Here is a 223,837-nt window from a genome sequence, read left to right as displayed (position 1 = left end):
ACCTGTCTGCGCTCGGAGCTGGCGGAAATGCACCTGTTTTTGGGAATACTGCCATCCTGAAAATTGATGCTCAAGGTGTTGAAAGTGTTTATGCGGGCCACAAGGGACTGGAGGGTGAGGGGGATGGAATTGGCAGCGCTGCACAGTTCTCTGATCCGCGCAGCCCATCCATCGATGGGAATGGCAATCTGGTCGTACTCGACCGGTTCGTTAATCCCAACAGCCACTTGTCGGGCCACATTGACGACTCCTACTCTCTGCGCCGCATAAGCCCAGAAGGCGGCACAACGAGTATCGTTCGCATGGAATATCAAAATGCGATGAGCGGAGCGGCCGTAGGTCGACGAGGCAATACCTATGTCGGCGGTGGGAAGCGCATTCGAGTGATTGCTCCCGACGGCACAGTCCAATCATTCTTTGAAGGCAGCGAGAGTCTTCCCGATGGATTGAAGGTGTTGGCGGTAGATAGCTCCGGGGCGGTGTATGTAGCCGCAGGCTCAACAGTACCGGCCGCAGGCCTGCCTATTTTTGTGCCGACAAGGCCGTATGGAGCAATTTACAAGATCAATTCGGACAAGACCGTGAGTCTGCTGGCTGGCAGGGCGGGCGTTCAGGGCCTGGTGGATGGCATGGGGGATTCCGCTCGGTTTTCTTCCATTGGCGGTGGCGCGCTGGACTCTGCAGGTAATCTGTATGTGGCGGATCCCGCCAATCATGTGGTCCGCAAAGTTACTCCAGCGGGTTTGGTCAGCACCATCGCCGGTCAACCCGGCGTTCTTGGCTACAGCGATGGGGCGGCGGCGCAGGCTAAATTCTGGTTCCCCGTGGATGTCAAGATCGATGGTCAGGACAACTTGTATGTGGCTGATCGCAACAATGCGTTGGTGCGCAAGATCACTACCAGTGGTGTGGTGAGCACCGTGGTTGGCACGGTTGGAAAGTACGGTTTTGTACCTGGCGCCTTGCCGAGTGTGATTCCTCCCCCAGAAGGCATTGCGCTGAAAGACTCCGCGCTCTTTATTACGACGCGCAATGGGGTGTTGAGGGCTGATCTGTAACACAGAAGAGGCTGGCGGCTCATTCTCCTTGCGGGATGGCTGCTGGCAGCCCGCTGTAGCGAAATCAAGCCGCCTCCTTGGGGGCTGCGTCAAAGTGCCCGGACAAAAGTCGTGGAAAATAGAGGGTTTTCTGCCGCTACCTTTGGGGCAGAACATCCGCCCGGCCTCCCAATCACTTTTGCTCCTCTGAGCTTGTCCATGTCAGACGTCAACTCCTCCAAGATCTCTGTCGAGAAAATCGGCGGCACCTCCATGACCGCCTTTGGCGATGTGCTGCGCCACATCATGCTGCACGATCCCAAGCGCATTTATGGCCGGATCTATGTGGTGTCTGCCTACTCTGGCGTGACGAACCAGTTGCTGGAGCACAAGAAGACGGGCGAGCGCGGCATCTATGCCCTGTTTGCAGAGGGCAAGGGCTACCAGGACGCCTTGACCCAACTGGCCGCCAGCCTCAAAAAGCTGAACGCGGGCTACGCCGACCTGGGCCTGCCGCTGGATGTGGCCGATGCCTTCATCGACCAGCGCATTGGCCAGGCGCGTGAATATCTGAACGCCATGCAGCACGTGCTCGCCAGCGGCTATCTGAGCCGCAAGGATGTGCTGCTGGCCGCGCGGGAAGTGCTGGCCTCCATTGGCGAGTCGCACAGCGCGTTCAACTCGGTCGAGATCCTCAAGGCAAATGGCGTCAACGCCATCCTGATGGACCTGGCCGGTTTTGACGACAACGAAGCCTGGACCATTGACGAGCGCATTGCGCAAAGCTTCAAGGGCCTGGACCTGAGCGACAAGGTGGTGGTGGCCACTGGCTATACCAAGGGCACCGAAGGCATCATGCGCGAGTTTGACCGCGGTTATTCCGAGGTCACCTTCAGCAAGATCGCCGTGGAAGTGCGCCCCGCCGAGGCCGTGATCCACAAGGAATTCCACCTCTCGTCCGCCGACCCCAACCTCGTAGGCCTCGAAAACGCCATCGTGGTGGGCGCCACCAACTACGACGTGGCCGACCAGCTGGCCGACGTGGGCATGGAAGCCATCCACCCCAAGGCCGCCAAGCCCATGGAGCTGGCTGGCATTCCCATCCGCCTGAAGAACACGTTTGAGCCCGACCACCCCGGCACGCTGATCACCAAGGATTTTGTGGGTGAGCGCGCGCGTGTGGAGATCGTCACGGGCACCGACAAGGTCACGCTGATCGAGATCCACGACCCCAGCATGGTGGGCACGGTGGGCTTTGATGCGGGCCTGATGAACGTGTTCTGCAAGCACGACGTGAGCTACATCCTGAAGGCAACCAACGCCAACTCCATCGCCCATCTGGTGTGGGACAACCAGGTCACGCCCGAGCTGGTGGCCGAGCTGCAGGAGGGCTACCAGGTCGTGACGATCAAGCCCAGCGCGATCGTGTGCACCATCGGCTCCAACATTAGTATCCCGGGCGTGCTGGCCAAGGCGGCGCAGGCGCTGGCTGATGCGCAGGTCAACGTGAACTGCGTGTCGCAAACCCTGCGCCAGGTGAACATGCAGTTCGTGATCGAGCGCGAGGATTACAAGACCGCGATCAAGGCGCTGAACCTGGCGCTGTGCGTGAACTCAGGAACTCCCGTTCCGCGCGTTTGAAGAAGTAGCTGCAGGCATGCCTGCCGCTATGCCGTTCCATGAGGAGCCCGCCATGTGCGGGCTTTTTATCGCCTGAATGTCTCCGTCAGCCCGCGCCCAGCAGCCTTTCGAAAAGGTCCGTCCCCCCCATCTGTCCGCCCTTGAGCATCAGCTCGAGCCCGTCGCGCGACGGGTTTGCACTGTGCGCGCGGCTCAGCGTGACCCCTTGGCAGACCGTCGTTTGGTACGACAAGCCCCACAACTGAAGCGCCTGCACGGCGTGGCTGGAGGTGTCGCCCCCCGCAATGCCAATGCGCCCCAGGGGCGTGCCGTTGTCGGCCTGCGCCTGCACGACGCGGGCTACCAGGGCCGCGCTGGCGGGGGCGACGGCTGCCAATGCGCCACCGGCGGGGGCATGGGCGCCGTCCGCAGGCCCGGTGTAGGCCAATACATGATGGCCTTGCTGCAGCCCGGCACATATCGCGCGCTGGGTGGCCTGGGCGTACGCTGCGTCGGTGCCCAGGCGCTGCGCGTCCACAGGGATGCGTTGGTAAGACGCTGCGGCCTGGACCTGGGCCGCAGTGATGGGTGACAGGCTGCCCGCCCAGGCGAACACAGGGCCAGTCGATGGCGCCAAGGCGGGGGGGGGGGTGGCTTGCGTGGGCTCCCCAGTGAGCGATCAGCGCTTGCGCCACGGAGCTGGGCCCCACGGCGAGCAGGCGCGCGCGTTGTGCCTGTTGCCAGAGCAGGCGCCCCACGCTGGCCAGCTGGTCTGCACTGGTCAGGTCCAGCAACGTGGGCACGAACGGCAAATCGGGCAGATCGGCCGGGCCGTTGTCCAGAAGCGTGCCTAGTGCGGTGCGCAAGGTTGCCGCGTTTGGCCCTGTATCCGCTTCAAACAACGGGTAATGCAACGCCGTGATGCCCTGCAACCCTTGTTGCGCCAGGTGCATGCGCAAGTCTGCCTCGGCCATGGGGGTCACTGGGTGGCGGTGCATCGTCGGGTGCCGGTCAATGCGGTAGACGGCTCCACCCGTCCCGGCAGCGGCAAACAGATTGCTGAACGCGCAGTATCGGCCCAGGCTGGGCTGGCCTCCGAGGATGGGCACCCAGCGGTTGTCCACGCTGGGATGCAGGGTCTGGATGGCGCAGGCAATGTTGCCAACATGCGGTGCGCTGTCGAAGGTGGAACACACCTTGTAGTGCAGCACGGTGGGCGCAATTTGCCTGAAAAATTGCCCCACACCGGTCAGCTCGGCGCGCATGGCGTCGGGCGCCATGGCCCGCGCGGCTCCGGCAATTCCGATGGCGTCCAGCGGACCGGCGGCCACCAACGCTTCCGCGTTGGGCACTCCCATGAACAGCATGGACCGCAGGCCCGCTTGGGCCAGCACGGCCAGGGTGTCTGTGGCGCCGGTGAAGTCGTCGCCGTACCAGCCGAACCGGGGGGCTGTGGTGGTCATGGTTCAGGGCTTCTTGCCGAAGAATTCGATGGCCCGGCGCAGCTCGGGGGCGTGTGCAGCGCGCTCAGCCAGGGTTTCGCCCTTCTGCACCGCATCCCACGCCTGCTGCAGGCTGGCCACGCCCGCAGCGGGGCCGTCTGGGTGGGCCAGGATGCCGCCGCCGGACATGAACAGCAGGTCGTTGGACTGGATGCTGTCCCACGTGGCAGGCACGGTGCCGGCCCACTGGCCGTTGGAGAAGGCGGGCAACACGCGGTCGTCCAGGCCTTCGCACAGCGGGGCCAGGGTGTCGTGGGCGGATTCGATCACTTCTTCATCGGTCTGCGAGAACTTGCCTTGCAGGCCATGCACGTGCATGTGGTCCACACCGGCCAGGCGCCACAGTGTCTGCCAGGCGTTGAACGAGAAGCCCAGCAGCGGGTGGCGCGACAGCGCGCCGTAGCCGTTGCGGTGGCCGTGTAGCGCCAGCGGGGTGTGGCGCCGCAGGGTTTGCACGGCCGAATAGCCGCACCAGTTCAGGCTCACCATCACACAGCTGCCACCTTCTGCCGCGATCAGGTCGGCGTGGCGGCGCATGGCGTCGGTCTCGTCGGTGATGTTGAAGGCCACCATGACCAGCTTGCCGGTTTTGTCCTGATGGGCGCGCACGCGGCGCATCACGGCTTTGACGCGGTCGGCCAGCGGCGCGTGAACCGGGTTGGCACACACCTCGTCGTCCTTGATGAAATCCACACCCGCCGCACACAGACGGCCTGCCAGGTCGCCGGTTTCTTCGGCCGACAAACCCACGTTGGGTTTGATGATGGTGCCGATCAGCGGGCGCCCCTGCACGCCGGTTAACGCGCGGGTGCCGCTGATGCCGTGGCGGGGCATGTCGAACTGGGCGCGGTAGGCGCTGGGCAGTTTCATCGACTCCAGCCGCAGGCCGGTGACCTCGCCCAGGTCGTACAGATTGCCCGACACCGTGGCGGCCAGCGTGGGCAGGTTGGGGCCAATGTTGTCGCACGGAAAGCTCACGCGCAGCCGGGCACGCTGCCAGGTCTGCGGTGTGTCGAACATGCCGCGCCGCTGCATCCAGCCGTTGGGCAGCGACGGAGCGGGCGCCACATCCAGCAGCTCGACCGACTCGACCGTGGCGCGGGAGCGTTCACGCAGCGCGTCGGTCTCGCCCTCGACCCGGGTGAAGGTGCCACACGATTGCTCGCCCGCCAGCACCTCGGCCACATGGGCGGGGTCCAGGGGGGTCTCGATCAGGTAGGTGGCTTCAAAGCGGTCTGGGGACATGGTGGGTGAACTACTGTTTTGATATCTGCTAGCGCTTATGGAAAAAGCGCTAGAGGCCAATTTGGCTTAAAAATCAGACCTTCTTCAGATCTTCGACAGATCAGGAAACGGCCGCACCGGGTCGGTCATGCCGTCCCAGGTTTCCGACTCCGCACGGATCAGGTCGAACATTCGCCCCTTGGGCCCGGCCACTTCCGACAGCTCGATCACGGTGCCCGGGTGGTACTCGGTGTCGAAGTAGACAAAGCGGCCTTTTTCGCCCACCTCGCCGCTCATCACCGTCTTGAAGCCCTGGGCCGTCAGCCGCGCCAGGTCTGCGTCGTAGTCGCTCGTCCAATACGCCACGTGCTGCAGCCCGGTGCGCCCGGCCTGCAGAAAGTCGCGGTACATCGACGGCACATCGTTGCGCGTCTGGATCAGTTCGACCTGCACATAACCCGAGTTGGCCAGCGCCACCGAGTTGTGCGGCTCGTATCGCTCGCCCTTGTAAACGTAGTTCTTGATCGGAACCTTCGGGTTGTAGAACCAGGGGCCCACGCCCAGGGTCTTGCTCCAGTAGTCCATGGCGGCTTCGATGTCGTGGACCACATAGCCAAGCTGGCGGATGGCGCCGAAATGACGGCTCATAAAAATTTCCTTTGGTGGTGATGCGTCAGGGCAGGGCGCAGCCGGGCGGGGCCCGTCAGGCGCCGCCCAGGTTGCAGGCTTGCTTTATTTGCTTACTTGGCGCCGTCGATGATTTCTTTGGGGATCGGCACGCCCGCGTACTTCACATGGATGTCGTTCAGCTTGCCGTTGGCCAGGTTGGTCTTGATCCAGCCGTTCACGGCGGCCATCAGCTCGGGTTGGCCTTTGCGCATGGCCATGCCCAGCTGGTACGACTGCAGGATGAACTTGGTCTCGAAGTCGCGCGCCGGGTTCTTCTTGGCGATGGCCGCAATGATTGGCGGCGTGATGGCCACGATGTCGGCCTGGCCGGTGGCGGCCGCGGTGATGGAGGCGGATTCGTCATCAAACCGCACCACCTTGGCCTGCGGCGCGCGCTCGGTCACGATCTTGTCCTGCGGGCCACCACGGGTCACGGCCACGGTCTTGCCGGCCAGGTCTTCGATGCTGGTGAGCTTCAAACTCTTGGGCGCGCCCACTGCCGCCTGGATGGCGCCGTAGGGGATGGAGAAGTCCACCGCCTTCTGGCGCTCGGGCGTGATCGACAGCGACGAGATGATCAGGTCCACCTTGTTGGACAGCAGGTTGGGAATGCGCGCGGAGTTGGTCGTGTTCACGATCTCCAGCGTCAGGCCCAGGTCCTTCGCCAGCAGCTCGGCCGCTTCCACGTCGGAGCCCACGGGCTTCATCTTGTCGTCCACGTAACCGTAGAACGGTGCGCCAAAGTCGATGCCCACGCGCAGCTTGCCGGCGGACTTGATGTCGGCCAGCTCGGCCATGGCGGGCATGCACAGGGCGGCGGCGCCCATGGCCAGCAAGGTGCGGCGGAGGATGAGGGAAGCGGTCATGGTGGTTGTCTCCTGGTGGTTTTTGAATAGGGAATCGAAAGGGGCAGGGCTGAAGCTGAAACTCAAAGCCCGTGAGAAAGAAAGTCGCGCAGCTCGGCGGTCTGTGGGTTCTTGAGCATGTCGCCTGGGCCCGTCTCCCACACTTTGCCCTCGTGCATGTAGATGATGGTGTCGGCCACCCGGGCGGCAAACTCCATCTCGTGGGTGACCAGCACCATGGTCATGCCGCCCTGGGCCAGGGCTTCGATCACGCGCAGCACCTCGCCGGTCAGTTGCGGGTCCAGGGCCGAAGTCACCTCGTCAAACAGCATCACCTGCGGCTCCATCGCCAGCGACCGGGCAATGGCCACGCGCTGCTGCTGCCCGCCCGACAGTTGCTCGGGGTAGGCCTGCGCCTTGTCGGCCAGGCCCACCTGCTGCAGCGTGCGGGCCGCAATCTCGCGTGCCTTGGCTGCGGGCAGGTTCTTCACGGCCTTGGGGGCCAGCGTGATGTTCTGCTCCACCGTCAGGTGCGGGAACAGGTTGTAGCTCTGGAACACGATGCCCACGTCCTGGCGCAGCTGGCGCAGATCGATGGCCGGGTCGTGCACCGCGTGGCCGCAGACATTGATGGTGCCGCTGTCGATGATCTCCAGCCGGTCAATGCAGCGCAGCGCCGTGCTCTTGCCCGAGCCGCTCTTGCCGATGATGGCCACCACCTGGCCCCGGGGAATGGCAAACGACACGCCCTTGAGCACCTGGTTGCTGCCAAAGCTTTTGTGCACGTCCTTTAGTTCAACGACGGGCTGCGCAGGCGAGGCCGCTGGCTGGGAGGGTTGCGCGGCAGCGTCTCGGGCGAGGTTCATGGTGTCTTCTCGTTTCATGCGGTGGTCACAGGCACAGTGGCTGGGCCACGGTTTCCAAACTGCTGGCGCTGCTCCAGCTTGCGGCTCCAGACGGACAGCGGGTAGCACATCGCAAAGTAGGCGATGGCGATCAGCAGGTACACGGTGAAAGGCTGAAAGATGGAGTTGTTGATGAGCTGCCCCGCACGCACCAGCTCGATAAACCCCACGATGGACGCCAGCGAGGTGTTCTTCACGATCTGCACCATGAAGCCCACCGTGGGCGGCGTGGCAATGCGCACTGCCTGCGGCAGCACCACCAGCCGCATGCGCTGCGTGCGCGACAGGGCCAGGCATTCGGCCGCCTCCCACTGCGTGCGCGGCACCGACTCAATGCACCCGCGCCAGATCTCACCCAGATAGGCGCTGACGTAAACAATCATCGCAATGCTGGCCGCCACGATGGCGGGCAGCTCCAAGCCCGCAATGGACAGGCCGAAGTAGCACAGGAACAGCACCACCAGCAGCGGCGTGCCCTGGATGATCTGAATCCACGCAATCGTCGCCCAGCGCACGGCCTTGATCGGGCTGACGCGGCACAGCGCAATCACGCCCCCGGCCAGGCCGCCCCCCACAAACGCAATCAGCGACAGGCCAATGGTCCACAGCGCGCCGAACAGCAGGTACTGCAGGTGATACGAGTTCAGTCCACCGTCAATCATTTGGCGTTCCCCAATTTGCGCTGGCGCGTGAACACGATCTGCCCGAACACCCACAGCCCCAGCCGCATCAGCAGCGACAGCGCCAGATACGCCACCGCCACCAGGATGTAGGCCTCAAACGGGCGGAAGGTCTCGGACTGCACCCGCGCCGCCACGGCCGTGAGTTCCTCCACCGAAATCTGCGAGGTGATGGACGAGGCCAGCATCAGCAGCACAAACTGGCTGGTGAGCGCGGGGTACACCTTCTCCATCGCCGGGCGCAGCACCACATGCCAATACACCTGCCGGCGCGTCAGCCCCAGGCACTCGGCCGCCTCGATCTGGCCCTTGTGGATCGAATCCATGCCCGCCCGCATGATTTCGCAGGTGTAGGCCGCCACGTTGATCACCAGCGTCAGCAGCGCCGCAGCAAACGCCGACACCTTGAAGCCCAGGCTGGCCAAGCCAAAGAACACCAGAAACACCTGCACCAGCAGCGGCGTGTTGCGCAGCACTTCTACATATGCGCCGCAGGCCTTGGCCAGCCAGCGCGTGTCGCCGCGCCGCCCAATGGCCAGCAGCGTGCCACCCACAAAACCAATTACCGTGGCCGGGAAGGACAGCAGGATGGTCATCCCGGCCCCTTCCAGAAACTGGGGCCAGTTGGCCAGCACGCTGGCAAAGTCGAACTCGTATTGCATGGACGCGGCGGCGATGCTTCAGCGCACGCAGGCGGGGCGCCTGGTCACGAACGGCACGAAGGGCACGGGCGAGCCCGGGGCGCGGCACGCGGCGCGAGTTGGGGTATCAGGCATGTCTTGTCTCCTGCGCAATCGGTCTTGGCCGCTGCAACCTAGGGTTTGTACTGATGGTTTTTGATGCCTTTCAGCATCGAACGCCCAGTGATACTATCCGCGGAATCCATCAAATACCAGCAAACTAAATGATGGTTTTTGATTGAATTGCACATGGCCCAAAACCCGCCCAACCCCAGCAGTCCCCGCAGCCCGCGCATCCCCGACATCGCCCAGTTGTCCGGCGTGTCCACTGCCACGGTCGATAGGGTGCTGAACCAGCGCTCGGGCGTGCGCAACGCCACCGCGCAGCGGGTGCTGCAGGCCGCAGCCACCCTGGGCTACCTGCCGCAGGCCGAGCTGCACGCAGCGCTGCAACCGCAGCCCTTGCGCCTGATGGTGCTGATCCCCGAGGGCAGCAACCGCTTTCTGCAAATGCTGGGCGACGTGATCGGCTACGCGCAAGAACACTGGGCACCGTTCAACGTGCGCTGCCAGGCGGCGTATATCGAAAGCTTCAACCCCGACGCTTTGGCCAAAGCGCTGCTGCACTACGGCAAGCGCTGCGACGGCATCGCCTTCATGGCGCTGGAGCACCCCGTGGTGCGCGAGGCCGTGGCCCAGCTGGCAGAGCAGGGCGTGCCCACCGTCACGCTGATCTCGGATTTATCCAACTCGCGCCGCGTGGCCTACGTGGGCCTGGACAACCGCGCCGCAGGCCGCACCGCCGCCTACCTGATCGCCCGCTTCATGGGCCCCTTGGCCCACAGCCGCAAGGCGCATGTGGCAATGATTGTTGGATCACTGCGCTACCGCGCCCATGAGGAGCGCGAGGCGGGCTTTCTGCACCTGTTTGAAGAGCAGTTCCCCCTGGTACAGGTGGTGGGCGTGCGCGAAGGCCAGGACGACGCCGAACGCAACTACCGCCAGGCCCGCGCCCTGCTGGAGCAGCACGATGATTTGGCAGGCATCTACAACATCGGCGGCGGGGCCGAAGGCATCGGCCGGGCGCTGAAAGAGGCGGGCGCAGACCGCAAGATCGTGTTCATCGGCCACGGGCTCACGCCAGATACGCGGGCGCTGCTGATCGACGGGACGATGGACGCGGTGATCACGCAGAACCCGCAGGGCGCGGTGATGAACTGCGTGCGGATCTTTGCCAACTTGCGGGATGGGCGGGAGCCGACGAGTGGGGTGGAGACTACGCGGAGCCAGGTGATATTTCGGGAGAATTTGCCGTAGGGGTGGTGCTGCGCCGCATTGGAGGCAGGTCGACAGGCGGGCTCTGTATTGGGGTGATCTCACTTTCCGTGCAGAAAACCCGGTTAAGAGCTACGGGTTAACCCGCAATTTTTTATTGTCTGGAATTATCAGTAGCGAATACGTAGACTGCAGCAGGCTTGCGACCACGCCAGCCACGGGAGGACCAGCTTGTCTAGCTACTACCTACGTTTCGTTGGCGCCGATACCCTGCCAAAATCGCTATCTAAGCGGGAAGTCGAAGAGTGCTTTGGGCTGAGCATTGAAGACATCCAGGAGCTGCGCCCGCCCCGGTTCAGAGGGACTGCACGCCTTGGCGCTGCAGTCCAACTGGTCATGCTGCGCGCCACCGGGCGGCACCCCGATGCCTTTTCAGGCCTCCCCTCCGTTTTGCTGCGGTACCTGACCTCAGCGCTTGGTATGCATGCGACGGATATCGCTTCGGTGACCTCGCTGTACAAGGACAAGGACACGCGATACGAGCACCAGCTCTGGGCTCGGGAACGTGTCGGCTTCGCGGTAGTAGATGACACCACCAAACCGCTCCTGGCAGATGCTTTGGGGGAGTTTTCCGCCTCAGCGGTATCAGTCGATGACCTGATCCAACAGTCAGAACACTGGCTTTTTGATCGACGGCTCGTCCTGCCTGGTGACCGGACACTGCGCGACATGGCGCGCACGGCATTTGCTGAACAGGAGAATGCAGCAATCGCAGCGGTCCGCACCTGTGCGCCACCCAAACAGGTTCTGGCGGCTCTCTCGCACGCATTCTCAAAGCGATCAGGGCCCGGCGGTCACACAGTGCTGGAGTGGCTGCGCACACCCCCAGGGAAGCACGGGCAGCTCACGCTGAGCGAGGTCACCAAGAAAATCGAGTGCCTATGACCCACGCTCACCCCCACGCACCAGATGTGCACCATCAGCACGTTCACAGAACCTCTTGAGTTCGACCGGATAGCGATGGACATACGCGGTCTACATCTGACAGGATCCGTTGTCGGATCTGGCGCTAGTCCTTACCTCTTCCAAGAACGCAGCAGCAACGCATTGGTCACCACACTCACGCTGCTGAGGGCCATAGCTGCTCCCGCCACCATGGGATTCAACAAGCCAAATGCAGCCAAGGGGATCCCGACCACGTTGTACGCGAATGCCCAGAAAAGGTTCTGACGGATCTTTGCGTACGTGCGCCGAGAGATGTCGATGGCATCTGCGATCAACGCGGGGTCACCATGCATCAGCGTGATCCCCGCAGCATGCATGGCCACGTCGGTGCCCGTGGACATGGCAATTCCCACATTCGCCGCAGCCAGAGCGGGCGCGTCGTTGATGCCGTCACCCACCATCGCAACGTGCCTGCCACCTGACTTGAGCTGCGCCACGATATCCGCCTTGCCTTCCGGCAGCACATCAGCACGAACCTGATCGATGCCCAACGCGCTGGCTACTGCGCTTGCGCTTCCCTTGTTGTCCCCGGTGACCAAGACGGTCTGGATGCCCAGAGCATGCAGTTGGGCAATGGCCTGTTGTGAGCTGGGCTTCACTGTGTCTCCAAATGCCAATAAACCCATCACTTCTGGCGCATCAGTCACGTCAGCCAACCAGGATACTGTGCGGCCCTCTTGTTGCATCTGTACTGCAGCCCCGGTCAGACTGGCCATGTTGACATCCAACTCCTCCATGTAACGTGTACTCCCGAGGCGGATCTGGCGTCCTTTGATGACAGCAGACATGCCTCTGCCAGCTACCGCTGTGACCTCAGTGGCACGAGGAACGGTCACACCCTGGGTGCGTGCAGCGTCCATCACGGCCTTGGCCAGTGGATGCTCGCTGCCGTTCTGAATGGCCGCAGCAAACGGCAGCAACTGATCCTGGAGGCCTTCGGCAGGCATCGCAGCCGTCAAAGTGGGCTTCCCCTCGGTCAGGGTGCCGGTCTTGTCGAACGCCACGGTGTCGATGTGGTGGGCAACCTCCAGTGCTTCTGCATCCTTGATCAGAATACCGTGGCGTGCTGCAACGCCGGTGCCCGCCATGATCGCGGTGGGAGTCGCCAAACCCAGCGCACAAGGGCACGCAATGACAAGTACCGCGACAGCATTGAGGATCGCCTGTTCCCAGTTGCCAGTTGCAAGTCCCCAGCCCACCAGGGTGATGGCAGCAAGGCCGAGCACCACGGGCACAAAGACCGCACTCACTTCATCCACAATCCGCTGGATGGGAGCCTTCTTCGCCTGCGCCGACTCAACCATCCGCACGATGCGCGACAGAGTTGACTCTGCGCCTATCGCAGTCGTCCGTACCAACAACAAGCCCTCCGCGTTCACGGAGCCTCCCGTCACCTTATCACCGACGTGCTTCGCCACAGGCAGGCTCTCCCCGGTGATCAATGACTCATCCACCTGGCTTGCGCCTTCGATCACCGAGCCGTCTACCGGGACTCTCTCCCCGGGGCGGACAACCACCATATCACCTACTTTCACGCGTGAGAGTGGTAGATCAATGTCACCGGCATCAGTGCGCACACGCGCAATTTCTGGGCGCAGCGCATTTAGCGCCCGGATCGCTTCTGTGGTTTGCCGCTTGGCTCGGGCTTCCAGCCACTTCCCGAGAAGGACTAGCGTGACGATGACAGCGGAGGCTTCAAAGTACAGGTGGGGCGTCCCGTGCTCAGCGTGCTTGAACAGCAGGTACAAGCTCAAGCCGTACCCGGCCGACGTACCCAATGCGACCAGCAGATCCATGTTGCCTGCGCCTGCACCAAGAGCTTTCCAGCCAGCGCGGTAGAACCTCGCGCCCAGCCAGAACTGCACAGGGGTGGCCAAGGCCAGTTGAATCCAGCCGTTGAGTGTCCAGTCTTGACCGAACAGCATGCCAAGCATGGGCAATACCAGGGGGAAGGACAGACCAGCGGCGAGAGCGACAGGCCACCAGGGCGCTGACTGCTTGTCGTGTTCAGTGGAAGTGCTCGTATCCGCAACCTGTGCCTCATAGCCCGCCTTTACAACGGCGGCTACCAGGCGCTCGGGAGGCAATCCTGCATCAAAACGAACCTGCGCACGCTCCGTGGCTAGATTGACTTCCGCGTGCTTGACGCCTGGTACACCCTTCAGCGCTTTTTCGACACGTCCCACGCACGACGCGCAGGTCATCCCACCGATCAACAGCTCCACGGACTCTTCCGCTATTGCGTATCCAGCCTTTTCGACAGCCGCAGCCAAGGCCGGGACCGGCACCGTTGAGGCGGCAACCACGGAGGCGCGCTCAGTAGCAATATTCACGGTCACCTCACGGACCCCAGGGACGGCTTTGAGAGCCTTTTCAACCCGTCCAACGCAAGAGCCGCAGGTCATGCCAAGTATCGGAAGATTCAGGTGTGCGATCGATAGTGAGGCGGACGGCCCCGCTTCATGGGCAGAGGTATTCATAGCAATCTCCATGTGGTGTTCAACTCCGGCGTTAACCGGCAGAGTTCGAACTTTCAGGGTTGACACGATGGGAGACGCAAGCGAGCCGGCGCTCCTTGTTTGGATATCTATCTGGCCACTTGACCTTGCCCCAGTGGCAAACCGGAGACTGAAAGCCTCTTAACTTTTTCCAAGAGGCGAAAAATGCATGAATTCCAACTCCCCGACATGACATGCGGACACTGCGCTGGGATGGTGAGCCAGACGCTGCAGATGACAGACCCTGAATGCAAAGTGCAGGTGGACATGTCCAAACGTATGGTCACTGTGCAAAGTGCGGAAGATCGCAAGACACTGGTCGAGGTACTGACCGAAGCTGGATATCCGCCCGCCTGATCTAGGCTTTACAGAACGTAATATTCAGAGCGCTTGACATTGACACGGTGGTAAGGACGAAAGTCCTTGCTACCGTGTTATTCCATTGCACAGGAGCATCCGTGACCACACTCATGAACATCGGCGATGCAGCCAAGGCGGCAGGCGTATCGGCCAAGATGATCCGCCACTACGAGCAAACAGGTTTGTTGCCGGAAGCCGAACGCAGCGAGGCCGGCTATCGAAAATACGGTGAACGTGAAGTCTCGGTACTGCGCTTCATCCGGCAGTCGCGCCGCCTCGGCTTCTCCATGCCCCAGATTGCAGAGCTGATCGGCCAATGGGGCGACACACACTGCACCAGTCGGCAGGTAAAAGGGATTGCCGAGCGCCATCTGGCAGATCTGGAGGAAAAGCTACGGGAAATTGTCGAGATGAAATCGGCGTTAGAGCAGTTGGTTTCTGTGTGCGCAGGTGACGAACATGCCCATTGCGCGATTCTGGAAAACCTCGCCGCAGACAGTCCCTCGGCCCCCAATCACAGTGCTAGCTTTGTCAAACCGAAGCGTCGCGGTGCCAAGGCCACCCCCGCTCACTCTGGGGTAACCAACAAGCCGACAACCAGTCATTTGGATCTCATGACATGGATGCGTGGCGTACACGTGCATCGGAGCGGGCATTGAACTAGGCCGTGAGGTGGCTTGCAGAGCCATCACCTTGCACCACGATTGCGGCCAGCCCGTACTTGGGCGGGCCACGCTTGTGGCCCACCTGTTTGCATTACTTAGGCGTGGAGCCCGGAGTGGCTTCCTTGTGCGGCATGGCTTCACGCGCATTGGCCTTTTCCTGACCACGGGCTTCGGCCTTGCTGGTGTCCGCAAGGCCAGAGCCTTCACCTCGCGCTGTACCGCCATCCTTGATCTGCTTCACACCGGTTGCAGGACGGGCTTTCTTGTGGTCTTCGCCATGCGCTTGCGCCTTGGAGTTGGTATAGGGCGTGGCTTCCTGGGTGTCGCCAGCGGCGAATGCGGACGATGCTGCTGTCATGGCGAGGGCAATAAGGAGCGTTTTCATGATTTTTCCTTGGTGGGTTGACGTGCGAACAGAAGAACGCCCCCTTTTCTTGAGGGCGTAGCGAGACACTTTTTGCGCTTACTTGGCAGGCTCGATGGCAGTGACGACCATCTTTCCGCCCTCGTTGATCACCATGAAGCGGATCTTGTCGCCGGCCTGCGCCTTGTCGAGCAGGGCCTTGTCCTTGGCTGTGAACACCATGGTCATCCCCGGCATCTCCAAGTGCTTGATGTCGCCATGCTTGATGGTGATTTTTCCGGCGTCCTTGTCGATCTTGCGCACCTCTCCATCGGTCATGGAGGCTGCGGCCGTGGTTGCGGCTCTTCCGGCGTCTCCAGAGGCTTGCGCCGTGGCTGACAACGGCATGAGTGCGGCCAGCGACAACATCGCGCCGATCAAAAGACTGTTTGCGTTTTTCATAGGAACTCCTTGTTCAATCGCGTAGAAGGCTTTTCCGCTTACTTCTTCACCACCGTGACCTGGCCCTTCATGCCCGCGTCGTAATGGCCTGGGTAAAGGCAGGCAAACTTGACTTCACCAGCCTTTGTGAACTGCCAGATGATTTCGCCTTGCTTGCCTGGGGCCAGCGACACTTTGCTGGGTTCGTCATGCTCCATATCCGGGAACTTCTTCATCGTCTCGTAGTGTTCCTTGAGTTCGGCATCGGTGCCCAAGCTGAACTCGTGTTTGACCTGGCCACTGTTCTTGATCACGAACTTGACCGTTTCGCCCTGCTTGACGGAAATCGCTGCAGGCGTGAAGCGCATGGTGTCCGCCATGTCCACGTTGATCGTACGGGTCACCTTGGCAGCTTTGCCGGGCTGGCCAATAGCTGATTCAGCGCTGCCATGGCCGTGGGCGCCGCCGCCGTCGTGACCACCACCGTGGTTGCCACCCGCAAAGCTGTTGAAAGACAGAGCCACCAGGGTTGAGGCAGCGATCAGGGAAAGGGTGCGTTTCATATTTACCTTGGGTTGTTGATGGGGAAAGCAGGCGATCAGTGGCCGCCGTGCGAGGACGGCTTTTTGACCTTGACGACGGTGTCCGAACTGGACTTCTCTTTGCGGGGCATGGATTGGCCGCCTTCCGCCTTGAAGCGGGCAGGCTCCGCCATCGGACCGGTGTACTCGTAGGCCACCGTGCCCTCCGGGTTTTTGTACCAACCCGGGTTTTTGTAGTCGCCCGGCTTCTGGTCGCGGCGTACTTTGAGGACGCTGAACATTCCGCCCATTTCGACCGAGCCGAACGGGCCTTCTCCGGTCATCATCGGGATGGTGTTGTCCGGAATGGGCATTTCCATTTCCGTCATGTCTGCCATGCCGCGCTCGCCCATGACCATGTAGTCGGGGATCAGGTTGTTGATCTTCTTGGCAACGCCGCGGTGGTCCACGCCAATCATGGTGGGAATGTCGTGACCCATTGCATTCATGGTGTGGTGGCTCTTGTGGCAGTGGAACGCCCAGTCGCCTTCTTCGTCCGCGAGGAACTCAATCTGGCGCATCTGGCCCACGGCCACGTCGGTTGTCACTTCATAGAGACGGGTGCTCTTGGGCGTGGGACCGCCGTCCGTGCCCGTTACCAGAAACTCGTGTCCGTGCAAATGCATCGGGTGGTTGGTCATGGTGAGATTACCGATGCGAATCCGCACCTTGTCATTGAGCCGGACGTTCAAGGAATCGATGCCAGGAAAGATGCGGCTGTTCCAGGTCCACAAATTGAAGTTCAGCATTTCCGCGACCTTGGGCGTCGCGGCGCCGGGCTCGATGTCGTAGGCGCTCAGGAGGAAACAGAAGTCCCGGTTCACTTCGTCGATCAGCGGATGTTTGGTCTTGGGATGCGTGATCCAAAAACCCATCATGCCCATGGCCATCTGGGTCATTTCGTCGGCATGGGGGTGGTACATGAATGTCCCCGGACGGCGCGCAACGAACTCGTAGACGAAGGTTTTGCCGGACTGGATCGCTGGCTGATTCAAGCCCGCCACGCCGTCCATGCCATTAGGCAAACGCTGCCCGTGCCAGTGGATACTGGTGTGCTCGGGCAGTTTGTTGGTCACAAAAATGCGGACGCGGTCGCCTTCCACCACCTCGATGGTGGGACCTGGGCTCTGGCCGTTGTATCCCCACAGGTGGGCCTTGAAACCGGGCGCCATTTCGCGCACCACGGGTTCTGCCACCAAGTGGAACTCTTTGACCCCCTGGTTCATGCGCCACGGCAGCGTCCAGCCGTTGAGCGTGACCACGGGGTTGTAGGGGCGCCCCGAATTGGGCACCAGCGGCGCCATGGTGTCTGCACTCGTCTGGAACACTGGCTCTGGCAGAGCGGCCATCGCCACCCGGCTCACACTCGCTGCGGCCACAGCCCCCCCAGCAATGCCAGCAAATCGGAAAAAATCTCTTCTTGAATTCATGTTGGTTTCCTTGAGGGATCAGTGACCTGCACCAGCTTCGGCTGCGGCTGCGCCACCGCCCGAGACACCTGCGCTGGTGGGTTTGCCGATGAGGGAGGCTTGAAGGGCTGCGTCCGCTAGCCAAAACTGCTGTTCGGCGTTCAGAGCCGCCATCACTGAGTTCACCTGGTCGCGGGAGTCGGCAAGCAACTCAAAGACGCTGATCAGCATCCCGTTGTAGCGAAGCTGGTTTTCTTCAGAAATGGTTTTTCGCAGAGGGATCACCTCGTCGCGGTGGTGGCGCGCGATGTCATACGCCGTGCGGTACGCGGAATAGCTCTCGCGCAAGTTCGAGCCCGCCGCGCGGGCTGTGGCCTCCAGGCGGTTGGCAGCGGCCAGGGTTTGCGCGTTCATGGAATCGCGTCGCATGCCCCCCCAATCGAAGATCGGCAGCTGCAGACTGATCTCGAAGCCGCGCCGCGTCGAGTGGGTGTTCTCGGCTGCATCGAAGACAGAGTCGCGCCGTACACCCAGTTCAATGTCCGTGAAGGTCGTGATCGTGTTCCAGCCTTGCGCGCGTGCGGCTGCGTCATAGTCGGCCTTCGCGATCTGAAGATCCAGCCGCCCCTTGGACGCCTGACGGCCAGCATCTGCTGGGGACAGCGGCTCCTTGGGCAGCGTCGGCAGGCGCTCAGGCAACTTGAGCTGCTGGGCTTGGTTGTCATCAAGGCCCAGCATCCGCACCAGCTCTTCACGGGCCGCTGTGACCCCGTGCTGGGCGGTGGCCAGCTGGGTCGCTGTGTCGGCATAGAACGCTTGCTGGCGTGCACGGTCAAGCTTGTTGAAATTACCGACTGCCTGCATGCGCTTGGCCAACTCGGCGCTGGCTTGAGCGCTTGCGACAACCTGTTGGGTGTAAGTCAACGTCTGTTGCGCGGCAACAGCGCGGACCCAGGCTTGGCGCACTTGGGTCACCTGGTCCACTACATCGCTGCTGAGGCGCAGCTGAGTCTGTTTGACACGCTGCTCGGCGATACCTTTGCGCATGGGCAAGGTCAGCAGGTCAAGCAGACCGAAGGAAAGGAGGCGTCCGATCTCCGTCTCGCTGCCTAGCCGAACGCGCTCCAGGCTCAGAATAGGGTTGGCGATGCGGCCGGACTGGGCCGCCGTGGAAGCGTCCGCCCAGTTTTGAGCCACGATGGCTTGCAGGGACGGGCTATTGACCAGAGCGAGTTGAACGGCATCTTGTTGACTGAGCGGTTTGGCCAACAGGTCCGAGGCGCGTTGGCGCAAGGCATCTTGCTCATTCCGGTCCCGGGCCAGAGTAAGTCCGCCGTCCGTGAAACCGCTTGTCGCCGCGTTGGCGCTGGAGAGGTTTTGCTCCAGATTCACGCTGGCGCAGCCAGACAAGACCGCCACTGCGGCAACAGCGATCACTAGTTTGGCGCGGGGCATGCGAAGGGTACGGATCATTGTTTGCCCCCGTGGTGTGCGTCATGGCCTTGGGCTGGTTGGCCCTGGTCCGCTGCGGGTGCGGGCTGGCGCATTTCCTTGGCATAGGCGCGCCATCCTCCAATTTCGCCTACCTTGTCGTTGGCAGCCTTCCAGGGCTGGACGGATTGCTCTTTGTAGACCTCATAGCCTGTCAGAGCTGATCGGTACGAAAGTTGGTAGTCCACTTTCGGGGGTGCACCGTCTGGCATCTGAGCAAAGGCTAGCGAAGGCGCCAGCAGTGCAGCGGCCAGCCAGGGGATTGAGTTAAGTCGTGAAAGCCAGGAATTTCTCATAGATTCACCATGCGTTTTGATGCAACGCATTGTGTGAGTCAATGGCTTCCAAATAGATAACGCCTCAATTACATCTTTGTCATGTTCAAGAAAGGCGCAAATCTGCGGGCACACTGGCGGCCACTCGCAGCGCCAAGGAGGTCTCGTGAAGATACTGATCGTTGAGGACGAAATCAAAACCGGGGAGTACCTGCGCCAAGGCTTGCGGGAAGCGGGATTCAACGCTGATCTAGTCCACAACGGTGTCGATGGTCTGCGTATGGTTCAAGAGGAAGACTACGATCTGGTAATCCTGGATGTGATGCTTCCTCGGATGGACGGCTGGCAGGTCCTCACCAATATGCGTCGCCGTGGCCTTGAGATGCCCGTGCTATTTCTCACGGCCAAGGATCAGGTGCAAGACCGGATCAAGGGGCTGGAATTAGGCGCAGACGACTATCTGGTCAAGCCGTTTTCTTTTGCCGAATTGCTGGCAAGGGCCCGGACCATACTGCGGCGCGGCCGTAGTGGCGCCGAGGTGACCATTCTGCAGGTGGCCGATCTTGAACTGGATCTTCTGCGGCGTCGAGTCAGCAGGTCCGGCAAACGCGTCGACCTCACGCCCAAGGAATTCGGTCTGCTGGAACTGCTGATGCGTCGCCAAGGAGAGGTTTTGCCTCGCTCTCTGATCGCGTCGCAGGTGTGGGATATGAATTTCGACAGCGACTCCAACGTGGTCGAGGTGGCAATGCGTAGGCTTCGGGCCAAAATTGACGATGCCTATGACGCCAAACTGATCCAGACGGTGCGAGGCATGGGGTATGTGCTTGAAGCGCCACAGGAGATTCCGTGAAAGCCCGGCACTCGCTGACGACACGGCTGACGGCCTTTTTTACGCTGGCTTCTGGGCTTGTGCTCGTTGGCTTGGGGACCATCGTCGCCATTTCTATCGATCGCCATTTTGTGGAACTGGATCGCGATGCCCTGCGCGACAAGATCCACCTCACACGTGAGGTGATAGGAAAATCCACGTCACCTGAAGACCTCAAAATGCGTCTGGACGACGTCTTGCACAGCCATGAGGGCCTTTTTGTCAGCGTTTTCCGTGACAGGGCCACGCTTTACGCGACCACGGATTTCCAGTTTCCAGATGATCTCCATGCCCTGGCCCAGAGGGCCCGCCTGGGGGTTGCCTCCTGGAAAACGAAGGGGCGGGAATACCGAGGGATGTCGGCACTCGTGACGTTGCCGGGTTCCGCCGAGCCGCCGCTGCAGGTCTGGGTAGCTGTAGACATTGCCCACCACAAGCACTTCATGTACGAATTGATTTGGGTGCTTGTGGGCTATGTGGCGTTGGCCACTCTAGTGGCCGGGGTCCTGGGCTGGTGGGCCGCAAAGAATGGCTTGGCCCCCCTTCGGGCCATGAGATCTCGCGCCATGGCCATCACGGCACAGCGACTGGACGAGCGGATGCCAACCCAGGAGTTTCCAGTGGAAATGGCAGACTTGGCGACCACTCTCAACGAGATGCTCCGGCGGCTCAAGGAGGAGTTCGACCGGCTGTCCGAGTTTTCTTCGGACCTGGCTCACGAGCTGCGAACGCCCATCAACAATCTGATGACGCAGACCCAGGTCACGCTTAGCCAAGCTCGCTCCTCCGAGGAGTACCAGGACATACTGGCCTCCAACGCCGAGGAGTACCAGCGTTTGGCCCGCATGGTGGCTGACATGTTGTTCCTGGCCAAGGCTGACCACGGGCTTATTCTTCCCAGCACGGAGAGAATCGCAGTTCATGATGAAGCACAGGCCTTGTTTGATTTCTACGAGGCACTTGCCGAAGAAAAGCGGGTCCGGCTGCAACTGATCGGAACGGCGGAGATCACTGGCGACCGGTTGATGCTTCGCCGGGCGCTGAGCAATCTCTTGTCCAACGCCGTTCGCTACACCCCCCCTGGAGAACAGGTGGTCGTTGACATTCAAGGGGACGTTCACGGAACCACCGTGGATGTAGTCAACACTGGACCTTCTATCGATGCGCAGATGATCCCCCGCCTGTTTGACCGTTTCTTTCGGGCAGACAAGTCGCGCAAGCAACTGGATTCCGACGGTGCAGGCTTGGGCTTGTCCATCACCCAGGCGATTGTTCATGCACACCGGGGCCGCATCTCAGTGAGTTCGGCCGATGGCAGGACCTGTTTTTCGATGTATTTCCCCAGTGCACAGACCATTGGCAAGCACTTCACGACAAATGCATGACCCCTTTGCAACCCTTATTGACTGCTGGAAGGCGGATCCGAGCAGCACCTACAACAGCTGGTTCCTGTGGGATCAGAGGATCAAGAACTTCCGCTCCATACGCAGAGGCATTGCACAGGTGGTGGAGGACATCCGGGGAGGAACGTTTGGCAACGCCTACCGAGGCTCCTCGCTGGAGACGATCGTGGGTTCCGTGGCAGAGCAGCGCCAAATTTTCAAAGGTGCGGACCACGCGTTCCTCTGGAAACCCAAGCTGAGGATTCCGGACATCTACGAGAACACGAGTAACCAGCTCGCCTTCGCAGATCTCCTTCACACCTGCGATCACTGCGATTGCGCAGAAGACGTCGTTGCCGCCATACAGCGCATCGATGCAATCGGCATCAAAGGCTTGGGCCCAGCAGTCGCCAACTTGCTGTATTTCATCCACCCAACGCTGCTCTCTCCCTTTAACACTGCCATTGTCAATGGTTTCAACGCAGTGACTGGCGGGCGCGTGAAGCTCGGACGTTGGGACCACTATCTTTCTATGCGGGAGGGCTTGCTGCGCTTGAACGCGCAGTACCGGCTGAAACTATCGAATGATCTCGGTGCGATTGCGGGACTCATGTTTGACATTGGCAGTGGCCGATATGCAGCGCCGCCACAAGCAATGGATGCGGCGACGGCGACACTCTGGCAAGAAGACCTTGAACGTGTGCGGCTGGAATCCACCGCATCGCAACGGGAGATGTCCCAGGCGACCGAAAGCGATGCGACCCACACGGGTATTCAGGCTTCATTGCGCGATCTGGGCAAGTCTCTCGGGTTTGATGTCTGGATAGCGTCCAACGACCGGGGTCGCTCCTACGGCAGCGGCCTTTTGGGAGACGGATGTCTGGCGCAGTTGCCTGCCAGCGTGGACAGGGGACTGGAGTCGATTCGACTCATTGATGTCGTATGGATTGATACTCAGACATCGCAGGTCGCGGCCGCATTTGAAGTCGAGCACACCACGTCCATCTATTCGGGGATCGTGCGAATGCTCGACCTGGCCTTGGGCACGTCGGTTGCAGGTAACTGTGCATTGTTTCTTGTGGCTCCAGACAATCGCAGAGACAAGGTCGCTGAACAACTTCAAAGGCCTGCATTCTCCCGCGTTTCGGAGTTGGGAATCCGGTACCTGCCGTATAGCCAACTGGAGCAGAACCACGCTTTGATGAGCCGTTTTGGTTCCAGTATCAAGCCGCTGCTGGAGATTTCGCAGCAGCTGTGAGACCCGGTTTTTTTGCATGGTGCGGTTCGCCTGGGTTTCGCTCCTTGAGCCTCGGGTTCGATTCTCGGCGATGTCGGCAAGATGAATTTCCTGTTATCCCGAACGGAGGGACTAGCGGCTGAAACCCTGCGCCCAAAAACGATCCAGGTCTGGCGCCAGTAACTACTATGGACCATCACCTTGGTAGAGATCTCCAAGGCGGCACTTCGCAAATTCTTCGTCCAACCATGAGGTCCTCGACATGAACGTCACTACCAAGCCATTGGTTGGTCTGTCGCCAGTCGGTTTGTTGGGAAACTCTGTGTCCACAGCACCGAGCATCCAAGGGGGCGGTTTTCTAGACGCCATGAAGCAGGCGCTGACAATCACAAGCCAATTGCAAGGTGAATCGGGTCGGCTGAGTCGAGAGGTCACACTTGGCAACCCCACGGTCAGCTTGGAAGGGACCATGCTCGCTGGAGTCAAGTCGAATATTGCGTTCCAGGCGACCTTGCAAAGCCGCAATCGAATTGTCCAGGCCTACACCGATGTGATGAACATGCAGGTCTGATCCTGAGCGAGTTGTAAGACAACGGTCGTGCGCACCTGCTGTCGGGGCCGTGGGCATGCTTTGCATTCAAGCTGGAGGCGGCCCTTTTTTGGCAAGGCTCCTCCAGCTCAGCCGCTGACCCCCTGGGAAAACTCACTGAAACCGTGGCGCCTTGGAGGATTCGTCCGAGGTGGTGGCCATGGCCGCATGCTGCGCTGCGTGATAGCGGTCCGGATAGATTTCGTTGAGCTTGCGGCCGTCTTCGCCCACAGCGACGACTTCGCCTTCGCGGATGGCGCGTGCCAGCTCGCTCTTTACCTGGTCACGTGTCTTCAGCGATTTGCCTGTCACGATGGGATAGCGGCCTGACATCAGTTCATTGCGTTTGACGCCGAATTCACCGGCCACCATGATGTCGCCTGTACGGATAGCCTGCTCCAGCTCGTCCCGCACTTGCTCTCGGGATTTGCCGACCTGAGTCGAAGTAGCCACGGGATAGGCGCCAGGATTGATCTGCTTGAGCGTAAGACCCGATTCGCCAAAGGCGAGCATGTCGCCGCTCTGCTGAGCCTGCGCCAATTCAGCACGGACTTGCTCGCGCGTCTTACTGACCACTTGGTCCGAAGCAAATGCAGGGGCTGCGATAAGAGAGAGGACGATGAGGGTGGACTTGAGTTTCATGATGGGATTTCCTTCTTGATAAATGGAGATGGTTTGAGTGCAGCCGCAGGCCGGTCTTGGAGATTCGCGGGAGTGGGGATGGTTCGGGGTTCAGGGCAGTTGGCTGGCGTTGACCCAACCTGCCTCGCCTCCGAGATCGCGCATGCCATCGCTGGTCACGGGATTGCGCTTGGCGGCCTGCAACTCATCCAAGACTTGCTGGCGGGTCTTTGTCAGCTTGGGGCCAGGGACGAGCGGATAAGTAGCCGGGTAACCACGGCTGATCCAGTACAGAGAACCGTCCTTTTGCGCGGCCAGTACGGTGCTTTCGACAGCTTGACGGCTGACTGCGTTGCCCAGGTGGTCGGGGGCCAGACTCACGCCTTCTTCCTGACTTGGGCTTGCGTGGTAGACCGAAGTAGCGAAGGACGCTGTAGCGAATGCAGCGAGACTGGCGACGAGGATGGCAGTACGAATTTTCATGATGGTCTCCTGTGGCGCCGGATGCCCGATATGGTCCATCCAGGTGGCGTTTTTCTGCGCCACGGAGAGAAGTCTAGAACCCGCACCCCTACGAAGCGGTGACCTCCCGATTACGCTTTTGACAGGTTTGGGGCGAGGTGAAAAGTGCAGAGGGATTTGGTTCGAGATACGGTCTATGTCTCCTCACCGGGATGAAGCACCCGATGAACATTGCATGTTCCGTATATTTCGAAAACGTCATCCGCACTACAGCTTCTCGTTCGTCCCCGTAGCCCAAAATCCTCTTCCACACGCCGCCCATTGATGTCTTGTATCCGCGTGTAGCCGTCGGCCCAGCTGACGTTTTAATGACTGATGAGGAAAGTAAGACCATGTACAAAAAGATGATTGTGTCTATGTTGGTCGCAGCAGCGTCGCTGGCGTCTGCGACCACGTTTGCCGCACCTACCGACAACGAGGTGCGCGTTGAAGCGTCGGCCACCAGAGTTGCGACGGAGGATGGAAAAACGCGCTACTGGAGCCATCCAAGATTGGCCATGATCAAAGTCGATGCCGCAGGCCGCATGCTCGCTGCGCGATCAAACACTGGGGAAGCCGAACCATCTGGCGTTCTTTCTGGCATCCGATCGTCGCGTGTGCGCTGACGCCTTGTGGCGTAAGAGGTACCACAGCTGGGCCCGTAGTGCACTGCATGGTGGTTACGTCAGCTTTGAAGGGCTGTGATTGGACGGCAGCCGTGCGAATAGGCGTAACAAAGAGCCTTGGCGAAGACTACTTGGTCGAATGTGACATCTAGATTACGACCGTGAAACCTCTTCGTCATCTTGCACCGAAATTGCGGCAAATTGCTCGAAGGCTGAGTCAATCGTCGGCGCGAGCCTACAGAACCGAATGCTTCTCGCGGCGGAAGATGGATGCTCCTTGCAGCCCGCTGCGTAGGATCAAGTTCAACTTTTTGAGCCATCCAAACCTATCAGGAGATCCAGATGATTCACACCCCGAACCCCTACATGTCTTGCATCAATGCTTGCCGGTCGTGCGCGACGGCTTGCCATCAGTGTTTCGCAGAGTGCCTCAAGGAGGAGGACGTCAAGATGATGGCCCGCTGCATTGCGCTGGACGCGGACTGTGCGGCCGCTTGCAGCTTAGCTGCCGATGTGATGGCGCGCCGAAGCGAATACGCCGAGGCGATTTGTGCGCTGTGCGCGCAGATCTGCAAGGCCTGCGGCGATGAGTGCGCTAGGCACGAAGCCGAGCATTGCAAGGCATGTGCCGCCGCTTGCCACAAATGCGCTCAAGAATGTGCCGCCATGGCCCACGCAGATTGACGCTGTTCAAGGAGCCCACCATGAGATTTCTGCACCCACCCTCGAAAACCGTCTCGGCAACCGCCTTTCTTGCATGCGCGTTGGTGGTTCCCTTGTCGTTGCACGCCCAGTCTGCCCCACACGCTGGCATGAAAGGCGCTGCCATGGATCAGACGATGCCTGCAGGCAAGATGGACATTAAGTCCATGATGAAAGAGAACAACGACAAGATGGCGTCCGTGAAGACGTCAGGCAATCCCGATGTGGATTTCGCGCAAATGATGCGCATCCACCATCAAGGTGCCATCGACATGGCGCAGAGCCAATTGCGCGATGGAAAAGATCCCCAACTACTCAGCATGGCCCAGGACATTATTTCCGCGCAAAAAAAGGAAATCGCTGTGCTGGATGCGTTTCTCGTTCGCAATGGCAAGCAACCCACAGCACCCACGAAATAGTTCTCTGTACTCAGCGATCGCTGCCCTGACCCTTGGACCGCTGTCGGGGAATCAGGGCAGCGTTACTCAGACGCCGTTTGCAGTGCGCATGGGGGCTGAGCAGGCACATGATCCACGTCAAGAGGACTTGTCATCAGTTTGACATTGCCACCGTGTTAAGCCTTATTGTTTCCATACGGCTCGTCACTGTCTCGACGACCTCATATGGAGAAAACCATGAACCACGATCACAGTACAGGACAATCGGATAAGGCCAGCGCTTCAATGGGCAGAAAGAGACTGATTGGCGCAGTCGTCATGCTCGCTTTCATTGGCATGTTTTTTCTTCTCAAAGAGCACTGGTCGCATGTCGCGGGCTACTGGCCGTATCTGCTCTTGCTGGCTTGCCCCCTGATGCACCTTTTCCACGGACACGGGGGGCACGGCTCCCACAACGTCGATTCGAGCAAGAAGTAATCTTGCACGGCCAAAACACCCAGGGAGGCTATCCATGTCGAATGCGCAACCGCACGAACACGTCCATCATGACCACCAGCATCATGAAGGGCATCACACGCATGTGTCGTTGCCCACGACGGGACTAAAGGATCCTGTCTGCGGTATGGATGTGACGGAACAATCGCATCACTCGACAGAGCACGAAGGGCGTCCTTACTACTTTTGCAGCGCCAAATGCAAAGCACGCTTCATGGAAGCGCCGCAAAAGTTTCTCTCGACTCCCATCAGCGAGCGCGCGCCTCAGCCTGAGCCCGAAGCGGCGCAACCGGGCACAACCTATACCTGCCCCATGCACCCTGAGGTGCAACAGGACCATCCTGGAAATTGCCCCAAGTGCGGCATGACACTGGAGCCCATGCTGCCCACGCTGGATGAGGGAGAAAACGCCGAGCTCGTGGATTTCCGGCATCGCTTCTGGTGGACGCTGCCTCTCACTGTGGTGGTTACCGTCCTGGCCATGCTTGGGCACCGGTTGCAGTGGTTCGAGATGGTCACACAGAGCTGGATTGAACTGGTGCTGACGGTACCCATCGTCCTGTGGGCGGGCTGGCCCTTCTTCTTGCGCGGTGCGCAGTCGGTCGTGAACCGCAGTCCCAACATGTGGACGCTGATTGGTCTGGGAACGGGCGCAGCATTTGTCTATAGCGTGGTCGCGACCGTTGCGCCGGGGGTGTTTCCCGCCTCGTTCCAGGCCATGGGGCGCGTGGCGGTGTATTTCGAAGCTGCAGCGGTCATCATCTCGCTCACGCTGCTGGGTCAGATGCTGGAGCTGAAGGCGCGCTCGCAGACTTCGGCCGCCATCAAGTCGCTGCTGGGCCTGGCCCCCAAGACCGCGCGGCGTATTGACGCCAACGGTCAGGAGAGTGATGTTCCCTTGTCCCATGTCCATGTGGGAGACCTCTTGCGCGTGCGGCCTGGCGAGAAGGTTCCTGTGGATGGTGTGGTGGTCGAGGGGAGCAGCGCGGTGGACGAAGCCATGCTCACTGGCGAGCCGGTGCCCATCGTCAAAGGGCCTGGTGATGCCGTCATCGGTGCCACGCTCAATACCAACGGGGCACTGGTGATCCGGTCCGAGCGGGTGGGCTCCGCCACCATGCTGTCGCAGATCGTTCAAATGGTTGCGCAGGCACAGCGCTCACGGGCCCCCATGCAGCGCATGGCCGACCAGGTGGCGGGCTACTTCGTGATGGCTGTGGTGGGTATCGCGTTGCTCACACTCTTCGCGTGGGGCCTGTTCGGTCCGGAGCCACGCTGGGTCTACGGCCTGGTCAATGCAGTTGCGGTGCTGATCATCGCGTGCCCTTGTGCGTTGGGCCTGGCAACTCCCATGTCCATCATGGTGGCCACAGGCCGGGGGGCGACCAGCGGCGTGCTGTTCAGGGACGCGGCAGCCATCGAGAACCTGCGCAAGGTGGACACGCTGATCGTGGACAAAACAGGCACGCTCACCGAAGGCAAGCCCTCCTTCGAACGTGTAGTGGCCATGCCCGGTCTGTCCGAGGATGAGGTTCTGCGCCTGGCGGCCAGTCTGGACCAAGGCAGCGAGCATCCGCTGGCCGATGCCATTGTCCAGGCAGCTCGCGCCAAGGGGCTCGCCCTGGACAAGCCCGAGGACTTTGAGTCCGGCTCGGGCATCGGGGTGCGCGGACAGGTCGCTGGACGCCAGCTCGCCCTGGGCAACACGGTCCTCATGGAGCAGGTTGGGGTTTCAGCGAACCCGCTGCTTGCGCAGGCAGAGGCCTTGCGCGCCACAGGCGCCAGCGTGATGTACCTGGCGGCCGATGGCCAGCTTCAAGGCCTGCTGGCGGTCTCGGATGCCATCAAGGCCAGCACGCCGGAAGCGCTGGCGACCTTGCATGCGGCGGGACTGCGCATTGTCATGGCCACGGGCGACGGCATGACCACCGCCAAGGCGGTGGGGGCCAAACTGGGGATTGATGAGGTCCATGGCGAAGTCAAGCCTGCGGACAAGCTGGCCCTGGTGTCGCGGCTGCAGGCCGAAGGCCGTGTTGTCGCCATGGCGGGGGACGGGATCAACGACGCGCCCGCCCTTGCCAAGGCGGATGTGGGGATCGCGATGGGCACCGGCACCGACGTGGCGATGAACAGCGCACAGGTCACCCTGGTCAAGGGCGATCTGCGAGGGATTTCCACTGCGCGGGAATTGTCGGAGGCGACGGTGGGCAATATGAAGCAGAACCTGATGTTTGCCTTCCTCTACAACGCGCTGGGCATCCCGATCGCCGCAGGGCTGCTGTATCCCTTCACCGGATGGCTGCTGTCGCCAATGATTGCGGCCCTGGCGATGAGCCTGAGTTCTGCGTCGGTGATCACCAACGCGCTGCGGCTGCGCAAGGGCTGAGGAGGGGCCGCTTGCACGGACTTGATCTGGGTTAAGTCCGTGACTGGCATTCTGGATACCATTCGCACCATGATCGCTGTCAGGAACACCGTGTTGCGCCAAAGACGCTGGATAACCAGCGTTCTGGTCGCGGTGTTGCTTCTGATGCAGTTCGCGTTGGCGGCCTATGCCTGTCCCAAGCTGGACTCCGCAGCCCATGCGGCATCGATGCAAAAAGCGGGCATGGCCATGGAAGACTCAGTCGGCATGCCCTCCATGCCCGATTGCCACGCTATGGCGGGAACCATGGATGAGCAAGATCCTCAGCTGTGTCGAGCCCATTGTGATGGCGACAGCTTGTCCTCCCCCTCGCTACAAGGTCTCGATCTGCAGGCGCTCGCGGCTCACGCCATCTGGGTTGCTTATGTGCTGCCCGTGATCCTGGACTCAGAACGCCATATTGACCCTCGGGCTGTCTACGCAGAGCTGGACAGTCGAGCGGGCTCTCCCCCCATCTATCTGACCCATCAGGTCTTTCGGAATTGAACGTGCACGGCGTGTGCGCTGCCTTGCAGCGTGCGCGCAGGTCTGACTTCGTGCCCCTTCATTTCGAGGACTATCATGCCCAACATCTCCTTCGGCGCTCCCTGCGAGCGCCTGCCTGCGCAACTGCGCATTCATCCTCTCTCGCCGCGCATCCGTGTGCGCAACCTCAACCATCTGCGCCTTTGCGCTCTCGGATTCCTGCTGGCCGGCATCGGCCTTGCAGGCAACCAGGCCCACGCCCTGGGGTTTGCCGAAGCCTTGGATCTGGCGGAGCAGCACAGCCCTCGTATCACGGCCCAGCGGCTGCAGATTGACGCAGCCAGCAGTACCCAGAAGTCGGCGGGAACTCTGCCGGATCCAAAGCTCTCGGTCGGGGTCGAGAACTTTCCCATCAGCGGCATGGATCGCTTCAGCCTTACGCGCGAGTCCATGACCATGCAACGCCTGGCGCTGATGCAGGAGGTTCCCAACCGTGCCAAACGAGATGCGCAGATCGCCAGCGCCCAGGCCAAGGTGGAGCGCGAACGCGCCACTCTGGGGGTCCAGCGTCTGCAGATCCGCCAGGAGCTGAGCCAAGCCTGGATCATGGCCCAGGCTATCGAGCAACGTGATCAGGTACTCACCGGTCTACTGAGTGAGAACCAGCGCCTGCAGGACAGCCTGCCCGCCCGCATCGAGGGGGGGACGGCCCAAGCGGGCGATCTCCTGATGGCCAAGCAGGAGGCTCTTGCGCTGTCGGACCGCAGGGACGATCTGCAGCGGGACCGATCCAAGGCCAGGGCGATGTTGCGGCGCTGGGTTGGCGCCCGCGCCGACGAGGCGCTGCAGGGAGTTCCCGGGCCGCTGAGCCGCCCTTTGGACCAGCTTCGGTCAGAGGTACACCGCCACGCGGAACTCGCGCAGTACCCCGCCATGCAAGCCATGGCCTTGGCGGAAACGCGCGAAGCCCAGGCAGAAACCAAGGGTGATTGGTCCTGGGAAGTCGCCTACAGCCGCCGCGACCGCCGCTGGGGCGACATGGTGTCTTTCCAGGTGACCTTTGATCTTCCCTGGCAACAGGAGCGGCGTCAGGGACCCCAGATCAAGGCCAAGCAGCTGGAGCTGCAGCGCCTGGAAGCCGAGCAGGAGGACGTGACCCGCAGGCACCTACAGGAGCTGGAGGACAGCGCCTCAGAGCTGGCGGCACTGAACAGTCAGATCGAGCGGCTGCAATCGGCTGGCATCGGCTTGGCACAAGGGCGCGCCGAACTCGCGTTGGCCAACTACCAGTCTGCCAAGGGCGATTTGAGCGCCGTGCTGGCTACAAGGGCCCAGGTGCGGGAGGCGCACTGGCGACTCATTGAGCTGCAGGCACAGCGGGACACCGTGATTGCCCGCCTGAACAGCCTGATCGCGGACTGAAGGGAGAACCACATGACCAATACCGTTTTCAAGAAGACCGTTGTGGCCGTAGCACTGGTGGCTGCAGGCATCGCCCTCGGCTGGACCGTCTCCCAATGGCGCACCGCGAACAACCACGCACTGGGAGCCAGTCCCGCATCGACAGAAGCAGCAAAAGCCGACCGCAAGGTGCTGTACTGGTACGACCCGATGTCGCCGACGCAGAAGTTCGATAAGCCAGGCAAGTCCCCCTACATGGACATGGCCTTGGTACCCAAGTATGCGGATGAGGACACTCCGGAAAGCTCCGGCCTGAGCGTCTCCGCCCAGGCCGTGCAAGCCCTCGGCCTGCGCACCGCCCTGGTAGAGCAGCGAGACATTGGGTCCGATGTGGACGTGCTGGGCACGGTCCAGCTCAATGACCGGGATGTGAGCATCGTCCAGGCCCGCTCGGGCGGCTTCGTGGAACGCGTCTATGCCCGGGCCCCGGGCGACGTGGTGGCCGCAGGCGCGCCATTGGCCGATCTACTGCTGCCAGAGTGGGTGGCTGCGCAGCGCGAGTTTCTCGCGGTCCGGGCGCTCAAGGACGAGTCGCTGACGACAGCAGCGCGCCAGCGGCTGTCGCTGCTGGGCATGCCTGCCTCGCTCGTGGCCCAGGTGGAGCGCACGGGCGAACCTCAGGGCCGCTACACGGTGACCTTCCCGCAGGCCGGCATGGTGGCTGAACTGATGGTGCGCCAGGGCATGACGGTCTCTTCGGGGGGCAGTCTGGTGCGCGTAAACGGCCTGGCCAGCGTCTGGATCGAAGCGGCCGTTCCTGAAGCGCAAAGCGGTCCCTTGCAACTGGGGCAGGACGCCCAGGTCCGATTGGCCGCGTTTCCGGGCGAAACCCTCAACGCCCGGGTCGTGAGCATCCTCCCAGAGGCCAACCGGGACACCCGCACGGTGCGCGTGCGCCTGGAGCTTCCCAACCCCACCCAGCGCCTGAAGGCGGGCATGTCCGGGCAGATCGTCCTGGCCGGACGCACACAACCAGCGCTGCTGGTGCCCAGCGAAGCGGTGATCCGCACCGGCAAGAGGGCGTTGGTCTACGTGGTGGACGGTCCTGGCAAGTACCACCCCGTCCAGGTGCAACTCGGCGGGGAAATCGATGACCGCCTCGTCATTCAAGGCGGCCTCACCGCAGGACAACAGGTGGTCGCCTCGGCACAGTTCCTGATCGACTCGGAAGCCAGCCTGCGAGGCATCATGCCCGCACTGCCTCCAGGCAGCAGCGCGCAACCCATCGCTGAACAGGGTTCCTCGGCCTCTGCGGCTCCGGCGTCCAAGAGCTTTACGGTGCGAGGGGTGGTCGATGAGGTCACGCCCACCGAGCTGACCCTTACCCACGAGGCCGTGCCTGAACTGAAGTGGCCCGGCATGACCATGCCATTCAAGTTGGCAAACCCAGAACTGGCAAAAGCACTGAAACCCGAGCAGCAGGTGAAGTTCACCTTCCAGCAGCAAGGCAAGGACTTCGTGATCACTGCCGTGGAAAGGATCAAGCCATGATCGCGCGTCTGATCCGCTGGTCGGTGGCGAACCGACTCCTGGTTCTGCTGGCGACCGTGATGCTTACGGCCTGGGGCGTGTGGGGTGTGCGCAGCACCCCCGTGGACGCTCTTCCCGATCTTTCGGATGTCCAGGTCATCATCCGCACCTCCTATCCCGGCCAGGCACCGCAGATCGTGGAGAACCAGGTCACATACCCCTTGTCCACCACCATGCTGTCCGTCCCGGGCGCCAAGACGGTGCGAGGCTTTTCGTTCTTTGGCGATTCATTCGTCTACATCCTGTTTGAGGATGGCACGGACCTGTACTGGGCGCGTTCCCGGGTGCTGGAGTACATGAACCAAGTGCAGGGCCGACTACCCGCCACGGCCAAGTCGTCGTTGGGCCCAGATGCCACCGGGGTGGGCTGGATCTTCCAGTACGCCCTGGTAGATCGCACCGGCAAAAACGACCTGGCCCAGCTTCGCGCCTTGCAGGACTGGTTCCTGAAGTTCGAACTCAAGAGCTTACCCAACGTGGCCGAGGTGGCATCGGTCGGTGGCATGGTCAAGCAGTACCAGGTCGTGCTCGACCCCATCAAGCTTGCGTCCCAAGGCCTCACTCAGGGGCAGGTGCGCGAGGCCATCATGAATGCCAACCAGGAAACGGGGGGATCGGTGCTGGAACTGTCCGGCGCCGAGTACATGGTGCGCGCCAGCGGCTATCTCAAGACGCTGGACGACTTCCGCGCCATCCCGTTGGTGTCGCGCGCAGGGGTGCCTGTGCGCCTGGGGGATGTCGCCACCGTTCAGATCGGGCCGGAAATGCGGCGCGGCATCGCTGAACTCGACGGCGAGGGGGAAGTGGCTGGAGGCGTGGTCGTGCTGCGATCTGGCAAGAACGCCCAGGAAACGATCCAGGCCGTAAAGGCCAAACTCAGCGAGCTGCAAAGCAGCCTGCCCCAGGGCGTGGAGATCGTCACCACCTACGACCGCAGCGCACTCATCGAGCGGGCGATCCAGAACCTCAGCACCAAACTCGTAGAGGAGTTCATTGTGGTGGCGGTGGTCTGTGTCTTGTTCCTCTGGCACCTGCGTTCTGCGCTGGTCGCCATCATTTCTCTGCCGCTGGGGATCATGGCGGCGTTTCTGGTGATGCGCTACCAGGGCATCAACGCCAACATCATGTCCCTGGGCGGGATTGCAATCGCCGTGGGCGCCATGGTCGATGCAGCTGTGGTGATGATCGAGAACGCCCACAAGAAGCTGGAGGCCTGGCAGCACAAGCATCCCGACCGCCAACTGGTGGGGGAAGAACGCTGGAAAGTGATCACCGAAGCTGCCGAGGAGGTGGGCCCCGCGCTGTTCTTCTCGCTGCTTATCATCACGTTGTCCTTTGTGCCCGTTTTTACGCTGGAAGCACAGGAAGGCCGCTTGTTTGGACCGCTGGCGTTCACGAAGACCTACGCGATGGCCGCAGCTGCGGCACTCTCGGTCACGCTGATCCCGGTCCTCATGGGCTACTGGATCCGGGGGCGTATCCCTGACGAGCAGAAAAACCCCATCACCCGCGCGCTGATTGCCGTGTACCGACCTTGCCTTGAGTGGGTCTTGCATCGTCCCAAATCCACCCTGGTCATCGCCGTGCTGGCGCTGACGACCACGATCTGGCCCCTGTCGCGGTTGGGGGGCGAGTTCCTGCCCAGGCTGGATGAAGGCGATCTGCTGTACATGCCGTCAGCCCTGCCGGGCCTGTCGGCACAGCGAGCCACGGAGCTTCTGCAATTGAGCAACCGGATGATCAAGACGGTGCCCGAGGTCGAGCGCGTCTTCGGCAAGGCGGGCCGCGCAGAGACCGCCACCGATCCGGCCCCGCTGGAAATGTTCGAGACCACGGTGAAGCTCAAGCCCAGAGACCAATGGCGTCCAGGAATGACGCCCGAGGGCCTGATCGAAGAGTTGGACAAGGCCGTCAAGATCCCCGGCCTGTCCAACATCTGGATTCCACCCATTCGCAACCGAATCGACATGCTGGCAACCGGCATCAAGAGCCCCATCGGTGTCAAGGTGACGGGCAACGACCTGCAGGTGATCGATGGGATCGCGGCACAGGTCGAGCAGGTCGCCAAAGGCATTCCGGGAGTGGCCTCGTCACTGGCCGAGCGCCTGACAGGGGGCCGCTACGTCGATGTCCGCATCGATCGCACGGCCGCGGGGCGCTACGGGCTGAATGTGTCCGATATCCAGGCCGTGGTCTCCGGGGCCATCGGTGGAGAAAACGTCTCGGAAACGGTCGAGGGCCTGGCGCGCTTCCCCATCAACCTGCGCTACCCGCGTGAGTGGAGAGACTCGCCCGAACGGCTGGCCCAGTTGCCCATCTCCACCCCCATGGGGCAGCAAATCACGCTGGCAACGGTGGCCAGCATCTCCATCACCGATGGGCCGCCCATGCTCAAGAGTGAGAACGCCCGTCCATCGGGCTGGGTGTATGTTGATGTGCGGGGACGAGATCTGGCATCGGTGGCCAATGACCTGCGCGACGCGGTGAGCCGACAGATCAAGCTGCAGCCAGGAGTCAGCATCACGTACTCTGGCCAGTTCGAGTACCTAGAGCGGGCCAATGCTCGCCTCAAGGTGGTGGTACCAGCCACCTTGCTGATCATTTTCGTGCTTTTGTACTTGACCTTCTCGCGCATGGGTGAGGCGGGACTGATCATGGCGACGTTGCCATTCGCGTTGACCGGGGGCATCTGGTTCCTCTACCTGATGAACTACAACCTGTCCATCGCCACCGGTGTGGGCTTCATCGCCCTGGCGGGGGTCGCGGCAGAGTTCGGGGTGGTCATGCTCATCTACCTCAAGCAGGCACTCGCAGAGAGATGTCCAGACGGCAGGCAGCCCACACTGGAAGAGCTGCTGGACGCGATTCGGGAAGGTGCCGTGCTGCGCGTGCGACCCAAGGCAATGACCGTGGCTGTCATCCTGGCGGGCCTGGTGCCCATCGTGTGGAGCAGCGGGACAGGCTCGGAGGTCATGAGCCGCATCGCGGCACCCATGCTGGGCGGTATGGTGACGGCGCCGCTGCTGTCCTTGTTCGTGATTCCTGCGGCCTATGTGCTGATGCGTAAGCCAAGGAGAGTGAAAGCAGAGGCATCCGGAGGCTGAACGCTGCGTTGCGCAACCAAGTGCTCCCAATAAACCTGTCGTTTCGCGCTCGCAATCGTGCACGCTTGCATACATTTCACACGCGGTGCAAGCGTCGGGCGTGCAAAATCTGCGGGCAGACCGCCCAGAAAGAACAACAGTGGAAATTCGTAAGCGCAACAACGTTCATATGATCGACCCAATTCGCCCGGACGCCCCTTTGCTCGTCTATGCGCACGGCTTTGGGTGTAGCCAGCATATGTGGCGACATATCACTCCGGCCTTTGAAGGTAAGTGCCGCCAGGTCTTGTTCGACTACGTCGGCTGCGGCCAATCAGACTTGGCCGCCTTTGACCCCGTGAAGTACGCAAGTCTGAAAGGCTACGTGCAAGATCTGCTGGATGTATGCGACGCATTGGGCATCGAGCGCGGAGTGCATTTTGTTGGACATTCGGTCAGCGCCAGCATCGGCCTGCTGGCCTCCATCGAGCGACCTACACTTTTTGACCGCCTGATTCTGGTTGGCCCGTCGCCTTGCTACCTCAATCACGCTCCGGACTACCTTGGAGGGTTCGAGCGCCAGGATTTGGAGGGCCTATTGGACCTCATGGACCAGAACTTCATGGGCTGGTCCAGCTACCTCGCACCCATTGTGGCGGGAGCGCCGCAGGCAGACAGTCTGGGCGGAGAGTTGTCTGAGAGTTTCTGCTCAACCGATCCTACGATGGCTCGTATCTTTGCGCAGGCAACCTTCTTTGCGGATACCAGAGAGGAGCTGTCGCTCGTGACCCGGCCGAGTCTGATCCTGCAGCATGGCAACGATGCGTTGGCGCCCCATTCGGTGGGGCAATACATGCACAAGAAGCTCAGGGACAGCACGCTGGAAGTGCTGGACGTGACCGGACACTGCGCCCACATGAGTCATCCGCACCTGGTGACGGCCGCCATGCAGCGATATCTCTCCTTAGCGTGAGCGAAACCGAGAGGGCAGAACATGCTGGCGGTTGATGACATCCCTTGCGCGATGATGATCACGGACCCGGTGGGGCACATCGTGCGGATGAACGGGGAGTTCCTTGTCCTGATCGGGGGCACGGAGGCGTTTTGGCTCGGCCACTCCATGGATGAACTGTTGACACCAGCTTCTCGAATTTTCAGCCAGACCCACCTGTTTCCCACGCTGCATCACGCCAAGAGTGCGCGCGAAGTGTTCCTCCACCTGCGCGGTGTTGGCGGCGAGACTGTTCCTGTCATGGTCAATGCGGTCAGCAAGCGCCTGGACACGGGCGACCACATCGTATGGGCCTTTTTTGTGGCCCGCGAACGCAGCCGTTTCGAAGGCGAGTTGATCAAGGCCCGTGCAGAGGCCCAGGGTCTTGCCCAGCGCTTGGCCGCCAGCAATCAACAGGTTGAATTGCAGAATCGCCAGCTTTCGGAACTGAGTCTCTCTGATCCGCTTACGGGTCTTAAAAACCGCCGTGCGCTGGAATTGATCGTGCAGAAGTGGCAACGGACGGCCTCTCGACAGAGTTACGTGTCGTTGTTGATGGTGGACGTGGACTACTTCAAACGGATCAACGACGCGCATGGCCATCCCGAGGGCGACCGGGTGCTGGTGAACTTTGCTCGCCAGATACAGGCAGACGCACGTGGTTCGGACCTGGTGGTGCGATACGGTGGGGAAGAATTCGTCCTTTGGTTACCTGATGCGGACGCAGAAGCAGCTGCCAGAATTGCTGAGCGGGTGCACAAATGCGCCAGACGGGTGCGCTCATTGGCAGGGCCAGTAACGGTCAGTGTCGGGCTGGCGTGTGCAGTACACCAAACCGGAGCGGATTTCCTCGCCCGACTGCTAAAACGCTCTGATCAAGCTGTTTATAGGGCAAAGGCGCTCGGGCGCAACTGCACTGTGGTTAGTGACTGAGTCACCAAGCCTCGCGCAGCTCACCAGCGTTTGGAATAGTGATAGCTTGCCCCCGCAAAGAACGTTCGCGGTGAGACTACTTGGATGGCATGGCTGCTTGGCGGTCCACCATCATTTGCATCATCTGTTCCATCATGGCCATACGGCGCTCCATTTGAGCGTGCATGCCCATCATGCCTCCCATACCCGAGTTTCCAGAGGCTGCAGGCATGGCAGGTTTGGTCTGCGCCCCTTGCTGCATCATTCCCATCCCCATGCCACCAGAACTACCCGCGCCCATCATGGCCATGCCTGACTGCATGAGCTTCATGTGTTCCCCCATCAGCGCTGAACGTTCGGTGGGAGTCTTGGCCGCCTGCATTTTTTTGTGCATTTCCTGCATCGCCTTCATCTGACGATCAAAGGCGTCCGGTGTTGGCGGGGTGGTAGCTGCCGGGGCAGACTGGGTGGTTACGCCACCGCTCTGCGCATCACCGGGGTGGTGGCCTGCGTGTTCGTCCGCAGGTTTTGGAGATTGCGCGACGGCACAGCCCGCCACGAAAAGGGTTGTCAACAGCCCAGCGACGATATTCAGACGCATGATGGTCTCCTTGTAGGTTCAACTGCAGCATGACGACGTACGGTTCGCAGCGCCTTGATTCACATCAACAGAGGTTGTGGACCGAGACGCACAGCAGCAGCCACCGGTTGTTCGGCGAGATGCAGGACTCACCGCCGCGTCTGCTTTGTATCCAGCACGCTCAATCGCTGAGCGGACAAGCTCCACAGTGCTTTCTCCGGCTTGCGCCGGGATGCGTACCTGACGTGCAGCTGCGTCGATTTCTACTTCGATGCCCCCAGGCAGTTGGGCCTGAGCTATTGCACGACCAATGCGCTGGGCGCAAGTGCCGCACGTCATATCAGGAACATTGAAATGGACCATGTGAGCCTCCTTTGGTTGATTCACGTTTTGACTATGAACCTTGCCACGGTGTTAAGGTCAAGGTCTCACGGAATTCAATCGGCATAGAAGATCGGAAAGCAGCAAACGACCTCAGTGCTGGTGGTGTCTCTACGAGCTAGAACGCTCGCGCCTTGGGTGAACGACTGTCGAAAATCTCCATCTCAGCCGAGGGGAAGGAGACCTTTGGCGCCTTGCGCCTTGCGCCTTCCCGCCGCGTGCCTAGCGCGCAGGCGCCACCATAGCGGTGGCAATTGCCAAATGCTGGGCTGGTCCTGTACCTGCCTGAGAGAGAAAGCCCTCGGCGAACGAGAAGTTTTTAGCAGATCGAACGAGATGCGCTTGGAATGCAAGCGACTCGCTGACAAGTGCAAGGGACAAAAATTTGACCGACAACTCCAGGGTGACGACGACCTTGGAATCGTAGTGGCCCAAACCTGCAAGCACGAAGGCTGCATCAAAACCTGCGGCGATAACACCGCCATTGATTGCGGAGGTTCCTCCACCTCCCTGAAGGCCAGATTCGATTTTGGTGAAATTGATGATCGCCAAGCCTGGCTCTTTGAACGTCCCCCTAAACCCAAACCAAGCAATTTCTTTCCTGGCGTTGAATTGAGCCAATTGCTCTTCGCGCTGAGTGGAGACTAGGCGAAATGGGATGGTCGGACTATGCATGGGAAAGCAATGATGCGTTTACCGTCCAAATGTACATTGAAGGCTCGTCAAAATGTACATTCAGGATGCGTCTAACCTTGCATCCAAGACACTTGCGGCGGGGGTTTTCTCGAATGAAGATTCGATAGTTGGACCGTTGTTAAGTCCACTGTACCCCGCGAGCTGCTATGGGGTTCTGGCCGATAAGGCCACATGACAGCTGCGCAATTTTTCCCTCAGTTCGTGTTATACCTCGGGGTTGGATAAGCCCGTAGTTCCCTCGCATGCGACCAGGTTTTGCCGACAGGAGTCAGGCCAATCTTCCAGATCGTCATCGAGCGCTATCCACTGCTTGGGTTTTCTGCGCTGAGCGTCTTCTTGAACTTGCACGCCCCGGGGTGTGGTGCGGAACATGGACAGGTTCCATGGGTCCACGCCATGCACACGTCTGTGGTATGTCCCGCCAATAAACCGAGCACGCAAGGACGCTGGAAGGCGCTTAAGGGTTGCGCTGTACCCGGGGCGAATGCACCAGGTGCTACTCAGTACCAGGGCAACGGTTGGGTGGGGTTGGAGCACCGACTCCAGGATTGGAACCCATTCGAACAGCGAATGCCCTGCAGCCTCATACGGGCTCATGTAGATGCCCTTGCGTGGATGCCCGAGTGCCAGATCGTGATCACCAGCACCTGGCGCCTGGAACAGGCCTATGAGGATCTATTGGAAAGGTTCTCTCCGGACATTGCCGCCATGATCGAAGGTGTTACCCCCAGATATTGCGATCTAACGAACGTCCCGAATACGCTGGTGGGGTACGAGCGGGAGGCCGAGTGCCATGCCTGGCTTTGGGCCAACGATGTGCCACATCGCAGATGGGTGGCGGTGGATGATCGATCGTGGCTCTATCGGCCGTTCTGCAAGTCGTTGTTTTTGGTCGATGGGCGAACGGGACTCACGCAGGCCACCGGTTCACAACTGACAGCTCGTCTTCAAACCACACTTTGAAAAGACTGCCAGGAGTGCAGACCACCTAGCCTCAGAAAACACAAATCTAGGGTTAACCCGAGCATCCTAACCGGGTAATCTGCACCGAAAGTGAGATCACCCCACTTGAGATGAGTCGGCCGATGAGCTTGAAGGCGGCGTTTTTGGCCTTGAACCCCAGATGGGAAGCGATCCGACTGTAAGACGGAAAGCATCCCTCACTCCTATACAGCGCTCGGAGACTGAGCAAATGCATCGTGTCGCGGTTGGTTCGGGCCATGCTCGATATTTTAGTGAACAAACGTACACTAATCAAATTCGACTCACCAACGCGCCTTCAGGTATCCAGCAGACTTCGATCTTTCCCCAGAAGCGCCTGCGAATCAGAACTTGCGACTACCATTGGGCAGACCGCGTCAAACGAGATCACCTATGCAGATTTTTGCTTCCGGCGAAGGCCGTAAATTGAATGCTCCGGATGAGTTCTTGCCTCAGGGATCTGTAGGCAAGGTGGTGGGTCTCATTGATCTGGGGAAGAACAATGGATCCAATCATTTCGGTTGGTCTGGGGTCAAAACGGTCATTGACTTCGAGGGCGACGCTTACGTTTTGGATTTCCCAGAGCACAACCGCTTGGTAACCGACGATGGGCTCGAACTCACGCAGACAGATGCAGGGGAAGTTGGAGGCTGGTGGCCCGATTCGGGCGATATTCAGCGCTATGGACTGCGCTGGATCGAATTGACGTACTGAGCCATCCTTCGACTTGCCAAGCGCAGCTCCAGTAGAGCCGAGCGAGGGGGCAGAAAGGTGGCCCCCACTTTTCCGACGAGAGGTATTTTCACTATCGGTGAACCCCAGCTTTGTTATCTGAGGGCCTGTCGTCTACCTTCCTGGCTGCCTTTTCAATGAAGGCTTTGAAGACGAGCTGCAAGTTGCGAACCGGTAGCCTGCGTTAGCCCCGCGCGGCCATCGACCAAAAACAATGACTTGCAAAACGGCCGGTATAGCCACGATCGATCATCCACGGCCACCCAGCTGCGATGCGGCATTTCGTTGGCCCAAAGCCAGGCGTGGCACTCCGCCTCCCGCTGATAGCCTACTAGCGTATTCGGGACGTTCGTTAGATCGCAATATCTGGGGGTGACGCCGTCGATCATCGCGGCAATGTCCGGAGAGAACCTTTGCAGGAGATCCTCATAGGACTTCTCCAGGCGCCAGGTGCTGGTGATCACGACTTGGCACTCTGCCACCTGCCGTAACGCATCTTCCAAGATAGGTAGGCAACAGAAGTGCCTCGACTCGTGGCAGTGCTCTGGGTGCAGGACCCCATCAAAATCCAGAAAGAGTATGGGCACAGCGCGACTTCAGAAACAGATTTCCAACAGGGCTAAATATTTTTCCGAGTTAGCGAGCCAATGAGACTATTTGGTCGTGGTCTTTTTAGTCTCATTGGACGGAAATCGGGTGGATGTCTTCCCGAAAGCGTGTTCCACCCCAAGCCGACTTTGGTCGGGCGCTGCAGCAACTGCGCGCGGCACGCGGCTTGGTTCAGGAAGACATGTTGCTGGCAACGAGCCGCCGACACATCAGTCGCATCGAGCAGGGACATCAAGTGCCCAGTATCCGCACCATCGAGGTATTGGCCGAGCAGATGCAGATACACCCTTTGACCTTGATTGCTACCGCGTACTGCCCAGACCTGGACACGAACTTGGTCAATGAACTCCTCAGGACCGTCAAAGCGGACTTCAAGGGCATCATTTCAGACTAGGCGTGGCATTCCGAGTCGGCCTGTTCTTTGGCATGCTGAACCAGAATTTGAAGCCCTTATCAGACCGGTGCCAATGGGTGTGGCATCTTGGCGTTGCAGCATCCGATTGACGATCTCCCGATCCACGGCAGTGCTGAGCAAGCACAGTGCTTCTTGCAGAGTTTCCAGACCCACTTCCAAGCTGTCGCCTGAACGCTTGGCTCCCGCCTTGGTCAGAAGCAACAGGGTGAGCGGTAAGGCAGCACGAGCGGGATCATGATCCCCGCTCCAACCCGAGCCAGACAGAAGGTCTCGGAGCTGGTCTGACACCAACAAAAGGTGGTTGTCATTCAGCGCATCCGGCAAGATGGATTCCCATCCCCGTGATGTGATCAGACCCATCATGTCCTGTGGACCAAACTTTCCGAGAGTCGCTTTTTTTAAACGCAGCATCATTCGCCATTCCAGTTAATATGAGACCAATTGGTCCCGTTCGAGACCGTGGCGTGCGAAGATAACTGAACAGAGATGGCGTTTTTTCGTTCCAAGTGCGCCCGTCTCCCAATGGAAATATACCGGTTGCCCAAATGCGCTTAAAGAGGCAACCAGTCTGTTGTCTCATTCGTTTGCCCCGTGAAAAACCGCCTGAATCTCACCCGCTTGGCCGAACTTGATCGGCAGTTTTGCGATTTCGCGAAGCTGCAGCGAAATGCCACGCCCAGGTGTGGCTGGGCAAAGACGGTGAGATTGGCCTTGGGCATGAGTTCCAAAGCGCTAGGTGAGCGTTTGGGCATGACGGCACAGGGAGTCCGCAAACTGGAGCAGGCCGAGGCCAACGGCACTATCACGCTGAATACGCTTACACGTTTGGCTCATGGCCTGGACTGTGAAGTGCACTACATGTTTGTTCCCCGAACCAGTTTGGTCGAGCAGGTGCTCAACCGTACTCAAGAGATCGCTGGAATTTCGTTGCCGTCCACGTTGAAGGGGGCGGAGGCGCTGACAGATGCAGAGACGCTGATGGCCCTTACCAGTGCGCTGGTAAAAGTGAGCAAGCGTGGCCTTTGGTGAGTCAGCGCTGGTTCTCCTACCGATACAACCCCGCGATGAGTTTGAACTTCGTTGCTATCATTAGCGCAAAGCAAGCCCCCGGTGCGACCTCTGCGAAAGTATGCCCCCGTGGGCGACGTTTTTCTGAGAGGTACTTTGATGAAATCGCTCTCCGAAGCTCGCGACAGCTCTTGAGAGATCCCCGCGCCATGGAATTGCACCGCACAGGTCAGGCTGCCCGCAAGGCGAAGCGCGTCATCACAATCAAGGTCAAGCACGCTCTTCCTGTCATCACCGCAAGGGAATATGCGCGCTCGGGCGATGCAACCAAAGATCCGACACTCAGGCGACGCCGCTGTGCCATTGTTAACGGGACTGATCGGTAACTAGTGGACACGAATTCTGCCCCCATCGCCCTAGAAGACCACATCGCTATTCTCACTATGCTTGTGCGGCGCATGGTTGATGAGTCTGGCGACCCAACTGGTTTCGACGCACAGGCCTGGCTTGATCACTGGCTCATGGGGGTGGTCCCAGCATTGGGTGATCGGAGGCCTCTCGATGTGCTCAATGAGCCCGGTGGCCTGGAGGTTCTGAGAAGCTTGCTCTTGCAGGCCCAGTACGGAGCGTTTTCGTAGGTGTACGAAGGGTGTTGGTAAGTTCTGAGTCCGATCTGGACCTGCCTTCATCCCCGCTGGGCAAATTGCCACCAAACAGAATCCCGACATACGGTTATGTCCACTAACCAGAATTCCCCTTATCTCCCCGCGTCCACTCCACGCAGCGCGGACGTCGTTCTGTACCTGGACCTCGATGGTGTTGTCCACCATGAGAAGGTGCTCTGGCATCCCCGCAAAGGCATCCACATGAGTCCGTATGAGGCTGCAGGACATTCCTTGTTCGAATGGATCTCTGTCCTGGAGTCGGTGCTTGAACCCTACCCAGCCGTTGCCTTGGTACTGAGCAGCACCTGGTGCATCCGTCCCGGATACAGCGCAACCCTCAAACGCCTTCCTGTCTCCTTGCGTGCTCGATTTATTGGTGGGACGTACCACAGGCGTGTGCATGGCGTGGATCCCTGGAACCTTTCCATGTTCCGCACCACCCCCCGGGGCGTGCAAGTTCAAGAGGACGCTCAGCGCAGAAAACCCCGGCAGTGGATAGCTCTTGATGACGATCTGGAGGATTGGCCTGACTCTTGTTGGCAAAACCTGGTCGCATGCGATGGAACAACGGGCTTGTCAGACACCGGAGTCCAACAGGAGCTGGGGGAGAAGTTGCGCTGCTGCTTTTCGGCTCTGTCCGACAACCACTTGTAGTTTCTATAAACAACCAGCTGACGAGGGACGGGCGGCGAGAGCAGACACTTTGCAGCCCGTGGTAATTGGCATACTGCTGACTGCTACTCTGTTTATGTGCTGACACTGGGCTTTGCCCACATTGATGTTGGCGCCGATGAATCTTGACAGTGTCATGTGTATCTCCTTGGGTTTGAATGCACGTGACCCGGAAACTGCACCAACTCCTAGCCAGCCGACGGGTCACGTGTGACAGTTTGCTGACCGTATGCCGACAGCTTGCGCACCGCAGGATTACAAGTTTGTTATGTTGTCGCGCCTGGCTGTGTGATCGATTCGACACTGCCGGGCATGGCATCGGCCGGCGCTCCAAAGTGGTCGTTCCGCCTGGGATGCCACTACAATTTTCCGGATGCACTCCCGCACCCGACTGCTTGTTTTCCTCTTGGTACTGTTGCCGCTGCAACTGTGCTGGGCGGCAGTGGGCGCGTACTGCAAAGATGAAGGACCGGGCTCCTTGCCTCCTGTGGCAATGCATTGCTGCGAGCACGCCCAGCTGCGGGACGGAGCAATGGATGAATCCACCCGAGCTGGCGATGCAGCGCCCAGCGTGGACTGTGGTTCCTGCCATCTGCAGGGCACCGAAGCCTTTCAGGCGCAACGCGATCTACTGCCGGCCTTTCCCCTGGGGCGCTTTTACACCGACACGCGCGGGTGGCCGTCTTCAGAGTCCGTCAGTCGCCCCGAACGCCCGCAGTGGCCCGCCCTGGCCTGACCAGGGCATCGGTCACCACCGTCTCCGATCCCCGCCAAGCGTGCCAGCACAGCGTGTGCTGGCCTCATTAGCATGCCTTCGGGATCTTTCCATGTCCTCCACTGTCGGGTCGAATGGCTCTGGAATCTACACACGCAGTTGTGCCTTGATCGGTGCCTCCTGCCAGAACCGTTGTTCAAGGAGGCGTCGATGAGCCGGCCCTCGGTGCTGCTCCTGATCGCCTGGCTGCTGGCTGTGTCCGCCACCGGCAGTGCGTTGTTCATCGGCGAAGTCATGGGCATGGCTCCTTGCGTCTTGTGCTGGTACCAGCGCATTGCCATGTTCCCGCTGGCCTTGCTTCTTGGAATGGCCTTTTACAGCGACGACCGCCGGGGCGCTGTCTATGCCTTGCCTCTGGCGCTGGCGGGTGCGGTCGTGGCTGGTTACCACAGCCTCTTGGCGGCAGGCCTGGTGCCCAAGGCTTGGGTCCCCTGCGGCGCCGGCGTGTCATGCGCCGATCAGAAGCTCGACATCCTCTACGGCATTGAGTTGCCCTGGCTTTCACTGGCGGCGTTCATTGCCATCGCCGTCTCGCTCTCCCTCTATCTGCGAAAAACAGACAAATGAAACACCGAAAACTCATCATCTTCCTCGTGCTGGGCATGGCCTTTGTGGCCTTCCTTGTCGGCGTGAATCTGTACCAGAGCCGCGTGCAAAGTGCACAGGAGCTGCAGGTGGCAGGACAAGCCGAACGCCTGGTCCGCATGCATTCACCCGTGATCGGGCCCCGTGAGGCACCCGTGACCATCGTCGAGTTCTTCGATCCCGCCTGCGAGACCTGCCGCGCCTTTTATCCGGTGGTGAAGGAACTGATGCAGCAGTACCCCACCGAAGTGCGGCTGGTCATCCGCTACGCGCCTTTCCACCAAGGCTCGGAGCAGGTGGTCAAGCTACTGGAATCGGCCCGGCGGCAGGACAAGTACCTGGCCGTGCTGGAAGCGGTGCTGGCCGCACAGCCGCAGTGGGCGGACCATGGAACCCCCAACCTGGAGTTGGCCTACAAGGCGGCTGAACAGGCGGGGCTGGACATGCAACGGGCGCGGGCGGACATCGCAGCCCCTGCATTGGACGCCGTGGTGCTACAGGACGTGCAGGACCTGACCGCCCTCAAGGTCGAGAAGACGCCGACCTTCTTTGTCAACGGGCGCCCGCTGCCCAGTTTTGGCCACAAACAGCTGACTGACCTAGTGGCGCAAGAGGTCTCCAAAACCAAGAAATGAAAGCGGGACATTCAAGTAAGCGCTCCGCAAGCCCACCGGTGGACTTGGCGCGCGCTGACGAACGCTCAGTGGGAATGCGCATGCTCCTTGGTTTCTGAGCGGCTTGGCTTGGCGGCTGGCTCCACCCGTGTACCGCGAAGCAGACGCAGTCCGTTGGCTACCACCAGCAAGCTCGCTCCCATGTCCGCGAAGACCGCCATCCACATGGTGGCCGTGCCAACGACCGCCATCACCAGGAAGACGCTCTTGATGCCCAGCGCCAGGGTGATGTTCTGCCAGAGAATGGCGTGGGTGCGCTTGGATAGACGCACTGTCTCGGCGACGCGCTGCAGGTCATCGTTCATGATGACCACATCGGCTGCTTCCATGGCCGTGTCGGTTCCCGCCGCACCCATGGCAAAACCTATGTCGGCCTGCGCTAGCGCCGGCGCATCGTTGATGCCGTCGCCGGTCATGCCGGTGGCGCCATAGCGCTTTTGCATTTCCTTGATGGCATCGAGTTTGGCTTCGGGCAGCAGATCGCCACGGGCATCGTCAATGCCGGCCTGGGCAGCGATGGCCTTTGCCGTGGCAGTGTTGTCACCCGTCAGCATCACCGACGTCACTCCCAGCGCCTTGAGGTCGACGATGGCCTGCTTCGACGTCTCGCGAATGGTGTCCGCTACCGCAAACAGCGCCAGGACGCGCGATTCGTCCGCCAGGAGAGTGACCGTGCGGCCTTGTTTTTCATGGGTGGCCAGCTCCGCCTCCAGCTCCGGACCGCACAGTCCTAGCTCATGTATCAGTCGGTGATTGCCCAGCATCAAGCGCACACCATTGACCATGCCTTCGACGCCGCGCCCAGGCAAGGCCTTGAAGCTTTCTGCTTCTGGACCCTTTACATCCAAGCCCTGGACAATCGCCTTGGAAACCGGGTGGTCGGAACGAGCCGCCAGGCTGGCAGCCATCTGCTGGACTGCGGCCTCGTCACCGGCACCCCACACCTTCCACTTCACCAGCTTGGGTTTGCCTTCGGTGATGGTGCCGGTCTTGTCCAGCGCCACCGCCTTCAGAAGCCGGGCATCTTCCAAGTAGGTTCCGCCCTTGATCAAGATCCCACGGCGCGCTCCTGCGGCCAATCCGCTGACCACCGTGACCGGCGTGGAAATGACCAGAGCGCATGGGCAGGCGATCACCAGCAGGACCAGGGCCTTGTAGAGCGCCTCCAGCCAGGTAAGTCCCATCAGGAAAGGAGTGAGGACCGCCACCGCCACGGCAATGGCGAAGACTGCGGGGGTGTAGATGGAGGCGAACCGATCCACAAAGCGCTGCGTCGGAGCGCGCGTGCCCTGCGCCTGCTCAACGGCTTGGATGATCCTGGCCAGGGTGGTGTTGCTCGACAAGGCTGTGACCTCGAACTCCAGCTCACCAGTCTCGTTGATCGTGCCGGCGAACACCTGGTCGCCAGGTGCCTTGTCCACGGGGATGCTCTCGCCAGTCACGGGGGCCTGGTTGATGGCGCCATTGCCCTTGGTCACCTTACCGTCCAGCGGCACGCGTTCGCCCGGCTTGATGCGCACGGTCGCTCCGATGGCCACCGAAGCCACCGGTGTAGCGGTCCACGCTCCGTTGGTGCCCAGTACCAAAGCCTCTTCGGGCGCCAGTTCCAGCAAGCCCTTGATAGCGTTTCGGGCCCGGTCCACTGCCTTGGCTTCGATGAGCTCCGCAATCGCGTACAAAGCCATCACCATCGCGGCTTCTGGCCACTGACCAATGAGGAATGCGCCGGTGACGGCCACCGACATCAGCGCATTGATGTTCAGCTTGCCGCGCAGCAGCGCCGCAAGGCCTTTCTTGTAGGTGTCGATCCCGGCCAGCCAGATAGCCAGCGCGGCGATGGCCATGCCCACCACCTTCCAGGCCATCTGGTCTGGAGCAAAGAACGAGAGGACCTCAGCCCCCGTGGCGAACACCAGCGCGGCCACCAAACGGGAGATGCCGCCTGCAAAACCATGTCCATGGTCGTCGCCTTCGGCTGGTTCGCCCGCCTGTCCGCCCTCGGAGCCATTGGCGCCGGCCACTGGCTGCGGATCGAAGCCCGCTTTGCGGATGGCGTCGAGGGCCAGCGGGTAGGTGCCTTCGTCGGCATCGATCTTCAGCGTCCGCGCACCGAGCTGAAAGCCCAGAGAGCGAATCCCATCCAGAGGCTCCAGCGCCCGGCGAATCTCCGCCTCCTCGGCGCTGCAGTCCATGGTCGCAATGCGAAACACCCGGCCCTGGCTACCCTGGGTGTCTACCGCAGCGACCACCGGCTGTGGATCGAAGCCCGCCTTGCGGATGGCATCGAGCGCCAGGGGCAAGGCGCGATCCTCCGCATCGATCTTCAGCGTGCGCGCGCCGAGTTGGAAGCCCAACGAGCGGATTCCCTCCAGAGGTTCCAGCGCCCGCCGGATCTCCGACTCCTCAGCGCTGCAGTCCATGGTGGCGATTCGGAACAGCTTGCCTTGGCCCGGGATGCTTGCGGCTGCAGGGACCGCTGCTGCGGAACTGGAACTGCCCGAGGAGCAGCAGGTGTCAACAGTGGTGGGAGGTGTGCTTGTTTCTGATTTCATAGCCCAATTGGAAACCTTGAAGTGGCTTTAAAGTCAAGCAGCAAAAAGAATATGACTGCTTTGTCCTGGGTAAATCGGATTTCTGAACGGTCCGTACCCAGTCGCAGGGGCACAGGATCGACCCCACCCCGTTGAAAACCACCATCAATTCGGGCGAATTTCGATTCCCACATTCGTTACCCCATTTTCTGACGATGCGAATGGCTTGCCCTGATGCATGCGTGCAATACCGCCTACTATGGCCAAACCGAGGCCATGGTTGCTCTGCCCATGGCTGCGCGCAGGATCTGCGCGGAAAAATCGATCAAACAGCTGCGGAAGTATCTCGGGATCGATCGTGCTGCCGTAGTTGGTGACACTGATCAGCACACGACCCTCATCGGTGGTTCTGAGGTTGATCTGGACGATTGAGCCAGAGCTCGCGTATCGAGTGGCGTTGCCGAGCAAGTTCGACAGGGCCCGGCGCAGCAACGGCACGTCGAAGGCGCCATGCGCATCACCAACCACTTTAGCTGTGAGAGCTGCCTCGGACAGCGCGGCCTCGTGGTAGTCCAGTACGTCAGCAGCCACTGATGCAAGGCTCGCCACGGGCGCGCGGCGCGCTCCCACACCCCGATCCGCCTGGGACAGGAACAGCATGTCATTTACGATGCCGGTCAGGCGGTGCAACTCCTCCAAGTTGGACGCCAGCACCTCGCGCATATCCGCCCGCTCAGGGCGCAGCAAAGCCAATTCATTGTTGGCAATGAGCGTGGCCAAAGGCGTGCACAACTCATGCGCCACGTCCGCATTGAAGCCCTCCATTTGTAAATACGCCTTCTCAATGCGCGCCAGAAGCGCGTTGAACTGGTCGATCAGAGGCACGAGCTCAAGGGGCTGCTCGGCGCTGTCGAGACGTTGATGTAGATTGTCAGCCGACACTGCGCGCGTCTGACTGGCCAGTCTTCGGACGGGCGCCAGGCCCAAGTTGACCAGGGAGAATCCGCCCAGCGATACAACGATGGCCCCACCGATGGCTGCGACCAGCAAGGTAAGAGCAAGTCGGTGCAACAACTGGTGGTCGGTTCGAATGTCCAGCGACAGCTGAACGCGCAAGTTCTTTGAGGGAGTCTGGTCCGCAGTCTGTGCTACTTCGAACTGCCGTTGGCGCCATACCGTCTTGGCACTCTGGTTGCGGGCGTGGGCGTAGATAACCATCCCGTCCGCCTGCGCGACTTCGAGCGACAGATCTCCGTGCCCAACAAGGAAGTCATCGAGTTTGTGCGCAAGGTCTTCCGAATCCCCATGCTCCTTGCCATCCTGCAGCAAGTGCCGAATGACGGTTTCTTTTTGTGCCAGCGTTTCCTCTTGCCGATCACGAAAATTGAACTCGGTCACCAGATAAACCATCAGACAGACCACCCCGAGTCCGGCAAAGCTCTGCAGCGCCAGCCACCACGACAACCGCTGGCGCAATGAGCGATGTTGGGCCAACGCCTTCATCCGTTGCGGTCCTCCATGACATATCCCATGCCGCGAATGGTGTGGAGCAGCGTAGTGTCAAACGGCACATCGATCTTGGTACGGAGGCGCCGGATCGCGACCTCCACCACGCTGGTATCGCTGTCGAAGTTCATATCCCACACCTGCTCAGCGATCTCAGTGCGAGAAAGCACTTCCCCTTTTCTTCTCAGAAACAGCGTCAGGAGCAGAAATTCCTTGGCAGTCAACTCCAAACGCTGACCACGCCGGGACGCTTTGCGCCGTACCAGGTCCAATTCAAGGTCCGCCAAACGCAGTTGCGTGGGCTCTGCGGCATCCCTCGCACCATGGGTCCGCCGGAGCAGCACCTGAATGCGGGCGCTCAGTTCGGAAAACGCAAAGGGCTTGACCAGATAGTCGTCAGCACCCGTCTTGAGTCCCAATACCCGATCCTCGACGCTGACCCTTGCTGTCAACATCAAGACCGGCGTCTGCTTGGTCTTGCGAAAGGCTGTTAAAAGGCTGAAGCCGTCGATCCCTGGAAGCATCGCGTCCAAGACCAGCAGATCGTGCACGCCTTCCAGAGCCATGTGAAGGCCATCCACCCCGTTGTGTGCAACGTCCACCACGTAGCCGGCCTCTCCCAGGCCCTTGCGCAGATACTCGGCCAGCTTGACTTCGTCTTCGATGAGCAAAATTTTCATGCTGCCATTCTCGAAGAATCCGGCCTGTTCGTAGTTTACGAATTTGTTATCTGGCTGTTGGCGCCTTGTCGCACTCGGTTTTTTAAAGTATCCCTGTGTCGAAAGGCATAGTCCCGGCAAATCGCCGAGGGCTGATTTAAATCAAGGGACAACACCATGACCGTTCGCAAACCCCTCACGCTCACTTTGATTGCCTTCGCTATCGCGGCTCCAGGATTGGCATCTGCCTCGTCGCTGTACCATCCCGCCGACGGCGAAGTGGGCATGACCACCCATCCCGACCACACGCAGAGCACAATGTCCCGTGGCGATGTGCTTCAGGCTGTCGAAGTAGCGCGCCGGGATGGCACGCTGGCGACCCTTTCACGCGGGGGGGCGTTGCCTGTCAAAGCAACGGGCGCAACGAAGACCCGTGAGCAAGTTCAACAGGAATTTCTCAACATGTCTGCAGCTGAAAAGAAGGCTCTTCAGGACCTGAACGGCGGCGCTCGCTGATTTCTAAACCCAGCGCTCCGCAGCGGCCATCCACGCCCGAGCGCGCCCTTCATGACGCATGCTAGACTTCAAAAATGTGCCGCTTGATCGCCGTTCTTATGCTTGCATTGCTTCCGTTCCAGTTCAGCTGGTCTGCGGTGGCAGCTTATTGCATGCATGAGAGCTCAACCTCGCAGTCGCAGCATTTGGGGCATCACGAACACAAGCATGAAGCCAAAGGCGGGAATGGTCAGGCCGAAAAGTCCAGCCAGGGTGCAGTTGCATTTGATGTTGACTGTTCAGTTTGCCATGGCGCGGGTATCGGGGCCTTGAGCTGGTCAGATGCAAAGCCAGCCTTTTCCCATGACAGCCGTGTGGAGTCTTCCCCAGGCCAGCGTCTGCTGGCTGTAACGCCCACGCCCCCTGACCGCCCTCAGTGGTCCGTCCTCGCCTGATCGGCGGGGGCATCTCACTTTTCTTTTTCAGTCTTGTCCGCCATCGCGGCGGAAGCAGTTGCGTGTGTTGCAGCTGAAGTGACTGACGAGTTGCCAGGCAGCTGCACGGTTGCCAGTCCGCCGATTCCCTCGTGTTTTGAAATCACTGGAGAATCGGATGTTCAAGGGTATTTACCTTCAAGAGATGCCGCACGCATGGCGCGGCGGTAGAAAGATCAAGCTCGCGGCAGGCGCCGCAGCTATATGGCTGAGCGCCTCGGGCGGTGCCTTTTCCCAGGGCCTACCACCAGGGCCAGCCGTTGGCGAACGAGCACCTCAGTCAGCTGCAGCGGCCGCAGCTGAGCCTTTGTCCCTGGCCAAGGCCATCGAACTAGCCCTGGAGGGAAATCCGGAGGTGGCTGCGGCAAAGCGCCAATGGGAGGCAACCGAAGGACAGGTTCTTCAAGGACGCTCGCGCCCCAATCCAGAGCTCGCGTACTCGCTGGAAGACACACGCTCCAAAACACGTACGCAAAGCTGGCAACTCAATCTTCCCGTGGAACTGGGTGGAAAGCGTGCGGCACGCACTAAGGCGGCCGAAAAAACGCGCGAGCAAGCACAGGCCCAACTCGCCGAGCTGCAAGCCACCGTGCGGGCCAATGTCGCTGCCGCTTACTTTGATGTTCTGACTGCGCAGGAACGATTGGTACTGGCCAGAGACAGCGCAGCGCTGGCCAAATCTTCAACGGATACCGTCTCAAAGCGTGTAGCCGCTGGCAAAGTATCCCCAGTGGAAGAGTCCAAGGCCCGGGTTGCCGAAGCCGGCGTTCGCGTCGAACTCGCCCAGGCCGCAAGCGAACAACGCAATGCACTGTCTCGCCTTTTCGCGCTGTTGGGACGGATCGATGCGCCGTACACCGTCCTGGAGGGCAAGGCCGAGAACCTGCCCTCGGTCCCGAGCCTCGTCGATCTCCAGCCCCTGATTGCTTCTTCGCCAGGCGTGGTACTTGCGCGAATCGAGGTGGATCGGCGCAAGGCCTTGACCGACCTGGAACAAAGCAAACGCGTCCCCGATGTCACCGTCAGCGTCGGCATGCAGCGCAGCAACGAGACGCAGCGCAACGTCCTTCTTTTCGGGGTCTCTTTGCCTCTTCCCGTCTTCGACCGCAACCAAGGCAACCTCCTGGAGGCGCTGAAACTTGAGGACAAGGCCCGCGATGAGCTGCAAGCAGCCACCGTGCGCCTGCACAGCGAAGTGGCGCAGGCACGAGAGCGCCTTTCCACGATCACCGCAGAGGTTCAGTCACTGCAGCAGGAAGTTCTGCCCGGTGCGAAGTCGGCCTATGACGCCGCCACCATTGGTTTCGAGAACGGTAAGTTCAATTTCCTGGAAGTGCTCGATGCCCAACGCACTTACTTCACAGCCAAATCCCAGTACCTCAAAGCCCTTGGCGAAGCACACCGTGCGGCGGCTGATATCGACCGCCTGCTCGGGGCCAGCATGGTTCCCGGCCTGATCGCAACGCAACACTGAGCATGACCATGAACACGAACTCCAGCAAATCCACCATCAGTAAAAAACACCTGATCGCCATTGCAGTAGTCCTCGCAATAGGGGTCGGCGCGGGAACTTTCATCTTGCAAGGTGGCGGCAAGCCCAAAGCCGCAGCCACCGAGGACGATGGCCACGGGCACGGCGGCCATACCGAGGCCAAGGGACACGGCGACGGCGAGCACCATGGCAAGGGTAGCGAAAAGGGCCACGACGATGACAAGGGGCATGCCGATGGTGAACACCATGAAAAGAGCGAAGCCAAGGGACCACATGGCGGTACCGTGTTCAAGGAAGGCGACTTCAGCTTGGAAGCATTGTTGTCTGAAGACGGTGGCGAGCCTCGACTGCGAATCTGGCTGTCCGACAAAGATAAACCGCTGCCCCTGAATGCTGCAACGGTCACGGCAACTGTGACCCGCCCGACAGATGAAAAGCAGAAACTGACGTTTGCCGCTGAAAAAGACAGTCTTGTCAGCCGAGAGATCGTTGCTGAACCCCATGCGTTCGACATCGAGATCATTGCGCAGACTGCCACAGAGCCTTTCATGTTCGTGATGAGCAAGGAAGAAGGAAAGATCGAACTGACCGATGCCCAGATAAAGGCTGCATCCATCAGCCTGGACGCTGCTGTGAAAGCCAACATCAAGACGGCGTTGCTCCTTCCCGGGGAGATACGCTTGAACGAAGATCGCACGTCTCACGTTGTTCCCCGGCTTGCGGGAGTCGTGGAAAGCGTCAATGCCAGCTTGGGCCAAGTGGTCAAGAAAGGGCAAGTTTTGGCGGTGATCGCGAGCCCGACTGCTTCCGAGCAACGCAGCGAGCTGCAGACGGCCCAAAAGCGCTTAACGCTGGCAAAGACCACCTACGAGCGAGAAAAAAAGCTGTGGGAGCAGAAGGTGTCTGCCGAGCAAGACTACCTGCAGGCCAAGCAGGCCTTGAGCGAAGCAGAGGTCGCAGTAGCCAACGCCAATCAGAAACTGAGCGCGATGGGCCTGTCCGCCTCGTCGGTAGCAGGACTGAACCGTATCGAGTTGCGAGCGCCCTTTGATGGCATTGTCATCGAGAAGCACCTTAGTCTCGGCGAAGCCGTGAAGGAAGATGCTGCGGTTTTCACCATCTCGGACCTTTCCCAAGTGTGGGCTGAGATCAATGTTCCTGCGAAAGATCTGCCATCGGTTCGTGTGGGCGAAAAGGTCACGATCAAGGCCACCGCCTTTGACGCCTCCGCTACAGGCACTGTCGCTTTTGTAGGAGCGCTCATTGGCGAGCAAACCCGCACGGCAAAAGCCCGCGTGGTTCTTGACAACCCCAAGGGCGCTTGGCGCCCCGGCCTGTTTGTCAATGTTGAGGTGGTGTCCGAAGAAACGGCAGCGCCTGTAACCATCTCGGCCGACGCCGTCCAAAACGTCGGGGAAAAGCCGGTGGTCTTCCTCAAGGTTGATGGAGGCTTTATCGCTCAACCCGTGAAGCTGGGCCGAAGCGATGGCAAGCGGGTCGAAGTCCTCTCGGGTCTCAAAGCCGGTATGCCCTACGCCTCGACCGGCAGCTTCGTCGTGAAGTCTGAACTCGGCAAGGGATCTGCCGAACACACGCACTGATCGCGGAGCGCATACATGTTTGAAAAACTCATTCGATTCTCGATCGAACAGCGATGGTTGGTGCTTCTAGCGGCCCTGGGCATGGCGGCGCTTGGCGTCTTCAGCTACCAAAAGCTGCCTATCGATGCGGTCCCTGACATCACGAACGTCCAGGTTCAGATCAACACACAGGCCGCAGGCTACTCGCCTTTGGAGACTGAGCAGCGGGTTACATACCCCATTGAGACGGTCATGGCTGGCCTGCCAAACCTGGAGCAGACCAGGTCGCTTTCGCGGTACGGTCTGTCGCAGGTGACCGTCATTTTTAAAGACGGAACCGACATCTATTTTGCTCGGCAGCTCGTCAACGAGCGTATCCAGGAGGCGCGCGACAAGCTGCCTGCCGGCATCACGCCAGCGCTGGGGCCCATCTCGACCGGGCTGGGCGAAATCTATCTCTGGACTGTCGAAACCAAGGACGGGGCGAAGAAGCCCGATGGCTCACCCTATACCGCAACTGACCTGCGCGAGATTCAGGACTGGATCATCAAGCCACAGCTGCGAAATGTTCCTGGCGTGACCGAGATCAATTCCATTGGCGGCTTTGCCAAGGAATACCAGATCGCGCCCATCCCTGAACGCCTGGCTTCTCTGGGCGTGACACTGCAGGATGTGGTCACTGCGCTGGACCGCAACAACGGCAATGTGGGCGCGGGCTATATCGAAAAGCGTGGCGAGCAGTATCTGATTCGTGCACCTGGTCAGGTGAAGTCGCTGGAAGACATCGGTAACGTGATCCTCAGCAGCGCCAACGGTGTTCCTGTGCGCGTTCGCGACGTGGCAGAAGTTGGCATTGGCCGGGAACTGCGCACAGGTGCTGCAACAGACAACGGGCGCGAAGTGGTCCTCGGCACGGTGTTCATGCTGATCGGCGAGAACAGCCGGACTGTCTCGCAGGCGGTGGACAAGAAGATGTTGGAAGTCAACAAGAGCCTCCCAGAGGGGGTACACGCGGTGACAGTCTACGACCGTACCGTGCTTGTTGACAAAGCCATCAGTACGGTGAAGAAGAACCTGCTGGAAGGCGCGGTTCTGGTGATCGTGATCCTGTTCCTCTTTCTGGGCAACATCCGTGCCGCCATCATCACGGCAATGGTCATCCCCTTGTCGATGCTTTTTACCTTCACGGGTATGGTTCAGTACAAGGTGAGCGCCAACCTGATGAGCCTGGGAGCGTTGGACTTCGGCATCATCATCGACGGAGCGGTGGTGATCGTTGAGAACTGCGTACGGAGACTTGCCCATGCACAAGCGCACCACGGTCGGCCACTGACGCGGGCTGAGCGCTTCCATGAGGTATTTTTGGCATCCCAGGAGTCAAGGCGTCCATTGCTGTTCGGACAGCTCATCATCATGGTGGTGTACCTGCCCATCTTCGCGCTGACAGGCGTTGAAGGGAAGATGTTCCACCCCATGGCATTCACGGTGGTCGCGGCACTGCTGGGCGCCATGATTCTGTCGGTGACATTCATCCCCGCAGCGGTGGCCCTGTTCATCGGCAATCGGGTCAGCGAGAAGGAAAACTTCCTGCTGGGCCATGCCAAGCGCTTGTATGGTCCATTGCTCGACCGTGTCATGGCCGCCAAGGCGGTCGTACTGACCGCAGCTGCAGTTGCTGTGGTCTTGTGCGGGTTGATCGCCACGCGCATGGGCAGCGAATTTGTGCCCAATCTCAATGAAGGCGACTTTGCGATCCAGGCGCTGCGCATCCCAGGCACCAGCCTTTCCCAGTCAGTCCAAATGCAGCAGCAGATTGAAAGGACCTTGAAAGAGAAGTTCCCCGAGATCGAGCGCATCTTCGCCAGAACCGGTACTGCTGAGATTGCCTCGGACCCCATGCCGCCGAACATTTCGGACGGGTACATCATGCTCAAGCCAATGGCCGAATGGCCCGAACCTCGAAAAACCCGCGACGAATTACTCGCGGCGATTCAGGAAGTCATCGGGAAAATCCCGGGCAACAACTATGAGTTCTCCCAGCCCATTCAGCTGCGCTTTAACGAGCTGATCTCCGGGGTGCGCAGTGACGTAGCCGTGAAGATCTTCGGTGACGACATGGATGTCCTGAACAAGTCCGCAGAAGAAGTCTCCGCAATGCTGCAGAAGATTCAGGGCTCCTCTGAGGTGAAGGTTGAGCAGACGACGGGGCTTCCGATGCTCACCGTGAATATCGACCGCCAGAAGGCTGCTCGCTATGGTCTGAACGTTGCCGACATTCAAGACACCGTGGCCACCGCTATCGGTGGACGCGAGGCCGGCACTATGTTCGAGGGCGACCGCAGATTCGACATCCTGGTTCGTCTGCCTGAATCCCTGCGCAACGATCTCGAAGGGATGAAGCGCCTTCCTATCCCGCTGCCGCGTTCTGCCAATGGGACAGAGGCCAAAACGAACTTCATCCCGCTGGGCGAGGTAGCAACATTCGAGCTTGCTCCTGGCCCCAACCAGGTGAGCCGAGAGAACGGCAAGCGCCGCATCGTCGTGAGCACCAACGTGCGCGGGCGCGATGTGGGCTCTTTCGTCGCAGAGGCTGAGAAAGGCCTGGCCCAGATCAAGATTCCTACCGGCTATTGGACGAGCTGGGGCGGAACCTTCGAGAACTTGCAGTCGGCCACGCAGCGCCTGCAGGTCGTCGTGCCGGTGTCCCTGCTGCTGGTTTTCGTGCTGCTATTCGCTATGTTCGGCAACGTCAAGGATGGTCTGCTGGTCTTCACTGGCATCCCATTCGCTTTGACGGGGGGCATCCTGGCGCTTTGGCTTCGCGACATTCCGATGTCTATCTCTGCGGCTGTCGGCTTCATCGCGCTTTCTGGGGTGGCCGTGCTCAATGGTCTGGTGATGATTTCGTACATCCGCAGCTTGAGGGAAGGCGGCGTTGGTCTTGACGAAGCAATCCGTGACGGCGCGCTCACCCGGCTACGGCCGGTTCTGATGACTGCCCTGGTGGCCTCGCTGGGCTTCATTCCAATGGCCATTGCGACAGGCACCGGCGCTGAAGTCCAGCGTCCCCTGGCCACCGTGGTGATCGGCGGAATTCTCTCGTCCACGCTGCTCACGCTTCTCGTGCTGCCGATTCTTTACCGTCTGGCCCACCGGCCCGATGAGGAAGACGAGGACGTGTCCGCTGAGCCCTCGCATCCCCCAGACGTGTCCGCGTCCGCGTAGTTGAAACGGTCCCGCTCGCTGATCGTGGGACCGTCCCTTTTCTCCAACCCCAAAGGAACTGTCATGAAACTCTCCCAACTCATTCTCGCCCTGTCAGTGTCGATCTCGGGCGCAGCCTTCGCTGCGGACAATCACGGTCACGACCTAAAGCCGATGCACGGTGGTGCTGTTGCAGAAGCCAAGGAGGTCGAGTACGAATTCGTTGCTAGCGCCGACAAACTGCAGCTCTATATGCGCGACCACGGGAAGCCCGTTGCTGTGACGGGGATGACAGCCAAGGTCACTCTGCTGGCTGGCAGCGAGAAGCAGGAAGTTCAGCTCCAGGTCGGCGACGGCAAGCTGGAAGCGTCGGGCAGCTTCAAGGTTCCCGCAGGTACCAAAGCCGTCGTCGCCGTCTCGAAGGCCGGCAAGTCGGTTGCCTCCGTCCGCTTCACGCTGAAGTAGTACACGAAGGCCGGCTGGGGGGATCGCCTTCGCAACGCCTCCAGAGGTGATCCCACTTTCCGCAGTCCGTTCACGTCAAAGCAGCTGACTACATATCGGCGAGTTCGGACCGCCCATCGGCAACATGCCTGTGCTGGAGGCCAAAAAGGAGCGATCCATGTCAATGCAGGCTGCACAGGTCGCGCTCTTTGCCAAGCTGTTCTGGATTTGGATCGGCTTGTTGAGCTCCGTGTTTGTGTTTTGGAGGCTGCGGCGTATCTGGCTCAAACGCCACCCGCCAATGGCGGTGAGAGTCAAGTACAGCCGACGCTTGGCCAAGAGACTGAGGGATCGACAGGCAATGCGTTTTAAACACCGAAAAACACCGAAATCGCGGCACCGCCATATGCAATCCAAGGAGGCAGACCGTGGGTGACGGTACCGGGGTCGCTGATGAAGCTTCAGGCAATACGCAACAACCTCCACAGCAAAAAAACAGATCCATGACAAAAATACCTGCATATTCAGGCACCCGCCGCCTCTCCGTGATCCTCAGCTCTGTGCTGGCAGCTAGCCTGCTGGCGGGTTGTGCTACCTCTACTGGGGCCGATCCCTCCGCCGAAGAGCCATACTGCTACAAGACCAGTAAGGGCAGAGTAGTCGCGTGCACTCGGGTACCCGCCCCCAGCCTGAATGCCGACGCTCAGGCGAAGCGCTTTACTCCCGATCCGAATGCGCTCACCGTCTACGTCGTACGGCGCAACTGGGGAGATGGCGGGCGGTTTGTGAAGATCAGCGCGGATAACGAAATGGCCGCCGAGACTCTCCCCAACACGATGGTGCGCTTCAAGTTGAAGCCAGGAACGCATACGTTCACCTTGGATTTCGAAGGAGAGCGTCAAGTCGCAACCGTGGATGGCAAAGCTGGTGACCTACGGTTTCTTCGGATCGATGGAACGGTTTGGGCATGGAAGAGCACGTTTGTATGGGCGACTGACGGCGAGGATGCTATTCGGGAAAGGGCTTACAAGGCTCGCCTGGTCGCCGACCTGACGGTCAAGTGACCTCGGGGGAGCAGACAAAAAATCCCTGGGGTTCAGTGAACGTGTTGATGGTGCACGTCAGGAGCATGGGGATGAGCGTGGGTCATAGGTTCATGGGTGTGCTTGTGACTGTGGCTGCCCTTGGGCATCACAAAGTGCACATGTGAATGGTGCCCATCGTCGTGCCGGTGGGCATGCTCATGCTCAAGCACTTCGTGTGTGTGCTCGTGACCATGGCTTTCCGCCAAGTGCAGTACCACTCCCGCCAGCATCAATACCCCGCCCAGCAGCATCAACCATCCCGCAGAGCGGTCCCCGAAACCGAAGGCCACGGCAGCACCGATGAAGGGCGCGAAAGCAAACACCGAGCCTGTGCGCGCCGCGCCAAACTCCCGCTGGGCAAGAAGGTAAAAGCGCAGACTCAGGCCGTAGCCAGTGGCTCCCACGGCGAGAAGTCCTAGTGCTGCGGATAACGAAGGCCAAGGCTCCCCAGTCGAAACCGCCAATGCAGCCGTCACTACGGCTCCCAAGGTAGCCTTGGCCATCACCACCTGGCTGGGGTCGCGCTCAGCCAGTCCACGGGACAAAGTGTTGTCTACCCCCCAGGCGACCGTGGCCAGCAACACGGCAAGCAACCCCATCAGCTGAACTCCTCCCTGTAGGCCCTGGTCCAGAACAAGCGCCATTCCTCCTGCGAGCAGCAAGAGCATGGCGGCCCACACGCGGCGGTCCATGGTTTCGCTGTACAGCCACCATGCCAGCGTCGCGGTGAACAACGCCTCCAACGTGAGCATGAGCGATGCGCTGGCCCCGCTCGTGTGCTGCAGGCCCCAGGCCAGGGCCACCGGCCCCAGCGCCGCGCCAAAGCCAGCCATCGCCAGAAGGCTCGGAATGTCGGATCTCTGCACCCGCGCTTCATGCGCAGCAGTCCGCAGCGACAGTACCCCGATCAGGGCCGCTCCTGCATACAGGAGCGCCGCCGTGCTGAAAGCGCCCAATCCAACGCCCAACTTTTGTACCAAAGGCGTGCTGATGCCGAACAGGGCTGCTGCCAGCAGTGCAAACAGGCCGCCGCGCAGGGCTGGAAGGTGCAAAGAGTCGGTCATAGTGCGAGTGATTTCACCATGAAGTCCATGGCCTACCATTGGGTAGCGATTCATGGAGGGGCACAACTATGGAAACCGAGGTGGGAGCGATAGCCGAGGGGCAGCAGATTCTCAGTGGCGATGACGTGATGGAGGCGCAGTTCAAGTTGCAAGAAGCAACCGAGAACGGCGAGCCCACGCAGAAGCTGTATTTGAAGACGTTCCAACCCATCGACCGGGACATGCAGATATGGCAAGCAAGACCCGAATCGGAGCGGCCCTTGCTGGCGACCATCCTGGCAAACAGGATCATCATGTATCCAATACATGCGAATCCACACACAAAGCGCTATCTGAAGCCAAAACATGGTCGCTTCACGACCGTTATTTACGAAGATGGCGCCCGTAGCGATTTGCCAAGCGACCCGCAGGACGCGGCAGCTCACGTCGCATTGAGACTGGCATCGAGCATTTTTGATCTGCCTGGTGACGGGCTTGGCCTTATCAAAGATCTCGACACGGTTTGGCGGGCCCTGTCGCTGGTACAGCAGGCTGACATTCTTTCCATTGGAAAAAGAACAGAAATGCGCCTGGATGGGCGCACGGTGTTTATCGACCAGAGTGAACTGGACAGCCTGCGCCGCGCCTTCAACAGGACCAAGACCCGTGGGCGAAGCCTGATCCAAAGGATCCAGCAGGGCCTCGTTTATGACGACGTGCTCACGAGAATCAATCCCGAGAAGTTCCAACGGATCGAGCGGGTTGCTCCACCTTTGGTGCGGGTACGACGCGAAAGCGCCGCGCAGACCTCCAGTCGCGAGCGCGCGGAGCGTCGAGCCAATGTTCAGACAGTGCGAAAGCAGGTCGATGAGTTGGCGGCCGAGGCACCTACTGAGCTCTTGAAACTACACGCGGAAATCGAGCGAGCCACGCTTACAGCGATGATCGGCAAGTACCGAGATATGCTGGAGAAGAAGCTCGGTGAACACCTCTGGCAACGTTTCTTTGAACAGCATAAATTCGTCTTGAGTTTGGCTTTTGCTCGACCTGTCGAACTGTCTCACACGCAGTTTCATGCTCAAGGATCAGGCCTGACAGGGTCGGGCGCGCAGATTGGGGACTTCCTCTTCAAAGAGCAAGGTCAAGCGCTTGCCATTGTGGAAATCAAAACCCCAGATGCACCCTTGATGCTTGTCACGCCGTACAGGAAACCGCATGTTTTCGGCCCTCATTCAGAACTTAGTGGCGCTATCACCCAGGTGCTGCATCAACAAAGTGAGTTGCGCACTCGGTGGCAGACACATGTTTTCGATAACCCATCTCTGCGCCCCTCCCGGGCGGATGTGGTCAGATGCGTTGTGCTTGCTGGACGACGCCCTATTGAAGAGCATGAACTGCGTTGTTTTGAGGTTTTCCGCAACGCCTGCAAGGACGTGGAGGTGATTACCTTTGACGAACTGTTGGCGAAACTCGAATATCTGCAGCAGCACCTGCAACCAGTTCCCGATGAGGTACCTTTTTATGGCATGTCACGCAACTGAACGACAGGATCAACTTCTCGCGATCAAACCGACCACCCCAGCTTGTGCGCTTTTGTGGTCTGGTCATGGCGCACATCGTCTTCCGTGTGCACATAGATGCTGGTGGTAGAAATATTTGCGTGCCCCAGGTTGTCGCGCACAGCCTTGAGATCCATGTTGTCGCTCTGGTGAGTGCCCGCCGTATGTCTCATCCAGTGGGCTGAGGCCTGCTCTACATGAGAGGCAGCGGCCTCATGGTCAGGACCTAGCGCGCGCAGGCGGGCTGCGGTATCACGGAAGATGGTCTTGACCAACTCGTGCACCGCACTGCGTCCCATAGGTTTAGACCCACCAATCAACGGCAGGAGCAGTGGGGAGGAATCGCCCTCATGAGGTAGAGGTCCCAGGTCATTCGACTTTCGGTAGCGCATCAGCTCTGAGACCAACTCGTCTGTCGCGGGGATCACTCTGGTTTTTTCTCCCTTGCCACGAATTTCCAGCCACCAGCGCTCCCGTCCGTCGGCTCCCCGTCGCCAGTAAAAGTCGCCCATCGAGTTGTTACAGACCTCCGAAATCCGCAGCCCACCGATGTAGAGGAGTGAGAAGAGCCACCGATATCGGGCCGCTTGGAGAGCGAGGCGAGGCGTGCTCGTGGGAAGGGACTCAATCGTTGCGCGTACTTGCGCCCAGTGTTCGTGCGGCAAGAACCTGCTGGTCTTGGCGGGGCGAGCCACTGATTTGCGGCGGCGCAGAGCCAAGGGGTTGCCTGCCAGATACCCGGCTTGAACCAACCAATTGAAGAGGCTGTTGAGGATCGACAGGGCCTGGCGCTGGCTCTGCCGGTCCAGCGGCTTGGCGAACGGACGCCAGTGGGGCGAGGACCTAGGAGCCTTCTGCGCGACCTGCATGACCCATCGATCAACCGGTTGGGGATCTTTCAGAAAGGACTCGTAGACCAGGAAATCCTCATGGGTCAGATCGGACAGGGCCTTTCCGTGCTGGTGCACACACCAAAGCAGCAGTCTTTCCGCCTCCTTGCGATAGCTGGCCAGCGTGGCCGGTGAATCCTTGTAGCGCGCCAGCCAAGCCAAAACCGCAGAGCGGTCGTCATTGGCCGCGACCTGGGGCAGGCCCTGGGCACGATTTCGGCCACGCTCTCCGGAAAGATGAACGGGTAGCACCAAGCCGTCCAAGGGCTCAAGATGCGCGAAAACGGTTGGTGCGACGATCAAACTGCTCATGAGCCGAATTCTATGGACATTAGATTAATTATGTCCAGAGATCCGAAAATAAATCATTGATTAATACGTTATACGTTGTATTATTTGAAAATGAGCGAAGAACCCGAAATCCAAGCCGAAGTTGAAGCCCTGCGGGAGCGTTTCAGCGATACGAAAGCGCTGTACCGCGAGGTGTGCGCGTTGCTGTTTTTCCGGTACGGCATCACGCCCACCGCGAGCAAGCTGTATCAGCACGTGCGAAAAGGCTCCATGAGCGCCCCAGCCGAAGCGCTGGCCAAGTTCTGGGAAGATCTGCGCGGCAAGGCTCGGGTAGAGATCGATCACCCCGATCTACCGGAGGCGCTTAAAGAGGCCGCAGGCCAGGCGGTCAGCGTGCTGTGGACCCAGGCAACGGAGTTGGCACGCGAGGAGCTAGCTGTCCTGCGCGTCGAGACGCACAAAGAGGCCCAGAGTGCAAAGGCAGACCTGCAGGAGGCTCTGCAGCGAAGCGCCGTCCTGGAGACCCAGATACAGACCGCACAGACCAAAGTCACCGAACTGGAGACCCGAGCTCAGGCCCTTGCTGCAGAGCTTGAGCAAGAACGGCGTGCGCACGCTGCGAGCACAGCGCGAGGTGAGGCGCTGTCCAGGCAGGTGGATGAGCTGAAGCTGGAACAATCGAAGAGCAGGCAGCATTTCAGTGCTGAACTTGACAAGGGGCGTGCGGCCATCGATGAGGCGGCCTCCCGTGCGGCCGAGGCCGAGCGCCGCGCGCTTCGTGAAATTGATCGGGAGCGCACTGCTCGAACACAGGTAGACAAGCAACTGGAGCAGCTGCGGGGCAAGCTCGCAGAAGTGGAGCGTGATCACCATACAAAGGTCCTGGAGGCCAACGCAGCCCAGACACGATTGGCCGCAGACCTGGAGAGCGCACGGGCTTCGCTGGCCGAGAGCGCCCGCGTGAACCAACTGCAAGGCGTTGAGCTGCAGCAGGCACTGCAGGCAGTGGCGCAGCACAAAGCGGAGGCTGACACCCTGCGCGGATTGGTGGCGCAGTTTCAACCACCGCCCAGGCCCGCTCGCAAGAAAAAACCGATGGACGGCCATTGATTGCTTGCACGTCGGCCGTCAGTCGGCGAAAAAGCTCCACACAGTATCTGCATACAACCTAGCGACTATCCCATGGCACGCGACGACTTCACGAAACCGACCAAGAATCAGGCTTACCAGCGGGTGGCGGGTCGTTGCTCCAACCCCGATTGCCGTGCCACCACCTCCGCGCCAGTGGGCGAAGTTGACTTCTCCAATGTGGGGGTCGCCGCGCATATTCATGCGGCATCGCCTGGAGGGCCGCGTTATCTCGCAGCAATGACCGCAGAGGACCGGCGCGGCTTTGGCAACATCATCTGGCTATGCCAGACCTGCTCGACGATCATCGACCGGGATCCGGACTCGTACCCTGCAGGAACGCTCAAAGCATGGAAAACATCGGCTGAGGCAAGGGCTCTGATGGAGCAAGGCAAACGGCTTCCCGATGAAAAGGATATCTATCGCATGGCGGCCATGGCCATGGGCACCCGAACGCCTGGGTTTTATCCAGAAGCCATAGGCAACGTGCACAAAGCCTTGGTCGATCAATTGCAAGCGGTGGATCCGAGGTTCACTGTTTCAACGACGTACTCGGGTGGCAACACAACGATTACCGTGGGCGCGAAAGAGACCGTGTCTTTCTCCATCAAGACGTTTCTCCGCTCGAACTGACCTCGGTAATCGAAAAGCTAAAGAAGGCCGTCAACGGCCCAGTCAATATAGTCAGCGAGACCCAAAAATCCACGGCCGCACGTAATTTCCTTTTCGAAGCAAGCGTAGCCGCCATGGCTCATCGCCCAGCTCGGAGCGTGGAGGCGATCTTGAATGCTCGCAGCGACACTGGAATCAAGATCGAGGGACGGAAAATTTGGGTTGAATGCAAACGGGTGACCAGTGAGCAGGCGCTGGAGGGCAATCTGCGCAAGGCCTGTTCACAACTTCAGGAGACTTTCAAGACAGAGATTGGATCCGGCCACCGGGGCATAGTTGCGATGGATGTGTCAAAAATACTCAATCCAAAAGGAGACCTTTTGGTTGCTAAAGATGATGCGGAGTTAACCAGGACGCTGACGCGTTTGCTGCAAGATTTCGCCAACAAGCATTCAGGCCTCTGGCAACGTGTTTACGCCGAGAAGAGCAGAAAAATCATTGGGACAGTCTTCCGACTTTCATGCTTGGCAACATCTGAAGCGAGGAAAATGGCCGTTCAGTGCTCTCAATGGGCGGTAAGCCCGAGAGCAGACGCAACAACAGCAGATGTACAGATTCAAAAACGACTGGTGGAAGCCTTGTCACAAGATCTCTGAAAGATGTTGTGCTCGCTGGTGAGCCCGTCGTGCTCAGGAGGTTCTGTGCGGCCACATATGGAGCGGCAGCAATCCGAAGGATGGGGTTGGGGCAGCTGGTTTTTCCCGGAACTGCTAACCCGGTAAATCGCACGCAAAAAGAGGTGCCTATTTTTTAAGCAAAACTCTAAGTTGTTGATTTTATTGACGTTTGCAAGCTGCTAACCCGGTAAATCGCACGCAAAAAGAGCTGACATTTGAAAACTTGCGCGCGTCCAGGAGTGCGTCTTGGAGCACGGGCGAGGGCTCACGGTGGGGGGCGCAAGGACTTCGACACTGGTCTTGACTCCGGCTGGTTCGCTCGGTAGCGGCTCAAATTACCGATTCACTGCAAACGTGCCACACGCTGCTTGGCTGGGCGCTCAATGAGCGCATCGATGTAAGGATCCATGTCGAACGCAATCGTCCCCCGAAAATTCACGTGCTCGAAGTGCACGGGTCCGATGCGGCGCAGCCAGCTTTCATCTATGGGGTGTTTGGCCACCTTCCAGCGATCCACGACATCTTGCATCTTCATGGTGTTCCAGCTGATCACGACGTTGGTCAGCAGGGTGTGCGCTGTTGAGATAGCCCGCAGCTCATCAGCCCTGCGCCCGCGTGAGACTCCTACACGTCCGTGGTACACAGCGCGCTGCAGCTGGTGTACAGATTCGCCCCTGTTGAGCAAGGCATGCATCTCGCGGCGAAACTCGGGAATGGTGAAATAGTCACACAAAAAGATCGTACGCAGCAACTTGCCCAATTCGTCTGCGGCAGCGTGCACGGGATCGCCCCGCGCCGCGCTGCCAAGGCGGGCGATAGCTTCTCCAGCTGTCAAGCGCCCTTGCCGGATAGAGGCAACCAGGTGCAGTAGGTCCATCCATCCGGCTCGAATCTTCCCAAGCGAGACCTTCCCAACGGTTAGGCGCTCCAAAGCTTCCGGCACAGTGTCCCCCCTGGCCAAGAACATCTTACGTTCCGACAATTGGCGCAAACGGACGCACAGATCGAAGCCCAGCAACTTGGCGATGGCCATCGCTGCGTTGGTGTAGCCATGGGTGTCCACAGCAAGCAGGGATAGTCGGATCTGGTCCTCGCGGCGGGAACAGTTGTGCGCTTCGACACCGTCCACCGCTGGCGCTGCTTGCCGGTCATTGATCACGATAGGCTGGTCATGAAACAGTGCCCAGGTATCAAGCATGTGCACATAGATGCCAACACCATGCTGCTTGCGGCGGTATTCCATACGCGCCGAGTGCAGGTACCGTGACGTATCGAGCGTCATCGAATCAGAGGATGCTTTGTCGCCCTGGCCCCAGAGTTTGGCAATAGGCATGCTTTGCTGGAACTCAATGACCCGTGAGTTGGCCTCCCGCAAACGGCCGCTGGCCTCCGTTGCACGCATGGCCATAGTGACCTGAGACACCTGCAGGCCTGGGATCATCGCGCATACACCTTTGGCAGTGTTCTCTGTTCCGTGTGTGTATAGGGCGCCGTAGACGGCCTTCAGTTCAGCCATGTCTTTGGCTCTGCGGCCTAGCAGAGCCTGGCTAAAGCCGCTTTTTGCGTCGATCTCGACCAGCATGTTGCCAAACTGGGCATCGCCGATCATGTTGAACATGCTCTCGCGTGTCTTGGTGACCTGGGGTTCGACTTCAAGCGCCTGAATCGGTGCAATGTGAATATGCCCCTGGCTGTCTATGGTCAAGGCCCCGTCCTCCACGGCCTGCACCAGTTGGCCGATGCCCGCTTTGACCCGTCCCAGCACGCGCTCCAGGAACTTATCTGGATTGTCCGTCAAGCTCAAAGCTCGGATCAGCGACTTGTGCTTCTCGGCCCACTGCGTTTCGGGTATCAGCTGATCGGCACGGTTGCGATGGCGGCTGCTGTGTTCCAGCCACAGCTTTCCGCCCTTGATCGCTTTCTTCAAAGAAGTCGCTGCGCTTGCTTTGAGAGCTGCAAGAGCAACCTTGCGATCAGGGCCTTCCAGCAGCGAGTGCCAGCTTGGGTCCGCAACCGACACATCAAACCCCTCGGGAAGGCTGCTGATGCCGCGTTTGGACAAATCGCGCAGCGTCTTGAGCTGCTTGAGCGCCTTGTCCGTTTCGTCGCCTTTGATCTCCAGGACTCCGAGGGCATTGAGCAGGGCAGACATACGCGGCGCTTGATCCTTCACCAGTGTTTCGCGGACGAATTGAGCCCGCGTGCCAGCAAAGTTTTCTCCATTCTTGGGTACCAGGTCGCGCATCGCCGCGACGATCTGAGCATCGGTCAACTGCGTGTCGTAGAGAATGTCCTTCAGCTTGACGCGCTCGGCACGCAGATCCACAGCACTTTCGGCCTGCTTCTTTAGGACCTTGCCAGAGGCCTTGTGATAAAGATCTGTGAGACATCGCGCACCGATGTCTGCGGCGAGATCGGTTTGATCCAAGAGGGTGACATGCAGTGTTGACGCCGACCGAAAACTGAGCCACTTTTTGGTGTGATGCCGACCTAAAACTGAGCCAGGTGTTTTACCTACCCTGCTGTTTTGTGCAGCAAGGGAATGAAGAGGGTGATCACCATGGACATGATTGGCAAGATACGGCGGATGCACCGCCGGGACAAGAAGACGAAGCGGGAGATATCGAGGGCCACGGGCCTGTCGCGCAACACGGTGGCCAAGTGGCTGGACGAGGCGCAGCCGGTCGAGCCCAAGTACCGCCGGGAGGCGGCGAAGGCGACCAAGCTGTCGGCGCACGAGGCGGAGCTCAAGCAAGCCTTGAAGGCCGATGCCAAGCGGCCCAAGAAGGAGCGGCGCACGGCCAAGGCCTTGTTCACGCAGATCAAGGCAGCGGGCTACGAAGGTGGCTACACGCGGGTGACGGACTTCATCCGCAAGTGGCGCCAAGGTGAAGGCCAACAGGCGGCCTGCAAGGCCTTCGTGCCATTGACTTTCGAGCTTGGCGAGGCCTTCCAGTTCGACTGGAGCGAAGACGGCTTGCTGGTGGGCGGGGTGTACTACCGCATGCAGGTCTCGCACATGAAGCTGTGTGCCAGTGGGGCCTTCTGGCTGGTGGCCTACCCCAGCCAAGGCCACGAGATGCTGTTCGATGCGCACACCCGCAGCTTTGCAGCGCTGGGTGGCGTGGCACGCCGTGGCATCTACGACAACATGAAGACGGCGGTCGACAAAGTCAAGAAGGGCAAAGGCCGCGTGGTCAATGCGCGCTTTGCAGCCATGTGCGCGCACTATCTGTTCGACCCTGATTTTTGCAACCGTGCCAGCGGCTGGGAGAAGGGGCGCGTGGAGAAGGATGTGCAAGACAGCCGCCGTCGCATCTGGGTGGAGGCGGGGCAACGGCGCTTTGGCAGCTTTACCGAGCTCAATGCGTGGCTGGGCGAGCGCTGCCGGGCTCTGTGGCGAGAGCTGCGCCACCCGCAGCACAAAGCGTTCAGCATCGCCGAGATGCTGGAGCTGGAGCAAAGCCACCTGATGCCGATGCCGGTGGCCTTTGATGGCTATGTTGAGAACCCGGCCAAGGTGAGCAGCACCTGCCTGGTGACGGTGGCGCGCAACCGCTACTCGGTGCCCTGCGAATGGGCGGGGCAAATGGTCAGCACACACCTGTACCCGGCGCAGATCGTGGTGGTGGCCGGCGATGCTATGGTGGCCACGCACGAGCGCCTGAGCGATCGCAACCAGACCCGCTACGACTGGCAGCATTACGTGCCGCTGATCGAGCGCAAGCCGGGCGCGCTGCGCAACGGCGCGCCCTTTGCAGACCTGCCCGAGCCATTGCAGCGCATGCGCAAAGGCTTGCTGCACCAGGAGGGGGGCGACAGGGTGATGGCGCAGGTACTGGCCGAGGTGCCCAAGCAAGGGCTGGACGCCGTGCTGGTGGCGGTGGAGTTGGCCCTGGAGAGTGCGCCGCCATCGGGGCGGGTGAGCACCGAGCACGTCATCAACGTGCTCGGCCGCCTGCAAGCGCAGCCCCTGCCCGAGACGGTTGCGACCAACCTGCAAGTGAGCCAGACACCCCTGGCCGACACGGCGCGCTATGACAGCCTGCGCGCTGGCAGCGACATGCAGGAGGCCGATCATGCGTGAGCTGGACAAGGAGTTCAAAGAGCTGCGCCTGTACGGCATGGCCGGGGCCTGGGAGGACCTGGTCAAGCAAGGCGGCCACGCCACGCTGGAGAGCTCGCGCTGGCTGCTGGAGCACCTGCTGCAAGCGGAAGTCACGGACAGAGCCATGCGCTCAGTGAGCTACCAGATGCACACGGCGAAGTTCCCCGTGCACCGCGACCTGGCGGGCTTCGACTTCGAATGCTCGCCCGTGGACAAAAAGCTCATCGAGCAGTTGGCCAGCATGGCGTTCACCGAGCAGGCGCACAACGTGGTGCTGGTGGGTGGCCCCGGCACGGGCAAGACGCATCTGGCCACGGCCATCGGCGTGGCGGGCATCACGCGCCATGGCTCACGCGTGCGGTTTTACTCCACGGTGGACCTGGTCAACGCACTGGAGCAGGAGAAGGCCCAAGGCAAGGCAGGCCGCATCGCAGCGAGCTTGCAGCGCATGGACCTGGTCATCCTTGATGAGCTGGGCTACCTGCCCTTCAGCCAGGCAGGCGGCGCCTTGCTGTTCCACCTGCTGAGCAAGCTCTACGAGCAGACCAGCGTGATGATCACCACCAACCTGGACTTCAAGGAATGGTCCAGCGTGTTCGGCGATGCCAAGATGACCACGGCACTGCTGGATCGACTCACGCACCACTGCCACATCGTCGAGACGGGCAACGAGTCCCACAGGTTCATGCACAGCACAGCCGTGGCCAAGAAACGCATCAAGGCACGCGAACAGGCCAAGAAGGCTGAGCCGTTCTGAGCGGCTCAAGGGCAAGCCGCTACGGGCTTCGCCCTGCGCGGCTTACCCTCAACGGACGACCACCGAGCTCGATCACCAAGGAGACCAAAACCGACCCAAGGCACTACACTTATCCACAGCCGACCTTCACAGGTTGGCCATTAGCCCTGGCTCAAAATTCAATCGGCACGGTGGCTCAATTTTGAATCGGCGCCAACAACATGCAGGAAAGAGACGATGCGCAGATCGCGCTGATCCTCAGAGAGAAATTTCGTCGCGGAGGGTGGACGATTGATCACCTCTTGGCTGTACGCCCTGAGACGATTCAATGGAATCGCCGACAGCTTCCACTTGTGAACTTGCAGTGACTTGAGGCACTCGATTTTCTTGGTGACCTCGCTCAGCGTGATCTGCCCGTGCTTCCCTGGGGGTGTGCGCAGCCACTCCAGCACTGTGTGACCGCCAGGCCCTGATCGCTTTGAGAATGCGTGCGAGAGCGCCGCCTGAACCTGTTTGGGTGGCGCGCAGGTGCGGACCGCTGCGATTGCTGCATTCTCCTGTTCAGCAAAGGCCATGCGCGCCATGTCGCGCAGTGTCCGGTCACCAGGCAGGACGATCCGTCGATCAAAAAGCCAGTGTTCTGACTGTTGGATCAGGTCATCGACTGATACCGCTGAGGCGGAAAGCTCCCCCAAAGCATCTGCCAGGAGCGGTTTGGTGGTGTCATCTACTACCGCGAAGCCGACACGTTCCCGAGCCCAGAGCTGGTGCTCGTATCGCGTGTCCTTGTCCTTGTACAGCGAGGTCACCGAAGCGATATCCGTCGCATGCATACCAAGCGCTGAGGTCAGGTACCGCAGCAAAACGGAGGGGAGGCCTGAAAAGGCATCGGGGTGCCGCCCGGTGGCGCGCAGCATGACCAGTTGGACTGCAGCGCCAAGGCGTGCAGTCCCTCTGAACCGGGGCGGGCGCAGCTCCTGGATGTCTTCAATGCTCAGCCCAAAGCACTCTTCGACTTCCCGCTTAGATAGCGATTTTGGCAGGGTATCGGCGCCAACGAAACGTAGGTAGTAGCTAGACAAGCTGGTCCTCCCGTGGCTGGCGTGGTCGCGAGCCTGCTGCAGTCTACGTATTCGCTACTGATAATTCCAGACAATAAAAAATTGCGGGTTAACCCGTAGCTCTTAACCGGGTTTTCTGCACGGAAAGTGAGATCACCCCGTATTGGGAAATCTATGCTGAGCTGGCTCATTGACCGCTCAATCGAAAAGCGGACGCTCGGGTTACCGGCGGCCGCTTAAATGAACGCTTTCCGGCTCAGTGAGCTCACGCTATCGACCCACGAGCGTCTTTCGCATTCGCAAACTCGCAGCTGAACCGCTCGGGGGCGCTGCGGATTCGTCCGTGCTCGGCGCGCCGATATGCCCCGCTTGTTTCGATGTCACCTAAACATTCAGGATTTGAATCGCATGACGCCGGGGCGCCTCGCGTGGGTCGTGTAGTGGTGCACCACTTCCTCGATGGACAGCCGACGCAATCTGAACCTGCACAGGCCGCCCAACGTGGAGCCGGGGGGCAGAGTCATGTAGCAACGCGTCGAGATGAGGAGATGGAATTCTTCCTGTGGCGCTTTCTTGAAAGCCATAAGGCCGACATCGATCACGCTCAGGTTGTTGTATCCAGACTTCTTCGAATGGCAGAGGCTGATCAACGCAGAAGGTACGAGAAGCGCCAGCAGATACCGGTGCGTGGACACTTTCCCCTGGACGTGGTCGCATTCAGGTCCAAGCTCGACTACGTGAAGCGTCAGTTGGCCGGCCTGCTCGGCCGTCATTGCCTTGTCCTTCAACAGGAACTCCGCGCGAATAAGATCGGATTTTTCCTTTCCGAACTGCCGTATGAACGGGCCAGAATTGATGAAGCCCCCAGGCAGCTGGATGACCATTCCCCGTTCAAATTCCCCCTTGGGCGAGGCCGCTCCGACCTCGTCGATGAGATAGCTGGCATTGAGGCGCGCAAAAGATATTCCATCGGGACGCGGTGGGCGCGGACTCACTGACAGCGCAACGCGCAGCGGATGCGCTTCTGGAATTGGCGTCGCGGAGGTTCTACTAACGAAGCTGAGCTGATCCTCGAGGATCGGAAGCAGTGCCGAATCCAGCGCAGCATCGATGCTCCGCGGCGCAACTTCGGGACCGACTGCCTCGGCCGCAAGAAACGCGAGCAGACCCTCCCATGCCTTGGTGCGTCGCTCTGCGATCTGCACCTGCGTCAGCAAAAAGACCGCGTCGGTCGTCTTCGCGGCGGCTTCGGCCGCGCGCATTTCCCAATGCGCTGCTGTCGCAAGGGTCGGGAATTTCTCCATCTGCTCGCCGATTAGCTTGCGTAACTTCTCCGCATCGAAGGTGCCGGAGCCGTCAGCGCCCAACACCATGGCCTTGTCGATGGAGCCGTAGACAATAGGCGGGGTGAGACCCGTGCCGGGGCCGTCGGCCTCGATAAGACTCTCTATCTGCTCTGCTTCTCCGGGAAACCTCGACCAGAAGATCAACGCATATGGACCTGATGCACCAATCTTCTTCAGGCACTGGATGATGATGCCGGCGTGCAGCTTCGGATTGGCGAGGTTCCCGTCAGCCATGTGGATGTCCGTGAAGACGATCCGCATGCCAGTGATGGGCGCCTCTGGTGCAGGCAGAAGGTCACCGTCATCGAATTGGAACGGAACGGGACAGAAGCCGGCTTGGCTGAGCCCCCATGCGATGGCCTTCAGATGTTCTTCGTTGTCGTCGATCGCCGCGACTCGCGAATAGCGCGGAATCATTTCTTTTGGAACCTGAAGACTACGGCTGTGCCGTCGTAGGCGGCCGGCAAGGCCACCACCTCGTTCAATTCAGATGCATCCACTACTTCCAGGCTCCCTCCTATGGATTCCATGACTGCCTTGCAGTAGAACAACCCGAGCCCCATGCCGCCGGCCCGGGTTGAAGAGAATGGCTTGCCTAGAAAGTCCCGTGGCAATTGAAACCCCGGCCCGTTGTCGCAGACCGCGATCATTCCACCAGTCTCCTCGTCCCAGGACGCAAACACCAGGATTGCGGCCGGACCACCACCGTCACGTTCTCTTCGGAATCGAGTCCAGTAGATGGCGTTGTCAATCACATTGCTGAGAGCCCCGACCATCAGGCCGCGCGGCACGCTGACCGAAAAGTCGTGGCGCTTTTCCGGATCCGCAGTCCAGTTGGATACCACCACCTCGTGCCGAGCAAAGCGGTCTGCATGGAAACCGATTGCGCGCCGGACCAGATCATCGGCGGGGACATTTCTCGCCGGGTCGCGCTGAAGCAGCGGCTTGAACGTCTCCATGAGCTTTCGCAGATGATCGACCTCCTTGCGCACTTCCTCAGGATCGACGCCTGCCTGTAACCGCCGCTGCATCCGGTCGATGCTGTGGACGATCTCGTGGAATATGAGCGCGAGATTCATGCCAGCGAGGCCGGACGCGACCATCACCTCCTGGAAGGACTTCAGTTCCGCCTTGATCGCCTGGATGACTGGCTTTACCTCCTTTTCGATGTTGTGCTTCTTCCCAAGCGCCTCCAGACGCTCCAGCGCTGCCTGCACAGGAGGCGAGTCCTCGTCGCCCTTCAGCGCACGGTCGATCGCGGAGCGGTCTTCACTGTGCAGTCGTTGGAACAGATCGAAGACGCTGAGGCTGATGCGCTTCAGGCGGCGGAACGCAGCATTCTCGTCGAATCCCTCCCTGTTGGTTTTCTCCCGCAGGTCGGTGCTCTTGGCGAGGTCCAGCGATACCTGAGCGATCACACTCTGCGCGCCGAGCTTTCCGGCTGGCCTGTTGATCCGGCGAGCGTCGAGCCCGAGCCAGTCCTCTCCGGCTTCACCATAGTTGAACACCCGGATGTTGTCGCGGTAGACGCGCACGCCCGTCTGTTGCTCGAGCCATTTCTTCAGTTGCTGCGGTGCGCCCGAGGCTTTAAGGATCTCGTCCCGGCGGTGGAACGCGTAGATGGACCCGCGGATCGGGCCGATGCCTTCGAGATCCTCGGCTCGGACGAAGATGTATTCGTCCTCCTTGTCCTTTGCCGTCGTCGGGCGAGGGTTGGTTCGCAGACGCACGTCGTCCGGGTCTGGGTCGATCAGCGCGAGCTTCTCCGTGACGGGACCCTGGGTTCGCGATGTCAGGCTCTTGAACTTCGGCGGGTTGAACCTGTACTCCCACTTGATCGATCCGCTCTCTTCGATCTCGAAATTGAACTCCCAGACTGCCGATGCGAGCATGTCATTGAGGGAGGGAAGGTCCGCCACGGCGACTTCGTTTCCCGGCAGGTCGAGATCGACCTTGAAGGAGGACTTGTCGTCGAACGGGTTGCACAGCGAGGTTACGAGCCTGTAGAGATCGCGGATCTCACGTCGCGACCAATCAGTGTGATGCAGGTCGGTGATCTCGACGAGCGTGCCGGACTCGGACTCGAATTCCTCAGGTGACGCGTGCTCGGCCACCTCGACCGCCAGTCCGTCGCCGAGGTAGCGGGAGCTGTCGATCAGAGCGGCCCAGGAGATCTTGAAGGCATGTTCGGGCTGCCCCTCCTGGCGTGTCACGAGTCTGATGGTGTCGCCGAGCTTCTGCACCGCCAGACGCCCCACGCCCTTCTCACCGAGGGGAAGGCGGCCGAGCGGGCTGCGCTTGCGCGCCTGCGCGTTTCGCTTGGAGTCGGTGCCGACCTGCAGCCAAGCGTTCTCGATCGTGTCCGCGGACATGCCGATGCCGTCATCCCTGACACTGATCTTGGGTACAGGTGCCAGCAGATCTAGAGTGACGGTCACCGTCCGCGCATCGGCATCGTACGAGTTCTTGACGAGCTCGAATACAGCCAGGCGGTCGTGTCCGATGAGCTGATCGCCGAGCAGCTTCAGGACGTGCGACTGGACTCTGAACGGTACGCTCTTGGCCAATGGAGACCCTCCGGTTGAATCGGTGTATGTTACATGCCGCGGCATCCGCCGATGAGTTACCGAGCAGGGCGGTGTTGAAACTCACACCCCTCGTGCGGTAAGCCTGCCTTCGCCGGCCCGCACCTGTGACTACACCCCGAGATCTGACACGCGAATGGACGTCTTTTCACCTGCGAAACGCCGGGAGGTCATGCAGGCCATCCGCGGGAAGAACACGACGCCCGAGCTGCTGGTGCGTTCGATGGTGCACCGGCTCGGTCTGCGGTTCAGGCTGCACTATCGAAAACTGCCAGGGAAGCCCGATCTGGTCCTTACTCGGCACCGGACGGTGATCCTCGTTCACGGCTGCTTCTGGCATCGGCACGATTGTGGACTCGCAGCCAATCCGAAGACGAGACCGGAGTTCTGGGCCCAGAAGTTCCAGGCTAACGTGGAGCGGGATCGGCGTGTCAAGGCTCAGCTCGCAGAGCTGGGTTGGAGAGTTGTCGAAGTCTGGGAGTGCGAGACCCGCACGGTCCAAACGCTCGAACTCAAGCTGAGACGGGAGTTTGCCGACGCGCTTGCCCCTTCGCGGGCTGCGGAACAGGCGTCGCAGCTTTGAGCTGCGTCACGATCCGCTTCATAACCGCAGCGCAGACACCATTGCCGCAGAGTTTGATGCGCTCGCGCCGGGAGCCGACCGTAAGAATGTGCTCGGGCGGCAGGGACATCGCCCGCGCGATTTCTGGAACCTGGAGCATGCGCATTTTCCACTCGCCGTCGATCCTGCGCACGAGCGCGAAGCGGTCGACGCAGGTCACGGTGCGCAGCGGCTCGTCCAGGGTCTGCCAGGACTTGTCGCCGCCAGAGCCGTAGTACACGACAAGGAACTCGGCATCGTCACCAAGCGTCGCGATGGCATTGCGAACCCTGGCCAGCGTATTCTCCGCCCGCCTTTTCGTGAACACTGGGGTGAACTTCCACTGATCGTCGGGGTCGAGGATGTCCCTGACGGTCATGGGCCTCTCCGTCGGATCGGGCGTGATCTGCGGAGGCGCCTGACCCAGCCCGCCGATCAGGAATAGCCGAACTCTCGACTGCGGCGCCCCGAACTCTGCCGCATTTATGACCTGCTCACGAAGTTGGTAGCCCAGCAGCCTGAGTAAATCGAGCAATTCATCATAGCGGTGCCAATCCTTCATCTCCTTTACGTTCTCGATGACGAACCACGTTGGCATCAACGTCGCGATCCAGTCGACGGTGTGAAGAGCCGTCTCCTTGCTCTCTTCGCTTCGAGGCGCCGCGCCCTTGGCGACAGAGTGGTTTGTACATTCCGGCGAAGCTAGAAGCAGGTCGACGTCCTCGCGCCTGATGTGCTCAAGTGGGTTGATATCGTCGACCTTCTGATTGAGCACGATGGCGGTCGGGAAGTTTGTCTTGTACGTTTCGCACGCCCTGTCCCACATGTCTACAGCCAGAATGGGTGTCATGCCTGCCATCGCAGCGCCCCGCGCCCCGAGGCCTCCGCCGCTGAAAAGATCCACAAAGTTTTTCATAATTATTCAATTTTCAATGCTTCGAGCAGGCTACTAGGCTTGCGCCGAAATCGCTAGCGCCAAGCGGATATGGTTGAGCGTCACGTCTGCGAACCGGCGTCAGCGCTCCTGGCATGGTGCCCATTGTGCGTTGTCTCTTGATGCCTTCCTGCTAATGCCGCCCGCGCGCGTCGCGTGCGACAGTGCCTTCGTCGTTCTACGCCGACCCGAAGAATGGTCTCACTCGGAGCACTGCGATCTCTGTGAGAGGCGCATGGCTCGGGTGACCGCTGAGCGACCGAGAGCGGACTGTGGAAGCGCTACCGGCGTACGCAGGCAGGTGGCATCCGAGGCTGCCGGCAACTCCGTTGAACTTGGTCCGAACGCGGCTGGCCAGCGACCGCATGCAGCGTGAGCGACCTGCCTCAATCGCTGCACAGCCGACATGGCGACTCGTAATTGCTACTGTATTTATAGCTATTAGTGCTTTAATAATAAGCTCTGGAGCCTGTTTCTTAGTTTTTTCGCCCAACCTTTTTGCATGGGTTTACGTTCCTGCAAGCTCAGCCAGCGCGCCGCCCAGTCGCGGGTGCACAAATCGGTAGCCCTGAGCCAGCGCGACACTCGGCACCGCGTTCTGCCCGTCCAGCAGCAAGGTGGACATTTCTCCCACCATGGCGCGCAACGGTAGCCCTGGGATGCGCAGCCAGACACGCCGACCAAACGATACAGCCAGCGCCTGCGCAAACCCGGCCTGCGCCACCGCCTCAGACGCCACAGCATTGACGGGGCCTTGCAGATGTGGGTGCGCCATCGCAAACCGCACCAGCCCCACCGCGTCGGCCAGATGAATCCACGGCGCAGATTGGCGACCATGCCCCAGCACAGCACCCAGGCCCATGCGGGCGGCCAGCGCTTGCATCGGGTAGGCGCCACCACCGTGCCCCAGCACCACCCCAAACCGCATGCGAACCACGCGCACGCCCAGGGCTTCGGCGCGCCGGGCCTCGTGCTCGATAGCTGCGCACAGGTCTGACTGGAACTCGCCCGGGCGGGGTGGGGCGGTTTCGTCCAAGGGCTCCATCGACGCGTTGGGCGATGCGCCGTAGAAGCCCACGGCCGATGCGCTGACCAGCACGCGCGGGGCCTTGTGCAGGCGGCGCATCAGGCTGACGACTGCCACGGTGGTGTCCACACGGCTGGCCAGCAGTTGGCGTCTGCGCGCCTGGGTCCACGGCATGCCCAGCACGCGGGCGCCAGCCAGGTTGACCACGGCGTCGATGGTCGTTTCAGACGGGATGGCGTCCAGCGTGTCCACCACCCATACGCCGGGGCCAAAGCTGGCGCGGGCCTGCAGGGCGTCGCGGGTCAACACGATCACCCGCTGGCCGTCGCGCACCAGGTCGGCCACCAGGGCGCTGCCCACAAATCCGGTGGCGCCGGTGACCAGGGTGGCTGGCTGGGGTTGCAGGCCACGGGCATGCAGGGCGCTGGGCTGTGTTGGCGGTGCCGTGCGGTAGAGCTTGATGGCGGCCAGCACGTTGCGCACGCTCCAGGCCCACACGCCGACGGCGTAGGCCGTGAACAGCCACGACACCCAGCCGTGCGGGGCTAGCACCATGGCGGTGGGTTGCTGCACCCAGGCCCACAGCACGGGGGCGATGAGGCCCAGGAAGAGGCCGTAGCTGATGGTCAGCACGGTGTGCAGCACGCGCTCGAACGGCGGCAGGCGCCGGGTACGGTCTTCTTCCAGAAAGTCGGCCAGGGTAATGCCCAGCTCGATCAGCAGCAGGGCAGCCAGCACGGCGGCAAAGGCGCCGCGCCATTCAAACCAGGCCAGGCCGAAAAAGACGACTCCGTAGATGGCCTCGCGTGCGGCGTGCAGCGAGAGTTCATACCGTGCCGAGGTGCGCTGCGGCAGCCGGGCTTCGAGCTCGTGGTGCCACAGGTTGTCAAACGCGCCCAAGGCGGCCTGGATGGAGAGCAGCAGGAAGATGGTGTTCATGGCGGTCATGGTGTGTGCCCTCAGTGGGTAGAAGAATGGGTGCCAGCGGGGTCGGCGCAGTCGTCGGTCACGGGATCGGTGAACACGCCGGACTGGTGGAAGGTTTCGCCCCACAGCGGGTGCACCATGCTCAGCGTGAAGCGGAACTGGCCTGCGCCCAGGTCGGTGTGGGCAACGCGGCAGGTGCCGGGCGTCAGCAAGGTCGGCACGGGGATGCGCAGGCCTGCCAGCACCCACCAGAAGCGGCGGCTGCGGAACACCAGTGCGCCGTCTTCTTCCAGCACATCGAGCGACATGGCCAGGCCGCCGTCGGTGCGCTCCAGCAGGGTGCCGTCGGCGCCGAGTTCCTTGGTGGACCGCACGGTGCGGTCTGCGCCGTTGTCAGTGCCGTTTTCGGTTTCGGCTCCGGTGTGAAAGCGCCGCTCCCACACCACACCGCCGCGCCCGTTGTGGCTAACGTTCACGGTGGCGGGCAGGGCGGTGGTGTTGATGTGGGTCAGCGGGCCGCCCCAGGCCCGGGTCAGCGCGGCGTAGACGTGGCCGATCAGCGAGCAGCGCAGGTCCATGTGGCCGTGGTAGCTGACGTTAGCGTGCGCGGTGCCAAAGCGGCGTTGCACCGCGGCCGGCAGGCGTGCCCACGCTGCGGCGCCGGCCAGGGCGGGCAGGTCGAGTACCGGGTTGGGTTGCGCTGGGTTGGCGGTGCAGTGGCGGGGCGCTGGGGTGAAAAGGGCAAACATGGCGGGCTTTGCAAGAGTGGCGGTTGCACTCCCTATTGCGAAACCCGGGCCAGCCTCAGTGGCTGCTGCAAGTGCTTGATTTCATTGAAATTTGCGTGCTGACCTGCATACTTGGTTTACAGTGCGCGCAGCCCCCACCGTTAACGCCAGGAACAGGTCACGCCATGATCACCACCACCGTCTGCACATGCTGATCCACGCCGTCCTCGGGTTTTCGGTGCTCGAAACGCTGGTGCTGGCAGCCCTGCTGCTGGCCTGGGCTGACCGCGTGGCGGGGGCCCGGTTGCTGGCGGCGTTTCTGATCGGCATTTCGCTGTGGATGGTGGGCAACGAGCTGCCCAACTGGCTGGGGCCTGAAACCGAACCAGTGGCGATACGCTTGCTGGCCACGGCGCCGTTCACCTCTGCGCTGTTCTTTCATTTCTGCACGGTGTTTTGCCGTGTGGACCTGGGGCGCTGGGGCGTTGCGGCGGCCTATGCGCTGGGCGGGGGCGCCACGGTGGTTTCCATCATCCTGGTGCCGGGGCACTTGGTTGAGCACCGCGACATTGGCCTCATTGCGGTGGCCGACCCGGTGGGTACGGTCGCCAGCATGGCCTGGGTCATTTTGGGCATTGGCGGGGTGGCGGTGCTGCTGCATGCACTGCTGCGCGCACGCCGGTCGGGCGACGGGCAGAAGTTTCGGCAGATTGCCGCCGTCACCGCGTCGTGCCTGTGGGGCCTGCTGTGCCTGGCGGGCTACGGCATTGCGGTGCTGGATTTGCCGATTTACCCGTTTCCGCTGCTGGGCCTGCCGCTGTACTCGTTGATTCTGGTCTACGGCATCTTGCGTTATGGCGTGTTTGTGGCCAACGCCTGGGCTCGCCGCGCCCTGGTGTGGGCGCTGCTGCTGGCGCTGGGGGCGGTGGTCCTGGCGCTCACGCCGCTGCTGCCGTTTGAGTCGCGCTGGCTGGGTGGGCTGGCGGTAGCGGCCAGTGTGCTGGCGCTCAACGGCCCGGTGCGCCGCGTGGCCGAGCGGCTGGTGTACCCGGGGGGCGAGGTGTCGATTGCCGACCTGGGTGCGTGGCGCAGCGCGCTGCTGTCGGCGGAGACGCCCGAGGCCCTGGCGCAGCAGGCCGCCACGCTGCTGAGTGCACGCATTGGCACGCAGGTGGAGGTGCAGATTGGCGCTCCATCCGCATCAACAACACCCTCAACGTCATCGCCGCCATCAGCGCTACCCGGCAGCACCCCGCAGCTGGTGTGCACCCCCGGCGAGCAAGGCTGGCAAACCACGCTGCACGGCTGGGACGCCGCACCGCCCGGGCCGCGCCATGTGGCCGAGCTGTTTGGCACGGTGGTGGCTGAGGCGGCGGCGCGCGTGGAGCAGGCCCAGCAGTTTGCCGCTCGTGAACGCGAGCGCCAGTTGCAGGCGCGGCTGGCCGAGCTGGGCGCGCTGGCCGCCACGGTGGCGCACGACATCCGCAACCCGCTCAACATCATCTCCATGGCCGTGGCCGCCGCGCCCAGTGACACGCGGCGCGAGGTGGCCGACCAGGTGGCGCGCATTGCCAACCTGACGCACGACCTGCTGGACTTTGCCAAGCCCTGGAAGCTGGTGCCCCGTGAGCTGGACCTGGCCGCCCACGTGCGCAACGCGGCACAGCGTCTGCCACAGGTGAGCCTGGGCGCGGGCCTGGCCCAGCCGCTGGTGCTGCAGGCCGACCCGCGCCGCGTGGACCAAGCGCTGACCAATTTGCTGGAGAACGCACGCATTGCAATGGCGTCCGAGGCCGGGGAGTCCGATGGTGTGGAAGATGCCAAAGCGGCCGCAACCCACAGCCCCGTGCACATCGACGCAGAAACCACCGACGACGCCGTGCTGCTGCACATCTGCGACGCAGGCCCCGGCGTGCCGAACGAAATCAAGAGCCGCCTGTTCGAGCCTTTTGCATCGCGCAGCCCCGGTGGTACCGGGCTGGGCCTGGCCATCGTGGCCCGCATCATGGCTGCGCATGGTGGCTCGGTAGCACTCACCGAACGGCCGCCGTGGAGCACGTGTTTCACGCTGCGCTTTCCTTTGACGACGACGCAACGACTGCCATGACCGCCAACACCACAGACAACGCAGCCGACGCTCAGCCGTATGCGGAGCAAGACGCCGCGCCAGCGAGCGAGCCGATGAGCGGTCATGTCAGCGGCCATGTGTTGCTGGTGGATGACGAGGCGGCTTTTCAGCGGCTGGGCGGCGTTTTTTTTGCGCAACCTGGGCCACACCGTCACGCTGGCGGGCGATGGCGATCAGGCCCTGGCGGCATTTGCCAAACAGCAGCCCGAACTGGTGCTGCTGGACCTGGCCATGCCGCCGCACATGGACCCAGAGATCGGCCTGGAGCTGATCCCGCGTTTTGCGCGCGTGCCGGTGGTTGTGTTGACCGGCCACGGCGATCACGCGCTGGCCCTGCGCGCCACTGAGCTGGGCGCCTGGGACTTTCTGACCAAGCCCATCGACCCCGACATGCTGCGGTTTGTGGTGGCACGCGGGCTGCGCAAGGCGCGTCTCGATGCCGAACTGGCTACCCTGCGCGCAGGGCAGTCGCTGGACGACCTGGGCATGGTGGGACAGGCGGCGGCCACGGTGCAACTCCGCGCCCTGGTACGCCGCGTGGCACCCACCCACGTCAGCGTGCTGGTGCTGGGCCCCACGGGCACCGGCAAAGAGCTGGTGGCGCGTGCCTTGCACGCCTGCAGCGCCCGCCGCAGCGAGGCCTTTGTCGCCATCCACTGCGGCGCGCTGTCGGCCGAGCTGCTGGAGAGCGAGCTCTTTGGACACATGAAGGGCAGCTTCACGGGCGCGTACCGCGACCAGCCCGGCCTAGTGGAGGCTGCCCACGGCGGCACGCTGTTTTTGGACGAAGTGGGCGAAATGCCACCGCCCATGCAGGTCAAGCTGCTGCGCTTTTTGCAAGAGGGCACTTTTGTGCCCGTGGGCGGCCGTGTGCCCAAGCGCGCCGACACCCGCGTGGTGGCCGCCACCCACCGAGATCTGGAAGCGATGGTGCGCGAGGGCACCTTCCGCGAGGATTTGTTCTACCGCCTCAAAGGCGTGGTGCTGCGCACCCCGTCGCTGGCAGAGCGGCCAGCCGACATCCCGCTGCTGGCCACGCGCTTTTTGCACCGCGTGGCGCACCGTGCCAGCCTGTCGGTCAGCGCCCTGGCGTGGCTGATGGCGCGTGAGTGGCCGGGCAATGTGCGCGAGCTGAAGGCCGTGGTGGAGTCTGCCGGGGCCTTGCTGATGCCCGACCAGCGCGAGGTGGACGCCGAGCTGTTGCAACTGGCCAGCGGCGATATGCCAGACGCGAGCGACACCGCAGCGAACCTCAAAACCACCCCACTGGCCCCGCCTGGCAGCACCGGCCCGCTGGACGCCGCGCTGATGGAGCTGGAAGTGCGCATGGTGCGCGACACCATGGCGGCGGTGGCGGGCAACCAGTCGGAGGCGGCACGGCGGTTGGGGATTTCTCGGGTGGGTTTGATCAAGAAGTTGACGCGGCTGGGGTTGAAGTGAGCCTGCGGGCGTGACTGCGCGCATGGGCGCCGTGGCGCATGACATGTTCCTCTGCACTTGCGGAACTGCCCTCGACGAGTTGGGCTGCACACGGTGCTCCCCAAGCAGTAAATTGCCGATTGCTATATTAACGATAGCAATAAAGCCTTATGTATAAAGCGATAGGCGCCAATTCGATTCGAACTTGGCGATGAACACGCGTTGCGCTTCGCCGGTGCCGCCCTCACCATCGCATCTGCCATGAGCGTTCCGACCTGTCAGCCCGAAAAGCAGGTCAGCGCCCAGGTCCCTCCTGCGTCTCGGCGTCGGCACTGCGAGATCCCACGCCAGCGCCCACCGCCACGGCACCCAGGCCGGCACCGCCTGCACCGGCCCCGTCTCCGCCACCTCCGCCACCAGCACCTCCACCACCGCGCCCGCCACCAGCCTCGGCCTTGCCAGCCGCTCCCGCGCGCCTGCCTGCGGCACCGCCCGCACTGCCGGGCGGGCGCAGCGGGCCCTGATTGGGGATGGCCACCGAGGCGGGGATCGGCTCCAGGTCCAGCGCCGCGCGGATGAAGTGGCGCAGGGACATGACCAGTTGCGCGGTTTCGATGCTGCGCCCGGCCACCATGTCTTGCGCGGCGCGGGCGGCCAGCTCTACCTGTTCTTCGGTGCCGAGAAGGATCACGTCAGACAGCGCGGCCTCGACCGCATCGCGCATGCGGCGCTGGCGTTCGGTGCTGGCCAGTTCGGGCGCGGGGGACAACGCCTCGGCATCGGTGTGAAGGGCGTCGGTGTCGGATGGGTCCTCCACCGCCACCGCTACTTGCACGCCGCTGTGCTGCACCTGCTGGCGCCGCAGGTCGCGCATGTGCGTGGGGTGCACCTGCAGTTGACCGGTGAACGAGCCGCCTAGCGTTTTGTAGGCCGCAATCAGTGTCTTGAGCCGTTCGTTGATCTGGCGGTTTTCGCGCTCCCGGCGCTTTTGCATGGTCTGCATGAAGACCAGGCGCGTACCCACCATGACCAAGGTGGCCACCAGCATGCCCACCAGCGTGCTGAGCAGGGTAGACCAGGAGCTGACGTCGATCAGATTGCGCATGGGTGGGGCGGCGGCGCGGGCAAGCCGTGGGGATGGAGGGGCGTCCATCGTAGCGGTGACGCACTGGTTTGCCATGTAGGCGGCTGCCCCGTCGGTGGCGCGTGGGCGCCGTGCATTCGCCCCGGTCTCCTACACGGAAGAGGCTTGTTCGGCCAGGCCCCAAAGCTTGAGTTGCGCGGCTGCCACCGTGGCAGCGCGAACTACGCGGGTAAAGCCGTCGCGCCTTCGGGCAGCTTCGCAATCACCTTGATCTCGAACTGAAACCCATACAGCCACGTCACGCCGATGCCCGTGAGCGTGGGGTGCGGCGCATGGCCCCAATACTCGCCCACGACTTCCCAAGCGGCCTCGAAATGCTTTTCTGGGTCCACCATGAACACCGTCACATCGATAACGTCGCCAAACGTGCAGCCAGCGGCCTGCAGGATCGCGTTGAGGTTGTCGAACGCCAGCCGCACCTGGGCCTGGTAGTCGGGCTCCGGCGAGCCATCGGGACGGCTGCCCACCTGGCCCGAGACGAAGAGGAAACCGTTGGAGCGGATGGCGGGCGAGTAGCGGTTCTTTTCGTAGATCGCCTGGCGCCCGGGTGGAAAGACCACGTCGCGAGGGGATGTGTGCGTCGATGCCATGGGAGTGTTTTCCTTTCGGTAGGCCGCAGGGGCCTTGGGTTGTTGTTGAAAGGAATTTATCGGCGTACCCCCGGCAGATAAACGGGCAAGCCTGTCCATCACTGTTTGTAAACTCCAAACAATCTTTGACGAGGCAGGAGCGCCATGGACCGGTTCGATGCAATGCAGGCGTTTGTGCGGGTGGTCGAATCGGGCAGCTTCACCAAGGCGGCCGACACGATGCACGTGAGCAAGACCACGGTGACGCAGCTGGTGCAGCAATTGGAGGCGCGGCTGCGCGTGAAGCTGCTGCACCGCACAACACGGCGGGTGCAGGTCACGGCCGATGGGGCCGCGTACTACGAGCGCGCGGTGCGGCTCTTGGCCGACATGGACGATGCCGAGACAAGCCTGTCGAGCGCGTCCGCCGCGCCCCGGGGCCGCTTGCGGGTGGATGTGCCCAGCCCGCTGGCCCGGCTGATCCTGGTGCCGGCCCTGCCGGAGTTTCATGCCCAATACCCCGATATTCAGCTCGACATGGGCGTCAGCGACCGCATGGTGGATCTGATCGGCGACAACGTCGATTGCGTGGTGCGCGGGGGCGAGATTCAGGACCAGTCGTTGATTGCGCGGCGTGTGGGCGACCTGCAGCTGGGCGTGTACGCGGCGCCCAGCTACCTGAGTCGTGCAGGCAGCCCTGTACACCCGCACGAGCTGGAGGATTCGCACCACCGCGTGGTGGGCTTTTTGTGGTCGAGCACGGGCAAGACGTTTCCGTACGCGATGCGGCGTGGCGCCGAGGACATTCAGGTGCAGGGCCGCTATGTATTGGCGGTCGACGACGGCAACGCCTACCTCGCGGCCGGGCTGGCCGGCATGGGCGTTCTTTGGCTGCCGCACTACATGGCTCGCCCGCACCTGGGTAGCGGCGAACTGGTGCCCCTTCTGGAAGACTGGGCGCTCGACCCCATGCCGCTGTACGTGGCCTATCCGCCCAATCGCCATGTCAGCGCCAAGGCGCGGGTGTTCATCGACTGGGTGGCGGCGCTGATGGCAAAGCATGCGCCGCCGGTGCGCCCGCCGCGCAAGCGGCCCAGCCGGGCAGCGGACTGAACACCACCGCCCATGCAGGTCAAGCTGCTGCGCTTTTTGCAAGAGGACACTTTTGACGCTGCCTTGCCTTGGCACCACGGCGGCCATGGAGAAGGGCGCTCAGTTTTCATGGCCGCTGGGTGCCGCACTGCATCAGGGCTAAGGTTGCCCGAAGCTCAACATCACTTGATGCCCCTCTGGCTCCACGCTCAACATCCAGTAGCGTCCATCAATCAGGGCCAGGGCAGGGGTGATGTTGCTTAAAAGCTGCTCGCCGTCAGCTGCATCTACATCACCAGGAAGGTACTGGCGTTGTGTTGTGTCGCCAAGGGTCTGCTGGGTGATGCTGCGAAGTGCGTTGTCATCGTGCGGCACGACCAGCAACACCTGGCTGTCAGTGGGGTGTGCGGCAGCCGCTACGGCTGCTGACGTCCACGCGACGCTTTTGTCGATCAGGCGGATGGGCTCGTTGCCGTAGAAGTAGAAGTTTCTAGCGGGGTCGTTGTCGCTGACCCAGATGGAGTACACACTGCGTCCGCCATGGGCGCGGAAGTACACGAAAGCACCCTCGCGCGTGCAGGCAGCGCAAGGCTGTTCATCTGTCATTGCTGCGTAGCCCTGGCCCGTCTGAACCGGTGTGTTTCCCAACCACTTGGTTTCCTTTTCAAAGCGCCATGCGTAGTAGAGGTCACTGGACCGATATCCCTTGAAGAACAGCACGAGGTGGCGTGCGTTGGGCAGTGAAACCGCACAAGGGGCGCGATCGGTTTTGGCGGCACTGCCGTTGACTTGCACGGTGCCATGTTTCATCCAACGGTCGCCGTTCCATTGCAGCCACTGTAGACAGCCCTCGAAGTCGGCATAGAAGCAATGCAGCACGTCGCCATGAACAACCAGTGTCGCAGGGGTGGATGTCTGCACCGGGTCGCCGGACACCTTCAGCAGTTGAAAGTCGGTCCACTGCGTGCGGTGGCGCCCGATCAAAAACTGGTTTCCTTGTTTGACGCACACCCACCGTTCACCCTTGAACTCGGCGATGGCAGGTGAAGACTGCGTGGTCAGCGGTTTGCCCTGACGCTCCAGCAGACGGGCTTGCACTATCCAGTTTGTGGCGCTGCCAGAACCGGTGTTTGGGCCTGTGGCCTGGCCTTTGCCGGGTGGTACGCCAATTTTTGGGGGGCGCAGCGCACCATTGAGATCTGCCGCCAGTACCCACCAAGGCGCGACGCCTAGTATTCCCGCGCGCATCCATTCGCGCGAATTGGGGTTTGCAGTTGGAACAGGTACCCGAGCCAAGGCTTCACCCGGTTTTGCGACAAACAGTGGTGAAAAATTGTCGGTAGCCTGAGGGTCGAGCGGGAGCTTGGGAAGAAGTCGCAGGTAAGTGGGAGCGGCCACGGCCTTGCCATCGGTGAACGCGCGATATACATCGGCGATAGCCGCGCGAAGGGCCGCGCGCATCACATTGCGGTTGGCCGCATTCACGGCGTCAAAGTAGCGCCCATCGCCGTAGGCGATCCAGTGGTCGCCAGCCGCATTGCTTACCCACAAACCGTTGAAACCGTCCTCGTCATGCATCGCCTTGGCGCATGCATCCGGCGCAAAGTCGATCGAATGGGTCTGAGAGCTCTGGAAGTCGTGCAGGTGACGCCGCGGCGTGCGCAGATGTCCGCTGGCGAAACCGTCGGTCAGATAGTGGCTGGCGAATGCCAGGTACGCATACGCCTTCAACAGTCCGTTGCTGCGATGCAGTCCCTGCTGGGCACTGGCTGAAGCGGCGGTCTCCATTGCTACTTGAAGACCTGCGCGGCAGACATCGTGGGCGTGGGCACCGAAGTGGTCCCAGTTGAAGCTGGCAATCCACATGTAGCGGCCCCACAAACTGGTGTCATAGGGATAGATTTTTTTGTCCGCCCCTCCGGTGGCGACGTTGTATTGCAGGTCCCAGTGGTCGCTGTTGCGTGCGTAAGCTTCGTGGGGGTCTTCGCCCTTAGCGATCGCGTTGGCGATGGCCTGAAACTCTTCCTCCATGATTCCCAAAATCTTTTTGACCTCCTGGGGGTTTGCCTTGTCGAGCGTAGCGAAGGTTTCGCGAAACGCAGCGGGCTTGTCCGCCTGATCGGAGATGGGCTTGTGCGCAAGGGCATAAAAATCGCCAGCCAGCGCGACGATCTGGCCGAAACTCAGTCGGCAGCCGTTTTCCAGTGTGAATTCGAGATGAGCGGCATCGTGTGAGCTGCCATCCGCCAGCGTGAGCCTGAGCCCATCCACGACCGACCAGTGCTCGGCGCTACCGAAAAAAGCCACCCCTGGCCTACGCCCACCCGCAAGCGCTGTGCGCGTGCGAAAGCGCATCGGGACCTTGCGAGGCTGCTGCTGCGTCTGATCCGGACCGAGCGGTTGATTGACTTTGATGTCCATGAGGTTCTCCTGGTAGTCGGCTTGGTGGGCGCTGCTCCGCGCCTGTCAGCCGGTGTTGGGAAGAACCGAAGGCTAGCGACAGAGGGTCGCGTCGAACAGTCCAAAGCTTGCATGGGTCGTGTGCGTGGCATGAACACACGAGGTTTTTCAGGCATTCGGCTGATCACCAACCTGAAGCAGCGCATCCGACCGTTGGCCACGAATTTGGGGAATCCTTCGAGTTCGGCATGGCCATGCTGTTGGCTGCTCCTGACGGGGAAGCAGACGGCCATCACGGCCGGGCGCTGACGACCTTGGCCCCCGCCACTCGCAGGCTGGCGACAAGCTTGGCGGGCGTGGCGGCTGGCACTACCAGTGTGGCCAGCTCCTTGAGCGCCGCAATGCCGAAGGGGGAGGCGGCTCCGAGTTTGTCGATGGAGGCCAGCACCACGGTTTCTGCAGCGCGCGTGTGCAACGTGCGCTTGACGGCGGCCTCTTCAAAATCCCCGGTAGTCAACCCGGCGTCGGCATGCACACCCGTCACGCCCATCAGGTACAGGTCTGCGCGCAGCCTCATGGCGGCTTCGGTCACGCTGGCGCCCACGTTCACCATCGAATGGCGGAACAGGCGGCCGCCCAGCATCAGCACCTCTACCTGCAGGTGGTCCGCCAGCGCCACAGCCACGCTGGGGCTGTGGGTGACCACGGTGGCGCGCAGGTCCCGCGGAAGGTGTTGCACCACCTGCAGCGAGGTGGTGCCGCCGTCGAGGATCACCACCTGGCCAGGCTGCACCAGAGCCGCGCCGGCACGGCCCAGTGCGCGCTTGTCGTCGGTGGCAAGGTGCTCGCGCACCTGCAGGTTGCCCACGGCCTTTGATGCGGGCAGAGCGCCACCGTGCACGCGCTGCAGCTGGCCCTCGGCCGCAAGCTCGCGCAGGTCGCGACGCACGGTGTCTTCCGAGATCCCGAGTTCCTCGCTGATTGCCTTGGCCACGATCTGGCCGTCTTGCCGCAGGCGCTCCAGGATGAGTTGTTTGCGTTGGGTGGTGAGCATGGGCGTGAAGCGGGGCAACCGTGGATCAAAACCAGGGTTGCATGAATTTGCATGTTTGTGCATGATATTGCACGAATCAAAATTTACAAGACCATGTCCACCCCCACCCACCCAAACCCTCCGCTCCGGGTGCTTATTGCTGGCCCCTACCTCTCGGGCACCGACGGCGACCCCGTGGTGCACCCCGTGAATGAATGGCCGCTGCGGCAGCACGCCTGCGCCGCCAACGCCATTCCCGCAACGGAGCCAAGCCTGTGAGCCGCCCCGTGCCCGCACCGGTGCCCGCCAGTACCGAGCAGGTCAAGCTGCAGTCGGTGGAGGTGCTGTCCGACCACTGGTACACCCTGCGCAAGGTGACCTTTGACCTGCGCCGCCGCGACGGCCAGTGGCAGACGCAAAGCCGCGAAGCCTATGACCGAGGCAACGGCGCGGCCTTGCTGCTCTATGACCCGCGACGTCGTACGGTGGTGCTCACACGCCAGTTCCGGCTGCCGGCGTTCCTCAACGGCAGTGTCGACGGCATGTTGATCGAAACCTGCGCCGGCCTGCTCGACGGGGACGACCCCGAAACCTGCATCCGCCGCGAAGCCGAGGAAGAAACCGGCTACCGCGTGCGCCAGCCACGCAAGGTGTTCGAGGCCTACATGAGCCCCGGCTCGGTCACCGAAAAGCTTCACTTCTTTATCGCCGAATACGAACCGCAAGACCGCATCCGCACCGGAGGTGGCCTCGCCCACGAGGGCGAGGACATCGAAGTGATCGAGATGCCACTGGCCGAAGCCCTGGCGGGCATTGGCAGCGGCGTGATCGAGGACGGCAAGACGGTGATGCTGCTGCAGCATGTGGCGTTGATGCTGCAGGAGGCGGCGGGATGAGGACATGCGGGCGGCGCAGGCGTTAAGGCCTGCGATGCCTATCGCGGTGTGCCGCCGGGCAATACGCCGCCGCGCATCAGGCCTTCTTCTTCACCAGCCCGTAGATCACCAGCAGCACGATGGCGCCGATGATCGATGCGATCCAGCCGACGGACGCGTTGGGCCCGTACCAGCCCATGGCCACGCCCACATAGCGCGCCAACAGCGACCCGGCGATGCCGAGAACGGTGGTCATGATCAAGCCCAATTTGTCATTTCCTGGCTTCAAGGCGCGCGCAAGCAATCCGACGATGAAGCCGACAACGATGGTTCCGAGAATGGAAAACATGGAATTCCTTTGTGATGATGGTCAAGCCGCACCGATGGCCCGGCAGCGACTGTAATTGCATTTCTGACCACGGTTTTCCACGCAGGATCCAGGTCGTTGCAGGGCAACGGCGCACCATTGAGAATGGCCTGCATGCTCCCGGCGAGGCGATGGTGGCGCGGATCGGCACGGCGCCTTGGTCCTTGCAGGCACGATCATGGAAGGTGCTATTATTTCAGTAGCTAACAGCGCTTATATTTCAAGCGCCAGCGGCCATTTTTTCTCATAGTCTCGTTTTTCCAACCCGCCCCCCGTCCCTCCATGCAAGCTTTGCTCGACGCCATCGCCGCCATGCCCCTGCCCGTTGAGGCCCAACGCGTCTTTCACGGGCGGGGCGGGCTGCATCCGGGTTCTGAGCAGTGGTCGCTGGACGCCTACCCGCCGGTGTTCGTACTGACCAGTTTCGCCCCCGCCAAGGACGAAGACCTGGCCGCCATCGGCGCCGCGTTGCAGGCGCGCTGGGCGCAGATCGCACCGGCTGGCGAGCCGCTCAGCTGGGTCTTTCAGCACCGGGGCGAGGCTCTGCGCATGGAGGGCCGTAGCGAAACACGGCTGATGACCGGCGCCGTGCCCGACCCGCACATCGTGAAGGAGGCTGGCGCGCGCTATCGCGTGCATGTGCTGCGCGGGCAAAACCACGGCCTGTTCCTGGACATGGCCGAGGGCCGCCGCTGGGTGCGCGACCACGCGGCCGCCCGCAGCACCGACCGCTACGGCCTGAAGGTGCTCAACCTGTTTGCCTATACCTGCGCTTTCTCGGTGGTGGCGCTGCAGGCGGGCGCCAGGCACGTGGTCAACGTAGACATGAGCCATGGCGCCATCGGCGTCGGGCAGCAAAACCACCAGCTCAACGGCATTACCACGGGCGCGGCGTTTTTGCCGCACGACATCTTCAGCAGCTGGGGCAAGATCACCCGCAGCGGGCCGTATGGCCTGGTCATCGTGGACCCGCCCAGCTACCAAAAGGGCAGCTTCGTGGCCACCAAGGACTACGCACGGCTGATGCGCCGCCTGCCCGACCTGCTGGCACCCGGCGGGCATGCACTGCTGTGTCTGAACGCGCCCGAGCTGGGCGTGGGCTTCCTGCAAGAGCAGATGCAGGAGCTGGCGCCTGAACTGCACTTTGTCGAACGGGTGGCCAACCCGGCTGTGTTTGCGGATGTGGACCCCGGGCGCGCCCTCAAGGTGCTGGTGTACGCCGCCCCGAACCTTTGAACAGGTTCTCAGGGCCGCTTGCGAGTGCCATTTGGGCTTTGTGGGTTATGGGTAGCTTCTGATATTCTTTGCGGCGCCTGTGTGAACCACAGGCCCACGTTCTCACGGCCTCGCCGCCTGGCGCATTCCTGGCGTGTTGGTGCGCGCTTCACCAGGTTCTTCTCATCGACGTATGGTCCGATTTTTCTTGATTTTCATCGCCGTCTTGGCGGTCCTCTTTCGCATCGACATGCTCGATGAGGTGCAACGGGTCGCCATCGAGCCCTGGACCAGCCTGCTCGCCACCGCCAGCGCAGCGCTGATGACCCCGCTGGACTCGGATGTGGCGCACCATGGCCGCATCCTGATGAGCAAGGCCACGGGTTTTGCGGTGTCCATCGAGGCGGGCTGCAACGGCGTGGAGGCGGCCATCATCCTTATCGCCGGCATGATCGCGTTTCCTTCCAGCTGGAAACACAAGCTCACCGGCATCGCCATCGGCATTGCGGCGGTGCAGGTCGTCAACCTGCTGCGCATCATCAGCCTGTACTACCTGGGCAAGTGGAACATGACCGTGTTCGAGTTTGCCCACCTATACCTCTGGCAGGCGCTCATCATGCTGGATGTGCTGGTGGTCTGGATGCTCTGGATTCGCTGGATCGCCCGCCAGCAACCTCCCTCACCCCCTCAACCCCCCCTCGCCAATGCAGCTTAGTTCGGTCGGACGTTTTCTGCTGGTTGCCATCGCCAGCCTGCTGTGCCTGATGCCGCTGTGGTACTACCTGTCGCCACAACTGTCCAAGCCCGTGTTCTTCATGGCGGGCGAGGCGGCTTCCACCCTGTTTCACTGGGCACTGAGCTACACCCAGAAAGAGACCACGGCGTTGTTGAACACCACGCTCAAGGTGGTCTCCGTGCAAAACGGCCAGTTCAAGTCGGGCAAGCTTGCGCCTTTGGTGGACTACCGCTTGCTGGGCTACGGCATCGTTATCTTCTGGGCGCTGGTGCTGGCATCGTTTCCCCGTCACTGGGGACGCAAGCTGCTTATAGGCTCCTTGGCCATGCTGCCGATCCAGGCGCTTAACGTGGCCCTGCAGTGGTGCAACGATGTCTTCAACCGGGCGGGGCCTGAGGTGTTTGTGCAGACGGGACTGCCCGGGTGGGTGGCCGACGTGGTGGCATTTCTGTACCACTTCAACCTGTTCATCTTTACCGCACTGGCCCCGGTGATGCTGTGGCTGTTGTTGGACAGGGAGTTCCTGGCCAAGCTCCACGCCCAGGCGCGTGCCGCCGTGGCCGTTCAGCGGCCGCAGTAAAGCGGGGAGGCCCCAGGGCGGGCAGGGCGGGGGCAAAGCAGGGCAAGCCTGTGGCTCAGCCCAGCATCTCCATGATTGCAGCCCACTCTACGGGCTCCACGGGGGTGATGGACAGGCGGTTTCCGCGCTGCAGCACCCGCATCTGCGCCAGATCCGGGTGCTCCCGCAGCTGCGCCAAACCTACCACCCGTGTCTTGCGCTGCGCCTGCACATCCAGCAGCAGCCAGCGGGGTTTGTCGGCAGGGGATTTGGGGTCGTAGTACGGCGAGGCGGGGTCAAACTGCGTCGGGTCGGTTCGTGTGCCGCTCGCCACGCGCGCAAGGCCGGCAATGCCTGGTTCGGGGCAACTGGAGTGGTAGAACAAAACGCCATCGCCCACCTGCATGTCGTCGCGCATGAAGTTGCGGGCCTGGTAGTTGCGCACGCCCGTCCAGGGCACGGTGGCATTGGGCGCGGCCAGGGCGTCGTCGATGGAGCATTCCTCGGGCTCGGATTTCATGAGCCAGTAGCGCGCGGGGCGGGGTGTGGCAGAGGCAGTCATGGCCGCCATTCTGGCAAAGGTGTGGTGGTGCGCATACAGGACAGGACGCGCACGCTTTACCAAAGTGCTTCTTTTTTTATAGCTAATTGTGCTTAATAGATAAGCGCTGGATGCCATTTTGGTTTGTATTCTTGCGTCTGAACAGCAGCAGAGCGGACCCTGCAAAACCACATGGGCCCCTAGGAGTTGCAAAACGTACTGGCCCGCCGCCGCAGCAAGCCGCAGAATCAGCGCCGCCCGGGTTCCGGAAGAACAAAAGCCCTCGGCAGGGGGGCACGCAGAGGGAGGGTGTATGGCCAACCAGGCACGGCGGCGCACCAAAGGCGCCAACCATCAGGCAGCGGCAAGTAACAAAAGCAGCTCCTGGTTTCTCATGCTGTTTGCGCTGCCGTTTTCCGCCGTGGGCATTGGCATGCTGCTGCTGGGTGTGCTGCCCACTCTGTACGACTGGTCGCGCATGCAGTTCTGGCATGAAGTGCCCGCACGGGTGGTTTCGGCCCAGCTGAACACGCACCGGGGCAGCAAATCAGGCAGCACCTACAGCGTGTCGGTCCACTACCGTTATGAAGTGGCGGGCGTGGCGTATGACGGCCACCGGCCTGCCATCAACACCTTGGCCGACAACATTGGCAGCTTCCATGAGAACCTGGCCTGGCGCTTGGAGAGTGCGCAGCGCAGCGGAATGCCTGTGCCGGTGTGGGTGAACCCGTCGCGCCCGCAGGATTCGGTGGCCGACCGCAGCCTGCGCCTGGGTTTGCTGGGTTTTCAGATGATTTTTGTGGTGCTGTTTGGTGGTGCCGGGGTGGGCATGGTGATCTGGGGGTGGAGCCTTCGGCGCAGCGATGCACACAAGGCGGAGCGCCTGCAGACCCTGGGCGACGAGCCTTGGCTGGCCAACAAGGCCTGGGCCGATAACCGCATCCGTTCCAGCAAGCGGTGGGAAGTGTGGCTGGCATGGGGCTTTACCGTGGTGTGGGGTGCCATTGCCTACCCGGCGGCGTTGTCTGCCATTCCCCGCGCCTGGCGCAACGAGAACCACATCGTGCTGTGCGTGCTGGTGCTGATGGTTGCCGTGGGGCTGGGCCTGCTGGTGTGGGCCGTGCGCGCCACGCTGGATGCGCGGCGCCATGGCGAGGTACGGCTGGTGATGGACCCGTTCCCTGGCGCCATCGGCGGGCATGTGGGCGCCACCGTGGACCTGCCCGGTGTGCCGTACCGACCTGATCTGCGGTTTGCCGTGACGCTGCGCTGTGCCTACCACTACCAGACGCGCACGGGAGGCGGCGACAACAGCAGCGAATCGCGTGAGCAGATCGTGTGGGAGTGCGAGGGTGCCGCACAAGTGCAACCGCAGGGACGGGGCAGCCGCGTGGCGTTCCGCCTGAGCGTGCCCAAGGGCCTGCCCGAGTCTGAACAAGCCGTGGGCACCAACGAGCACCACTGGACGGTGCTGCTGGAAAGCACCGATCCGGCGCTGAAGTTCTCACGCCGGTTTGAGGTGCCCGTGTATGCCACGGGTGCCGAATCCACCTGGCTCGCACACGACGCCGCCAAGCACCCGCAGATGCAAGCCCTGCGCGAGGCCGAGCTGGACGCGGTGAGCGACATCGAGCCCGTGGAAGGTGGCGTGCGGCTGTACCAGCCCTACGGCCGCCTGTGGCGGCAGAACCTGCTGTGGCTGGTGATGGGCGGGGGCTTCCTGGGCCTGGGCGTGATGGCGGGCTACATCGGCGCGCCTGTGTTGTTTCCGCTGGCGTTTGGTGGCGTGGGCGGCGCCATGCTGGTGTGGGGCTTCTATGCAGTGTCCAACAGCCTGACCGTGCAGCTGGACCGCCAGGGCCTGCGCACCGAACGCCGCCTGTTGGGCCTGATGCTGGCCTGGCGGCAGGTGCCTGCGCACGACATTGCCCGCCTCTCCATCCAGGAGAGTTACACGCTGCAAAGTGGTCACCAGCGCACCACGTTCTTTCGGGTGCAGGTGAATCTGCGCAACGGCAAGAGCGTGAGCATTGCAGACAGCCTCCAGGGCCGCCCTGTGGCGGAGCAGATGCTGAGCACCTTGGCCAAAGCCACGGGCTATGCCCGGTAAAGGGGTGGGTTCAGTGCGCCTTGCGAAACGTGAGGTTGATGCGGTAGCTGCCCGTCATCGGGTGATGAGCCTCAGGTAGCGGCAACACCCCATGAAACCGCAGCCGCGCAGGGCCGCCCCACACCACGACATCTCCATGCATCAGCGCAATGCGCCGCGCCCTGTCGGAGCGCTGTGCGCCGCCCCACAGAAACACGGCCGGGATGCCGAGCGACACGGACACGATGGGGTGCGCGTAGTTGCCCTCGTCCCGGTCCTGGTGCAGCGACAGCCGGGTGCCAGGGGCATATCGGTTGATGAGGCAGGCGTCAGGCGCAAAGCCGGGGAAGCCCGCTGCTTGCGCCGCGTCAAGTGCCAGCTGGCGCAATAGCGGCGGCATGGCGGGCCAGGGCTGGCCGCTGTCGGGGTCGAGGGGGGCGTAGCGGTAGCCGCTGCGGTCGCTCACCCAGCCGAGTCTTCCGCAGTTGGTCATGGCCACGGACATGCGCAGGCCCCCGGGGGTGATGAGGTGCCGGAAGGGGGCTTGTGTCGTCACCTGCTGCACCGCTTGCAGCAGGTCTGCCGCCTTCTCCAGCGCAAAGCCGCGCAGCACCATGGCGCCGGGCTCTAGCACCTCGGGCGGCTGGGCAGGCTGGGGTGGGTCGTCGAAAAGGCTCAGGCTCATAACGGTGGCAATCCATGGCGACAGTGTGGACCGCAGCTGCCGTCGTCCCCGGAGGACAAGGCGCGAAGCGGCACAGGGGGAACATCATCCAGCATCGTGAAAGATCACACCCAGCGTGTGCCGCTGCCCGCTGCGCAAGCGGCTAACGCCATGTCGCATCTGCACGCGGTACGGCCCGCGCGTGCCCTGCACGGGGCGGTGGTGCACGGCAAACACCACGGCGTCGCCGCGCTGCAGCGGCACCACCTCGGCCCGCGACTGCATGCGCGGGCGCTGCTCGGTCAGCACGAATTCGCCGCCCGTGAAGTCGCGCCCGGGCTCTGACAGCAGCACCGCGACCTGCAGCGGAAACACATGCTCGCCATACAGGTCCTGGTGCAGACAGTTGTAGTCACCAGGGCCGTATTGCAGCAGCAGCGGGGTGGGGCGCACCTGGCCAGCGGCATGGCAGCGGGCAATGAAGTCGGCATGCCGCGTGGGGTAGCGCACATCGATGCCCATGGCGGTGTTCCACTGGTTGGCGATGGGCGCCAGGTGCGGGTACAGTGCCTCGCGCAGCCCGGCCACCACACCGGGCAGCGGGTAGCTGAAGTACCGGTATTCGCCTTGGCCAAAGCCGTGGCGCTGCATCACCACGCGGCTGCGGAAGGTGCTCTCATCCGCGTTGCCGTACAGGCGGGCCAGCGCGGCGCATTCGGTGGCACTGAGCAGTTGCGGCAGTACCGCATTGCCTTGCTGGTGCAGGGCCTCCGTGGTTGTTGGCCAGTCGATGGCAGCCGCTCGCTGCGCCCAGTCATCGTTCTTCAGACCGGGTTGGTGAGACTGCGGGCCAGCGCTCATGCCACCTTCTCCGCCAGCGGTTGTGCGGGCTCTGGCGCTGCTTCACGCGTCAGCAGCGCACGTTTGCGTTCCACGCCCCACCGGTAGCCCGACAACGCGCCATCACTTTTCACCACCCGGTGGCAGGGTATGGCCACCGCCAGCGCATTGGCCGCGCAGGCCTGCGCCACGGCGCGCACGGCGGTGGGGGCGCCTATGCGCTGAGCCACCTCGGCGTAGCTTGCAGTCTGCCCGGCGGGTATGGCCTGCAGGGCCTGCCACACGCGTTGCTGAAACGCCGTGCCACGCACGTCCAGCGGCAGGTTCAGCCCCAGGCCCGGGGCCTCGACAAAGGCCACCACCTGCGCCACCAGCGCTTCAAACGCGGTATCCCCGCCGATCAGGTGGGCCTGCGCAAAACGGTCCTGCAGGTCGCGCACCAGGGCGTCGGCGTCGTCGCCCAGCAAGATGGCGCAGATGCCCCGGTCGCTCTGGGCGACCAGAATGGCGCCCAGCGAACACTGGCCGATGGCAAAGCGAATGTCTTGCGCAGCGCCCCCCGCGCGGTAGCGGCTGGGCGTCATGCCCAGGACCTGGGCCGATTGTTCGTAAAAGCGGCTGCTGGACTGGTAGCCAGCGCTGTAGATCGCGTCCGTCACCGAGGCCGTGGGTGCGTTGTCGAGCGCACTGCGCAGGCGCTGCGCACGCTGGGCGGCGGCATACGCCTTGGGCGTGAGGCCCGTGGACTGCTTGAAGATGCGGTGCAGGTGCGACGGGCTCAGGCCCATCTGGGCGGCCAACGCATCCAGCGTGGGCGCCTCACCGGCGGCAGCGCCTTCGATGATGCGGCAGGCCTCTGTGACCAGCGCGGCGTGGTGCGACAACGCCGTGGGCTGCCGGGGCTTGCAGCGCTGGCAGGGGCGAAAGCCTGCGGCTTCTGCATCAGCGCAGCTGTCGTGAAACCGCACATTCTCCGGCCGGGGTGCACGCGCCGCGCAGCTGGGGCGGCAATACACGCCCGTGGTCTGCACCGAATACCAAAAGCTGCCGTCCGCCGCCGCGCTGCGCGCCGCCACCGCCGCCCAGCGCGGGTCGGCCTGGGTGGCGGCGGCCTGTGCGGCCTTGGTGGAGGGGGTGGCGCGGTGGGGCATGGAGACGGCGTAGGTAAATGGTCGGTCCGGGATGTTGGCGCTGCGCTGGGTGGCGTTCGGGTTCATGGTGGATGGCTCACAAGGGGGTTGCGATGCCATGCACTCTAGGGATGGGGTGCGCAGTGTGCACTCCGAAGCTTGCTTTTGAATTCTGCGACACGCCACCGAGGTGCTTTTAGTGCTGAATTGCTCTCGATTCAATAGCTGCTAGCGCTTTCTCATCAAGCGCTAGAGGCCTAAAAGGCACAAATCTACTGGCTGTTGTGTGGGATTGATCGCGCCCCCATCTTTTAGACTGCACCCGGCTTGCCGCCAGCGCCCAGGCCAACCAGAACAAAGCCCACCATTCGGGAGGAGACCCATTTATGCCGCACATCCGCCACGCACGCAGGGCGGGGTTCCACAAGGCCCTGTTGCTTACCTTGTTTGTCGCCGCCGGGGGCGTGGGGACTACTGCAGGGGCCGCTGACCCACAGGCTGCACACCCTCTGGTGGGCCGCTGGAAGGTCGCCAGCATCAACGGCGCGCCGCCGCCCAAGTTCCTGGCGGGCCAGGTGCTGGTGATTCAGGCCGACGCGCAGGTCATCCACCTCGACCTGGGCGCATCCGGTGGGACAGCCGCCTCGGAGGGCGCCGTGCAGAAAGCCCTGCGCGACGCGCTGATGCGCGGCACCTGGCGTGCCGACAAGGCGCGGCTGTATGTGTCGAACAGCCCACGCCGCGACACCGGCAGCGCCTACGCCATCACGCAACAAGGCACGTTGCTGAGCCTGGACCCGGACCCGTATTTCTCGAATAAGGACGTACCCTCCAAAGCCACCTACGAGCGCTTGCCGTGACGTCCCCCGCGTCTCCACGCCGCGCGGCGCAGCGGCGTGAAAAGCTGCCGGGAGGCATTTGGGTTCTGGCCTTGTTTGCTGTGCCCTTTGCCGCAGCGGGCATCGGAATCTTCTGGTTCATGGTGGCTTCGCCCTTGGTGGACTGGGCGCGCATGCAAACCTGGAACCAGGTGCCTGCGGTGGTCGAATCGGCCACGCTGCAAAGCCACCATCCGAGCAAGGGCGGCACTACGCACAGCGTGTCGGTGCGCTACCGGTATGTGGTGGAGGGCGTGACCTACACCGGGCAGCGCGCCGCCATTCACGAGCGGGCCGACAACATTGGCAGCTTTCAAGAAGAACTGGGCCGCCGTCTGCAGGGCTTGCAGCGCACTGGCAAAGCCGTGCCGGTGTGGGTCAATCCCCGCAACCCTGCCGAGTCGATTGTGGATCGCCGCCTGCGGCCGGGCCTCATCACCCTGGCACTGGTGTTGTCCTCGGTGTCGGCATGGTTTGGGCTGGCGGTGCTGGCAAAGATAGCCCGCGCCGTCTGGAACGGTGGCACGCCTGTCTTGCCGGGCTCTTAGCCTCCGTCCCGAGAGGTAGGCGCGCCACAGGCGCCAAGGTACGCGCCAAGGCCTGCATTACCGCAGGTTTCTGAAAATGCAATTAAGTTGCGTTATGCTCCATTAACGCAAGGTGGTTGCATTTGTTCGTGCTGGGCCAGACGGCGACCGGAGCAAGCTGCAACACAACACGCACGCCAACCCCCATGACCTCTGCCACCACCCACCGCACTCCACGCCGCCCGCATACCCGCCTTCCCGTCACCGTGCTCTCGGGTTTTCTGGGTGCCGGCAAGACCACGCTGCTCAACCACATCCTGAACAACCGCGAGGGCCGCCGCGTGGCGGTCATCGTGAACGACATGTCCGAGGTCAACATCGATGCGGCTCTGGTGCGCCAGGGCGGCGCTGAGCTGTCGCGCACCGATGAGAAGCTGGTGGAGATGAGCAACGGGTGCATCTGCTGCACGCTGCGCGAAGACCTGCTGCTGGAGGTGGAACGCCTGGCCAAAGAGGGCAGGTTCGACCAGCTGGTGATCGAATCCACCGGCATCTCTGAGCCCTTGCCCGTGGCCGAAACCTTCACCTTCACGGGCGAGGACGGCAAGAGCCTGTCGAGTATTGCGCGGCTGGACACCATGGTCACCGTGGTCGATGCCTACAACTTTCTCAAGGACTACAGCTCGCGCGACAGCCTGCAGGCCCGTGGCGAATCGCTGGGCGAGGAGGACCAGCGCACGGTGGTGGACTTGCTGATCGAGCAGATCGAGTTCTGCGACGTGATCGTGCTCAACAAGGTGGATTTGATCGACGCAGCGCAGCGCGAGCAGCTCATGGCGATCTTGCGCAGCCTGAACCCGCGTGCACGCATTGAGGTGTCGCAGTTCGGCAAGGTGGCACTGGCCTCGGTGCTGGACACCAAGCTGTTCGACTTTGACGAGGCGTCCAAGGCACCCGGCTGGCTTGCCGAGTTGCGTGGCGAACACACGCCCGAGACCGAGGCCTACGGCATCAGCAGCTTTGTCTACCGCGCCCGCGTGCCGTTCCATCCACGCCGCTTTTTTGATTGGGTAGAAAGCGAGTGGCCCGGCGTGGTGCGGTCCAAAGGCTTCTTCTGGCTGGCCAGCCGCCCGGCGTATGCGGGGTCGTGGTCGCAGGCCGGCGCCGTGGCGCGCCATAGCGCAGCAGGCTTCTGGTGGGGCGCAGTGCCCCGCGATCGCTGGCCGCGCGACGCTGAATCCTTGGCGGCCATCCAGAAAAACTGGGCCGATGGCGTGGGCGACGCCCGGCAGGAGCTGGTGCTGATCGGTATCGGCATGGACGAATCCAAACTGCGCCAGCGCCTGGACGCCTGCCTGCTGACCGATGCGGAAATGGCCCAGGGCCCGCATGCGTGGACGCGGTATGACGATCCGTTTCCCGCCTGGTCGTGATGGCTAGTCTCTGGAATAGGGCCGTTTCATGAGCTTGCACCCGAACCCCGGCGTCCGCGCGGACCCGCTCAAGCAGGCAGGGCTTAAGGCCACGCTGCCGCGCATGAGGATCCTGGAGATCTTTCTGGCCGCGCAGGCGGCGCCCGATGGGCTGCGCCACTTCACGGCCGAAGATGTGTACCGGCGTATGCTGCATGACCGCACGGATGTGGGCCAGGCCACGGTGTACCGCGTGCTGGCCCAGCTGGAGCAGGCGGGCCTTTTGCGGCGCAGCAGCTTTCAGGCGGACCGCGCTGTGTATGAGCTGGATGACGGATTGCACCACGACCACCTGGTGTGCCTGGACTGCGGCAAGGTCGAGGAATTTCACGACGCATCCATCGAATCCCGCCAGGCCGAGATCGCGCACGCCAAGGGCTTTCGGCTGCAGGAGCATGCGTTGTCGCTCTACGGCACCTGCACGCGTGCCGACTGCCCTTCGCGCCCGCAGCGCGCAAAGGTGTGAACTGCGTGAATTGCCTGAATTGCCTGAATTGCTATATTAGTAATAGCTGCTAGCGCTTTATGGACAAGCGCTAGAAGCCAAAAACACTCAAACTTCTGGTTGCTGCAACGGCCGGGGCCGCCGTTTGCCCGTGCCGCCCCAGCGCAGCGCATCCTCCCCCGGAATGCCCAGCGGGTTGTTGGCTGGCTCGCTCAGTGGCGCGAGCAGCGCGTGCAGATCGGCCTCGCTGAATTTGACCGCACCCTCGGAGTCGTGGCCCAGCACCCCCTGGGCCAGGGCGGCCTTGCGGGCCTGCAGCTCCAGCATGCGTTCTTCGATGCTGCCTTCCACCACCAGCTTGTAGACAAACACCGGCTGGTCCTGCCCGATGCGGTGGGCGCGGGCGGTGGCTTGTTCTTCCACGGCGGGGTTCCACCAGGGGTCGAGGTGGATCACGGTGTCGGCGGCGGTGAGGTTCAGGCCCAGACCACCGGCCTTGAGGCTGACGAGCAGGATGGGGGCGCTGGTGTCGTCCTGCGCCTGGAACTGCCGCACCACCGCGCCACGCTGGCGGGGTGGCGTCTGGCCGGTGAGGGTGAGGTAGGGCAGGGCCAGGGTGTCGAGCAGCTCGGCCGCCAAGCCCAGCATCTCGGTGAACTGCGAGAACACCAACACGCGGCGGCCTTCATCGACCAGGGCGGGCAGCATGTCGGCCAGCAACTCGAGCTTGGCGCGTTCCATCGTGTGGGCGGTTTTCGTGGTGCCTTTTACCAAGCGTGGGTCGCAGCAGACCTGGCGCAGCTTGAGTAGCGCATCGAGGATGGTGATCTGCGCGCCGTCAAAGCTCTGGCGCTCCAGCGCGCGGCGCACCTGTTTGTCGGCCGTGGTGCGCACGGCCTCGTACAGCTCGCGCTGTTTGCCTTGTAGCTGCACGCGCTGGATGACTTCGGTGCGCGGCGGCAGTTCTGTCGCCACGTCCTGCTTGCGGCGCCGCAGGATGAAGGGGCGCACGCGCTGGGCCAGCAGCTGGGCGCGCAGGGTTTCGCCGTTCTCCTCGATAGGCTTGCGCCAGCGGGCGTTGAAGCTGCGCACATCGCCCAGAAAGCCGGGCATCAGGAAGTCAAACTGTGCCCACAGCTCGCCCAGGTGGTTTTCCAGCGGCGTGCCCGTCAGGCACAGCAGGTGGGGCGCCTGCAGCTTGCGCAGGGCGCGGGCGCTGCGGCTGCCCGCGTTCTTCACCATCTGGGCTTCGTCCAGGATCAGCAGGTGGAATGGCTGTGCGGCCAGCGCGTCCACATCGCGCCAGAGCAGTGGGTAGGTGGTCAGCACCAGGTCGTGGTCGGCCATCTGCAGGTAGCGCTGGCCGCGGCTCGCACCGTGCAGCGCCAGCACGCGCAGGCTGGGGGCCATGCGGGCGGCCTCGGCTTGCCAGTTGAAGAGCAGTGAGGTGGGCAGCACCACCAGGGCGGGGCGGGTCAGGCGCCCGGCCTCCTTTTCGGCCAGCACATGGGCCAGCGCCTGCGCGGTTTTACCCAGGCCCATGTCGTCGGCCAATATGCCGCCCAGGCCCTGCGCGCGCAGGTACTGCAGCCAGGCCAGGCCCTCCAGTTGATAGGGGCGCAGTTGCACCTGAAGTCCCTGAGGCGCAGCCACCGGCTGCGGGGTGCCGATGGTGCGCAGGCGCTTGGCGAGCTGGGCCAGGCCCACGTCGCCCTGCAGCTGCCAGTCGTTGTTCCAGCCATTGACCGTACCCACGCGGTGGGCCAGCACCAGCCCGGCGCGCAGGGCTTCGATGCGGCGGGCCTCCCACGCGCCCAGGTGCAGCGGATCGCCATCCTTGCGCTGGTTACGCGTGGGGTCGGTCAGCAGGTCGACCATGGCGCCCACGATGGCCTTGAGCGGCCCGGCGGGCGCGTCGATGCGTTTGCCGCCGGGTGCGCGAAGCGAAATGATGGCGATGTCGTCGATGGCGGCCATCTGCTGCGCGTTGAGCCAACGGGCGTCGCGGCGCAACAGGTCGGCCAGCATGGGCGCCAGGTCCAGCGTTTCGCCGTCGATCTCGATACCGAGGCTGAGCAGCCAGGCGCCTTCGCGCTCGGGCAGTTGCAGCTTTTGCACGGGGCGTTCGCGTGCGGCCAGCGGGCCGTCCACTTCCTTGCCTAGCAGTTCGCCCGTGTCGGGGGCGATCAGCAGCTTCCAGCGAAACACGGGCACGCTTTCGTGCGCAAAGCCGGGCTGCACCACCACGCTCCAGCCCTCGGCGCGCAGTTGGGGAATCTGCTCGGCCCAGAAGTCACCAAAGTGCGCCTCCTGCGCCAGCGTCCACACGGGGCCCAGCGTGGCGGCTGCGGCGCGGTGGCGCCATTGCAGCTTGTTCGCATCGACGGGGATCAGGCCCAGATCCCACACGCGGTCCATGGCGTCGGCCTCGGCGCCCAGGTTGCGCTGCATGCGCACAACCGGGCCGCCGGTGTCGAACAGGTCTTGCACGGGGCCCGGGCGCGCGTTGAGGATGGAGGTGGGGGCAGGCGTCTGCCAGTGGGCGCCATCATCAGTGCGGTAGGTCCAGTCAATCTGCACCAGCGTCACGCTGTCGCCGCGCGGCCCCAGCTTGCCCTGGGGCGCCATGCCCAGCAGGCCGTCGCCCCGGCCCAGGGTCATGAGGGTGATGCGCGGGCGGAAGTGGCCGCTGGTTATGCAAGGGTTATGGGCGCTTTCGGAGGCAGGGCGTTCGGGTTGAACAGACTTGTGGGCCGCGTCGTTGCGCAGCAGAGCCATTACGCGTGCGGCTTCCGCATCACTCAGGGGCGCTAGCGCCTGCAGATGGGCTGGCCCGGCCTGGGTGCGCAGGGCCTGCACCCAGGCCTGCACCAACGCCGCCCGGTCAGAGCGGGGCGGGATGGGTTCTGTGGGGCGGGCACCGGATGCAGGCATAGGCCGCCGATTGTGCCGTGGCGGCGGCGTCCCGGACCGCGCCTAGAACTCCCAGGCCATGCCCACTTGGCTGAACGTGCGGCCGTTGCCACGGCCCACGGCGGCGGATGCTTTGAGCCCGTCGGTGATGGCGTAGCGCAGGCCCACGGCCTTGTCCGGGCGCGACCTTTGTTCGCCGTACACCTCAGACGTGAGCTGCAGTTGTTCAGTAAGCGGAATCTCATAGCCCACGGCCCAGGTGGCCGCACGGTGGCGGGCGCCTTGTGCCCTGACGGTTTTGTGGCCGGCATTGAGGTGCAGCACCTGCGCATTGGCCAACCGGTAGCTGGCCAGCGCTGTGAGGGCGGTTTCGCGCTCGGTGAAGCGCTGCGGGGTGGCGTGGTCGCGAACGCGGGTGTGGCCCATGTCGAACCTCGCACCCACCGACCAGCCCGCTTCGTTCTGGATGGGCACCCACTTCACACCCCAGCCATGCCCATGGAAGGTGGTGGATGCGCCCATGGCCGTGTCTTTGGCGCGTGCCAGCGAGACCTCCATTTCCAGCTGCGGCGCGATGCCAGCGCCAAAAAGCAGCTCGGCACCTCGGGTCTTGTCATCGCGGCCGAAGACACCTTCGAGCTTCATGGCGCCTTGGGTCAGCGTGCCCGCATCGTCGGTGTGCATGGGCGCTTCGGCGTGGGCGTGCAAGGCGCTTGCCAGGCTGGACAGTGCGATGCAAAGGGGCGCGATTTGCGAGGGTTTTGTGGCTTTGGGGGGGCGTCTCATGGGGTCTCTCTTTGTAGTGGGATTCGAATTATTGCGGGGCGGGTCAGACGCATCGTCAGTCCGTAGAACGGGGCAGGGCGGCAGGCCATCGCAGCTCAATGCCAAAGCCCGAAGCACAGTCTGGCAGCACCGTGTGGCCCCCGTGCGCGCGCGCCACCAGGTCGGCCAGCACCAGCCCCAGGCCACGCATGGCGCTGCCTTCGCCATAGGCCTGCTGCTGCAGCGATTGCTGCAAACGGGCTTTGGTGTGGGGCTGGCAGCCGTCGCCATCGTCCTGCACGCGCAACACGGTGTCGGCGCCCTCCTGCAGCGCCGTGATGGTGACCTGGTGGGCGTTGAAACGGTGCGAGTTGTCCAGCAGGTTCAGCAGGGCGGCGGCCAGCAGATCGGGGTCGGCGTCCACTGGGGTGGTTTGTTGGATGGAGATGGCCATGTCGTGAAACGCCAGCGCATCGATGAGCTGGCGCAGGTCAACGTTTTGGCGCTGTGGCTCCATGCCGCTGCGAAACATCATCAGCAGCGCTTGCATGACCCGACCGAGCCTGCCCGCAGCGTCTCGCGCGCGCACCAGGCGCGGCCTTATCGACTCGGGCGCCTCTTTGATCGCCAGGGCCAGTTGCACGTCGATACCCGCCACCGGCGTGCGCAGGGCATGGGCCGCGTGCGAGGTGAACGCGCGTTCGCTGATGATCCGCTGTGCCAGCCTGTGCCCCAGGTCGCCAATGGCCTGCTCGATGGGATGCAGCTCCTGCCTCGGTGCGGCCTTGGGCGCGGTGTCGGGCCGAAGGGGGTCATAGTGCTGAACGCTTTGGCCCAGGGCGCCCAGCGGGCGAAGCTCCTGGCGGATGCGCCAGTTCATCAGCAGGGCCGACAGCAGGCCCATCGACAGCGCCGCCATCAGCGTGTACCAGACCACTTCTCCGTGCACCTCGTCGCGCTCCGTGCGGCTTTGCGCCACCACCAGGAATTGCCCGGGGCGCTGGCTGAATACCGACGTGAAGGCGCGCCATTGCCCGTCTTGCGTCCAGGCGATCGCCTCGGTGGGGGCGGTTTGCAAGGCCAGCTCGGGGGCCTTGTGCGAGCGGCTTTTCACGCGGCCCGACGGAGCGTCCACCACCTGCCAGACCAGGTGTTCCTCATACGAAAAGTGTTTGGTGGCGCTTTGGCCGCTGGTGGCCAGATCGGGCTGGATGGCCATGACGCTGTGAAAAATCTCAGCAGCCTCTCGCAGTTCCTGGTCCATGAGTTCGCCCATTTCGTGGGCGATTACGTACCAGACGACCACGGAGGTCAACAGGCCGAACGCGATGGAGATAAACAGCAGCGATTGGACGAGCCGCCCCCGGATGGACGGCGGTTTTGTCTCGCCCGTGCGCATACCCATGTCGTTAGCCCGTAGAGGCCGTTAGAGCCGTCGGCGGGGCAACGGGGGCAGGAATGCGATACCCCATGCCCCGTACCGTCTGGATCACGTCCTTGCCCAGCTTGCTGCGCAGATTGAAAACGTGCACCTGCAGCGCGTTGCTGGCCAGGTCGCTGTCCAGCCCCAGCACCAGTGCCTCCAGATCCGACGTGGAAACCGTGCGCCCCGCGCGCAACACCAGCGCCTCCAGCACCGCCCATTCACGGGCGGTCAACTCCACCCGCTGGCCGTGCAGCCGCACTTCCTTGTCGGCCAGCAGCACCTCCACCGAGCCAAATGCCTTGCAGGGCGCGCCGCCGGCCATGCGGCGGAACAGGGCACGCAGCCGGGCACACAACTCTTCGGGGGCAAAGGGCTTGACCAGAAAATCGTCAGCACCGCTGTCCAGGCCATGGATGCGGTCACTGAGCATGTCACGCGCGGTGAGCACCAGGGCCGGTGTTTTGGCACCCTTGGCGCGCAGGCTGTGCAGCCAGTCGAGGGCGGAGCCGTCGGGCAGGTTCCAGTCCAGCAGCCAGGCGTCGTAGGGCTCTGTCACCAGGCCCCGGGCTTGCGCCAGGGTGGTGCACCAGTCCACCAGATAGCCGTCGTGCTGCAGAAAATCCCGCAAGCCTTCGCCCAGAGTGTGATCGTCTTCCAGCAGCAACAGTCGCATGCGAGCCTGGTCCGTCAAAAGTGCTGCTTGGTGCCGGTGACCATGGCCCGCACGAGGCGCACCCGCTCCAGCCGCCCCATCACGATGGCCGCCGCAGCGTGCAACCCTGCCGCCAGCAGCAGTCCGTTGGCCAGCACCTCGTGCAACTCCATCAGCCATTCTTCGCCGAAGAATGTGTCGGTGGTTTGCATCCACCCCGTTACGCCCAGGGCCAGAACGATGGCCATCAAGGCCAGCATCATCAGCGCCCCGAGGGGGTTGTGGCCCACGTAGACCGGATGCTCGCCATTGCGAAGTGCGCCCAGGTGCTTTGCCAGTCTGCGCGGGGTGGGGAAAAAGTCACTGAACCGCGCGTGGCGGCTGCCTACGAAGCCCCAGACCAGCCTCGCCAGCACCAGGGCGCTGGCGGTGTAGCCCACCCACTCGTGTGCTGTTTTTCCGGGCTCCAGAACAAACTGATTCAGGACCACGCAGCTCACCAGGCTCCAATGAAAAATACGGACAAACGGGTCCCACACCTTGGTGGCGGCAGGGGGGTGGTGGAGAGGGACGGGCTTCATGGGCGACTCGGGGTGCAGGCGAGGGGCAGGACGGGACGCTTTTCTGAGGCTTACTTGCGCTCGATTTCAGCGCCGGTGGCGGGGTCGAAATAGATCTCCACTTTCTTGCCCGCCTTGTCCAGACCGTAGATTTCGTAGCACTTGCCTTTGCTGACTTTGAAGGTCCGGATCTGGTAGCCCTGCTTTTCGAGCCCGGCCTTGAAGTCGGCTTCTTTCATCCATTTTTCTTCTGGAACATTGCAGGTGGGGCCCGCAAATGCAGCGGTAGAACCAAGGGCGAGAACAAGGGTGGTGATGTGCAGTTTCATGGTGAATGTTGGTGTCAGTGGGTTTGAACATGTGGACTGACTGCCCACAAACTGCATTGGACGCGGCCAAGATTAAGTGGGGATGAAGCCGCACTGCGGCGCGCCGGACACAGGCCACAGATGCGCTGCACCTCCAGGAAAACTTTTGTTAACAGGGGGGATGGTGGAAGGTGCTGCGGTGAGTGGGGCCGCAGCAGACAACGCAAGGACAGCCTTCGGCAGTCAATCGGCTTGGGGGACGGATCTGGGCCTGGATACCGCTGGCTGTAGCGCAACCGAGCTGCTCCGTTCGCGAGGGACTGGCTCCCCGCGTCGCACCCTACGTGGGGAGTGGCCTTCGTGCTAACCGCTCAGCACCCGCGCAAACAGCTCGTTGCGAAAGTGGATGCCCAGGCGCGCAAAGGCGCGGTTGCGGTAGGTTTTGACGGTGGGCACGCCCAGCCCCAGGTCGCTGGCGATGCCCTCGTGTGTCATGCCCTGCAGCAGGCGGGCACACACGTCCAGCTCGCGGTCCGTGAAGTCGGCGTGCACGCGCAGCAGGCGCTCACGCAGCGCGGGCAAGCTGGCGGGCAGGGTGCCCTGCCGGCCGGGGTGTTCGGCCTCCGGCAATGCCAAGCCGGCGCTTCCAGACCGTGGCCAGGCGGCGGGCGCAAGGGTGTCGCTGTGCGACAGTGCAATGTGTTTGCGTGCCAGCGCCAGCAGCACGGGCGCCACCGCCTCGAAGCCGCCGATGTGGGCATCGCGGAAGGGTTTTTGGTGCTGGTGGCGGTAGAAGTTGACGGCAAATACCGATCCATCGCTTTCGTATTCGACCACCGACACGCGCTCGGCCACACCATGGGCCTCGTACACCCGGGCGCGGTGCTCTCCATCGACCTCCCGGGCCGTCAGGTGGCACAGTCGGGTAGGGGATTCTGCGGGCGCCGCTTCGTCAAAGGAGCGGCCCCAGGTGCGGTCATGGCGGTAGGGGCCTGAGAGGTAGGCCCACCAGCAGTCCTGCGTGGTGTCTGGCACGCCCAGGCTGGCCGACATGAACAGCGTGGGCTTGCAGCGATGCCCTGTGCGGTACACCGACCACGAGGCTGCCGGCAGCACGGGGGCCAGGTCCTGCAGCAAGCCCGACGCAAAACCGGGCTCGCCCAGCCGGTGCACCATGCCCGCCAGCGCATGGCCCGCCGGGCCCGTGGTGGCCTGCCTGCCAGTGGCAGACGGTGGGGAAGGGGTCCATTGCCTCATTGCGGGCAGGGGTGGGGGTTACGCCGTGTCATTGCGTTGTCATCCTCTGGGATGACAGGGGGTTTGCGCCACGGGATTTACGCTAGGTTCATAACCAATAGGGCTGACGCAAACCGGGATGCAGCGGCCGCCTCGCTCTGGGGTGAACCGCTTGCCTGAACTCTGTTTGCGTAAGTCATGACTCATTCTGCAGCCCAAGCCCTCTAATGCCTGACCTACCGACCCTGGCCGAACCTCGGCTGAAGTTTTTTGCCGATCTGCGTGTGGAAGTGGGGGCGCCCCAGCAGGTGGGTCAGACCGTGCATGGCCTGCGCCGCCTGATTCCCATCACCGGCGGTACCGCTACGGGCGATGGCTGGAGCGCCCGGGTGCTGCCGGGTGGTGCGGATTTTCAGCTCATCGTGAATGACCGGCTGTCAGAGCTGGATGCGCGCTACGTGCTGGAGACCGACGCAGGCGACTTCATCTATGTACAGAACCGGGCCGTGCGCTCCGGGCCGCCGCAGCTGATTGCCCGCCTGGTGCGCGGCGAGCCGGTGGACCCGGAGCAAATCTACTTCCGCTGCAGCCCGAGCTTCGAGACCGCTGCCCCCGCGCTCTCCTGGATGGGCGAGCGCATGTTTGTGGGCACGGGTGCCCGCTATCCCGACGCTGTGGTCATGCGTTTTTTCGAGCTGCTTTAGGAGCCCGGTTCCTCCTTCTGACCACCCAGCGCTGCATTCTTTTTTCCCTTGACCACACTGACAGAACTCCTGGAGACAACCATGACGCCTTCTTTCCATTCCGCCCCCGCCGCCGATGCACGAAAAAGCGGCACACGCCGCACACTGCTTGCCGCAGCGGTCACTCTGGCCGCCAGCCTGCTGCCCTGGTCGGGCGCGCAGGCGCAAGCCAGTGGCGGCGCGTATCCGAACAAGCCGGTGCGCATCATCGTGGGCTTTCCGGCGGGCACGGGGCCCGATATCGTGGCGCGCCTGCTGGCGCAAAAGTTGTCGGAAGGCTGGGGCAACCTGGGCGTGATCGTGGACAACAAACCCGGCGCTGGCGGCCTCATTGCAGCGGGCGAAGCAGCACGCGCCGCACCCGACGGCTACACGCTGATGCTGGGCGAAACGGGCCAGCTCAGCATTGCCCCCAGCAGCTACAACAAGCTGCCCTACGACCCGGCCAAGGACTTTGTGCCCGTGAGCCAGGTCGTCACCTCCGACTTTGTGCTGCTGGTCAATCCCCAAAAGGTGCCATCGCGCAACGTGAAGGAGTTTGTGGACTGGACCAAGCAGCAAAAGGGCCTGTTCCTGGCCACCTTCGGCGCGGGCACTCCGGGGCATTTTGGCGCCTTCATGTTTGGGGACGCGGTCAAGCTCAAGCCAGAGCCCGTGCACTACAAGAACACGTCGGATGCGCTGGGCGGCCTGTTCAGTGGCGACGTGCAGGGCGTGTTTGCCAGCGTGGGGCTGGCCGCGCCCAACGTGAAGGCCGGAAAGCTCGCCGCGCTGGGCACCACCGGGGCCACGCGCACGCCCACGCTGCCCGATGTGCCCACCATCAAGGAGCAGGGCTACGCCAATCTGGAGTTCTCATCGTGGTTTGGCATCGTGGCACCCGCCAAGACGCCCCCCGAGATCATTGCCAAGCTCAATGCAGACATTGTGCGGGCCGTGCAGTCGCCTGAAGGCAAGGCGAAGATGGAAGAAGCCGGTTTCCGCGTGACGGGCACCAGCCAGCAGGACTTTGCCCGCACCATTGCCGCCGACACGGTGACCTGGGGCAAAGCGGTGGTCGCCACGGGCTTCAAGGCCGATTGATGTGCCCAGACGCTAGGGCCACGCCATCTGCGGCGTAGCCCTCGCAGGTCCTCAGCAGGATTACCGAGATGCCTTGGGTGCGGGCAGCTGCAGCTGTGCCTCCTGCACCACGCGAACACAGTCCTTCAAGTGCTGCTCGCCCAGGTAGCGCAGCGTGGCATAGCCAATGGTGGCAGCCACAGCCTGCCCCGCGAGGGGAACATACTTGGCGGCCTGTTTGGTCGTCAGGCGAAGACCCACGGTCTGCGTGGCGCGGATGACCAGCTCGCGCGTGATCAGCTTGCCGATCAGCACCGACCCCACAAGGCTCACCGCTTTTTGCACCTGCTCGCGCTTGTTCGGGTCGAGTTGGTCAATCTGCGCCGCCGACAGGCCGAACTCGGCATTGATCTGCGGTAGCAGGCGTGAGAGCAGTGCAGCGTCCACCGCCCAATCGAGCCCGGGCACGGGCACGGCACTGGCGGCGGCAGCCACCAGGGCACGCCGATGGAGCAATTTGCGGCTGCGTTGCACGGCGGCAGCCAAGGCGGGATTGCCAGCTGCCATCTGCAGGGAAGTGGGCATGGTTGGGTGGTATTGAATGAAATGTCGGTGAAAGAAGGAGCGGCTGCCAACAGTAGCGTTGAAGCCATCATTTCATCAGTTTTTGCCCTTTACAAGGCTGTATACCGCCAGCAGCAGCATGGCGCCCACCACCGAAGCGATCCAGCCTGCGGCCTCGCCTTGCTGGTACCAGCCCATGGCCAGGCCCAGATAGCTGGCCAGAAATGAACCCGCCACCCCGAGCAGTGCGGTCATGATCCACCCCAGCTTGTCATCCCCCGGCTTGAAGGCCCGGGCCAGAAGACCCACCACCAGACCGACCACCAGCGTTCCGATCAATGACACCATAATTGTTTCCCCTTGTGTTGTTACGACGGCGATGCGCTGACTCTAAAGAAGGCGGGAAAGTGGGGGTGTCGGACAACGCGCCCTGTGGGCGTCCCGTCTGGTGGCGCGCCGTCGCCTGTTCTCGCCGTGCATTCGCTCCGTGTGTCGGCGCTGTTGGATGACGCTGCAAGCGGTCGGTAGCGGGTTGTGGGTGCTGTCTGACATCCTGGTGCGGCGGGTGCTTGCCAAGCCTGCGTGCGCTGGGCCCTACATTCAAGCGTCTGCACTTTAAGGAAGACTGATGACCCAAATCCCCAAAACCCGTTCTTTCTCCCTGGTGTTGATGGTCGCGCTGGCCCTGGGTGGCGCCGTGGCGCTGCCTACCACTGCGGCCGCACAAAATGGCGATGAGGCTTCGCTGGCGCGCGGTGCGGTGCCGGACACGACCCCTCAGCAACGCTACCAGACCGCCATCCGCGAGGCAGGCGGTGGCCTCAAGGTCAGCCTGGAGGAATGCCGCACCATGGCTGCGGCGGAGCGCAGAAGCTGTGAGTCCCAGGCCCGGGCACGCTATCAGGCCGACATGGCCACGGCCAAAGCCATGTTGCGCGACCCTTCGCTGGGGCCGGTGAATGTGGTGGGAGGCCCGATCCGCAGCACCGAAACGGTGTACGAGATCAAAAAGTAACCGGTGCCGCAGGCCGGCGGTTATTTGGCTTGCGCGGTGTCGCCGTCGGCAGTGCCCGCCACGCGGCGCGCACCATTGAAGCGGCGGGCCCAGTAGGCCACGCCCATGTCTTCCACACGGATCTGGGCGCCGCTTCGAGGAGCATGGATGAACTTGTTGTCCCCCACGTAGATGCCCACGTGGCTGAAATTGCGGCGCATGGTGTTGAAGAACACCAGATCACCCGGCTGAAGCTCTTTTTTGTCGATGACCTGGGTGGCGGCAGCTTGCTGATCTGCACGGCGGGGCAGCAAAAGGCCCACGGTCTGTTCGTACATGGCACGCACGAAGCCGCTGCAGTCAAAGCCTGTTTCGGCACTGCTGCCACCACGCTTATAGGGCACGCCCAGAAACCCCATGGCGTTGACCACCAGGGAAGATGCTTGGTCGGCCACGGTGTGGGCCCGGTCCGCCACCTTGTGGCTCACGTCTTCCAGCCGCGTCAGCAGGCCTTTGTCCGTGATGAAACGGTCCATATCGTCAGGGTTTGCCGCTTGCGGCGCAGCCTGGGCGGTGGTGGCGCAGGCCAGGAGAAGTATGCAAAGCCATCGGGACATGGGGGCGAAGGGTAACACGCAACGCTTGCTTATCGAAAATAATCACCTTTGCAAGCCGTTGATTTCGTTGAAGTAAATCAAAACCCCGGGTTTCCCCAGGGATCACAAGGCCCTGACAGCCCCTGCAGGCACACTCCGACGATGCACCTCGGGCGTCGCCCGGGGACGGGTGGTTTCCACCGCTTTTTCAGGAGCGCAGCCTTATGAAATTCAAGTCAAAAATGCCTCCAGCGCTTGCTGTAAAAGCGCAAGCAACTATCTTTTTGGTAGTGGCAGGGGTTTCAGTCAGTGCTGACGCCCAGAACACCACACCGGCGGTGGCGCTGGTGCCCGTGGCCCAGGGCCTGGATCACCCTTGGGCGGTGGCCTTTTTGCCGCAGGGGCAGTTTCTGATCACTGAGCGGCCGGGGCGCATGCGGGTTGTCAGTGCCAGCGGGCAGGTCAGCCCCCCACTGGCCGGGGTGCCTGCTGTGGCAGCAGGCGGGCAGGGCGGCCTGCAGGATGTGGTGACGGACACTGCCTTTGCCCGCAACCGCCGCATCTTCTTTTGTTTTTCCGAGCCCGCAGCGGCGGGCGCACGCGGCAACAGCACGGCGCTGGCCCGGGCCACGCTGTCCGAGGATGCTCGCAGCCTGCAGGACGTCAAGGTGATCTTCAGCCAGCGGCCCAAGGTCGACAGCAGCCTGCATTTTGGATGCCGCATCGTGCAGGCGGCGGACGGCAACCTGTTCCTGACCCTGGGTGACCGCTACCACCGCAAGGACGATGCCCAAAAGCTCGACAACCACCACGGCAAGATCATCCGCATCACCCCCGAAGGGGCCGTGCCGCCCGACAACCCGTTCGCCAAACAACCTGGCGCCTTGCCCGAGATCTGGAGCTACGGCCACCGCAACCCCCAGGGTGCAACGCTGGGGCCAGACGGCAAGCTGTGGATGCACGAGCACGGCCCGCAGGGTGGCGACGAAATCAACCAACCCCAGCCGGGCCGCAACTACGGTTGGCCGGTGATTACCTATGGCGAAAACTACGGCGGCGGCAAGCTGGGCGAAGGCACAGCCAAGGCGGGCATGGAGCAGCCGCTGCACTACTGGGTGCCGTCGATTGCGCCGTCGGGCGTGGCTTTTCTGACCAGCGCGCGCTATGGCGCAGCGTGGCAGGGGAGCCTGTTCATCGGTTCGCTCAAATTTGGCACCCTGCACCGCCTGGAGGTGGCGGGCGGCAAGGTACAGCGTGAGGAAAAACTGCTGCAAGGCAATGGCGAACGTATCCGTGATGTCCGCCAGGGGCCGGATGGCTTGCTCTATATGGTGACTGACAGCCCGCAAGGCCGGTTGCTGCGGCTGCAGCCGAACTGACAAGCGTGAGAACGGGAGTGAAACCGCCCCAGGAAGCATGGCAGCCTTGACCTAGGTCATGGCGGCTGAAAGATCTACGCTCCAGACGCCGTCGCGCGGGGTGTACCCAGGGTCTTGGTGGCCACTTTGGAGTTAGGCTGACGCGATGCATTCCGAGCCGTCCTCTTCTTCCTCTCCTGCCTCTGATCCCGCAGAGCCATCCGCTTCGGCCGACGCGCCGCCCCGGTCTCAGCTGGCCCTGCGCCGCGTGGCCATCGACACCTGGCGCGAAAACGTCGCCTACCTGCACCGCGACTGCGCCGTGTATCGGGCCGAGGGCTTCCAGGCCCTGTCCAAGATCGAGGTGCGCGCCAATGGCCGCCGTATCCTGGCCACGGTCAACGTGGTGGACGACCCTGCCATCGTGGGTTGCAACGAGCTGGGCCTGTCGGAAGACGCGTTTGCCCAGCTGGGCGTGGACAACGGCCACACCGTGTCGGTCGCCCAGGCCGAGCCGCCCGAATCGATGGGCGCGCTGTTCCGCAAGATCGCCAGCGAGCGCCTCACCCGCGAGGACTTTGGCGCCATCGTGCGCGACATCGCCGACCACCGGTATTCCAAGATCGAACTCACCGCCTTTGTAGTGGCCTGCCACCGCAGCGAGCTGGACCGGGAGGAGGTGTTCTTCCTCACCGATGCCATGGTGGCCAGCGGCCGGCGCCTGGACTGGCACGAACCGCTGGTGGTGGACAAGCACTGCATTGGCGGCATCCCCGGCAACCGCACCACCATGCTGGTCGTGCCCATCGTCGCGGCGCACGGCATGTTGTGCCCCAAGACGTCTTCGCGCGCCATCACATCCCCTGCCGGCACGGCCGACACCATGGAGGTTCTGGCCAAGGTCGAGCTGCCGCTGGAACAGCTGGCCGACATCGTGCGCGACTACCGGGGCTGCCTTGCCTGGGGCGGCACGGCCAACCTGTCGCCCGCCGACGATGTGCTGATCTCGGTGGAGCGGCCGCTGTCCATCGACTCCGCCGGGCAGATGGTGGCGTCCATCCTGTCCAAAAAGGTGGCGGCCGGTGCCACGCACCTCGTGCTCGACATCCCCATCGGCCCCACGGCCAAGGTGCGCTCCATGCCCGACGCACAGCGTCTGCGCCGCCTGTTTGAATATGTGGCGCGGCGCATGGGCCTGTCGCTGGACGTGGTCATCACCGATGGCCGCCAGCCCGTGGGCAACGGCGTGGGCCCGGTGCTGGAGGCGCGCGACGTGATGCGCGTGCTGCAGAACGACCCGCGCGCACCCGACGACCTGCGGCAGAAGGCGCTGCGCCTGGCTGGGCGCCTGATCGAGTGCGACCCTGATGTGCGCGGCGGCGACGGCTACGCGATTGCGCGCGACATTCTTGATTCTGGCCGGGCGCTGGCGCGCATGAACGCCATCATCGCCGCCCAGGGCAGCACAGGGTTTGACCACAACCACCCGGCACTGGGTGTACTGACACTGGACGTGGTGGCCCCCGCCAGCGGCGTTGTCGCGGGCATCGACAACTACCAGATCGCCCGCGTGGCCCGACTGGCCGGTGCGCCCAAGGTGCCCGGCGCCGGGGTGGACCTGATGCACAAGCTGGGCGACACCGTGGCTGCCGGGGACGTGCTGTACCGCGTGCACGCCAGCTACCCGGCCGACCTGGAGTTTGCGCGCCACGCATGCGAGCGTGACACCGGCTACCGCCTGGGGACCGCTGACGAGGTGCCCAAGGTTTTTGTGGAGTTCTGACAGTGACTGTTGCCCCCCACCAAGCGTGTCTGCTGTACTTTGCCGACGAAGAGGCCCCTGCGCTGCGCCTGGCGCAGGCAGCTGGCATGACTGCCCAGGCCGTCGAGCGCCACCGCTTCCCCGATGGTGAACTCAAGCTGCGTTTGCCCGTCAACGCGGCGGGCCGCCTGCCCCGGCGGGTGGTGCTGCTGCGCAGCCTGCACCAGCCCAATGAAAAGCTGGTGGAACTGCTGCTGGCCGCGCGCACGGCCCGCAGCCTGGGCGCGCAGCAGCTCACGCTGGTAGCGCCGTACCTGGCCTATATGCGGCAGGACATCGCCTTCCACCCCGGCGAGGCCGTGAGCCAGCAGGTGGTGGGCGGGTTTCTGGCGGGCCTGTTCGACGCGGTGATCACGGTGGACCCGCACCTGCACCGCATAAACCGGCTGGAGCAGGCCATTACAGTGCCGCAGGCCGTGGTGCTCAGCGGCGCCGAGCCACTGGCCGACCTGATCGCTGATCGGCGCCCCAATGCACTCCTGGTAGGCCCGGACGGCGAATCCGCCCAGTGGATCGCCCAGGCCGCCGCCCGCCACGGTTTTGACCATGCTGTCTGTACCAAGGTGCGCCATGGCGACCGCCATGTGGCCATTGAACTGCCCTCACTCAACGCACAAGGCCGGGCCGTGGTGCTGCTGGACGACATGGCCAGCACCGGCCGCACGCTGGCGCTGGCCGCGCGGTTGCTGCTGCAGGCGGGTGCCGCCTCGGTGGATGTGGCAGTGACGCACGCACTGTTTGCGGGCGATGCGCTGCAGGTGCTGCATGAAGCCGGGGTAGGGGAGGTGTGGAGCACGGACTGCATCCCGCACCCGAGCAACGCCGTGGCCATGGCCGGGCCGCTGGCCACCGCGCTGCAGTCCGTCCTTCGCACCTGAAAACCCCGGGCTCGGGCTGCGACAATGCGCCATTGCCTCCGACGCTGCGCCCGCACAGCGATTCAACGAATACAGAAACGGTTCCACCATGCTGCTTGACGCCACCGAATCCCAACTCGTCCTGGTCGATTACCAGGAGCGCCTGATGCCCGCCATCTTTGAAGGCCCCGCCGTGCTGGCCAACGCACGCCGCCTGGCCGAGATCGCCCGCATGCTGGATGTGCCCGTGTGGGGCACCGAGCAAAACCCCTCGCGACTGGGTGCCAACGACCCCGCGCTGCGCGCCCTGTGCCAGAAGACCTTGGCCAAGATGCACTTCAGCGCCGCCGAAGAAGGCCTGGGCGAATGGCTGCGCCCCCCGGCCAAGCCGCAGCAGGGCGGCAACGCGCGCAGCCTGCCCAAGCACCTTCAAAAACCCGCTCAACAGGAGCCCGAGCGCGGCACCATCGTCATTGCCGGGTGCGAAGCCCATGTCTGCCTGCTGCAGACCGCACTCGATTTGCTGGAGGACGAGTTTGAGGTGTGGGTGGTGACCGACGCCTGCGGCTCGCGCACCGAACGCAACCGCGACGCCGCCTTCGACCGCCTGGCCGGCGCGGGCGCCGAGCTGGTGACCACCGAGATGGTGGCGTTTGAATGGCTGGGCACCTGCGAGCACCCGGCGTTCAAGGATGTGCTGGGCTTGATCAAGTAGCCAGTTTTTGAGTCTTTTTGCCATCTAGCGCTTATCTATCAAGCGCTAGCAGCTATCAAAATAGTAGTACTCGTTAGGCACCGCCGAGGGCGCTGATTGCTCCCATTCGCCCATGTCCCCTGTCTTGATTGGCCTCGTTCTGCTCGTGGTGTTGCTGGTCCTGAATGTCCAGGCCACCCGCCAGATTGTGCGCACCGGACTGCAAGGTTTTCGCAAAACGATGCTCACGGGCGGTGTGTGGGTGCTGCCGTTCCTGGGTGCCTGGCTGGTGAAGATCCACCTGCAGTCCGCCGCAGTGCCGGCGCCCGGTGAATCTGGTGCAGGGGAGGCCGAGCCAGCCCCCGAGCACCTTGAGGCGCCAGGCGTTGCGAGTTTTGACGTACGGGGGCATCTGCAAAACACACAGAATCTGCCGCAGCTGGATTGGCCCGCGCTGGACGCCTGGGCCCACGGCGCGGGCAATCGTGCACCGGCGGCCGTGGCCGACGCGCTGAACCAGGGCCGACGCGCCTGGCTGCTGCACCTGCGCGATGCGCTGGGCACGCACATGCATCTGCACGGAGGGGCGGATTGCTTCATCCTGTCGCCGCTGGAACCGTCAGTGGCGCGCGCCACCGCGCGCTATGTGACCACCACACGTCAGCGCATCGACCGGCTGCTGGCGGGCATGGCGCATTTCCCCGTGGCCGAAAAAAGCATCTTGCTCGTGCTGGATGACGAGGACACCTACTACCACTACGTCGCGCAGTTCTATGGATCGGACGGCGAGTTTGCGCGCAGCGGCGGCATGTTCATCCACTTCGGTTGCCCGCATTTTGTGGTCGTGGCAGCCGACCTTGCAGCCATCGAGCCGGTGATTGCCCACGAGATGACGCACAGCGCGCTGGCCCACCTGCACCTGCCCACCTGGCTGGACGAGGGCCTGGCTGTCAACACCGAGCGCCGCCTGAAGGGCGCGCCACCAGCACAGCACACCCCCGCGCAACTGCACCATCTGCACCAACGCTTCTGGACGCCCGAGCGCATGCAGGAGTTCTGGGCGGGCACGTCGTTTCAGCGCACCGACGACGGCAACCTGCTGTCCTATGAGCTGGCGCGCATTCTGGTGGACCACATGGCGCGCGACTGGGCCGCGTTTACCGCTTTTGTGACCACAGCGCAGCGCCGCGATGCCGGGGCGCAAGCGGCGGTCGAGGTGTTGTCCGTGGACCTGGGGAGCAGTGTGGGCGCCTTGCTGGACATTGTCGATAACGAGGGCTGGGCGCCAGACCCTGCGCGTTGGGGTGGGGCAGCGGCGTGAGGTAGCACTGGTCAGCGGCGGTCATCTAATTGAAGACACCCGAGCGCCCAAAGCCTATGCTTGGGCAGCCCAACAAGGTGGTTTTTCATGTACCGACATTTTTATTCTTCGTCTTCCCCTGTTTTTTGGGTCAACTTGCGCCGCGCGGCGCCTGAAGGGGCGAGGCGGTCGTTCTTTACGTCGTGTGCATGGCTATTGGCGACGTTCACGACGTTGGCGGCGCTCAGTGGCTGCAGTGCAGTCCCACAGGCCGCGGATCCCAACTCCGACGCCCCCGAGGCGGCGTTTGCCCCGCGTGGCCCATTCATCGACGCGCCGACATACGACGAAGCGCTGCAGCGCTGGCAGAGCCCAGAAGATATCAACGCCTGGATTGGCGCGCGGTTCCGGTACGACACAGACCGCGCGATGCAGCTGTCTGAAACCCAGCGCCAGGCCAGCGGGCGCATGCCCATCCTGGCGCCTGACGCCTTTTTTGCAGCCCCCCGCGGCGTGTGTGTGGACGTGGCCCGTTTTGCGCTGGAGACGCTGCGAACCCTGCAACCCGGCGTGCAGCCGCGCTACCTGATGATCGAGTTCGACCCCGTCTCTGTGCGCGGCAACACGCTGCGCCGACACTGGCTGGTGTCGTTCGAACGGGGCGGGCAGCATTATTTTTTTGCCGATTCCAAACGCCCAGGCCACATCGCCGGGCCGTACGCAAGCGTGCAGGCCTTTGTGGACGAATACGCGCACTACCGCGGGCGGCGCATTGTGGCTTTCAGCGAGCGGGAGTCCTATGAGCGCAGGCTGCGCACCCGGGCGGTTGCTGAACCGGCATCGTGAGATGGGTAGAGGTTTGGGCCGCCTCTGAGTGAGCCAAGGTATGGCGCATGGAATGGGCCCAAACCCCGATCATTGCGACACACGGGGCCGCGATTAGAAATAGGAGTGATTTTTGCCTCTAGCGCATAACCAACAAGCGCTGATAGCTATCATTTTTAGAGATACAACGAAGCTGTGGACGGGTGTCCAGTCAGTCCCGGCTCAACCCGTGGGCAATGCTGAGGCTTTGGCTTGCACCGGTTGGCCCGCCGCGATCCAGCCGTCGATGCCACCTTGCAGAAAACGCGCCTTGATGCCTGCGGCACGCAGGCGCAACGCGGCGGAACGGCTGACCTCGTGGCCATAGACGCAGTACACCACCACCTCTTCGTCGGTCGGCAGCTCACCGGCCCAGGCGTCGATGGCCACCGGGTCGCGCCAGGGGGCATCGGGCAGGATGGTGGTGGCGGCGTTGTAAACACCAGCGCGGCGCACATCGATGCGATGGCGTGCCTGATGCGCGTCTTGTACCGATGCTTCCAAGCCCTCGCTGGCGGCGTGGACCGCGCGCTGGTAGCGCTCGTACACGGCAGGCCAGTCGATATTGGCCATGAAGGCATCGACATACGCGCCCGCTGCAGCGCCGTGGTCGAGGTGGTAGGCATGTTCATACATGTCCAACGCGAGGATGGGCACCCCACCGGAAGCAGCCTGGGTGTGGTCGCTGGCCCACTGGTTGACGAGCGTGCCATCGCGCGGCTGGAACACCAGCAGCACCCATCCCGAGCCGCCGCCCAGTGCCTTGCCCATGGCGACAAACTCTTCACGCCAGCGCTCCGCGCTGCCGAAGCTGGCCCCCAGGGCCAGCAACATGCCGGGGGCAGGGGCGGCGCCACCGCCGCCCAAGCTGCCAAAGTACAGTTCGTGCAGCAGCATCGAATTGCTGGCGATCAGCTCCTCGCGCTTGAGTCCATTGACGACAAAGCCGGGCGTGGAGGCAAAGTCCAGCCCCGAGAGCTGCGCCCGGATGGCGTTGAGCCGCGCCACCGCACCGCCATAGTTGTTCTGGTGGTGGCTGCGCAGCAGCCTTTCGGACAGGCCGGGCAGCGTGGCCGGGTCAAGGGGAAGGGCTTGGGGGCGTGCTTGCATGGGGATACTCCCGGGAAGTGGATGACAACTGGTTCAGGCCAGCCAGGGTTTGAGGAAGGTCACTGCCAACCCCACGGCCGCGCACAGCCCCAGCAGCGGCATCACCCCCAGCTTGAAGCGGAACAGCGCCAGCAGTGCGCCCACGGCGATCACCGCCGACACGGCATCGAACGCCCCGCCAAAACCCTTGGGCCATAGCAGGTGGTAGGCAAAAAACAGCGCCAGGTTCAGGATCACACCCACCACTGCGGCGGTGATGGCCGACAGCGGGGCGGTGAAACCGAGCTTGCCGTGGGTGGCCTCTACCGCCGGGCCGCCCGCAAGGATGAAGATAAACGAGGGCAGAAAGGTCACGAACGTCACCACCGTGGCGGCGGCAGCAGCGCCTGCAAACAGCGCTTCCGGCCCCCACACCTGCTGCAGCCAGCCGCCCACGAAGCCGACGAAGGCCACCACCATGATCAGCGGGCCGGGCGTGGTCTCGCCCAGCGCCAGGCCGTCGATCATCTGCGGGCCGCTGAGCCACTGGTATTGCTCCACAGCGCCCTGGTAGACGTACGGCAGCACGGCATAAGCGCCGCCGAAGGTGACCAGCGCGGCCTTGGTAAAGAACCAGCCCATCTGCGTGAGCGTGCCTTGTACGCCCTGGGTGACGACCAGCGTTGCCATGGCCGCCAGCCACAGCGCCAGCCCGGCCGCCAGCACCTTGGCCAGGTGGCTGCGCGAGAAGCGGGCGTGGGCGGGCGTGGGGGTGTCGTCGTCGATCAGTGCTGGACCGTAGCCCTTGTGGCCGTCAGCATGGCCGCCTCCGAGGGCAAACACGCCAGGCCAGCGTTGTGCGCCAAAGTAGCCTATCAGCCCGGCCGTCAGGACGATGGCAGGGAAGGGCGTATCGAACGCAAAGATGGCCACAAACGATGCAGCAGCGATGCCCCACATCCAGCGGTTCTTGAGAGCCCGCGTGCCAATGCGGTGCGCTGCGTGCAGCACCAGTGCGGTCACGGCGGGTTTGATGCCATAGAAGATGCCCGCCACCACCGGCACATCGCCAAACCGCAGGTACACCCACGACAGCGCGATCAGGATGAACAGCGAAGGCAGCACAAACAGCGCCCCGGCCACGATGCCGCCCCAGGTGCGGTGCATGAGCCAGCCGATGTAGGTGGCCAGTTGCTGCGCCTCGGGGCCGGGCAGCAGCATGCAGTAGTTGAGGGCGTGCAGAAATCGCTTTTCGCTGATCCAGCGGCGGCGCTCCACCAGCTCGGCATGCATGATCGCAATCTGACCTGCAGGCCCGCCAAAGCTGATGAAACCGAGCTTGAGCCAGAACAGGAAGGCCTCGCCAAAGCTTACGGGGGTGGGGCGGTCCAGGGCGGAGGGGGTGGGCGCAGGGGTGGTCATGTTGCGGCGCTGGTCAGCGGAGTCTGAGAGGATGGAAGGGTGGTTGGCACGGCGTACAAGGCGTCGAACACCTGCGCGGCGGCCTGGGCGAGGGCGTCGTCATCCGCATGCACTTCGCGCAGGCCAGCCAGCACGGCCTCCAGCCCGGCGGCTTCGGGCACGGGCATGCCGCCGGTGTCCAGATAGTGCACGGCGCGGGCCAGGCGCTGCAGGCGGGGGTCGGCTTCGAGCCCGAAGCTGGCAATGAGCACCTCGAAGGTCACCAGGGCACCCACATGGGTGAACCGGGCGCCATCAAAGTCAAAGCCCAGGACATCAGCAGGCGGCGATGCCGGTTCGGCCAGCCACACAAAACGCGCACCCGGGTCAACGAATCGGCGGATCAGCCAGGCGCAGGCCAGGCGGTCCACCCAGGGCCGCGCCCGCGTCGCCCAGCGCTGGTTCTGGAACTGGGCGGTGTCAAGGCGCTTGATGCCATGGGCCGGCAGGGCGGCGGGTTCCCCGCGCGAGAAGCAAACGTCCAGGGCCTGCCGCAGGCTGGCCAGGTCAGCATCGGCCTGCGCGGCTGCGGCGCCGGGGTAGTAGTCGATGCGGTGCAGTGCCTGCAGTGCATCGGCAACGTTGCGCAGGCGGCGGCGCGCTTCGGTTTCCGTGAGCTGTGCGAGCTCGGCTTGCAAGGTGCTGGCCGTGTCGCGCCACTGCGAGAAGGCCTCCGTGCGGTCGAACAGCGCTTCGATCTCCTGGCGCTGCATGTTGTCAGGAGCGGTCAGGGTCAGGAGCATGGCCGTGCCGCCGTGTTCTCGCACCTCGGCGGCGATGGGCGCCAGCAGGCCTGCGTGTTCTTCAGGCAGTAGGTAGGCGCCGTCGCGCAGGGCGGCGCAACCCAGTGCCTTGAGATTGCGCCAGATGCGCAGCCGCACGGCGTTGGGCTGCGTCGGCAGCGTCATGATGAGGGTGGACCACATGGCATTGAAGTATATGCATTAAGTAGTGAAATAGTTATTTCTATTTCAAAAATCGTCATCACCAAAGATTCCTTGCATGCCGGGTGCTTCTGGTCATACAAGGGAGCGGTGCAGACGAACAGGCATCCGGTACACAGGAACAGCGCCCAATGCAGGGCGGCAGTCGCTTTTGTCCATGAAGATGTGGCGCCGTGTAAGTGGATTCAGGGCCGATGCCAAGCCCTGCGTCAGTTTGCCGCAAGCCCGTTATGAATAATTATGAATTCAAAACCTGCTGTCTTGGCAGGCCGAGAGAGATGCCGAGGAGACCCCCACAATGACCGCTTACGCTGATTTCTACCGCCAGTCCATCGACCACCGCGACGCCTTCTGGAGCGAACAGGCGCAGCTGATCGACTGGAAGACGCAGCCCCAGCAGGTGTGCGACTACAGCAAACCGCCCTTTGCCAAATGGTTTGTGGGCGGCACCACCAACCTGTGCCACAACGCCGTAGACCGGCACCTGGCCACGCGCGCCAGCCAGGCGGCGCTGGTGGCCATTTCGACCGAAACCGATACCGAGCGCAGCTACAGCTTTGCCGAGCTGCATGCTGAAGTGCAGCGCATGGCAGCCGTGTTGCAGAGCCTGGGGGTGAAGAAGGGCGACCGCGTGCTCATCTACATGCCCATGATTGCCGAAGCCGCTTTTGCCATGCTGGCTTGCGTGCGCATTGGGGCGCTGCATTCGGTGGTGTTTGGCGGCTTTGCGTCGGGCTCGCTGGCCTCGCGCATCGAAGACGCCGAACCCGTGGCTGTGGTCAGCGCCGATGCCGGGTCGCGCGGTGGCAAGGTGGTGCCTTACAAGCCATTGCTGGACGAGGCCATTGCGCTCTCCAAACACAAGCCCGCCGCTGTACTCATGGTGAACCGCGGCTTGGCCCCCATGCACCTGCAGCCGGGCCGCGACCATGAATGGGCGCCGCTGCGCGAGCAGCACCTGAACACCGTGGTGCCGTGCGAATGGGTGGAGTCCACCCACCCTAGCTACACGCTGTACACCAGCGGCACCACGGGCAAACCCAAGGGCGTGCAGCGCGACACCGGTGGCTACACCGTGGCGCTGGCCGCCAGCATGAAGCACATCTTTGATGCCAAAGCGGGTGACACCTACTTTGCTACCAGCGACATCGGCTGGGTGGTGGGTCACAGCTACATCGTCTATGGCCCGCTGATCGCGGGAATGACGACCATCATGTACGAAGGCTTGCCCACGCGACCCGATGCCGGTGTGTGGTGGAGCATTGTCGAAAAGTACCAGGTCACCCACATGTTCTCGGCACCCACGGCGGTGCGGGTGCTCAAGAAGCAGGACGCCAGCTGGCTCAGGAAGTACAACGTCTCCACCCTCAAGGCCCTGTGGCTGGCGGGCGAGCCGCTGGACGAGCCCACGGCCCAGTGGATCAGCGACGCGCTGCAGGTGCCCATCATCGATAACTACTGGCAGACCGAAACCGGCTGGCCCATCCTGACGCTGGCCAATGGCGTGGAGCAGCAGACCACACGCTTTGGCAGCCCCGGCAAGGCCATGTACGGCTACCACGTCAAGCTGATCGACGAGAGCAACGGCGAAGAACTGACCGGTGCCAACCAGAAAGGCGTGGTCGCCATCGAAGGCCCGCTGCCCCCCGGCTGCATGCAGACCGTGTGGCGCGACGATGCACGTTTTGTGAACACCTATTGGAAGAGCATTCCCGGTCGGCTGATCTACAGCACCTTCGACTGGGGCATCCGCGACGCCGACGGCTACCACTTCATCCTGGGCCGCACGGACGACGTGATCAACGTGGCAGGCCACCGCCTGGGCACGCGCGAGATCGAGGAGAGCATTGCCTCCCACCCCAACATCGCCGAAGTGGCCGTGGTGGGCGTGGCCGACAGCCTGAAGGGCCAGGTCGCCATGGCATTTGCCGTGGCACGCGATGCGTCGGGCCTCACGGACGATGCAGCGCGCCTCAAGCTCGAAGGCGAAGTGATGAAGCAGGTGGACCACCAGCTCGGCGCGGTGGCCCGGCCGTCGCGTGTGTACTTCGTGACCGTGCTGCCCAAGACCCGCAGCGGCAAACTGCTGCGCCGCGCTCTCCAGGCCGTGGCCGAGCGGCGCGACCCGGGTGACTTGACGACGATGGAAGACCCGGCGGCGCTGCAACAGGTGAAGGACCTGGTGGGGTGACGAGCCTTTTCGACCCGCAGTGGGCTCCGTACAAGGGCCGCCGTGCTGTTCGCGTGGGGCTTGGCACGCCAGGGCTCAGGAGATCACCAGGGTGAAGTAGCCAAACTCCATGTCGGTCGCTTCGGACACTGCTGTGACGGTGGCGTTGGGATTGGATGTGGTCACGCTGTCAGTCGTGATGCCATTGATGACGGCGTAGACGGAGTAGACATCGCTGATTTCCACTGTGACCTGCACGAATGAGTCAGGCACTACGACGTCTTGTACTGGCACACCTTGGTGCGTGATCTGGAAGGTCACCGGGCCAAGGCTGGTTTTTTCGAATTGCATCTGGTTGGCAACGCTACTGGGTGTTGTCACCACTTCGAATTCGTAGGTTTGCTGGGCGCGCTGCTGCTTCACCTGCGCCAGAAAACGGGTCGCACCACTGACTGCTATCGGTGCGGAGGTATAGGTGTTGCCTTCCAGTATGGTGCTGGCCGTGATCTCGAAAGTTTCGGCCTCCGGGACGGATAGCGTCGCGCCGGGGGCGAGGCCCGGCAGGCGGGCGAGGGCCAGCCCACCCCGGTGAATCACGTACTGGGCGATGTACGAGGTGCTGTTGGTCAAAGTCAAAGCGCTCATGGGACCCCTCCGATAGTAAGAAAAGAACGGAGATTCATTTTTACCGCCTTGGCGGTTGCAGCGCCCGGATTTTTTGCCATCGGCGCAGTGCGCTGGCACCGGGCCAGAGCGGGGCGAGACTCCGGCCGGAGCGCAGTCACGCAGGCCGGTTTTTCTGCCACCCCACCGGCGGTTGCCACCCTGGCGTCCAGCCGATGAAATCCTGTAGCGGCATGGGCCGGGCGATGCAGTAGCCCTGGGCCTGCATGCAGCCCAGCTGCAGCAGCATCTGGCCTTGTTCGATGGTTTCCACGCCTTCGGCAATCACGCGGTAGCCGAAGGAGCGGGCCAGGCCGATGACCCCCTGCACGATGGCCAGGTCGCCGGGGTCGCCCATCATGCCGTGCACAAAACTCTGGTCGATCTTGAGCGTGTCCATGGGCAGGCGGCGCAGGTAGGTCAGCGACGAGTAGCCGGTGCCAAAGTCGTCCAGCGACACCGCCACCCCCAGTGCACGCAGCGCCGTCAGGGTTTGCGCCACGGCGGTCAGGTCGTAGAGGGCGGCGCTTTCGGTGATCTCGATTTCCACCAGGTGGCCGGGCACGCCTGGGTGGCGGGCGATGCACCGGGCCATCCAGTCGGCAAAGTCTGGGTTTTGCAGGTGCTGGGCGGCGATGTTGATGCTCAGCGGCAGGTGCAGTCCGTGTGCCTGCAGTTGCGCCAGCACGGTGAGTGCGGCTTCGACCACCCATTCTCCAAAGTCGATTTCCAGCTCGGTGCCCTCCAGCAGGGGCAAGAACTCGCCCGGCGGCACCAGGCCGCGTTCGGGATGCTGCCAGCGCGCCAGCGCTTCGGCACCCACCACGGCCCCACTCCTCATGTCCACCTTGGGCTGCAGGTACAGCGTGAACTGCGCGGCGGCCAGGGCCTCGCGTAAGTGGCGGCCCTGTTCGCGCTGCAGTTGCAGGGCGCGTTCCTGCGCAGCGTCGAACTGGTGGAACCGGTTGCGCCCGGCCTGCTTGGCGGCGTACATGGCCTGGTCGGCGTGGCGCAGCAGGGCGTCGGCGTCGGCGTCATCCTGCGGGAACACGGTGTAGCCGATGCTGGCAGTGACCACCACACGCTCGGTGTCGAGTGTGTAGGGCGCTGAGATGTTGTCCATCACCCGGTGCAGCATGCGCTCGCAGTCTCCCACGGATTCAAGGTCGGGCATGAGGATCACGAACTCGTCGCCGCCCAGGCGCGCCACCGTGTCCAGCGGGCGCAGCGCGCGTGTGAGGCGGCCCCCCACCACCACCAGCAGGCGGTCGCCCGCGCCGTGGCCCAGGCGGTCGTTGACGGGCTTGAAGCCGTCCAGGTCCAGGTAGGCCACACCCAGTTGCCGACCGTTCTGGCGCGCCTGGTCCATGCACTCCTGCAGCTTGCGGGCCAGCAGCACGCGGTTGGGCAGACCCGTGAGGGCGTCAAACAGGGCCAGCCGCTGCAGCAGAACCTCTTGCTCGCGCTGGGGCGTGACGTCAATGGCCACGCCCAGCATGCGTGCGGGGCGGCCCGCCGCATCGAAGCCCACGATCTTGCCCAGGTTGCGCAGCCAGCGGGCGGGGTCGCCCGGCTGGTTCACGCGCCAGGTGGCGTCGAACGGGGTGCCGGGGTGGGTGGTGTGGCGGGCCAGTTCGCTGGTGATGCGGTCGATGTCGTCGGGGGCAATGCCGGCGGTCCACTGCGTGGAGGCCAGTGGGGTGTGGGGCGTGTCCAGGCCTCGCATGGCGTGCCAGCGGCTGTCGCCGGTGACGGTGCCTGTCTGCAAATTCCAGTCCCACAGGCCCAGCGATGCCGCCGAGATGGTGAGCGAGAGCAGTTCCTCGCGTTCCCGCACCTGCTCTTCGTTGCGTTTGCGGTCGGTGATGTCGTGCACCGAGAACAGCCAGCACGGCTCGCCATCGAATTCGGTGGCGCGCATGGACTGCAGCACGGTGCGGGGTGGGCCGCCACGCACATTCAGGTTGACCTCGTAGCTGCTCAGGTGGCCCGAGCGCTCCACCTCCGCAATCAGCTTTTCGCGGTCGTGTGCGGTGAAGATGCCCAGCTCGACCGCAGTGCGGCCAATGGCCTCCTCGCGCGGGATGCCCAGCATGTCCACCCAGGCGGGGTTGATGTCCACATAGCGTCCGTCGCGGCGGTGCGACAGGCCCATGGGGTAGGGCATGAGCTGAAAGATGCGCGAGAAACGCTCTTCGGACTGGCGCAGGCGCTGCTCGGCGCGCTTGGCCTCGTCGATGTCCTGCATCACGCCGCGTACGCGGGTCACGCGCCCGTTTTCGATCACCGGCTCGCCCATGGCGCGCACCCACACCAGCCGACCGTCGGTGTGCAGCACCTCGATCTCCATGCTCCACTCGCGGCGCTCCAGAATGCTCAAGCGGAAGTTGGCGCGCAGCGTTTCGCGGTAGGCGGGCGCCACATGGCGGTCGATGTAGTCGTGGGGCAGCGGCGAACCGGGGGGCAGGCCGTGGATGTCAAAACACACGTCTGACCAGTAGACCAGGCCCTTGCCGCGCTCGTCCTCCCAGGCACCCAGCCGGGCCAGGCGGCCGGCCTGCTGCAGCAGGCCATTGAGGGCCCGCAGCTCGTCACTGGCGCGGTGGGCTTCGGTCATGTCATGGAAAACGAACACAAAACAGTTTTCGCCATCCACAAGCACGGAGCGTGCCGACATCAGTCCCGGGATGCGTCCGCCCTCGCGCTGCGCAACCAGCGGCAGGCGGTCCACCTTGCCGTCGCGGCGGAAGGTCTCCACCAGCCGCTTGCGTTCCTGTTCAGAGGCCCAGATGTTCAGCTCGGTCGATGTGCGGCCGATCACCTCCTCGCGCGGGCGCCCCAGCACCTCGCAGAATGCGGGGTTCACGTCGATGTAGCGGCCGTCCGAGATGCGCGAGATGCCTGCGGGGTCGGGCAGCGTCTGGTAGAAGGTCGTGTACTTGGCCTCGGACGAGCGCAGCGCATCTTCGGCCGCGCGGTGGGCGGTGATGTCCACGTCCATGCCGATGAGGCTGGTCGGCCGGTTCTGGGCGTCGCGCGTGGCCACCGTGCCGCGCGACATGAGCCAGTGCCAGCGGCCCTCGGTGTCCATCACCCTGAATTCGGCTTCGTAGCTGTCTTCCAGCCCGTCCATGGCCCGCGCCAGCCTGGCCGCATTGCGCTCGGCATCCTGCGGGTGGCGCCGGGCATACCAGCGCTGCCACAGGTCTGGCGCCTCCAGATCGGCGGCGGTGATGCCGAAGGTGTCGTAGAAGCTGCCGTGGCAGCGGAACTGGCGCTGCACCGCATCCCACTCCCAGTGCCCGCCACCCATGGAGTCGAGCACCAGGCGCAGCCTGCGCTCTTGTTGTGCAAGGGCTTGCTGGATGTCGCTGCGTGAAAGCTCGGAGCGCGCCCCGTTGGCCAGCAGCAACCGGCCCACGCCCAGCATCAGCACCCCGGCGCCGTGGTGCCATGGCAGGCTTCGCGCCATGTCGGATGCGCCGTCGGTAGCCCACAGGCTGCCAGACACGGCCAGGGGCAGGGTCAGCGTCAGGCCGATCAGTGCAGCCCATTTGGGCACCTGCAGGCGTGCCCCCACATGGCGCCACAACAACCCCGTGGCCACCGACACGCCCAGCACGGCAACGGCTGGAACCGCATCGGACATATCAGTGCGCACCGCTGCCACCAGGGCGATGAGCGCCGCAATGATGGCCGCCGGAAACCTGAAAAAGAGCGCCAGAAACGCCGCCACCGTGGGGTAGGCCACCACCCGCAGCTCGGGGGCGTTCCAGCGCAGCGCCTCAAAAGAAATCCAGGAAACGAGGCCGCCTGCCAACCCCAGCAGCAGCAAGGTGCGGCGCGACGGGTGCAAGGACTCGCGCGGCGGCAGCCAGGCCAGCACCAGCAGCAGCGACATCAGCGCTGTGGCGGCCAAAAGGGTGTTGTTACCCATGGAAAACCCCTGGGCAAGCCAATTGCGGCGGGGTAGCCGCAGGCCAGGAGTTGCAGGGGGAGCGGCCGGGGATGTGTGTGGCAGTACAGCGCCCGGTGCCGTTGACGGACTTGGTCAGATGGCAAAAGCCCGAAGAAAACCCCATGGGCCAAGTTTAGGGCCGTTCTGAGGCGGGCAGGGCGGGCCTGAGTGTCCTGATAAGTCCGGTTGACAACAATGTGCCGCACACGATGACCACGGCGCAGCCCACCATCCAGGGCGTGATGCGTTCGCCCAGGAAGACCGTGCCGTACAAAACCGCAAACACGGGGGTGATGAAGGTCACGGCCAGCGCCCGGCTGGGGCCGGCACTGGCGATCAGGCGAAAGTACAGGATGTAGGCAATGCCCGTGCACAGCACCGCAATGGCAATGATGGCGCCCCAGGCGCGCAGGCCTGGCATCTGCGCAGGCCAGAACCACAGCGTGGGCAGGGCCAGTCCCAGCGCCGCGCCCAGCTGGCTGCCGGTAGCGGTGGCCAGCGGTGGAATGCCCGTGAGGTAGCGCCGCGCAAAGCTGGCCGACAGCCCGTAGAAGCTCGAAGCCAACAGGCAGGCGGCAATGGCCCATTCGGCGCTGTCACTCTTGAACCCGGTGCCCGCTGGCGCACGCCAGGCCAGCAGCGCCACGCCCACAAAACCCAGTGCCAGGCCCGCCCAGCGCAGGCGGTTGATGCGGTCACCCAGCCACATCCAGGCCACCAGCGCGCCAAACAGCGGCACGGTGGCGTTGAGGATGGAGGTCAGGCCCGTGGCAATGTGCAGCACAGCCCAGGAAAACAGCGCAAATGGAATGGCCGAATTGATGACCCCCGCAAACAGGATGGGCCGCCAGTGCTGTCGCAGCGCAGGCCAGTGGCCCTGGCGCAGCATGATGGGCCACAGGAACACCGTGGCCAGCGCCACGCGCAGCCCGGCCGTGGGCAGAGGGCCGAAGTCGGACGCACCCAGCCGCATGAACAGAAAGGACGCGCCCCACAGCGCCGCCAGCAAGATGAATTCGCCGATCCAGGTGGAAACGGGCTGGTTGCCGGGGCTGTTCATGCATGTCCTTTGCGGAAAGCGTTGGGGGAGGTGGAGGGCAGCGCATTTTCCAGCGTCAGCAAGACCGCTTTGCGATCAAGGCCACCGGCATAGCCCGTCAGGCTGCCGTCCGATCCCACCACGCGGTGGCAGGGCACCACCACGCTGATCGGGTTGCGGCCCACGGCGGCGCCCACTGCGCGCACGGCCAGGGGGCGGCCCAACTGGCGGCTCAAGGCGCCGTAGCTGGTGGTGGCACCCCGGCCGATGGCCAGCAAGGCACGCCACACAGCCTGCTGAAACGGCGTGCCACCCGAAAGGTCCAGCGGCAGGTCAAACCCCGCACGTTGCCCGGCGAGGTACTGCTGGAGCTGGTGGGCGGCTTCCTTCAGCACGGGGTGGCTTGCCGTGTCAGCCCAGGCCGTGGGGCCATGAAGCCGCTGGCTGGGCTCGTGGCGCTGGCCTTCAAACCAGACGCCGACCAAGCCGGCGGGCGACGCCGCCAGGCGCACGGGCCCCAGCGCGGTGGAGGTGCGCATTTGCACGGTGTGGGGGTGAAATTGCATGACTGAATGAACGATTTTTAGATGAAATTGGCCTCCAGCGCTTGATGGATAAGCGCTAGCAGCTCCTACTTTGATAGTGATGGAACTGGTGGCAAGGCACCCGCCGGGGTGCCCGCTGCCCAGGCGCGCAGCACCGCGTAACTGCGCCAGGGCCGCCAGGCCTGCGAGGCCTCGCCTGCGGCGCGGGCCGGGTTCTTGTGCCCCTGCACGCCCAGGGCCTTGTGCAGCGCCACATCCCCGGCCGGAAACGCATCGGGCCAGCGCAACACGCGCATGGCGATGTACTGGGCCGTCCAGTCGCCAATACCGGGCAGGGCGCACAGCGCGGCCGTGGTGCTGGCCACGTCGGCGCCCGCGTGCAAGGCCAGCGTGCCGCCATCCACGGCGCGGGCCAGCGCCACAATGGCAGCCTGGCGCTGGCGCACGATGCCCAGCTGGCCCAGGGTGTCGCCGTCGGCCGCTGCCAGCGTGGCAGCGGTGGGGAACAGGCGGTTCAGCCCGGGCCAGGGCGTTTCGATGGGCTCACCCAGCCTCTCCACCAGCCGCTGGCCCAGGGTGCGCGCAGCGGCCACGGTGATCTGCTGGCCCAGCACGGCGCGCACGGCCAGCTCAAAGCCGTCGAACGCACCGGGCACCCGCAGGCCGTCGCCCTGGGGGAAGTGCTGGTGCAGCACGGCGTTGATGGCCGCGGGGTCGGCATCCAGGTCGAGCATGGCGCGCACGCGGCGGATCACGAGCGGCAACACGGGGTACAGGCTGTCGCTGGTCTGCAGCAGCACCTGGTGGCGGGCCCCGTCAAAGCGTGCGCTGAACCATCCCGTGGTTTCGCCGGGCAGGCCGGTGCAGGAAGCGGGCAGACGCACCGTGCGCCGCAGCGTGGTCTCCTCCGGCAGCACCCATTCCACACCGTGGAACTGCCGCCGTTCAAAAAAGGCCAGCAGTGCGGGCACATCAAACGGCGGGCGCCAGGCCAGGCGCAAGGTGCTGGTGGGTTGCGCCCCTGCGGTGGTGCCGCTGCGCCGCAGCTGTGTGGGGTTCAGGCCGTAGTGCCCCGAAAACGCCGCATTGAACCGCCGCACACTCGCAAAACCACTGGCCAGCGCCACCTGGGTAACGGGCATGGGGGTATCGGTGAGCAGTTGTTTGGCGGTCAGCAGCCGGCGCGTCTGCAGGTATTGCAGGGGCGACACGCCAAGGGCCGCCTCAAAAATGCGGCGCAGGTGCCGGTCGCTCACGCCCAGGCGCTCGGCCAGCCGGGCCACGGTGGCACTGCCTTCGCCGGGCGCGGACGGGGCGGGCCACAGGTCGGGCGCATCCAGCAGGCGCACGGCCTGCTGCACCAGGATGCCACTGGCGTCCTGCACCGACCACACCAGCGCCTGCGGCGCTAGCTCGGGCCGGCAGCGCAGGCAGGGGCGAAAGCCCGCGTTCTCGGCCTGTGCGGCCAGCACAAAAAAGCGGCAGTTCTCGCGCCGGGGCGTGCGCACGGCGCACACGGGGCGGCAATAGATGCCGGTGGAGGTCACCGCCGTGAAAAAATGCCCGTCAAACCGTGCATCCCGCGCCAGCACCGCCAGGTAGCGGCCTTCGTCCAAGGCGGTGTCAGGTGCCTGGGCAACGGGTGGGGTGGGGGGGGAGGGCAGATTCATGGGCTGGATCATAGGAGCCGGGGGTGTTTTCACTGGCCGTTTTCGGACATGTGCCTCAGCCCAACGCGAGGGTTTGCCCCCAGTACCCCCGGAGGGCGCGCCTACAATGCAGCGGACTTCCAAAAACAGCCCAACTCCCTACGCGAAAGGCCCCTGCGTGCAGCCCACACCCGCCATTTTCAAAGCCTACGATATCCGCGGCATTGTGCCGTCCACGCTCAACGAAGAAGTTGCGCTCGGCCTGGGCCGGGCCTTTGGCACGGCAGCCCGCGCCGAGGGGCAGACCACCGTGGCGGTGGGGCGCGACGGGCGCCTGTCGGGCCCGGCCATCTCGGGTGCGCTGATCCAGGGGCTGGTGGAGGCGGGCATTGAGGTGATCGATGTGGGCCTGGTGACCACGCCGCTGCTGTACTTTGCAGCCAGCACGCTGTGTGCCAGCGGCATTCAGGTCACCGGCAGCCACAACCCCAGGGACTACAACGGCTTCAAGATGGTGCTGAACGGCCGCGCCATCTATGGCGAAGAAATCCAGCAGCTTCGCCGCACCATGGAGCAGGAAACCTGGCAGCTGCTGCCCGGCGGCTCGGTGCGCCATGTGGACGTGCTGCCCGCGTACCGCGAACGCATCGTGGGCGATGTGAAACTGGCCCGCCCGATCAAGATCGTGGTGGACTGCGGCAACGGCATCGCGGGCGCCTCGGCGCCGGACATCTTCCGAGCCCTGGGCTGCGAAGTGATCGAGCTGTTCTCCGAGGTGGATGGCAACTTCCCCAACCACCACCCCGACCCGAGCAAGCCCGAGAACCTGCGTGACTTGATCGAGGCCCTGAAGGCCAGCGACGCCGAGTTGGGCCTGGCGTTTGATGGCGATGGCGACCGCCTAGGGATCGTGACCAAGGACGGCACCAACATCTTCCCCGACCGCCAGATGATGCTGTTTGCGCAAGACGTGCTCTCGCGCGTGCCCGGCGGCGAGATCATCTTCGACGTGAAGTGCACCCAGCGCCTGGCGCCTGCCATTGCGGCCGCTGGCGGCGTGCCGGTGATGTTCAAGACCGGCCACTCGCTCATCAAGGCCCGCATGAAGGAGACCCACTCCCCGCTGGGCGGCGAGATGAGCGGCCACATCTTCTTCAAGGAGCGCTGGTACGGCTTTGACGACGGCACCTACGCGGGCTGCCGCCTGCTGGAAATCCTGAGCAAGTCCACCGACCCGAGCGCCGTGCTCAACGCGCTACCCACCAGTTTCTCCACCCCCGAGCTGAACGTGGCCTGCGCCGAGGGCGAACCCCACCGCCTCACGGCCGAGCTGCAGGCCCTGGCTGCAGAGACCTTTGCCGCGCCCTCTCAGATCAGCACCATCGATGGCCTGCGCGTGGACTGGCCCGACGGTTTTGGCCTGATCCGTGCCAGCAACACCACGCCGGTGCTGGTGCTGCGCTTTGAGGGCCACACCACCGAGGCCCTGGCCCGCATTGAAGCGGCCATGCTGGCCCTGCTGCACCGGGTCAAGCCCGATGCGCACGTGGGCGCCGCCAGCCACTGACGCCGTATCGTCGAACCCACCGCGCCCCTCTTTCTGTATTTGTTGTTGAACCGCCCTGCATGAAACCGTCACTGTCCACCCCCTTGCGTGTTGCCGCTGCCCAGTCGCCCTCGGCGCCGGGTGATGTGGCGCGCAACGTGCAAACGCACCTGGCCTTTGTGCGGACGGCGGTGCACGAACGTGTGCTGGTTCTGGTGTTTCCCGAGCTGTCGCTCACGGGGTATGAACCGAACCTGCTGGCGGCCAACGTGCTGTCGGCCGACCATCCCGCGCTGGCCCCCTTGCGGCAGTCTGCCCAGCAACATGGCATCACCCTGGTGGTGGGCGCCCCGGCTGCGCCGGTGGTGGCGGGCGCCTTGCCCGCCATTGGCGCCTGGGTGCTCGGGGCCGACGGCAGTGTGGCGCTGTACCGCAAACGCCACCTGCACCCCAGCGAGGAGCGGTTCGCCAGTGCTGGCACCGACGACGCCCAGGTGCTGTTGCTGGCCGGTGAACCCACGGCGCTGGCCGTGTGTGCCGACATCACCCACCCCGAACACGCAATGGCCGCCAGCAATGCGGGCGCCGCGCTCTACGCGGCGGGCGTGCTGATTTCCGAGAAGGCCTATGGGGCCGAATCGGCTCTGCTGCAAGGCTATGCCCGCGACCACGACATGGCGGTGCTGGTGGCCAACTACAGCGGGCCCTCTGGCGGCTACGTGAGCGCGGGTCGCAGTGCCTTCTGGGCACCCGGTGGCCACTGCGTGGCAGCCGCGCCCGGTGACAGCCCCAGCCTGGTGTGGGCGGCACGGGGCGACAGCGGCTGGACGGGCGGGGTGGTGGAGCTGGTCGGCTGATCCGCTGATCGATCCCCCGCATGAACGCTGCCCGCGCCCTGTATTCGCTGGTGACCTGGTGCGCGCAGCCCTTGCTGCGCCGCAAGCTGCGCCGCCGCGCCGTGGCCGAACCTGGCTATGCCCATGCGGTGGGCGAGCGTTTTGGCCGGTATCCGGTGCCCATGGACAGCATGGTGTCGCACCACAGCGTTGATCCGATAGGCCAGTTTGTCTGGGTCCACGCAGTATCGCTGGGCGAAACCCGCGCCGCCGCCATCTTGCTGGCCCAGCTGCGCGAGCAGCTTCCGGGCATGCGCCTGCTGCTCACCCATGGCACGGCCACCGGGCGGGCCGAGGGCGAAAAGCTTCTGCTGCCCGGCGACGTGCAGGTGTGGCAGCCCTGGGATACACCGGGCGCCGTGGCGCGCTTTCTGCGCACCTTTCGGCCGGCCATCGGCATCCTCATGGAAACCGAGGTCTGGCCCAACCTGGTGGCGGGCTGTCAGCAGCGTGGCGTGCCGCTGGTGCTGGCCAATGCCCGTTTTAACGCCAAGTCGCTGCACAAGGCCCAGCGCCTGGCAGCGCTGGCCCGGCCCGCCTATGGGGGGTTAACCGCTGCCTGGGCCCAGACCGAAGACGACGCCACCCGCCTGCGGGCCATCGGCGCCCCCGTGCGCGGCGTGTTTGGCAATCTCAAGTTTGACGTGGTGCCCGACGCCCGCCAGATCGCCCAAGGCCGGGCCTGGCACACCCACACCGGGCGCCCCGTGGTGCTGCTGGCCAGCAGCCGGGAGGGCGAGGAGGCAATGTGGCTCGAAAACTTCAAGCCAAAACAGGCCGCAGCGCATGATGGACAATCGCAAGCAGCTATTAATAATATAGCAAATGGCGTGCAATGGCTCATCGTGCCGCGCCACCCTCAGCGGTTTGACGAGGTGCAACAGCTGCTCCTGCGCGCTGGGCTCACCGTATCGCGCCGCAGCCACTGGGCGGCAGAACCCGAGGCGGCCGACGTGTGGCTGGGGGATTCACTGGGCGAAATGGCGCTGTACTACGGCCTGGCCGATGTGGCCTTGCTGGGTGGCAGTTTTGCCCCCCTGGGCGGCCAGAACCTGATCGAGGCCGCCGCCTGCGGCTGCCCTGTGGTGCTGGGGCCGCATACCTTCAACTTTGCCGAGGCGGCCGAGCTGGCCTGCGCGGCAGGTGCCGCGCAGCGCGTGCTAGACATGGCCGCAGGGATGGCAGTGGCCACTGATTTAGCCACGGTTGCCGCGCAGCAGGCTGCCGCCAGTGAGCGAGCCACGCTTTTTGCCACGGCGCACCGGGGTGCAGCGCGGGCCACAGTGCAGGCAATTTTGGAAATCGTACAAACCGACTCACGTTGATAGGTGCCCCCCTCCGGTAACTGCTACAGCATCGGTCTGCCAGAGCGGTGACGGACTGCCGCCGCAAAATGCGCTGAGAGATACGGTAAATGCACCCAATCCGCTGATTGCAAAATACACGTAAATTTGTGAGTGCAAAAATGAGTAGCTTCCTATCCTGAATTCACAATACTGTAGCTATTACATTGGCTTCAGCAATCGCTTCTGGCGGATGTATTGCGGCTTCTCTTGACAAAAAATCAAATTGTGAACATTCGATATTGAATGAATCGGCGGGCGTTAACTTTGTCGCGGGTTTGCCAGTTTACGTGTCACCCAAAAAAATTATTGTCTCTACCGGCTGCCAGACTATGTGGGATTCCAAAGGTCGCATCACGATGCAGATATTTTTTAGCAAAGGAAAGGTTGTTCAGTACATTGAGTACGCAGAGAATGGCATTGCAGAATTGATTTGCGAATATGTCGAAGGAGCTGCGCTTCCCAAAACTTGCCCGAACTTGAATACCCTTGCAAATGGTTTCGCAATTCTTAGTGATGAAATTGAAAAGTCGCTGCCAACATTTGATGATCTGCGCCGTAAAACGGAAGTGCGAAAGTAGTGCCGCCTGGAAATCTGGCTGCGCCTAAAAGCAAATTCACGATCTAGAAGTCGATCAATAAATTGGATTGATGGAGACGAATGTTTTGGTGGCGCTTAAATTGGAGATCCGCCGCAGCGTTGGACTGACAATTGCGAATTTGTTTGCAATGGTCCTTGCAAGTTTGCTTTCAAATTTGGCGGTGGCGGCAGAAACACCCGCTTTTGCTCTAACGGTGACACCAGCCAAGGGCTTGGTTGGCCCTCAACTAAGAATGGAGCTGAAAAATATCAGCTCCGATTCGAAGGTGATTTTTCAAGGCGCACTGCCCTGGGTAGACGGAGTGTCAGCTGCTCGACTTGTTGGTTTCAGCGGTAACTTGGAAGAGGGCGATGAAGCGTTGACACCAATCAGGCCCGCCGGAGCCTTATTTCACAGTTTGACTGAAATCGTGATCGATTCAGGTGCGTCTTTGATAGGCAACGTTGATCTCGAAGAACGCTTCCCTGGAATAAATGAGCTACTTCGAAAGGAGTCTATTATTGTGTACTGGGTATATCGTCCGTTAGACGCAAGTCTCGTCAAGCATCAGGAGTTGACGGGAGCCGTGTTTTTGCAAAGACACCCCGAATAGGGTTGCCTATATGGATGAGTATTAATCAAACGAGATTATTGGAACGCAGCTTCTGATATGTCGTGACCCGAGCGGCTCCAAAACGTCGATTGGTGCATCATGTAGGCGCCCTGGGGACGCCCTCACAAGTTTTTTACTACTTCACCAGCAAGGCGTTGATCGCCTCAATGTCCTGCTGCGTCAGCGTGCCCGCCGCCTGGCGCAATTTCAGCGTGCCGAGCAGCACGTTGTAGCGGGCCTGGGCCAGGTCGCGCTTGGTCTGGAAGAGCTGGCTTTGGGCATTGAGCACGTCGATGTTGATGCGCACGCCCACCTGATAACCGAGCTTGTTGGCATCGAGCGCACTCTGGCTGGAGGCTTCGGCAGCCTCCAGGGCCTGCACCTGGCCCTGGCCGGATTGCACGCCAAAGAAGGCGGCGCGCGTGGCCTGGGCCACGTTGCGGCGCGTGGTCTCCAGGTCGGCGCTGGCCTTTTCTTCCAGCGCCAGGGTTTCCTTCACGCGGTTTTGCACCGCAAATCCGGCAAACAGCGGCAGATTGAAGGCCACGCCCACGCTGGCGCTGTTGGTGCGGTTGTTCACGCCGGGCGCCGTGATGGTGCCGTTCGGGTTGCGCGTGACGTTGTAGCCCACCTGCAGGTCCAGGGTGGGCAGGTGGCCGGTTTCGGCCTTTTTGGTTTCAAGGCGGGCAATGTCCAGCGCGATGGCGGCCTGGCGCACGCCGGGCTGCTGGTCGCGTGCGATGTCCACCCAGGTGGTCACGTTGTCGGGCTGCACCGTGGGCAGTTGCACGGGCAGCGCCAGCGGCTGGGGCTTGGTGCCGGTGATGCCCACCAGCTGGTCCAGTGCCAGGCGTTTCACGCGCAGGTCGTTTTCGGCCGCGATTTCCTGGGCCACCACCAGGTCGTAGCGGGCCTGGGCCTCGCGCGAATCGGTGACGGTGGTGGTGCCCACCTCGAAGTTGCGCTTGGCGGAGGCCAGTTGTTCTGACACGGCCGCTTTTTGCGCCTGCACGAAGGTCAGGGTGTCCTGCGCGGCCAGCACGTCAAAGTAGGCCTGACTCACGCGCACCAGCAGGTCTTGCGTGGCGGCGTCCAGCTGCGCCTGGGCCACGTCAATGCCGCGCTGGCCTTGCTCCAGCGTGATGCGGTTGGCGGGGCGGTACAGCGGTTGAGAGGCCTGCACGCCCACCGTCTGCGTGGTGCCGGTGTTCTCCACAGGCGGGCGGCTCAGTTCCACATTGGCGCGGCTGAGTCCGGCCGTGAGCGCGGCGCTGGGCAGCAGGCCGGCGCGGGCCTGGTCGGCGCGGCGGGATGCTGCGTCAAGCTGGGCTCGGGCCGACTGCCAGGTCGTGTCATAGGTGCGTGCCGATTCCACCAGCTCCAGCAGGCTCTGGGCGTGCGCCGGGGCGCTCAGCGCCGCGCCGAGCGCCAGGGACAGAAGTGACAGGGAGAGGGGCCGGTGCGGAGTCATGGGGGTCCTTCGGAAGAGTCTGCGGTTCGATGGGAGAGCGGGGTGCCAGGGGCGTGATCAATAGCGGGGCACGGTGGGGTCGTTTTCGTGCGACCAGGCATCAATGCCACCGGTGATATTGGCCAACTGTTCAAACCCGTTGTGTTGCAGGAACGATGCCACCCGCAGGCTGCGTGCGCCGTGGTGGCACAGGCACGCAATGGGGCGGGCGGGGTCCAGCTCGGCCAGTCGCCCGGGCAATTCGCCCATGGGGATGGCCACCAGTTCAAACCCGTCGGCGCGCACGCTGGCGGTCTGCAGCTCCCAGGGTTCGCGCACGTCCAGCACCAGGGGCTGGCTGCCTTCGGGTGCGGCGGCAAACCAGGCAGACAGCTGGGCGGGGCGGACGTGATCGATCATGCAGAACTCCGAAGAAAGCCGAACAACAGGGTCAGAACGTAAAGCCGGAAGGTTCGGGGAAGTTCACCAGGCGCGGGGCGATGGTGTCCCAGGGCGAGGTGGTTTCGAAACGGTCGCCGGTGCGGCGGGTCAGGGTGAAACGCATCACGGGCTCGCCCCCCACGATGGCGCCCAGGCGGCCGCCGTCACGCAGCAGCGCAAGCAGGGAGGTGGGCACTTCGGCCACCGAGCCGCTCAGTACGATCACGTCGAACGGGCCGTCGGGAATGGCGTCGCGGGCGCCGTCGTTCAGGCGCACATCGGCGTTTTGAACACCCGCGTCGCGCAGGTTCTCACGGGCCATTTCGGCGAGTTCGGGGTTGATTTCGAGCGACACCACACGTTCGGCGCGGGCGGCCAGCAGGGCTGCCATGTAGCCCGAACCTGCACCGATCTCCAGCACGCGGTCTGTTGGCTGGATTTGCAGGTCTTGCAGGATGCGTGCCTCGACGCGCGGCTGCAGCATGCTGTGGCCCAGGCGCACGGCCTCTTCGGCGTCGTTACCCAGCAGGGGCACTTCGATGTCCATGAAGGCCAGGCTGCGGTAGGCCGGGGGAACAAAGTCTTCACGGCGGACCACCGCCAGCAGGTCGAGCACGTCAGCGTCGAGCACATTCCAGGGGCGGATCTGCTGCTCGATCATGTTGTAGCGGGCCTGGGCAATAGGGTCGCTGATGTTGGCGGACGTGTTCAGGGGCAGGTTCATGGGATTTCTCCGTGGGGCAGATGCAAGGCCGATCGGGACGATCAGGACAAACCTTCGATTTTAGGCGCTGCCGGGGCGCGCCCCATCTTGCGAAGGGCCCACTGGGCCAAGTCGTCCATGTAGCAATACACCACCGGCACCACCACCAGGGTCAAGAGGGAAGAGGTAATGACCCCGCCGATCACAGCCTGGCCCATGGGCGCGCGCTGCTCCGAGCCTTCGGACAACGCGAACGCCAGTGGCACCATGCCGAAGATCATGGCCAGAGTGGTCATCAGGATCGGGCGCAGCCGCACCCGGGCAGCCAGCAGCAAGGCGTCGGCACGGGGCAGGCCGGGCACGGTCTGGCCCTGGTCGTTCACGTGCTCCTCGCGGGCACGGATGGCAAAGTCCACCAGCAAGATGGCGTTCTTGGTGACCAGCCCCATCAGCATCACCACGCCAATGATGGAGAACATCGACAGCGTGGAGCGAAACATCAACAGCGCCAGCACCACGCCAATCAGCGTGAGCGGCAGCGAGGTCATGAGCGCCAGCGGCTGCAAGAAGCTCTTGAACTGGCTCGCCAGGATCATGTAGATGAAGATGATGGCCATGGCCAGCGCCGAAATGGCGTAGCCAAAGGACTCGGCCATGTTCTTGGTGGAGCCGCTGAACTGGTAGCGATAGCCGGGCGGGAAGCTCACTTCCTCCAGCGCCTTCTTGATGTCGTTCGACACTTCACCGGCCGAGCGCTTTGCCACGTTGGCGTTCACCGCCACTTCGCGGGTCAGGTCGCGGCGGTTGATCTGGTTGGCGCCGGTGGATTCGGTCACGCTGGCTACCTGGTTCAGGCGCACGATGCGGGTGGTGCCGTCGGCCGCCGCCAGGGCAAAGGGCAGGCGCTCCAGGTCGGCGGGCTGGGTGCGGGCTTCGGGGGCCAGGCGCACGTTCACATCGTAGGTCTGGTCATCGGGGGCACGCCAGTTGCCCACCGTGGTGCCTGCCACCAGGGTGCGCAGCGATGCTGCCATGGGCGCCACCGACAGGCCCAGGTCCGACGCCACGTCGCGCTTGACCTCCAGGGCGATCACCGGCTTGTTGGGCTTGGCGCTGGTGTCCAGGTCCACAAGCCCGGGAATGTCGCGGATTTTTTCGGTGACAACCTTGGTCAGGCGCTCCAGCTCCTGCAGGTCGGGGCCTTGCAGCGAGAACTCCACCTGCTTGTTGCCGCCCACGGCGTCCAGCAGGCCCACGTGGGTGATGGTGATGCCGGGCACGGTCTTGAGGCGTTCCCGCAGCACGTCGGACATCTGGTCCACGCTGCGGCTGCGGTCCTTGCGGTCCACCAGGCGCACGTAGATGTTGGCGTAGATCTTGCCCTGGGCGCTGCCGATGTTGATGGTGGCCAGTGTGTAGCGCACCTCCGGCATCTCGCGCAGGATGCCCTCCACCTGTTGTGCCTTGGCCTCGGTGGCCTCCAGCGACGAACCCACGGGGGTGTAGAAATTGAGCGAGGTTTCGGAGAAGTCGGCCTTGGGTACGAACTCGGTGCCCAGCAGCGGCACCATGAAGATGCTCAGCACAAAGATGGCCAGCGCAATGGCCATGGTGGTCAGCTTGTGCACCAGCGACCACCGCAGGATGCGCTGGTAGCCCTCGGCCAATGCATCGGTGGCACGGTCGAACCAGCCTGTGACGCGGCCAATGGTCTTGTCGTAGAAGGTGACGGGCTCGATCTTCTGGCCGTGGGCATGGATGCTCGGGTCGTGCCAGATGCTCGACAGCATGGGGTCAAGCGTGAAGCTCACAAACATCGAGATCATCACCGCCGCCACGATGGTGATGCCGAACTCGTGGAAAAACTTGCCGATGATGCCGCCCATGAAGCCAATGGGCATGAACACCGCCACGATGGACAGCGTGGTGGCCAGCACCGCCAGGCCAATCTCCTGCGTGCCATCCATGGCGGCTGCGTAGGCGCCTTTGCCCATCTGCACGTGGCGCACGATGTTCTCGCGCACCACGATGGCATCGTCGATCAGCAGGCCCACGCACAGGGAGAGTGCCATCAGCGTGATCATGTTGATGGTGAAGCCGAACATGTTCATGAACAGGAACGTGCCGATCAGCGCAATCGGCAGCGTCAGCCCGGTGATCACGGTGGAGCGCCAGGAGTTCAGGAACAGGAACACGATGAGCACCGTGAGGATGGCGCCCTCGATCAATGTCTGGCGCACGTTGTTCACCGCCACGCGGATCGGGCGGGCACTGTCGCCAATGGTCTCCAGCCGCACGCCGGGAGGCAGCTGGTTCTTCAGCTCCACCACAGCGGCGTTCAGGCCGTCCACCACCTCGATGGTGTTTTCGCCCTGCGACTTCTGCACCGACAGCAGCAGCGTGCGCTGGCCGTTGTACAGGGCCAGGCTCTCCACTTCCTGCGCGCCGTCGTTGACGCGGGCCACCTGGTCAAGCCGGACCGGCGCTCCGTTCTTGCGGGCGACGATGATCTTGCCGAAGTCTTCGGGGCGTTCCATGCGAGCGTCGATCTGCACCACGCGCTCCTGCGCGAGGGACCGGATGGAGCCCACGGGCAGGTCCTGGTTCTCGTTGCGCACGGCCTGCGCCACCTGGTCGGGGGTCACGCCAAACGCTTCGAGCGCCTGCGGGTTCAGGTAGATGTTGATCTCGCGCTTGGTGGCGCCCACCAGGTTCACGGCGCCCACGCCGCGCACGTTCTCCAGGCGTTTCTTCAGAATCTGCTCGGCCCAGGTGGTCAGCTCGACAGCGCTGCGACCGGATTTTTCGTCCGGCAGTACCGCGAGCGACCACACGGCGCGACTGGCCGGGTCAAAGCGCAGCACGCGGGGTTCCTTGACCTCGGTGCGCAGCAGGGGGCGCACAGTGGCCACCTTTTCGCGCACGTCCTCGGCGGCCTTGCGGCCGTCGATGTGGAGCTGAAACTCGATGATGACAACGGCCGTGCCTTCGTAGCTGCGCGAGGTCAGGGCGTTGATGCCTGCAATCGAGTTGACGCCTTCCTCGATCTTCTTGGTGACTTCGCTCTCGACGATTTCCGGCGACGCACCGGGGTAGTCCACGGTGACCACCACCACCGGAAAGTCGATGTTGGGGAACTGGTCAACCTTCAGGCGCTGGTAGGAGAACAGGCCCAGCACGACGATGGCAAGCATCACCATCGTGGCGAACACGGGGTTTTTGAGGCTGACTTTGGTGAACCACATGGCGGGTTGGGGTAGTCAGGGTGATCAGGGAGCAGCGCGGGATGCCGCTGCCAATGCAGGTGCAGCAGCGGCTGTCGCAGCTGATGCAGCCACCGCCACGGCCGTGCCCTCGCGCAGCAGGCCGATCCGGCCCGCAATCACCACCGTGCCTTCGGGCACACCTTCGACCGCCACCAGGGTCTGGCCGCCCACCACCGCGCGGGTGCCGGTCTTGACGGGTGCATAGACCACGCGGCCATCTTTCAAGGTTTGGAGGTAGGGGGCGGGCTTGTCGGTGCGCACGGCGTCCAGCGGCACGGCCAGCACATCGGCCCGCCCAGTATCGAGCGTTCCCTGCACAAACAGGCCTTGCCGCAGCGGCGTGGCGCCGGGGGCTTGCTCAACCCGCAGGTAGACGGGCACCGTGCGGCTGCCTGCCTGGGCGCTGGGGTTGATGCGCACCACGGTGGCAGGCACCGGGGCAGGCATGCCCTCAATGGTGAGCTGCGCCTTCTGGCCCACCTGCACCGCCACGGAATCCGCCGGGTTGAGCAGCGCTTCCAGCTCGAGCCGCGACAGGTCCACCACCTCGATGATGCGGGCGTCCACCGCCACGCGCTCGCCCGGCTGGGCCAGGCGCTGCGCGACCAGCCCGCTGATGGGGCTCTTGAGCACGGTGTCTTCCAGTGCCTTGCGGGCCACGTCAGCGGCGGCCATTGCGGCCTGGTGGCTGGACTGCGCAGATTCGAGGCTGGCTTGCGAGGTGACCAGTGCCGTGGCCGAGATAAAGCCCTGGTCCACCAGCGCGCGGTTGTTGGTGTACTGGCGCTGGTTGATATCCACCTGGGCTTTGGCGGCATCGGCCTGCTGCTGCGCCTGGCGCAGGCGGGCGCGGGCTTCGGTGGGGTCGATGCGGGCCACTTCCTGCCCGGCCTTCACGCTGTCGCCTTCGCGCACCGTCAGCCCCTGCAAATCACCGCCCACGCGCGCCTTGACCATGGCCGAGTCCACCGCCCGCAAGGCGCCCGATACGGGCACGCCAAGCGCCAGGTTCTGCCGCCGCACCGGCAACACCTCTTGGGCTGCCAGTTGCAGCGGCGCCTGGGCGCGCTGGGCCGTGGTTTCGGCCAATGCCTTTTGCTGCGCCTGCCGCGCCGCCATGGCCCGCCACACGCCGCCGCCAAGCAAGACAACAACGACGGCTGCCACCATCCAGGGAATCCAGCGTTTCATGGTCAGGAGCCGCATGAGGGCGGCGCAGAAGAAGTGTGAGAGGGGGAGGGCACGGGAGAAGAAGGGTCGGGCCGCACCAGCAGCCCGTTCAGCACATTGTCGATCTGGGCATCGATGTACAACTCAGGCCGCAGGCCCAGGGAGTCTGGAATGCAGGCCCCCACCGAGTGCTTCCACATCATGAGGAAGATCATGGGCGCCAGAACCACATGCACGATGTAGTCCAGTGGCACGGGGCGGAACTCGCCGCGCTCGATGCCGCGTTCGACGATGCGGCGGATCAGCGCCTGCCCCGGCAGAATCACCTCCTGCTGGTAGAACTCGGTGATCTCCGGGAAATTCTGGGCCTCGCTGAACATCAGCTTGGTGATACCCGAGGCCTTGGTGGCGCCTATGCGCTCCCACCACACCTGGTAGCAGTACCGCAGCAGATCGCTGGTGGTGCCGACAAAGGAATCAAGCTCATCCCGCCACTCTTCAAAACGGCCCGCGATGTTCTGGCGCACCACCGCCTTGAAAAGCTCTTCCTTGCTGGGGAAATACAAAAACAGCGTGCCCTTGGAGACGCCTGCACGGGCCGCCACTTCATCCACCCGTGTCGCGGCAAACCCTTTTTCGACAAACAGGTCCAGCGCGGCCTCCAGCAGCTCACCCGGGCGGGCTTCCTTGCGGCGCTCGCGTTTGGTGCCGACGGAGGCGGTGGGGGGAAGGGAGGTGGGAGGCAAGGAAGGGCTTCGTTAATGACTGACCGGTTAGTAATGTAGCAAGCACGGGGTAGGGCGTCAATTCATAATGGTCAAATTTGAACCCAAGGACCACCATGACTTTGCAAACCATCACCCTGGGCGGCGGCTGCTTCTGGTGCACCGAAGCCGTGTTCGAGCGCGTGCGCGGAGTCACCGACGTGGAAAGCGGCTACACCAACGGCCACACGCTGAACCCCAGCTACGAACAAATCTGCCGGGGCGACACCGGCCACGCCGAGGTGGTGCGCCTGACCTTTGATGCCGATGAGATCAGCTTGGAGGAGATCCTGGAAATCTTCTTCCATACCCACGACCCGACCACCCTCAACCGCCAGGGCAACGACGTGGGCACCCAGTACCGCAGCGGCATCTATTACGAAGACCCTGCGCACGGTGACATTGCCAACGACATGATTCGCCAGATGTCGCAAGACAAGCTGTTTGGTGCACCGATCACCACCGAGGTGAAGCCGCTGCAGAACTACAGCACGGCCGAGGCGTATCACCAGGACTACTTTGCGAACAATCCGAACGCGGGGTATTGCGCGTTTGTGGTGGGGCCGAAGGTGGAGAAGTTTCGCAAGACGTTTGCGCGGTATTTGAAGGGTTGAGAGACCGCCGAGCAGTCTTCTCGGCAGCAAAACCAACACGGGTCCAAGCCAATGGATAGATTAACTAGTCAATCTATCCATTGGCAGTCGGGTGGAGCAAATAAAGCCCCAGCCCCAGTGCGAACATTATTCCCGCCAAGACGATGGCTCCCATTTTGTGTTGCAGATGATCTACGGCGTCAAACGCTTGCCAATGACCTTGCACGGCCAGTCGATGGCGCTTGAAGACCAGATATACGCAATAGGTATTGGTGGCAATGGCTATCAAGGCAAAACCAAGCTTGGCGTAGAGGATCGGGGTTTTTGGGGCGGTAGCCAACAGCATTGCACCTGTAGCCAAAACCATGGTGAAGGTGGGTATTTCAATGAAAATATCCACGCGCTTGTGAAGTGCCGAAAGAATGAGTTCCTTGTCACGACCTTGACCCAATAGCGCGCGTTCAAAAAGGGCTTCGGTAAGAACACAACCGAGCCAAAGACCGACAAACGTGAGATGAAGTGGTAATAGCAGTGCTTGCATTTTGGTTGGACCTTATCCAGACGGTATTCAACTCAATATGTCGAATGAAGTGAACGATTGGGGAAATTAGGAATTATGGTCAGGGCTTGAGCCTCACAATTGATATGCATCACGGGCATGCCATGGAGGTACGCCTGAAAGACTCAGCCAAAAGGTCCATCCAACCTGAGGCGCTTCTCTGTGTTGAACGGCTCCATCGCCAACCATGTCGCTGCAGCCGTCAGTCCTCTGCCATTTCATTCAGGGGTTTCAGTTGGGGGAGGGCCAGCACGAAGGCATAATGCAAACCGATTGCGTTACAGACATCACCTGCCGCCGCATCTCGCCATGCCCTCCACCCCATCTTCTTCATCCCCACACCGCCTTTGGTCGCTCCCCCCGGGCATGCGCGCCACCCGCGCCACACGGGCGCTGGCGGTGCTGTACGAGGCCCGGCCTGACGCGGCGCTCTCCGAACCCGAAGTAGAAGCCGCCCTCGCCACCGCTGGCGCTCCCGTCAACAAAGTCACCGTTTACCGCATGCTCGACCGCTTTGCCGCTGCTGGCCTGCTGCACAAGCAGGTGGACGCTGCCCGCGTGACCCGGTATGCACTGGCACCCCAAGGCGAAGAGGGCACAGCCCCCAGATTCGAATGCGACGACTGCCACCGCCAGTTCCGCCTGTCGCAAGGCTCGGCCAAGGTGCAGACCGCCCTCAAGCAGGTGCTGCAGGCGCTGGCCACGGCCGGGCATGAGAGCCTGGCGGTGGACATCGCGGTCCACGGGCGCTGTGCAGACTGCGCCCACCCGGCCGAGGGCGCTGCCGCATGATCCGCACACGAGGCCTTTCCTACACCTATGCCACGGGCGGCGCCGCGCCGCTGCGCTTCCCCGATGTGGACCTGCGCCAGGGCGGCACCTTGTTGCTGCGCGGGCGCTCGGGCTCGGGCAAGTCCACCTGGCTGGCGCTGATGGCCGGGCTGCGCGGAGCCAGCGGGGGCGACCTGTTTGTGGCGGGCACGCAGCTGGGCACGCAGCGCGGGGCCGAGATCGATGCCTGGCGCGCGCGCAGCATTGGCTTTTTGCCGCAAAAGCTCTACCTCAGCAGCGCGCTCACGGTGGCCGACAACCTGGCGCTGGTCTACTTTGCGGCCGGGCTGCCACGCGACGATGCCGCCATCACGCGTGCGCTGGCGCAGGTGGGGGTGGCCGAGCTGGCCGACCGCAAGCCGCACCAGCTTTCGGGCGGGCAGGCGCAGCGCGTGGCGCTGGCGCGAGCCGTGCTGCTGGCGCCGCAGGTGCTGCTGGCCGACGAGCCCACGGCCAGCCTGGACGACGAGGCCGCCGCAGACGCGCTGGCGCTGCTGCAGCACAGCGCCGCCGCCTGCGATGCCAGCCTGGTGATTGCCACGCACGACCAGCGTGTGGTCCAAGCCCTGGCCGGTGTGCAAACGCTGGATTTGAATGAAATCGGCGCCCAGCGCTTGATGGATAAGCGCGAGCAGCTATGAATTCAGGAGTCTTCAAACTGGCGCGCCTGTCATGGCGCTACCTGTGGTCCCGGCCTTTGGCGGCTGTGCTGAACCTGCTGGTGCTGACGCTCGGCCTGGCCGCCATCACGCTGGTGCTGCTGGTGGCCACGCAGCTCGACAAGGCGTTTGAGCGTGATCTGAGCGGCATCGACCTTGTAGTGGGCGCCAAGGGCAGCCCGCTGCAGCTCATCCTGGCGGGCGTGTTCCACATCGACGTGCCTACGGGCAACATCCCCCTGCAAGAAGTGCAGGCGCTGCAGAAGAACCCACTGGTGGCGCAGGTCATCCCGCTGAGCCTGGGCGACAGCTACCAGGGCTTTCGCATCGTCGGCACCACGCCCGACTATGTGGCGCATTACGGGGCTGCGCTGGCCGAGGGCGCGCTGTGGCAGCAGCCCATGGACGCGGTGTTGGGCGCCAGCGTGGCGCGCGGCATTGTCAAAAGCAGCCATGCCGGTGCGCCGCTGGTGGGTGCCACCTTTGTCGGCAGCCACGGGCTGGGCGGGGGAGGGCACGCGCATGGCAATCACCCTTACCGCGTGAGCGGCGTGCTCGCGCCCTGCGGCTGCGTGCTTGACCGGCTGATCCTCACCAGCACCGAATCCGTCTGGATGGTGCACGAGACCGCCACGGCCAACGATGCGGAAGACCTGGAAATCATGAAGGAAGAGCGCGAGGTGACCGTGGCCCTGGTGCGCTACCGCACGCCCATGGCGGCCGTCACGCTGCCCCGCCAGGTCAACAGCGGCACATCGATGCAGGCGGCAGCGCCTGCCATTGAGGTCACGCGCCTGTTGCGTCTGCTGGGCGTGGGCGCCGATGTGCTGCGCGCCTTTGGCGGCGTGCTGCTGGCTGTGGCCGCGCTGAGCGTGTTCATCGCGCTGTGGAACGCCGTGCGCGAGCGCCGCGCCGACCTGGCCATGCTGCGCATGCTGGGCGCGCCCCCGGGCCGCGTGGCGGGGCTGGTGCTGTGGGAGGCCCTGTGGCTGGCCGCGATGGCGTCTGTTCTGGGCCTGCTGCTGGGCCACGGCCTGGCCCATGGCCTGGGCTGGGCACTGCAGGCGCAGGGGCTGCTGCCCGTCACCGGCCTCATCTGGCTGCCCGCAGAAACAGGTGTACCGCTGATGGCGGCCGGTGTGGCGGCGCTGGCGGCGCTGCTGCCCGCCATGCAGGCGTATCGCACGGACGTGGCCGACCTGTTAAGCCAGCCCTGATGCAGCCATCGAGTTCTGTCCTCTAAAAACCGTCCACCAACCAATCTGAAAGGCCTTCCATGAAAAAGCTCCTCACCGCACTTGCCCTGGCCCCCATGCTGCTCGTCGGCGCCCTGGCGCACGCCCAGGCCCACAACGACAAAGAGACCAAAGAAGACATCGCCCGCCACCGCGCCATGGCCGCCGCCCACGAGGCCGCCGCCAAGTGCCTCGAATCCGGCAAGGGCGAGGACGTCTGCCAGAAGGAACTCCAGGCTGCCTGCAAGGGTCTGGCTATTGGCAAATACTGCGGCATGAAGCACGCGCACTGAGGCGATGGGCCTCCAGGCCCACTACCATTTCTGAAAACGCTACAGATCAGGTTTCCCGCCATGGCAATCCATCCCGCTCACCGTCATCCCGCTGCACAACCCGATGCCGGAGCCAGCCGCACCCGCACTGCCCGGCGCGCCTGTGCGATGGTGGTGCTGGCCTGGACTGGGGCCGTACTCGCACAGTCGCCGGCCGCTGCGCCCACGGGCAAACCAGCGCCGGGGGAGTTTGAACGCGCGACCGGAAAAACGCCCGGTGCCGCGCCCACCACCGCACCCGCGCTCTCATCCCCTTTGCCTGCGGGCGCGGGCACCGCCATGCCATCGGGCGTTGCGTCGGGCAGCGGGGCGGGCTACCACAGCCCCAACAGCCCCATTGCGCCGCTGCCCCAGCGCAATGACGTGGTGCCGTGGTCCGTGCTGACCGACCTGACCAAAAAGACCACCAAGGACGGCATCCTGCCCGTGTTCAACGACGCGCAAAAGGGCATGGACAAGACCACGCAGCGCATCCAGGGCTTCATGGTGCCGCTGGATGCCAAGCCCACGCAGACCCACTTTCTGCTTACCTCCGTGCCAATGACCTGCTCGTTCTGCACGCCGGGCGGGCCAGAGAGCATGGTCGAGGTCAAGGCCAAGACGCCCGTGCGCTACTCGCTGGAGCCGGTGGTGGTGGAGGGCAAGTTCACTGTGCTCCCCAACGACCAATATGGCCTGTACTACCGCGTGGTGGACGCGGTGCCCGTGAAGTAATTCCGCCGCCTTTTTCCCCGATCCCGCTGCCTTCCTTGTTCCTCTTGTGACCCCGTTGTTTCCAACCCCACTGGCCGCCCTGTGGCGCCGCCTGCGCCAGCAACTGCCCGCGCAGGCCGCCCTGGCGTGGCTGCTGCTGGCGCTGGTGGTGGTGCCCACGCTGGGGCGCCTGCACCAAGTGGAGCATGCGGAGGCGCTGGAGCAGATGCGCGCGGGCCACGCGGTGCAAGCTGCGCAACAAGCGGACGCACACCACAGGCTCGCAGCCGCTTCGCTGGCAGCGGATGAGGAGGCGGCCCCGTCCACCGAGGCAGACCACACCCACGGGCTGCTATCACTGCTCCTGGCCCCCCACGCGGCCGTGGACTGCCTTTTGCTCGACCAGCTTGCGTTGGGCGATGCCCTGCACAGCGCCCCCTCGGCGCTGCCCACCCTGGTGCCCGCGCAGGCACCGCCGATACAACATGCTGGGCGTTCTACGGCCCCGCACGTTGCGCTGTTCCAGGCGCGTGGCCCGCCCACGGCCTGACCGCAGCAAATCGCATACGCGCCCACCGCATCGCGGGCAGGGCCGCCAACACCTTGCCCGGCCTTGCAGGGCTGCGCTATCGCGCTTTGCCCATTTACTCCTGATTCCATAGCAGCTCGCGCTTGATAGACAAGCGCTGGCGGCCATTTTTAGTCAAATTTTCATGCCCAGGGCGTGGAAGCCATGTGTCTGCGTGCCGGCCCCGCCAGCACCGGTGCATGCACCACGCCCCTGCGCATGGGTTCCCGCACACGTTCAAGCACCCGTTGCCACACCGCACCATGACCCACACCACATCCCAACCTCGCCGCCCCGTCGTTGTTCTTCGCGCCTGTCCCACCCTCCACCCCGTGGCCCTGGCCGCCATGCTGGCGCTGACGGGCACTGGCGTGGCGCACGCGCAAGCCGCGCCGGTGGCAGCGCCTGCCGACAACAGCGCTGCGGCCACCGCCAGCCTGCCCGCCGTCACCGTCTCGGCCAGCGGCCTGCAACTGGGCGCTAATGAGATGACCACGCCGGTCACCGTGCTGGAAGGCGATGAACTCGTGCGCCGCCGTGAGGCCACGCTGGGCGAAACGCTGAACAGCGAACCCGGCATCACCAGCAGCCACTTCGGCGCTGGCGCCAGCCGCCCCATCATCCGGGGCATGGACGGCCCGCGCGTCAAGGTGCTGAGCGACGGCGCCGAACTGCACGACGCCTCCACCATCAGCCCCGACCACGCCGTGGTGTCCGAGCCGCTGCTGGCCACACAGATCGAAGTGCTGCGCGGCCCCTCGGCCCTGGTCTACGGCAACGGCGCCGTGGGCGGCGTGGTCAATGTGCTCGACGGCAAGATCCCCACCGCCATCCCGCAAAAGGGCTACGAGGGCAGCGCCGAGCTGCGCGCCAACTCCGGCGCGGGTGAAAAAGCAGGTGCCTTCTCGCTGACCGGCGGCACCGGCAACCTGGCCGTGCATGTGGAAGGCGTGGCGCGCGATGCGGGCGACTACCGCGTCGGCAAGGGCTGGGCGCCCGAGGGCGAACCCACCCGCAAGGTGCTGGGCAGCTTCAACCGCACCGACACCGGCAGCGTTGGCCTGTCGTGGGTGGGCGAGCGCGGCTACCTGGGCGCCGCCTACACCCGCCAGACCGCCAAATACGGCCTGCCGGGCCACAACCACAGCTTTGAAGGCTGCCACACGCACGGCGACCACCTGCACTGCGGCGCGCACGAAGAGGAGGAAGACGGCCACGACCACGGCGCCGAAGAACATGGCGACGTGCCTGTGGTGGACCTGCGCAGCGAACGCTTCGACATCCGCGGCGAGCTGCGCAACCCCTTCGCCGGCTTCTCGGCCTTGCGCCTTCGCGCGGGCGTGACGGATTACGTGCACGACGAAGTCGAAGACGGCGCCATCAGCACCACCTTCAAGAACAAGGCCTACGACACCCGCATCGAGCTGCAGCACGAGCCCATTGCAGGCTTCAAGGGCCTGATCGGCCTGCAGACCTCGCAGCGCAAATTCAGCGCCGACGGCGAAGAGGCCTACGTGGAGCCCACCATCACCCGCAAGCTGGGCTTCTTCGCGCTGGAGGAATACCGCCTGGGCGACTGGCGCTTCGAAGCCGCCCTGCGCCACGACCGCCAGACGGCCGAAGCGCAAACGAGCGGCATCGAGCGCAGCCACAACGGCACCTCCGCATCGCTGGGCGCGGTGTGGAAGTTCACGCCCGGCTACCAGGTCGGCACCTCGTTCACCCGCGCCAGCCGCGCCCCTTCGGCCGAAGAGCTGTATGCCAAGGGCCTGCACATGGCCACCAGCACGTATGAGCGCGGCAACGCCGACCTGAAGTCCGAGATCTCGCAGAACATCGACGTGAGCCTCAAGAAGACCAGCGGCGACACCACCTTTGGCGTCAGTATCTTCCGCAACCGCATCAACAACTATATCTACGGCCGCACGCTCGATGAAGTCGATGGCCTGCAACTGCTGCAATACAGCCAGGCCGACGCCACCTTCACCGGCATCGAAGGCCAGGTGCGCCAGCGCCTGAACCGCAACCTGGGTATCACGCTGTTCGGCGACACCGTGCGCGCCACGCTCGACGCAGGCGGCGGCCGCCTACCGCGCATCCCCGCCACCCGCGCGGGCATCCGCCTGGACGCCAACTGGCAAGCCTGGGAAGGCCAGGTCGAATGGGTCCAGGTGGCCCGCCAGAACCGCGTGGCCGAGTTTGAAACCGCCACTCCCGGCTACGGCATGCTGAACCTGGGCGTCAGCTACAACGGCCAGTTCAGCACCGGCACACCGTGGCAGGTGTACCTGAAGGCGAACAACCTGACGGACCGCCTGGCGTATGCGCACACCTCGTTCATCAAGAATGCCGCGCCGTTGATGGGCCGCAATCTGACGGTGGGGGTGAAGGTGGCGTTCTGACGGGTGAAGCCGTCGTGATGTGAGCGAGCCAGCGGCGGAGGACGGCGTTGCTGGCTCGCACATCTGGCGGCCCCAAACCACCCAAACCACCGAGTCCAAAGGTGACTTGGATGCATGCCATACTCGCTTTGACGTGGTTGATTTTTCGATCCGTCAAGGCGACGCTGCCTCAGTCCCGGTGATGGCGCGCACCCGATTCGGAAATGGGATTGGCTCCGCAGCAGGCCGCCCAACGCAGGGTTGCGCGACGCGCGAAGGACTTGTTCGGCGCGGCCGTGCATGAATCTGACCCATTTGCAATAGCCCTGCATGCCCACCACTCCCACGCCGTCCGCAAACCTGTTGCAACTGCTTCCTGAGGCGGTGGTGCAAACCGATGCGCTGTGGGAGATCACCTATCTGAACCCGGCGTGGCACAAGCTCACCGGCCATTCGGTGGCGGCGGCGCTTGGCAGGTCTTTGCTGGAGTTCGTGCATCCCGACGACATCGGCACCATGCGCTCGGGCATGCCGGTGTTCCGCTTGCGCTTTGCCGACGCGGACTATCGCTGGGTGCGTCTGCAGCTCCACCCGGAGACGGATGCGGCGGACCGGGTGATCAGCCGCCAGGGTGTCCTGATCGAGATCACCGAGGTCACCGAGCAGGTGCTGGTGGAAGTTCGCCAGCGCTTTCTGCGCTTGCTGGAAACCATTGACGGCGTGGTGTGGGAAGCTGAAATCGGCGTGGGCAATACCTTCCTGAGCCCGCAGGTCGAACGCTTGTTCGGCTACTCCGTCGAGGAATGGCGGGCTGACCCGGGCTTCTGGCGGGCGCATGTACACCCCGACGATCTGGAGGAGGCCCTGCGCATCGACGATGCCGCTTACAACGCCACGCACAGCCATGCCTACGAGATGAGCTATCGGCTGATTGCCAAGTCCGGCAAGGTCGTGTGGGTGCGCGATCTGTGCCGCGCGGTGGTCGAGCCGGGGCGGCCGAACCGCATGATCGGCCTGATGATCGACGTGACCCAGCAGAAGAACACCGAACTCGAGTTGTTGCGCTCCGAAAACCGCTATTCGCTGGCGACGCGGGGATCCAATGACGGCATCTGGTACTGGGACTTGCGAACGGACGCGCTGCATGTGTCCGGGCGTTTTCTCCAGATCGTCGGACTGGGTAGCGCCGATCTTGTACATGACGGAGGCTGGCGCTTTTTGGAGCAACTCATCGATACCGAGGATCGCGAGCGCGTGCAGGAGGCCTACCGCAGGCACCTGTCGGGAAACAGCCCGAACTTTTCGGTGGACTTCCGCGCGTTCCACGGAGCAGGGCGGCTGGTGTGGGTCAATTGGCGCGGGCTCGCCGAGTTCGAAGAGGGTGTTCCCGTGCGCATGGCGGGATCGTTGAGCGATCTGGCCGAGCGTGGCAGTTCCTACGATGCGCTGACCAACTTGCCCGGCCGGCCGTTGTTCCGTGACCGCCTCGCGCATCTCATCGCGCTGCACCAGAACGAGGCAGCCAACGGTGATGGCGTGCCGACACGCGATGGAGCCACGATGTTCGCCGTGCTGCTGCTGGATCTCAACGGGTTCAAGGCCGTCAATGACAGCTACGGGCACCATGTGGGCGACCAGCTCTTGCAACAGGTGGCGCGGCGGCTCGAATCCTGCGTGCGGGCGGTCGATCTGGTCGCCCGCATGGGTGGCGACGAGTTCAATGTGCTGTTGGAGTCTATTGACCCCGCTGAAGCCCGCCAACGCGCGGAGCAGATTGCTGCAGCCCTGGAAGTACCTTACGTGATTGGCAGGCACACCGTGATCAGTGGTGCGAGTATCGGATTGGCCAGCAGCGCATCCAGGCTGGCGACGGTCGACGACTACCTGCGCGCAGCAGACACCGCCATGTACCGGGCCAAAAGTCAGTCATTGGGCGTGTGCGTGTTTCAGTAAGGCGTGCCAGGGACAATTGCCTGCGAGGCTGTCGCATGGCTTGTCTTCCTCGTCCCCTTCTGGTTTTCGGTGGTTTCGCTGGGGTGCTTCCAGTGCGCTTTTGCCTGGGACCAGGGGGTGATTGCTGGCTGATGCCTGATGCCTGATGCCTGATGCCTGATGCCTCCATTGGATGCTGGAAATCGAACATTTTTTTGGACTTGTGCGCTTAGCCATCAAGCGCAAGTAGCTACAGTATTGATAGCAACTGAAACCCTGCGTATCCTATGGATGCGAGGCGAAAAAAAACCGGCTCCTCAGAACCGGTTTTTCACAGAGGGTTGCCTGGATCAGTAACGACCGCCGCCGAAGCCACCCGTGCCGTAGCCAACGTCCGAGCGTGTGCTCGCACTGTAGCCGCCGGCCTTGTAGCCACCGGCGCCACCACCCTCTTCACGGGGGCGGGCCAGGTTCACGACGATCGAGCGGCCGTCAACGGACATGCCATGCAGGGCGCTGATGGCGGCCTGGGCGACTTCGGCGGAGGCCATTTCCACAAAGCCGAAGCCCTTGGAGCGGCCGGTTTCGCGGTCCATCATGACCTTGGCGGAAGAGACCCGGCCGAATTCGGAAAAGTTGCTTTCCAGGGTGGAATCGGTCACGGAGTAGGGCAGGTTGCCCACGTAGATTTTGCTGCTCATGGTTGAGCCTTTCTGAAATGTGGTGCGCAACGAAGGGCGTACCGTTGGGATGCAGCTGTGCAGATCGAGTGTCCGCAGCAACTGGGATGGGTGGATGGGATCTGCAGGTCGCAGATCAGGTCATCAGCACGTTGGGGGGTGCGGCATGCACGTCTGCAGCCAGCCCTGGGTGACTGCAAAGAGCCGGGCGGCTTCGCGCGAGGCAAAGGCTTTGTCAAAACGGAACACGCGGCAGTAGCTACCGTTGCCCTGAGAACGATGGACCGAGAAGGAGGCGCGGAAGCGGCCGCAGTCGGTCGGGTGTGTCGTGGGCGAAACGACGTACTTGCCCATGGAAATGGCGGTCTGTGAAATCTGGATCAATCAGGATCGCAGGCGTGGAAATCGACCTGCGTGAGCATCAAGGGACGCAGTGGGCTGCAGCTCTACAGACCCAATGGGCAACCACAAAGGTTGCAAAAGGCGGCTTGCCTGGGGCGGATTGCCCCCCTGAGCAGGCGTTGCGGTGACTGCACGCGTCAAGAGCCGTGACTGCAACGACACGGAGTATACAGCAATTTGCATGTATCTGCAGTTTAATATTATTTTTGGTTTTAAAAGGCGCTCTTGCTGGGTTGCGTCGGCGCCCCACACGGTCCCATCCCTTCGGTTGCTCGGCCCTCGATCAGGCCCCAGCAAGGGCCGCAACTCTGCTCATGCTGCAGGATCAGGCCGAGCAAGGGGGTGACTTTTGCCTGCCGCGTACAGGCTTGTTTCGCCAGGACCGCTTGGCTTTTAGAGTACGCGTGCCGAGCGTTTCACCCCCAGAAAATGGCTTCTAGTGAGCTGCATGGTATATTTGCAGAAGTAACAATTTGTGATGGAAAATCAACAAAATTAATTGATATTTGTGTTGCCAATGTGAATTGATGTGAATATTTTATAAAATCAATGATTTTCTCCGTTTCCTTGTTGTTGATCGCCTGGTCCTCACAGCGATGGGCTTCACGCTTTGCCAATTCTTCTGCCGATAGTTTCTGGATTTTCATCGCCAGCACAATGCTGCAGGTGGGTGCAATTGCAAGCCTGACTTCGTTGGTTCAAGCATTGAATCCGGCTGCGTGGATGCTGGTCCAGCTGCTTTTTTGCATTGCCACTTTGCGGTTGACACGCGAAATGGGGTGGCCCACGCTTCGGGGCTTTCTGGGGATATGGAGTGCGCAGCGCACAAGGCTTGCAGCGTTCGCGCGGGGATTATCGCAGTGGGGAGTGATAACGCTGATGGCGATTTGCGGAGTCCTCTGGATGTCGTTGGTAGGGCAGGCCGTAGCGCCTCTCCAGAACTTTGATGACAGGATGTACCACGCCTCGCGGGTTATCTACTGGATTCAAAATCAATCGGTATTCCCGTTTGACACGCACAATATCCGACAGACGATGATTCCGTTCGGGAGCGAGTTATTCTTCCTGTGGCCGGTGCTGTTCACCAAAACTGAAGCTATGGGCCGCATTGTGTTTTGGCTGGCGTTTCCATTGGCAGCCATCGGTCAATATTATTTATTGCGGGCACTCAAATTGAGCCAGACAGTGGCTCTGGTGGGCGTGTTGATTCTGGTCTCTACGCCTCTTGTTGCATCCAGTGCAGTGGGGCTCAAGCCTGAAATCTGGTCCATCGTCACCCTGCTGGGTATTGCCTATTGGGTGGTTTCCATTTGCACGCAGCCTGATGCATCGAAGGCCCAATATTTCTTCCTGGGGACATTCACGGTACTGAGCATCAATGTCCGGTCGTTTCCAGTGTCGATGATTCCTAGCTTGCTGCTGATCGTGTGGTGGGCGCCGAGTCCGTTTTCATGCATTGCGCGGTTCAAGGCACTGGCTGCAGGATGGGTGTGTGCGGGTGTTTTGAGTTCGCTGCTTGTTCCCCTGGCATTCAACACGGCGCTCTACCACCACCCCTTGGGGCCACAGGAGGTGCGGCGCGTGGTGCAGGCCGACATCACTCCGCAAGTGATCTATACGCACGCGGTACGTTTTGTATTTTTGCTCCTGGAACTGCCGGACGTTCCGGCTTCGAGCGAAACGCGGTCCCGTTTCAGCAGTGCCGCCAACCAATTCATTTATTCCATTGGCGCTGGCGCACCCTTGGCGGGCGAAAACAAGGGCGCGTGGCCGGGGAGTTTCGTGTACTCGCTGCCAGAGCACTCCACACGGTTTTCGTTGTGGGGGTTGCTGTGGATTCCCATGTCGCTGATCGCTGTGTACCTTTTGGTTCGCAATCTGGTCGCGACCTGGCCGCACGTGAGGCTGACGGCGTTGTCGGCACAAACGCTTTTGGCAATTCCATTGCTGTGCGCAATCCTGTTTGGCGCGCGGTGGATGGCCCAGTCCGACGTGCCTGCGCGATTTCTCATTGGCCCGTATGCATTGCTGCTGCCCGTTGGCATTGCGCTGGTTGCGCCGTACCTCTCCATAAAGAAATTTGCCCAGGCGCTCATCGCGATGGTGGTCACGTATGCCGCATACCAGCCGATGAGGGCTCTGGCTTACGACGCTGTACAGGCCATCGCAGCTCCCGCCTCGGAAAAGCTGATCAATGAGCCATTTGAAGAAATTGTCGGGTCCATGCTGCCGGCTGGTTCCCGCGTGCTTTTTGTGGGGCACCAGGACGCCCGCGACTATTCGCTCTTCTCCCCGGAAACCCGTTATTCCAATGCAGTGATTCCCTGGGGCACGGGGCCTTTTGACCCAGAAAGAATGGGCCGGATGATCGCATCCGAAAAAGCCACCCACGTCTTGATCCAGGACGACAAGCAGGTGTTCTTCGAGTGGTTTCCAACCGTCGATACCCGCGAAATGGTGAAGTGGCTCAGCGCCCAAGCCGGACTGAACATCCCCCTCAACACACCCCACATGCGTCTGTTCGAAGTGAGCGGCACCACATTGGCCAACGAAAGGCCATTCCAGACGACGGCCGTCCCGCCGGGTTCACCCTTGATCAGGGTCGCCGACAGTCTCAAAACCAAGGTGGGTATCGATCCCGCCTTGCTGGAGACGCCATGGCCTGTTGAAAACCTGGGTGGCAGAGAGGGCGGTTTCCTGTGGATGGGGCAGGGGCATGCCGAGGGCATCGAGTTCGCACTCTGGTCGCGCGAGGACCACGACGTGGACCTCCGGTTCGAGGTATCCCCGGGGCACGGCCTGACTGCGCCCGACCGGAGGGTCATGGTGCTGCAGGACGGCGTCCCTGCGGCGGAAGGCGAGTACACCTTCCGCGGGAGGGCTTCGGTGGTGGCGCGCACCCGCCTCCATGTGGGGCGGAACGTCATCAGCTTCTTCGCGGTGGATACCGCCACCATCAAGCCACTGCCCAATGGCGATACCCGCAATCTGGTCATGGGCCTGCACGAGATACGCATCGAACCAGGGCCGGTTGCCGCACCTGCAGCCACCGCAGGCGTGATGCGGCCAGCTTTGCCCGACAAAGCGGACCCAGTCCCCAACGCCACCCGCCATGGCGAGCTTGCGCACAGCGCCCGCAAGGCTGTGGGTTTGATCAGCCGCAGGCAACAGGTCGATGGCTACTGGCTCACTGCGTACACCAGCGAAGAGCGTTTTGAGAAGCCGAAGCTGGAAATGAACACCTACGTCACTTCCATGATGGTGGACGTTCTCGGTTCAAGACCAGGCCCCGTGGGGCTGGGGGGAAGCCTGGACCGGGCCCGGACCCATCTGCGCAGCCAGATCGAGGCCAGTGGGCTCGTGCGCTACCACGGCCGGCCGGATGGCGCCGCCATGACCACACATGGGCTGTGCCCCATCACACCCGATGCCGACGACACCGCCCTGGTGTGGAGACTGGCCCCAGGTGCAGATGCACTGCGGCCAGCGGCCCTGACGGCGCTGCTGCAGTACCGTACCGCCGAAGGCCTGTACAACACCTGGCTGGGCCAGCGCAATGAGTACCGGTGCATCGACCCAGGCTCCGACCCGAACCCCACCGACGTGGCAATCCAGATGCATGTGCTGATGTGGCTGGCGCAGGCCGACCCACCAGCGGCCCAGATGTTGTGCGGCGCGCTTCGCCAAGCCATCGACCAGGACCGCGTGTGGGTTTACTACCGCAGGGCACCGCTGGTACCCGTCTTGCGCCAGGCCGACATGAAAGCTGTGGGCTGCGATGTGCAGTTGCCGCCCTCGCGTTCGCAAACAGCCCTGCCAGGGCAGGAAATCTGGCTGCGCGCCAGCGACATGTTGCAGCGGCTCCAGGGCGGCAAGGGCAGGGTGCCCGAGCCGACCCAGATCATCCATCTGCTTCAAGAGCTGTCAAAAAATGACTTCTTCGCCGTGAAGCTGAACCCGCCCTTGCTGTACCACAACGATCTCACCGCCTCGGTGCGCAGGTTCTACTGGTCGGAAGATGTGGGCTATGCGCTCTGGCTGCGGCTGTACCTGGAAAGCGCGCGACTGGGCCTTCTGGCCGACAACGGCAACGGCCTTGACAACAACACCGGCAGCTCTGCAGCCGATGGCAGGCGGACTGCCCCGAAAACACCATGATGGATCGTCCCCAGGGAGCCCGGCGGGTTCTGCGCCTGTTGTCGTGCATTCGATTCGACGAGGTTCTGGTGCTTCAGGGCGCGCCTTTGCTGGGCGCCGTCTTTGCCATGGGCCACTTCACATATCAGAGCGCGGCGATGCTGTTGCTGTTGATGGCAGGAAACGCCTTTTTGGTGGCCCACATCTTCATGCTCAACGATTGGTCCGGAGTGCACCAGGACCTTCGGGACCCAACCAGGGCCGCAGGGGTTTTTATCAATCGCGGCATTCGGCGCAATGAGATCGGGGCCTTGTTGCTGATTCTGCTGGCGCTGAGCCTCATGACCCTCAGCCAGCTGAACGCGGCAACGCTGGCTATTGCGCTGTCGATCGCAGTGGCAGGCGCGCTCTACTCCATCCCGCATGTTTACCTGAAGGGCATCCCGCTTGCGAACACACTGCTCCATGTTGCCAGCGGGTTGCTGCATTTTTTGCTGGGCTATTCAGTATTCAGAAGCCCCGACATGAATGGCCTGCAGATCGGATTGTTCTTTGCCACTATTTTCAGCGCGGGCCACCTGACGCAGGAGGTTCGCGATTGCGAGGCCGACCTAAGCAACGGGATTCAAACCAATGCAGTGAAGTTCGGCAAAAAGCGGAGCTTCATCGCTAGTTTTGTGCTTTTCACGCTGGCCGACGCCCTGTTGGTCCTGCTGGCGCTGAGAGGAACGGTGCCGCAAGTGCTGGCCATGTTTGTCGCGTTGATCTATCCGCTGCATTTTTACTGGATGCTCCAGGCGATGCGGGAAGGACTGACGTTTGAGAGTGTACGCAGTCTGCAGGCGCGCTATCGTGCGCTTTATGCGGGCATGGGCGTTGTCATGATTGTTTCCGTACTATTGGCGCAAAAATGGATATACCTTCTTCCATGAAGCTGACGATTGTCATTCCTTGCTTCAATGAAAAGCAAACCATCCGGTCTATTGTGGACGCAGTGCGTTCAGCGCCTTATCCGCAGAAAGAAATTATTGTTGTCGATGATTTTTCAACAGATGGAACCAGAGAGATACTTGCTAATGAGTTGGCTGGCAAGATTGATAGACTGGTATTTCATGAAACCAATCAGGGCAAGGGGGCGGCACTCAGATCTGGCATCCAACATGCCACCGGGGATATCGTCATCATTCAGGATGCCGATCTCGAATACAACCCCGATGAATATCCCATTTTAATAGAACCTATTTTATCCAACAGGGCCGATGTAGTGTTCAGTTCGCGTTTCATTGGTGGCAATTGCCACCGCGTCTTGTACTTCTGGCATCGCGTGGGCAATGGGTTCTTGACGTTGGCATCCAATGTATTCACCAATTTAAATCTGACGGACATGGAGTCCTGCTACAAGGCATTTCGGCGAGAAATAATTCAATCCATTCGCATTGAAGAAAATCGTTTTGGATTTGAGCCGGAGATTGTAGCCAAGGTTTCAAAATTGAATTGCCGCATCTATGAGGTGGGCATTTCCTATTTTGGAAGAACTTACGAAGACGGCAAGAAAATCGGCTGGAAAGACGGGGTCAGAGCCCTCTACTGCATAATAAAATATAATATTTTTCGATAATTTTATTTGCCAATATGGACATCAGCGCTTCGCACCCGACAGGATGAGCCTACTTTCCATAAACCCTTGTTGTCTCGCGGCAATACGTGTCCTCATCAGCAAGCACCTCCCGAAAAGGGTGTTGATGCTCCCCGTCAGTGGCACGTGCTGCAGACCGAGGTGGACGATGAAGGAGGGCGGGTGGTGGGCTCCTAGCCCAAGGCCCGAAGCAAGTTGCCGTTTATGTGGATAAGCCCTTCGTCCTGCATTCGCCGCAGGGTTCGGTAAAGGGCCTCATGCGTGAGGCCGAGTTCGGCGGCCCAGGCCTTTCGAGGCTGCTGCAGGGTTAGGCAGCCATCAACCCCTTCAGCGTGGATGTAGTGAGCAATGCGGTCCGCAGCCCTGTGCAGGCTCAGCCGCTCACACTGCGCACGAAGCTTGCGCAGTTCTTGCGACAGCTGCAACAGCCAAGCTGCGCGAAAGTCTGACGAATCGTGCAACGCAGTGCGAAACGCATCCGCTGGAAACTCCAGCAGATCGCTGGGCTCAGAGGCTACGGCGGTGCAGTGGTAAAGCTGGCTGTCCAGGCTGGCTTCTGCCACAAAGCCCTGCCGTGATCGCTGAAGGATGACTTCGCCGCCGTTGCGGCTGAACCGAACGAGGCGCGCTTCACCCGTGGTCACCAGGTAAATGCTGCACACAGGATTGCCAGTTTGAAAGACGGCGTGGTGTGCTGCGAATTGCCGCGCCTTTGCCAGTTCGCGCAGGCTTGGGGGCATCAGCCGCATCCATGGCAAATCGGCTCCCGAGCCGGACACACCCACACCTATCGCTTTTTTCATATGACCAAAATCATATCGTTCAGGGCGACCTTCTTCGTAGCATGCCCACGGTAATCACAACAACGTGGGCCATGACCATGACAGCAAGAGTTCAGCTACGCAATACAGGCGCCCGGTCAACACAGGGTAGGGGCCACATGCCCCCACTGATCAAGACGGCGGGGTGCATTGCACTGGCATTGGCTGCCCATCTCGCCACCGGCGAGCCTGCGCCCTATGCCGGCCAGCAAAAACGCGCCATCAAATCGTTGTCTGACCAGGACGTGACAGATCTGTTGCAGGGGCAGGGCATGGGTTTGGCCAAGGCGGCCGAGCTGAACGGCTACCCCGGACCAGTCCACGTTCTGGAGCACGCAGACGCGCTGGCGTTGACCGACCAGCAGAGAACGGCCACAACCGCCTTGCTGCACGCGCACAAGGACGCCGCGCGAAAGCTCGGAGCGGCCCTGATCGCTTCGGAAGAGGCACTGGATGAGGCGTTCAAAACGGGCACGATCCACCCCGCAAGGCTATCGGCACTGACCGGCGAAATCGGACAACGCCAAGCGCGCTTGCGCGAAGAGCATTTGCGCACGCACCTTGCGCAAACCGCGCTGCTCCACAGTGACCAGATCCAGCGGTATTCCGCCCTGCGCGGCTACGCTGCGGGCTCAGAGCCTTCGCCTGCAACACGCCCGGCGCACAAAGGGCACCATTGAGTTCTTGCAACCCGTTCACAGCTGGTTGGAGCGAGGCACCCAAGCGTCCTGAGTTGGAAATTCACTTCATAAAGACGCCCAGAATCGCCGCCATACTGCGTTGCAAATCCTCGCGATAGCTACGGCTACCGCTGTGGTTTGCGCCTTGCCTGGCGACGATTTCGACATCTTTATTTCATCAACGAACCTCCAACTCAGGACACGAGCTTTCATTCACGTCGTCCTCTCACGCTTTCGCCTTGCTTTCACGCCCCCTCCGTACAACCACAGTGGCCGGGGCCCAGCGCAGAAGGCATGATCGGGGCATGAAACTGCTGTTGGTCGAGGACGATTTTGATCTGGCCGGTGCCTTGAGCCGCAGCCTCGTGGCGCGCGGTTTTGAGGTGCTGTGCTGCGCCGACGGCAAGGAGGCCCTGGCGGCGGCGCGGCGCACGGCCTTTGATGTAATCACGCTGGATCTGTCTTTGCCGGGCCTGGACGGGCTGGAGGTGCTGCGACGCCTGCGCGATGGCGGCAGCACCACGCCCGTGCTGGCGCTCACGGCCCGTGCGGCCGTCACCGACCGCGTGGCAGGGCTGGAGGCGGGGGCGGACGACTACCTGGCCAAGCCGTTTGACCTGGACGAGCTGGTGGCGCGCCTGCGGGCCCTGACACGCCGGGTGGGGCGCGACGGGCAGTTGCGCTGTGGTGCGCTCCACCGCGACCCGGCCAGCGGCGCGTTCTACAACGAGGCACTGCCGCTGGAGCTGTCGCAGCGTGAGGCGGAGCTGCTGCGCCTCTTGATGTCGCGCATCGACCGCGTGGTGAGCAAGGAAGAGCTGCGCACCCAGGTGTTTGCCAACACCGATGAGCAGGTGCAGGCCGATGCGGTGGAGGTGGTGGTGCACCGCCTGCGCAAGAAGCTGGTGGGCACCAATGCCGAGATCGTGACCCTGCGCGGCGTGGGCTACCTGCTGTGCGATGCCGACAGCATGGCCGCCCAAAAAGGCGACAAGGTCGACAAGGCCGAGAAGGGCGGGGCGCTCCGGTGAACACGCCTTGGTGGCAGCGCTGGCCCTGGCGCCCGCGCGGAGGATCGCTACAGCGGCTGCTTCTGGTGGGCCTGCTCGTGCCCCTGTGGGCGCTGGTGTCCCTGGTCGCCACGGTGCAGGTGGTGCAGCAGGTACGGCACAACGCAGCCGCGCAAGATGCCGTGCTGCACAGGGCGCTGACAACCTGGCCGACGGTGTTGCAGCCGCAGGCCGGTGCATCCGCCATGGAGCAAGCCCCTGCGGTCTGGTTCCGCGAAAGCAGCCTGGACGGCGAGCGCCTGGCGGGCAGCGCCGACCTGCCGCGTGTACCGCCCTCCGAGGCCGTGCAAGGGCAGGGCAGCGTGCACTTTTACCTGGCGCAGGTGGGCGACCAACTGGTGCGCGTGGCCGCTACGCTGCACCAGCCAGCGGTGGCTGGGGGCGGGCAGGGCGCCGCCCCGCCGGTGGTGCGCCAGGTGGCGCGGCCGTTCAGCGAACGCGTGCCCAGCGTGGCCCGCCTGATGGATGAAGGCGCGGGTTTGCGCCCAGTGGTTCTACTGGCCCTGGCCATGACGGCGGTGGCGATGGTGCTGGCGCGCGTCGCGTCGGGCTGGCTGCTGCACACGGATGTGTCGCTCACTCCGCCATCCCAGCCAGATGCAGGCGGCACCGGCCAGGGCTACGAAGGCCCGTCAGAGCTGGCGCCTGCCGTGCAGCATTTTGGTGAGCTGCAGCAAAGCCAGAGCCGATGGATCGAGGAGCAGCGGCGTTTTCTGGCCGACGCTACGCACCAGCTGCGCACCCCCATGGCGGTGCTGCGCACGCAGCTGCAGTCGACCATTGCGGGCGATGTGCTGGTGGCTGATGCGCTGCAGCAGATGCTGCACACGGTAGACCGCGCCTCGGGCCTGGCCAACCAGCTGCTGAGCCTGAGCAAGGTGGAGCAGCTTCAGCGCATGGGCGAGCTGCCCAGCGTGGATTTGAACGCCATGGCCCGCGAGGCCGTGATGGAGCTGGCGCCACTGATCGCCGCCAAGCGGCTGGACTTTGCGCTGGAAGGCCCCGATACGCTGTGGGCCCCCGGCGACGCGGCGCTGCTGGGCGAACTCATGCGCAACCTGCTGGCCAACGCCATCCACCACACGCCCGTGCATGGGCGGCTGGGGGTGCTGCTGCGCAACAGCACCGGGCGGCGCGAGCTGCTGGTCTGGGACGAAGGCCCTGGCATTGACGACGCCGTGCGGCAAAGGTTGTTCCAGCCGTTTTCGGCAGGGCAGGGCGGGGTGGGGCTGGGGTTGTCGATCTGCCGACAGATTGCCGAGGCGATGGGCGCCCAGGTCATGCTGTTCAACCGCATGGACGCAGGGCAGGTCATCGGTGTCGATGCCGTTGTTGCCTGGGAAGGTTGAGATGTCCGTGAAGCAGTCATCTGCCGCGCATGGCATCGAGTTCCGGGATGTCAGCAAGCGGTACGGACCATTGCCCAGCGCGCCAATGGTGGTGGACCACATCAGCTTTGTGGTGCCCCGGGGCACGCTCACCACCATCCTGGGGCCATCGGGCTGCGGCAAGACGACCACGCTGCGGATGATTGCCGGGCTCGAGTCACCCACGGCGGGTCGCATCTTCATCGACGGGCAGGACGTTACCACCCTCGGCCCGGCGCAGCGCAATGTGAGCCTGGTGTTCCAGAGCTATGCACTGTTCCCGCACCTGAACGTGATCGACAACGTGTGCTACGGCCTGCACGGGCTGCACCTGCGCCCGCCGCAGGTGCGCGACAAGGCCCGCGCCATGCTCGACACCGTGGGCCTGCAGGGCCTGGACCTGCGCAGGCCCCATGAACTTTCGGGGGGGCAGCAACAGCGCGTGGCCCTGGCCCGGGCGCTGGCGCTGGAGCCCGCCGTGCTGCTGTTTGACGAGCCGCTATCCAACCTGGACGCCCGCTTGCGGCGCGCCATGCGCGAAGAGATCCGCGCCCTGCAGCAACGCCTGCGCTTGACGGTGGTCTATGTGACCCACGACCAGAGCGAAGCCCTGGCGGTCAGCGACCAGATTGTGGTGATGGACAAAGGCACCATCGCCCAGTGCGGCGCGCCCAGCACGCTGTATGAGCAGCCCGCGTCCGAGTTTGTGGCGGGCTTCATGGGCGAGGCAATGCTGTTCGAGGGGCACATCCATGCGCTCAATCCGGCGGATGGGGAAAGCCCGGCGGCTGGCAGCCATGCCCGGCTCGGCCCTTTGCGCGTGCCATCGCCAGCATCCCTCGGCCCCGGCCCGGTCAAGATCGCCGTGCGGCCCGAAGCCTGGGTCATAGGCCCCGCAACCTCCAGCGGGCTGGCCGCCCGGCTGACCAAACGCACCTACCTGGGCAGCGTCATGGAATACACCTTTGCGAGCGCGCTGGGCGAGATCTTTGTGGTTTCGCCCCAGGTGGAGCTGCCGCTGGATGTGGGCGCACCGGTGAGCCTGACGCTGGCAGACCACGGGGTGTCGGTGGTGGCGGGGTGAGATGCCCTATGGCACGGACAATCCACCACGCACCGGCACACCGACTGCCGGGCATGAAATATTCAAGCAAAAATGGGCCCTGGCGCTTGATGGATAAGCGCAAGCAGCTACAAAAACAATAGTGACCAGCGGATGCCAGCGTGGTGACCCGGGCCACAATACGTGCCTCCACCACCGCACGGCCACCGGTTTTTCACCTTGAACTCTCCCGTTTTCACCTCGCTGATCCCCGTCATCCTGTTCATCGCCATCGGCTTTTACGTGGGGCGGCGCGGCTGGATTCGGGCCGCTGCGGTGAAGGACCTGGCCAACCTCGTGTTCATGGTGCTCACGCCCGCGCTGCTGTTTCGCACCATGAGCACGGTGCACATCGAAGACCTCAACTTCGGCCCCGTGGGGATCTACTTTGTGGCGTTTGGCGTGGTGTACACGGCCACGTTGGCGGTGCTGGGCTTTACCAGCCTGGGCGCGGCGCGGGCGCTGGCCAACACCTTCAGCAACACGCTGATGATCGGCGTGCCGCTGGTGGGCCTGGTGTTTGGCGATGCGGGGCTGGTCACGCTGTTCACGCTGATCTCGGTGCACTCGCTCATCCTGCTGACCGCCGCCACCGTGGTGTTTGAACTGGCCGCCGCGCGCGAGCATGCAGGCCGGGAGGGCTCCGCGCAGCAGCCCATGTGGCGCACCGTGCTGCAGGCCGTGCGCAACGGTATCGTGCACCCGGTGCCGCTGCCCATCATTGCGGGCCTGCTGTTTGCGCAGACCGGGCTGGTGGTGCCGCAGGTGGTTGACAAACCCCTGCTGCTGCTGGGCCAGGCGCTGGGGCCGATTGCGCTGCTGCTGGTGGGGGTGACGCTGGCGTTTACCAAGGTCGGCCACCACTTCAAGGCCGCCCTGCGCATTGCGCTGGTCAAGTGTGTCGTGCACCCCATCGTGCTGGCCACCCTGGGCTGGGCACTGGGCCTGTCGGGCATGCCGCTGGCGGTGATGATCGTGGCAGCATCGCTGCCGGTGGGGGCCAATGTGTTCCTGTTTGCGCAACGCTATGCGGTGGCCGAGGATGAGGTGACGGCGAGTGTGGCGGTGTCTACGGCGCTGGCGTTGGTCACGATGCCAGTGGTGATTTTGGCGGTGACGCGGTGGGTGGTGGGCTGAATTTGATGGGCTGATGATCTGCTCGGCGGTTTTCTGCTGCCGCTTGTCGGTCAGGGTTCGGCGAGAAATCCGAGCGCCTTCATGACGAACTCGGCGTGGAACTGGAAAACCCCGCCATGGCCCGCGTCGGGATAGATGATCAGTTGGCTGTTGGGTAGCCGCCGTGCCAGGTCGTGCGTGTTGATCGTCGGGACCATCCGGTCGTTGTCACCGTTGACGACGAGCACTGGTTGCCGGATGCGGGAGAGATCGACGGGCGCCTTCTTGCCCCAGGCGCTCAGGGCCTGCAACTGGGCCACGTAGGCGCTCACGGTGATGTCCTTGTCACGGTTGTCCGTGCGCTCCGAGAGCCGTTTCAGGAAAGCCTTGCCGGCTTCGATGCCGCCGGGCGTGCGGGTGAAGAACAGGAACTGCTTGGGGTCCTGGCCCGTGAAAAGGCCTCGCAAAAGGTCCAGATTGGCCACCCCTGCAACGGAGCTGATGCCCTCGCCCCCAGCTGGGCCGGTGCCAGCGAGAATCATTTTGCGAACCAGATCGGGCTCCTTCAAGGCGATCTCTTGGGCAATCATTCCGCCCATCGAGAAGCCGAACAGATCCACCTGCTGGTAGCCCTTGGCCTTGATGAAAGTGATCGCGTCATCGGCCATCTGCTCCATGGAGTTGGATGGCGAGCCGCTGGATGCACCCACGCCCCGGTTGTCGAACGCGATCACGTGGCGCTGGGCGGCAAGCCCATCCACCACGCGGGGGTCCCAGTTGTCCAGCACCGCCGCCAGATGGACCAGCAGAATCAGCGGCGTCCCGCCGTGGTGCTTGCCCAGTTCGCGGTAGGCAAAGGCCACCCCGCCCGCAGAGATGGACTGGGTGGGCGCAGTGGCCCAGGTTGACCGCTCTGGGCTGGCTACTGGCGCGGCGCGCATGGTGCCTCCAGACACGGCCTGTTGGGCATGTGATGGAGTGGATGCAAACGGGGCAGCCAGCGCAAGCAGCGCCGCTGCCGTTTTCTTCAGGATGGGGTTCATGGCGGGCTTTCGGTAGGCCAAAGACACAGGGGCGGGTATCGGGGCTTACTCAGCCCATGGGGTGCAGGTAGGTCGGCGTGGGCGCGGTCATGCCGTTTTTGACCAGCACGGTGAGTTCGTCCGCCAGGACTTCATCCAGACCCGCTTCAAGGCCGTCCAGCGCACGCTGGACGATTTTTTCAGGGCTCGACTTGGGTACATCGAAGCTCCGGGTGAGATCGGTGTCCACGTACGCCATGTGCAGGCCGAGCACCTGGGTTTTCTGGGCCAGCAACTCGTTGCGCAGCGCGTTGGTGAGCGACCAGGCGGCAGACTTGCTGGCGGAGTAGGCGGCAAGCTCTCCGCCGTTCACCCAGGAGGCGACCGACAGCACACTCAGCAGGGCACCGCCCCCGTTGTCCTTCAGGATGGGCGCAAACGCCTTGCTCATGCGCAGCACGGAGAAGAAGTTGGTCTCGAAGATGCGGCGTGCGACTTCTTCGCTGTCGTCAGCGAGAAATCCCCCTGGCTGGGCGATGCCCGCGTTGTTGATGAGCAAGGTCACATCCCCGGCCTGGGCGACGGCATTGGCGACTTCGTCGGGCTTCGTCACATCAAGTTTCAGCGCCTGCACACCGGGCAGGGTGACGGAGGCCGGATCTCGGGCGGCTGCATAGACTTTGCGGGCACCCCGGTTCAAGAGTTCACGTGCAAAGGCCAGCCCAATGCCACGGTTGGCGCCCGTCACGAGGGCTACGGCGTTTTCAATCTTCATAAAAAGCTCCAGTTCAAAAATCAAGATTTCGTTGCGCAGGGCAAAGCCAAGCCAGGCGGGCCATGTCTGCCTTCAGCCCTGCTTGGCTTTGCTCTGATTGGTTTTTTGGGTGACTACCGCACCTTGATCACGACCTTGCCTTTGGCGCGGCCGGATTCGACATAGGCCAGTGCGTCGTTGGTGGACTCAAACGAGAAGACCCGGTCCACCACAGGCCGTATCACCCCGGCCTCCACCAGGCGCGTGATCTCGCGCAGCTGGCTTCCGTTGGCCCTCATGAAGAGGAACGAATAACCGACCCGGCGCGCCAATGCCCTGCGCCTGACGCCTGCACTCAGCAGCCGCACGACCAGCTTCACGAGCCAGGACGCCTTGATCGCGCTTGCGAAATCGGGATCTGGCGGGCCGGAAATGGAAATGAGCTTTCCACCGCCCTTGAGCACTCGCAGGGATTTTTCGAGGGTCTTGCCGTCCTGGCTGTTCAGTACGACGTCGTAGTCGCGCAATACGTCCTCAAAATCCTGCGTCTTGTAGTCCACCGCGACGTCGGCCCCCAGGGCCTTCACCAGTGCGGCATTGGCCGTGCTGGTGGTCGTGGCCACCGTGGCACCAAGATGCTTGGCCAGCTGGATGGCAAAGGTCCCCACGCCGCCAGAGCCCGCGTGGATAAAGACCTTCTGACCCTTTTTGATTTGGGCCTTCTCGACCAGCGTCTGCCAGGCCGTCAGCGCCACCAAGGGAAGGGACGCTGCTTCTTCCATGGTGATGTTCTTCGGCTTGAGCGCCAGCGAGGCCTCTTTCACCGGCACAAATTCAGCAAACGTACCGATGCGAAAGTCGTCCGGCCGTGCGTAGACCTCATCACCCACTTTGAACTGCCGCACGCGGGGGCCCACCTGGGTGACCACGCCAGCCACGTCGTGGCCCAAGACGAGGGGCAGTTTGTAAGGCAGGATGAGCTTGAACTCTCCACTGCGGATCTTCGAGTCCAGAAGATTCACACCCGCAGCGTGGACCTGGACCAGGACTTCGTCGTCGCGCAGCTCCGGGGTTGGCAGCTCGGCCAATCGAAGATCCCCTTTTTTGCTGTAGCGATCAATGACAAATGCTTTCATGGTTTTCCTTACTCCTGGCGTATCCAGGTTGGTGAACGGCCCACTGGCGACGATCAAATTGTGTTTATATGATTTCCGTCATATTTCAAATCGAGACAAGGACCGCATCACCTTCGTCAAGTTAGCGCGCGCCAGTTTCGCCAGAGGAGATCTGGCCAGTACGGACTGCATCTGCCGCCTGTGCCCGGATGGCTGCGCGGTCAGCCACGGACTTGTAAGACTCGGCTTTGGAGCCCGAAGGGATCTGGCTTCGGGTCATGGGTACTTGTGCAGCTTCCGCGGCGACTTCAGCCCGCGTGCGGTTGCCCTCAAACTGGGTGGCAAATTGCGCCGGGTCCAACTCAGCAGCCTGTGCGCCGACTGCGGTGAGCGTTGCGACTACTGCGACGGAGAGAAAGCGAGAGAAGGTGTTCATGGTAGATATCTCCTAGGAAATGAGGCTCAGGCGCCTCGGAAAATACTGAATGCCAGGCTTTTCGGCGAGTCACTCAGCGTGGTTTGCTGTGGAAGGGTTGGTGGTCAAGGCAATCAATAGGGCGTTTCAAAGTTCGACGGCTGAAAAATTTCATGATGATCATCATATTTCTGTACAAACAAGAACGCCGAAACAGACCAGAGAACAAGCCCTCGATAGGCTGATTTTCGACTTTTCCAATTCATCATCAGTTTCTAATATGATGATCATCATAATTTAACCCCAAAAAAATGGAAGCTATTTTTGCGACTCTTCACCACTGGAGCGGGCGTACTTGAAAGCAGCTTTGCTGAGCCTTCCAGCCAGCGAAGGATCGTCTACGGCGCGCGCCAGGGAAACGGCTCCCACCATGGTGGCAACCAGAAAAAGTGCTCGCTCGTGGGCTTCTGGTGTTCCCCAGGTGGGCAACTGTCGTGCGATCACATCCACCATTTCTTTCATTCGCCGGGTGGCTGCACGCCGCACCTCTGGGGCTTGGCGGGCCAGCTCCGAACTGAGGGCTGCCATAGGGCAACCAACATCCGGATTGTTGATATGCTGTTCCGACAAATAGGCCCCCAACATGGCCTCCAGCGCTTGATCGGCTGGAACCGACGCAGCTGCAGACTCGGCGAGCCCAACGGTTTCTGCGCCCGCTCTGTCTGTGGCTTCCGCAAGCATCGCCTCCCGAGAAGGGAAGTGGGAATAGAAGCCACCATGCGTGAGGCCTGCGTCCTTCATGATGTCCGCAACGCCCGCTCCGCTGAATCCATTGCGCCTGATGGCACGCGCCGCAGCCGCCACGATGCGCTCATGGCTTAGCTCTTTGCGTGATGGGGCTGCGTTCTTCATGCCCTCACTGTATCACGAATTATGATTGCCATCATAATTTTTATCCGCCAAAGGCTTTTCCAAGTCGCAGGCTCTTGAGGACAAGAGATGCTCATGGCGCCGCGACGTGAAGAAAAGATACGACGAAGTGGCTTGGGCTCAGGCGTCTTGGGGGTCGTGGCACGCCACGCAGAGCTTGTTCCCATCCGGATCTCGGAAATACGCGCCGTAGTAGTTGGCGTGGTACTGCGGCCTCAGGCCGGGCGGCCCTTCGCAATGCCCGCCGTTTGCCAGGGCCGCAGCGTGCACTGCATCCACCTGCGCGCGGGTGCTGGCAGCAAAGGCGGTCATCTGGCCGTTGCCCGGTGCGTGTTCGCCTTCAAAAGGACGGCCGATGAGAAAAAGGGGGCGCGGGTTGGGGTGGCTTTGCCATCCGGCCCGAGGGTGGGCGGCATCCACAAAACGCGGCTCGATGCCCAGCGCTGCCATCACGGGCTGGTAGAAGGCGAGGGCGCGGTCGAAGTCGGTGACGCCGATGTGGATGTGCGAGAACATGGTGCGGTCCTGGGGCGGTGCTCTGCGCGGTTGCGCAGTGAGAATCTGACGGTCTGAGCTCTGCCATCGTTGCGGCTGCCTGACTGACTATGCGCTGCCGTAGAGCATAGACACTTTCTTCTTCTGTGCTTGTGATGAAATTTGTAGAAGCAGGGTGGTTGGTAGCTTGACCGAGGGGTGAACTGCGAAGTGCTTGCAGAAGTGCATCACTTCCTCCAATGAGTCGTTTTCGTGCCAAGAGGTGAGGACAAAGCTCTCTGCCGGTATTTCTTCAAAAGCAAACTGCTCAATGTTCGCCCAGTCCACTGAGTCATCCCAAGAGCTGCAATCAAGACCCCAGGCCATCATGTACAGGCAGCCGGATCGCACCAGCCAGTCGCTCACTGCTTTCTGCCAAACAGTAGTCACTTCTGACTCGATCATGACCAGTACCCGAAAGCGCTCTAGCGAAAGTGGAGGTAATTCCGAACCGGGTGTGAGATGTAGATAAACGACTTCTGGCGTGAATGCTGGCGTCGAGCACATGCAATGTTTACCAGGGTTGTAGCGATGGCGATCAAGGCGCCAGCCGCTCACGCACCCACTCGCTGCCATCCAGCCGATACCGCAACCGGTCATGCAAACGGCTTTTGCGCCCTTGCCAAAACTCCCATTGGTCCGGCTTGAGCCGATACCCACCCCAGTGCGGAGGGCGGGGCGGTTTCAGCATGAACTGCGCGCCGTATTTGGCAGCATTGGCCACCAGCACGCCTCGGCCAGAAATGACCTGGCTTTGCGGGCTGGCCCAGGCGCCGATGCGCGAATCCAGCGGGCGGCTGGCAAAGTATTCGTCACTTTCTTCGTCGCTGACCTTTTCCACAATGCCTTCGACGCGCACCACGCGCTCCAGCTCGACCCAGTGGAACTGCAGCGCCACATAGGGGTTGCCTGCAATCTGGCGGCCCTTGCGGCTGTCGTAGTTGGTAAACCAGACGATGCCGCGCTCGTCATAGCCCTTGATCAGCACGATGCGGGTGCTGGGGCGCAGGTCGCTGCCCACGGTGGCCAGGGTCATGGCGTTGGGCTCGGGCACTTCGGCACTGATGGCTTCTTTGAGCCACTGGTCAAACTGCTGCAGGGGGGCGGCGTGCGAGGCGTCTTCGTTGAGTTCGGCGCGCTCGTAGCTCTTGCGAAGGTCGGCGATGGAGGTGGTCATGGGCCAATTGTGCATGCGAGGGCAGGACGGTTGCCAGCCACGGCGGGCACGCTGTAAAGAGGGCGAAGGCCGGGCGGGATCTGGGTAACGTGGGGTCTTCGGTGGCCCTGGTTGTCGTCGAATAACTATTCGCTTATATTGCCGCATCGATGAAACCCAAAGACGACGAAAAACAGCGCGCCATTGCCCAGGCCACGTTTGAGCTGGTGGCCCAGACGGGCCTGAGCGGCCTGACCCTGGCCGATATCGCCCGCGCGGCGGGCATTGCCACCAGCACGCTGTACGTGTACTACCCGTCCAAGGATGAACTCATCAGCCAGCTTTACCAGGATGCCAAGACAGTCACGGCCGCGCGCATTATGGAGGGCATCGTGCCCGGCATGCCCTACCGCGCCCGCGTGCGGCGCGCCTGGGGCAACCTGCTGCGCCACCGGCTGGACCAGTATGCCGAGGTGGTGTTTCAGGAGCAGTACTACAACTCGCCCTGGTTCACCGAGGGCAACCGCGAATTCTCGACCCGTCTGATGGCCGGTTTTTTTGCGTTGATGGAAGAAGGCCAGCAGCAAGAGATCCTGAAGGCCGTGCCCATCCCGCTGCTCACGGCCAGCCTGGTGGGGTCGGTGAGAGAGACGGGCAACCTTATCCGCACCAAGGTGCTGCCGGATGAGGAGGCCGTGCACCAGATGGCTTTTGGGCTGTGCTGGGACGCCCTGAAGGCCTAAGAGGCTGAGAGTCTTTTATCCATGCCCGCCTTGCACGCCAAAACGCCGCGACTCGTCGTTGCAAATGCTCGCCATAGCCCGAGCTATGGCTGCGCTTTACGCCTAGATCCGAGGCGTTTTCGCGCGCCTTTCGGGCACGGCTAAAAAACTCTCAGCCTCAGAGCGAGATATAGCGATGCACTTTGGCCCACCAAGAGTTGATCTTTTAATCGAATTTGTATTCTCTTAAAAATGCCACTCACCACGCTCCAACCGTTTCATGGCCGATGGCGTCGCTGACACCATCCCGCTCTGTTCAACCCCCTCCCACCAAACAACAACACCTTCCCCACGGAGAACCCCACGATGCCCACCCTCAACATCAATGGCAAAGACACGGCTGTGGATGCCGATGAATCCACCCCCATCCTTTGGGCCCTGCGCGACACGCTGGGCATGACCGGCACCAAGTTTGGCTGCGGCCAGGCTTTGTGCGGGGCCTGCACGGTGCATCTGAACGGTGCGCCCATTCGTTCGTGCATCACGCCCATTTCGGCGGCGGCAGGCCAGAAGATCACCACCATCGAGGCGGTGACCACCAATGACAAGGTGGGCAAGGCCGTGCACGCCGCCTGGGTCAAGCACGACGTGGCCCAGTGTGGCTACTGCCAAAGCGGCCAGATCATGAGCGCCACCGCACTGCTGCAGGGCAAGAAAAAACCCACCGACGCCGACATTGACGCTGCCATGGCGGGCAATGTGTGCCGCTGCGGCACCTACGTGCGCATCCGCGCGGCCATCCATGACGCTGCCAAGACTCTGGCCTAAGAACACCGAGCAGGAGAACACTATGCATTTCGACGCTCAAACCGCCCGCGCCCACATGCCAAAAGGCCTGGTAGCGCTTATGAATCAGGCGCAAGGCGCTATCAATACAGAATCAGACGCAGCCTCCCACGAAGGCGTGGCGCGCCGCACGTTTCTCAAGGTGTCTGCGGCATCCGGTTTTGCGCTGGGTGCGTTTCCGCTGGTGGCCAGCGCGCAGGGCGCCGGGGCAGCGGCCGCAGGCCTCAAGCCGTTCGAGCAGCCTTCAGCCTTTGTCCGCATCGACGCCGATGGCACGGTCACCGTCACCATCAACCGCCTGGACTTTGGCCAGGGCGTGCAGACCGGCCTGCCCATGATCCTGGCCGAAGAGCTGGATGCCGACTGGAGCAAGGTGCGCAGCGTGCACGGCGATGCCAACCAGGCCTATGCCGACCCGATGATGGGCATGCACCTCACGGGTGGCTCCAACTCCATCAAAAACTCCTACACCCAGTACCGCGAACTGGGCGCTCGCACCCGGGCCATGCTGGTCTCTGCCGCTGCCGCGCAGTGGGGCGTGGATGCCTCGGCACTGCGCACCAGCAACGGTTTCGTCGTCGGCCCCGGGGGCAAGAAGCTGGGCTACGGCGCACTGGCCGAAGCGGCCATGAAGCAGCCCGTGCCCGAAAAGGTCACCTTGAAGGACCCCAAGCAGTTCCGCCTCATCGGCAAGCCCACGGGCCGGCTCGATGCCAAGGCCAAATCGAGCGGCCAGCAGGACTACGGCATTGACGTGCGCTTGCCTGGCATGCTGACGGCCGTGGTGGCGCGCCCGCCGGTGTTTGGCGCCAAGCTGAAGTCGATGGACGACAGCGCCGCCAAAGCCATCAAGGGCGTGAAGGCCGTGCTGCGCGTGCCCACCGACCGGGGCGGCGAGGGCGTGGCCATCGTGGCCGATGGTTACTGGCCCGCCAAGCAGGGCCGCGATGCGCTGAAGGTGGAATGGGACACCAGCGCGGTGGGCAAGCCAGACACCACGGCACTGCTGGCGCAGTACCGCGAGCTGGCCACCAAGCCCGGCAACGTGGCCATGCAGGCCGACATGGCGCCGCTGGCTGGCGCTGCGCACAAGATCAGCGCCGAGTTCGTCTTCCCCTACCTGGCACACGCACCGATGGAGCCCCTCAACTGCACGGTGAAGCTCGATGGTGACAAGGCCGAACTCTGGATGGGCACGCAGATGCCCGGCCTGGATGCGATGGCCGCCGCCAAAACGCTGGGCCTGCAGCCGCAAAACGTGAAGGTGAACACCCAGATGGCCGGTGGCGGCTTTGGCCGCCGTGCCATCCCCACCAGCGACTATGTGGTGGAGGCCTGCGGCGTGGCCAAGGCAGCGCGCACGGCGGGCATCACCGCGCCGGTGCGCACGCTGTGGAGCCGCGAGGACGACATCAAGGGCGGCTACTACCGCCCCATGCACGTGCACCGCGCCGAGATCGGGTTCGACGCCCAGGGCAAGATCCTGGCGTGGGACCACACCATCGTCGGCCAATCCATCACCAAGGGATCGCCGTTCGAGGCCTTCATGGTCAAAAACGGTATCGATGCCACGGCCGTGGAGGGCATGAAGGAGCCGTACAACGTGCCCATGAAACTGTCGGTGCACCACCCCGATGTGAACGTGCCGGTGCTGTGGTGGCGCAGTGTGGGGTCTACCCACACCGCCTACGCCATGGAAACCCTCATCGACGAAGTGGCGCGCACCACCAAGCAAGACCCCGTGGCCTACCGCATGGCCCTGATGGGCGACAAACACCCGCGTCACAAGGCCGCATTGCAACTGGCCGTGGCCCAGTCGGGCTATGGCAAGAAGAAGCTGGCTGCTGACCGCGCCTGGGGCGTGGCGGTGCACGAGTCGTTCGAGTCGGTGGTGGCCTATGTGGTCGAGGCGTCCGTCAAAGACGGCACGCCCAAGCTGCACAGCATCACGGCCGGCGTGCATTGCAATCTGGTGGTCAACCCCAAAAGCGTGGAAGCCCAGGTGCAGGGCGCTGCGCTGATGGGCCTGTCGATGTGCCTGCCCGGCGGCGCCATCACGCTGAAGGACGGCGTGGTGGAGCAAAGCAATTTTGGCGACTTTGCCGTGCCGCGCATCACCGACATGCCCCAGGTGACGGTGCACATTGTGCCGAGCGCTGATCCACCGAAGGGCATGGGCGAGCCTGGGTTGCCTCCGCTGGCACCTGCGTTTGCGAATGCCATTGCCCAACTAACGGGCAAAACGCCGCGCGAGCTGCCGTTCAAGCTGGCTTGAGTGCAGCGTGCATCCGGGGGGCGGGTGCCTCACCCCCCGGGTGCTTCTGATGCAGCGGCCATCTTGACCAGCTCCAGAAACGCCCGCAGGGTGGCCGTGGGCTGCCTGCGGCTGGGGTAGTACAGGTAGAAGCCCGGGATGGGTGGGCACCAGTCGTCCAGCACGCTCACCAGCGCGCCGCTGGCCAGGGCCTCGCGGGCGTAGGGTTCGTACAGGTACGCAAACCCCACGCCCGCCAAGGCCGCCTGCAGGATGAGCGGCATGTCGCCCACGGTCAGGCGGCCTTGCACATCCACCGCGATCTTTTCGCCGGCCTTTTCAAACTCCCACGCATAGCGCGCTCCGCTCGGAAAGCGTATGCGCACGCAGGGCATCTGCATCAGATCGCGCGGGTTGCGCGGCGCACCCACCCCCGCGAGCAGGACAGGGGACGCCACCACCATCAGCTGCTGCTGCGGGCCCAATGGCAGGGCCACCATGTCCTGCTGCAGGCGTTCTCCGTAGCGGACGCCTGCGTCAAAGCCACCTTCGACAATGTCGACCAACCCGTCGTCCAGCACCAACTCGACCTCGGCCTGCGGGTGCTGCGCCAGAAACTGTGCAACCAGCGGCCCCAGCACCAGGTCGCCCGCCGAGCGCGGTGCATTGATGCGCAGCAGGCCCTGCGGGGTGTCGCGGAACACGTTGATGTCGTCGATGGCCGCAGCAATATCCTGCAAGGCGGGCCCTACACGATCGAGCAACTGGCGCCCGGCTGGCGTCAGCGCCACGCTGCGCGTGGTGCGGCTGAACATGCGCACGCCCAGCCGCTCCTCCAGCGAACGCACGGCATGGCTGATGGCCGAGGCCGACAGGCCCAGCTCTTGCGCGGCGGCCCGAAAGTTCAGGTGGCGGGCGATGGTGCTCAGGAGTTTGAGATCTGCGAGGTCCAGGCTCATTGTTGAAATTAGTTCATTGATGTGTGCATTTTCAGGCCATTTATATATTCCATTTTCAACAATAAGCTTCCCGCTGATTTGCTACACCACAGGAGAGAACATGCAAAACAGCGAGTGGAATCTGGCCGGGAAAACTTATCTGGTGAGCGGAGCGTCTTCGGGCATTGGCGCCGAAACTGCCGTGGCGCTGGGGCGCCACAAAGCGAATGTGGTGCTGGCCGCGCGCCGCACGGCCGAATGCGAAGCGGTGGCCGAGCGGGTGCGTGCCGTCGGTGGACAGGCCTGGGTGACGGCCCTGGACGTGACCGATGAGGCCAGCGTACAGCGCAGTGTCGAAGCCACAGTGCAGCACTTTGGCCGCCTGGACGGCGCCTTCAACAACGCAGGCGCCCTGGGGGTCGCAGGCCCTTTGCACACCCTGAATGCAGCGGACGTGCAGGCGGTGCTGCAGGCCAACACGTTGGGCATCTTCTATGCAATGAAGCACCAGATTGCCGCAATGCTGAAGACGGGTGGCGGGGCCATCGTGAACAACCTGTCCATCTCGTCCCAGGTGGGGTTCAACGGCATCAGCGCCTATACCGCCAGCAAACACGCGGCCCTGGGCCTCACGCGCAATGCGGCGATGGAGTATTTTCAGCAAGGCATCCGCGTGAACGCCGTGAGCCCGGGACCCACGGTCACGCCGATGGCGCTGGCCGCCTTTGGCAACGAGGATGCGATGCGCAACACACTGCAAGCCTCGGTGTCGGGCCGCCCTGCAGCCCCGGCCGAGATGGCGGGGCCGGTGCTGTTTTTGCTGTCGGATGCAGCCAGCTTTGTGAGCGGGCACAACCTGGTGGTAGATGGCGGGTATACGCTGGCTTGAGTCCCGTCGCAGTGCGGCGGACGGCCTAGAATCTCGCCCGCTGTGCGCCGCACGGTTCATTGTCCAACGCAGGTCCTATCTCCATGTCTCTCGATCCCTCGTCTCCCGTGGTCCTGGTGCTGGCCTCCGGCCGGGGCGATCGGTTTGTGGCATCGGGCGGGCAGGTGCACAAGCTGCGCGCATTGCTGGCGGGGGTACCGGTGCTGGAGCACACGCTGGCCGCCGTGCGCGCCAGTGGGCTGGCCTGGCACCTGGAGGATGTGGGCCATCCGGGCATGGGCGATTCGATTGCGGCGGCGGTGCGGGCCACGTCCCAAGCGGCGGGCTGGCTGGTGTTGCCGGGAGATCTGCCTCTGGTGCGGCCTGACACCCTGCAAATGCTGGCACAGGCCGTGGCGAAGAGGGCGGTGACGGTACCGTTCTTTCACGGCGAGCGCGGCCACCCCGTGGGATTTGCTGCGCAGTGCTTGCCGGATCTGCTGGCCCTGTCGGGCGAGCAAGGGGCCGCCCGCGTGGTGCGCAAGTTTGCTGAGCAAGGGCAGGTGCAAAACCTGGCGGTGGAGGACGAGGGCACGGTGACGGACATTGACACCGTGCAGGATCTGGCGCGCGCCGAACGCCTCCTTGCCAGCCGTCCACCGGCCTGATCTGCCAAAAACCAAACCCGCCGGCCATCTCTGGCGGGCGGGTTGCGGGGGAGGGGCGGTTCAGGCCCAGGAGCCCATAGCAGCCTCTTTGTTTATGACTTGGCGGCAATGACCGCACAGGCCAGACGGGGACCGGCATTGCCAGTGGGCTGGGTCTTGTAGTCGTCCGGGTCGCGGTGCACGATCAGGCCCTTGCCGACGATGTCATTGGCCGTGCTGCCGACGCGGATCGTGCGCGACTCAAAGCTGAAACTGGCCACACCATTGGCATCGGCCTTGAGGCTGGGCAGGTCGCCCGTGTGGTGATCACCCATGCCGTGGTGGCCGTGGGATTTGCCGCCTGGGTTGAAGTGGCCGCCGGTGCTCATGCCGTCGCCGCTGCTGCAGTCGCCTTTTTCATGCACATGAAAGCCGTGCTCGGCATTGGGCTTGAGACCGCTGATGGAGCCAGACACCTTCACCACGTCGCCCGACTGCACGAACGTGACCGTGCCAGCGGTGGTGTTGCCGCGCGTGGGTTCTAGTTTGGCGGAGGCGCTGGGCCCTGAGGTATAGGCTGCACAGCCCGCCAAGGCCAGCGCCGTAACGGATGACAGGACAAAAGCGAAACGGATCTTCATGACTCAAACTCCTTAGAACAATGAAACCACCCGGTATTTAACCTGGCACCGAGGCGCAGTCTCCCCGTCGGGCCCATGCGCGTCCAGCAAAGATGTGCACTATGCCTCTTTTTGGGCCAGCGCAATCAAACGGGCCAGGGCCCGGTCATGGATGCCGTGCCTGCGCAGCTCGTCATACGTGGCCTGGGCGTAGTCTCGCGTGGTGCCATAGCGCCCACAGGCCTGCTCAAAAATACGGCAGTACTCGTGGTCGGGCAGCTCACCCGTGTGGTTGGGGCTTTTGCGCGACAGGGTGAAGGCCAGCGCGCGCACCGTGCCGTGCGGGGTGTGGCACGTGAGCCAGCGCGGGTCGTACACGGCGGTGATCATCTCTCGCTGCCACAGGTTGATCATGACCTGCCGCGCATGCGCCTTGTCCACACGGAACACCATGCCCCGGCAACTGCCGCCCGACAACATGCCGAACACCAGGCCCGGGCATTCGGGCGTGCCCCGGTTGATGCGGCTCCACATCTTGAGCGCCCGGTGCCACCCATGCACCTTGGCCGGGCGGCGCTCGGCATAGTCGAAGTCCGGGCGCCAGATGAGCGAGCCGTAGCCAAAGATCCAAAGGTCTTCGTGACCACCCCATTCGTTCAGGGCGCGCTCCAGCATGGGGGCCGGATCTCGCAGCGGGGCGGGCAGGTTCGTCATGGGTTCACTCTACAATCGAAAGCTTTGCTTTAACGCTCTGGGGACTTGTGTTTGCAGGTTTCGCCACTGCCCCAGCATCCATTCTTTTTCTTAATCACTGCAGGAATCTCCAATGTCTAGTTCTGACGACGATAGCCAACAACGTTTTGCCCTGGGTTTCCTGTTTGCGCTGATTGCGCTGGTGATCTCTGTGGTGGTCGGTACCGTGGTGGTCAAGCGCGTGGGCGCTTCGGGTGCCGCCAAGCCTGCTGCAACGGCCGTTGCAAGCAGCGCGCCAGCTGCAACAGCGGCCGCAGTTGCTGACGACGCTGCCAGCGTGCGGGTTGAAAACGGCGTGGTGAAGTTCTACTTTGCCACTGCCAAGGCCGAGCTGGCGGCTGGCGCCAACGAAGCCCTGGCCGACGTGGTCAAGGGTGTGACCGAGGGCAAGAAGGCTGTGATCTCGGGCTTTCACGACGCCACGGGTGACGCAGCCCTGAACGCCGAGCTGGCCAAGCAACGCGCCTTTGCAGTGCGCGATGCGCTCAAGGCCCTGGGCGTGGCGGAAGACAAGATCGAGCTGAAGAAGCCTGAAGAAACCACCGCCACCGGCAGCAACGCCGAAGCGCGCCGCGTGGAAGTGGCACTGGGCGCTTGATGCCTGCGTAATGACCTGCAGCAGGTCGCTCCATAAAAAAACCCGGCAGTGCCGGGTTTTTTATTGAGTCAAATTTGCATCTAGCGCTTATCCATCATGCGCCAGCAGCTATACATTTGATAGTGCTGGTTAACGCAAGCCTGCGCCACCAGCCCCCTCGGTGCGCTGGATCAATTCAATCTTGTAGCCATCCGGGTCGGTCACAAACGCGATCACCGTCGTGCCGCCTTTGACCGGGCCCGCTTCGCGCGTCACGTTACCGCCCGAGGCCTTGATCTTCTCGCACGCCGCGTAAGCATCCGGAACACCCAGGGCGATGTGGCCATAGGCAGTGCCCATCTCGTAGCTTTCCTGGCCCCAGTTGTAGGTCAGCTCTATCTCGGCCTGGCCGGGGTTGCCGCCTTCGAAACCGAGGAAGGCCAGCGAGTATTTGTACTCGGGGTTCTCGGACTGGCGCAGCAGCTGCATGCCCAGGACGTTGGTGTAGAAATCAATCGAGCGTTGAAGGTTGCCAACGCGCAGCATCGTGTGGAGGAATTTCATCCCTTCGATTGTGCAGGCACGTCAAAAACCAGGCAGGTGGTGGTGGCGTGGGCATACAGCGTGCCGTCCGGCCCCACGAGGCGCGCTTCGGCCGTGGCCAACTGGCGCCCGCTGTGGATCACCCGGCCTTCGGCGCGCACACGCTGCACCTTGGGCGTGATGGCCTTGACCAGGTTGATGCCCAGCTCGGCCGTGGTGTAGCCGCGCCCGGGTTCCATGCGCGTATGGATGGAGCAGCCCAGGGCCGAGTCGAGCAGGGTGGCAAACCAGCCGCCGTGCACGGTGCCCATGGGGTTGAGGTGCTCAGCGCGGGGTGTGCCCTGGAAGATGGCTGTGCCTTCGCCCACTTCCACGATCAAGAAGTCCAGCGTCTTGGCGATGGCGGCGTAGGGCAGTTCGCCGCGCAGCATGGCCTGCATCTGCTGCAGGCCGTTCAGATGGGCGATCTGCTCGCGCCGGGCCACGCCAGGGCCGGGGCCTGCGTCCAGGGTGGCGAGGATGTCGCGCTCTTGTGCAAGCCAATGTTCCAGTTGGTTGTGCTGTGTCATGGGGGTGTCCGGGTTGTTGGCGGGGTTTACATGCATGAGTTGCATATGCAATTATTGCAGATACAATTAAATCCATGCAAGCCGAACCAACCACCCTGGCCCCCGTACTGCCACGGGGCTGCACCAACTTCAAGCTGCGCCAGCTGATGCGCCGCATAGCCGCGCACTACGACGCCGAAATGGCGAAGTGCGGGCTCAAGACCACGCAGTATTCGCTGCTGTCGCATGTGCTCACGCTGGGGCCTATCCGCCCGGGCGACCTGGCGGTGGCCATGAAGATGGATGCGTCCACGCTGACGCGTAACCTGCGCCCTCTGGTGGATGCAGGATGGGTCACGTTGGAGGCGGGCGCCGATGCTCGCAGCCGCCTGGCCCACATCACCGACGCAGGTCGCGAAAAACGTGCCGAGGCGCAGCGCCACTGGAAGGCTGCGCAACTCGCGCTGAATGAAACGCTGGGCGTGGAACGCGTGATGGCGCTGCATGCGCTGGTGGACGACTCTCTCGATTTGCTGGCAGCACTGCCAGTGCAGGAGGCTGGGCATGACGAATAACGACACCCCTCCGGTCGTCGCAGCCAAGTCCACCGCGCCACTGGCACTGTGGCTCGTGCTGCTGGCCGCCGCTGGCGCCTTTGCGCTCACCATGGGCACGCGCCAGACCATGGGCCTGTTCCTGTCGGCGCTCAACACCTCCACGGCATTGGGCATTGGCAGCATCAGTCTGGCCTTTGCGTTTGGCCAGCTGTGGTGGGGGCTGACGCAGCCGTTTGCAGGGGCTGTGGCCGACCGCATTGGCACGGGCCGTGTGATCCTGCTGGGCGTGGCGCTGGTGGCGCTGGGCACTTTCATCACGCCGTACATGACGACCACGGCCGGGCTGATTTTTGCGATTGGCGTGCTGGCCGCAGGCGGCGCGGGCATGGCCGGGCCGTCGGTGCTGATGGCGGCCACGGCGCGGCTGGTGCCCGCCAGCAAGCGCGGGCTGGCCAGTGGCATCGTGAACGCGGGGGGATCGTTCGGGCAGTTTGTGATGGCGCCCATTGCCATCAGCCTGACCGCTGCCGTGGGCTGGGCCAGTGCCATGCAGTGGCTGGGCGTGCTGGTGCTGCTGGCGCTGCCTGCGGTGTGGGTGCTCAAGGGCAATTCCAACGCGCTGGCTGCGCAGGCTGCGGCTGCGTCCGGCCAAAAGGCGTTGACCGCGCGCGAGGCCATTGCCCAGGCGCTGGCAACGCCCAGCTACCGGTACCTTGCGGTGGGCTTTTTGGTATGCGGGTTTCACGTTGCCTTCCTGGCCACGCACCTGCCTGGGGTGATTGCGGCCTGCGGATTGGCGCCCGAGGTGGGCGGCTGGGCGCTGGCTGTCATCGGGCTGTTCAACATTGTCGGCAGTCTGGCCATGGGCTGGGCGGTAGGGCGCTGGCGCATGAAGTCATTGCTGTCGCTGCTGTACGCCACGCGCGGCCTGGCAGTGCTGGTCTTCTTGTTCGCGCCCAAGACACCCATGGTGGTGCTGATCTTCGCCGCCGTGATGGGTGTGACGTTCCTCTCCACCGTGCCGCCCACCGCTGGGCTGGTGGCCAAGATGTTCGGCACGGCCAACATGGCCATGCTGTTCGGCATCGTGATGCTGTCGCACCAGGTTGGCGGCTTTTTTGGCGCCTACCTGGGCGGCAGCGTATTCCAGGCCACGGGCAGCTACGACTGGGTCTGGTACATCGACATTGTGCTGGCCGTGGGCGCGGCACTGATCAATCTGCCCATCCGCGAGGCGCGATTGGCGCGCCGGGCCGCCTCCGCCGCCTGAGCCCACAAGGCATCCATCCCCTTGAATGAAAGCCAATGACATGACGGACACCCACGCCCGCAGCGCCTCCATGGCAGGAAAATCTCCGATCTATCTGGACGACCTGGCCGTGGGCGACCAGTTCAAAAGTGGCGAACACGCCATGGATGAAGCGCAGATCACCAGCTTTGCCGCCCAGTTCGACCCGCAGCCGTTTCATCTGGATGACGCCGCCGCGCGTGACACGCTGTTTGGCGGCTTGGCCGCCAGCGGCTGGCACACGGCGGCCGTGACCATGCGCCTGCAGGTGACCAGCGGACTGCCCATTGCGGGCGGCATCATCGGGGCGGGGGGCGAGCTGAGCTGGCCCCGGCCCACGCGCGCCACCGATGTGCTGCATGTGGTGAGCGAAGTGGTGCAGATACAGCCCTCCAAGTCCAAGCCCGATCGCGGCATGGTCACGGTGCGCAGTGAGACGCGCAACCAGCATGGCGATGTGCTGCAGCTGTCTACCGTGCGCATCGTGGTGCCGCGCAGGCCTGCGGCCGATGGTGCAGGGGCTTGATGTGACCGATGCACTGAACCCCCGCACCCGCATGCTGCTGGAGGCACCCATCGCCCCCACGCTGCTGCGCCTGGCCGCACCCAATGTGCTGGTGATGCTGGCGCAAGCGGGCGTCGGGCTCATCGAGACCTACTTTGTCGGCAAGCTGGGCACCGATGCGCTGGCGGGCATGGCGCTGGTATTCCCGGTCGTCATGCTGATGCAGATGACTTCCGCCGGTGCCATGGGCGGCGGCATTGCGTCGGCCATTGCGCGTGCCTTGGGCGCTCGGCGCCGGGACGATGCCGACGCCCTGGTGCTGCACTCCTTGGTCATCGCGGCGGTGTTCTCGCTGATCTTTACAGTCGGCGTGGTGGGAGGAGGGCGCTGGCTTTACACCCGCATGGGCGGCACCGGCGGCGCGCTGGCTGCGGCGCTGGTCTATTCCAACTGGGTGTTTGCGGGCGCGTTTCTGGTGTGGCTGTTCAACACGCTTTCGGCCGTCATTCGGGGCACGGGCAACATGGCCGTGCCTGCCTATGTCACGGTGCTGGGCGCCTTCGTGCTGGTGCCGCTGTCACCGTTGTTGATCTTTGGCTGGGGCCCCGTGCCCGGCCTGGGCATTGCCGGCGGGGCCATTGCGCTGATGGCGTACTACCTGATCGGCAGCGTGGTGCTGGCAGCGTATCTGTGGTCGCCGCGCAGCCTGCTGCGGCCATCGTTGGCGCACATCCGGTTTCGCTGGGTGCTGTTCAAGGACATCCTGCGGGTCGGGTTGGTGGGCACCGTGTCGACCGTGGCCACCAATGTAGCGATTGGGGTGACCACCGCGCTGGTCGGCGGTTTTGGCACGGCGGCCATTGCCGGGTATGGAACCGCATCGCGGCTTGAGTACCTGCTGGTGCCCCTGGTATTTGGCCTGGGCGCGCCGCTGGTGGCCATGGTCGGCACCTGCATCGGCGCGGGCCAGCGTGAGCGCGCCCTGCGCGCCACCTGGATCGGCGCGGCCATGGCGTTTGTAATGGCCGAGGCGATTGGTCTGTGGGCGGCGGCCTTTCCCCATACGTGGCTGTCGCTTTTCAACAGCGACCCCGCCATGCTGGAGGCGGGCGCGCTGTATCTGCGTACCGTCGGGCCGGTGTATGGCTTTTTCGGCCTGGGCCTGGTGCTGTACTTTGCCTCGCAAGGGGCAGGGCGCCTGCTCTGGCCTGTGATCGGCAACATCACGCGCCTGGCGGTGGCCGTGACTGGCGGCTGGCTGGCGCTGCGCTGGGGTGGTGGTTTGGCGGCGGTGTTTGCCGCACAAGCCGTGGCGCTGGTGCTGTACGGCGTGGTCAACGCCTGGGCGATTGCAGGTGGCGCCTGGTTCGGTCCGGTCGGTTGGCCACGCAGCCTGGCGGGCCTGCTGCGGCGCATGCCACAGGCGTAGAAATATAGCCAGAATTGCTGCTAGCGCTTACCCATCAAGCGCTAGCAGCTATCAATTTGGTAGTATTTCGTTGAATCAGACCGGAACGGTGTAGTTCAGCGTCATGCGGCCACCATCCACGGTCACGATCTCGCCGGTCACATAGCTGGCGGCGTCGCTAGCCAGCCAGGCCACCACATCGGCAATCTCCGACGGCTCGCCCAGCCGCTTCATGGGCGTGCGGCTCATGATCTTGTTCTTGGCCTCATCGCTGGTCAGCACAGCCTTGGCGGCCAGCTCGGTGGCGATGGTGCCGGGTGCTACGGCGTTCACGCGGATGTTCCTGTCGGCCAGCGCCAGCGCCATCACGCGCGTGAGCTGGTTCACGCCGCCTTTGCTCACGTTGTAGCTCGCGATATTGGGGATGGTCAGCACACCGTTGACCGAGCTCATGTTGACAATGGAGCCGCCACCCGAAGCCACCATGGTCCGCGCCACTGCCTGCCCGACAAGGAACGAGCCCTTGAGGTTGACCCGCAGCACTGCATCAAAGTCGGCCTCGGTCACCTCCAGAAAATCCGCCGCGCGGAAGATGCCCGCGTTGTTCACCAGCACGTCGATGCGTCCGTGGGCGGCCAGCACCTGGGCGACCAGCGCATCCACCTGCGCCTTGTCGCCTACGTCGCAGCGCACATACAGCGCGCCCAGTTCCGCAGCCAGGGCCTGGCCGCGTGCATCGTCCACATCCACGATCACCGGTTTGGCGCCTTCAACCGCAAAGCGGCGGACGCAGGCTTCACCAATGCCTTGCGCGCCACCGGTAACGATGCAGACGCGGCCTGTGTGGCCAAAGTGGATGGAAGACCGGAGGGATGGGGCAGGGCTTGTAGGATTCATGGGCGTGGATGGTAGCGGGTGGGGGAGGAGGGTGGAGCCGGAAACCTGCATTAGCTTCGAGTTGCCGCCAGTGCGCGGGCCCAAGGGCGATCAATGCCTGTTCTCGCTTTCTGCGGGGTTTGCAAGGAAGCGCCGCAGACCGTCAGCGCACCGGCTGCAGGGCACCAACCCACTCCGGCGGCGGCTGCCACGCCCGGATCCAGCGGATCAGATCCGGCAGCGGCATCGGCCTGGCAATGCCATAGCCCTGCAGGCCATCGCACCCCAGATCGCGCAGTGCCCCGGCATGGGCCGTGGTCTCCACACCTTCCGCCACCACGGTGCGGTTGAACGCATGGGCCAGGCTCACGATGCCGCGCACCAGGGCACGATCGCGCTCGTTGTCGAGCATCTCGCGCACGAAGGACTGGTCGATCTTCACGATCTGTGCGGGCAGGCGTTGCAGATAGGTGAGCGATGAGTAGCCCGTGCCGAAGTCGTCGATGGAGCATTACACACCCAGCTCGTCCAGCCCCTGGATGACATAGGCCACGGCCGAGAGGTCGTTGAAGGTTTCGGTTTCCAGCAACTCGACCTCCAGAAAGGGCTGGGGCAAGGATGGGTGCCGCTTGAGCAGTCGCGCGACTTCTTGCTGAAACCGGCTGTCGATCAGTGTGGGCACTGCGATGTTGATGCTCAAGGGCAGGGGACAGCCCTGGGTGACGAGCGTGTGCCCGGCTTTGAATGCAGCGTCCAGCACCCAATAGTCCAGTTTGCCGGAAGCAGGGGTGCCCACAATGTCATCCATAAACGCACCCGGCGCCAGCAGCCCCCTCTCGGGATGGTGCCACCGGATCAAGGATTCGGCACCAATCACCTGCCCATCCGAGATTCTGACCTTGGGCTGAAAAAACAGCTCCATCTCGCCTTGCAGCAGGGCGTCCTCGACCAGCTTGGCCGTGTGCCTGCGCGCTTGCAGCCGCTGGCCCTGCTGGACGTCGAACACCGCGATCCGGTCCTTGCCTTGTTCCTTGGCCGCATACAGCGCCAGGTCTGCATGGCGCAGCAGGCCGTCAGCGTCCCCCAGATCATCGGGATAGAACGTGACCCCGGCACTGCAGGTCAGGCGCAGTTGCACATTGTCCAGAACGGCCGTCCGCGCCAGCGACTGGCGCAGGCCCTCGAGCCGCTGCAGGGCGGCTTCGGTGTGTGCGCAGTCTTTCAGTGCCACGGCGAATTCATCGCCGCCAATGCGGCCAATGAGGTTGTCTGGCCCTGCCTCGGCCCGCAGGCGCTGCGCAAATACCCGAAGGAACTGGTCCGCCAGGGGCTGACCCCATTGCTCGTTGAGGTCCTTGAACTGGTCGATGTCCAGCAAACACAGGGCCAGGATGCCATTGGTTTCGATGCGTTTCTGGAGGGTCGCATTCAGCTCCTTGGCAAAAAGGCGGCGGCTGGACAGGCCGGTGAGGGCGTCGTAGTTGCCAAACTGCTGCAGGGCCTGCTCCAGGCGGCGCTGCTCGGTCACATCCTTGCCCACAGAGACCCATTTGCGCACGACGCCGTCCGGGTCCTTGATGCCTTCGATGGTGACCTCCGAGACAAAGGCTTCGCCATTTTTGCGGCGCCTGACCAGTTCGCCATGCCATCGGCCGTCTCGCTCGATGGCCTGTGCGACGCGGCGCAGGAATGTGGATTCGCCCCCTTCGTCGAGGCGCAGGACGGCAGATGACTTGCCAATCAGCTCCTCGCGCGAGTAGCCCAGCACGTTGCTGTAGGTCGGGTTGACATCCAGCACGGTGCCGTCCGGTTGCACTATGGCAATCGTGTCCTTGCTGTTGACGAAAACGCTGGCGGCCTGCCGCGCTTCGGCCAGCATGGTCTTCAAGGTCTCGGCTGTCTGCTCCAGGGTCTCTTCGCGCTGGTTGAGTTTTTGCGTGTTGTCCAGTAGGAACCCCAGCAGCACCGTGCCGATGGGGTAGATCACCACCACAGCCATCCAGGAGCGCGTCGTGACTGCTCGCGCAATCTCTGGCGGCAAGGTCTGTATCGCCAGCATGCCGCCGGCCGCCAGGCTCAAGCCGAGTCCGATTAGCCAGACCCCATCGGAAAAGGCTCCAAAACGCTGCGGAGAAAAGTAAGGCCTGTGGCGCTGCCAGAGCCACCCGATGCCCGTGGTCAAAACAATACCGACCATGGCCGGGCCGCTGCCGATGCCGCCCAGGCTGAGCCGGTAGGCGCCGAGCACCACAGCGCACAGCACAGCACCCAGCGGCGACAGATAGGCGCCGGCCAGGCCCGCCATCACCAACCTGGCGTCAACGATCACGCCTTCGGCCAGCCGCAAAGGCACGAGCATGGTCAGGATGCCGATGACTCCGAACATGAGCCCTGTGATCCAGGGCAACCATCGTTGCCGCGCCTTCCTGATGCCCAGGTCGGGATGGCGCAGGCCACTCAGGACAATGCTGTACAGCGCGGCCAGAAAACACAGCAGGCCCGCGTTCATTCCCATGTCCCGAATCAAAGACGTGGTGTCGATGTTCATGGCACCTTCTCGTGCGATTGGTGGGCCATCATAAGGAATGGCACGGTCCGATGTGACGCTATCTTTAAAATAGATACGATGTATATTATGTTAAGTAACAAACATTCTATCCACGGTCTTTTGGCAGGCTTCCCGGTTCTGCAATCCAGCGTCCTGGCACCACGACGCAGCCCAGCACAATAGGCATAACGCTAGTTCTCGGGGCCCAAAACCTCTCCATTGGGGCCCCACGTCACCTGCGTCAATCCGGGTTCCATGGCTTCCAATCGACGGCGCTCCAACTCCGTCGCACTGAGCTGCCCCAATTCATGCCGCCCCACGTCGGCAAGTTCACTTTCATGGCGCAGTTGATCCGCTCTCTCCAGGGCTGAGCGGACGTGACCAAGCAGGTCTTTTTCATCCCAGGGTTTCAACAGATAACGAAAGACTTCTGCGTCATTGACGGCTCGCATCAGGTTCTCCGAATCGGACGACGCGCTTAAAACCATCCGGACTGCCTTGGGCTGAATGGTTCGCACCAGACCCAGAAACTCCACGCCAGTCATGAGCGGCATCCTAAAGTCCGAGATCACCACGTCAAAGGCGGTCTCTCTCAGTCTGGCCAAGGCAACTTCCGGATCCACGGTCTCTTCAATGCGGAGCTCAGAACCGAGTCCCGCCCGCAGACTGCGCTTGATTGCAGCCAAGACGTGGTGTTCATCATCGAGCAAGAGAATTCTCTGCATGGCTGGCTCCCTCTCCGTTACGGTTTTATGGGCAAGATCATTTCCACATCGTCCCGCCCTTCGCGCAATCGCAGCCTCTTGATCAATTCGGCGGTGAGCACGTGATCGGCGGCAAGCAACACGGCGCCTTCGCTGGACAAAAGATCGCGCGCCAGGATCATGCCGGGTCGAAGTTGTGCCGTTCGCAGCATGCGCGGCGGAGCGTCTGCAACGGGCGCAGCCTTCAGGAGCATCTGCAGGAACACATCCACCACTTCTGGATGAAACTGGGTTCCCCTGCCCCTGGCAATCATTGATCGTGCGTCTGCAGCACTCAGGGGGGTGGAGCTGAGATGGCCGATCTGCAGATCATCGTAGGTATCTGCCACAGCGAGGATGCAGGCCCCCATTGGAATCATCTCCCCGACCAGGCCATCTGGATATCCGAGCCCATCGTGCCGCTCGTGGTGGCTGCGGATGATGTTGGACACCGTCTGCATGTCATCCAGCGCCATCAGTGCCTGCTCTCCCAGAACGGCATGCCGTCGGTATTGCGCAGTTTCTTCATCGGAAAGCTTGGGAACGGGTTTGGCCAGCAAGGTGTCAGGCAAGGCAATCTGCCCAATGTCATGCATGAGCCCTGCGATGAACGCGTCCTGTTGATCCGCTTCCGCCATGTTCATGGCCCGTGCGGTGCGACGGGCCAGATCCGCCACACGGCGCGAGTGGCCGGAGAGTTGCCCACCTCGCCACTCCATGAGGTTGGAAAACACCTTGATGGAGGTAAGGTAGTTTTTCTTGATCTTTTGACTGAGCTGGAGCAACTCGCTGGTGCGCGCCGCAACCTTTTCCTCCAGGGTTTCATTCAATTCCATCAAGGCCTGGTTTTTGGCCCTGAGCAGTTCTTCCAACCGGGTTTTTTCGTCTTCCAGGGCATGCCGCTCAAAAATCTGGTGAGCCGTGGCAAGCACCTCACCGTCATCCCACGGCTTGGTGATGTACCGATAGACTTCCCCGCTGTTGATGGCCGCGATGGTTGACCCAATGTCAGCGTAGCCTGTGAGCAGTACGCGTGTCGTTTTGGGCCACCGCACCCGTATCTGCTCCAGCAACTGGGCCCCGCTCATGCCGGGCATTCTCATGTCGGAGAAGACCAGATCCACAGGCTCTTGCTCGAGGTGCGCAATGGCTTGGGCACCACTCGTGGCCGTTGTCACCTGGTATCCGCTGCCACGAAACAGCCGCCTGAGCGAGGCCACAATGTTGGGCTCGTCGTCCACGCACAGAATGCGCCAGACGCGCTGACCACCGCCCTGCAGGCTGGCGCCCTCCTCTTGCAAAGCCGCCCCTGACAAAGCGGTGACGTCGGTAGGGGAATTCACACCTCAAGCCTCCTGCGGGTGCTGAATCGGCAGCGTGACACGAAAACGAGTCCCAACCCCCTGCTCGCTGAACACGTCAATGCTGCCAAAGTGCTTCTTGACGATGCCATAGGAAAGAGACAGTCCAAGCCCGGTCCCTTTGCCCACCGCTTTGGTGGTAAAGAACGGGTCGAAAATTCTTCCCAGATTCTCTTTGGCAATGCCTTCGCCGGTATCCTGTACTTCCACCCATACCCGGCTGTCGTCAGCGCCGGTGCTGATGGTGATGACGCCCCTGTCTGCCTGGATGGCGTGCGCAGCGTTGACCAGAAGGTTCATGAAAACCTGATTGAGTTCAGACGGAAGGCACTCGATATCCGGGAGTTCACCGTACGCCTTGACGACCTCCGCCTTGTATTTGATTTCGTTGTTGACGATGTTCAGTGTGGAATCAATGCCATGGTGCAAATCGGCCAAGACCCACTTTTGTGAGGTGTCCACCCGGGAGAAGTCCTTCAGGTTCTGGACAATATTGCGCACCCGCGTGATGCCGTCCTTCGACTCTGCCATCAACGAGGGGATGTCCTCCTTCAGAAAGTCCAGTTCTATCTTTTCGCGCAGATCCCTCAGACGGGCTGCTGCCGGAGTGCCTGCCAATGCGGACTCGGCCTCTTCATAGGCAGCGAGCATCTGAAAAAGATCACCCAGATAGCGTTCAAGAGTCCCGAAATTAGAGAATATGAATCCAATCGGATTGTTGATTTCGTGGGCCACCCCGGCAGCCAGTTGCCCGATGGAGGCCATTTTTTCCGACTGCATGAGCTTGTCTTGTGCATCCGAAAGTTTGGCATTCAGTTGCATCAGCTCCTCATTGGAGCGCAGCAGTTCCTTGACCCGGTCTGCAGTGACATCGGCGACAGAGAGCGGCGAGGATGTCGTGATTGCGGACTCAGCCAATAGCGGATCGTGAGAACTCATGTCAACCCTCCTTCAGGCCAGCAGCGCGTGACAGACGACGTCATGTTGTTCAGCAACGGTGTCAAAAACTTCCCTGTAGGCCTTCTCACCCAGCGAGAGCCTGCCCCAGGCGTCCAGTGACAGCAGCGGCACCATGTCATCTTCCTGGTGCGAAAGATCGAGGCCATGGGCAATGTTGTCAGCAACATGGACGAGATCCACAAGCCCTCTGCCAGCAGGGGACCGAGGCCGGTGATGGCATGCGATGGCTGCGACGATCTCTGGGGCAAAGTGCCAATGCTCCGCGATGAGGCCGCCAACCTCAGCGTGGTCAACACCAAATTGATGCTGTTCTGCAACATGCATGAAACAGTCATGTTCTGTCCGATATGCAATGGCCTGGGCATACTCCTCCTCATAGGAGCTGACCAGAACCAAGCGCCCAATGTCATGCAACAGCCCCAACGTAAACGCGGCGTCTTCGTCCAATCGGGTGCGCTGCGCCAGGGCCCGGCAGGTGAGCGCCGTACCGATGGAATGGCACCAGAACGCATCGAAGTCGAAGCCTTGGCAGCGGGACTTGGCAAACCCGCTGACAAGGCCTGCGGCCGTTGCCACGCCGCGCAACGTGCGCAGCCCCAGGATTGCCGTAGCCTCCGTGATCGAAGTGACCTGACGCGGCAACCCGTAGAAGGAAGAATTCGCAAGTCGAAGGGTTTTCGCGGCAATGGCCTGGTCGTGCGATATCTTTATGGCCAGTTGCTCCGCCGAAACATCGCTGTCGCCAAAGGACTGGATCAACTCCAGCACGACTGCTGGCAAGGCAGGCAATCCGTGCACGCCGTGCAAGATTGCATCTGCAGTGAGTTGCTTCATGGCCTCTCCTCAAGCCGGTGCCTCAAAATCATGTGCAGCAATGGGTTGAGTTGCCCTGCCCGCAGGGCAGGCCTGAACAAGTGCAACAAACGCTGTTCCGTCAGTGCCCGTTGCTCAACCGGATCCACTTTTCCATTGCGCTGTGCTAACTCCTCGGGGGCATTCACAAAAATCGTGTCGATACCTCGATGCTGCAAGTTGTTGAGAATTTCGCGCGTGACAGGCGTCCCCTCTGGCAACAGAAGTTGCGCATGGGCATCCAGTACGGGCTGCGCTAAAAGTAGTCCCTCCGGAACCCGTTCAGTGGTGGTAGCAAGAGCTTGCATGGGCGCGCATAGAGTTCAAGCCGCACTGCCTGGCACCAAGACCAGCAATCGACCTCGTGAGTGATTTTCTCCTCCGATGGAGCGGCATACAACGCGAAACGTCTCTCCGGCGAGTTGCACATCGTGGTAGCTCTGATCGGCGGCTCGCCATACATGGCGCAGATCTGCCGGTAGCACGTCGTCCGCATCCTGTCCCAACAACGCGGTGGTCCTTCCAAACAGTGCCTCTGCATCTGCATTCACAAATGCCACCATACCCTCCAGGTCCACCCCAATGACCGCCGCAGGAATATGATCCAAGACCTCCCGTGCGACGCTCAGGCTACTCTCTTCGCGGTGAATTTGCTCACGTTGATTCGTTAGCAACTGTTGCAAACGGTCGTTAACGGCAGTGAGTTCTTCGTTGGCTCGCAGAACTGCGCTCGCCAGCCGCCGATTCTCATCGGCCATTCCCTTTTGGGAGAACGCTTCCGCCACATGCCCGCGAAGCCGCTCGTCATCCCATGGTTTTGTGAGGAACTTGTAGATAGCCCCTTCATTGATCGCATCGGTGATGGACTGAAGCTCCGTGTAACCAGACAGCACCATTCGTACGGTGTCTGGATACAGCTCCTTGGCCCGGCGCAGGAACTCCACCCCCGTCATACCGGGCATCCGCTGGTCCGAGACAATCACATCCACCGAGTTTTCGGCCAGCCTTTGCAAACCTTGCGCCCCGCTGTTGGCCGTCACGATGTGATAGCCATCCCGACGCAGCAATCTGCGCAACGCAGAAACGATGCTGTCTTCGTCATCGACGAGCAACAAGGTACGTTGTTGGGCGCGGCGCAATAACAAGTGCTCAGGCAAGGCCTTGCTTTCACGCAACAGGGAACCCATGGCGTCGGCCGTTAGCAGTCCGCTGAAATAGTGCCCTTGCATCTGGTCACAGCCGTTGGCGATGAGCAACGCCAGTTGCCCCTCGGTCTCAACACCTTCTGCCAACACTCTCATCTGCAGGCTGTGCGCCATGTTGATGATCGCGCGCGTGATGGACACGTCTTGAGAAGCTGCCGTGACGTCGTGGACAAACGAGCGGTCTACCTTCACAACGTCAATGGGCAGTGTGCGCAGGTAGCTCAGGCTGGAATAGCCGGTGCCAAAATCATCCAGCGAAATCTCGATGCCCAGGGTCTTGAGGTCGCCCAGAATCCGCGCGATGCGAGTGCTTTCTCCCATGAGCGCACCCTCGGTGATCTCCAGCCCCAGCAACCTTGGATCAAGGCCGGTTTCGATGAGGATCTTTTCTATCTTCTGAGCCAGATCGGGTTGTTGAAGCTGGCGAGCCGACAGGTTGACGGCAACCCGGCACATGGGATGACCAGCGCGCTGCCATTCCAGCGCCTGGAGACAGGCGGTGCGCAGAACCCATTCACCGATCGGCACGATCAGGCCGGTTTCTTCAGCGGCCCGGATATAGCTGGACCGGGAAATTAATGCGCCATCGGGGGATTTCCATTCAAGGAATGCCTCGGCACCAATGATGGCCCCGCTGACCAATTCGAGTTTGGGCTGAAAATGCAGTTCAAACTCGTTGCGCTCCAAAGCTCGACGCAATCCCGACTCCATGACAAGCCTGGAGATCGCCTTGGAATGCATGCCCGAACTGAAAACGCAGATTTGGTTCTTGCCCAGCTCATGGGCGCGATACATCGCCGCTTGCGCTTGCTGGAGCAGTTTTTCAGGATCATCCCCGTGCACGGGGTAAAGGGATATTCCGATATCGCAGGTCACCTTGATCTCGTTGTCGCCAATGGCAACTGGAAGGGACAGCGCATCTACCAATGAGGCGGCGGTGCCCCGTGCCATGGCCTCATCCACAGACTCCTCCCGTGCCAGCACCAGGGAAAACTCGCCGCTACCAAAGTGCGCCAGCAGATCGTCCTGGGAAACCTGGGGCTGGAGCCGTCTGCCGACCTCCATGAGCAACTGGTCCCCAGCTGCGTGGCCCAGTGATTCACTGACAAGCTTGAGTCTGTCAATCTCAACGCTCAGGACTGCAATGTGCCGCCCTCCCCGCGCGGCCTCGCGCATTTTGGTATCAAGGTATTCCGTCAGCGCGTTGCGGTTCGGCAGTCCGGTGATTTCGTCGGTATTCGCGAGCTTGTCCAGTTTCTGTTCGGCCGCCCGCTGTAGCGTGATGTCCTGCAGGAGTGTGACCGTCCTGATCACCTTTCCGCCTTCATCGGCCTCGGCAAGGACTCGGTGCAGCACCGTGCGCAAGCTGCCGTCGGTGTGAACAATACGGTGCTGGAACTCACAGACGTCGTCGGGGGAAACGCCCTCGCTGATGGCCTGAACATAGGGGCGCTCTACCGGAGGTACGCGCGCCAGCAGCCAGTCTGTGCCGGGGGGCGTCTCGGTGAGCGGGACTCCCAAGATGGCATGCATGCCCGACGACAGGGTGACCGTCCCGGACACCAAGTCCACCTCCGCAGAGCCAATGCGTGCAAGCTCTTCAGCGTTGCGAAACAGCTGAACACGCTGCTGCGCGTACCGCGTGGCCGCCTGGATTGCACTGACGTCATGCAACGTGACCAGGTCCGCTGCTTGCGCCGACAGAAAAATGCGCACGCCCCAGACCTGGGCGCTGAACCGCTCGCCGTTCTTGCGCAGGCATTCGACCTCATAGGCTTTGCCTGGGACCCCCGCTACCCGGGCGTTCGTCTGCTCCCGCACCATGTCCCGGTGCTCGGGCACGCACAGCAGCATGGGATCCATGCCTCTGAGCATCTCTTCCTTGGAGTATCCGAAAAGCTCCAGGAGCTTGGGATTCACAAAAAGGAACCGCCCCTTCTGAATCACAAAGACGGCCGCCTGCACCTGATCTACCAACAGCCGGTAGTCGGGTTCAGAAAGTGCCATTTCCTGTCCAAACGGCCGGTCTTCAGTATCGAAACTACCCATGGTGAGATGCCTTGCCAACACGGAAATGATGCGACCACGTTATGCGATGCAGGGCTGTGCGGTTCATTGAGGACCTCTGTGGCCTCACTACCGACGGCGCTGCATTGCGCAGATAGGGGGCCAACGCTTGCAGAGCTTTCGTGAGCCCATGCACCTCCCTCCCGAATGATGGGCGCAGGCTACAAACCTGCTTTGGAATATCGGACCTGCTACCCACTGTACTTATCCCCTTTGAGCTTGTCACGGCCTTGCAGCGAGTGCACAGGCAGGGTATGTCCTGCTATGCCGTGTGAGCGCAGCCCTGGTATGGGTACCCATCTGCGTCGCTGGTGCATCACAAGACCCATGCTGCTAGAAAACGATTTACATTTTGGGCAACTGTCTGCAAGACTGTTGCAAAAGGGGGAGCGTTATGCATACGAGTCTTTCAGGAGCACGCGTTGCCTTGTGGCTAGGCATCGCAGTGTTTGTAGTCGCTGCGGCGACGCTGCCCCAGGCCCGCGCTTTGGACAAACCCACCGGCACGGTCGTTCTGACCATCGACGGCGCGATCAGCCAGACCAACAACGGCTCTCAAGCCCAGTTCGACATGGCCATGCTGGAGAAGCTGCCCCAGCACAGCTTCTCCACCCAGACCCCCTGGTACCCCAGCGCCGTCACTTTCACTGGCCCCCTGCTGCGCGATGTGCTGGCGGCCGTGGGCGCCAAGGGCAAGAACATCACGGCGGTGGCGCTCAACGACTACAAGACGGAAATCCCCATCGACGATGCCACGCGCCACGACGTGATCGTGGCCCGGCTCATGAACAACCGCCCCATGCGTGTGCGCGAAAAGGGGCCGCTTTTCATTGTCTATCCGTTTGACACCAAGGCAGAGCTGCGCAGCGAGCTGTACTACAACCGCGCCGCCTGGCAGCTCAATATCCTGCGAATTCGCTAGTCCACCCCCTCCTCCCAACTTCCCAGGAACCACACCATGATCCGGGGCAAGCACTTTCTGCGGCTGATCATCGCGGGCCTGGTGGTGGCGTATGTGGCCATTGCCGGGGTGCAGTACCACCAGTACCGCAGCGTCGAGGCGGTCATGCGCCGGGGCGACGTCAATGCCCTGTGGTCATTCCTGCAGCTCAATGTGGAGTACGAAAAACTCGACCACGCCCTGCACCAGTTCGAGCTGGACCCGCCCAGTCTGCCCATGGACCGGCTGGAGCTGCGTTATGACCTGTTCCTGAGCCGCTTCAGCGCGCTGGAGAGCGGCACCGCCCGCACGCTGATGCAGGAGGAACCGATCTACGCCACAGCCCTGGAAGCACTGCAGAAGTTTGTCGCCGCAGGGGACAACCATTTCGGGCAGAGTGTGGACGCGGCATCGAGCCAGACAAATATGCGTCTGTTGCGGGCCGAGCTGAACAAGCTGCGCGACATCGTTCAAGAGCTGTCGCTGCAGGCATCGCGCATCTCCGCCTTGCTGGGCGACCGGCGCAACGAAGAGGTCAAGCACCAGACCCTGCTGACCACCGGGCTGACCGCGTTCCAGGCCATCCTGACCTTTTTGCTGGCCATTGCCATGGCGCGCCAGTTCCTCCAGCGTGAAAAGGCCACTTCTCAGGCCCTGGAGGCCCAGGCCGAGCTGGTGGAAGCCCTCCAGCGCAACGAGGAAGCCCTGGAGGCCCGGGTAGCCCTGCGCACCACGGAGCTGCAGCGAGCCAACGCCGCGCTGCAGGAACATGAGGATGAACTGGAGGTGGCCCGCGCCAAGGCAGAGGACGCATCGCGCATGAAATCAGACTTCCTGGCCAACATGAGCCACGAGATCCGCACGCCTATGAACGCCGTGATTGGCATGAGCCACCTGGCGCTGGCCACCGAGCTGACCGCGCGCCAGCGCGACTACGTCGAAAAGATCCAGCGGTCGGGACAGCACCTGCTGGGCCTGATCAATGACATCCTGGATTTCAGCAAGATCGAGGCGGGCAAGCTCGAAGTCGAGGTGGTGGATTTCGACCTGCATGCCGTGCTCGACAACGTGGCCAACCTGCTGGGCGAGAAATGCGCCAGCAAAGGCCTGGAGCTGATGTTCGACGTGGACTCCCACCTGCCCGCCGACTTGCGTGGAGACCCCCTGCGGCTGGGGCAGATCCTGGTGAACTACGCCAACAATGCCGTCAAGTTCACGGACGAGGGCGAGATCATCGTGCGGGTACGCGAAGCAGCGCGGGATATCCAGGGCGTGCTGCTGCGCTTTGAAGTGCAGGACACGGGCATCGGCCTGACCGAAGAACAGCAGGCGCGCCTGTTTCGCTCGTTCGAGCAGGCCGACACCTCGACCACGCGCAAGTACGGAGGCACCGGCCTGGGCCTGGCGATTTCCAAGAAACTTGCCAGCCTGATGGGCGGCGAGGTGGGCGTGCACAGCGCGCCAGGCAAGGGCAGCACCTTCTGGTTCACAGCGCGACTGGGTTTGGGCGCGGCCGTGCAGCGGCCACTGCTGCCGGAACCCGACCTGCGTGGCCGCCGCGTGCTGGTGGTGGACGACAGCGAACAGGCCCGGCAGATCCTGGCCGAGCTGCTGTCCAGCATGAGTTTTTCGGTCACGCTGGCCAGTTCGGGGGCGCAGGCCGTGGACCTGGCACGCGCCGCGGACCTGGCAGGCAGGCCCTGCGAAATCGCCTTTCTGGACTGGAAGATGCCTGGTATGGACGGTTTTGAAACCGCCCGCCAGCTGGCCCAACTGCCCCACCCTCCGCGCCCGGTCATCGTCACCGCGCATGGGCGTGACGACGTTCTGGCCGAACTCACACGCACCGGCATCGGGCTGATGCTGACCAAGCCCGTCAACCCATCTCAGCTTTTTGATGCCGCCATGCGGGCATTGGGGGGCGCGCAGCGGGTGGACGACGGGCGGCGCCTGCCAGCCTTAGCGGCACGGGGCGCCAACCTGGCATCGATCCAGGGGGCGCGCGTGCTGCTGGTGGACGACAACGACCTGAACCAGCAGGTGGGCAGCGAACTGCTGGCCAGCGCCGGGCTGGTGGTGGATGTGGCCGACAACGGCCAGGCCGCACTCGACATGTTGGCCCGAGGCACCTATGACATCGTGCTCATGGACATGCAGATGCCGGTGATGGACGGCCTCACCGCCACGCGCCAATTGCGCCAGAACCCCGCCTGGGCGCGCCTGCCGGTGCTGGCGATGACCGCGAACGCGATGAGCGGCGACCGCGAGCAGTGCCTGGAAGCGGGCATGAACGGCCACATAGCCAAGCCCATTGACCCCGACGCGCTGTTCGCCGCCCTGCTGCAATGGATTGCACTGCCGCACACTGGGGGCGCCAGCGGTAAGACTGTTGCCCTGCAACCTGCGGTGCCTGGCGCTCCTTCCTTGGCGCCGGCGGACACCCCCGACCCGCTGACACACATCGAAGGCCTGGACACCGCCGCCGGGCTGCGGCGTGTACTCGGCAAACGTACGGCCTATGAGAGCCTGCTGCGCAAATTCGTGGCCGGACAAGGCAGCGCAGTGAAAGAAGCGCGCGCGCACCTCGCGGCCGCCCAGCCAGAGGCGGCGCAGCGCGCCATGCACACGCTCAAAGGTACCGCTGCCACCATAGGCGCGGTGGGCCTGGCCGAACTGGCAGGCGCGGCGGAGCAAGCCATTGCACACAACGCGACCGCCGACGTCCTCGAAGCCCTGCTCCCGCCCGTAGACACCGCCTGCCAGACCCTGGTGGCTGCGCTGCAGAGCGCCCTGCCCCCTGAGGCAGACACGCCCGGCACGGCGAGCGCTGCCAGAACCCCGTTGGATGGCGCGCAGGCCCGCGCATTGGTGGAACGCCTTGGCGCCCTGCTGGAAGACAGTGATTCCGACGCCATCGAATTGTTCAAGGACTCCGGCCACAGTCTTCAGGCCCTGCTGGGCCCCGCCTACGCCGACATGAAGCGGCTGCTCGACAACTACCTCTTTGCCGATGCGCTCGACGTGCTGCGCAAGGCGGGGAACGATATGCAACACAAGGAGGATCCAGTTCATGAATAGCCCATTGGAATTGAGCGGCAAATGCACGGTGCTGGTGGTGGATGACACCCCGGGCAATCTGTCGCTGATGAGCGACCTCCTGCGCCCCGACTACAAGGTCAAGCTGGCACCCACCGGCGAACGCGCGCTGCAGATCGTGGCGGCCGAAAAGCCCGACCTGATCCTGCTCGACATCATGATGCCGGACATGGATGGCTACGAGGTGCTGCGGCGCCTGCAATTCAACCCCGAGACCGAAGACATTCCGGTGATTTTCCTCACCGCCATGAGCGCCACCGACGACGAAACGGTGGGGCTGGAGCTGGGCGCAGTGGACTACATCACCAAGCCCGTCAACCCCGCCATCACCATGGCGCGCGTGCGCAACCACCTGCAGCTCAAGCGAGCGCGGGATTTGCTCGCCCACCACAACCACTTTCTGGAGCAGGAGGTGGCCAACCGCACGCGCGCCCTGGCGGAGCTACAGGACGCCACCATCCGCGCCATGGCATCGCTGGCCGAAACGCGGGACAACGAGACCGGCAACCATATCCGCCGCACGCAGCACTATGTGGAAGCGCTGGCCCGCAAGCTGCAGGACCACCCGCGCTTTCGCGACGAACTCACGGAAGACGCCATCCAGGTGATCTTCAAGTCCGCCCCGCTGCACGACATTGGCAAGGTGGGCATCCCCGACCGCATCCTGCTCAAGCCGGGCAAGCTGACGCCTGAAGAGTTCGAGATCATGAAGACCCACACCACACTGGGCCGGGACGCCATCGTGGCGGCAGAAACCGAAACCACGCAAAACAACCCGTTTTTTCGCTACGCCAAGGAAATCGCCTACAGCCACCAGGAAAAGTGGGACGGCTCAGGCTACCCCGAAGGGCTGGTGGGCAACACCATCCCCCTGTCGGCACGGCTCATGGCGGTGGCCGATGTGTATGACGCGCTGATCTCCGAGCGCGTGTACAAGGCCGCCTTCTCCCACGAGACGGCGGTAGAAATCATCCGCGACGGCCGAGGTAGCCACTTCGACCCCGACATGGTGGACGCCTTCCTCTCGCTCTCCGAAGAGTTCCGGCGCATTGCTCAGCAGTTTGCCGACAGCGAACATGCGCTGCAGGCGCAGCGCGACCGCATTGCCCAGGACCTCTCTACCGAGGGTGTGGTCATCGGCGAAGGCAGCGTCAGCAGCAGCGGCGGCTAACCGCCACGCTCTCAGCAGCAGGCGCCTGCGGCGCTTTCCTCTGCCCCACTTTCAGAGGAAGTGGTGGTGCGGTGTCCGTTGAGGCCCAGCTTGGCCAGCAGTTGCACGTCGGCCTCGACATCGGGGTTGCCGGTCACCAGCAGCTTGTCGCCATAAAAGATGGAGTTGGCGCCCGCCATGAAACACAGCGCCTGCACGGCTTCGCCCATCTGCTGGCGCCCTGCGGACAGGCGCACCCGGGCCCTGGGCATGGTGATGCGGGCCACGGCGATCATGCGCACAAAATCGAACGGGTCGATGGGCTCGCTGTCAGCCAGAGGCGTGCCGGGCACGCGCACCAGGCTGTTGATGGGCACCGACTCGGGGTACGGCTGCAGGTTGGCCAGCTGGGCGATCAGGCCAGCGCGGTGCACGGGCGCCTCGCCCATGCCCACAATCCCACCGCAGCACACGCTGATGCCCGCGCTGCGCACATGCGCCAGTGTGTCCAGCCGGTCCTGGTAGGCGCGGGTGCTCACCACATCGGTGTAGTACTCAGGGGCGGTGTCCAGGTTGTGGTTGTAGTAGTCCAGCCCCGCATCCTTGAGGGCCTGCGCCTGGTGCGATTCGAGCATGCCCAGGGTGGCGCAGGTCTGCAGGCCCAGGCCCTTCACGGCACCGATCAGGGCGCTGACTTTTTCGATGTCGCGGTCCTTGGGCGCGCGCCAGGCGGCGCCCATGCAAAAACGCGTGGCCCCCGCATCCTTGGCAGCCTGGGCAGCGCGCACCACTTCGTCCACTTCCATCAGCTTGTCGGCTTTCACGCCCGTATCGAACTCGGCCGCCTGCGGGCAGTAGCCACAGTTTTCGGGGCAGCCGCCGGTTTTGACGGACAGCAGGGTGGCCAGCTCGATGTCGCCCGCAGGCCAGTGCTGGCGGTGCACGGTCTGCGCCTCGAACAGCAGGTCCATCAAGGGCTTGTCGAGCAACGCCTGGATGGCTTCCACGCTCCACGGGCCTTGTGGGTTGGCATTGGCTGGGCGCCGGTGCACCTGGACGTTTTGTACGGTGGGTGCCGGCGGCACAGGCTGGGCGGCGGGCATGGCAAGGGTCGTGGAGGACATGGCGATCAATTCCCTTCAAGGCATTTGCCCCACCGTGGCACGGAGCCACCCGAGGCTTAAGAAGTTGTTTAGCGACACCGCGCGCACGGCACACCACGGATGATTTGGCATGGCGCGCTGCGAGGTGGGCGGATTCTGGACGAGAAAACGGCACAAAAGCACGCCACAGGGTCACAAAAGATGCCAAGAAAAACGAGGCATCAACAACCGTCAAATTGTGAACTTTTTAGGAGCAGAAGACCGCAGGTTGATCGAACTTGCCGGGCCTTTGGGGCAGCCAATTTCTTGGCGCCTTCAACAGCCCCGTTGTGGTGGTTATCTGCTCCCATCTGGCACTCTGTGCAGCCGAGCAGCGCCGGGAGATGGCCGACGTTGGTGCGCTTTGGAGAACGATTTTTCGCAACTATGAACCCAGTGCAGCAATCACGTCGGCCGGGGCCTGCACCAGTTCGATCAAGACGCCCTCGCCCGCAATCGGAAACTCGTCATTGCTCTTGGGGTGCAAAAACGTGATGTCGTAGCCCGCCGCGCCCTTGCGGATACCGCCGGGCGCAAAACGCACGCCCTGGGCCGTGAGCCATTCCACGGCCTTGGGCAAATCGTCGATCCACAGCCCAATGTGGTTGAGCGGCGTGGTGTGCACGGCGGGTTTTTTGTCGATGTCGAGCGGCTGCATGATGTCCACCTCGACCTTGTAGGCACCCTGCCCCATGGCCAGGATGTCTTCGTCCACGTTTTCGCGCTCGCTCTGGAAGGTGCCGGTTTGGGTGAGGCCCAGCATGTCCACCCACAGGGTTTTCATGCGCTGCTTGTCGGTGCCGCCAAGGGCGACCTGCTGGATGCCCAGGACTTTGAACGGGCGACGAAGGGATGTGGTCATTGAATCTGCTCCTTAATTGATAGCTGCCTGCACTTATTAATAAAGCGCTAGAAGCCAATTTGATCTAAAAACACCTTACTCCGGACTACCCTTCACTCAGCACCCAACTGCTCAGCGTGGCGAAATATTCGCGCAGCCAGGCGTTGTAGCGCGTGGCCAGGGGCGTGGGTGCCGCTACCGGCACCATGTGGGTAAAGCCATGGCGCTGGGCAATGCGCAGAGCACGCGGCAGGTGGAAGTCGCTGGTCACCAGCGCGAGCGGGACCGTGGCGGCAACACCGCGCGCCTCCAGCAAGGGGCGACTTAACGCCAGATTCAGCTCGGTGCTGGTGCTGTCCTTCTCCAGCACCAGGCGTTCCGGCGCGATACCGTGGCGTTCTTGCAGATAGCGCGCCATCACCTCCGCCTCGGTATCTGCAGTGCCCCAAACTTGCCCACCACACACAGCGATCAGCGCCTCAGGCTGCAAGCGGGCCAGCGCGGCCGCTGTGTCCAGCCGCGCCGCAAGTGCCGGGCGGGGCTGTCCGTTCTGGATGCCCGCTCCCAGCACCACAATGGCCTGCACAGGCGGTGCCTCTTCCGGAGAAACGCCGGCGCCCCGCAAGAAGAACACCCAGAAAACCACCACGCTGAACATCCACGCCGCAAGACCCCACCAGCCCACGCGCCACCACTGCTGACGCCGCCGGTCATGGTGCCGCCAGCGCGTGAGGGGTGCCCACCACACCGCGATGGCCAGAAACAATGCCCCCAGCGCAACGGGCAACATGGTGCCCAGGTTGAAGTGCCCCAGAACCATCAACACCGCGCCGTCCAGAAACAGCGCGCCGCCAGCCAGCGCCAGCAGCGTGCGCACAGCCACCGCTGTCATCGCAGGCTGCAGGATGGAGCGCGAGGCACAGGCAGCATCAGACGAATTCCAGAATGATCTGGTCCACCGCCAGCGAATCGCCCTTGCCCGCCGTGATCTTGCCGACCACGCCATCCTGCGCGGCAAAGAGGATGTTCTCCATCTTCATGGCCTCGATCACGGCCAGCTTTTCACCGGCCTGCACCTTCTGGCCGGGCTGAACCGCCACATCGACCAGCAGGCCCGGCATGGGCGAGAGCAAAAACTTGGACAAATCTGGCGGCGCCTTGAAGGGCATGAGCTTGTGCAGGCGCGCGCCCAGCGGCGACAGCACCAGCGCATCGATCTGCGTACCGTTGTGCGCAATGCGCAGCGCCAGCGGGTTCTTGCCCACACCGCGCTCCACCTGGGCGGTAAAGCCCTGGCCGTTGCAGGCGCCCTGCACGCGAATCTGGCCCAGCGTGGCGTTGCTACTGATCTGATAGCTGGTACCACCCACCAGTACGGCGCTAGAGCCAGATTTGTCTTCAAAGTCAGACACCGTGACTTCGTGGTGCTGGTTCTGCCCTTCGGCGCCCAGCGTCACCACCACAAACTGCTCGCCCACCTTCACCTCGTGGCCGGCCAGCTGGCCGCTGATGCCGGAGGCGCGGGCGCGGTAGCGGCGGTTCATGAACGCGGCCAGCGCCACCAGGAACAGCGGGTCGCTGTGCGGCACGTCTTCGGCGTGGAAGCCCTTGCCGTAGTTCTCGGCGATGAAGCCGGTGTTGAAGTCGCCCGTCACGAACTTGGGGTGCGCCAGCAGCGCGGCCTGGAACGGGATGTTACTGCTGATGCCGCGAATCACAAACCCGTTGAGCGCCGCACGCATCTTGGCAATCGCATCGTTGCGGTCCGTGCCATGCACGATGAGCTTGGCGATCATCGAGTCGTAGTACATGGGGATCTCGCCGCCCTCATACACGCCCGTGTCCACCCGCACGCCCAGCTTCTTGCTAGTGTCGGACTGGAACATGGTCTCCTCCGGCGGCTGAAAGCGGACCAGGCGGCCGGTGGACGGCAGGAAGTTGCGGAACGGGTCTTCGGCGTTGATGCGGCACTCAATGGCCCAGCCGTCGCGCTTCACATCGGCTTGGCTCAAAGGCAGCTTCTCGCCTGCGGCCACGCGGATCATCAGCTCCACTAGGTCCAGGCCGGTGATGCATTCCGTCACCGGGTGTTCCACCTGCAGGCGGGTGTTCATCTCCAGGAAGTAGAAGTCCTGGTCCTTGCCCACTACGAATTCCACCGTACCCGCGCTCTGGTACTTGACGGCCTTGGCCAATTGCACCGCCTGCTCGCCCATGGCCTTGCGGGTGGCGTCGCTGATGAAAGGCGACGGCGCCTCTTCAATCACCTTCTGGTGGCGGCGCTGGATAGAGCACTCGCGCTCGTTCAGGTAGATCACGTTGCCATGGCTGTCGCCCAGCACCTGAATCTCGATGTGGCGCGGCTCCTGCACAAACTTCTCGATGAAGATGCGGTCGTCGCCAAAGCTGTTGCGCGCCTCGTTCTGGCAACTGGCAAAGCCTTCAAACGCCTCTTTGTCGTTGAACGCCACGCGCAAGCCCTTGCCACCGCCCCCGGCCGACGCCTTGATCATCACGGGGTAGCCAATGCCCTTCGCGATCTCCACCGCCTGCTCAGGGCCAGCGATGGCGTCGTTGTAGCCCGGGATGGTGTTGACCTTGGCCTCGTTGGCCAGCTTCTTGGACGCGATCTTGTCGCCCATAGCCGCAATGGAATGCGCCTTGGGGCCGATGAAGGCAATACCTTCGTCTTCGCAGCGCTTGGCAAAAGCCTCGTTTTCGGAGAGGAAGCCATAGCCCGGGTGCACGGCCTGCGCGCCAGTCTGCTTGCAGGCAGCGATGATTTTGTCGGCCAGCAGGTACGACTCGCGCGAGGGCGCGGCACCAATGTGCACGGCCTCGTCGGCCAGCTTGACGTGCCGGGCTTCCTTGTCGGCGTCGGAGTAGACGGCGACGGTGGCAATGCCCATTTTCTTGGCCGTTGCAATCACTCGGCAGGCGATTTCGCCACGGTTGGCGATCAGGATTTTGGTGAACATAACAAGTTCCTCAAAAGGAAATTTCAAAAACCAGTAACTAAGACGGAAGGACAGCGCTGGCGCAAAGCGTCAATGAAGCGCGGCTTCTCACGCGGCGACACCAAAATGCTTCGGTCTGCCCCATAGCGAATGCTCAAGCGGTCGAGCGACAGCGCAGGCGACGAAATCCAACTGCGCGATGGCGAGACCTCGCGTACATCGCCCAGCACAATGCGCCAGCGAAACGGACCACTGCGAATCAGCAGATCGTCCGCCGTGAGTGTGTAGTTGGTGTCCAGTACCAACCACAGCGGCAGCAGCAGCGTAAGGGCCACGATGACCGCCAACAGCGCAAGCATCGGTGGCGTGCCACCAGAGTTCAGCACGAACGGCCCCGCAAGCCCTGCTACTGCGGTTGCTGCCGTCAATGCCGCGAGCGGGCCGATGGCAACAAGCCATGAGTCCACTCTGGATGGGAAGAACGCGCGGATCTGTGCCATTGCCTGCTGCCGATGCCCTGCTTACAGCGGAATGTTCCCGTGCTTGCGCCAGGGGTTTTCCAGCTTCTTGTCGCGCAGCATGACCAAGCTGCGGCAGATGCGCTTGCGCGTCTCATGCGGCAGGATCACGTCGTCGATAAAGCCGCGAGCACCGGCCACAAACGGGTTCGCAAAGCGCTGCTTGTATTCCGCCTCGCGGGCGGCCAGCTTCACCGGGTCGTTCTTGTCTTCGCGGAAGATGATTTCCACCGCGCCCTTGGCGCCCATCACCGCAATTTCAGCGTTGGGCCAGGCCAGGTTCACGTCGCCGCGCAAGTGTTTGCTGCTCATCACGTCGTACGCGCCGCCGTAGGCCTTGCGGGTGATGACGGTGATCTTGGGTACGGTGCACTCGGCATACGCGTACAGCAGTTTGGCGCCGTGTTTGATGATGCCGCCGTACTCCTGGCTGGTGCCGGGCATGAAGCCGGGCACGTCCACAAACGTGACGACCGGGATGTTGAACGCATCGCAAAAGCGCACAAAACGCGCGGCCTTGATGGAACTCTTGATGTCCAGGCAACCCGCCAGCACCAGCGGCTGGTTGGCCACAATGCCCACGGTCTGGCCTTCCATGCGGGCAAAGCCGATGAGGATGTTCTTGGCGTACTCGGGCTGCAGCTCGAAGAAGTCCCCGTCGTCCACGGTCTTGAGGATCAGCTCCTTCATGTCGTAGGGCTTGTTGGGGTTCTCGGGCACCAGGGTGTCCAGGCTCAGGTCCATGCGGTCGGCCGGGTCGTTGCTGGGACGCACCGGGGCTTTTTCGCGGTTGTTGAGCGGCAGGTAGTTGTACAGGCGGCGCAGCATCATCAGCGCCTCCACGTCGTTCTCGAACGCCATGTCGGCCACACCGCTCTTGGTGGTGTGCGTCACGGCGCCGCCCAGTTCTTCGGCCGTGACTTCTTCGTGCGTCACGGTCTTCACCACTTCGGGACCGGTCACGAACATGTAGCTCGAATCCTTGACCATGAAGATGAAGTCCGTCATGGCGGGCGAATACACGGCGCCACCGGCGCTGGGGCCCATGATCATGCTGATCTGCGGGATCACGCCGCTGGCCAGCACGTTTTTCTGGAACACGTCGGCATAGCCGCCGAGGGACGCCACACCTTCCTGGATGCGCGCGCCGCCCGAGTCATTGAGGCCGATGACCGGTGCGCCGACCTTCATCGCCTGGTCCATCACCTTGCAGATCTTCTCGGCGTGGGTTTCGCTGAGTGCGCCGCCGAACACCGTGAAGTCCTGGCTGAACACGAACACCAAGCGGCCGTTGATCATGCCGTAGCCCGTCACCACACCGTCGCCGGGGATCTTGTTGTCCTCCATGCCAAAGTCGGTGCAGCGGTGCTCGACAAACATGTCCCATTCCTCGAACGTGCCGTCATCCAGCAGCAGCTCGATGCGCTCGCGCGCCGTGAGCTTGCCCTTGGCGTGCTGCGCATCGATGCGCTTTTGCCCGCCGCCCAGGCGTGCCAGCGCACGCTTTTTCTCCAGTTGATCCAGGATGTCTTGCATGGTCGTCCTTTGGTGAATGGGTTGGTGTCTACTATTTATTTGATAGCTGCCAGCGCATGATTGGATTGCGCTAGGAGCAAATTACGTGCTGCAGTCGATGCCGCAATGCGCCCTGCGGCCACATCGGCCTGCATTTGCGGCAGCAGCTCGCGCACCTGCGGGTGCTGGCGAAACGCGAGCTTGAGGCCTGCGTCGATGCGCTCCCACATCCAAGACAGCGCCTGCTTCTCGCGCCGCGTGGCCAGGCGTCCGTTGGCGGTTTGCAGCTGGCGGAACTGCGTGACGGCGCCCCAGAAGCTGTCTACGCCCTGCCCCAGCAGCGCGCTGATTTGCACTACTTTCGGGTGCCACAGCGTTTCGTCGTGGTGAGCGTTCTCGGGGTTGCCGTGCTGGCTGAGCAGGCGCAGGCTCGACGTGATCTGCGCCTCGGCCCGTGTGGCGGCGTTCTTGTCGATGTCGGCCTTGTTGATGACCACCAGATCGGCAATCTCCATCACGCCCTTCTTGATGGCCTGCAGGTCATCGCCCGCGTTGGGCAGCTGCATCAGCACAAACATGTCCGTCATGCCCGCCACCGCGATCTCGCTCTGGCCCACGCCCACGGTCTCGACGATCACCACGTCGTAGCCTGCGGCCTCGCAGACCAGCATGGCTTCGCGGGTCTTCTCGGCCACGCCGCCCAGTGTGCCGCTGGAGGGGCTGGGGCGGATGTAGGCCTTTTCGTGCACGGAGAGATGTTCCATGCGCGTCTTGTCGCCAAGGATGGAACCGCCCGATACGGTGCTGGACGGGTCGATGGTGAGCACGGCCACGCGGTGGCCTTGGCCGATGAGGTACAGGCCCAAGGCTTCGATGAAGGTGGATTTGCCCACGCCGGGCACGCCGCTGATACCCAGGCGGAAGGCCTTGCCGGTGTGCGGGAGCAGCTGGGTCAGCAGCTCGTCGGCCTGGGCGCGGTGGTCCACCCGCGTTGATTCGAGCAGCGTGATGGCTTTGGACATGGCCCTGCGTTGCACCGCCGCTGTGCCCTGCACCACCCCGTCAAGAAGCGCCGCAGGTGTCACGCCACCGCCTTGCGAATCTGCTCCAGCACATCCTTGGCGCTGGCGGGAATGGGTGTGCCGGGGCCGTACACGCCCTTGACGCCCGACTCATACAAGAAATCGTAGTCCTGCGCCGGAATCACCCCGCCCACGAACACGATGATGTCGTCCGCACCCTGGTCCTTGAGCGACTGAATGATGGCGGGCACCAGCGTCTTGTGGCCCGCAGCCAGCGTGCTCACGCCCACGGCGTGCACGTCGTTTTCAATCGCCTGGCGGGCGCATTCCTCGGGGGTCTGGAACAGCGGGCCCATGTCCACGTCAAAGCCCAGGTCGGCAAAGGCGGTGGCCACCACCTTGGCGCCCCGGTCATGGCCGTCCTGGCCCAGCTTGGCGATCATCACGCGCGGGCGGCGGCCCTGTTCTTCGGCAAAGGCGTTGATTTCGGTCTTGAGTTTGTCCCAGCCTTCGGCCGAGTCATAGGCAGCTGCGTACACACCGGTCACCTTTTGCGTATCGGCGCGGTGGCGCCCAAAAACCTTCTCCAGCGCATCGCTGATCTCGCCCACTGTGGCACGCAGACGCACAGCCTGGATGGACAAATCGAGCAGGTTGCCCTCGCCACTCTCTGCGGCGGCGGTCAACGCATCCAGCGCTGCCTGCACCTTGGCGGCATCGCGCGTTGCACGGATCTTTTGCAGGCGAGCGATCTGGCCGTCACGCACCTTCATGTTGTCGATCTGCAGGATGTCGACCGGGTCTTCCTTCGCCAGCTTGTATTTGTTGACGCCCACGATCACGTCCTTGCCGCTGTCGATGCGCGCCTGCTTCTCGGCGGCAGCAGCTTCGATCTTGAGCTTCGCCCAGCCGCTGTCCACGGCCTGGGTCATGCCACCCATGGCCTCGACCTCTTCGATGATCTTCCAGGCCGCATCGGCCATGTCCTGGGTCAGCTTCTCCATCATGTAGCTGCCGGCCCAGGGGTCGATCACGTTGGTGATGTGGGTCTCTTCCTGGATGATGAGCTGCGTGTTGCGCGCAATGCGGGCGCTGAACTCGGTGGGCAGCGCAATGGCTTCGTCAAAGCTGTTGGTGTGCAGACTCTGCGTGCCGCCAAACACGGCCGCCATGGCCTCGATGGTGGTGCGCACCACGTTGTTGTAGGGATCCTGCTCGGTGAGGCTCCAGCCCGAGGTCTGGCAGTGCGTGCGCAACATGAGGCTCTTGGGGTTCTTGGCCCCCGTGGCCTTCATGATGCGGCACCACAGCAGGCGCGCGGCGCGCATCTTGGCGACTTCGAGATAGAAGTTCATGCCAATCGCCCAGAAGAACGACAGGCGCCCGGCGAACTCGTCCACGTCCATGCCCTTGGCGATGGCAGTCTTCACATACTCCTTGCCATCGGCCAGTGTGAAGGCCAGTTCCAGCGCCTGGTTGGCCCCGGCTTCCTGCATGTGGTAGCCGCTGATCGAGATCGAGTTGAACTTCGGCATGTTCTTGGCCGTGTACTCGATGATGTCGCCAATGATCTTCATCGACGGCTTGGGCGGGTAGATGTAGGTGTTGCGCACCATGAACTCTTTCAGAATGTCGTTCTGAATGGTTCCGGAGAGCTTGTCTTGCGAGACGCCCTGCTCTTCTGCCGCCACCACATAGCCCGCCAGCACGGGCAACACCGCGCCGTTCATGGTCATCGACACGGACACCTTGTCGAGCGGGATCTGGTCGAACAGGATCTTCATGTCTTCGACCGAGTCGATTGCCACCCCGGCCTTGCCCACATCGCCCGTCACGCGGGGGTGGTCGCTGTCGTAACCCCGGTGGGTTGCCAGGTCAAACGCCACCGACACGCCCTGCCCGCCTGCGGCCAGCGCCTTGCGGTAGAAGGCGTTGGATTCTTCAGCAGTGGAAAAGCCCGCGTACTGGCGGATCGTCCAGGGCCGCACGGCATACATGGTGGCCTGGGGGCCGCGCAGATAGGGCTCAAAACCGGGCAGCGTGTTGGCGTACGGCAGACCGGCCGTGTCTTCGGCGGTGTACAGCGGCTTGACGGTGATGCCATCGGGCGTGACCCAGTTGAGGGCGCTGACATCGCCCCCCGGCGCCGACTTGGCTGCGGCCTTGGCCCAGGCTTCCAGCGAAGACGCGGAGAACTCTGGGGCGTTGTTGGTGGGGTTGTCACTCATGGCAAAAGCTACTCCGAAGATGGCGTTGGGGCGTCCAACACAGCGCACAGGCGGTGACCGCACAGGTGCAGTGGTGTGGCGGCGAGTTTACATCATTCATAATTATTGATTCAAAATATTCCGCCCAGCTTACAATCCACCCCATGTCTGCCCTCACCCTCACTCCCCGCGCGCTCTACGAAGAAGTGGCCGAGCAATTGCGCCAGCGCATCTTCCGGCGCGAACTGGAGCCGGGCAGCTGGATTGACGAACTCAAGATTGCCGAAGAATTCGGCATCAGCCGCACCCCTCTGCGCGAGGCGTTGAAGGTGCTGGCCGCTGAAGGCCTGGTCACGATGAAGGTGCGCCGTGGCGCCTATGTGACGGAGATGAGCGAAAAAGACCTGCGCGACGTGTACCACCTGCTCAGCCTGCTGGAGAGCGATGCGGCAGGCGTGGTGGCCACCACCGCCACACCGGCTCAGCTGCAAACATTGCAGGATCTGCATGCCGAGCTGGAGGCAGCCTCCAATGAGCGTGAGCGCTTTTTTGCAGTCAACGAGCGCTTTCACATGCTGCTGCTGGAGCTGGCCGACAACCGATGGCGCAGCCAGATGGTGGCCGACCTGCGCAAGGTGATGAAGCTCAACCGCCACAACTCGCTGCTCAAGCAGGGGCGGATTGAGGATTCGCTGAAAGAGCACCGCGCCATCCTCGGCGCGATGATGGCGCGCGATGCCAAGGCGACGGTGAAGGCGATGCAGGCGCATTTTGCGCAGGGGCTGGAAGCGGCGACCTGAGAGACGACCTGCGGCAATACGGCCTGCGAGCGATTCACCAGCGAGTGCATCTGGTCTGTTCGGGCTTTCGCCGCGCTATTGCAGCGCATCATCATTTCGTAAATCGAAATGCACCATTTGCAACACAACAGCGTGTTGCAGCGCCAGATCCCGCTGGTTCGCTCGCTATCATTCCCCGGGTTTACACCAAGGCCACGGCGCATCCCGCGCCTGACGACTTCCCCGCAGAGCCTGCATGACCCCCTCCCCCGCCGATATCGCCAGCGTCTGCACGCTGCCCCAGCTTCTCGCCTACCGCGCTGCGCGCACCCCCAACTCCGAGGCGTACCGAGCCTTCGACACCACCTCCCAAGCCTGGACGAGCTTGACCTGGGCTGAGACAGCCCAACGCGTGGGCACATGGGCCCAGGCCCTGGCGGCCATGCAACTGCCCGCAGCGGCGCGCATCGCCATCCTGCTGCCCAACGGCCTGAACGCGATGTGCGCGGACCAGGCAACCTTGGCCACCGGCTGCGTTCCCGTGCCGCTGCATGCCATCGACAACCCCGGCAGCATTGCCTACATCCTGGCCGACTGCGAGGCGTCGATGCTCTTTGTGAGCCACGTGGAGCAGTGGGAAAAAATTCAGGCCGTCGGCACGCCATTTCCGGCCCTGCGTGCAGTGGTCATCACAGATGACGGCGCCTCGCTCACCGCAATACCAGCGTCTGGGGACGGCCCTGCGGTCGGTTCGCTGGTGCAATGGCTGGCCGGTGCAGCACATGCGGGCAGCGCAACCGTTCCCAAAGCCCCGGAGGCAGACGACCTGGCGGCCATCGTCTACACCTCTGGCACCACCGGCAAGCCTAAGGGCGTGATGCTGACGCACCACAACGTGGTCAGCGACGTGAAGGCGGTGCTGGAGCGCATTGCGCCCACGGTGGAGGACGTATTCCTGTCGTTCCTGCCGCTGTCGCACACCTTCGAGCGCACGGGCGGGTACTACCTGCCGATTGCGGCGGGCAGCTGCGTGGCCTATGCGCGCTCGGTGCCCCAACTGGCCGAAGACCTGAAGACGGTACGCCCCACGGTGCTGGTGTCGGTGCCGCGCATCTACGAGCGCATCCACACCAAGCTGCTCGAAAAGTTGTCACCCACGCCCTGGAAGATGCAGCTGTATGAAGCCGCGCAGAACAAGGGCTGGGCGCGGTTTTGCGCCGCCCAAGGCTTGCCCACGCCGACTGCCGATGCCAGCAGCCAGGCCGCAGGCTGGATGGCTGCCCTGCCCTGGCCGGTGCTGCAGGCCCTGGTGGCAAAGCCGCTACTGGCCCAATTTGGCGGCCGCGTGCGGGTGGCGGTGAGCGGCGGCGCACCGCTGTCGCCCACCATTGCGAAGTGTTTTCTGGGCCTGGGGCTGCCGCTGATCCAGGGCTACGGAATGACCGAGACTGCACCGGTGGTGTCGGTCAACGCACTGGACGACAACGACCCCGCCTGCGTAGGCAAGGCATTACCCGGTGTGGAAGTGCGCATTGGCGACAACCGCGAACTGCAAGTGCGCGGCCCCATCGTGATGAAGGGCTATTGGAAGCGCCCCGAAGACACGGCCAAGATATTGAACGCCGACGGCTGGCTGGGCACGGGCGACCAGGCCGAGATCGTGAACGACCGCATCTATATAAAAGGCCGCATCAAGGAAATCATCGTCACCTCCACCGGCGAAAAGATCCCGCCGGGCGACCTGGAGCTGGCCTTGCTGGCCGACCCTTTGTTGGAGCAGGCCTTTGTAGTGGGCGAAAACCGCCCCTTCATCGCCTGCGTGGCCGTGCTCAAGCGTGACGAATGGCAGCGGCTGGCGGGCGATCTGGGTCTTTCGGCCCAAGACGCCGACAGCCCGAACAACCCCAGTGTGCACCGCGCCGTGCTGGCCCGCATCGAAAAGAACACCGCCAGCTTTGCCCGATACGCCGTGCCGCGTGCGGTGCACCTGACGCTGGAGCCGTGGACCATTGAAAACACCTTCATGACGCCCACGCTCAAGCTCAAGCGCAACAACCTGATGGCGCACTTTGCCGAGGCGATTGAGGGGATGTACCAGAAGCCTGGCGGACGCTAACCCCTCGGAAGTTCACCGTCAGGACACCAGCATTCCTTGGTCGAGCAGACCTCGAACGATGTCGGCCTGGCGGCGGTCCCGGTTGCGCTTGAGTGGTTCGCGCGCGGGGGCTTTTTCTGCCATCCAACGCTTGAATTTCACGAAGGTTGCCGGAGCGATGGTGCGCATCATCGCCATGTGTCCGGTGGCCGATGCCACAACGTGCTCGAAGCGCGGCGCGGTGGTCAGTACCGAAGCGCGGACGGCCTGCACAGGCCACAGATCATCCTCGTCGGAAGAGAAGCGGAAGGGGTGCGGGTCATCGCCCTCGGCCATCCTGCCCAGGAAGTCCACCTCAAAACCTTTGGCGTTGATGGCAGTCTCGTTTTGACCTTCCTTGCGCTGGAAGGTGGAGTCTGCGCGTTGCAGTACCTGAAGCATCGACACGTCTGAACGCTCCATCTCGGTGATGAACCGCACCCTGCGGCGGGCATCCCACAGCAGATCCACATCCTGCGTAGCCAATGCGCCCTGCACGATGCGTACACCCGCTGCGCTTTCGTACGCATACAGCGAATGCGTCCCAACCACGGTGAAGTGCTCCGCCAGGCCCGCGTCTTCGAGCGCCTGCAGAATGTCGATCACCGTCGCAGGGGTGCGGCCGACTTTCAAGGCCTTGTTCAGCCGCTGAGCGCCAGTGAGCGCAGCGCGCAGAGTCTTGAGGCGGTCCTCCACGGCTGTCTTGCGACTTGTGAACTCTTTGTAGACCCCCGCCGTTTGTTCATTGCGCGGTCCGATGCGCTCCTGGCTGTTGTCGCGCTGGGTCTTTACAAGGTATTCGTAGGGGCCTTGTGCCTTCCAGTACATGCCGCCCGCATATTGCGATGCCTGTTTGCGGGTGCGCTGGTACTCCTCGAAGATGGTGATCGAGTCGATGAACTGCCGCGCAGCACTGTCCGGAAGGGGAAGATAGTCCATTGGCCGTATAAATTTCAATTTTTTATTTTATACGGCTAAATCTGCTTTTAGGCGCTCCCCCGCAAATGCCACCCCAAACCGGTTAGCCAGAAAATCCCCCAGCCCCAACGCTTCCTGACCTACAAAACCTCGCTGAGGCAACCGCCCCTGGGCCACCAGGTCGAGCGCCGTGCAGATGCCTGCGGCCGTGGTGAGTTGGATAGCGCTCAGCGTGTGCCCCGCCACCTGGGTGCCGATGATGCGGGCGGAGTACGAGTCCTGCACCAGCCGACCGCCCTTCATGCCGGATGCGGTGGCAAACACCACAATCACATCCTGGTCGGTGGTGGGAATGGCCGTCTCCAGAATGTCCTTGAGCAGATCGCGCCGGTCACGCAGGCGCAGGTCGTTGAGCAGCAGCTTCAGGATGGCGTTGTGGCCGGGGTAGCGGATGGACTGGTAGTCCACCTGGCGCGCCTTGCCTGCCAGCGTCTCGGTCAATGTGCCCAGCCCACCCGAGGTGTTGAACGCCTCGTATTCCACACCGTCGAGCGCGAAGGTTTCCAGCCCTTCCAGCGCGGGCACTGTGGTGCGCACTCCGTCCACAATGGCCTCGCAGGGGTTGCAGTATTCGTTGATGAGCCCTTCGGTGCTCCAGGTCAGGTTGTAGCGCAGGGCGCCCTGGGGGTAGCGCGGAAGCGCGCCCACGCGCATGCGCAGCGTGTGCAGGGTGTCGAAACGGCGCGCCAAATCGTTGCCCACGATGCCGATGAAACCCGGCGCCAGGCCACATTGGGGCATGAGCACGCTGCGGGCGTTGGCTGCCAGTGCGCGGATGGCCTGGGTGCTTGCCACGTCTTCGGTCAGGTCAAAGTAGTGCACTCCCGCTGCGGCACAAAGCGTCGCAACCGGCACGGCGCGGTGAAACGGCAGCGCGTTCAGCACGGCAAAACGGCCATCGATGGCGGTCTGCAGGCTTGCGTCGTCTGTCGTCAACTGGGTCGAGACGCCTAGCGCAGCCACCTCGGCCAGGCGCGCCGGGTCGCGGTCCACCACCAGGATGTCGTAGTCGCCGGCCTGCTGCAGCAGCGCCATGGCAAAGCCGATGTGGCCCGCGCCCAGGATGGTGATGGCGCGATGGGTGGCGGCGTGGGAGGCGGTGGAGGTGTTGGAAAGGGTAGTCATGGCGGCACTCCCGGTGGTGGTCACTGCGTGAAGCAGTGAGCGGTGTTGAAGATGCCTTGATGCTAGGCAAGGGTGCTGTCAATGTGTAGCGCTAATAACGTCGAAAAACGCTCTTTGTTTTGCCATAACGGCGAATATGATGGGCGTTATGACTTTTTGAGGACTAGCCCATGACACAACCCCTGGACGACACCGACCGCCAGCTGCTGAGCCTGCTGCAGGCCAATGCCCGCGAGGGCACGGCCACGCTGGCACGCAAGCTGGGGCTGGCCCGCACCACCGTGGTGGCGCGCATCGCGCGGCTGGAGCGCTCGGGGGTGGTCGCGGGTTACGGGGTGCGGCTGGGCACCCGGCTCGATGCCACCACCGTGCGGGCCTGGTGCAGCATCAGCGTGCTGCCCAAAACCGCGCCCACCGTGCTGCGCGCGCTGGAGGCCATGGCCGAGGTCGAAGAGGTATCCGCCGTGAGCGGGCCGTTTGACTATCTGGTGTTCTTGCGCTGCACCAGCCATGAGCAGCTCGACGCCCTGCTCGACAAGGTGGGGCAACTGGACGGCGTGCACCAGACGCAGACCAGCATCGTGCTCAGCCGCAAGATTGATCGCCGCAGCGTGGGGGCGTGAGCACCATTAACGCCCGCACTAACTTCATTTTTGATAGCTGCTTACGCTTTATAGATAAGCGATTGAGCCAAATTTCACCAAAATTCAATGACCTGCATCAGGTCTCGAATTGCTTCGGGTTCTTCCCCTGGATCGGCGCATAAAACGCCTTGATACGCGCCATATCGCTGTCCAGGTCGCCCGTGGGCTCGAACACTGGCCCCAGTCCGCCCACCTTGCGGCCATAGTCCACAAACGCGAGCACGATGGGCACGCCCGCCTGCTGAGCGATGAAGTAAAAGCCTGTCTTCCAGTGCCGCGTTTTGCCGCGTGTGCCCTCGGGCGGCACGATGAGCTGCATGGGGCCATCGGCCTCCCGCATCGCCTGGGCCGACGTGGCGACCAGGTTGCCGGACTGCTCCCGGTTCACCGGAATGCCGCCCAGCCAGCGCATCACGCCACCGAACGGCGCCTTGAACAGGCTGTGTTTGCCCATCCAGTACACCCGCAGGCGGAGCGAGAACGCCAGCATCAGCGTGTAAGGCAAGTCCCAGTTGCTGGTGTGGGGCGCGGCAATCAGCACACTTTTGGCGGCGTGGGTGGGCAAAGTGCCTTCAATCTTCCAGCCGGTAATGCGCAGCGTAAAGCGGGAAAAGGCGCGCAGGAGCGTGTTGACAACCGGAGTGTCAAAAATGGTGTGGTGCATGAGGGGGGAGGCAGAAAACAGGCAGCGGCGGTCGTGCCACCGTCAATCGCAAGCGCCGGGAGTATCGCCGATAGCCCCTATGCCCAGTTTTGAGGCAGGGCAACCTGTCCGCGGAGAACCTCCGTTGGCGGCATTGTCAACAATCTTCTCCCGGCCTCACTTTGGTCAAAAAGATCTGGCATTTCGAAGGCGCTTGAACAGAATGACTGGCATGGCTCTCCTTCCCCGGAGCCGACCCACCACGCCACGCTACGCCCTGGACCATGCTGCAAGCCGCCCGCAACGACGACACCACCTACCGCGACCGCAAGCGGTATGCGTGGCTGTTGTCGCTGGTGGTGCCCTGCACCGTGGCCGTGGGCCCAGCGCTCATGCTCTGGACTGGCGAGGCGCTGACGCTGTGGACGCCGGTGGCGTTTTTCTACCTGGCGGCGCCGTTGCTGGACTGGCTGCTGGGCGTGGACCAGAGCAACCCACCCGAATCCGCCGTGCCGGCGCTGGAGCGAGACCGCTACTACCGCCGCATCACCTACCTGCTGGTGCCGGTGCTGTGGGCGGCTTTTATCTTCAGCACCTGGTTTGTGGCCACGCAGACGTTGCCCTGGCATGGTGTTCTGGCCATGGTGTTGACCACGGGCACGGTGGGCGGCTTCTGCATCAACCTGGGGCATGAGCTGGGCCATAAAAACTCCAAGCTCGAACGCTGGCTGGCCAAGTTGGTACTGGCACCCACGGCCTACGGGCACTTCTTCATCGAACACAACCGGGGCCACCACCGCGACGTGGCGACCCCGGCCGACCCGGCGTCGTCGCGCATGGGCGAGTCGATCTACCGCTTCGCGCTGCGCGAAATGCCCGGAGCCCTGCGCCGGGCCTGGGCGCTGGAGAAAGACCGGCTGGCGCGCCAGCAACAACCGCAGTTTTCCTGGCACAACGAAATCCTGCAGCCCGCGCTGATTACCCTGCTGCTATGGACCGCCCTGGCCCTGTGGCTGGGCCTTTTCGTGCTGCCGTTTCTGGTAGTGGCCTCGTTCTGGGCCAACTTTCAGCTCACCTCGGCCAACTACGTAGAGCACTACGGCCTGCTGCGCACGCAAGACGCCAGCGGCCGCTACGAGCCCTGCCAGCCACACCACTCGTGGAACAGCAACCACCTGTTCTCCAACTGGGCGCTGTTTCACCTGCAACGGCATTCCGACCACCACGCGCATCCGCTGCGGCGCTACCAGTCGCTGCGGCATTTCGACCATGTGCCGCAGCTACCGATTGGCTACTTCGGCATGTTCACCCTGGCCTACGTGCCGCCCCTGTGGCGCCGCGTGATGGACCCACGCCTGCTGGCCATGGCGGGGCGCGATGCAACCCACATCAACATCGACCCGCGCCAACGCGCCCAGGTGGTGCGCCGCTATGGGCTGCGCGAAGGGGCGCAGCCGGCGGGCTAGCACGCCCAAGGGCGCAACCGCACAGCGTTTTGTTGCAAGCCATTCGAAAGCTCTGTTTTTGATAGCAATTAGCGCTTGCTAGATAAGCGCTAGCACCCATTTCTATTCAAAACCACACGCTGGTGCTGGCCGCGAGGTCGGTGGGATAATCGCGGCTTTCCAGTTGCAGCCCTGCGGGCGCCTTCGTCCCCACAGGCGCACCCCACGCAGCCCCCACCCTCCCCGCTTTTCTAGTTTGCCCGTGGAAACCACCCTGAGCCCCTGGCGCATGTCCGTCGCCCCGATGATGGACTGGACCGACCGCCACTGCCGTTACTTTCACCGGCTGCTGACCCGCCAGACCCTGCTGTACACCGAGATGGTGAACGCGGGCGCCATCATCCATGGCGGCACCGAGCGGCACCTGCGCTTCAACGCCGAAGAGCACCCTGTGGCCCTGCAATTGGGCGGCAACGAGCCCGACAAGCTGGCCGAGGCTGCGCGCCTGGGCGCGCAATGGGGCTACGGCGAAATCAACCTCAACTGCGGCTGCCCCAGCGACCGGGTGCAGCGCGGCGCGTTTGGCGCCAGTCTGATGAAATCGCCTCAGCTGGTGGCCGACTGCGTGAAGGCCATGAAGGACGTGGTCAGCGTGCCCGTCACCGTCAAGCACCGCATCGGCATCGACAAGGTGGAGGACTACGGTTTTGTGCGCGACTTCATCGGCACCGTGGCCGACGCCGGGTGTACCGTGTTCATCGTGCATGCGCGCAACGCCTGGCTGCAAGGCCTCTCCCCCAAGGAAAACCGCGATGTCCCTCCCCTGCGCTACGAAGTGGTGCACCAGCTCAAGGCAG

209 protein-coding genes and 2 pseudogenes (2 of these 211 only partly in view) are annotated in these 223,837 nt (G+C 62.8%); 108 read left to right on the top strand and 103 right to left on the bottom strand.

The features are described 5' to 3' along the window. Both ACQ4MJ_RS08905 and ACQ4MJ_RS08900 read left to right on the top strand, forming a co-directional pair. On the top strand, positions 1 to 1,058 hold the 3' portion of the coding sequence (locus ACQ4MJ_RS08905) for a hypothetical protein (protein ID WP_431152947.1). It extends 1,021 nt beyond the left edge of the window; only the last 1,058 of its 2,079 coding nucleotides appear in the window; the start codon falls outside the window, past its left edge; its stop codon occupies positions 1,056 to 1,058. Positions 1,059 to 1,256: 198 nt separating this feature from the next. Next, entirely contained in the window at positions 1,257 to 2,678 is a 1,422-nt protein-coding gene (locus ACQ4MJ_RS08900) for an aspartate kinase (RefSeq protein ID WP_431152948.1), read from the top strand. An 85-nt stretch (positions 2,679 to 2,763) separates the two neighbouring features. Here the strand turns inward: ACQ4MJ_RS08900 and ACQ4MJ_RS08895 are convergent. From ACQ4MJ_RS08895 to ACQ4MJ_RS08865, 7 genes and pseudogenes are all read right to left on the bottom strand, one after another. After that, positions 2,764 to 4,120 (bottom strand): annotated as a pseudogene (locus tag ACQ4MJ_RS08895) (four-carbon acid sugar kinase family protein). Between the two features lie 3 nt (positions 4,121 to 4,123). After that, positions 4,124 to 5,404 (bottom strand): ribulose-bisphosphate carboxylase large subunit family protein, encoded by a 1,281-nt coding sequence (locus ACQ4MJ_RS08890; protein WP_431152950.1) that lies wholly within the window; start codon positions 5,402 to 5,404, stop codon positions 4,124 to 4,126. An 84-nt stretch (positions 5,405 to 5,488) separates the two neighbouring features. Beyond that, a complete protein-coding gene (locus ACQ4MJ_RS08885) occupies positions 5,489 to 6,031 on the bottom strand; it encodes a VOC family protein (RefSeq protein ID WP_431152951.1) in 543 nt (180 codons plus the stop codon). 92 nt (positions 6,032 to 6,123) lie between these two features. Next, a complete protein-coding gene (locus ACQ4MJ_RS08880) occupies positions 6,124 to 6,918 on the bottom strand; it encodes a transporter substrate-binding domain-containing protein (protein ID WP_431152952.1) in 795 nt (264 codons plus the stop codon). A gap of 62 nt (positions 6,919 to 6,980) precedes the next feature. Then, positions 6,981 to 7,763 (bottom strand): amino acid ABC transporter ATP-binding protein, encoded by a 783-nt coding sequence (locus ACQ4MJ_RS08875; protein WP_176885919.1) that lies wholly within the window; start codon positions 7,761 to 7,763, stop codon positions 6,981 to 6,983. Between the two features lie 14 nt (positions 7,764 to 7,777). After that, on the bottom strand, positions 7,778 to 8,464 hold the full coding sequence (locus tag ACQ4MJ_RS08870) for an amino acid ABC transporter permease (protein WP_431152953.1): 687 nt from the start codon (positions 8,462 to 8,464) through the stop codon (positions 7,778 to 7,780). Continuing rightward, on the bottom strand, positions 8,461 to 9,144 hold the full coding sequence (locus tag ACQ4MJ_RS08865) for an amino acid ABC transporter permease (RefSeq protein ID WP_431152954.1): 684 nt from the start codon (positions 9,142 to 9,144) through the stop codon (positions 8,461 to 8,463). Before ACQ4MJ_RS08865 ends, ACQ4MJ_RS08870 begins: the two co-directional genes overlap by 4 nt. 267 nt (positions 9,145 to 9,411) lie before the next feature. On the opposite strand from ACQ4MJ_RS08865, the gene ACQ4MJ_RS08860 reads away from it, so the two are divergent. Next, positions 9,412 to 10,479: a LacI family DNA-binding transcriptional regulator gene (locus tag ACQ4MJ_RS08860; protein WP_431152955.1), complete on the top strand. Its 1,068-nt coding sequence runs from the start codon at positions 9,412 to 9,414 to the stop codon at positions 10,477 to 10,479. 189 nt (positions 10,480 to 10,668) lie between these two features. Next, positions 10,669 to 11,382 (top strand): DUF4158 domain-containing protein, encoded by a 714-nt coding sequence (locus ACQ4MJ_RS08855; RefSeq protein WP_431152956.1) that lies wholly within the window; start codon positions 10,669 to 10,671, stop codon positions 11,380 to 11,382. A gap of 131 nt (positions 11,383 to 11,513) precedes the next feature. On the opposite strand, the gene ACQ4MJ_RS08850 is transcribed toward ACQ4MJ_RS08855, so the two are convergent. After that, positions 11,514 to 13,934 carry a heavy metal translocating P-type ATPase gene (locus ACQ4MJ_RS08850; RefSeq protein WP_431152957.1) on the bottom strand — a complete coding sequence of 807 codons (2,421 nt, stop codon included), beginning with the start codon at positions 13,932 to 13,934 and terminating at the stop codon, positions 11,514 to 11,516. A gap of 171 nt (positions 13,935 to 14,105) precedes the next feature. On the opposite strand from ACQ4MJ_RS08850, the gene ACQ4MJ_RS08845 reads away from it, so the two are divergent. Further along, a complete protein-coding gene (locus tag ACQ4MJ_RS08845; RefSeq protein ID WP_094291608.1) occupies positions 14,106 to 14,297 on the top strand; it encodes a heavy-metal-associated domain-containing protein in 192 nt (63 codons plus the stop codon). Positions 14,298 to 14,398: 101 nt separating this feature from the next. Beyond that, positions 14,399 to 14,959 (top strand): MerR family transcriptional regulator, encoded by a 561-nt coding sequence (locus ACQ4MJ_RS08840; RefSeq protein WP_370540300.1) that lies wholly within the window; start codon positions 14,399 to 14,401, stop codon positions 14,957 to 14,959. 97 nt (positions 14,960 to 15,056) lie between these two features. On the opposite strand, the gene ACQ4MJ_RS08835 is transcribed toward ACQ4MJ_RS08840, so the two are convergent. From ACQ4MJ_RS08835 to ACQ4MJ_RS08810, 6 genes are all read right to left on the bottom strand, one after another. Beyond that, a complete protein-coding gene (locus ACQ4MJ_RS08835) occupies positions 15,057 to 15,350 on the bottom strand; it encodes a hypothetical protein (protein WP_015012914.1) in 294 nt (97 codons plus the stop codon). Between the two features lie 78 nt (positions 15,351 to 15,428). Continuing rightward, on the bottom strand, positions 15,429 to 15,770 hold the full coding sequence (locus tag ACQ4MJ_RS08830) for a copper-binding protein (RefSeq protein ID WP_015012915.1): 342 nt from the start codon (positions 15,768 to 15,770) through the stop codon (positions 15,429 to 15,431). A 38-nt stretch (positions 15,771 to 15,808) separates the two neighbouring features. Next, positions 15,809 to 16,312, bottom strand: a complete 504-nt coding sequence (locus tag ACQ4MJ_RS08825) for a cupredoxin domain-containing protein (protein WP_069103145.1) — start codon at positions 16,310 to 16,312, stop codon at positions 15,809 to 15,811. A gap of 35 nt (positions 16,313 to 16,347) precedes the next feature. After that, the gene (locus tag ACQ4MJ_RS08820) at positions 16,348 to 17,760 is read right to left on the bottom strand and encodes a multicopper oxidase family protein (protein WP_069103144.1); all 1,413 of its coding nucleotides are present in this window, start codon (positions 17,758 to 17,760) and stop codon (positions 16,348 to 16,350) included. Positions 17,761 to 17,778: 18 nt separating this feature from the next. Continuing rightward, positions 17,779 to 19,212, bottom strand: coding sequence for a TolC family protein (locus ACQ4MJ_RS08815; protein WP_069103143.1), 1,434 nt, complete (start codon positions 19,210 to 19,212; stop codon positions 17,779 to 17,781). Then, positions 19,209 to 19,418, bottom strand: coding sequence for a hypothetical protein (locus tag ACQ4MJ_RS08810; protein WP_409887365.1), 210 nt, complete (start codon positions 19,416 to 19,418; stop codon positions 19,209 to 19,211). Before ACQ4MJ_RS08810 ends, ACQ4MJ_RS08815 begins: the two co-directional genes overlap by 4 nt. 253 nt (positions 19,419 to 19,671) lie before the next feature. Between ACQ4MJ_RS08810 and ACQ4MJ_RS08805 the strand changes: the two genes are divergently transcribed. The 4 genes from ACQ4MJ_RS08805 to ACQ4MJ_RS08790 all read left to right on the top strand — a co-directional run bounded on the left by ACQ4MJ_RS08805 (position 19,672) and on the right by ACQ4MJ_RS08790 (position 23,566). Beyond that, the gene (locus ACQ4MJ_RS08805; RefSeq protein WP_069103141.1) at positions 19,672 to 20,358 is read left to right on the top strand and encodes a heavy metal response regulator transcription factor; all 687 of its coding nucleotides are present in this window, start codon (positions 19,672 to 19,674) and stop codon (positions 20,356 to 20,358) included. Next, on the top strand, positions 20,355 to 21,761 hold the full coding sequence (locus ACQ4MJ_RS08800) for a heavy metal sensor histidine kinase (protein WP_063459332.1): 1,407 nt from the start codon (positions 20,355 to 20,357) through the stop codon (positions 21,759 to 21,761). Before ACQ4MJ_RS08805 ends, ACQ4MJ_RS08800 begins: the two co-directional genes overlap by 4 nt. Then, positions 21,754 to 23,016: a type II restriction endonuclease gene (locus tag ACQ4MJ_RS08795; protein ID WP_192424941.1), complete on the top strand. Its 1,263-nt coding sequence runs from the start codon at positions 21,754 to 21,756 to the stop codon at positions 23,014 to 23,016. The genes ACQ4MJ_RS08800 and ACQ4MJ_RS08795 overlap by 8 nt, the downstream gene beginning before the upstream one ends. Positions 23,017 to 23,257: 241 nt before the next feature. Further along, positions 23,258 to 23,566: a flagellar hook-basal body complex protein FliE gene (locus tag ACQ4MJ_RS08790; RefSeq protein WP_192424943.1), complete on the top strand. Its 309-nt coding sequence runs from the start codon at positions 23,258 to 23,260 to the stop codon at positions 23,564 to 23,566. 132 nt (positions 23,567 to 23,698) lie between these two features. Here the strand turns inward: ACQ4MJ_RS08790 and ACQ4MJ_RS08785 are convergent, their stop codons facing one another. Both ACQ4MJ_RS08785 and ACQ4MJ_RS08780 read right to left on the bottom strand, forming a co-directional pair. Further along, entirely contained in the window at positions 23,699 to 24,226 is a 528-nt protein-coding gene (locus tag ACQ4MJ_RS08785; RefSeq protein WP_069103139.1) for a DUF4148 domain-containing protein, read from the bottom strand. A gap of 90 nt (positions 24,227 to 24,316) precedes the next feature. Next, positions 24,317 to 24,688 carry a hypothetical protein gene (locus ACQ4MJ_RS08780; RefSeq protein ID WP_082836304.1) on the bottom strand — a complete coding sequence of 124 codons (372 nt, stop codon included), beginning with the start codon at positions 24,686 to 24,688 and terminating at the stop codon, positions 24,317 to 24,319. Positions 24,689 to 25,059: 371 nt separating this feature from the next. On the opposite strand from ACQ4MJ_RS08780, the gene ACQ4MJ_RS08775 reads away from it, so the two are divergent. The 11 genes from ACQ4MJ_RS08775 (at position 25,060) to ACQ4MJ_RS08725 (ending at position 37,815) form a co-directional block, all read left to right on the top strand. After that, a complete protein-coding gene (locus tag ACQ4MJ_RS08775) occupies positions 25,060 to 25,332 on the top strand; it encodes a hypothetical protein (RefSeq protein WP_156779031.1) in 273 nt (90 codons plus the stop codon). Between the two features lie 342 nt (positions 25,333 to 25,674). Then, complete coding sequence (locus ACQ4MJ_RS08770; protein WP_069103138.1) at positions 25,675 to 26,016, top strand: four-helix bundle copper-binding protein; 342 nt, start codon at positions 25,675 to 25,677, stop codon at positions 26,014 to 26,016. A gap of 20 nt (positions 26,017 to 26,036) precedes the next feature. Then, positions 26,037 to 26,453: a DUF305 domain-containing protein gene (locus tag ACQ4MJ_RS08765; protein WP_069106281.1), complete on the top strand. Its 417-nt coding sequence runs from the start codon at positions 26,037 to 26,039 to the stop codon at positions 26,451 to 26,453. A 264-nt stretch (positions 26,454 to 26,717) separates the two neighbouring features. After that, complete coding sequence (locus ACQ4MJ_RS08760) at positions 26,718 to 26,909, top strand: DUF2933 domain-containing protein (protein ID WP_055402945.1); 192 nt, start codon at positions 26,718 to 26,720, stop codon at positions 26,907 to 26,909. A 34-nt stretch (positions 26,910 to 26,943) separates the two neighbouring features. Further along, positions 26,944 to 29,313, top strand: a complete 2,370-nt coding sequence (locus ACQ4MJ_RS08755; protein ID WP_192424945.1) for a heavy metal translocating P-type ATPase — start codon at positions 26,944 to 26,946, stop codon at positions 29,311 to 29,313. 39 nt (positions 29,314 to 29,352) lie between these two features. Continuing rightward, positions 29,353 to 29,838, top strand: coding sequence for a hypothetical protein (locus tag ACQ4MJ_RS08750; protein WP_231940668.1), 486 nt, complete (start codon positions 29,353 to 29,355; stop codon positions 29,836 to 29,838). Between the two features lie 75 nt (positions 29,839 to 29,913). Beyond that, positions 29,914 to 31,239, top strand: a complete 1,326-nt coding sequence (locus tag ACQ4MJ_RS08745; protein WP_192424947.1) for a TolC family protein — start codon at positions 29,914 to 29,916, stop codon at positions 31,237 to 31,239. A 12-nt stretch (positions 31,240 to 31,251) separates the two neighbouring features. After that, positions 31,252 to 32,769, top strand: a complete 1,518-nt coding sequence (locus tag ACQ4MJ_RS08740; RefSeq protein WP_192424949.1) for an efflux RND transporter periplasmic adaptor subunit — start codon at positions 31,252 to 31,254, stop codon at positions 32,767 to 32,769. Beyond that, positions 32,766 to 35,912, top strand: coding sequence for an efflux RND transporter permease subunit (locus ACQ4MJ_RS08735; RefSeq protein WP_121508531.1), 3,147 nt, complete (start codon positions 32,766 to 32,768; stop codon positions 35,910 to 35,912). Before ACQ4MJ_RS08740 ends, ACQ4MJ_RS08735 begins: the two co-directional genes overlap by 4 nt. A gap of 139 nt (positions 35,913 to 36,051) precedes the next feature. Then, positions 36,052 to 36,864, top strand: a complete 813-nt coding sequence (locus ACQ4MJ_RS08730; protein ID WP_370540302.1) for an alpha/beta fold hydrolase — start codon at positions 36,052 to 36,054, stop codon at positions 36,862 to 36,864. Positions 36,865 to 36,885: 21 nt separating this feature from the next. Further along, complete coding sequence (locus tag ACQ4MJ_RS08725; RefSeq protein WP_121508533.1) at positions 36,886 to 37,815, top strand: sensor domain-containing diguanylate cyclase; 930 nt, start codon at positions 36,886 to 36,888, stop codon at positions 37,813 to 37,815. Between the two features lie 76 nt (positions 37,816 to 37,891). Here ACQ4MJ_RS08725 and ACQ4MJ_RS08720 read toward each other — a convergent pair whose 3' ends face one another. The 4 genes from ACQ4MJ_RS08720 to ACQ4MJ_RS08705 form a co-directional block, all read right to left on the bottom strand. After that, entirely contained in the window at positions 37,892 to 38,395 is a 504-nt protein-coding gene (locus ACQ4MJ_RS08720) for a hypothetical protein (RefSeq protein WP_055400387.1), read from the bottom strand. 18 nt (positions 38,396 to 38,413) lie between these two features. After that, positions 38,414 to 38,737, bottom strand: a complete 324-nt coding sequence (locus tag ACQ4MJ_RS08715; RefSeq protein ID WP_082437546.1) for a heavy-metal-associated domain-containing protein — start codon at positions 38,735 to 38,737, stop codon at positions 38,414 to 38,416. A 240-nt stretch (positions 38,738 to 38,977) separates the two neighbouring features. Then, positions 38,978 to 39,430 (bottom strand): PaaI family thioesterase, encoded by a 453-nt coding sequence (locus tag ACQ4MJ_RS08710; protein WP_055400385.1) that lies wholly within the window; start codon positions 39,428 to 39,430, stop codon positions 38,978 to 38,980. 225 nt (positions 39,431 to 39,655) lie between these two features. Continuing rightward, complete coding sequence (locus ACQ4MJ_RS08705) at positions 39,656 to 40,048, bottom strand: HAD domain-containing protein (protein ID WP_225584681.1); 393 nt, start codon at positions 40,046 to 40,048, stop codon at positions 39,656 to 39,658. A 36-nt stretch (positions 40,049 to 40,084) separates the two neighbouring features. Between ACQ4MJ_RS08705 and ACQ4MJ_RS08700 the strand changes: the two genes are divergently transcribed. Further along, the gene (locus tag ACQ4MJ_RS08700) at positions 40,085 to 40,414 is read left to right on the top strand and encodes an HAD domain-containing protein (RefSeq protein ID WP_233559560.1); all 330 of its coding nucleotides are present in this window, start codon (positions 40,085 to 40,087) and stop codon (positions 40,412 to 40,414) included. 411 nt (positions 40,415 to 40,825) lie between these two features. Then, on the top strand, positions 40,826 to 41,146 hold the full coding sequence (locus ACQ4MJ_RS08695) for a hypothetical protein (RefSeq protein ID WP_192424955.1): 321 nt from the start codon (positions 40,826 to 40,828) through the stop codon (positions 41,144 to 41,146). 152 nt (positions 41,147 to 41,298) lie between these two features. Here ACQ4MJ_RS08695 and ACQ4MJ_RS08690 read toward each other — a convergent pair whose 3' ends face one another. Then, complete coding sequence (locus ACQ4MJ_RS08690) at positions 41,299 to 41,751, bottom strand: HAD domain-containing protein (RefSeq protein ID WP_192424956.1); 453 nt, start codon at positions 41,749 to 41,751, stop codon at positions 41,299 to 41,301. 113 nt (positions 41,752 to 41,864) lie between these two features. On the opposite strand from ACQ4MJ_RS08690, the gene ACQ4MJ_RS08685 reads away from it, so the two are divergent. Further along, positions 41,865 to 42,167, top strand: a complete 303-nt coding sequence (locus ACQ4MJ_RS08685) for a helix-turn-helix domain-containing protein (protein WP_082836262.1) — start codon at positions 41,865 to 41,867, stop codon at positions 42,165 to 42,167. On the opposite strand, the gene ACQ4MJ_RS08680 is transcribed toward ACQ4MJ_RS08685, so the two are convergent. Further along, the gene (locus tag ACQ4MJ_RS08680; protein ID WP_431152959.1) at positions 42,159 to 42,602 is read right to left on the bottom strand and encodes a hypothetical protein; all 444 of its coding nucleotides are present in this window, start codon (positions 42,600 to 42,602) and stop codon (positions 42,159 to 42,161) included. The genes ACQ4MJ_RS08685 and ACQ4MJ_RS08680 overlap by 9 nt on opposite strands. A 177-nt stretch (positions 42,603 to 42,779) precedes the next feature. Between ACQ4MJ_RS08680 and ACQ4MJ_RS08675 the strand changes: the two genes are divergently transcribed. From ACQ4MJ_RS08675 to ACQ4MJ_RS08645, 7 genes are all read left to right on the top strand, one after another. Beyond that, a complete protein-coding gene (locus ACQ4MJ_RS08675) occupies positions 42,780 to 43,217 on the top strand; it encodes a helix-turn-helix domain-containing protein (RefSeq protein WP_192424958.1) in 438 nt (145 codons plus the stop codon). A gap of 188 nt (positions 43,218 to 43,405) precedes the next feature. After that, the gene (locus ACQ4MJ_RS08670; RefSeq protein WP_158236318.1) at positions 43,406 to 43,582 is read left to right on the top strand and encodes a hypothetical protein; all 177 of its coding nucleotides are present in this window, start codon (positions 43,406 to 43,408) and stop codon (positions 43,580 to 43,582) included. 57 nt (positions 43,583 to 43,639) lie between these two features. Next, positions 43,640 to 43,834 carry an antitoxin Xre/MbcA/ParS toxin-binding domain-containing protein gene (locus ACQ4MJ_RS08665; protein ID WP_192425386.1) on the top strand — a complete coding sequence of 65 codons (195 nt, stop codon included), beginning with the start codon at positions 43,640 to 43,642 and terminating at the stop codon, positions 43,832 to 43,834. A 96-nt stretch (positions 43,835 to 43,930) separates the two neighbouring features. Beyond that, positions 43,931 to 44,515, top strand: coding sequence for an HAD domain-containing protein (locus tag ACQ4MJ_RS08660; RefSeq protein ID WP_192424959.1), 585 nt, complete (start codon positions 43,931 to 43,933; stop codon positions 44,513 to 44,515). A gap of 550 nt (positions 44,516 to 45,065) precedes the next feature. Next, positions 45,066 to 45,269 (top strand): hypothetical protein, encoded by a 204-nt coding sequence (locus tag ACQ4MJ_RS08655; RefSeq protein ID WP_099741086.1) that lies wholly within the window; start codon positions 45,066 to 45,068, stop codon positions 45,267 to 45,269. A gap of 189 nt (positions 45,270 to 45,458) precedes the next feature. Further along, positions 45,459 to 45,875, top strand: coding sequence for a disulfide bond formation protein B (locus ACQ4MJ_RS08650; protein ID WP_057267842.1), 417 nt, complete (start codon positions 45,459 to 45,461; stop codon positions 45,873 to 45,875). Beyond that, a complete protein-coding gene (locus ACQ4MJ_RS08645) occupies positions 45,872 to 46,528 on the top strand; it encodes a DsbA family protein (protein WP_192424960.1) in 657 nt (218 codons plus the stop codon). The genes ACQ4MJ_RS08650 and ACQ4MJ_RS08645 overlap by 4 nt, the downstream gene beginning before the upstream one ends. 65 nt (positions 46,529 to 46,593) lie before the next feature. Here the strand turns inward: ACQ4MJ_RS08645 and ACQ4MJ_RS08640 are convergent, their stop codons facing one another. The 3 genes from ACQ4MJ_RS08640 to ACQ4MJ_RS08630 all read right to left on the bottom strand — a co-directional run bounded on the left by ACQ4MJ_RS08640 (position 46,594) and on the right by ACQ4MJ_RS08630 (position 51,284). Continuing rightward, entirely contained in the window at positions 46,594 to 49,119 is a 2,526-nt protein-coding gene (locus tag ACQ4MJ_RS08640; protein ID WP_370540303.1) for a heavy metal translocating P-type ATPase, read from the bottom strand. A gap of 144 nt (positions 49,120 to 49,263) precedes the next feature. Continuing rightward, complete coding sequence (locus tag ACQ4MJ_RS08635) at positions 49,264 to 50,601, bottom strand: heavy metal sensor histidine kinase (protein ID WP_192424962.1); 1,338 nt, start codon at positions 50,599 to 50,601, stop codon at positions 49,264 to 49,266. Further along, complete coding sequence (locus ACQ4MJ_RS08630) at positions 50,598 to 51,284, bottom strand: heavy metal response regulator transcription factor (RefSeq protein ID WP_121420067.1); 687 nt, start codon at positions 51,282 to 51,284, stop codon at positions 50,598 to 50,600. The genes ACQ4MJ_RS08635 and ACQ4MJ_RS08630 overlap by 4 nt, the downstream gene beginning before the upstream one ends. Positions 51,285 to 51,440: 156 nt before the next feature. Between ACQ4MJ_RS08630 and ACQ4MJ_RS08625 the strand changes: the two genes are divergently transcribed. The 7 genes from ACQ4MJ_RS08625 to ACQ4MJ_RS08595 all read left to right on the top strand — a co-directional run bounded on the left by ACQ4MJ_RS08625 (position 51,441) and on the right by ACQ4MJ_RS08595 (position 60,036). Then, on the top strand, positions 51,441 to 51,779 hold the full coding sequence (locus tag ACQ4MJ_RS08625) for a DUF4148 domain-containing protein (RefSeq protein WP_192424963.1): 339 nt from the start codon (positions 51,441 to 51,443) through the stop codon (positions 51,777 to 51,779). Between the two features lie 74 nt (positions 51,780 to 51,853). After that, complete coding sequence (gene czcI, locus ACQ4MJ_RS08620) at positions 51,854 to 52,213, top strand: cation efflux protein, CzcI family (protein ID WP_370540304.1); 360 nt, start codon at positions 51,854 to 51,856, stop codon at positions 52,211 to 52,213. Positions 52,214 to 52,370: 157 nt separating this feature from the next. After that, positions 52,371 to 53,726, top strand: a complete 1,356-nt coding sequence (locus ACQ4MJ_RS08615) for a TolC family protein (RefSeq protein WP_192424965.1) — start codon at positions 52,371 to 52,373, stop codon at positions 53,724 to 53,726. Between the two features lie 2 nt (positions 53,727 to 53,728). Then, positions 53,729 to 55,345, top strand: a complete 1,617-nt coding sequence (locus ACQ4MJ_RS08610; RefSeq protein WP_192424967.1) for an efflux RND transporter periplasmic adaptor subunit — start codon at positions 53,729 to 53,731, stop codon at positions 55,343 to 55,345. Between the two features lie 15 nt (positions 55,346 to 55,360). Then, positions 55,361 to 58,549: a CusA/CzcA family heavy metal efflux RND transporter gene (locus ACQ4MJ_RS08605; protein WP_192424970.1), complete on the top strand. Its 3,189-nt coding sequence runs from the start codon at positions 55,361 to 55,363 to the stop codon at positions 58,547 to 58,549. Between the two features lie 63 nt (positions 58,550 to 58,612). After that, entirely contained in the window at positions 58,613 to 58,993 is a 381-nt protein-coding gene (locus tag ACQ4MJ_RS08600; protein ID WP_044402376.1) for a hypothetical protein, read from the top strand. 407 nt (positions 58,994 to 59,400) lie between these two features. Next, positions 59,401 to 60,036 (top strand): hypothetical protein, encoded by a 636-nt coding sequence (locus ACQ4MJ_RS08595; RefSeq protein WP_370540305.1) that lies wholly within the window; start codon positions 59,401 to 59,403, stop codon positions 60,034 to 60,036. 32 nt (positions 60,037 to 60,068) lie between these two features. Here the strand turns inward: ACQ4MJ_RS08595 and ACQ4MJ_RS08590 are convergent, their stop codons facing one another. After that, the gene (locus ACQ4MJ_RS08590) at positions 60,069 to 61,121 is read right to left on the bottom strand and encodes a DMT family transporter (RefSeq protein ID WP_192424972.1); all 1,053 of its coding nucleotides are present in this window, start codon (positions 61,119 to 61,121) and stop codon (positions 60,069 to 60,071) included. Between the two features lie 68 nt (positions 61,122 to 61,189). Between ACQ4MJ_RS08590 and ACQ4MJ_RS08585 the strand changes: the two genes are divergently transcribed. Beyond that, on the top strand, positions 61,190 to 62,641 hold the full coding sequence (locus ACQ4MJ_RS08585) for a Shedu immune nuclease family protein (protein ID WP_192424974.1): 1,452 nt from the start codon (positions 61,190 to 61,192) through the stop codon (positions 62,639 to 62,641). A gap of 23 nt (positions 62,642 to 62,664) precedes the next feature. Here the strand turns inward: ACQ4MJ_RS08585 and ACQ4MJ_RS08580 are convergent, their stop codons facing one another. Continuing rightward, positions 62,665 to 63,861 (bottom strand): tyrosine-type recombinase/integrase, encoded by a 1,197-nt coding sequence (locus ACQ4MJ_RS08580; RefSeq protein WP_192424975.1) that lies wholly within the window; start codon positions 63,859 to 63,861, stop codon positions 62,665 to 62,667. A 90-nt stretch (positions 63,862 to 63,951) separates the two neighbouring features. Here ACQ4MJ_RS08580 and ACQ4MJ_RS08575 point away from each other — a divergent pair, with 90 nt between their 5' ends. The 3 genes from ACQ4MJ_RS08575 to ACQ4MJ_RS08565 all read left to right on the top strand — a co-directional run bounded on the left by ACQ4MJ_RS08575 (position 63,952) and on the right by ACQ4MJ_RS08565 (position 66,236). Then, positions 63,952 to 64,950: a DNA-binding protein gene (locus ACQ4MJ_RS08575; protein WP_192424976.1), complete on the top strand. Its 999-nt coding sequence runs from the start codon at positions 63,952 to 63,954 to the stop codon at positions 64,948 to 64,950. A 72-nt stretch (positions 64,951 to 65,022) separates the two neighbouring features. After that, entirely contained in the window at positions 65,023 to 65,601 is a 579-nt protein-coding gene (locus tag ACQ4MJ_RS08570; protein ID WP_192424977.1) for a hypothetical protein, read from the top strand. A gap of 149 nt (positions 65,602 to 65,750) precedes the next feature. Beyond that, positions 65,751 to 66,236, top strand: coding sequence for a hypothetical protein (locus ACQ4MJ_RS08565; protein ID WP_192424978.1), 486 nt, complete (start codon positions 65,751 to 65,753; stop codon positions 66,234 to 66,236). Between the two features lie 364 nt (positions 66,237 to 66,600). Here ACQ4MJ_RS08565 and ACQ4MJ_RS08560 read toward each other — a convergent pair whose 3' ends face one another. Beyond that, the gene (locus ACQ4MJ_RS08560) at positions 66,601 to 68,685 is read right to left on the bottom strand and encodes a Tn3 family transposase (protein ID WP_431152960.1); all 2,085 of its coding nucleotides are present in this window, start codon (positions 68,683 to 68,685) and stop codon (positions 66,601 to 66,603) included. Between the two features lie 132 nt (positions 68,686 to 68,817). On the opposite strand from ACQ4MJ_RS08560, the gene istA reads away from it, so the two are divergent. Both istA and istB read left to right on the top strand, forming a co-directional pair. Continuing rightward, on the top strand, positions 68,818 to 70,344 hold the full coding sequence (istA, locus tag ACQ4MJ_RS08555; RefSeq protein WP_056637686.1) for an IS21 family transposase: 1,527 nt from the start codon (positions 68,818 to 68,820) through the stop codon (positions 70,342 to 70,344). Further along, complete coding sequence (gene istB, locus ACQ4MJ_RS08550; RefSeq protein ID WP_024815605.1) at positions 70,337 to 71,122, top strand: IS21-like element helper ATPase IstB; 786 nt, start codon at positions 70,337 to 70,339, stop codon at positions 71,120 to 71,122. Before istA ends, istB begins: the two co-directional genes overlap by 8 nt. A 158-nt stretch (positions 71,123 to 71,280) precedes the next feature. On the opposite strand, the gene ACQ4MJ_RS08545 is transcribed toward istB, so the two are convergent. From ACQ4MJ_RS08545 to ACQ4MJ_RS08535, 3 genes are all read right to left on the bottom strand, one after another. Next, positions 71,281 to 72,183, bottom strand: a complete 903-nt coding sequence (locus ACQ4MJ_RS08545; protein ID WP_431152961.1) for a DUF4158 domain-containing protein — start codon at positions 72,181 to 72,183, stop codon at positions 71,281 to 71,283. A gap of 371 nt (positions 72,184 to 72,554) precedes the next feature. Continuing rightward, positions 72,555 to 73,925 (bottom strand): hypothetical protein, encoded by a 1,371-nt coding sequence (locus ACQ4MJ_RS08540; protein WP_431152962.1) that lies wholly within the window; start codon positions 73,923 to 73,925, stop codon positions 72,555 to 72,557. Next, the gene (locus ACQ4MJ_RS08535; protein ID WP_431152963.1) at positions 73,922 to 76,075 is read right to left on the bottom strand and encodes an ATP-binding protein; all 2,154 of its coding nucleotides are present in this window, start codon (positions 76,073 to 76,075) and stop codon (positions 73,922 to 73,924) included. The genes ACQ4MJ_RS08540 and ACQ4MJ_RS08535 overlap by 4 nt, the downstream gene beginning before the upstream one ends. A gap of 154 nt (positions 76,076 to 76,229) precedes the next feature. Here ACQ4MJ_RS08535 and ACQ4MJ_RS08530 point away from each other — a divergent pair, with 154 nt between their 5' ends. Next, positions 76,230 to 76,676 (top strand): very short patch repair endonuclease, encoded by a 447-nt coding sequence (locus tag ACQ4MJ_RS08530; protein WP_431152965.1) that lies wholly within the window; start codon positions 76,230 to 76,232, stop codon positions 76,674 to 76,676. On the opposite strand, the gene ACQ4MJ_RS08525 is transcribed toward ACQ4MJ_RS08530, so the two are convergent. The 3 genes from ACQ4MJ_RS08525 to ACQ4MJ_RS08515 form a co-directional block, all read right to left on the bottom strand. Beyond that, complete coding sequence (locus ACQ4MJ_RS08525) at positions 76,606 to 77,610, bottom strand: DNA cytosine methyltransferase (protein WP_431152966.1); 1,005 nt, start codon at positions 77,608 to 77,610, stop codon at positions 76,606 to 76,608. The two genes, ACQ4MJ_RS08530 and ACQ4MJ_RS08525, sit on opposite strands and share 71 nt — an antisense overlap. Positions 77,611 to 78,136: 526 nt before the next feature. Further along, positions 78,137 to 79,603 carry a TIGR01777 family oxidoreductase gene (locus ACQ4MJ_RS08520; protein ID WP_431152967.1) on the bottom strand — a complete coding sequence of 489 codons (1,467 nt, stop codon included), beginning with the start codon at positions 79,601 to 79,603 and terminating at the stop codon, positions 78,137 to 78,139. 11 nt (positions 79,604 to 79,614) lie between these two features. Further along, positions 79,615 to 80,331: a DUF4166 domain-containing protein gene (locus ACQ4MJ_RS08515; protein WP_431152968.1), complete on the bottom strand. Its 717-nt coding sequence runs from the start codon at positions 80,329 to 80,331 to the stop codon at positions 79,615 to 79,617. Between the two features lie 187 nt (positions 80,332 to 80,518). On the opposite strand from ACQ4MJ_RS08515, the gene ACQ4MJ_RS08510 reads away from it, so the two are divergent. Then, on the top strand, positions 80,519 to 82,417 hold the full coding sequence (locus ACQ4MJ_RS08510; RefSeq protein ID WP_431152969.1) for an ATP-binding protein: 1,899 nt from the start codon (positions 80,519 to 80,521) through the stop codon (positions 82,415 to 82,417). A gap of 111 nt (positions 82,418 to 82,528) precedes the next feature. Then, positions 82,529 to 83,878 carry a sigma-54-dependent transcriptional regulator gene (locus ACQ4MJ_RS08505; RefSeq protein WP_431173700.1) on the top strand — a complete coding sequence of 450 codons (1,350 nt, stop codon included), beginning with the start codon at positions 82,529 to 82,531 and terminating at the stop codon, positions 83,876 to 83,878. A 274-nt stretch (positions 83,879 to 84,152) separates the two neighbouring features. On the opposite strand, the gene ACQ4MJ_RS08500 is transcribed toward ACQ4MJ_RS08505, so the two are convergent. After that, positions 84,153 to 84,962, bottom strand: a complete 810-nt coding sequence (locus ACQ4MJ_RS08500) for a hypothetical protein (RefSeq protein WP_431152972.1) — start codon at positions 84,960 to 84,962, stop codon at positions 84,153 to 84,155. A gap of 200 nt (positions 84,963 to 85,162) precedes the next feature. Further along, on the bottom strand, positions 85,163 to 85,591 hold the full coding sequence (locus ACQ4MJ_RS08495) for a RidA family protein (protein ID WP_431152973.1): 429 nt from the start codon (positions 85,589 to 85,591) through the stop codon (positions 85,163 to 85,165). Between the two features lie 144 nt (positions 85,592 to 85,735). On the opposite strand from ACQ4MJ_RS08495, the gene ACQ4MJ_RS08490 reads away from it, so the two are divergent. Beyond that, entirely contained in the window at positions 85,736 to 86,683 is a 948-nt protein-coding gene (locus ACQ4MJ_RS08490) for a LysR substrate-binding domain-containing protein (protein ID WP_431152974.1), read from the top strand. Positions 86,684 to 86,821: 138 nt separating this feature from the next. Here the strand turns inward: ACQ4MJ_RS08490 and ACQ4MJ_RS08485 are convergent, their stop codons facing one another. After that, on the bottom strand, positions 86,822 to 89,083 hold the full coding sequence (locus tag ACQ4MJ_RS08485; RefSeq protein WP_431152975.1) for a hypothetical protein: 2,262 nt from the start codon (positions 89,081 to 89,083) through the stop codon (positions 86,822 to 86,824). Between the two features lie 271 nt (positions 89,084 to 89,354). Further along, positions 89,355 to 90,116 (bottom strand): DeoR/GlpR family DNA-binding transcription regulator, encoded by a 762-nt coding sequence (locus ACQ4MJ_RS08480; protein ID WP_431152976.1) that lies wholly within the window; start codon positions 90,114 to 90,116, stop codon positions 89,355 to 89,357. A gap of 93 nt (positions 90,117 to 90,209) precedes the next feature. On the opposite strand from ACQ4MJ_RS08480, the gene ACQ4MJ_RS08475 reads away from it, so the two are divergent. Both ACQ4MJ_RS08475 and nudK read left to right on the top strand, forming a co-directional pair. Next, complete coding sequence (locus ACQ4MJ_RS08475; RefSeq protein ID WP_431152977.1) at positions 90,210 to 90,374, top strand: hypothetical protein; 165 nt, start codon at positions 90,210 to 90,212, stop codon at positions 90,372 to 90,374. A gap of 20 nt (positions 90,375 to 90,394) precedes the next feature. Continuing rightward, positions 90,395 to 90,991, top strand: coding sequence for a GDP-mannose pyrophosphatase NudK (gene nudK, locus ACQ4MJ_RS08470; RefSeq protein ID WP_431153094.1), 597 nt, complete (start codon positions 90,395 to 90,397; stop codon positions 90,989 to 90,991). A 76-nt stretch (positions 90,992 to 91,067) separates the two neighbouring features. Here nudK and ACQ4MJ_RS08465 read toward each other — a convergent pair whose 3' ends face one another. Further along, complete coding sequence (locus ACQ4MJ_RS08465; RefSeq protein WP_055394624.1) at positions 91,068 to 91,319, bottom strand: GlsB/YeaQ/YmgE family stress response membrane protein; 252 nt, start codon at positions 91,317 to 91,319, stop codon at positions 91,068 to 91,070. 300 nt (positions 91,320 to 91,619) lie between these two features. Between ACQ4MJ_RS08465 and ACQ4MJ_RS08460 the strand changes: the two genes are divergently transcribed. The 3 genes from ACQ4MJ_RS08460 to ACQ4MJ_RS08450 all read left to right on the top strand — a co-directional run bounded on the left by ACQ4MJ_RS08460 (position 91,620) and on the right by ACQ4MJ_RS08450 (position 93,868). Then, positions 91,620 to 92,573, top strand: coding sequence for a class I SAM-dependent methyltransferase (locus ACQ4MJ_RS08460; protein WP_431152978.1), 954 nt, complete (start codon positions 91,620 to 91,622; stop codon positions 92,571 to 92,573). 172 nt (positions 92,574 to 92,745) lie between these two features. Continuing rightward, positions 92,746 to 93,267 carry an exosortase H gene (gene xrtH, locus ACQ4MJ_RS08455; RefSeq protein ID WP_431152979.1) on the top strand — a complete coding sequence of 174 codons (522 nt, stop codon included), beginning with the start codon at positions 92,746 to 92,748 and terminating at the stop codon, positions 93,265 to 93,267. Next, positions 93,257 to 93,868, top strand: coding sequence for an exosortase H-associated membrane protein (locus ACQ4MJ_RS08450; protein WP_055394618.1), 612 nt, complete (start codon positions 93,257 to 93,259; stop codon positions 93,866 to 93,868). The genes xrtH and ACQ4MJ_RS08450 overlap by 11 nt, the downstream gene beginning before the upstream one ends. 55 nt (positions 93,869 to 93,923) lie before the next feature. Here ACQ4MJ_RS08450 and ACQ4MJ_RS08445 read toward each other — a convergent pair whose 3' ends face one another. Then, positions 93,924 to 94,409, bottom strand: coding sequence for an EVE domain-containing protein (locus ACQ4MJ_RS08445; protein ID WP_176885934.1), 486 nt, complete (start codon positions 94,407 to 94,409; stop codon positions 93,924 to 93,926). A gap of 292 nt (positions 94,410 to 94,701) precedes the next feature. On the opposite strand from ACQ4MJ_RS08445, the gene ACQ4MJ_RS08440 reads away from it, so the two are divergent. Continuing rightward, complete coding sequence (locus ACQ4MJ_RS08440) at positions 94,702 to 96,498, top strand: DUF3592 domain-containing protein (RefSeq protein WP_431152980.1); 1,797 nt, start codon at positions 94,702 to 94,704, stop codon at positions 96,496 to 96,498. 10 nt (positions 96,499 to 96,508) lie between these two features. Here the strand turns inward: ACQ4MJ_RS08440 and alkB are convergent, their stop codons facing one another. The 3 genes from alkB to ada all read right to left on the bottom strand — a co-directional run bounded on the left by alkB (position 96,509) and on the right by ada (position 99,132). After that, positions 96,509 to 97,162, bottom strand: coding sequence for a DNA oxidative demethylase AlkB (gene alkB, locus ACQ4MJ_RS08435; protein ID WP_431152981.1), 654 nt, complete (start codon positions 97,160 to 97,162; stop codon positions 96,509 to 96,511). Positions 97,163 to 97,246: 84 nt separating this feature from the next. Beyond that, positions 97,247 to 98,002 carry a 2OG-Fe(II) oxygenase gene (locus tag ACQ4MJ_RS08430; protein ID WP_431152982.1) on the bottom strand — a complete coding sequence of 252 codons (756 nt, stop codon included), beginning with the start codon at positions 98,000 to 98,002 and terminating at the stop codon, positions 97,247 to 97,249. Beyond that, positions 97,999 to 99,132: a bifunctional DNA-binding transcriptional regulator/O6-methylguanine-DNA methyltransferase Ada gene (ada, locus tag ACQ4MJ_RS08425; protein WP_431153095.1), complete on the bottom strand. Its 1,134-nt coding sequence runs from the start codon at positions 99,130 to 99,132 to the stop codon at positions 97,999 to 98,001. The genes ACQ4MJ_RS08430 and ada overlap by 4 nt, the downstream gene beginning before the upstream one ends. Before the next feature lie 365 nt (positions 99,133 to 99,497). Here ada and ACQ4MJ_RS08420 point away from each other — a divergent pair, with 365 nt between their 5' ends. From ACQ4MJ_RS08420 to fur, 4 genes are all read left to right on the top strand, one after another. Then, complete coding sequence (locus ACQ4MJ_RS08420; protein ID WP_431152983.1) at positions 99,498 to 99,971, top strand: hypothetical protein; 474 nt, start codon at positions 99,498 to 99,500, stop codon at positions 99,969 to 99,971. Next, positions 99,968 to 100,537 (top strand): DUF3592 domain-containing protein, encoded by a 570-nt coding sequence (locus tag ACQ4MJ_RS08415; protein ID WP_431152984.1) that lies wholly within the window; start codon positions 99,968 to 99,970, stop codon positions 100,535 to 100,537. The genes ACQ4MJ_RS08420 and ACQ4MJ_RS08415 overlap by 4 nt, the downstream gene beginning before the upstream one ends. 185 nt (positions 100,538 to 100,722) lie before the next feature. Next, a complete protein-coding gene (gene zigA, locus ACQ4MJ_RS08410) occupies positions 100,723 to 101,949 on the top strand; it encodes a zinc metallochaperone GTPase ZigA (protein WP_431152985.1) in 1,227 nt (408 codons plus the stop codon). A 28-nt stretch (positions 101,950 to 101,977) separates the two neighbouring features. Beyond that, positions 101,978 to 102,454 carry a ferric iron uptake transcriptional regulator gene (fur, locus tag ACQ4MJ_RS08405; protein ID WP_431152986.1) on the top strand — a complete coding sequence of 159 codons (477 nt, stop codon included), beginning with the start codon at positions 101,978 to 101,980 and terminating at the stop codon, positions 102,452 to 102,454. 87 nt (positions 102,455 to 102,541) lie between these two features. Here the strand turns inward: fur and ACQ4MJ_RS08400 are convergent, their stop codons facing one another. From ACQ4MJ_RS08400 to ACQ4MJ_RS08370, 7 genes are all read right to left on the bottom strand, one after another. Beyond that, positions 102,542 to 105,367: a DEAD/DEAH box helicase gene (locus tag ACQ4MJ_RS08400; protein WP_431152987.1), complete on the bottom strand. Its 2,826-nt coding sequence runs from the start codon at positions 105,365 to 105,367 to the stop codon at positions 102,542 to 102,544. Between the two features lie 42 nt (positions 105,368 to 105,409). Further along, the gene (locus ACQ4MJ_RS08395) at positions 105,410 to 106,132 is read right to left on the bottom strand and encodes a hypothetical protein (protein ID WP_431152988.1); all 723 of its coding nucleotides are present in this window, start codon (positions 106,130 to 106,132) and stop codon (positions 105,410 to 105,412) included. 55 nt (positions 106,133 to 106,187) lie between these two features. Then, entirely contained in the window at positions 106,188 to 107,516 is a 1,329-nt protein-coding gene (locus tag ACQ4MJ_RS08390) for a sensor histidine kinase (protein WP_431152989.1), read from the bottom strand. 4 nt (positions 107,517 to 107,520) lie between these two features. Continuing rightward, complete coding sequence (locus ACQ4MJ_RS08385) at positions 107,521 to 108,210, bottom strand: response regulator (protein WP_431152990.1); 690 nt, start codon at positions 108,208 to 108,210, stop codon at positions 107,521 to 107,523. Positions 108,211 to 108,224: 14 nt separating this feature from the next. Beyond that, positions 108,225 to 108,770 carry a cytochrome b/b6 domain-containing protein gene (locus tag ACQ4MJ_RS08380; protein ID WP_121506445.1) on the bottom strand — a complete coding sequence of 182 codons (546 nt, stop codon included), beginning with the start codon at positions 108,768 to 108,770 and terminating at the stop codon, positions 108,225 to 108,227. A 50-nt stretch (positions 108,771 to 108,820) separates the two neighbouring features. Then, entirely contained in the window at positions 108,821 to 109,078 is a 258-nt protein-coding gene (locus ACQ4MJ_RS08375) for a PepSY domain-containing protein (protein ID WP_431152991.1), read from the bottom strand. 342 nt (positions 109,079 to 109,420) lie between these two features. Further along, positions 109,421 to 110,314, bottom strand: a complete 894-nt coding sequence (locus ACQ4MJ_RS08370; RefSeq protein WP_431152992.1) for a helix-turn-helix transcriptional regulator — start codon at positions 110,312 to 110,314, stop codon at positions 109,421 to 109,423. A 206-nt stretch (positions 110,315 to 110,520) separates the two neighbouring features. Between ACQ4MJ_RS08370 and ACQ4MJ_RS08365 the strand changes: the two genes are divergently transcribed. Both ACQ4MJ_RS08365 and ACQ4MJ_RS08360 read left to right on the top strand, forming a co-directional pair. Beyond that, positions 110,521 to 110,997: a DUF3237 domain-containing protein gene (locus tag ACQ4MJ_RS08365; protein ID WP_431152993.1), complete on the top strand. Its 477-nt coding sequence runs from the start codon at positions 110,521 to 110,523 to the stop codon at positions 110,995 to 110,997. A gap of 81 nt (positions 110,998 to 111,078) precedes the next feature. Continuing rightward, a complete protein-coding gene (locus ACQ4MJ_RS08360; protein ID WP_431152994.1) occupies positions 111,079 to 112,119 on the top strand; it encodes a Bug family tripartite tricarboxylate transporter substrate binding protein in 1,041 nt (346 codons plus the stop codon). A 60-nt stretch (positions 112,120 to 112,179) separates the two neighbouring features. Here the strand turns inward: ACQ4MJ_RS08360 and ACQ4MJ_RS08355 are convergent, their stop codons facing one another. After that, a complete protein-coding gene (locus ACQ4MJ_RS08355) occupies positions 112,180 to 112,683 on the bottom strand; it encodes a hypothetical protein (RefSeq protein ID WP_055395927.1) in 504 nt (167 codons plus the stop codon). 75 nt (positions 112,684 to 112,758) lie between these two features. Further along, positions 112,759 to 113,010, bottom strand: a complete 252-nt coding sequence (locus ACQ4MJ_RS08350) for a GlsB/YeaQ/YmgE family stress response membrane protein (RefSeq protein WP_055395928.1) — start codon at positions 113,008 to 113,010, stop codon at positions 112,759 to 112,761. 280 nt (positions 113,011 to 113,290) lie between these two features. Here ACQ4MJ_RS08350 and ACQ4MJ_RS08345 point away from each other — a divergent pair, with 280 nt between their 5' ends. After that, a complete protein-coding gene (locus tag ACQ4MJ_RS08345; RefSeq protein WP_431152995.1) occupies positions 113,291 to 113,677 on the top strand; it encodes a hypothetical protein in 387 nt (128 codons plus the stop codon). A 20-nt stretch (positions 113,678 to 113,697) separates the two neighbouring features. Here the strand turns inward: ACQ4MJ_RS08345 and ACQ4MJ_RS08340 are convergent, their stop codons facing one another. Then, positions 113,698 to 114,273: a C40 family peptidase gene (locus tag ACQ4MJ_RS08340; RefSeq protein ID WP_055395932.1), complete on the bottom strand. Its 576-nt coding sequence runs from the start codon at positions 114,271 to 114,273 to the stop codon at positions 113,698 to 113,700. A 221-nt stretch (positions 114,274 to 114,494) separates the two neighbouring features. Between ACQ4MJ_RS08340 and ACQ4MJ_RS08335 the strand changes: the two genes are divergently transcribed. From ACQ4MJ_RS08335 to ACQ4MJ_RS08310, 6 genes are all read left to right on the top strand, one after another. Next, positions 114,495 to 115,631 carry a PQQ-dependent sugar dehydrogenase gene (locus ACQ4MJ_RS08335; RefSeq protein WP_431153096.1) on the top strand — a complete coding sequence of 379 codons (1,137 nt, stop codon included), beginning with the start codon at positions 114,495 to 114,497 and terminating at the stop codon, positions 115,629 to 115,631. Between the two features lie 145 nt (positions 115,632 to 115,776). After that, entirely contained in the window at positions 115,777 to 117,393 is a 1,617-nt protein-coding gene (locus ACQ4MJ_RS08330; protein WP_233559260.1) for a thymidine phosphorylase family protein, read from the top strand. A gap of 2 nt (positions 117,394 to 117,395) precedes the next feature. Then, entirely contained in the window at positions 117,396 to 118,310 is a 915-nt protein-coding gene (locus ACQ4MJ_RS08325) for a ribose-phosphate diphosphokinase (RefSeq protein WP_055396125.1), read from the top strand. An 88-nt stretch (positions 118,311 to 118,398) separates the two neighbouring features. After that, on the top strand, positions 118,399 to 119,004 hold the full coding sequence (locus ACQ4MJ_RS08320; RefSeq protein WP_055396123.1) for an isochorismatase family protein: 606 nt from the start codon (positions 118,399 to 118,401) through the stop codon (positions 119,002 to 119,004). A gap of 112 nt (positions 119,005 to 119,116) precedes the next feature. Next, positions 119,117 to 120,304 carry a hypothetical protein gene (locus ACQ4MJ_RS08315; RefSeq protein WP_431152997.1) on the top strand — a complete coding sequence of 396 codons (1,188 nt, stop codon included), beginning with the start codon at positions 119,117 to 119,119 and terminating at the stop codon, positions 120,302 to 120,304. Between the two features lie 195 nt (positions 120,305 to 120,499). Continuing rightward, positions 120,500 to 121,129 carry a hypothetical protein gene (locus ACQ4MJ_RS08310; protein WP_121420143.1) on the top strand — a complete coding sequence of 210 codons (630 nt, stop codon included), beginning with the start codon at positions 120,500 to 120,502 and terminating at the stop codon, positions 121,127 to 121,129. Between the two features lie 201 nt (positions 121,130 to 121,330). Here the strand turns inward: ACQ4MJ_RS08310 and ACQ4MJ_RS08305 are convergent, their stop codons facing one another. Genes ACQ4MJ_RS08305 through ACQ4MJ_RS08295 form a run of 3 tightly spaced genes read right to left on the bottom strand, consistent with a single transcriptional unit; the run spans position 121,331 to position 124,623 of the window. Next, positions 121,331 to 122,257: a Fe-Mn family superoxide dismutase gene (locus ACQ4MJ_RS08305; RefSeq protein WP_431152998.1), complete on the bottom strand. Its 927-nt coding sequence runs from the start codon at positions 122,255 to 122,257 to the stop codon at positions 121,331 to 121,333. Between the two features lie 33 nt (positions 122,258 to 122,290). Then, entirely contained in the window at positions 122,291 to 123,658 is a 1,368-nt protein-coding gene (gene chrA / locus ACQ4MJ_RS08300) for a chromate efflux transporter (RefSeq protein ID WP_431152999.1), read from the bottom strand. Further along, complete coding sequence (locus ACQ4MJ_RS08295) at positions 123,655 to 124,623, bottom strand: chromate resistance protein ChrB domain-containing protein (protein WP_431153000.1); 969 nt, start codon at positions 124,621 to 124,623, stop codon at positions 123,655 to 123,657. The genes chrA and ACQ4MJ_RS08295 overlap by 4 nt, the downstream gene beginning before the upstream one ends. Before the next feature lie 274 nt (positions 124,624 to 124,897). Here ACQ4MJ_RS08295 and ACQ4MJ_RS08290 point away from each other — a divergent pair, with 274 nt between their 5' ends. Then, positions 124,898 to 126,832, top strand: coding sequence for a propionate--CoA ligase (locus tag ACQ4MJ_RS08290; protein WP_431173708.1), 1,935 nt, complete (start codon positions 124,898 to 124,900; stop codon positions 126,830 to 126,832). Between the two features lie 75 nt (positions 126,833 to 126,907). On the opposite strand, the gene ACQ4MJ_RS08285 is transcribed toward ACQ4MJ_RS08290, so the two are convergent. From ACQ4MJ_RS08285 to ACQ4MJ_RS08265, 5 genes are all read right to left on the bottom strand, one after another. Then, positions 126,908 to 127,456, bottom strand: coding sequence for a hypothetical protein (locus ACQ4MJ_RS08285; RefSeq protein WP_055401930.1), 549 nt, complete (start codon positions 127,454 to 127,456; stop codon positions 126,908 to 126,910). Positions 127,457 to 127,592: 136 nt separating this feature from the next. Further along, positions 127,593 to 131,411: a sensor domain-containing protein gene (locus ACQ4MJ_RS08280; protein WP_431153003.1), complete on the bottom strand. Its 3,819-nt coding sequence runs from the start codon at positions 131,409 to 131,411 to the stop codon at positions 127,593 to 127,595. A 154-nt stretch (positions 131,412 to 131,565) separates the two neighbouring features. Next, positions 131,566 to 132,492 carry a DMT family transporter gene (locus tag ACQ4MJ_RS08275; RefSeq protein ID WP_055401926.1) on the bottom strand — a complete coding sequence of 309 codons (927 nt, stop codon included), beginning with the start codon at positions 132,490 to 132,492 and terminating at the stop codon, positions 131,566 to 131,568. Continuing rightward, a complete protein-coding gene (locus tag ACQ4MJ_RS08270; protein WP_121420150.1) occupies positions 132,489 to 133,037 on the bottom strand; it encodes a methylated-DNA--[protein]-cysteine S-methyltransferase in 549 nt (182 codons plus the stop codon). Before ACQ4MJ_RS08270 ends, ACQ4MJ_RS08275 begins: the two co-directional genes overlap by 4 nt. Positions 133,038 to 133,102: 65 nt before the next feature. Further along, complete coding sequence (locus ACQ4MJ_RS08265; RefSeq protein ID WP_233573420.1) at positions 133,103 to 134,686, bottom strand: DNA-3-methyladenine glycosylase 2 family protein; 1,584 nt, start codon at positions 134,684 to 134,686, stop codon at positions 133,103 to 133,105. Between the two features lie 157 nt (positions 134,687 to 134,843). Between ACQ4MJ_RS08265 and ACQ4MJ_RS08260 the strand changes: the two genes are divergently transcribed. From ACQ4MJ_RS08260 to ACQ4MJ_RS08240, 5 genes are all read left to right on the top strand, one after another. Continuing rightward, complete coding sequence (locus ACQ4MJ_RS08260) at positions 134,844 to 136,232, top strand: phosphomannomutase/phosphoglucomutase (RefSeq protein WP_055401757.1); 1,389 nt, start codon at positions 134,844 to 134,846, stop codon at positions 136,230 to 136,232. A 59-nt stretch (positions 136,233 to 136,291) separates the two neighbouring features. Next, positions 136,292 to 137,068 carry a carbon-nitrogen hydrolase family protein gene (locus tag ACQ4MJ_RS08255; RefSeq protein ID WP_055401755.1) on the top strand — a complete coding sequence of 259 codons (777 nt, stop codon included), beginning with the start codon at positions 136,292 to 136,294 and terminating at the stop codon, positions 137,066 to 137,068. 20 nt (positions 137,069 to 137,088) lie between these two features. Further along, positions 137,089 to 138,432 (top strand): 3-deoxy-D-manno-octulosonic acid transferase, encoded by a 1,344-nt coding sequence (locus ACQ4MJ_RS08250; RefSeq protein ID WP_431153004.1) that lies wholly within the window; start codon positions 137,089 to 137,091, stop codon positions 138,430 to 138,432. Between the two features lie 185 nt (positions 138,433 to 138,617). Then, positions 138,618 to 139,031, top strand: coding sequence for a hypothetical protein (locus tag ACQ4MJ_RS08245; protein WP_431153005.1), 414 nt, complete (start codon positions 138,618 to 138,620; stop codon positions 139,029 to 139,031). A gap of 70 nt (positions 139,032 to 139,101) precedes the next feature. Continuing rightward, complete coding sequence (locus ACQ4MJ_RS08240) at positions 139,102 to 139,644, top strand: hypothetical protein (protein WP_147433243.1); 543 nt, start codon at positions 139,102 to 139,104, stop codon at positions 139,642 to 139,644. A 136-nt stretch (positions 139,645 to 139,780) separates the two neighbouring features. On the opposite strand, the gene ACQ4MJ_RS08235 is transcribed toward ACQ4MJ_RS08240, so the two are convergent. Genes ACQ4MJ_RS08235 through ACQ4MJ_RS08210 form a run of 6 tightly spaced genes read right to left on the bottom strand, consistent with a single transcriptional unit; the run spans position 139,781 to position 147,420 of the window. Then, entirely contained in the window at positions 139,781 to 141,115 is a 1,335-nt protein-coding gene (locus ACQ4MJ_RS08235; RefSeq protein ID WP_431153006.1) for a TolC family outer membrane protein, read from the bottom strand. 57 nt (positions 141,116 to 141,172) lie between these two features. Next, entirely contained in the window at positions 141,173 to 141,514 is a 342-nt protein-coding gene (locus ACQ4MJ_RS08230; RefSeq protein ID WP_121420154.1) for a rhodanese-like domain-containing protein, read from the bottom strand. Between the two features lie 31 nt (positions 141,515 to 141,545). Next, positions 141,546 to 142,259, bottom strand: a complete 714-nt coding sequence (locus ACQ4MJ_RS08225) for a protein-L-isoaspartate O-methyltransferase family protein (protein ID WP_121420155.1) — start codon at positions 142,257 to 142,259, stop codon at positions 141,546 to 141,548. 41 nt (positions 142,260 to 142,300) lie between these two features. Further along, on the bottom strand, positions 142,301 to 145,483 hold the full coding sequence (locus tag ACQ4MJ_RS08220) for an efflux RND transporter permease subunit (protein WP_431153007.1): 3,183 nt from the start codon (positions 145,481 to 145,483) through the stop codon (positions 142,301 to 142,303). A gap of 24 nt (positions 145,484 to 145,507) precedes the next feature. Beyond that, complete coding sequence (locus ACQ4MJ_RS08215; RefSeq protein WP_431153008.1) at positions 145,508 to 146,695, bottom strand: efflux RND transporter periplasmic adaptor subunit; 1,188 nt, start codon at positions 146,693 to 146,695, stop codon at positions 145,508 to 145,510. Between the two features lie 2 nt (positions 146,696 to 146,697). Next, a complete protein-coding gene (locus tag ACQ4MJ_RS08210; RefSeq protein WP_431153009.1) occupies positions 146,698 to 147,420 on the bottom strand; it encodes a TetR/AcrR family transcriptional regulator in 723 nt (240 codons plus the stop codon). 95 nt (positions 147,421 to 147,515) lie between these two features. Between ACQ4MJ_RS08210 and msrA the strand changes: the two genes are divergently transcribed. Further along, positions 147,516 to 148,052: a peptide-methionine (S)-S-oxide reductase MsrA gene (msrA, locus tag ACQ4MJ_RS08205; protein ID WP_431153010.1), complete on the top strand. Its 537-nt coding sequence runs from the start codon at positions 147,516 to 147,518 to the stop codon at positions 148,050 to 148,052. A 73-nt stretch (positions 148,053 to 148,125) separates the two neighbouring features. Here msrA and ACQ4MJ_RS08200 read toward each other — a convergent pair whose 3' ends face one another. After that, positions 148,126 to 148,572 carry a hypothetical protein gene (locus ACQ4MJ_RS08200; protein WP_431153011.1) on the bottom strand — a complete coding sequence of 149 codons (447 nt, stop codon included), beginning with the start codon at positions 148,570 to 148,572 and terminating at the stop codon, positions 148,126 to 148,128. Between the two features lie 384 nt (positions 148,573 to 148,956). Here ACQ4MJ_RS08200 and ACQ4MJ_RS08195 point away from each other — a divergent pair, with 384 nt between their 5' ends. The 8 genes from ACQ4MJ_RS08195 (at position 148,957) to ACQ4MJ_RS08160 (ending at position 157,242) form a co-directional block, all read left to right on the top strand. Then, a complete protein-coding gene (locus tag ACQ4MJ_RS08195) occupies positions 148,957 to 149,382 on the top strand; it encodes a Fur family transcriptional regulator (RefSeq protein ID WP_055401883.1) in 426 nt (141 codons plus the stop codon). After that, entirely contained in the window at positions 149,379 to 150,062 is a 684-nt protein-coding gene (locus ACQ4MJ_RS08190) for an ABC transporter ATP-binding protein (RefSeq protein ID WP_431153012.1), read from the top strand. The genes ACQ4MJ_RS08195 and ACQ4MJ_RS08190 overlap by 4 nt, the downstream gene beginning before the upstream one ends. After that, positions 150,059 to 151,297: an FtsX-like permease family protein gene (locus ACQ4MJ_RS08185; RefSeq protein ID WP_431153013.1), complete on the top strand. Its 1,239-nt coding sequence runs from the start codon at positions 150,059 to 150,061 to the stop codon at positions 151,295 to 151,297. Before ACQ4MJ_RS08190 ends, ACQ4MJ_RS08185 begins: the two co-directional genes overlap by 4 nt. A 59-nt stretch (positions 151,298 to 151,356) precedes the next feature. Then, positions 151,357 to 151,608 (top strand): hypothetical protein, encoded by a 252-nt coding sequence (locus ACQ4MJ_RS08180; RefSeq protein WP_218301085.1) that lies wholly within the window; start codon positions 151,357 to 151,359, stop codon positions 151,606 to 151,608. 147 nt (positions 151,609 to 151,755) lie between these two features. Next, positions 151,756 to 152,361, top strand: a complete 606-nt coding sequence (locus ACQ4MJ_RS08175; protein ID WP_431153097.1) for a DUF3299 domain-containing protein — start codon at positions 151,756 to 151,758, stop codon at positions 152,359 to 152,361. A 46-nt stretch (positions 152,362 to 152,407) separates the two neighbouring features. Beyond that, positions 152,408 to 152,890 carry a hypothetical protein gene (locus ACQ4MJ_RS08170; protein WP_431153014.1) on the top strand — a complete coding sequence of 161 codons (483 nt, stop codon included), beginning with the start codon at positions 152,408 to 152,410 and terminating at the stop codon, positions 152,888 to 152,890. Positions 152,891 to 153,171: 281 nt separating this feature from the next. Further along, the gene (locus ACQ4MJ_RS08165) at positions 153,172 to 155,310 is read left to right on the top strand and encodes a TonB-dependent receptor domain-containing protein (protein ID WP_431153015.1); all 2,139 of its coding nucleotides are present in this window, start codon (positions 153,172 to 153,174) and stop codon (positions 155,308 to 155,310) included. A 309-nt stretch (positions 155,311 to 155,619) separates the two neighbouring features. Continuing rightward, on the top strand, positions 155,620 to 157,242 hold the full coding sequence (locus ACQ4MJ_RS08160; RefSeq protein ID WP_431153016.1) for a PAS domain-containing protein: 1,623 nt from the start codon (positions 155,620 to 155,622) through the stop codon (positions 157,240 to 157,242). A 329-nt stretch (positions 157,243 to 157,571) separates the two neighbouring features. Here the strand turns inward: ACQ4MJ_RS08160 and ACQ4MJ_RS08155 are convergent, their stop codons facing one another. After that, on the bottom strand, positions 157,572 to 157,922 hold the full coding sequence (locus ACQ4MJ_RS08155) for an RNA recognition motif domain-containing protein (protein ID WP_055401895.1): 351 nt from the start codon (positions 157,920 to 157,922) through the stop codon (positions 157,572 to 157,574). Between the two features lie 123 nt (positions 157,923 to 158,045). Beyond that, positions 158,046 to 158,255, bottom strand: a complete 210-nt coding sequence (locus ACQ4MJ_RS08150) for a hypothetical protein (RefSeq protein ID WP_055401919.1) — start codon at positions 158,253 to 158,255, stop codon at positions 158,046 to 158,048. Positions 158,256 to 158,852: 597 nt separating this feature from the next. On the opposite strand from ACQ4MJ_RS08150, the gene ACQ4MJ_RS08145 reads away from it, so the two are divergent. The 3 genes from ACQ4MJ_RS08145 to ACQ4MJ_RS08135 are packed head-to-tail and all read left to right on the top strand — an operon-like array spanning position 158,853 to position 164,058. After that, positions 158,853 to 162,461 carry a hypothetical protein gene (locus ACQ4MJ_RS08145; RefSeq protein WP_431153017.1) on the top strand — a complete coding sequence of 1,203 codons (3,609 nt, stop codon included), beginning with the start codon at positions 158,853 to 158,855 and terminating at the stop codon, positions 162,459 to 162,461. Beyond that, positions 162,458 to 163,372: a UbiA family prenyltransferase gene (locus ACQ4MJ_RS08140; protein ID WP_228895340.1), complete on the top strand. Its 915-nt coding sequence runs from the start codon at positions 162,458 to 162,460 to the stop codon at positions 163,370 to 163,372. Before ACQ4MJ_RS08145 ends, ACQ4MJ_RS08140 begins: the two co-directional genes overlap by 4 nt. After that, positions 163,369 to 164,058: a glycosyltransferase family 2 protein gene (locus tag ACQ4MJ_RS08135; RefSeq protein ID WP_431153018.1), complete on the top strand. Its 690-nt coding sequence runs from the start codon at positions 163,369 to 163,371 to the stop codon at positions 164,056 to 164,058. The genes ACQ4MJ_RS08140 and ACQ4MJ_RS08135 overlap by 4 nt, the downstream gene beginning before the upstream one ends. Positions 164,059 to 164,249: 191 nt before the next feature. Here ACQ4MJ_RS08135 and ACQ4MJ_RS08130 read toward each other — a convergent pair whose 3' ends face one another. Further along, entirely contained in the window at positions 164,250 to 164,825 is a 576-nt protein-coding gene (locus ACQ4MJ_RS08130; RefSeq protein ID WP_431153019.1) for a Crp/Fnr family transcriptional regulator, read from the bottom strand. A gap of 191 nt (positions 164,826 to 165,016) precedes the next feature. Here ACQ4MJ_RS08130 and ACQ4MJ_RS08125 point away from each other — a divergent pair, with 191 nt between their 5' ends. From ACQ4MJ_RS08125 to ACQ4MJ_RS08105, 5 genes are all read left to right on the top strand, one after another. Then, complete coding sequence (locus ACQ4MJ_RS08125) at positions 165,017 to 165,577, top strand: hypothetical protein (RefSeq protein ID WP_431153020.1); 561 nt, start codon at positions 165,017 to 165,019, stop codon at positions 165,575 to 165,577. A gap of 305 nt (positions 165,578 to 165,882) precedes the next feature. Beyond that, positions 165,883 to 166,608, top strand: a complete 726-nt coding sequence (locus ACQ4MJ_RS08120) for a response regulator transcription factor (protein ID WP_055401899.1) — start codon at positions 165,883 to 165,885, stop codon at positions 166,606 to 166,608. Next, a complete protein-coding gene (locus ACQ4MJ_RS08115; protein ID WP_431153021.1) occupies positions 166,605 to 167,996 on the top strand; it encodes an ATP-binding protein in 1,392 nt (463 codons plus the stop codon). The genes ACQ4MJ_RS08120 and ACQ4MJ_RS08115 overlap by 4 nt, the downstream gene beginning before the upstream one ends. Before the next feature lies 1 nt (position 167,997). Continuing rightward, entirely contained in the window at positions 167,998 to 169,098 is a 1,101-nt protein-coding gene (locus ACQ4MJ_RS08110) for an ABC transporter ATP-binding protein (RefSeq protein ID WP_431153022.1), read from the top strand. A gap of 198 nt (positions 169,099 to 169,296) precedes the next feature. Further along, complete coding sequence (locus ACQ4MJ_RS08105) at positions 169,297 to 170,253, top strand: AEC family transporter (protein WP_218301095.1); 957 nt, start codon at positions 169,297 to 169,299, stop codon at positions 170,251 to 170,253. 50 nt (positions 170,254 to 170,303) lie between these two features. Here the strand turns inward: ACQ4MJ_RS08105 and ACQ4MJ_RS08100 are convergent, their stop codons facing one another. From ACQ4MJ_RS08100 to pdxH, 8 genes are all read right to left on the bottom strand, one after another. Then, positions 170,304 to 171,275, bottom strand: coding sequence for an alpha/beta fold hydrolase (locus ACQ4MJ_RS08100; RefSeq protein ID WP_431153023.1), 972 nt, complete (start codon positions 171,273 to 171,275; stop codon positions 170,304 to 170,306). A 49-nt stretch (positions 171,276 to 171,324) separates the two neighbouring features. Next, positions 171,325 to 172,029 carry an SDR family oxidoreductase gene (locus tag ACQ4MJ_RS08095; RefSeq protein WP_431153024.1) on the bottom strand — a complete coding sequence of 235 codons (705 nt, stop codon included), beginning with the start codon at positions 172,027 to 172,029 and terminating at the stop codon, positions 171,325 to 171,327. 113 nt (positions 172,030 to 172,142) lie between these two features. After that, complete coding sequence (locus ACQ4MJ_RS08090) at positions 172,143 to 173,144, bottom strand: NADP-dependent oxidoreductase (protein ID WP_431153025.1); 1,002 nt, start codon at positions 173,142 to 173,144, stop codon at positions 172,143 to 172,145. A 121-nt stretch (positions 173,145 to 173,265) separates the two neighbouring features. Further along, the gene (locus tag ACQ4MJ_RS08085; RefSeq protein WP_121506402.1) at positions 173,266 to 173,559 is read right to left on the bottom strand and encodes a hypothetical protein; all 294 of its coding nucleotides are present in this window, start codon (positions 173,557 to 173,559) and stop codon (positions 173,266 to 173,268) included. A 297-nt stretch (positions 173,560 to 173,856) separates the two neighbouring features. Continuing rightward, positions 173,857 to 174,450, bottom strand: a complete 594-nt coding sequence (locus ACQ4MJ_RS08080; protein WP_121420177.1) for a TetR/AcrR family transcriptional regulator — start codon at positions 174,448 to 174,450, stop codon at positions 173,857 to 173,859. Positions 174,451 to 174,588: 138 nt separating this feature from the next. Then, positions 174,589 to 174,984 carry a VOC family protein gene (locus ACQ4MJ_RS08075; protein ID WP_431153026.1) on the bottom strand — a complete coding sequence of 132 codons (396 nt, stop codon included), beginning with the start codon at positions 174,982 to 174,984 and terminating at the stop codon, positions 174,589 to 174,591. A gap of 87 nt (positions 174,985 to 175,071) precedes the next feature. Further along, complete coding sequence (locus tag ACQ4MJ_RS08070) at positions 175,072 to 175,509, bottom strand: DUF7684 family protein (protein ID WP_431173707.1); 438 nt, start codon at positions 175,507 to 175,509, stop codon at positions 175,072 to 175,074. Positions 175,510 to 175,540: 31 nt separating this feature from the next. After that, positions 175,541 to 176,194, bottom strand: coding sequence for a pyridoxamine 5'-phosphate oxidase (gene pdxH, locus ACQ4MJ_RS08065; RefSeq protein ID WP_431153028.1), 654 nt, complete (start codon positions 176,192 to 176,194; stop codon positions 175,541 to 175,543). A 134-nt stretch (positions 176,195 to 176,328) separates the two neighbouring features. Here pdxH and ACQ4MJ_RS08060 point away from each other — a divergent pair, with 134 nt between their 5' ends. The 3 genes from ACQ4MJ_RS08060 (at position 176,329) to ACQ4MJ_RS08050 (ending at position 180,001) form a co-directional block, all read left to right on the top strand. Beyond that, the gene (locus ACQ4MJ_RS08060) at positions 176,329 to 176,901 is read left to right on the top strand and encodes a TetR/AcrR family transcriptional regulator (RefSeq protein ID WP_121506399.1); all 573 of its coding nucleotides are present in this window, start codon (positions 176,329 to 176,331) and stop codon (positions 176,899 to 176,901) included. Between the two features lie 345 nt (positions 176,902 to 177,246). Next, positions 177,247 to 177,708 (top strand): (2Fe-2S)-binding protein, encoded by a 462-nt coding sequence (locus tag ACQ4MJ_RS08055; RefSeq protein WP_055401911.1) that lies wholly within the window; start codon positions 177,247 to 177,249, stop codon positions 177,706 to 177,708. Positions 177,709 to 177,730: 22 nt separating this feature from the next. Next, the gene (locus tag ACQ4MJ_RS08050; protein ID WP_431153029.1) at positions 177,731 to 180,001 is read left to right on the top strand and encodes a molybdopterin cofactor-binding domain-containing protein; all 2,271 of its coding nucleotides are present in this window, start codon (positions 177,731 to 177,733) and stop codon (positions 179,999 to 180,001) included. 29 nt (positions 180,002 to 180,030) lie between these two features. Here the strand turns inward: ACQ4MJ_RS08050 and ACQ4MJ_RS08045 are convergent, their stop codons facing one another. Then, positions 180,031 to 180,939, bottom strand: a complete 909-nt coding sequence (locus ACQ4MJ_RS08045) for a LysR family transcriptional regulator (protein WP_431153030.1) — start codon at positions 180,937 to 180,939, stop codon at positions 180,031 to 180,033. 100 nt (positions 180,940 to 181,039) lie between these two features. Here ACQ4MJ_RS08045 and ACQ4MJ_RS08040 point away from each other — a divergent pair, with 100 nt between their 5' ends. Further along, positions 181,040 to 181,807 (top strand): SDR family NAD(P)-dependent oxidoreductase, encoded by a 768-nt coding sequence (locus ACQ4MJ_RS08040; RefSeq protein ID WP_431153031.1) that lies wholly within the window; start codon positions 181,040 to 181,042, stop codon positions 181,805 to 181,807. Positions 181,808 to 181,890: 83 nt separating this feature from the next. Then, the gene (locus tag ACQ4MJ_RS08035; protein WP_431153032.1) at positions 181,891 to 182,454 is read left to right on the top strand and encodes a nucleotidyltransferase family protein; all 564 of its coding nucleotides are present in this window, start codon (positions 181,891 to 181,893) and stop codon (positions 182,452 to 182,454) included. Between the two features lie 92 nt (positions 182,455 to 182,546). Here ACQ4MJ_RS08035 and ACQ4MJ_RS08030 read toward each other — a convergent pair whose 3' ends face one another. Both ACQ4MJ_RS08030 and ACQ4MJ_RS08025 read right to left on the bottom strand, forming a co-directional pair. After that, positions 182,547 to 183,074, bottom strand: a complete 528-nt coding sequence (locus ACQ4MJ_RS08030; protein WP_121420187.1) for a superoxide dismutase family protein — start codon at positions 183,072 to 183,074, stop codon at positions 182,547 to 182,549. Positions 183,075 to 183,173: 99 nt separating this feature from the next. Continuing rightward, the gene (locus ACQ4MJ_RS08025) at positions 183,174 to 183,767 is read right to left on the bottom strand and encodes a gamma-glutamylcyclotransferase (protein WP_431153033.1); all 594 of its coding nucleotides are present in this window, start codon (positions 183,765 to 183,767) and stop codon (positions 183,174 to 183,176) included. Between the two features lie 112 nt (positions 183,768 to 183,879). Between ACQ4MJ_RS08025 and ACQ4MJ_RS08020 the strand changes: the two genes are divergently transcribed. After that, positions 183,880 to 184,404 carry an OmpA family protein gene (locus ACQ4MJ_RS08020; RefSeq protein ID WP_431153034.1) on the top strand — a complete coding sequence of 175 codons (525 nt, stop codon included), beginning with the start codon at positions 183,880 to 183,882 and terminating at the stop codon, positions 184,402 to 184,404. A 129-nt stretch (positions 184,405 to 184,533) separates the two neighbouring features. On the opposite strand, the gene gloA is transcribed toward ACQ4MJ_RS08020, so the two are convergent. After that, entirely contained in the window at positions 184,534 to 184,947 is a 414-nt protein-coding gene (gene gloA, locus ACQ4MJ_RS08015; protein ID WP_431153035.1) for a lactoylglutathione lyase, read from the bottom strand. Further along, complete coding sequence (locus tag ACQ4MJ_RS08010; protein WP_431153036.1) at positions 184,944 to 185,495, bottom strand: PaaI family thioesterase; 552 nt, start codon at positions 185,493 to 185,495, stop codon at positions 184,944 to 184,946. The genes gloA and ACQ4MJ_RS08010 overlap by 4 nt, the downstream gene beginning before the upstream one ends. 74 nt (positions 185,496 to 185,569) lie before the next feature. Between ACQ4MJ_RS08010 and ACQ4MJ_RS08005 the strand changes: the two genes are divergently transcribed. Genes ACQ4MJ_RS08005 through ACQ4MJ_RS07990 form a run of 4 tightly spaced genes read left to right on the top strand, consistent with a single transcriptional unit; the run spans position 185,570 to position 189,253 of the window. Further along, complete coding sequence (locus tag ACQ4MJ_RS08005) at positions 185,570 to 186,049, top strand: MarR family winged helix-turn-helix transcriptional regulator (protein ID WP_121420191.1); 480 nt, start codon at positions 185,570 to 185,572, stop codon at positions 186,047 to 186,049. Continuing rightward, positions 186,039 to 187,301: an MFS transporter gene (locus ACQ4MJ_RS08000; RefSeq protein WP_431153037.1), complete on the top strand. Its 1,263-nt coding sequence runs from the start codon at positions 186,039 to 186,041 to the stop codon at positions 187,299 to 187,301. Before ACQ4MJ_RS08005 ends, ACQ4MJ_RS08000 begins: the two co-directional genes overlap by 11 nt. A gap of 40 nt (positions 187,302 to 187,341) precedes the next feature. Then, positions 187,342 to 187,845, top strand: coding sequence for a MaoC family dehydratase (locus tag ACQ4MJ_RS07995; protein ID WP_431153038.1), 504 nt, complete (start codon positions 187,342 to 187,344; stop codon positions 187,843 to 187,845). Continuing rightward, on the top strand, positions 187,829 to 189,253 hold the full coding sequence (locus ACQ4MJ_RS07990; protein WP_431153040.1) for an MATE family efflux transporter: 1,425 nt from the start codon (positions 187,829 to 187,831) through the stop codon (positions 189,251 to 189,253). Before ACQ4MJ_RS07995 ends, ACQ4MJ_RS07990 begins: the two co-directional genes overlap by 17 nt. A 75-nt stretch (positions 189,254 to 189,328) precedes the next feature. On the opposite strand, the gene ACQ4MJ_RS07985 is transcribed toward ACQ4MJ_RS07990, so the two are convergent. The 8 genes and pseudogenes from ACQ4MJ_RS07985 to ACQ4MJ_RS07950 all read right to left on the bottom strand — a co-directional run bounded on the left by ACQ4MJ_RS07985 (position 189,329) and on the right by ACQ4MJ_RS07950 (position 199,826). Then, the gene (locus ACQ4MJ_RS07985; protein ID WP_431153041.1) at positions 189,329 to 190,129 is read right to left on the bottom strand and encodes an SDR family NAD(P)-dependent oxidoreductase; all 801 of its coding nucleotides are present in this window, start codon (positions 190,127 to 190,129) and stop codon (positions 189,329 to 189,331) included. Positions 190,130 to 190,271: 142 nt separating this feature from the next. Then, a pseudogene (locus tag ACQ4MJ_RS07980) lies at positions 190,272 to 192,617 on the bottom strand (EAL domain-containing protein). Between the two features lie 230 nt (positions 192,618 to 192,847). Further along, a complete protein-coding gene (locus tag ACQ4MJ_RS07975) occupies positions 192,848 to 193,381 on the bottom strand; it encodes a response regulator (protein WP_121506332.1) in 534 nt (177 codons plus the stop codon). A gap of 17 nt (positions 193,382 to 193,398) precedes the next feature. After that, positions 193,399 to 194,742 carry an HD domain-containing phosphohydrolase gene (locus tag ACQ4MJ_RS07970; protein WP_431149283.1) on the bottom strand — a complete coding sequence of 448 codons (1,344 nt, stop codon included), beginning with the start codon at positions 194,740 to 194,742 and terminating at the stop codon, positions 193,399 to 193,401. A 3-nt stretch (positions 194,743 to 194,745) separates the two neighbouring features. Beyond that, positions 194,746 to 195,699: an ATP-binding protein gene (locus tag ACQ4MJ_RS07965; protein ID WP_431149284.1), complete on the bottom strand. Its 954-nt coding sequence runs from the start codon at positions 195,697 to 195,699 to the stop codon at positions 194,746 to 194,748. A 12-nt stretch (positions 195,700 to 195,711) separates the two neighbouring features. After that, positions 195,712 to 196,554, bottom strand: coding sequence for an HDOD domain-containing protein (locus ACQ4MJ_RS07960; protein ID WP_431149285.1), 843 nt, complete (start codon positions 196,552 to 196,554; stop codon positions 195,712 to 195,714). Next, positions 196,551 to 196,880: a hypothetical protein gene (locus tag ACQ4MJ_RS07955; RefSeq protein WP_218301112.1), complete on the bottom strand. Its 330-nt coding sequence runs from the start codon at positions 196,878 to 196,880 to the stop codon at positions 196,551 to 196,553. The genes ACQ4MJ_RS07960 and ACQ4MJ_RS07955 overlap by 4 nt, the downstream gene beginning before the upstream one ends. Before the next feature lie 15 nt (positions 196,881 to 196,895). Then, on the bottom strand, positions 196,896 to 199,826 hold the full coding sequence (locus tag ACQ4MJ_RS07950) for an EAL domain-containing protein (protein ID WP_431149286.1): 2,931 nt from the start codon (positions 199,824 to 199,826) through the stop codon (positions 196,896 to 196,898). Positions 199,827 to 200,271: 445 nt separating this feature from the next. On the opposite strand from ACQ4MJ_RS07950, the gene ACQ4MJ_RS07945 reads away from it, so the two are divergent. Genes ACQ4MJ_RS07945 through ACQ4MJ_RS07935 form a run of 3 tightly spaced genes read left to right on the top strand, consistent with a single transcriptional unit; the run spans position 200,272 to position 205,051 of the window. Further along, on the top strand, positions 200,272 to 200,766 hold the full coding sequence (locus ACQ4MJ_RS07945) for a molybdopterin-dependent oxidoreductase (RefSeq protein ID WP_431173699.1): 495 nt from the start codon (positions 200,272 to 200,274) through the stop codon (positions 200,764 to 200,766). Positions 200,767 to 200,802: 36 nt separating this feature from the next. Continuing rightward, entirely contained in the window at positions 200,803 to 203,862 is a 3,060-nt protein-coding gene (locus tag ACQ4MJ_RS07940) for a response regulator (RefSeq protein WP_431149288.1), read from the top strand. Then, positions 203,855 to 205,051, top strand: a complete 1,197-nt coding sequence (locus ACQ4MJ_RS07935) for a response regulator (RefSeq protein ID WP_121506326.1) — start codon at positions 203,855 to 203,857, stop codon at positions 205,049 to 205,051. The genes ACQ4MJ_RS07940 and ACQ4MJ_RS07935 overlap by 8 nt, the downstream gene beginning before the upstream one ends. Before the next feature lie 11 nt (positions 205,052 to 205,062). On the opposite strand, the gene bioB is transcribed toward ACQ4MJ_RS07935, so the two are convergent. From bioB to scpA, 8 genes are all read right to left on the bottom strand, one after another. After that, positions 205,063 to 206,163: a biotin synthase BioB gene (gene bioB, locus ACQ4MJ_RS07930; RefSeq protein ID WP_431149289.1), complete on the bottom strand. Its 1,101-nt coding sequence runs from the start codon at positions 206,161 to 206,163 to the stop codon at positions 205,063 to 205,065. A gap of 394 nt (positions 206,164 to 206,557) precedes the next feature. Next, positions 206,558 to 207,034, bottom strand: a complete 477-nt coding sequence (locus tag ACQ4MJ_RS07925) for a VOC family protein (protein WP_431149290.1) — start codon at positions 207,032 to 207,034, stop codon at positions 206,558 to 206,560. 85 nt (positions 207,035 to 207,119) lie between these two features. After that, positions 207,120 to 207,905, bottom strand: coding sequence for a YdcF family protein (locus tag ACQ4MJ_RS07920; protein WP_431149291.1), 786 nt, complete (start codon positions 207,903 to 207,905; stop codon positions 207,120 to 207,122). A 37-nt stretch (positions 207,906 to 207,942) separates the two neighbouring features. After that, positions 207,943 to 209,991 carry an acetyl-CoA carboxylase biotin carboxylase subunit gene (locus ACQ4MJ_RS07915; RefSeq protein ID WP_431149292.1) on the bottom strand — a complete coding sequence of 683 codons (2,049 nt, stop codon included), beginning with the start codon at positions 209,989 to 209,991 and terminating at the stop codon, positions 207,943 to 207,945. A 23-nt stretch (positions 209,992 to 210,014) separates the two neighbouring features. After that, positions 210,015 to 210,470 carry a PH domain-containing protein gene (locus ACQ4MJ_RS07910; RefSeq protein ID WP_228895415.1) on the bottom strand — a complete coding sequence of 152 codons (456 nt, stop codon included), beginning with the start codon at positions 210,468 to 210,470 and terminating at the stop codon, positions 210,015 to 210,017. Between the two features lie 21 nt (positions 210,471 to 210,491). Continuing rightward, entirely contained in the window at positions 210,492 to 212,024 is a 1,533-nt protein-coding gene (locus tag ACQ4MJ_RS07905; protein WP_056062687.1) for an acyl-CoA carboxylase subunit beta, read from the bottom strand. A 35-nt stretch (positions 212,025 to 212,059) separates the two neighbouring features. After that, the gene (gene meaB, locus ACQ4MJ_RS07900) at positions 212,060 to 213,088 is read right to left on the bottom strand and encodes a methylmalonyl Co-A mutase-associated GTPase MeaB (RefSeq protein ID WP_431149293.1); all 1,029 of its coding nucleotides are present in this window, start codon (positions 213,086 to 213,088) and stop codon (positions 212,060 to 212,062) included. Beyond that, positions 213,085 to 215,253, bottom strand: coding sequence for a methylmalonyl-CoA mutase (gene scpA / locus ACQ4MJ_RS07895; RefSeq protein ID WP_431149294.1), 2,169 nt, complete (start codon positions 215,251 to 215,253; stop codon positions 213,085 to 213,087). Before scpA ends, meaB begins: the two co-directional genes overlap by 4 nt. 143 nt (positions 215,254 to 215,396) lie before the next feature. Here scpA and ACQ4MJ_RS07890 point away from each other — a divergent pair, with 143 nt between their 5' ends. Then, positions 215,397 to 216,032, top strand: coding sequence for a GntR family transcriptional regulator (locus ACQ4MJ_RS07890; protein WP_121506319.1), 636 nt, complete (start codon positions 215,397 to 215,399; stop codon positions 216,030 to 216,032). Positions 216,033 to 216,267: 235 nt separating this feature from the next. Beyond that, positions 216,268 to 218,127: an AMP-dependent synthetase/ligase gene (locus ACQ4MJ_RS07885; protein ID WP_431149296.1), complete on the top strand. Its 1,860-nt coding sequence runs from the start codon at positions 216,268 to 216,270 to the stop codon at positions 218,125 to 218,127. An 18-nt stretch (positions 218,128 to 218,145) separates the two neighbouring features. Here ACQ4MJ_RS07885 and ACQ4MJ_RS07880 read toward each other — a convergent pair whose 3' ends face one another. Further along, on the bottom strand, positions 218,146 to 219,084 hold the full coding sequence (locus ACQ4MJ_RS07880) for a GSU2403 family nucleotidyltransferase fold protein (RefSeq protein ID WP_431149298.1): 939 nt from the start codon (positions 219,082 to 219,084) through the stop codon (positions 218,146 to 218,148). A 27-nt stretch (positions 219,085 to 219,111) separates the two neighbouring features. Then, positions 219,112 to 220,248 (bottom strand): saccharopine dehydrogenase family protein, encoded by a 1,137-nt coding sequence (locus tag ACQ4MJ_RS07875; protein WP_431149300.1) that lies wholly within the window; start codon positions 220,246 to 220,248, stop codon positions 219,112 to 219,114. A gap of 170 nt (positions 220,249 to 220,418) precedes the next feature. Between ACQ4MJ_RS07875 and ACQ4MJ_RS07870 the strand changes: the two genes are divergently transcribed. Continuing rightward, positions 220,419 to 220,871, top strand: coding sequence for an Lrp/AsnC family transcriptional regulator (locus tag ACQ4MJ_RS07870; protein ID WP_228895429.1), 453 nt, complete (start codon positions 220,419 to 220,421; stop codon positions 220,869 to 220,871). Positions 220,872 to 220,968: 97 nt separating this feature from the next. On the opposite strand, the gene ACQ4MJ_RS07865 is transcribed toward ACQ4MJ_RS07870, so the two are convergent. After that, positions 220,969 to 221,556: a lysophospholipid acyltransferase family protein gene (locus ACQ4MJ_RS07865; RefSeq protein WP_431149302.1), complete on the bottom strand. Its 588-nt coding sequence runs from the start codon at positions 221,554 to 221,556 to the stop codon at positions 220,969 to 220,971. Between the two features lie 263 nt (positions 221,557 to 221,819). Here ACQ4MJ_RS07865 and ACQ4MJ_RS07860 point away from each other — a divergent pair, with 263 nt between their 5' ends. Together ACQ4MJ_RS07860 and dusA are read left to right on the top strand one after the other, a co-directional pair. Continuing rightward, the gene (locus tag ACQ4MJ_RS07860; RefSeq protein ID WP_431149303.1) at positions 221,820 to 223,001 is read left to right on the top strand and encodes an alkane 1-monooxygenase; all 1,182 of its coding nucleotides are present in this window, start codon (positions 221,820 to 221,822) and stop codon (positions 222,999 to 223,001) included. A 268-nt stretch (positions 223,002 to 223,269) separates the two neighbouring features. Continuing rightward, positions 223,270 to 223,837, top strand: the 5' portion of a protein-coding gene (dusA, locus tag ACQ4MJ_RS07855; RefSeq protein ID WP_233573426.1) for a tRNA dihydrouridine(20/20a) synthase DusA. It continues 440 nt past the right edge of the window; the window shows 568 of its 1,008 coding nt (coding positions 1–568); the start codon lies at positions 223,270 to 223,272; the stop codon falls past the right edge of the window.

The sequence above is a fragment of the Acidovorax facilis genome (assembly GCF_050626955.1).
In the GTDB taxonomy this organism is placed as follows: domain Bacteria; phylum Pseudomonadota; class Gammaproteobacteria; order Burkholderiales; family Burkholderiaceae_C; genus Acidovorax; species Acidovorax facilis.
The sequence above is the reverse complement of the archived record's forward strand: the minus strand, read 5'-3'. Positions and strand labels throughout refer to the sequence as shown.

Excerpts from the sequence above, each read along its gene's own strand:
- ACQ4MJ_RS08900 (WP_431152948.1), top strand. The coding sequence starts at position 1,257 with ATGTCAGACGTCAACTCCTCCAAGATCTCTGTCGAGAAAATCGGCGGC.
- ACQ4MJ_RS08890 (WP_431152950.1), bottom strand. The coding sequence starts at position 5,404 with ATGTCCCCAGACCGCTTTGAAGCCACCTACCTGATCGAGACCCCCCTG.
- ACQ4MJ_RS08885 (WP_431152951.1), bottom strand. The coding sequence starts at position 6,031 with ATGAGCCGTCATTTCGGCGCCATCCGCCAGCTTGGCTATGTGGTCCAC.
- ACQ4MJ_RS08880 (WP_431152952.1), bottom strand. The coding sequence starts at position 6,918 with ATGACCGCTTCCCTCATCCTCCGCCGCACCTTGCTGGCCATGGGCGCC.
- ACQ4MJ_RS08875 (WP_176885919.1), bottom strand. The coding sequence starts at position 7,763 with ATGAACCTCGCCCGAGACGCTGCCGCGCAACCCTCCCAGCCAGCGGCC.
- ACQ4MJ_RS08870 (WP_431152953.1), bottom strand. The coding sequence starts at position 8,464 with ATGATTGACGGTGGACTGAACTCGTATCACCTGCAGTACCTGCTGTTC.
- ACQ4MJ_RS08865 (WP_431152954.1), bottom strand. The coding sequence starts at position 9,144 with ATGCAATACGAGTTCGACTTTGCCAGCGTGCTGGCCAACTGGCCCCAG.
- ACQ4MJ_RS08860 (WP_431152955.1), top strand. The coding sequence starts at position 9,412 with ATGGCCCAAAACCCGCCCAACCCCAGCAGTCCCCGCAGCCCGCGCATC.
- ACQ4MJ_RS08850 (WP_431152957.1), bottom strand. The coding sequence starts at position 13,934 with ATGGAGATTGCTATGAATACCTCTGCCCATGAAGCGGGGCCGTCCGCC.
- ACQ4MJ_RS08845 (WP_094291608.1), top strand. The coding sequence starts at position 14,106 with ATGCATGAATTCCAACTCCCCGACATGACATGCGGACACTGCGCTGGG.
- ACQ4MJ_RS08835 (WP_015012914.1), bottom strand. The coding sequence starts at position 15,350 with ATGAAAACGCTCCTTATTGCCCTCGCCATGACAGCAGCATCGTCCGCA.
- ACQ4MJ_RS08830 (WP_015012915.1), bottom strand. The coding sequence starts at position 15,770 with ATGAAAAACGCAAACAGTCTTTTGATCGGCGCGATGTTGTCGCTGGCC.
- ACQ4MJ_RS08825 (WP_069103145.1), bottom strand. The coding sequence starts at position 16,312 with ATGAAACGCACCCTTTCCCTGATCGCTGCCTCAACCCTGGTGGCTCTG.
- ACQ4MJ_RS08820 (WP_069103144.1), bottom strand. The coding sequence starts at position 17,760 with ATGAATTCAAGAAGAGATTTTTTCCGATTTGCTGGCATTGCTGGGGGG.
- ACQ4MJ_RS08815 (WP_069103143.1), bottom strand. The coding sequence starts at position 19,212 with ATGATCCGTACCCTTCGCATGCCCCGCGCCAAACTAGTGATCGCTGTT.
- ACQ4MJ_RS08795 (WP_192424941.1), top strand. The coding sequence starts at position 21,754 with ATGCATGACCCCTTTGCAACCCTTATTGACTGCTGGAAGGCGGATCCG.
- ACQ4MJ_RS08790 (WP_192424943.1), top strand. The coding sequence starts at position 23,258 with ATGAACGTCACTACCAAGCCATTGGTTGGTCTGTCGCCAGTCGGTTTG.
- ACQ4MJ_RS08785 (WP_069103139.1), bottom strand. The coding sequence starts at position 24,226 with ATGAAACTCAAGTCCACCCTCATCGTCCTCTCTCTTATCGCAGCCCCT.
- ACQ4MJ_RS08780 (WP_082836304.1), bottom strand. The coding sequence starts at position 24,688 with ATGAAAATTCGTACTGCCATCCTCGTCGCCAGTCTCGCTGCATTCGCT.
- ACQ4MJ_RS08775 (WP_156779031.1), top strand. The coding sequence starts at position 25,060 with ATGTACAAAAAGATGATTGTGTCTATGTTGGTCGCAGCAGCGTCGCTG.
- ACQ4MJ_RS08770 (WP_069103138.1), top strand. The coding sequence starts at position 25,675 with ATGATTCACACCCCGAACCCCTACATGTCTTGCATCAATGCTTGCCGG.
- ACQ4MJ_RS08765 (WP_069106281.1), top strand. The coding sequence starts at position 26,037 with ATGAGATTTCTGCACCCACCCTCGAAAACCGTCTCGGCAACCGCCTTT.
- ACQ4MJ_RS08760 (WP_055402945.1), top strand. The coding sequence starts at position 26,718 with ATGGGCAGAAAGAGACTGATTGGCGCAGTCGTCATGCTCGCTTTCATT.
- ACQ4MJ_RS08755 (WP_192424945.1), top strand. The coding sequence starts at position 26,944 with ATGTCGAATGCGCAACCGCACGAACACGTCCATCATGACCACCAGCAT.
- ACQ4MJ_RS08745 (WP_192424947.1), top strand. The coding sequence starts at position 29,914 with ATGCCCAACATCTCCTTCGGCGCTCCCTGCGAGCGCCTGCCTGCGCAA.
- ACQ4MJ_RS08740 (WP_192424949.1), top strand. The coding sequence starts at position 31,252 with ATGACCAATACCGTTTTCAAGAAGACCGTTGTGGCCGTAGCACTGGTG.
- ACQ4MJ_RS08735 (WP_121508531.1), top strand. The coding sequence starts at position 32,766 with ATGATCGCGCGTCTGATCCGCTGGTCGGTGGCGAACCGACTCCTGGTT.
- ACQ4MJ_RS08725 (WP_121508533.1), top strand. The coding sequence starts at position 36,886 with ATGCTGGCGGTTGATGACATCCCTTGCGCGATGATGATCACGGACCCG.
- ACQ4MJ_RS08720 (WP_055400387.1), bottom strand. The coding sequence starts at position 38,395 with ATGCGTCTGAATATCGTCGCTGGGCTGTTGACAACCCTTTTCGTGGCG.
- ACQ4MJ_RS08715 (WP_082437546.1), bottom strand. The coding sequence starts at position 38,737 with ATGGTCCATTTCAATGTTCCTGATATGACGTGCGGCACTTGCGCCCAG.
- ACQ4MJ_RS08710 (WP_055400385.1), bottom strand. The coding sequence starts at position 39,430 with ATGCATAGTCCGACCATCCCATTTCGCCTAGTCTCCACTCAGCGCGAA.
- ACQ4MJ_RS08705 (WP_225584681.1), bottom strand. The coding sequence starts at position 40,048 with ATGAGCCCGTATGAGGCTGCAGGGCATTCGCTGTTCGAATGGGTTCCA.
- ACQ4MJ_RS08695 (WP_192424955.1), top strand. The coding sequence starts at position 40,826 with ATGCAGATTTTTGCTTCCGGCGAAGGCCGTAAATTGAATGCTCCGGAT.
- ACQ4MJ_RS08685 (WP_082836262.1), top strand. The coding sequence starts at position 41,865 with ATGTCTTCCCGAAAGCGTGTTCCACCCCAAGCCGACTTTGGTCGGGCG.
- ACQ4MJ_RS08680 (WP_431152959.1), bottom strand. The coding sequence starts at position 42,602 with ATGATGCTGCGTTTAAAAAAAGCGACTCTCGGAAAGTTTGGTCCACAG.
- ACQ4MJ_RS08670 (WP_158236318.1), top strand. The coding sequence starts at position 43,406 with ATGGAATTGCACCGCACAGGTCAGGCTGCCCGCAAGGCGAAGCGCGTC.
- ACQ4MJ_RS08665 (WP_192425386.1), top strand. The coding sequence starts at position 43,640 with ATGCTTGTGCGGCGCATGGTTGATGAGTCTGGCGACCCAACTGGTTTC.
- ACQ4MJ_RS08660 (WP_192424959.1), top strand. The coding sequence starts at position 43,931 with ATGTCCACTAACCAGAATTCCCCTTATCTCCCCGCGTCCACTCCACGC.
- ACQ4MJ_RS08655 (WP_099741086.1), top strand. The coding sequence starts at position 45,066 with ATGGATGAATCCACCCGAGCTGGCGATGCAGCGCCCAGCGTGGACTGT.
- ACQ4MJ_RS08650 (WP_057267842.1), top strand. The coding sequence starts at position 45,459 with ATGAGCCGGCCCTCGGTGCTGCTCCTGATCGCCTGGCTGCTGGCTGTG.
- ACQ4MJ_RS08645 (WP_192424960.1), top strand. The coding sequence starts at position 45,872 with ATGAAACACCGAAAACTCATCATCTTCCTCGTGCTGGGCATGGCCTTT.
- ACQ4MJ_RS08640 (WP_370540303.1), bottom strand. The coding sequence starts at position 49,119 with ATGAAATCAGAAACAAGCACACCTCCCACCACTGTTGACACCTGCTGC.
- ACQ4MJ_RS08635 (WP_192424962.1), bottom strand. The coding sequence starts at position 50,601 with ATGAAGGCGTTGGCCCAACATCGCTCATTGCGCCAGCGGTTGTCGTGG.
- ACQ4MJ_RS08630 (WP_121420067.1), bottom strand. The coding sequence starts at position 51,284 with ATGAAAATTTTGCTCATCGAAGACGAAGTCAAGCTGGCCGAGTATCTG.
- ACQ4MJ_RS08625 (WP_192424963.1), top strand. The coding sequence starts at position 51,441 with ATGACCGTTCGCAAACCCCTCACGCTCACTTTGATTGCCTTCGCTATC.
- czcI (WP_370540304.1), top strand. The coding sequence starts at position 51,854 with ATGTGCCGCTTGATCGCCGTTCTTATGCTTGCATTGCTTCCGTTCCAG.
- ACQ4MJ_RS08615 (WP_192424965.1), top strand. The coding sequence starts at position 52,371 with ATGTTCAAGGGTATTTACCTTCAAGAGATGCCGCACGCATGGCGCGGC.
- ACQ4MJ_RS08610 (WP_192424967.1), top strand. The coding sequence starts at position 53,729 with ATGACCATGAACACGAACTCCAGCAAATCCACCATCAGTAAAAAACAC.
- ACQ4MJ_RS08605 (WP_192424970.1), top strand. The coding sequence starts at position 55,361 with ATGTTTGAAAAACTCATTCGATTCTCGATCGAACAGCGATGGTTGGTG.
- ACQ4MJ_RS08600 (WP_044402376.1), top strand. The coding sequence starts at position 58,613 with ATGAAACTCTCCCAACTCATTCTCGCCCTGTCAGTGTCGATCTCGGGC.
- ACQ4MJ_RS08590 (WP_192424972.1), bottom strand. The coding sequence starts at position 61,121 with ATGACCGACTCTTTGCACCTTCCAGCCCTGCGCGGCGGCCTGTTTGCA.
- ACQ4MJ_RS08585 (WP_192424974.1), top strand. The coding sequence starts at position 61,190 with ATGGAAACCGAGGTGGGAGCGATAGCCGAGGGGCAGCAGATTCTCAGT.
- ACQ4MJ_RS08580 (WP_192424975.1), bottom strand. The coding sequence starts at position 63,861 with ATGAGCAGTTTGATCGTCGCACCAACCGTTTTCGCGCATCTTGAGCCC.
- ACQ4MJ_RS08575 (WP_192424976.1), top strand. The coding sequence starts at position 63,952 with ATGAGCGAAGAACCCGAAATCCAAGCCGAAGTTGAAGCCCTGCGGGAG.
- ACQ4MJ_RS08570 (WP_192424977.1), top strand. The coding sequence starts at position 65,023 with ATGGCACGCGACGACTTCACGAAACCGACCAAGAATCAGGCTTACCAG.
- istA (WP_056637686.1), top strand. The coding sequence starts at position 68,818 with ATGGACATGATTGGCAAGATACGGCGGATGCACCGCCGGGACAAGAAG.
- istB (WP_024815605.1), top strand. The coding sequence starts at position 70,337 with ATGCGTGAGCTGGACAAGGAGTTCAAAGAGCTGCGCCTGTACGGCATG.
- ACQ4MJ_RS08540 (WP_431152962.1), bottom strand. The coding sequence starts at position 73,925 with ATGATTCCGCGCTATTCGCGAGTCGCGGCGATCGACGACAACGAAGAA.
- ACQ4MJ_RS08530 (WP_431152965.1), top strand. The coding sequence starts at position 76,230 with ATGGACGTCTTTTCACCTGCGAAACGCCGGGAGGTCATGCAGGCCATC.
- ACQ4MJ_RS08525 (WP_431152966.1), bottom strand. The coding sequence starts at position 77,610 with ATGAAAAACTTTGTGGATCTTTTCAGCGGCGGAGGCCTCGGGGCGCGG.
- ACQ4MJ_RS08520 (WP_431152967.1), bottom strand. The coding sequence starts at position 79,603 with ATGACCGCCATGAACACCATCTTCCTGCTGCTCTCCATCCAGGCCGCC.
- ACQ4MJ_RS08515 (WP_431152968.1), bottom strand. The coding sequence starts at position 80,331 with ATGTTTGCCCTTTTCACCCCAGCGCCCCGCCACTGCACCGCCAACCCA.
- ACQ4MJ_RS08510 (WP_431152969.1), top strand. The coding sequence starts at position 80,519 with ATGCTGATCCACGCCGTCCTCGGGTTTTCGGTGCTCGAAACGCTGGTG.
- ACQ4MJ_RS08505 (WP_431173700.1), top strand. The coding sequence starts at position 82,529 with ATGACGAGGCGGCTTTTCAGCGGCTGGGCGGCGTTTTTTTTGCGCAAC.
- ACQ4MJ_RS08500 (WP_431152972.1), bottom strand. The coding sequence starts at position 84,962 with ATGCGCAATCTGATCGACGTCAGCTCCTGGTCTACCCTGCTCAGCACG.
- ACQ4MJ_RS08495 (WP_431152973.1), bottom strand. The coding sequence starts at position 85,591 with ATGGCATCGACGCACACATCCCCTCGCGACGTGGTCTTTCCACCCGGG.
- ACQ4MJ_RS08490 (WP_431152974.1), top strand. The coding sequence starts at position 85,736 with ATGGACCGGTTCGATGCAATGCAGGCGTTTGTGCGGGTGGTCGAATCG.
- ACQ4MJ_RS08485 (WP_431152975.1), bottom strand. The coding sequence starts at position 89,083 with ATGGACATCAAAGTCAATCAACCGCTCGGTCCGGATCAGACGCAGCAG.
- ACQ4MJ_RS08480 (WP_431152976.1), bottom strand. The coding sequence starts at position 90,116 with ATGCTCACCACCCAACGCAAACAACTCATCCTGGAGCGCCTGCGGCAA.
- ACQ4MJ_RS08475 (WP_431152977.1), top strand. The coding sequence starts at position 90,210 with ATGTCCACCCCCACCCACCCAAACCCTCCGCTCCGGGTGCTTATTGCT.
- ACQ4MJ_RS08465 (WP_055394624.1), bottom strand. The coding sequence starts at position 91,319 with ATGTTTTCCATTCTCGGAACCATCGTTGTCGGCTTCATCGTCGGATTG.
- ACQ4MJ_RS08460 (WP_431152978.1), top strand. The coding sequence starts at position 91,620 with ATGCAAGCTTTGCTCGACGCCATCGCCGCCATGCCCCTGCCCGTTGAG.
- xrtH (WP_431152979.1), top strand. The coding sequence starts at position 92,746 with ATGGTCCGATTTTTCTTGATTTTCATCGCCGTCTTGGCGGTCCTCTTT.
- ACQ4MJ_RS08450 (WP_055394618.1), top strand. The coding sequence starts at position 93,257 with ATGCAGCTTAGTTCGGTCGGACGTTTTCTGCTGGTTGCCATCGCCAGC.
- ACQ4MJ_RS08445 (WP_176885934.1), bottom strand. The coding sequence starts at position 94,409 with ATGACTGCCTCTGCCACACCCCGCCCCGCGCGCTACTGGCTCATGAAA.
- ACQ4MJ_RS08440 (WP_431152980.1), top strand. The coding sequence starts at position 94,702 with ATGGCCAACCAGGCACGGCGGCGCACCAAAGGCGCCAACCATCAGGCA.
- alkB (WP_431152981.1), bottom strand. The coding sequence starts at position 97,162 with ATGAGCCTGAGCCTTTTCGACGACCCACCCCAGCCTGCCCAGCCGCCC.
- ACQ4MJ_RS08430 (WP_431152982.1), bottom strand. The coding sequence starts at position 98,002 with ATGAGCGCTGGCCCGCAGTCTCACCAACCCGGTCTGAAGAACGATGAC.
- ada (WP_431153095.1), bottom strand. The coding sequence starts at position 99,132 with ATGCCCCACCGCGCCACCCCCTCCACCAAGGCCGCACAGGCCGCCGCC.
- ACQ4MJ_RS08420 (WP_431152983.1), top strand. The coding sequence starts at position 99,498 with ATGCCGCACATCCGCCACGCACGCAGGGCGGGGTTCCACAAGGCCCTG.
- zigA (WP_431152985.1), top strand. The coding sequence starts at position 100,723 with ATGACCTCTGCCACCACCCACCGCACTCCACGCCGCCCGCATACCCGC.
- fur (WP_431152986.1), top strand. The coding sequence starts at position 101,978 with ATGAGCTTGCACCCGAACCCCGGCGTCCGCGCGGACCCGCTCAAGCAG.
- ACQ4MJ_RS08400 (WP_431152987.1), bottom strand. The coding sequence starts at position 105,367 with ATGCCTGCATCCGGTGCCCGCCCCACAGAACCCATCCCGCCCCGCTCT.
- ACQ4MJ_RS08395 (WP_431152988.1), bottom strand. The coding sequence starts at position 106,132 with ATGAGACGCCCCCCCAAAGCCACAAAACCCTCGCAAATCGCGCCCCTT.
- ACQ4MJ_RS08390 (WP_431152989.1), bottom strand. The coding sequence starts at position 107,516 with ATGGGTATGCGCACGGGCGAGACAAAACCGCCGTCCATCCGGGGGCGG.
- ACQ4MJ_RS08385 (WP_431152990.1), bottom strand. The coding sequence starts at position 108,210 with ATGCGACTGTTGCTGCTGGAAGACGATCACACTCTGGGCGAAGGCTTG.
- ACQ4MJ_RS08380 (WP_121506445.1), bottom strand. The coding sequence starts at position 108,770 with ATGAAGCCCGTCCCTCTCCACCACCCCCCTGCCGCCACCAAGGTGTGG.
- ACQ4MJ_RS08375 (WP_431152991.1), bottom strand. The coding sequence starts at position 109,078 with ATGAAACTGCACATCACCACCCTTGTTCTCGCCCTTGGTTCTACCGCT.
- ACQ4MJ_RS08370 (WP_431152992.1), bottom strand. The coding sequence starts at position 110,314 with ATGAGGCAATGGACCCCTTCCCCACCGTCTGCCACTGGCAGGCAGGCC.
- ACQ4MJ_RS08365 (WP_431152993.1), top strand. The coding sequence starts at position 110,521 with ATGCCTGACCTACCGACCCTGGCCGAACCTCGGCTGAAGTTTTTTGCC.
- ACQ4MJ_RS08360 (WP_431152994.1), top strand. The coding sequence starts at position 111,079 with ATGACGCCTTCTTTCCATTCCGCCCCCGCCGCCGATGCACGAAAAAGC.
- ACQ4MJ_RS08355 (WP_055395927.1), bottom strand. The coding sequence starts at position 112,683 with ATGCCCACTTCCCTGCAGATGGCAGCTGGCAATCCCGCCTTGGCTGCC.
- ACQ4MJ_RS08350 (WP_055395928.1), bottom strand. The coding sequence starts at position 113,010 with ATGGTGTCATTGATCGGAACGCTGGTGGTCGGTCTGGTGGTGGGTCTT.
- ACQ4MJ_RS08345 (WP_431152995.1), top strand. The coding sequence starts at position 113,291 with ATGACCCAAATCCCCAAAACCCGTTCTTTCTCCCTGGTGTTGATGGTC.
- ACQ4MJ_RS08340 (WP_055395932.1), bottom strand. The coding sequence starts at position 114,273 with ATGTCCCGATGGCTTTGCATACTTCTCCTGGCCTGCGCCACCACCGCC.
- ACQ4MJ_RS08335 (WP_431153096.1), top strand. The coding sequence starts at position 114,495 with ATGCCTCCAGCGCTTGCTGTAAAAGCGCAAGCAACTATCTTTTTGGTA.
- ACQ4MJ_RS08330 (WP_233559260.1), top strand. The coding sequence starts at position 115,777 with ATGCATTCCGAGCCGTCCTCTTCTTCCTCTCCTGCCTCTGATCCCGCA.
- ACQ4MJ_RS08320 (WP_055396123.1), top strand. The coding sequence starts at position 118,399 with ATGCTGCTTGACGCCACCGAATCCCAACTCGTCCTGGTCGATTACCAG.
- ACQ4MJ_RS08315 (WP_431152997.1), top strand. The coding sequence starts at position 119,117 with ATGTCCCCTGTCTTGATTGGCCTCGTTCTGCTCGTGGTGTTGCTGGTC.
- ACQ4MJ_RS08305 (WP_431152998.1), bottom strand. The coding sequence starts at position 122,257 with ATGCAAGCACGCCCCCAAGCCCTTCCCCTTGACCCGGCCACGCTGCCC.
- chrA (WP_431152999.1), bottom strand. The coding sequence starts at position 123,658 with ATGACCACCCCTGCGCCCACCCCCTCCGCCCTGGACCGCCCCACCCCC.
- ACQ4MJ_RS08295 (WP_431153000.1), bottom strand. The coding sequence starts at position 124,623 with ATGTGGTCCACCCTCATCATGACGCTGCCGACGCAGCCCAACGCCGTG.
- ACQ4MJ_RS08285 (WP_055401930.1), bottom strand. The coding sequence starts at position 127,456 with ATGAGCGCTTTGACTTTGACCAACAGCACCTCGTACATCGCCCAGTAC.
- ACQ4MJ_RS08280 (WP_431153003.1), bottom strand. The coding sequence starts at position 131,411 with ATGGGTAACAACACCCTTTTGGCCGCCACAGCGCTGATGTCGCTGCTG.
- ACQ4MJ_RS08275 (WP_055401926.1), bottom strand. The coding sequence starts at position 132,492 with ATGAACAGCCCCGGCAACCAGCCCGTTTCCACCTGGATCGGCGAATTC.
- ACQ4MJ_RS08270 (WP_121420150.1), bottom strand. The coding sequence starts at position 133,037 with ATGCAATTTCACCCCCACACCGTGCAAATGCGCACCTCCACCGCGCTG.
- ACQ4MJ_RS08265 (WP_233573420.1), bottom strand. The coding sequence starts at position 134,686 with ATGAATCTGCCCTCCCCCCCCACCCCACCCGTTGCCCAGGCACCTGAC.
- ACQ4MJ_RS08255 (WP_055401755.1), top strand. The coding sequence starts at position 136,292 with ATGAAACCGTCACTGTCCACCCCCTTGCGTGTTGCCGCTGCCCAGTCG.
- ACQ4MJ_RS08250 (WP_431153004.1), top strand. The coding sequence starts at position 137,089 with ATGAACGCTGCCCGCGCCCTGTATTCGCTGGTGACCTGGTGCGCGCAG.
- ACQ4MJ_RS08240 (WP_147433243.1), top strand. The coding sequence starts at position 139,102 with ATGGAGACGAATGTTTTGGTGGCGCTTAAATTGGAGATCCGCCGCAGC.
- ACQ4MJ_RS08235 (WP_431153006.1), bottom strand. The coding sequence starts at position 141,115 with ATGACTCCGCACCGGCCCCTCTCCCTGTCACTTCTGTCCCTGGCGCTC.
- ACQ4MJ_RS08230 (WP_121420154.1), bottom strand. The coding sequence starts at position 141,514 with ATGATCGATCACGTCCGCCCCGCCCAGCTGTCTGCCTGGTTTGCCGCC.
- ACQ4MJ_RS08225 (WP_121420155.1), bottom strand. The coding sequence starts at position 142,259 with ATGAACCTGCCCCTGAACACGTCCGCCAACATCAGCGACCCTATTGCC.
- ACQ4MJ_RS08220 (WP_431153007.1), bottom strand. The coding sequence starts at position 145,483 with ATGTGGTTCACCAAAGTCAGCCTCAAAAACCCCGTGTTCGCCACGATG.
- ACQ4MJ_RS08215 (WP_431153008.1), bottom strand. The coding sequence starts at position 146,695 with ATGAAACGCTGGATTCCCTGGATGGTGGCAGCCGTCGTTGTTGTCTTG.
- msrA (WP_431153010.1), top strand. The coding sequence starts at position 147,516 with ATGACTTTGCAAACCATCACCCTGGGCGGCGGCTGCTTCTGGTGCACC.
- ACQ4MJ_RS08200 (WP_431153011.1), bottom strand. The coding sequence starts at position 148,572 with ATGCAAGCACTGCTATTACCACTTCATCTCACGTTTGTCGGTCTTTGG.
- ACQ4MJ_RS08195 (WP_055401883.1), top strand. The coding sequence starts at position 148,957 with ATGCGCGCCACCCGCGCCACACGGGCGCTGGCGGTGCTGTACGAGGCC.
- ACQ4MJ_RS08190 (WP_431153012.1), top strand. The coding sequence starts at position 149,379 with ATGATCCGCACACGAGGCCTTTCCTACACCTATGCCACGGGCGGCGCC.
- ACQ4MJ_RS08185 (WP_431153013.1), top strand. The coding sequence starts at position 150,059 with ATGAATTCAGGAGTCTTCAAACTGGCGCGCCTGTCATGGCGCTACCTG.
- ACQ4MJ_RS08180 (WP_218301085.1), top strand. The coding sequence starts at position 151,357 with ATGAAAAAGCTCCTCACCGCACTTGCCCTGGCCCCCATGCTGCTCGTC.
- ACQ4MJ_RS08175 (WP_431153097.1), top strand. The coding sequence starts at position 151,756 with ATGGTGGTGCTGGCCTGGACTGGGGCCGTACTCGCACAGTCGCCGGCC.
- ACQ4MJ_RS08165 (WP_431153015.1), top strand. The coding sequence starts at position 153,172 with ATGACCCACACCACATCCCAACCTCGCCGCCCCGTCGTTGTTCTTCGC.
- ACQ4MJ_RS08160 (WP_431153016.1), top strand. The coding sequence starts at position 155,620 with ATGCCCACCACTCCCACGCCGTCCGCAAACCTGTTGCAACTGCTTCCT.
- ACQ4MJ_RS08155 (WP_055401895.1), bottom strand. The coding sequence starts at position 157,922 with ATGAGCAGCAAAATCTACGTGGGCAACCTGCCCTACTCCGTGACCGAT.
- ACQ4MJ_RS08150 (WP_055401919.1), bottom strand. The coding sequence starts at position 158,255 with ATGGGCAAGTACGTCGTTTCGCCCACGACACACCCGACCGACTGCGGC.
- ACQ4MJ_RS08145 (WP_431153017.1), top strand. The coding sequence starts at position 158,853 with ATGATTTTCTCCGTTTCCTTGTTGTTGATCGCCTGGTCCTCACAGCGA.
- ACQ4MJ_RS08140 (WP_228895340.1), top strand. The coding sequence starts at position 162,458 with ATGATGGATCGTCCCCAGGGAGCCCGGCGGGTTCTGCGCCTGTTGTCG.
- ACQ4MJ_RS08135 (WP_431153018.1), top strand. The coding sequence starts at position 163,369 with ATGAAGCTGACGATTGTCATTCCTTGCTTCAATGAAAAGCAAACCATC.
- ACQ4MJ_RS08130 (WP_431153019.1), bottom strand. The coding sequence starts at position 164,825 with ATGCGGCTGATGCCCCCAAGCCTGCGCGAACTGGCAAAGGCGCGGCAA.
- ACQ4MJ_RS08125 (WP_431153020.1), top strand. The coding sequence starts at position 165,017 with ATGCCCCCACTGATCAAGACGGCGGGGTGCATTGCACTGGCATTGGCT.
- ACQ4MJ_RS08120 (WP_055401899.1), top strand. The coding sequence starts at position 165,883 with ATGAAACTGCTGTTGGTCGAGGACGATTTTGATCTGGCCGGTGCCTTG.
- ACQ4MJ_RS08110 (WP_431153022.1), top strand. The coding sequence starts at position 167,998 with ATGTCCGTGAAGCAGTCATCTGCCGCGCATGGCATCGAGTTCCGGGAT.
- ACQ4MJ_RS08100 (WP_431153023.1), bottom strand. The coding sequence starts at position 171,275 with ATGAACCCCATCCTGAAGAAAACGGCAGCGGCGCTGCTTGCGCTGGCT.
- ACQ4MJ_RS08095 (WP_431153024.1), bottom strand. The coding sequence starts at position 172,029 with ATGAAGATTGAAAACGCCGTAGCCCTCGTGACGGGCGCCAACCGTGGC.
- ACQ4MJ_RS08090 (WP_431153025.1), bottom strand. The coding sequence starts at position 173,144 with ATGAAAGCATTTGTCATTGATCGCTACAGCAAAAAAGGGGATCTTCGA.
- ACQ4MJ_RS08085 (WP_121506402.1), bottom strand. The coding sequence starts at position 173,559 with ATGAACACCTTCTCTCGCTTTCTCTCCGTCGCAGTAGTCGCAACGCTC.
- ACQ4MJ_RS08080 (WP_121420177.1), bottom strand. The coding sequence starts at position 174,450 with ATGAAGAACGCAGCCCCATCACGCAAAGAGCTAAGCCATGAGCGCATC.
- ACQ4MJ_RS08075 (WP_431153026.1), bottom strand. The coding sequence starts at position 174,984 with ATGTTCTCGCACATCCACATCGGCGTCACCGACTTCGACCGCGCCCTC.
- ACQ4MJ_RS08070 (WP_431173707.1), bottom strand. The coding sequence starts at position 175,509 with ATGTGCTCGACGCCAGCATTCACGCCAGAAGTCGTTTATCTACATCTC.
- pdxH (WP_431153028.1), bottom strand. The coding sequence starts at position 176,194 with ATGCACAATTGGCCCATGACCACCTCCATCGCCGACCTTCGCAAGAGC.
- ACQ4MJ_RS08060 (WP_121506399.1), top strand. The coding sequence starts at position 176,329 with ATGAAACCCAAAGACGACGAAAAACAGCGCGCCATTGCCCAGGCCACG.
- ACQ4MJ_RS08055 (WP_055401911.1), top strand. The coding sequence starts at position 177,247 with ATGCCCACCCTCAACATCAATGGCAAAGACACGGCTGTGGATGCCGAT.
- ACQ4MJ_RS08050 (WP_431153029.1), top strand. The coding sequence starts at position 177,731 with ATGCATTTCGACGCTCAAACCGCCCGCGCCCACATGCCAAAAGGCCTG.
- ACQ4MJ_RS08045 (WP_431153030.1), bottom strand. The coding sequence starts at position 180,939 with ATGAGCCTGGACCTCGCAGATCTCAAACTCCTGAGCACCATCGCCCGC.
- ACQ4MJ_RS08040 (WP_431153031.1), top strand. The coding sequence starts at position 181,040 with ATGCAAAACAGCGAGTGGAATCTGGCCGGGAAAACTTATCTGGTGAGC.
- ACQ4MJ_RS08035 (WP_431153032.1), top strand. The coding sequence starts at position 181,891 with ATGTCTCTCGATCCCTCGTCTCCCGTGGTCCTGGTGCTGGCCTCCGGC.
- ACQ4MJ_RS08030 (WP_121420187.1), bottom strand. The coding sequence starts at position 183,074 with ATGAAGATCCGTTTCGCTTTTGTCCTGTCATCCGTTACGGCGCTGGCC.
- ACQ4MJ_RS08025 (WP_431153033.1), bottom strand. The coding sequence starts at position 183,767 with ATGACGAACCTGCCCGCCCCGCTGCGAGATCCGGCCCCCATGCTGGAG.
- ACQ4MJ_RS08020 (WP_431153034.1), top strand. The coding sequence starts at position 183,880 with ATGTCTAGTTCTGACGACGATAGCCAACAACGTTTTGCCCTGGGTTTC.
- gloA (WP_431153035.1), bottom strand. The coding sequence starts at position 184,947 with ATGAAATTCCTCCACACGATGCTGCGCGTTGGCAACCTTCAACGCTCG.
- ACQ4MJ_RS08010 (WP_431153036.1), bottom strand. The coding sequence starts at position 185,495 with ATGACACAGCACAACCAACTGGAACATTGGCTTGCACAAGAGCGCGAC.
- ACQ4MJ_RS08005 (WP_121420191.1), top strand. The coding sequence starts at position 185,570 with ATGCAAGCCGAACCAACCACCCTGGCCCCCGTACTGCCACGGGGCTGC.
- ACQ4MJ_RS08000 (WP_431153037.1), top strand. The coding sequence starts at position 186,039 with ATGACGAATAACGACACCCCTCCGGTCGTCGCAGCCAAGTCCACCGCG.
- ACQ4MJ_RS07995 (WP_431153038.1), top strand. The coding sequence starts at position 187,342 with ATGACGGACACCCACGCCCGCAGCGCCTCCATGGCAGGAAAATCTCCG.
- ACQ4MJ_RS07990 (WP_431153040.1), top strand. The coding sequence starts at position 187,829 with ATGGTGCAGGGGCTTGATGTGACCGATGCACTGAACCCCCGCACCCGC.
- ACQ4MJ_RS07985 (WP_431153041.1), bottom strand. The coding sequence starts at position 190,129 with ATGAATCCTACAAGCCCTGCCCCATCCCTCCGGTCTTCCATCCACTTT.
- ACQ4MJ_RS07975 (WP_121506332.1), bottom strand. The coding sequence starts at position 193,381 with ATGCAGAGAATTCTCTTGCTCGATGATGAACACCACGTCTTGGCTGCA.
- ACQ4MJ_RS07965 (WP_431149284.1), bottom strand. The coding sequence starts at position 195,699 with ATGAGTTCTCACGATCCGCTATTGGCTGAGTCCGCAATCACGACATCC.
- ACQ4MJ_RS07960 (WP_431149285.1), bottom strand. The coding sequence starts at position 196,554 with ATGAAGCAACTCACTGCAGATGCAATCTTGCACGGCGTGCACGGATTG.
- ACQ4MJ_RS07955 (WP_218301112.1), bottom strand. The coding sequence starts at position 196,880 with ATGCAAGCTCTTGCTACCACCACTGAACGGGTTCCGGAGGGACTACTT.
- ACQ4MJ_RS07950 (WP_431149286.1), bottom strand. The coding sequence starts at position 199,826 with ATGGGTAGTTTCGATACTGAAGACCGGCCGTTTGGACAGGAAATGGCA.
- ACQ4MJ_RS07940 (WP_431149288.1), top strand. The coding sequence starts at position 200,803 with ATGATCCGGGGCAAGCACTTTCTGCGGCTGATCATCGCGGGCCTGGTG.
- ACQ4MJ_RS07935 (WP_121506326.1), top strand. The coding sequence starts at position 203,855 with ATGAATAGCCCATTGGAATTGAGCGGCAAATGCACGGTGCTGGTGGTG.
- ACQ4MJ_RS07925 (WP_431149290.1), bottom strand. The coding sequence starts at position 207,034 with ATGACCACATCCCTTCGTCGCCCGTTCAAAGTCCTGGGCATCCAGCAG.
- ACQ4MJ_RS07920 (WP_431149291.1), bottom strand. The coding sequence starts at position 207,905 with ATGACAGCGGTGGCTGTGCGCACGCTGCTGGCGCTGGCTGGCGGCGCG.
- ACQ4MJ_RS07915 (WP_431149292.1), bottom strand. The coding sequence starts at position 209,991 with ATGTTCACCAAAATCCTGATCGCCAACCGTGGCGAAATCGCCTGCCGA.
- ACQ4MJ_RS07910 (WP_228895415.1), bottom strand. The coding sequence starts at position 210,470 with ATGGCACAGATCCGCGCGTTCTTCCCATCCAGAGTGGACTCATGGCTT.
- ACQ4MJ_RS07905 (WP_056062687.1), bottom strand. The coding sequence starts at position 212,024 with ATGCAAGACATCCTGGATCAACTGGAGAAAAAGCGTGCGCTGGCACGC.
- scpA (WP_431149294.1), bottom strand. The coding sequence starts at position 215,253 with ATGAGTGACAACCCCACCAACAACGCCCCAGAGTTCTCCGCGTCTTCG.
- ACQ4MJ_RS07890 (WP_121506319.1), top strand. The coding sequence starts at position 215,397 with ATGTCTGCCCTCACCCTCACTCCCCGCGCGCTCTACGAAGAAGTGGCC.
- ACQ4MJ_RS07885 (WP_431149296.1), top strand. The coding sequence starts at position 216,268 with ATGACCCCCTCCCCCGCCGATATCGCCAGCGTCTGCACGCTGCCCCAG.
- ACQ4MJ_RS07880 (WP_431149298.1), bottom strand. The coding sequence starts at position 219,084 with ATGGACTATCTTCCCCTTCCGGACAGTGCTGCGCGGCAGTTCATCGAC.
- ACQ4MJ_RS07875 (WP_431149300.1), bottom strand. The coding sequence starts at position 220,248 with ATGACTACCCTTTCCAACACCTCCACCGCCTCCCACGCCGCCACCCAT.
- ACQ4MJ_RS07870 (WP_228895429.1), top strand. The coding sequence starts at position 220,419 with ATGACACAACCCCTGGACGACACCGACCGCCAGCTGCTGAGCCTGCTG.
- ACQ4MJ_RS07865 (WP_431149302.1), bottom strand. The coding sequence starts at position 221,556 with ATGCACCACACCATTTTTGACACTCCGGTTGTCAACACGCTCCTGCGC.
- ACQ4MJ_RS07860 (WP_431149303.1), top strand. The coding sequence starts at position 221,820 with ATGCTGCAAGCCGCCCGCAACGACGACACCACCTACCGCGACCGCAAG.